This is a genomic window from Methylomonas albis (assembly GCF_014850955.1).
GTDB classification, from domain to species: Bacteria; Pseudomonadota; Gammaproteobacteria; order Methylococcales; family Methylomonadaceae; genus Methylomonas; species Methylomonas albis.
In genome coordinates this window covers 344,913-575,598 of the sequence record NZ_JACXSS010000001.1, presented here as the reverse complement: position 1 = coordinate 575,598, position 230,686 = coordinate 344,913, and the positions used below count along the sequence as shown (strand labels likewise).

The window sequence follows — 230,686 nt, the reverse complement described above, 5'->3', positions numbered from 1 at the left end:
TGTCTGTGAAATAATAAACACTGTTCAATACGAGTTTGTGATTTGCCATCCAAAGCGAACAATCGCATCCTCTGATGGCAGTCGCGTGAATCGCTCTCAATCGCTAGCTGTGCTTTAGCGCTGCTGCTGTTGCTGATATATCCGCTGAGGAATCGCTGTAGAGTCGCCTAGTGCGTCATGCGCTGATTTTGCGTAGACGCGCAGCTCTGTTTTTCTAATCGTGTCGGATACGCGTTTCTCGTAAGCTCTGAGCGCATCTAGCGTGTCGCTCGTGGCTAGCACAGTCGCAAGTTGCGCGTTGACATTGACAACGTCAAGCGTCATCAGCGCATATCCCTGATTCGCAGACACTGACAAACTGCTGTTGCGTCCATCGCTCACATTTTGCCTGTCTAAAAATTAACCAAAACGGCGTCCAATATTTTCCATAGAAATTACTCAGTTTTTTATGCTGACTGAGCAGCATCAGCATTCCAAAACTGTCAGACCGGTATTGATGCAACGTGACGGCAATCGCTTTTGGAATTTGGTTGAGATATTCGTCAACATCGGTTAGGCATTCCCAAATGGGAAAATACGGTGCGGTGAAGGGATCATCGTAATACTCGTCAATCTGTTCCTGATCGTTAATTAATTGCCAGTTGATTCCATAAGGATGATTCCAACTGGTCAGTATCAGCGTGATGGGTGTGTTGATTAGCGACGACAGGTCAATGTGCAACGTGTGACGTTCCGAATACCAAGTAATGTGATCGCTTATGCTCATGACAGTGACTTACAGTTAGACTAAGTGGACTACTGCCAATGACATCGCAGCAGTCCGTTTTTTTGATGGAATAGACGTGACGAGTTATTACGCTTGAGTTGCTGATTCGGCTGTCGCTTTATCGCTGCTGTCGCTGTCTGCTTTGACTAAAAAATCATCCTTATTTGCTCCAGCGGCAACTTTATCCTTGAGCCATTTTGGACTGGCCCCTTTGCCGTTGTACGTCTGCGAAGGATCATCGGGATTACGACAGAGCTTTTCTGCTTTTGCATCGCGTTGTTTGGGTTCACGTATCCAGACTTTGATTCTGGCTTCTTTGGCAATCTCATTAATTTTCTGGACAGCGGTTGCACGAATTTCACCTTGTTTCTGCTCCAACAGAAGCTGGGTAGAAGCAAACAGCTCTTGTAGTTCAGTGATAGATTTGTCTTCGAGGTTAAGTTTGGAAGCGTTTGCATTGGTTTTTGTGGTCATAAATAATCTCCAAGTTTCAATATTCTTCGGGTAGTAAGACGGTCGTAGTGGAGCGGTCCGCTTCCGTGATGATCCAGAACTTGATGGACTGCTCTGGACAATCAGCATATTGGTAGTGATACGCAGACAAGATACGGTAGCCTTGTTTCAGCGATAAGCGATTTTCCGCTTTGTCGTCTTCGCTAAGATCGCCATCATCACCAGTGACGTGACGTTGAATAAACGGCGTAATATCTAAGCCTTGATCCATCAGCGCTTGAATGCCTTGCGTGACGTACAAACTGCCTAGACCAAATAGAAAGGGTTGAGTAGTTTCGGGTTCGGTTTCTTGATTAACTTGATTCATGGTAAATCCCAATTGTCGTGATTCACGACAGCACACAGAAAATGACTACTGCTCAGTCGCCAAACGTAAACAGGGGTCATCGTGTCAAAAGCGTCTAGTGCGAGATTTGTGCTAGACGCTACTCGTACTCCGCGTTTTCCGCTTCGTACAAGTCCACATCGTCAAGCGTTTCTGACGCCGCATCGTTGGCACCGATTGCCGCTAAACAATGCGCATACACTCGTAACGTTTTGCCCATGTCCTTCAGCTTAAGATTGTTATCCTGAGTATCGCTATCCATCAAGTTCAGATAGATTTCATTGCACTCCATCAAGCACAGTACTACCGCCTCAGATGAGTGGACTGCTGCGCTATCATCGTCATCTGCTCTCGCAGCCATAGTTTGTTCTCCTGATCTATTAAAAATACCTCGCATTCCTGAACGACAGGCACGACAACGCTGACTGCATAATCGTCAACGACGAGCAGTAGCAACGAAGTAATTAAGCGTTTGGGGAGTCAGCGAGAGATAAGACAATCGCGTAAAAAGAGTGCGACTGCGCAATAATACTAACAAATACAGGTAGTTATGTCAATCTTGGCTAGCTGAGCGCAATTGGAGTCGTTGATATTGCAAGTATGTTAAGTCAAGTCGCAACTTATCAAGTGTTAGCTAGTAAAACAATGAAATTGTCACTTTCTAGCGCCATATCTAAGCAATTTCCTGCAAAATGCAACGCTCTATCAGAGGAAATTCGGCCAATCCCGGACTTCTGTTTATGATTTGGAGTGATAGCAATTGAATGAATAACCGCCTTCCAAGTTAGTCATACATCCGTACATATATCCTTCGCTGAAAATCTTGGAAACGGAGCGATAGCGAAGTGAAGATTTTTAGTCCCCGATAGCCGTAGCGCCGGGCGGGTTTTCGCAGCGAAGCGGAGAAAACCTGCAAGGCATCGCGACACGGCGTCAAGTCATGCGAGAGCCGATGTTTCAACCCCCTGTTGGGTCGAAACGAGGTGACGCGGACGAATTGGGGCCGCCGAAGGCATAAACTGCCAGCAAATTTTTCGCGCTGAAATCGGATGGGACCCATTTCAGCTTTACCGAAAAATGCTGGCGCTCTTTGAATAAAAACCTGTCCGATTTCTGTATCACTATTATGTTACTTAAAGGCGCGACAACAGCTTTGCGATCAGCGTAACACAAGTCTATGCTTGATTGCTAATAAAGGTTTTGAACCATTTTAATCATAGTCTTAAGCAGAAAATTAATTATAAAGTCGTGAATAATAAAAAATCGTTACTTAAAAAAGATGTGTTATCAATTGTAGTTGTTGTGGTTTTATCAATATTTGTTATTGCGCAATACGTAATAAACTTTGGTACGGAGCTGTCAGCTAATAATGCAGATTGGGGTACTTTTGGTGATTATATAGGAGGAACACTGAATCCAGTAATTGCTGGCTTTGCATTTTATTGGATAATTCAATCATATAGATTGCAAAAAGACGAACTTTCAGACACCAGAAAGATACTTCAGTACCAGAATTCAGTTTTGAATAAACAGAATTTTGAGTCTACTTTTTTCCAATTGGCTTCTTTATTAAATGAAATAATAAAAAACTTAAGTTTAGAAGGTATGCCTGAAGAAGAAAGTGACGACAAAAGCCCTCTAATATTTTCTGGCGTGGTTACAAATAGAAAGTGTATTCAAAAGTTACATGATATTTTAAAAAATGTTTTTTTACATGGCTATGCGAGAGGCGATTACAATACAAGTAACACTGAGTCGGTAAATCAAAGTCCCCTTATTGCATTATTTGATGCTCATAACAGCAAAATTGGCGAACATAGACTATCGCCAAGAATAGTTATAATCAACACAATCTATGATGATTTTTACAATGAGTATGGGCATATAATTGGTCATTATTTTAGAACAGTTTACAATATCATAAAATTTGTAGATATAGCCAACATTGAGGAAAATGAAAAAAAAATATATACAAACTTAATTCGTGCTCAGTTGTCAAAATTTGAACTTGCATTATTATTCTACAATTCGCTGAATCCAAAGTTTGGTTTAGTTAAGTTTTTGCCGTTGATGAAAAAATACGATTTATTAACGCACCTAGAAAACGAAGTATTGGTCTATCCTGATGACAGAGATATCTGGAATGAAATTACTTATAAAATCAGTACAAAATAGATTTTATAGCGGTCAAGGTCTCAATGGTACTGTTTTCTGATGATTCTAAATGTTTGCGTGTTCTATAATCTACATGGAAAGACAAGTAATTCTTTTTTTCAAAATTCATAATTTACTTATTTTATGACCCTATATTTACCAGTTAAGATGAGATTTAAGCTAATAAATCATCTTTCATTAGATGTTGTTAAAAATAGCAAATACTTGATTTATGCCCACCAATGCTCTGAAGGTGTCTTTGTGGGCATGGCGGCAGATCCAGTTAAGCGATGGCAAGAACATTTATCAGACGCCAATACTGAATTCAGTCATAATTATAACGACAGCTTTAGAAGGGCTATACGTAAATGCGGCAATAATTTCATCCATTACATAATTGGTGTAGCAAATACCGAGAATCTTGCCAAGGATAAAGAGGCCATAGCTATTGAATATTATGCTGCATAATCTAAATGTTAAAACTGAAGTTTCAAAAACTCATCGTGATTTTGATTTTAGCCCATTTGAAAAGCAAATCGGTATAAATATCGATTTAGAGAAAAGGAAATCCGAAGGTGCGACTGTGAGTCGCGATGACTCTCAACGGCAAACTGTTATTGGGGAAATTTATATTGGGGAAGGAAGAAAGAGAGTTCGCACAATTGCAGGCCAACCTTTTCCTGCTGGAATGAATATTGAGTACTCAAGGTCTGAAAGAGATAGATTTGAGGTTGGAAATAAAGTTCGGGTAAATGTAGCATTCGCTGAAAATCTTGGAAACGGAGCGATAGCGAAGTGAAGATTTTTAGTCCCCGATAGCCGTAGCGCCGGGCGGGTATTCGCAGCGAAGCGGAGAAAACCTGCAAGGCATCGCGACACGGCGTCAAGTCATGCGAGAGCCGATGTTTCGACCCCCTGTTGGGTCGAGACGAGGTGACGCGGACGAATCGGGGCCGCCGAAGGCATAAACTGCCAGCAAATTTTTCGCGCTGAAATCGGATGGGACCCATTTCAGCTTTACCGAAAAATGCTGGCGCTCTTGGTCAGAAAAATCAGGTAAGAAATACTTAGTAGCTGCAAAAACATCAAAGCTTGTTTTAGTGAATTGAAATTCATTTTAGTTGTGTGGTCCAACTAAATCATACGGTAAACGCAAGATCAAATAGATAATACCAAGATGGTTTTTGGTACGCTCGTGTGAGCGATAGCTGATACAAGCGGAGGCTCCGAAGAGTTAGCCTAATCGGAGGAGGAGTGTTGACATCGTAATTACGATTTCGGAAGTTAATCGCATGTTTTGAATGACAGCTTATTTGTCTTTTCGAATTAATCTTCATCGTCTGTTCAGGGTCGTCAATTGTCAACTTAAACTAGTCTTTACTTACAGAAATTCTAATTTAAATGCGACACCAACTGATCGTATTTTTATTGGAGTTTACAATGTCGCGCACCCACTACCTAAAGGTTGTCATCGGTCTCAAAAATCCAGCTTACGGATTCAAAATGAACACCGATGGCAAAATTGTCAAAACCAAAATGTCTCGCGCGGAAGCGCAAGCACTGATCAACAAAGCATCACGCGCTTCAGTCGCATTATTTTCTAGCATCGTGCAACTGATTGCGCGTCATGGTCATATCGCTCTAGGATTTTCCAAACCGCAAGCCTGCTTGCGCAAACGTTTACCGCATATCTCTAACAGCTACATTTGCCGCTTACTGCAAGCGACCGATACCTATCTGACTGTGGATCGTAAGTTAATTTATTTGGATTCGGTATCGGAAAATACCTTTCGTCCAATGCAACATCTTAATCAAAAAGATTGCGTCGCCATCTGGCAATGGGTATTGGAGAATCGCTACCAACCCAATCAGCGCATTACCATTCGCATGATCAGCGAAGCGATGGACGCGCTAAATATTCTCAGTCATACCCATTGTGTTAGTGAGCATCAAGACAGTATTACGGTCAGACTGGATCGTGATCTGTTACCAAAATTCGCTCGTCACATTGACCGCATTGAAAATGCCTTTCGTTCTAGTCATATCAACTCGCGAGAGGAATGGCAACATTTGGCAAAATTGGTGTATCAGCAGCTGTTGCGGAATTGTCCGGTAGAGTGACAGAGCAGAACGACACGTTTTTGAAGCGAATAAAAAAGCCGCTAATCAGCGGCTTCTATAAATGATGCTTTGAGCGCTTTAAGCTCTGAGGCACCGTGCTGTGCACACAGCGGTCTTAAGGCTAGTACATAGCCAGGAATTATGGAAATTTTGAAATGCGGTAAATGTGAAAGAAAGTTAGCAGAAGCGGATTATCGGGAGATCTCTATCAAGTGTCCGCGCTGTAAAACCTTAAACGTCATTAGGGCCTCGAGCCCCATTCCAGAACACCGCGAGTGTCATTGTCAAAGAGGCACTCGTGGAGAAATATCAAAGGGAATCAATCAATCTTTATAACGTCGATGCATTGAGTCTGTTGTCTGATCTGGCAACCGACTCTGTCGATCTGATCGCAACAGATCCGCCGTATTACAAAGTAAAAGACAACGCCTGGGATAACCAATGGCGCAATCCAACCGAGTTTTTTGCCTGGCTGGATACCGTGCTGGTCGAGTACCACAGGGTGTTGAAGCCGGCCGGTTCTATGTATTTATTCGCCGGACCACATTTGGCTACACAAGTTGAATTGGCTGTAGCAAAGCATTTCCGTATTCTGAACCATATCGTCTGGCGTAAGCCCAGCGGTCGGCACAATGGCTGCCATAAGGAGTCATTGCGTCGTTATTTTCCGCAAACAGAGCACATCATCTTCGCCGAAAGCCGCAAGCGCTTGCCGTTTGCTTTCGAGCCTATCAGGTTACACCTTGATCAGACTAGGCAGACGTCTGGCGTATCACGTAAACAAATCGATCAGGCGTGCGGGTGTCAGATGTCTGGCCATTGGTTTGATCGATCGCAATGGAGCATGCCGAGCCGCGCACATTACGACACGATGAATGCGATGTTCGGCACCAGGCTTAAGCCCTACGATGAACTGTTTTCCGAGTACAAAGCCATCAAACTACAGCAGCGGCATTTCGCAGTAACTAAGGACGTGCCGTTTACAAACGTGTGGGACTTCAAGCCGGTTCAGTGGTATCCGGGTAAGCATCCGTGCGAGAAACCCTTGGATTTGATGCGGCATATCGTTTCGGCAAGCTCCAGTCCAGGCGATGTGGTGCTTGATACTTTTGTCGGTTCAGGGTCTACGGTGTTGGCGTGCCTGGAATTGGGACGCCGCTTTGTAGGTTGTGAGATGGGTCATGCTGAGTTTGCCAGTGCAGTTACCCGGTTGTCGGCTTGATGTTATTTCATGGTGAGATTTTTGAAGTTTTTTTCCGATATCGGCACAACCACGTCGTGCCGTTCCAGGTATTTATTTGATGGTAATCCAACGAGTTTGAACGAAACCAGGATGGATTAGGTTTTGCTATTTTTATCTAGCGTAACAATCGACAAGTCGGTGAAGGTGAGGTGGTTTGATGACTCGACAAAATAATCGCCGTCCCAATTACATTCAATAGAAAAGTCTGTGTTACTGCGTTTCGCTGATGATGCAGCGTATCCCTGTTTTACTTTTGAACGCTGAACTGTTGCACTGCAATGGTTTGTATCGCTCTCGCCAAAATTGATTGATACAGCCGGTTTGTCTCTAAGGGTAAATTTGAAGTCTGTTACGCCGATAACTTTCATTGAATTATCAGCTGCGTAAGCATAAGGAGCGGAAATTACAGCCGCGAGAAGAAAAATAGATCTACTAAAGATATGCATTAAAAATCCTTAAACAAATCAAAGCGGACATGACAAAAAATCACTCCTCCTCGCCTGCGCGGTTTTTGCACAGATTTTTCGTTATGAATTTAGGTTGTGCCTAAATTTATCGTCAAACATTCAACAGATCAACGATTGGGAAAGGTGCTGATAATTCTAGATATGCCAATTAATGGCGTTTACTGCAATCAGTAAACGCCACTTTACCGCCAATGTTTCGAAAAATAAATAGACATTTCTTTATTTTTCAATAGGTTACTTGGTGGAGGCGGCGGGAATTGAACCCGCGTCCGCAAGCACTCCGCCACAAGCTCTACATGCTTATCCCGCGCTTTTGATTTAACTGTTGACTACCCGTCGGGCCAAGAGGATCAACAGCGATTTCGATTGGATTTAGCGATTCAGGCTCCGAACTAAGCCCTGGCGCGATCTTATGTAATATGATCCCTGAGCGCCCCCTTTATACCCCGAGGGGCACGAAAGGAACTCCAGACGCATAAGTACATCTGGTCAGAGAAGTGGTGCAGGTTTTAAGCTGCTAAGGCCACTGAGTAGTTTTCGTCATTTGCGAATACTTTTTTTCAGTAGGTTTTACGAGCTGTACTGTGCTCGGCATGCACCTGAGGTTTTGCTACCCACGTCGAAGCCATGTCGCCCCCAAGAGTCCTTATTTTAGCAAATCGCTAAAATAATTGTCAGCAATACTCAATATGGGGTGGCAGTCAATTATTCCTGGATGCGCCGAGTCGCGACCAAAGCCAAGCAATCCAACACTCGGCAGAACCTGCGACCAAAACACTGAAGCGTTTGTCTGCGGCATTTTATCGTTTGAATAAGCCTGCGCTATCCGCTATAAATCAGCAGCAACCATAACGCCCAAGCCCTCGACCTAGCATCAACAGGAGCCCCTGCGTGCAATATAAAGATTACTACCAGATTCTCGGCGTCAATCGTGACGCAGTGCTAGCCGACATCAAAAAAGCCTACCGCAAGCTGGCGCGCAAATATCATCCGGACATTTCCAAGGAATCGGATGCAGAGACCCGCATGAAGGAACTTAACGAAGCCTATGCCGTGCTATCCGACACCGAAAAACGCGCGGCTTACGACCAGTTGGGACGCGGCTATCAACCGGGTCAAGAGTTTCATCCACCACCGAACTGGGATGCGGGTTTTGAGTTTTCCAGCACCGACACCGCCGACTTCGGCGACTTTTTCAGCCAATTATTCGGCAAGATGGGCGCGGGCCGAGCGCGCGGCGGGCCATTTGAAAGCCAAGCCGGGTTTCATGCTCAAGGCGAGGATCATCACGCCAAAGTCTTGCTGGATATTGCTGACGCCTTTAACGGCGCAGCCAGACAAATCAGCTTGCGAGTGCCGCGTATGGATGCCGGCGGCCATGTGGTTTTGGATACCCGCACCTTGAACGTAAAAATCCCCAAGGGCGTCTACGAAGGCCAGATTATTCGCTTGGCCGGGCAGGGCGCGCCGGGCATGGGCAACGGCAAACCCGGCGACTTGTTGCTAGAAGTACATTTCAATCCACACCCGCGTTTGCGGGTAGACGGCAGCAATTTGCACATGAGCCTGCCGTTAACCCCTTGGGAAGCGGCGCTGGGCGCGATGGTTCCAGTCCATCTATTCGATACCGGCTTAAAAGTGCGCATCCCGGAAGGCACGCAAAGCGGCCAGCAATTGCGACTGCGCAGCAAGGGCATTCCCAGTGCCACGCCCGGCGATTTGCTGCTGGATATTCAGGTGATATTGCCACCAGCCAGCGCGCCAAAAGCCCGAGAACTGTACGAAACCATGGCGCGCGAGCTGGCTTTCGATCCGCGCGCTCAGCACAGGAGTTAAAGCATGCCATCAGCCGAGAACCTGATAGACGCCGTTCTGGAAGACAGCGGCCTGACTTTACAGCAACTGGCGGCAATCTGCGCGGTTGAGCCGGAATGGGTTGCCAAACATATTGAAGAAGGTTTGCTTAACCCGCTACCGCAGCAGCAGAGCGAATGGCGTTTTTCCAGCGCGCATTTGGTACGCGTCCGCCGCATCGTCAGCTTGGAACGCAATTTCGAAGCGGTGCCGGAGCTGGCCGCACTGGTCGCCGATATGCAGGAAGAGATCGACGAATTGCGCCGCCGCTTGTATCGGGCAGGCCTGGAGTAGCCTATGCACAGCATCACATGGCATCGTCATAGTTGGCTGAATCGACTGCAAACTGCGCTGCTGATGTTGGCACTGTTGGCCATCTGCACATTGGCCGGCAGCCTGTTGTTTGGAGAGGAAGGCATTTGGATCGCCTTGACAACCGGCGTGTTTGCGCTGATCTTCGAACCTGCAGCAGCCTGGCGCCTGACGCTAAGTCTTTACCGTGCCCGGCCCATTTATCCCCAAGAGGCGCCGGCGCTGTGGCAGATCTTGCAAGTGTTGGCGGAGCGGGCCGAATTGCCGAATACGCCGACACCGTATTACATTCCCAGCCCTCTAATCAATGCTTTTGCGGTCGGTAGTCGCAAGCAATCGGCTATCGCTTTGACCGACGGCTTATTCAAACAACTTAATTCGCGGGAACTATCCAGCGTGCTGGCGCACGAAATGGCGCATATCGCCAATAACGATTTGCGGGTGATGGGCTTGGCCGACGCGATTAGCCGGATTACCGCATTGTTTGCCGCGACGGGACAGTTGTTTTTAGTGCTGTCGCTGCCGTTACTGTTGTTTAGCGAGATTGACTTTCAAATCAATTGGCCGGGTTTATTCCTGCTGTTGTTTTCGCCGCATTTGGCCTTGCTAATGCAATTGGGCTTATCGCGCATCCGCGAATACGATGCCGACCTGAATGCGGCGGCGCTGACCGGCGACCCCTTGGGATTGGCGGCGGCCTTGGCGCATATCGAACAAGTCAGTGGCGGCTGGAAGTCTATATTGCTGCCGGGCTGGGGAAATCCGGAACCTTCCTGGCTGCGCACCCATCCACCAACCGTTGAACGGGTTCGCCGCTTACAGGCCTTGAACCCCAGCCGGCAGCAACTTATTTGGCAAGAGCCCTTCGCCGCGCCGGGCTATGGTCATCGGCTGACTATCCGACCGGCACGTTGGCGCGTCGGCGGTTTGTGGCGGTAATCAATTTATTCCAAACTCGCCTACCCTATTCGAGAACACAAAATGAGCGAATCCCTGCACCTAGTCTGCCCACATTGCCAGGCCGTCAACCGCCTACCAGCGGCCCGTCTATCGCAAAACCCCACATGCGGGCAATGCCACCAAACATTATTCTCCGGCCATCCCTTGGCGCTGAATTCGAAAAGTTTTGAAACACATCTGGCGCGCAACGATATTCCGCTGTTGGTGGATTTTTGGGCAGACTGGTGCGGCCCCTGCAAGATGATGGCACCGGCCTTTGCCCAGGCCGCGCACGTTTTGGAACCCCGCATACGCTTGGGCAAGATCGATACGGAAGCCGAGCAAGCCCTCAGCGGCCGTTACAACATTCGCAGCATTCCGACCCTGATGCTGTTCAAGGGCGGTCGCGAACTGGCCAGACAAGCCGGCGCATTGAGCGCGCAAGACATCGTGCGCTGGGTAAACAGCCAACTATAAGCGCGGCTCGGTTTGGCCGATGGCTATCGGCAGATCGCCGGCGACATGCCGCTGCCACATGGTTTTATACAAGGCCTCCAAATGCCGGGTATACACCTTGATATCGAACAGCGGTGTGCTCAAACGGTTAGCTGCCAGCTTTTGTCTGACTTCGCCTAGCCGCTCCGGGTTGCTCGCCAGTTCCAGGGCCAAATCGTAATAACCTTCCAAATCGGCGGCTATCAACTCCGGCAAACCTATGGCATGCAGCAAACTGCCAGCCACCCGCGACGCAAAGGTATCGCCGACGCAGGTGACTATCGGCACACCGACCCACAACGCATCGCTGGCCGTGGTATGGGCGTTGTAAGGCTGGGTGTCCAGCACCAAATCGGCCAAGGCCAAGCGGCCCAAGTGTTCGATCTGCGGTCGATCATCGGCGAATATCAGTCTATCCGGCGCAATGCCGCGTTGATAGGCTTCGTTTCTAAGCCGGCCCTTGGCTTTGGAGTTTTTTAACAGCCACAGCACGCTACCCGGCACGCTATACAACAACCGGCACCAAATATCGAACACGTCCGGGGTGATTTTGTAGGCCTGATTGAAGCAGCAAAACACAAAGCTGTGTTCGTCCAATCCATGCTGAGCGCGCTTGGTGGGCTTACCAATCTCAGCATCCCGGCCGTGCGGTTGATAGCTATCGGGCAGGTAGGCAAACGCTTCGCTGAAATCGACTGCGCTGGCCGCCGGCGTCAGGTAAGGATCGGTGATGATGTAGTCGCAGAAATCGCCACCCAAGGTGCCCGGATAACCCAGATAATTAACCTGGATCGGCGCCGGCCGGTAGCTGAGTATTTCGGTGCGGGTGCCGCGGGTATAGCCTTTTAAATCGATCAGAATATCGATGTTATCGCGGTGGATGGCTTGTGCCGCCTCCGATAAGGACAGAGATTGTAGATCGACAAAGCTATCGAAAAACTCGCACAGCCGTTGGCGCATGCCCAAGCCGTCGTCCGGTCCGTACGAATAGGCATACACTTCAAACAGCTCCCTGTCATGCGCTTCGAACAATTCGGCCAACAGAAAAGCCGTGGCATGCTCATGAAAATCGCAGGATAAATAGCCCAAACGAATTTTGGGCCGGCTGCTGGTATCGTAGCTAAACGCCAGATCAGCTCGCTCAACAGCACTGGCATCAATGCGGTCTTTTAACCACAGATCGGCGCACAAGCGCTGTTCGGCGGCCGAAACGCCCTGTAGCGACAACAAATGAAACGGCGAGACTTTATTGCTTTCCTGAGCCAATAGACTAACGCGCATCTTCTCGCGCCATTCCTCAACACGCTCCCACTCACAAAGGCTACGACTGCGATCATAAAACTTCATCCGCCCGACTCCGCCGCCATCCTGCCCGTTGCCCGCTAAGATAAGCGGGTCCTTTGGCTCATACTACTCCTTATCCGGCGTCGGACCGGATTTATCGCGGCACCGAGAACAGCGCTACCGCATTTGCAACAACGGTTTGAGCGGAATCGCGAATTTTTGCCGCGCGCTGTCGCCGACCACGCCGGTATAGCTGCGCTGCAAATATAAATCCACGCCGCAGACTCTGGCGATCATCGAGCAACGGCCGCTGATCGCGAACTGCTCACCTTGTAGGCTATAGATTAGGGGCACGCAATCGGCACGCAGAATAGGACCGGCGACGATCAAATCGATGCGCTGATCGAACATTTCGTATTCCAGGCTGTCCGGCAACAAATCCAGCTCCGCCAGCAACACCCGGTCGTTGTCGCCCATCGTGCCGTAAATACTGCAACGACACTGGCGCAAATCGGTCAACAACAGTTCGGCCAGTTTTTGCGCATTTAGCCGGCCGGGCTGTTGCTCCAGCAGTTTTTCCAGTCCATGTATCTGTCTCATAAGCTTTGCCGATAGCGTCGATGGGGGTTTGCCATTAAAATAGCGGGCTTACACTTCACAGCAAACATGGCCGTGCGCCCCGGATATTTGATGACCGATTATAAATTAACCCATCTGAAACAGCTCGAAGCAGAAAGCATCCATATCATTCGCGAAGTGGCGGCGGAATTTGAGAAGCCGGTGATGCTGTATTCGATAGGCAAGGATTCTGCGGTCATGCTGCATCTGACCCGCAAAGCCTTCTTCCCCGGCAAACCGCCCTTCCCTTTGCTGCATGTCGATACCACCTGGAAATTCCGGGAAATGATCGAATTTCGCGACCGGCTGACCAAGGACTTGGGTTGGGATTTAATCGTGCATATTAACGAAGATGGCGTTGCCCAAGGCATAGGCCCCTTCACCCACGGCAGTAAAAAACACACCGACGTGATGAAAACCGACGGCTTGAAACAAGCCCTAAACAAATACCAGTTCGACGCCGCTTTCGGTGGTGCCCGTCGCGACGAGGAAAAATCTCGCGCCAAGGAGCGGGTGTATTCGTTCCGCGACAAAAACCACCGCTGGGACCCCAAAAACCAACGCCCCGAACTCTGGAACATCTATAACGGCAAAGTCGATAAAGGCGAGTCTATTCGCGTGTTCCCGCTGTCCAACTGGACCGAGTTGGATATTTGGCAATACATCCACTTGGAAAACATCCCTATCGTGCCTTTGTATTTTGCCAAAGAACGGCCGGTAGTCGAAAAAGACGGCATGCTGATCATGGTCGACGACGAGCGCATGCCGATAGGCCCCAACGACAAAGTCGAGATGAAAATGGTGCGTTTCCGCACCCTGGGTTGCTACCCCTTGACCGGCGCGGTCGAATCCACCGCCACCACCTTGCCGGAAATCATCCAGGAGATGTTGCTGACCACCACCTCTGAGCGCCAAGGCCGTTTGATCGACCATGATCAGGCTGGGTCTATGGAGCAGAAGAAACGCGAAGGTTACTTCTGAACACTTGCACTGTTAGCGAATGAGGAAACACGAATAGTGAAGAAATTCTTGTGCTTGTTTATCCTGTTTTACTCCGCAGTTAGCTTGGCCGGTATTTATAAATGTACCGACACAAAAGGTCATGTAGTCTATTCCGATACCGCTTGCGATCACAAAGCCGATCGCAAGATACCGGATTTAAAACCGCTTGCGGAAGTGAAAGCCGAGCAGCCGCTTTCCTCAAAACTAAGCGACAAAGTTAAAGGCCTTTTCAAAAGCGACCCGGAACCAGAGACCAACAATCCAACGGCCAGCTCCGCGGGGCGTAATGCACAAAAGTTCGTTTGCGACGGCCGCGTCTATTGTTCACAAATGAGATCGTGCGAAGAGGCGACGTACGTCATAAACAACTGCCCGGACACCAAAATGGATGGCAACAATGACGGGATTCCCTGCGAAAAGCAGTGGTGTCGATAAGTCTTTTTACAGGTGACTCATGCAATTACATGAAGAGATACAAGAACACCTTGTCAGACTGGAGCCTCGCCTACAAGCAGAGGTATTGGATTTCGTCTTGTTTTTGGAACAGAAACAACAGCAATCCTTACCCGACACAGTAATTAACGATGAAGAAGCCTTAAAGATTCACGAGCAATTGATGGATCAATACGCCGAGGCCTTTGCTAAATTAGCGCAGTAACAGCATGCCCGAACTGTTTTTCATCTCAAAAACTTTGGCATTGACGATACATAGGCAACAGATAGAACGCTTCGGCGGTACGCAGGGCATCAGAGATGAAGCCTTGCTGGAATCGGCGCTCGGCGCAGCCCTGCAAACTTGGCACTACAGGGGCGATATTTTTCAAACCGCCGCTCAATATTGCTATTCGCTGGCCAATAACCATCCATTTCTGGACGGTAACAAGCGAGCCGCTGCGGCCAGTATGCTGGTTTTTCTGGCCGCCAATCGCAAGCAGCCGGCAATGGACAATCCCCAGCTTTACGAATGGGTGATCAGCGTGGCAACCCGGCAATTGAGTCGCGACGAACTAGCCGAATTATTAAAACAGCATTGCAAGTAAGCGCTTAAAAGCGCGGCACCTTTTATTACAAATAAGGCATTTAGGAACCCCATGTCCCACCAATCCGACCTCATCAGCACCGACATCAACGAATATCTGGCGCAACACGAACGTAAAGAGCTTTTGCGATTTTTAACCTGCGGCAACGTCGACGACGGCAAAAGCACCTTGATCGGCCGCTTGCTGCACGACTCGAAAATGATTTACGAAGACCAGTTGGCCGCCGTGCAGGCTGATAGCGTCAAGTCCGGTACCACCGGCGCCGGCAAGATCGATTTGGCCTTGCTGGTGGACGGCTTGCAGGCCGAGCGCGAGCAAGGCATCACCATCGACGTGGCCTACCGATACTTTTCGACCTCGACCCGCAAATTCATCATCGCCGACACGCCAGGGCATGAGCAATACACCCGCAATATGGCCACCGGCGCTTCGACTTGCGATTTGGCGGTGATTTTGATCGACGCCCGTTACGGCGTGCAAACTCAAACCAAACGCCACAGCTTCATCGCGTCCTTGCTGGGCTTGAAACACATCATCGTCGCCATCAACAAGATGGACTTGGTGGGTTACAGCGAAGAGACGTATCGGAAGATTCAGGACGACTATCTGGCGTTTGTAAAATCCCTGGATCTGCACGACGTGCATTTCATCCCCATGTCGGCTTTGGACGGCGATAACGTGGTCAACCCCAGCGCCAACATGCCATGGTTTACCGGCATGCCGATGATGGAATTGCTGAACAGCATCGAAATCGCCAACGACCACAACTTCGCCGACGCCCGCTTCCCGGTGCAATACGTCAACCGTCCCAACCTGGATTTTCGCGGTTTCTGCGGCACGGTCGCCTCCGGCGTCTTCAAAAAAGGCGATCAAATCACGGCATTGCCGTCCGGCAAAACCAGCAAAATCAAATCCATCGTCACCTTCGACGGCGATCTGGAACAAGCGTTTGCGTCTATGGCGGTCACCTTGACACTGGAAGACGAAATCGACATCAGCCGTGGCGACGTGATTCTGGGCCAACAGCAGGCGGCGCCCAGCGTGGCCGATAAATTTAAAGCCACCATTGTCTGGATGACCGAACAAGCCATGCTGCCTGGCCGCCAATACGTGATCAAACTGGCGACCCGCAGCGTGTCCGGTTCGGTGGCAACGATACACCACAGGATTGACGTCAACACCCTGGAACACCACGATGCCGACGAGTTGAAATTAAACGAAATCGGCCTATGCACACTGGCTGTCAATGCGCCGGTGGTGTTCGATCCGTACAAGCGCAATAAAACCAGCGGTTCGTTTATTGTCATCGACCGACTAAGCAACGTCACCGTCGGTGCCGGTATGATCGTCGGCGATGCCAGCAAAGACGAATGGGCACCGGTCAGCGCGGAAGAACGCGCCAGCCGCTTCGGCCAAACCGCAACCATCGTCGCGCTATCCGGCGCCGACGCTAACACCATGGCTTACCGTCTGGAACGCCGCCTGTTCGACACCGGCCACGTCGCCAGCGTGCTGGAGCAAGCCGAGCCGGCCCTGGCGAACGCCATCAAGCAAGCCGGTTTGATTGCGTTGTGCGTGGGCCTGACAGCCGACCAAGCCGATGTAAGCTTCGACGCCGGCAACCAGTCGGTAGACGACATCTACGATGCGTTAAAACAGCGGGAAGTGGTGCGCTAACTCAAACCGAGACCGGCAATACAAAGGCCGCTAGCTCCTGTAAGCTTGTGCCGCCGGCGTCGGCGGCCATGCCGAGGTTTTCCAAAGGCACCTGCAGCCGGTTGACCCAGAACGTCGGATAGCCAAAGGCCTTGGCGCCAGCCGCGTCCCAACCGCCAAAGGCGGCAAAAGCGATCTGTTCACGCGGCAAGCCGAACCCGGTCACGCCCATCTGATAGGCGCGCGGGTCCGGTTTGAAGGCCCGCACCCGGTCGGTGCTCAGGTGCTCCTCGAACACGCCATCCAAACCGGCATGTTTGACACAGGCATCCAGCATCGCTGCCGTGAAATTCGATAAAAAAGCCAGGCGTAGTCCGGCGGCCTTCATCTCCAGCAAAGCCCCCTTGGCGTCGGGCCAGGCCTCCAGCATCAAAAAGCTTTGCAGCAAGCGATCACGTTTTTCGCCACTCATCTCCACCTGATGTTGGCGCGCGGCAAACTCCAGCGCCTCGCTGGTCACTTGCCAAAAATCCGCGTAATTGCCCATTAAAGTACGCAGCCAAGTGTATTCGAATTGGCGGGTACGCCAGGTTTGCGCCAGTGCCTGCCCTTGTCCAGGAAACAAGGCCTCCGCCAGCGCGGTGATCGGCCGCGGATCGAATACGGTAAACCCATCAAAGCCAACCGCTTTGACAGAGCCTGGCACGCCGGAGCTAGCTGCTCCAGACAATAACATCCCGGCGGCAACGCAGCCGGTTACGGTCAGAAATTCACGGCGGTTGATTGGCATCGCAACTCCAAAATCACTAATAAAATAAGAAAGTCGACTGCTTGGCACATAACAAGCAGCCGGACTCAGTTTAGCGCAGCACCGTCCCGTAACTGCAGGCCGGCCGCACTTCAGCGGCCAACGGCGACAATAATGTCATAGCAAGCGCCAATTTTTTACTGCCTTGTTCATGTAAACCGCTATCCGTTGGCAAACGAAACCGCAATTCGGGAACCTGACAGATTATGCATGGACGGTCATCGCCAAATCCTCCAGCCCGAGTCAAATCTTTATCACGCGCGGCCCGCAAGTTAGGCGAATTTGTCACGAAATGCCGCCGTCGTGATAATTTCGTGATTAGATTTACGCAGCCGCTTGGCCGATAATCGGTTTTTTTTAAAAAACCTGCCGCCAATGTCGTCCACTAAACACCTGCTCCTGGTCGAAGACGACCCCGACATCGCCAAGCTATTGGCAGACAATCTGCGCGAGGAAGGTTATCGGGTGGACAGCGCCGCCGACGGTCATGCCGCACTGGCGGCGATTGCCGGCAATCATTACGACTTGTTGCTGCTCGACGTAATGCTGCCCGGCGTGGACGGCCTGGAAATTTGCCGGCGGGTGCGAGCCGGGCCGGTTTATACGCCCATCATCATCGTCAGTTCCAAATCCAGCGACGTGCAACGGGTGGTGGGTTTGGAAATGGGCGCTGACGATTACATCATCAAGCCGTTTGCATTGGCCGAGGTGGTCGCTAGAGTACGCGCGCTGTTGCGGCGGGTGGCGGCGTTGAGCGAACCCGTTGCCGTTCAAGCCGATGCCGTTCTGGTCGCCTACGGTTTACGAATCGACGCCCAAAGCCGTTCGGTAGCGCTGGACGGCCAGCCGCTAGCCTTGACCGCACGCGAATTCGACTTACTGCATTTCTTCGCCCGCCATCCGGGCCGCATGTTTACCCGGCTGGAGCTGCTTAACCAAGTCTGGGGCTACAACCACGACGGCTACGAACATACGGTCAACTCCCACATCAATCGCTTGCGTGCCAAAATCGAAGCCGATCCGGCCAAACCGGCGCGGATATTGACGGTGTGGGGCGTCGGCTACAAGTTTGCCGAAGCGGACGCCGCCGACGCATGACGCTGAGCTTCCAAAGCCGCATCGCCCTGTTGTTCGCCGCGCTGTTTGTCGCCGTGCAGGCGCTGACGGTGGTGTGCATCTATGTGGCGGTGCGCGACAACCTGCTACGCCAGCTCGACCAGGACTTACGCTACGCCGAGCAAGCCTTTCGGCAACTGCTGGTCGAACGCGCCGAACGAGTCGCCGGCGAGGCCGCCTTGCTGGTCGCCGATTTTGGGTTTCGCAGCACCGTCACCGGCGGCGACCCGGCCACCATCGCCTCGGCGCTGGAAAATCTGCTGCTGCGCATCCGCGCCCAACGCGGCTTATTTATCGACCCGCAATATCAAGTGCTTGCCGATAGCGCCGGCCAGTGGCAAGGCCGACCGTTTCCGTATGCGCAAGCCTTGGCAAACACCGACGCCAGCCGCTCGCGGGTCTGGTTCGGCGTGTTGGACGGCCGCTTGCAGGAATGGGCGCTGGTGCCGGTGTCGGCGCCGCTGCCGGTGGGTTGGGTGGCGGTGGCGCAAGCCGTCGACGACCAGCGTATCGCCCGGTTTCGGCAAAACTCGCTATTGCCGCTGCACATCGGTTTGGCCGAACTCAGTGCCGACGGCGGCCGCCTGCTGGCCGCGTCGGCACCGGAGGCGGCCCTGGCTTTGCTGAACAGCGGCGCCAACCGGGTGCTTACGACCACGGTCGATAGCGCGCAAGGCCGCTACCTCGGCCGCATACTGGCATTGCCTGCGGCCGGCGACGAGCAAGGCGTCGCCGCATTGCTGCAAATCAAATTCACCGATGCCTTCGCCGGCTACCGCCATATGCTGTTGCTGGCGGCCGGCGTGTTGCTGCTCGGCCTGTTGGCGACGCTGGCCGGCAGCGTGGTCATCGCCCGCAATCTGTCGCGGCCGCTACGGGCCTTGGCCGGCGCCGGCGAGCGAGCGGTCAACGGCGATTTCGCGGCCTCTTCGCTGGCCGGCCGTAGCGACGAACTGGGCCGACTAGCCGACACCTTCGTCCGCGCCGCGCAACTGGCCGGCCAACTGGGCGAACTACGCCAGAAAGACCAGGAGCGCCGCGAGTTGGTGGCTTCGATGTCACACGATTTACGCACACCGTTGGCCGCGTTACGCGCCTTTCTGGAAACCATGCAGCGCAAGGCCGAGACCTTGCCGGCCACCGAACAACAGCATTTTCTGGACACCGCGCTGCGCCAGACCGAAAAAGTCAGCCGGCTGGCGCAGGAATTGTTCGAACTGGCCAAGCTGGAATGCGACGACGCCAGCCTAAGTCCCGAGCCCTTCAATCTGGCCGAATTGCTGCAGGACGTCGCCCAAAAATACCGGCTGCAAGCCGAGCAGCGCGGCGTCAGCTTACAAGCCGAACTGCGCCCGGAATTACCTCTCGTCAGCGCCGACATAGGCCTGATCGAGCGCCTGCTCACCAACCTGATCGACAACGCGTTACGCCACACCCCGCAAGGCGGCCGAGTGCGGCTGGACGCCTGGCCGGCGCGCGGCCGGATAACGGTGGCCGTCCGCGATACCGGCATCGGCATCGCCCCGGAATATCTACCCACCTTGTGCGATTGGGACTCGCCGCTGGCCCGCCGTGCCCGCGCCGACGGTGGCGGTTTCGGCTTGATCGTGGTTGGCAAGATCGCCCAGTTGCACGGCGGCCGCTTGCAAGTAGATAGCACACTCGGCGTCGGCAGCGAATTTCGCTTCGACTTGCCGCTAGCTGATTCCACGCGCGCCACCACAGGCAAATCGTAAACATGCTGTTATTGGCCACTCGATTCCCTGTCCCGCCAACCTCATTCCCGCAGCGGCGGGAAACCGAGAAGCTACCCCGCCTAATGCAGCCGCTTGTGTTGCTGACGCTTTTCGGTTTGATGATGCAGATCTGCCAAGCCGACGACGGCCAATTTCCCGAAGTAAGCTGGCATGGCCTGCTGGACCTGCGCTACCAACACAGCGACGCCGCGCCGGGCGAATTGGAGCACGGTCTGGGCAAGCTGCGCGCCGGCGACGAGCGCGACCGCTGGCGGGTTAACGAAGCCGCCGCGACGTTGCAGGTGCGCTTGGACTGGGATTGGATGGTTAACGCCACCGTCAAATACGCGGACCGTCAATCGACACCGCTGGACTTGACCGAAGCCTATTTGGCTTACCGGCCGGTCGGCGCCGCCGGCTGGCGTCTGGCCGGGCGCCTGGGCATGTTTTTTCCGCCGATTTCGTTGGAAAACACCGGCACCGCCTGGAGCAGCCCTTACACGCTGAGTTCGTCGACGATCAACGCCTGGGGCGGCGAAGAATTGCGCACGTTCGGCGGTGAGTTGCGTATGGATTACCAAACCGAAGCCGGCGATAAATTCGGCGTGTTCGGCGCCGGCCTGGCCAACAACGACACCGCCGGCCTGACGTTGGCCTGGCGCGGCTGGAGTTTGCACGACTTCGAATCCACGTTGACCGGCCGCCTGCGCCTGCCGGACGGCATCGCCATTCCGGCGCTGTTTCCGAAGCAGGCCAACGCCAGCCAGGCCTTCGTCGAAGTGGATGGCCGGCCCGGCTTTTACGCCGGCATCGCCGCCGAGCGGCCGCAACGGTACACGCTGCGCGCGCTGTATTACGACAACAACGCCGATCCGGCCGTTGTGTCCGCCGGCCAGTACGGTTGGCACACCCGCTTTTGGAGCCTGGGCGCCAAGGCCGAATTGCCGTGGGAAGCCACGCTGATTTCGCAAGCGCTGACCGGCCGCACCAGCATGGGCGAATTGCTCGGCGACTTGCGGGCGGTCGATGTCGGCTTTTGGTCGGCAAGCTGGCTGTTGAGCCGGCCGCTGGGCGACGGCCGCTTTAGCGTGCGCTACGAACGCTTCGGCAGCGACGAGCGCGATTACCTGCCGCAAGACCGCAATGGCGAACACGGCCAGGCTTGGAACGTCAATTACAATCTGACCTTTGCTCAGCACCATCAATTGAATGTCGAATTCAGCCGCATTTTCAGCGCCCGCCCGGCGCGACAGGAACGCGGCGAAGCCGCTTATCAGGAGGACACACTTTGGCAAGTCGGTTACCGGCTGTTTTTTTAACGGCTTGGGCCGTGGTCGCACCGGCCGCGGAATTGGCGGGTAAGGCCGTCGCCGGCGGCAGACCGTTGGCCGATCTGGTGGTCGCCGCCCAAGCCTTGGATGCCGCTGGCCGGGTCAAAGTGCCGCCGGCGCCGGCCGCGATGGCGCTGGACCAGAAAAGCCGCGAATTCGTCCCGCACGTGCTGGCGGTACGCAGCGGCACGCCGGTGTATTTTCCAAACAGCGACGCGATCAAGCACCACGTCTATTCGTTTTCCGCAGCCAAGCGTTTCGAAATCAAACTCTATAGCGGCGTGCCGCGCGAGCCGGTGCGCTTCGACCTGCCCGGCATCGTCGCGTTGGGTTGTAACATTCACGATTGGATGCTGGGGTATGTGTACGTCAGCGATGCGGACTATCTAGCGGTTACCGACGCCGAAGGCCGCTGGACGCTGGATTTGCCGGACGGCCGCTACCGTCTGAGCTTTTGGCACCCGGATGCGGCCGAGCAAGCGCCCGAGCAGATCATCAGTGTACCGGCCGGTGAACTGGCGGTGACAGTGGAATTAAAAGCCCGCTTCCCCACCGGCAAGCCGCCGGCCAGCTTGCAAAATCAGGGTTACGGCGACGGATTTTGATACGGTGCTTCGCCAAGCCGGAGTGCAAACCCGTTTTGTGCTCCGAATCTCAGGGGAATAACTCCCCTCTTTGACAAAGAGGGGCTGGGGGAGATTTTTAAATAAATCCCCCTCTATCCCCCTTTTTCAAAGGGGGAGGTTCTGGGTAACGAAATTCTCAATAGAGTACAAATCTAGATTTGTACTCCACCGAGTTGAGACGCCGGCCTCAAGCCGGCAAAGCCGACACCGGCGCGCGCTTCCGCAACCAGCCGAACAAAGGCAAGGCGCTGCCGAATAACCAGACCGCCGCCGGAACCGGCACTTGCGACACCGCGCTGATTTGCAGCAGCGGCGTATTCGCGCCGGGCAGATCGGTAAAGTTGTAACCGGCCGGCGTTCCTAATCCGGCATAGACCGCGAAGTCATGGTTGGCCTGGATGGTACCGTTTTGCGCCGGGCTGTCCGTCGCGTTAGAGCCGACCAGGAATGCCGCGCCGGTGGTGCCGTCCAGTTCGGTGCCGGCATCCCAAATACTGCTGCCGTTCTCGACGAAGGTGCCGCCGGTGAAATGGCCTTGGGCGTCGAACAATTCGATTTCGGTCGGTGAGTCGTTACCGACGAAGCGGTCGTTGGATGGCACCACCATCGCGAAATAACTCAGATAACGGTTTTTCACCGGGTCCAGGTCCAGGGTAATACTGCCGCTGGCGCCGGGCAGGAAAATGCCGGGGCCGAAGGCGTTAACCGCCGCAGTCACCGTCGCGCTGGTGCCGCCGGCTGCCGCCGCGCTGCTGGCCGCGAATGCCGACGACAAGCCGGCGCCGTTTCCCATCTCGGCAATCGCTTCAATCGCCGACGAAGCCGTGGTGCCGATGTCGAAGGCATCAAAGGTACCATCATGCAAAGCAACGAAAAACGGACTCAAGGCCGGCCCGTTGGCGGCGGACAGATTGCTGAAACTCAGCGTGACCAGCGCGGCCTCAGCCGAACTCAACGGAGCGGCGCCGGCCGCCAATAATAGCGCCGACAGCGCAAAAGCATGGTTTTTCTGCATCGTGATTCTCCTTAATTGAATGCCAAATGGCGCGGCCATTGTGCAATCGGAAAAGTCACGAAATCCTCACGGGGCGGTCAAATGGGCGTGAGATGTGGGGCGGTCAATCGGGTCAAAATGCCAGAAGGTAAACTTGGGACTTATCAGTTCGGCCAAAAACAGCCAGACAGAACAGAGTTATCAATCACAAATGTCCAGCAAAAAGCGGGCGTAGGGTGTGGCGAGTTTACGAACCGCACCAATCGCGAACGATGCGCTTCACGCTGTTCAGCACATCTACGGCCCTACGAATTGGAGCACAAGACCACCAATTCGTGTTGCCATCGTCGGCTCATAAAAGCAACAGACACGGTTATCAAAAGCCATCCGAACTACCAGCTTTTGTGAAGCAGGCATATTAAGTGCCATCCGAATAGCGAGTGCATTCTGCACAACGATATTTTGATAATGTTCAAGTTCTGAAAAAATTTTCCTGCGGTTTATCCAATCTTCCATGGAATCACCGGATGCCAATGTACCCTGTGCGAGTGGAAGATAAACAGTTCCATCATCAACTGTAACTGGAAAGTTTGCATTGTAGCAACGAAGAGAGTGACGTTTGGCTGCCGAAACAGATTCTGGACGAAGACCATTATGTTTTGCACGAAAGATCAGTGTTGGCCAATTCCTGTGCAAAATCTCAACAAGCCCGGTATTTACCCATAGATATTTCTCGTTGTGAGATAACGTCTGGATAACGAACACATCTGATTCTGCTATTACGCAAAATAATAGTTGATCGGTTCCCTCTGTGCGGAAGTGCAGATGTTGTATCCCCCAAGAATTGAGTAAGAGGTCATTTTTATCACGCTGCCTCTTTTTGAGAATGTCACGGCTAAGATATGGTTTGAGATCGCCACCAGCCTTGATGAGAGCTACAAGTTTTTCGTAGTCCAGTTTATATTCATGTGGAACCAAAAGTTCCCGCGACTCATGAACCATCCTGGGCTTCATTGCCGGAATGCGTCGGTTATTCGCATTAAGAAAACGCATGGTGTTATCTTCGGGCGTGCGGTTGTCCTTGTATTTCAGATCGCAGACTGGAAGACCGGTAGTCCGCAAATATCCGACCCAATCATTCTTGAAATCCGCATCAATCTGGTCGATAGCAATATTTGCGTCGAACTCTCTGCTGGCAAAGTCATCAATCGTTGGGATGAAATCGTCTGAAAGGCGAAAATACGAACCTTCTTCTTGACCACGAGCAGCAATATTCCCCATTATAGCCGCAGCAGCACACGCACCTGCATCGGAGTGGATCACCAAAGTATTTTTGTTACCCTTTATCTTGGATAGAAACTCTTCGTCCATTTTCGCTTCCTTCTCCACGATGCGATGTTGTTGATCGGATTTGCGCTAACAAGGAATTAGATGGTTTCCATATATCTACCGAAAGTTGATCATAGAAACGATAGTTCATTGTTTAGCATGTGATTTCCTTCGGTATATCATCGGAGCCAATTAATATGACTGGTAAACGTCTAATTGCGGCGATTGAATCAGGTTAGACGATAAACCACAACGGCCCGTATAGGCTCACAACCACCGCGCTTCCCTCCGCAACCGCTCGGAAATCAAATCGACAAAGCTTCTGACCTTGGCCGAGGCGTAGCGGCCTTCGCGGTGTAGGACGTGGATGGGGATCGGCGGCGGTTCGTGGTGGGTCAGCACGGTTTGCAGTTGTCCGCTGGCCAGGTAGGGGGCGACTTGGTAGGACAGCAGGCGGGTCAGGCCCAGGCCCAGCACGGCGGCTTCGATGGCGGCGTCTATCGTGGTCGTGACCAACCGGGGTTGGACCCGCACGCTGATTGCGTCCACGCCGCTGCCGAAGCGCCAGTCCGGACCGGCACTGAGGCCGCCGGCGGCGATTAGGGCGTGGCCGGCCAGTTCGCTCGGGTGGTTGGGGGCTTCGTGGCGCCTTAAATATTCCGGCGCCGCGCACACCACCGGCCGCACTTGGCCAACGCGTAGCGCCCGCAAACTGGAGTCTGGCAATTCGCCGATGCGGATGCCAACATCCATGCCTTCTTCCAACAGATTGACCACCCGGTCGACGAACATGGCCGTCACACTCATCGCCGGATAGCGTTGCAGGTAATCGACGATGCCGGGCATTACGTACAGCTTGCCGAACTGCGCCGGCGCGGTGACGGCCAGGTGGCCGGCGGGTTCGGCGTTGATGCCGGCGGCGGCTTCGTCGGCTTCGTCAACGTCTGCCAAGATCCGCTTGGCGTCTTCCAGATAGCGCTGACCGGCATCGGTGACCCGCACCAGCCGGGTGGTGCGCTGCAGCAGCTTGACCTGTAAGCGCTCTTCCAACGCGGTAATCGCCCGCGTCACCGCCGGCGGCGACATCGCCAAACGCCGCGCGGCGCCGGCAAAGCTTTGCGCTTCGGCAACCGCGACGAACACCGTCATTGCTTGCAGTTTGTCCATCCTCCACCTCCTTGAATCAGTCCGAACCGGGGCCGGTAAACGGCGTTTGAATGCCTATTTTATTCCGATAATCGGAATAGTGAATTGTAATTTGTCCATATTCTGTTTATTCGAAGTAGCCAATACACTGTCCCCACGGTTGGCAAAGGCCGGCCGCAACGCAAATCCACTACGCCTAACATGACAGAGGTTTTTATGAAAATTTACGAATTCCGCGCTTTCCCCAATCCGCTCCGCGCCCGGATGGCCGCCGCCGAAAAAGGCTTGACCGACCGTATCGAGTTTATCCAGGTCGACGTGCCGAACGGCGAACATAAACGTCCCGAGTTTTTGCAGCTCAATCCGGTCGGCAAGGTGCCGGTGTTGGTGCTGGACGACGGCACGGCGATCGCCGAGTGCACCGCGATTACCGAATACCTGGACCATAGCGCCGGCACGCCGGTGCTAACCGGCGAATCCGCCCGGCAGCGCGCGCAAATCCACATGCTGCAACGCCGCGCCGAAGCCTTGGTGTTGGATGCCGCCAGCGATTATTTCCATCACGCCACGGCCGGTTTGGGCAAGCTGGAACCGATACAAATTAAGGAGTGGGGCGAATACCAGCGCCAAGTGGCGATCAAAGGCATGCATTATTTCGACAGCGTGCTGCGCGGCCGGCGTTATGTGATGGGCGAACAGTTGACGATGCCGGACATCACGCTGTTTGCCGGTCTGGCTTTGATCGAGTTGCTGCAGATTGGCATTCCGGAAACTTGCAAAAATCTGCACGTTTGGCGGGAGCGGGTCGGGCAGCGGCCGAGCGCTTCGGCTTGATGGGGTTTGATCATGCCGTTTAAGTGGGCCGGAGTCTATTGCTTTGGCCGCTTGAGGTTTTAAGTTCCCTTCGGCTCCGCTCAGGGAACGGACCCTTCGGCACCGCTCAAGGAAGGCCGGGCGCCCTACATTCGACCCGCTCAGGGAACGCCAGGCGGACCGCTCGAGGTGTTCAGGGGACGCCAAGCGCGCCGCTCGACTTGTTCAAGAGAACCGTCGGCGCGTTCACTTTCGTAGCGTTTGGGAAGCTTCGGAGCGCTCCCTGAGCGGAGTCGAAGGGATTGTGCCGGCCGGTTCAAACAGGATTAAACGTTAAATACCGTTCGCCCTCAGTTCGTCGGCTTCGATCAGCAGAGCCTGTCGATGGGCGCTCCACACCAGGCTTCGACAGGCTCAGCCCGAACGGTTTACCAGAAACAAAAGTGGCCTGGTTAAAGACTTGATTAATCATATTCACCATTCCGCAATCGAGGTAATCCGCCATGTCCAGAGCTTTTGCCGATATTTGTTTTACCGACTCGGTGCGCGCAGCGCAGCACCGTTACGGCAGCCGGGACGGCAATCGCGGTTTCGAAACGGCTGCCGATCCGCGCGCCGAACTGGGCGAGACCGAGCAAGCCTTCGTCGCCGAGCGCGACGGCTTTTATCAGGCCAGTGTCGGCGAGATCGGTTGGCCCTACGTGCAGTTTCGCGGCGGCCGCCCCGGCTTTTTAAAAGTATTGGACCCGCGCACGCTGGCTTACGCCGATGTGCGCGGCAACCGCCAGTACATCAGCGTCGGCAATCTGGACGCGGATGGCCGGGTGGCATTGATCTTGATGGATTACGCCGCGCGGCGCCGGCTGAAAATCTGGGGCGTGGCCCGCATCGTCGAGCTCGGCGCGGCGGATTGGCCGACGGCTTTGCCGGCCGAAGCCGGCGTCGAGCGGGCCATCGTCATTGACGTAAAAGCCTACGACTGGAATTGTCCGAAGCACATCACGCCGCGCTTCACTGAAGCGCAGATTCAACCGAGACTGACCGCCTTGCAGTTGGAAATAGAACGCTTACAGGCCGAGAACCGGCAGTTACGGGACGCACTTGGTGCCGATTATATCGATTGAGCTGGCGGCGGGCTTTGCCGGACTGGCGCGGTTTGCGGTATTCTGCGTCGAAATTTCGGCACGCTGATAGTCTTAATGAAAACACCACTAAACCAACCACAACCGGCGGAACTACAGGCTCTCCACCAATTATTTCAAGCGGGGCAAGCGCCGTTCACTGAAGTCCGAGCGCAAACTTTGGCGGCGGCATTCCCAAAATCGCTGCCAGTGCTGAATCTGCTGGGCATAAACCAGCAAGGGGTCGGAACTTAGGCTCTTGCATGACTTAACGCCCTGTCTGGCAAGATGCCTTGCAGGTTTTCTCCGCTTCGCTGCGAAAACCCGCCCGGCGCTACGGCTATCGGGGACTAAAACATCTTCACATCGCTTCCGCTCAGTTTCCAAGATTTTCAGGGTTTGAATCAACCCCTGAAATGTGAAGTACGATACGCTGGTGTAGACAAATCCCGAATATCACTTCGGGATCTGCACGATGATAAGTAAATAGCGCCGAAGCGCTATTTACTGCTTAAGCTTATTTCAAAAGATCCAGCGCTTTTCCGGCCGCTTTTTGTTTGGCGTGCCCTTTGACAACCGCCGCCGCTTCGCCGGTTGATTTGGGCACCGCATCCACTTTGCCTTTCAGATCGGTCGCCGCTTCCTTACCTGCTTTCAAGGTTTCCACGCCTTGCTTCGCTCCCGCTGGCACCGCCTGCTCCACTTTCTGTTGTACGGCGTCTTTCACTGCATCCTGCGCCTGATCCTTAACCACGCCAGGTGCTGCTTGTACGGCCTGTTTTGCTTCGCCTGCGGATTCAACAGCCTGAAGCGTGCTTGCAGCACCCGGCACCGCAGTAGGTACTGCGGCAGTTGCAGCGTTGGTCGCGGCTTGCTTGGCAACACCACCTAAAACAGAGCTTTCGGCGAAAGCGGAACCTGAGATTAACAACAGTGAAGCCAAAAATACATTTTTGTGTTGCATGGTGAAACTCCTTAGTAATAGTTATTAATGCGGGAACAGAGTACCGCAACCAAACTTAACGGCCGATTAACACTATTGCTAAGGAGCTATACAACTACTTAACGCCCGGCAATCCTTTTTAGCGTCGAACTGACCAGTAATTCAGCGCGCGCCATATCTTCGGCTTCGGCATAACAACGCAATTCCGGCGCATTGCCGGAGGGACGCAGATGCACGATCTCACCGTTGGCGAAGGTCAAGCGTAGGCCGTCGGTGGTATCGCTATTAACCAACTCGCCCAAAGTGTCGCCCCATAGCCCGCGATAAGCGGTCTCATCGGCTTGCAAGCGTTCCAGCAAGGCCCAGCTATTGGCAACCGGAAACGCCTGGATGCGGTCGCTAGCGGTGTAACGTTGCGGCAAGCCTTGCAGCAGCCCCGATAGCTTCACACCTTGAGTGCTAGCCATTGCCAATAACGCTAGGGCCGGCAACAGCGAATCGCGAGTGGGCAATGGCGCCAAGGCCTTGCCGTTTACAGACAAACCGTTACCAGCCAGAAAACCGCCGTTCGCCTCAAAGCCGGCCACGCCGCCGCTATGTACATCCTCCATGCCGGCAATCACATACGGTGAGCCGATCCGCGTACGGATCACTTGCTTGAACCAACCGGAGGCTTCGATGGCGGTATTGCAGCTAACCGGCGTCACCACGGTATCAGCCCCGAGAAACTTCGCGCACAGCAAACCCACAATATCGCCGCGTAGCCATTCGCCGGTTTCGTCACCGATCAAGGGTCGGTCACCGTCGCCGTCGGTGGAAATCAGCGCATCCAGTTTGTATTCGGAGGCCCAATTGCGGCCGCGCTGCCGATCCGCCTCGCCGACTGCTTCGGTGTCGATAGGTACGAAGGTATCGGTGCGCTCCAGGCCAATTACCTCTGCGCCCAGCTCCGCCAGCACTTCTTTCAATACATCGCGGGCCGCGCTGGAATGTTCGTACACACCCACTCGCCAGCTGTTTAACAAATCGTGACCAAACAAATTGGTATAGCGCTGCCGAAATTGCGTCAGCGCGGCCGGATTAATCGCCGGCAACTCGGCCGAAACCGTTTGCACGTCCACTGTCGCGCTGGTCATCGCCGCTTCATCAGCCTTACTGATCTCACCGTCGGCCCGGTAAAACTTTATGCCGTTGCGGTCGAATGGAATATGACTCCCGGAGACCATGATCGCCGGCAGACCGTTGACTAACGCGTACAAAGCCAGCGCCGGCGTCGGCAACACACCGCAAAAATCCACATCGCAACCGGCTTGACGGATGCCGGCCACACAAGCTTGGGCGATTTCCGGGCTGGATGGCCTGAGATCCATGCCCAGTGCGATTTTTTGCCCTGGCCGCGCCAGATTCAAACCTTGAATAAAGGCCAATGTATAAGCCGCGCAGACTTCGCCGGTCATTTGACTAACCAGACCGCGCGCGCCGCTGGTGCCAAACGCCACGCCGCTGTCGGCCATCATTTTTTGGATGTTGATTGTTGTCATGAGTCAGGATCAGTTGAGAGTCAATGAAATGAAAATACCGGCAGGAACGCCGGTTTACTCAGACATGATAGAGAAAACCTGGCGTTCGGCAACCGGAATCTTCGCCTTAACAGGACAAGCTCACTGCGGCGAGCAATGCATCCGCCGAATAAAATCCTGCAAGGTTTGCCCGACGTCGTCGGTAAACACATCGTCCAGCACCAATGCCCGCAGGATGCGATCCAGCCGGAAATTGCGAAAATCGCCACGCAGTTCGCACCAACCCACCAAGGTCCAGACGTTGCCCCAAAAATATAAGCCTAGCGGCCTGATTCGCCGCCGGCTGAACGTGCCGTCGGCACGGCGGTAATCCATGCACAGCAAACGCTTACCGTCCAACGCCTTGCGGCAAATATCCATGGTCACATCCAAATCTTCGCGCGGCGAAAAACGTAGCGCGAATAATTTGCTGCGCTCCAGTTGCTCGCGTAATTCCGCCGGTACCACTGCCGTCACCTTATCCAGTACCGACTGCGCGGAATGCCCCAACTCCTTACCGGCCCAGGTTTTCACCATCCGCGCGCCGATTACCAAGGCTTCCAGTTCAGCGGCGCTGAACATGATGGGCGGAATATCCAGACTATGACGCAACATGTAGCCGACGCCGGCCTCGCCTTCGATAGGAATGCCGGACAAGCTTAAAACCTGGATGTCTCGATAGATGGTGCGCTCGGAAACCTCCAGACGCTCGGCAAGCGCCTTGGCGGTAACCATCCGCCGGTTACGCAGGATTTGGACGATTTGAAACAGACGATCAGCGCGGCGCATGGGCAAATAGGGCAGTCTAGTTCAGACTGCCCCGGTTTTATTGGCCGTTAAGCTTGGGAATACAGGCCAACACGATTACCTTCGCTGTCTAGCAACATCGCAAAGTAACCGCATTCGCCGTCGTGGATGGGGGTTTTCGGCATCAACACGCTGCCGCCGCTTGCCTCTACCTTGGCCAAGGGCTCGCTCAAATCGGCACCGCCGTTGAAATACACCACCGCACCGGTTGCGCTAGGCTGATAGTGTTCACCCAATATCAACATGCCGCTGACTGCGCCTTCTTCAGCGTCGAAAATCGCCATTTGATAGCCGCTCATTTCCTCTTCCTTGAAAGACGCATTCAAAATGCTGCGGTAAAAACCCTGCGCGCGCGGCATATCGATGACGGGTAATTCAAACCAGGTTGCGACGTTGTTGATCATGATGTTCTCCTCGTTGTGATTAAAAGAGCCGTCATCCTAAAACAGCCCTCCTGACAGCGTTATGTCAGCAATGTTTTAGGTCTTAGCGCCGGCCGCCCAACAGCGAGCCCAACACGCCGCGAATGATTTGCTTGCCCACTTCCTGGCCTATGCTACGCGCCGCACTTTTCGCGGCCGCTTCCAGCACGCTTTGTCCGCTGCTGCGGCCGCGCCGGGATTTGGTGGCGGCACCGACGCCGCCCAATAGCACCTCGCCCCAATTGAAACCAGATCCGGAATCGCCGCTTTCGCTGGCAGATTCGGGCGGCGCGACTTTTTCGGCGCGGCCTTTCAGAATTTCGTAGGCCGATTCGCGGTCGACCTGCTTTTCGTAATGGCCAGCGATGATGGAAGTATTGATCGATTCCTGCCGCTCGGCCTCGCTCACCGCGCCGACATGGGAACTTGGCGGCTTGATCATCGCCCGCTGTACCGGCATCGGCGTGCCTTTTGCGTCTAAGAATGACACCAGCGCTTCGCCCACACCCAGTTCGGTGATTGCAATTTCGACGTCCACGTCCGGATTGGCTCTAAAGGTTTCCGCCGCGGCTTTCACGGCTTTTTGGTCGCGCGGAGTGAAGGCCCGCAAGGCATGCTGCACGCGATTGCCGAGCTGGCCCAAGATCACGTCGGGAATATCCAGCGGGTTTTGACTGACAAAATACACGCCTACGCCTTTGGAACGAATCAAACGCACTACTTGCTCGATTTTTTGCAGCAGCGCGGCCGGCGCGTCATTGAACAATAGATGCGCTTCGTCGAAGAAAAACACCAATTTAGGCTTGTCCAGATCGCCGGCTTCCGGCAGATTTTCAAATAACTCGGACAACAACCACAACAACAAGGTGGCGTAGACGCGCGGCGAGTTGTAGAGAGTATCGGCAGCCAGGATATTGATCACGCCCCGGCCCCCGTCGGTTTGCAGAAAGTCGTTAAAGTCCAAGGCCGGCTCGCCGAACAGGTTTTCACCACCTTCGTGTTCCAGTTGCAACAAGCCGCGCTGAATGGCGCCGACGCTGGCCGCCGAGATGCTGCCGTATTCGCCGGACAGCTCTGAGGCATTTTCGGACGCGTATTGCAGCAAGGCTCGCAGATCTTTCAAGTCCAACAACAGCCAGCTGTTATCGTCGGCAATCTTGAACGCGGCGGTAAGAACGCCGCTTTGCACCTCGTTTAAATCCAGCATTCGTGCCAGCAACAGCGGCCCCATTTCCGACACCGTCGAACGCAAGGGGTGGCCTTTTTTACCCAGCACGTCCCAAAACAAGGTCGGCATAGCCGCATAGCTGGCGGCGACGCCTAATTCAGCCAGCCGCGCCTCGACTTTGGCATTACCGCCGCCGGTCCGGCTGATGCCTGACAAATCGCCCTTCACATCGGCCATGAATACCGGTACGCCGATTTGCGAAAACGCTTCGGCCAGGGTTTGCAGGGTGATCGTTTTGCCGGTACCGGTGGCGCCGGCGATCAAGCCGTGGCGGTTAGCCATGGCCGGCAGTAGACACAGTTCGGCAGTTTGGGATTTGGCGATCAGCAAGGGTTCGGTCATGGGCGTTTCCTGAAAAATCGACAAGAATAAAAAAAGTCGCGCAACCATACCACGACCTGAATTGTTAGGTATAGGTTGGCATTCTGTTCCGCCCACATGCGGCTTTGTCTAAGAGAAGCAAAGGCCCGTCTTCGGCTTTGGCAATGGGCAGAATACCTTTGTAATACATTTCTTCAAACTTTCACTGAGTGGTAACCATCCTGACTTAGACGATTTGTACGATTGCATACCGAACAAGACTCTGCTGGGTCACTAAGGCAGAATTTCTAGGAAGAATATCTACGGCCTTAATTTTATTGGACATTTACTCGACAAAATATAAGTAGTAGGTGGCTGGCAATGGACGCGGCAACGCATTAGACCAACCCAAAACCTAGTGCGGCCAGCAAACTTTAACCAGCTTCGATAAACCGGTAACTCAAGCGATTGTTACGGATCGAAGTCGTCCTGACTGTTTATCAATATTTAGAGGTTATATGAAAATCAAAACCCTGCTCTTGGCAGCCGCCGGGGTAATTTCAATGTTAAGCGGAAATGCCTCGGCGGCATTAATTTCGTTGGACGGTGACGGCTTTACGGCCATCTACGACGATACCGCTTTAGGCCTGTTTGGCACACCGACATTGTCGGGCGACGGGAAGAGCGTTCTGTTTTCGCCGTTAAACTTCAAGGCTCAATCAACTGGTAACGTCGGCACGGTGTTTGCCAACAGCAACGTTCAGTTTGACATTAAGACCGATTCAGGCCTGAGTTTGAGTGGTGTGAACCTAGTGGAAAACGGTGACTACCGTTTGATCAATCGCTCTGGTAGCGTCGGTCTGGCACCAGCAGTGGATGCATCCGGTCAATTGCGTTTAACCAATCTGTGGAATGGCATAGATTATATCGCCAGCGGCTTCTCCGCTGGCCTTTTGACTAACACCTGCTCGACATCAAGTAATTGCCCTCTTAGCGTTTGGTCTGCCTCCGCGACACTGAGTACACCAACTGTTTGGGGCAACGCAGATGTTCGTGTGCGCATTCAAAACGACTTAACCGCTGAGTCATTCATTGCGGGTGATTCTGCGTTAATTGAGAAAAAACAATCCACACAAAGCTTGGTATTTACGCCGTTTATTGAAGGTGGAACCACTGCAGTGCCTGTTCCTGGCGCTGCCTGGCTGTTTGGCTCGGCATTGGTTGGTTTAATGGGTTTGCGTCGCAAAGTAAGCGCGTAAAGCCAAGTTTTATTGCTTCACCCCAGCCTAACCACACCGGAAACGGCATGTTTGGCTAGCTAAAAAAACGTTAACAAGACATGGATGTCGCCTTAAGTTTCCACCCCAAGCAATCGCTAGCTTTGCCGTTGCTTCCTCTGAAGTTCGGCTGGATTTAGCGCAGATTATTGCAACAGCTTGAGAATATCGGACTCCAGATCCGGATAAGCGCCGAACCGGCAAGCAACGAGCACTCCGGCTTTATCGACTAAGATATACGATGGTGTGCCTTGCAACTGAAAGAACTCGAAGGTTTCCGCGTGATACTCCAGCGTTTGTAGATATTGTTTAACCTGCGCGCGCACGTGCGGCTGGCGCAGACCGATGTCTTGTTCCAGATCACTCAAGCGTTGACTGATAAAGGCGTCTATTTCGCTTTCGATGCTGCCGAATTCACGCTTGGTCAACCTATCCATCGCCACCGGAAAATCGATGCGATACGGCAACTTGCCATCCCGTAACACCCCCCGTTCGCTCAGCACCCGCAGGGTTTCGCCAACCACTTCGCCGGTTTCGACCAAACGTTTTAAGTTTTCCAGATTGTTTTTATCGAAATCTTCGAACGCGGTGGCCAGTCCCAGCACGGTTAAACCTCTCTGGGCATAACGCTGGTTTAACCCTAACACTTGCGGCAAACAAGACAAGAAACAACTGGGGCAGTTGACTTGAAACACTGCCACCAACACGACCTGACCGTGCAATTGCTCGAAATTGACAGCTTGTCCCTGTACCCATTCTGAAACCGACAGGGGCGGCACTTTTTGACCGATCATTAGCGCTTTCATATCGCTCTCCCGAAGGTTTAACCAAGTTTCCGAACAATTTGACGCCGTTTACTGCCCAAGCTTAGCACAAACGACACTAACGCTTACCGGACGCCCTAGGCGGCCAGCCGGAGTGTGTTAATCGAGATTTCTTTGAGGAATCCAGACCTCCGCCAGACAACAAGTGAAACTCTCAACGACAGATCAAGCTGTCACGGAACCGCGGCTAATCGCGAAAGTTATTGAACTGCAACGGTTGTTCCAACTCTTCCGTGCGCAACATTTGAATCACTTCCTGCAAATCGTCACGTTTTTTGCCGGTCACACGCACCTTATCGCCATTGATCGCGGCCTGTACTTTTAGTTTCTTATCTTTGATCAGCTTGACGATTTTTTTCGCCAGATCGCTACCCACCCCCTGCTTCAAGGTGATGGTTTGTTGAGCAGTTTTACCGGTGTCCTGGATCTTGCCGCTTTCCAAACTGGAAATGTCGATACCGCGCTTACCCATCTTGGCATACAAAATCGGCAACATTTGTTGCAGTTGAAAAGTTGATTCGGCTTTCATCACGATATTGTCGTCCTGCTGTTCGAAACAGGCATTGGAGCCCTTGAAATCAAAACGGGTGGAGACTTCTTTATTGGCTTGGTCCAAAGCGTTGGTCACTTCGTGGCTGTCTAGTTCTGAAACGATGTCGAATGTTGGCATAGCATTGATTTACAAGTATAAAAGTGTGGAAACTATAACGACCTTACCGGCAATATTCAACTGCTATCTAAACGTCCCAGGCCAATTCGCAGCGCGTAAACCCTACTTGTCGGCCGCTGATTTAGCGGGTATCTTTAACTGATGTCAACGGAGAAACTGATGAAGACACCGACTACTTTCAAGCTCACCCTAATCGCCGGCCTCACCCTGCTGAGCTGCGGAATAATGTCCGGTTGCGGCCAAGACCAAGCAAAATCAAGCACTCCCGGCAAAGCCGCCGTCAAACAAACCCTGCGAACCACATCGTTGCTAGGCGCTGTCAGCGACAACGCCGGACCACTCAAAACCGGCACCGTCAGTTTACTCTCCGAAAGCGGGAAAACGCTTGCCAGCACCGAGCTCAATAATAGCCAGCGCTATGAAATTCAAGTACCAGCCAGCACCGATCTACCAGTCATTCTAAGTTACACGCCCGCCCCCAACGCGCCGAAAGACGCGCAATTAATCAGCGTAGTGATCCATCCGGACGCCAGTAAATACGACATCAACCCCACGACCACCGCCATCGCCAAACAAGCCAAAGCCATGGGCGGCTACACTCATAACAATATGGTACAGGCGGCGGAAAGTACCGCACATGTTCCCGATGCCAATAAAACCACTTCCGGTTTTCGCGGCGACCCCACTACCCAGTACGGTGGTTGGCATTAACCCGCTATCACGGCGGGAGCTGCCCTTCGCTACGAGAAAGTTCAGCCCACACTATCACGGCCATGGGCCGCACCTAGCGAAATTGTCGTGCTTACGACAAATCACCGCCAATTCGTGCGGTTGTTACCGAAACTTCCAACTACCCATTCGACTTACACCTTAGGCAAATAAGGGCCTGACGCCACATCCTGTTAAACTGGATTGAATTTTGCATTAGCTTGACATTACCTTTCATTTACATGAGGCGCACTATGTCGAGCACTGTTTTTACCGAAATTCTAAGCGGCTTGTACGATAACCAAGTCATCCCTTATCTGGGTCCGGGGGCAGTATTCGATGCCAAAAGTAAGCTGACGCAAGAACCGATGCCGGCCGACAGCAACAGCCTGATTCTGGCAATGAACGGCGGCAAACCGATGGCGCCAAAACTAATGTACGAGTTTCCTCGCGCGGCGATGAATCAGGAACTGAAGCGCGGCCGCAGCTATGTATCCCAGTTTCTTGACAAAACCTACGGCCAAATTCAATACACACGGGCATCCATGCATGATTGGTTAAAAGAATGGCGGCCCAAGTATGTGGTCGACGTCAATCGTGATACTCAGTTACAAGACAGTTATTCCGACGAAGAACACACACTGATCGTCGGTGTCGCCCGCATTGTCGCCACCGCCTTTCGTTTTAAAATATTTCATTATGACGGCAGCAGCTATTTCGAAATCCCACAGGAACAAGTCGATAGAAATCTGCCGATTTTATTTAAACCGATGGGCACGCCAACTCCCGAATCCAATTACATTGCTTCCGATGCGGACTACGTCGATTACATCACCGAGCTGATGGGGGGCTTCGCGATTCCGGACTTTTTAAAGGACTACCGCAAAGGCAAAAAATACCTGTTGCTGGGCCTGCCGCTCAATCGCGATTCCGAGCGTATGGTTATGAGCGACATCACCTACGGTGCCGACGAGCATAGAGGCTGGTTTTTAAGAAAAAACCCAACCGACAAGGAAAAACGCTTTAGCGCGAAAATGGGCTTTGAATTGATTGACGCCGACTGTCAAGATTTCCTGCAATCGGTGCAAACCGAGGCTGTCGCAGCTTAGAAAGCCCCCAAAAGCCTGGCCGTCGAATGCACGGCCGGGTTATACAGTCGAATACATGCCATATGCGCGGTTGCGGCCGCTTTCTTTAGCCAAATATAGCTGACGATCCGCTCCGTCCAGTAATTCAGTCGGCAGCTGCTGCAGCTCCGGAACCACTACCGCAAAACCCGCGCTAATCGTCACCCAAGGCGAGGCACTGGAGCCGGGATGCGGGATCTGCTGCGCCTCTACTCGCCGGCACAACAGCTCGGATACACGCAGAGCGCCTTCGGCGTCAGTTTCCGGCATCAACATCACAAACTCTTCACCGCCATAACGCGCTACCAAATCCCCGGAACGACTCACCGAGGCAGCTAATAAGGTTGCCACCTGCCGTAGGCAAATGTCACCAGCACCGTGGCCGTGACCGTCGTTATAGGCTTTAAAATAATCGACATCCACCATCACTAAGGCCAACGGCAACTGATTACGTTGCGCCCGTTTCCATTCGTTTTCCAATACCTGATCAAAACGCCGCCGATTGGGTATGCCAGTCAGACCGTCCATCCAGGCCATCGCTTCCAAGGTATCGGTCATCTGTTTCAAGCGAATATGGTTACGGATTCGCGCTTTAACCACCGGCAAGTAAAACGGCTTGGTGATGTAGTCCATCGCGCCGAGATTAAGCCCGTATTCTTCATTGGTAGCGGCATTCATTGCCGTGACAAATATCACCGGAATAGACGCAGTATGCGGATCGGCCTTCAGCCGGCGGCAGACTTCGTAGCCATCCATGCCGGGTATCATCACATCCAGCAGAATCAAATCCGGCACACCTTGCCGATCAATAGCCTCCAAGGCCGCTCCACCGCTGACAGCGACTTTGATCCGATACTCGTCTATCAGATTTTCCGCTAACACCTGAATATTGGTCGGTGTATCGTCAACGATCAAAATTAAGGGTTTGGAGGCCTCAGTATTCATCACTATCCTCGCTTCTGTAGCTGTGCCGCTATCAAGGTTACCAGCTCGGCAAGCGTCACTCGCGCCTGACCGTAGTCGATATTGCCGACCTGTTTTTCTATTTTTTTTATCAGTTGCCGGGTATCCGCGCCGGGCAGTGCGTTTTTTAATTGCTCGATCAGCTCGTTGGGAACAAAATCGCTACCCTCCAGCAAGCCACGCAACTGGCTGGCAAACTGATTTGCAAGCACCCAATCAACAGTGTCGTTCTGCAGGTCATCAGAAACCTCCGCAGCGGAGAAATCGGCGATGGTGCGCAGGGTAGCCGCCAGATTGGTCTCGCAAGCCGTGAAGCAATCGTCGACCGGCATACCGGCGTGTAAACTATCCTCCAGACTAGCGGCAGCCCTACTTAGTTCGATAGCGCCAAGCACGCCGGCGGCTCCCTTCAAACTATGCAGCAGATCCAACGCCTGCTCGGTTTTTCCGGCACCATGCACCGCTCTTACGTGTTCCATTGTACCGGCAAATTTATCTCTAAAACTCTCGAACAAACGCCGTAATTTGGCCTCGTCCTCGCCGATCATAATCCGAATATACTCCATATCGAATCCGGGTAACTCCCTGGACAAACAGGAAACAACTTCCGGCTTTGACGCAACCGGCTCCATAGAAGTGCTTCGCCCTAACGGATTTATCCAACGCACCAACGCCGCCATCAAGGTTTGTGGCAGCACAGGCTTGCCGACATGATCGTTCATGCCTGCGGCGTAACAATCTTTACGTTCGCGCTCCTGCACCGCCGCCGTCATCGCAATAATCGGCAAATTGGCAAAACGCGCATCCTCGCGGATTAGCCGGGTGGCTTCGATACCGCTCATCTCCGGCATTTGCAAATCCATCAACACCGCATCGTAACGAGCCTTTCTGACCGCCTCTACCCCTTCCCGGCCATTATTGACCACAGTCACTTGCAATCCGGAGCTTTCCAGATATTCGCGGGCCACGATCTGATTGACCTCGTTATCTTCCACCAGCAGGATATGCGCGCCGCGTATCGATGCTGCCATGCTAGACAGCAGCGGCCGGGCTTTTTCGCTAAGCTGCTCAGTATTACCGCCCTGCAAACGCGTCAACGCGTCCAGCAAGGTCGATGGCATCACCGGCTTGACCAGAATATCGTCGGGAATTGCGTCGCCGGCCGCGTTTAGCAATTTCTCGCGACTGAAGGCGGTCACCATGATCACTACCGGCGCGCTACGAATTTCGGTGCGGCGCACCATCTCGCGGATCTCCCGAGTGACCTGCACACCATCCAGACCGGGCATTTTCCAATCCAGCAACACCAACTCGAAATCCCGAACAACATCGTTGGCTGTGCGCAACGCTTCCAAGGCTTCGACCCCGGAAGCCGCTTCCTCAACCTGAAAGCCCCAGGCCAACAAAATATCGCGCAGCATCTGCCTGGAAATGTCCAAATCGTCGACGACCAACACCCGCATGCTTTGCAGATGACCCGGAATTTGCCGAGATTTCTGCTCAGCCGGAAACGGCAGCAACAGCGTAAATTCAAACAAGCTGCCTTCGTCAAGCTGACTCTGCACCGCCAGATTGCCGCCCATCATTTCCACCAACCGCTTGCTGATGGTCAATCCCAGTCCGGTACCGCCAAAACGCCGGGTAATCGAACCATCCGCCTGGGTGAAGGCTTGAAATAAATGATCGAGCTGTGCCGCTGTCATGCCGATGCCGGTATCGCGTACCGAAAAACTCAAGGTCGCGTAATCGTGCGTTCTTGCCAACTGCGAAACCTTGATGTGAACTTCCCCGGCCTCGGTAAATTTCACTGCATTGCCGACCAGATTATTCAACACCTGTCCCAAGCGCAATGCGTCGCCAATCAAGCGTGGCGGCACGGCGGAATCGAGCTCCAGCACCAGCTCCAAGCCTTTTTCCTCGGCGCGAACAATGAACAGATTCAGCACATTTTCCAGCACATCCTCCAGACTAAACACTTCCGCCAACAATTCCATGCGGCCGGCTTCGACTTTAGAGTAATCGAGAATGTCGTTGGTAATCCCCAGCAAGGCCAGCGATGAGGTGTGAATTTTCTTTAAATAGTCCCGCAGTTTGGGCGACAAATCGTTGTTCAAAGCCAGGTCGGACAAGCCGATGATTGCGTTCATCGGCGTGCGGATTTCGTGGCTCATATTCGCCAGAAACATGCCTTTGGATCGTGAAGCGGCTTCGGCTTCCTCCTTGGCTTGCAATAACTCTTCGGTGCGCTGCGTCACTTCGGCTTCGAGGCGGTCGCGATGGCCGGTGAGCGTTTCGTCGCGCAATTGTATTTCGCCCAACATGGCGTTAAATGCCTGCACCAAATCGCCAATCTCGTCGTGATCGCGTTGCTTCACACGCAAAGCATAGTTTTTATCCCCAGCAATCAGCCGGGCAGCGGCGGCCAATTCTTCTATAGGGTGCGAAATGATCCGTTGCAAACGCACGGCCAATAAATACACCAATATCAGCGCCAGCCCCGCAGCAGCCAAACTCTTGCCCAAGTCTGTGAGCTGATCGTTCCATTGCGCGGTAAAATCGGCTTGCAGCAACACATAGCCCACCAGCTCGGTATTTTTGATCACCGGAGTAATCAGCTCGGCACGCCGGCTCCAAAAGTCGGTGCGCAATTCCCGGAACGGCCGCCGGTAGTCGTTAGGTATGTCTATGTCAGACACACCCTTGCTCCACGACGACAGCACGCGGCCATCGGCTGACACCATCCAGGCCGCAGACAACTCCGGCCGGTCTTTCAACGATTCCAGCAACCTGCTGGCTTCCGGTTTATCGGAAAATACCAGCGCGGCTTGTCCGTTTTCGGCCAATACATCGGCCAGACTGGACAATTCGTGCAGCACTTGTCGATAACGGCCGACCACCGAGCTAACCACCAATACCGATAGACTGACAAACAGGCAAACCGCGCAACTAAACATGATGATGGACACCAGTTTGCGCCGTAAGGACCAGTTGGCAAAATTGGGCAAGACGCGCATCAAACTATCTCCCGTAAACAGTAGCTGCAATATTCAACAGTTGGCCGGGTAAATGCAGCCTCGCGTTACGAATCGGTTCCAGATTAACTTCAAACACCACCTTGTTGTCGCGAAACAGCAAGCTGATGCCGCCGCCTTTTTCCGCAAAATCTTCGATGTCGGATAAGGTCAACACCGGCGCATCGCGCAGGGCTTTTAAAGTCACCACAAAGTGCTGTTGCTCGGAACTGCCGAAGAACAACAGATGACAACTACTCAGGTTAGGATCAGCGTGGCCATGCTGTACAAACCGCAAGGTGCGCTCGCCGGCCTTGCGTCCGTCCAGGGCTTGCAACTCGCCATCCAGGACATTATTCCCGACCACGCAGAGCAAAATATCCGCGCCGGGCGGCAATACTTCGGCGGGCCATTCCACGAATTTGGCAAAATTGTATAGATATGCAGCTTTGATTTGCGCCTCGGACAGACTCTCGGCCTGCAACGCAAGCCAGCCAGGCAAAAACAGGCAAAAACCGGCGAGAACTAATTGGGGTGGCAGATAGCGCCTGACAATGTCCAACACTACACCCAAAGCGCAGCGTGGACTTTTCCGACCGGTCGTTTCGTAATGTATGCGAGATCCTTTTTGCATCAGATTTTGGTTAAGAAACGACGAGGCCGATTTGCGATGATTTTAGCGGGCGAGGGCCGGCCATTAAGCTGGTTAAGCTAGAGACGCAAAATCTCATCAACTGTGACCAGGACCAGTTTGCGTCTCTGTGCGTGGCATCAAATCATTCAGCGGCTTAAGCGCCTCTCACAGGGCAACTGCAAAAACCGTTCAGTTCCACATAGGCCTGACCGCTAGTTGCACCGGCCACGCTGCAAGCGCCTTCCCAGTATACAGGACCCACCCACAAACCATGCTGAGCGCGCAATTCCTGATCCTGTACCAGAGGCTGCACGGTAAATTTTTCCCCAAGCACCTCAACTTCCCAGCCGGCAGGATAAGTGCAACCGGTGTGGGGGCTGGTCCATTCGCCTTGCACGGTTACCGTGAATTCATGAGCGACCAGCGTGGTGGTTTGCCCTTGCGCGTCGGTAATCGAGCCGGATTTTTCCGCCGAACTGTCGCTACCCTTGAAGTCAAACAACATGATCTGCCTGTTGTCATCCAATTCGATTGCAAACCATTGCCAACCTTGCAGAATGGCTTGGTAGAGTTCGCCATATTGACGGTCGAACCAACTGTTACCGGTTACTTGAAACGTCTGGCCGCCAACGCTGATAGTGCCGGTGGTCGCCATTTTCGGCCGAGAGTAATAGTAAGTGTAGCCGCCGAAACGATAGGGATGGGCATCGCCGCCGTAATGCAAGGCCGGCGCCTGAGTGGCGTTGAGCTCCAGATCCAACACATAGTCGCCGATTTGCGCATGTAAGCGATCATGGCCGTCTCCACCCACCGCCGTGACTTTATTGCCGGCGCCGGATGTCAGATTGAAGCCATTGGGCGTACGATTGGGCAGATGGAATTCGACAAACTCTTTGAAAGAGAAGCGCTGGCCATTCACGTCGGTAACCGCCGCCTGCACCAGTTGATCGCGAAAAATCATCAAACTGTCGAAGGAGAAAAACACAATTTCGAAGCCAAACCGGCGGCCATCGTCGGTGAATAAATGTCCGGTCCAATACCACCACTGCACTTGTTCGCTGGGTAAAAACGCATCGTCGGCCGGCAATTGCACCGGACCGATCAAACCCCGGCGCGGTAGGAACAAATACGCGGCCACGGTCAGGATTAACAGCATCCAAGGCAATAACGGCGGTTTCAGCAGGCCGATAATCAGCAAAATCCCGGCAATAATCCAGGGCAATTTTTTCCACAGTTTACGCATTGTCGATACTCTTTACGGGTTGAAAAATCAAAAGCGCCAACTGAGTTTGCCGTAGATCGAGCGCGGCACTTCCACCGCGGTGCCGGGCAAAGACAGCGCGGACGAATCCTTGTATTCCGGATGTCTGGGCGAAAACAGATTTTGAGCGATAACGGCAAACTCCACGCCGTTATAGGGTTCGTACGCCAGTCTAGCGTCAAAAGTAGTGTAGGCCGGCACGGCCTGGCTGGTCGAATACAAGCGGCCGACATGGCGCAGCGTAAAGTCGAGCTTAATTTTTTCCGGCAAATCCATCTGCCAGCGTAAGGAACCGCGATGCCGCGGACTCAGCCCGGCAATATCCGGATTAAGCGGGTCCTGGGGAATCTCCATTTTCAGGTGGCTGTAATTGCCGGTAAAGCGCATCCAATCCAGTACGTGCCACTCGCCGGCAATCTCGATCCCGCGCGTGGTGAAGTCTTGCTGGGCGTTGCTCCAGATCAACGACTGGGTAAGCCCGACCAACTCCCCACGGCGGAATAAAACCCGATCGGAATACTGATTATTGAATGCGGTAATGTCGGTTGAGAGTTTTTCGGTCCATTGGGTGCGGTAACCGATTTCGGCGGCAAAGACTTTTTCCGCGCGTAGATTCGGGTTAGGCTGCGCGATGACTTGAACCTGATCGAAAGGCGCGGGCAAACCAGTCGGCACGCCGCCCAGCGCGACATTGGCCTGCGCTTCACCGCGCGCGGGCGTGCGTGACGCTCTGGAAACCGAGGCCCACACCGAATGCACATGATTAGGCGTCCACATCAAGCGGGCGTTGGGCTGTATCTGGGTGTTGCCGAAATGGCTTTCTTCCAACTTAGTCCCTAACGTCAAGCGCAGGGTGTCGTCTATCAGCGTGATGTCGTCTTGCACGAACACGCTGCCGTTGTGATAGCCCAAGCTGTTGGGCGTAAAGGCTATGGCCGATGTATTCTCGGTCGTACTGTGAATAAAACGGTAGCTGGCACCCCACATCAAATCGTGGTCGGCATTGGGATGCAAACGATGCTGAAAATCGATGTCCAGCATATCCTGACTGTCCGACAGGGCCGCCGCGCTGAAATTAACTCTATCGTAATAGCCTTGCAGCATAAATTCGGAACCGTCGCTGAAATTGCCTTCCCAGCGTGCCAGCAGGTTGGCACCATCGGCATGCTCGTCGACGTTGAACTCGCGATTAAACGGTGGCAGAACCGTTTGCGGTACCACGGTGTTACCTATGGTTTTGCGATAGACATCGCCTTGGACGGTGTAGCGACTATCGTTGGAGATGCGATCATCTATACGAAACCCAGCCTGCACCGAGCGCCAGTCGTCATGCAGCCTTTCTCCGGCTGCGTTAACAAAAGAGTCGCGTTCAAAGGTTTTGGCGTACACCCGGTAACTGCCGTCGTCGCCCACGCGGCCACCGTGCCGGTAACCGGCGAAACCGCGCTCTTGGTTGCCGCCACCGGCCACGAACAGATTGCCTTGGGTGTCTTTGGCTTTTTTGGTGATGATGTTGATCACCCCGTTTACCGCGTTGGCGCCCCACATCACCGCGCCTGGCCCACGGATCACCTCGATACGCTCAATGTCTTCCATCAAGGTATCTTGCAGATCCCAGAACACCCCCGAAAATAACGGCGTGTAAACGCTACGGCCATCCATCAATACCAGCAATTTATTGGCGTAACGACTATTGAAGCCGCGCGCGGTCACTGCCCAAACGCTGGAGTTAATTTGCGCCACTTCAAGGCCGGGAGCCATCCGCAAGGCATCGGGAATACTGGTGGCACCGGAACGACGGATGTCTTCCTGACTAATCACGAACGCCGCAGCGGCCGTATCAGACACGGTCTGCGACTTTCTGGAGACCGACGACACTTCCATTTGCATTAATTCGTTGATGGAAAAACCTTCGATATCCGGTGCGCTATCGGCCACCGCGCTACCCATAACATTGAAGTTAAGCGCCATACCGAACAGTAATAGGTTTAATCGATTCGTCGCGGGTGTTTGATACCGGCCATTAAGCCATATCGTTGATTTCATTTTTTTTATTATCGTGAGATGACGAAGTACCGTTGGCTATCCATCCAGTAAAATCCTTTGCGGACAAACCGTCTATCAAGATAGTCGCTAAATACGGATAAAGCATTCGCCACGCGCTAACAGCGAAAAATTCGTTGCGTTTTTTGAGGGCTATCACATTTCATGCGGCAAAAATGCGCCCCAGTGATAAGAAACCAGCTTGGCAAGCTTTAATGCCAAACAGTAATAAGTAAGCGGCACATGCTTATCGGACTATGGAAGTGCCCTTGATTTGTACGTATACGGACATGCCGGGCTGCACACTTAGCAACACCGCGGATTTTTGGGTGATATGCGCGAGCAACACCTCCGCGCCTACCGCCAGTTGCACCACGGTTTGGCCCTGCGCCATTTCGCTAAGCGCCAACACTCGTGCCGGCAGTATATTCAGGATGCTGGACGCTTCCGGCGGTTGCAAAGTAATACTGACGTCACGGGCGTAAATCCTGATCCGGACCGAACTGCCGACTGGCATATCCAAATACGGCAAACTCAAGCTGCCGCCAGCGAATTCGGCATGACTGAGATGATATTCAGTTTCGTGGCTAATCAACTTGCCCTGCCAGACGCTGGCCGCTTGCCTATCCAAGGCCATAGGCCCATCCAACCGAGTCAGGGTTTCCGCCAGCGGCCCGCACACGACAGCTTTGCCGGCAGCCATCACCAGTAAATGGTCGGCCAGTTGATTGACTTCTTGCAAGGAATGAGTGACGTACAGAATCGGAATCTGCAAAGCCTGATGCAAGCCGGTCAGGTAAGGCAGAATGTCCTGCTTACGTTGTTCGTCCAAGGAAGCCAGCGGCTCGTCCATCAACAACACATCCGGACTGGCGGCCAAGGCTCTGGCAATGGCTACCCTCTGCCGCTCGCCGCCGGATAGACGGGCCGGCAAACGTTCCAGCAACGGTCCTATCGCCAATAATTCAATGGCCTGCTGTAATGAAAATACTCTGCCCTTCGCGCGCAAGCGCCGCACGGCATAATCCAGATTGCCGCGCACCGACAGATGCGGAAAAAGATTGGCTTCCTGAAATACATAAGCCAAATTGCGGCGATGCGTGGGTAAGAAAAAATCGTTTTCGCTGTCTTGCCAAAGCGTTTCGCCAATTTTCAAAAAACCCTGCGTTGGCCGTTCCAAACCGGCGATACAACGCAGCAAGGTGGTCTTACCGGAACCGGAATGACCGAAAAGCACTGTCACGCCGCTGGCCGGAAGATTCAAATTCACATCCAAATCAAATTGCTCGTAAGCCAAGCGCAAGCGGGCCTGTATACTTTGAACTTGGGACATGGTCATTTCAAGGATTGGGTCAATGCTTGAGTTTGTTGGCTGTTGTAAAGTAACAGCAGCACCAGGAAAGAGAAGATCAGCAAACCGCCGGCCAGCCAATGCGCTTGGCCGTATTCCAAGGCTTCGACGTGGTTATAAATTTGCACGGATACCACGCGGGTTTTATCGGGAATATTACCGCCCACCATCAATACCACGCCGAATTCGCCGACGGTGTGGGTAAAACCCAATACTCCGGCGGTTAAAAACCCAGGCTTCGCCAAAGGCAGAGCCACGCTGAAAAATCGATCCAGCGGCCCGGCGCCCAGAGTGGCAGCCGCTTCCAGAGGCGCTTCGCCCATTGCCACGAAAGCATTTTGCAAAGGCTGCACCACGAACGGCAACGAGTACAATACCGACGCCACGACTAAACCGCCAAAGCTGAACGGCAAGGTGCCAATACCCAGCCATTGGGTGAATTTTCCCACCAGTCCGGCCGGCCCCATCAATACCAACAAATAAAAGCCCAATACCGTCGGCGGCAACACCAAGGGCAGCGCGACGATACTATTGATAACGCCTTTCCAGCGTGAGCGACTGCGCGCCAACTTCCAAGCCAGTGGCGTGCCCAACAACAGCAAGAGTAGGGTAGCCAGACTGGCGACGCGAAAGGTCAAAAACAAGGTGTCGAGATCGGCGGCGTTTAGCATGCAAAGCCTGGACTAAGTGACGGGGAATCGCTATGAAGCGACGCATCTGCGGTCTATTTTCGCTAATCGGGCGGGGAGAATGCCAGAAAAATACGCGTTGGCGTATAAAAAAACGGCAATGCTGAATGGAATCGGCAAGATAGGTGCGAATTTGTTCGCACCTACACCGACAGAACGAAACGTTATTTTCCGATAATCTGCAGTCGATTTTCTATCTTGGCGGCCACCAATGCATCGTAATGCCGCTGCAGCATAGAATCGGTTGGGCGAGGAAACAAGGTTGCTTCAATCTCGCTTTGCAATTGCGTCAAAAAATGCCGCTTGAGGATGGAATCCTCCGGGAGCCCCCTTCTTGAATCACCGGCTACCGCTTTGGTAGTTCCGCCGGATTTATTGGACTTTGAATAAGTCGACAGCATGCAACCCAAGGGCGCGAACGCGCAGGCCGCCACGATCAACATAACCAAACCCACCAATAGTACTTCACTCATCTCATCACCTTAATGACATTGCCAAAAAATCGGCAACAGACCTTGGCACGCGCCTGCCACCCTCTTGAAAATCCCAATGGTTTTCAATTCAACTACAGCAATATCAATGCCATGAAAAAAAGCCTCCACAAGGCCCGAACTACAAGGACTTTCAGGGACGCGTCACAGTTTGCGTGTATTATTTCTAGACAGGATTCCAACAACTGCACAACATCCAGGCAAAATTGTTAGCCATTCAACAAGCGAAAAATCAATCGGCGCCCAGTTTCTTCACGATCTGTGGCTTAAAACAAAGATGGAGCAGTAACAGACTTTGACAGCGATTAATCAACCAAAAGCCTGTCAGCAATGTCGCCAACGCAACTTCCGGCAAGTAATCGGTATTGAACGGCGCCGGCAGCCAGGCTTCGGCCAAACCAACGCCCACTAACATGAAAATTAGCGGCACTAGATAGAGCAATAGGGAAGTCAGCAGCAATTGGCCATCGTCTATCGCCACCATCACTTGGTCGCCGGCTTGCAGAGCCATCTCGCAATCGACTGGAAACTCGCGCTTGGGGAGAACTTTTGCCAGCGTAGCCGTGCCGCAGGACTGTTGCTGTAAACAGCCACTGCAGGCATTGCTCTGCAGACTTTTGATCCAGGTCCGGCCGTCGCTAACGCGAGTAACAACGGCCGCTTCTTCGATCATGACTCGCCTATCAAGCCCAGGCGGATGAGATCGAAGCCAACCAATCGCCGAGACGACCTTCACTCAGTTCTTTCTGATTGTCTTCGTCTAACGCCAAACCAACGAACTGGTCGCCCAACAAAGCTTTGGATTTTTTAAAGGTATAACCTTCACTGCTGGTCATACCGATGATGGTCGCGCCGGCATCGGCGAAGGCATCGTACAGAAAACCCACCGCATCGACGAAATGACCGGGATAACCTTCCTGGTCGCCCAAGCCATAGATAGCCACAGATTTACCGGTAAAATCCGCACCAACCAGGGTCGGCAAGAATTCTTCCCAGCTTTCGTTATCGTGTCCGGCGCTCATGCCCGGCAGTTCGCCTTCGCCGTAAGTAGGCGAGCCGACTATCAATACGTCGTAGGCCAGTAAATCGTCCACGGAGGCTTTATTAATATTAACCGGTTTGTCCGCTACATCACCCAACTTGGTGGCGATGGTCTTGGCAACTTTGCGAGTGTTGCCGGTATCGGTACCGAAAAAAATGCCTACTTTTGCCATAGTGATATCTCCTTGTTAGCTAGTTAAATTTTAATCTGTAGCAAGCCGGGGTTTGCCGCCGGGGTTTGCGCGGCCCAGGCTTCGGGCGTATGAGTTTTAAGCGTGACGGCATGCAGCCTACCATTAGCCAATGGTGCACTCAAGGTTTCCATGACGCCTTGATGTTGCTTGATCATAGCTTGATCGGCAAATAATTCGCTGACCACAGTGATGTTTAAATCGCAACCCGCACCTTCGATACCGATGGTAGCTCCCGGATAAGACGCCAAAATCAAGGCTTCCACTTCGGAATGCGTAATAGTTTGGCTGGCATCTGCGCTCTCGGCTGGCTGAACAGTGGCTTGCAAAAGCGGTAACAGGCTTCCGTCCTTATACATGGACTCGACAATATCGGCACCACCGACCAGTTCGCCTTTAATGAATACTTGCGGAAACGTCGGCCATTTGGATATGGACGGCAGTTTTTCGCGGATGAACGGCGATTGCAATACATTCACGTATGCGTAAGGGACCTTGGTTTCGTTCAAGATGCCAATCGTTTTGGCGGAAAAACCGCACTCCGGTGCGCTAGGAACGCCTTTCATGTAAATAATTACCGGGTTTTCGGCAAGTTGTTGCAAGATTTTTTCTTTAACGCTCATAGTAGTTTTCTCAATTAACTAAAACTTTTCAATGCAAGGGGTGGGCTTCAACTAGTGCAGCCCACCCGCAAAATCACTCCCCGCCCGACAAGCGCTTTAGATCGTCAGCTTCGGCGGATGCCTCGCGCAGCACCACTTCAATCTCGGCTTCACCACGGATAACCTCGGCGTTAACGATACAACGTTCGACGTCGGGCCGCGACGGTAGATCAAACATGGTGCGGCGCAAAACATGCTCCATGATACCGCGTAAGCCGCGCGCACCGGTGTTGCGGGTGATGGCTTTTTCGGCGATTTCCGTCAGGGCATCTGTAGTAAATTCCAATTCAACGTCATCGAAGGCAAACAGATGTTGGTATTGTTTGACCAACGCGTTTTTCGGTTGGGTCAACACTTGAATCAATGCATCCACGTCCAAAGGCTCCAATGGCGCCAGCACCGGGAAACGACCGATAAACTCCGGGATCAACCCAAAGCGTTTCAAATCGTCCGGCTGGGTGGCATTCAACATCGCTTCCAACGTTGGCTTGTCGTCGGGATTGCTGACTTCGGCATGAAAACCGATGGCAGTTTTCGGCGGCAACAGGCGTTTTTCGACATGTTTTTCCAAACCCGGAAACGCGCCACCGGCAATGAACAAAATATTGCTGGTATCGACCATCACTGAGTCATTGCCACTGTGATCTTTACGCCTGCCCTTGGCGGAGACTTTAACTTGCGAGCCCTCCACCAGCCGCAGCAAGGCTTGCTGCACGCCTTCGCCGGAGACGTCGCGGGTGCCAAAGGCTTGTTCCGGACTGCGGGCAATTTTGTCCACTTCATCGATATAGACCATACCCCACTCCGCCTTGCTGATCTGGCCGTCGGCCACGTCCAGCAAGCGCACCAGGATATTTTCCACGTCGTCGCCGACATAACCGGCCTGGGTCAGCGTGGTAGCATCAGCCACAGCAAACGGCACGCCGACGATCTTGGCCAAGGTGCTCGCCAATAAGGTTTTGCCGGTGCCGGACGGGCCTATCATCAGAATATTGGATTTACCGATTTCCACACTCTCATCGGATTCGCCTAACCCCCCGGTTTTGCGGGCGACATTTTTCAGGCGTTTGTAGTGGTTATACACCGCTACCGATAGTATCTCTTTTGCCAGGTCCTGACCGATCACGTATTGATCGAGCATGGCTTTCATTTCCGCCGGTTTAGGCAACGGCCCTTGCATATCGGCCAATTCTTTTTTCTTGCCCCAGCTGGATACCACCTGGCTTGCCAACATCACGCAAGCTTCGCAGATATAACCTTCCGTACCGGCAATCATCGGCACGGATGCCGACGCTTCGATACCGCAAAACGAACAATGCTTGGGTTCTTTTACCATGTTAGGCACTCCTGTTGACTGCGGGCAGAGTGGCCAGCCACGTACGCTGGCAATTTCTGCGGTAACGATCCTGCATGATCTGCTGAATCTTCGGTGTCGCTTTTTTCAAGGACATAGTCTCGGCGAGGATGATTTTCATACACTGAATCACGTGAAAACCCATCTCGGTTTCCACTACCTCGCTAATGGCGTCTTCTTTCAAACTAAACAATACCTCATCCAGCTCCGGAAACAAGGTACCTTTAACCACAGCACCCACTTCGCCGCCCTGCACCGCCGTCGGACATTCCGAATACTTCAGCGCCAGATCCACAAATTTATGCGGTTTGCGCTTCAGAGTACCGGCAATCTCGTTAATCCGCTGCCAAGCCGCCTCGCGAGTATTGTCCGGGTAATCAGGATTGATGCTAATCAAAATATGCCTAGCTTGACGTTGCTCGGGTTTGTGAAATTTTTCCGGATGCGAGTGGTAGAAAATGCCGATTTCGACTTCGTTAACCTTAGGGGATCGCGCGGCCACTCTATCCATCACCGCATCGACCTTACACTGCCGATACAAAGCCGCTTTCAACAAATCAATATCTAAACCGTTGGCGTTCAGTGCCGCTAAAAATGCATCTTCGTCTTCGAAACGGGCGCGCACTTCCTGATAAGCTCTATCCAGCTCCGTATCGGAAATCACCACGCCAGTCGCTTCAGCCGAATTTAATACTCGGCCTTCGATTTCGTATTCGTTTTTAGCTTGCACTTCCACCTGGCGCAACTGCGGTTGCTCCAATTCGGCCGGTGCCTTTTGGAATAGGCTCAAGGCCGCCCGCAGCAGGGTGTAAGGCTCTATTGAAGTCTGGCTGGTCATTATTCCTCCGGTTCTTTAAACGTGGCCGGATCCGCCGGCTCCAGCACACTTTCAGGTACTTGCATGGTTCTACCTGGAAAGCGTACGTGGTAGAGCAGGGGGGCGGAATCTCGCAATACTTTCAAGATTTCACCTTGAGTACCGGCAGGGTAGCTGCCTTCTTGCGTCGGTATGTCGATAGTACAGACCACCTGATCGCGGAACTCGAAACGGCTCGGGTTCCAAGGCGCGTCAGCCGAAATGAGTTCTTCAGCCCGACAACCGACCATGCGTCCCGCATCCATAAAATGCACGGTGTAGATCACTTGATCCTGCAAGAAAGTGCCGACCTCTATAACGTTGCCAACACTGCCGCGGCGTAAGAGAAAATCGCCAACATCCATGCCCGGATAAGTACCATCATTGCGAACGTTTCGTGTCAGCCTAACCCGCTCGCCGAACTCGAATCGCTCTTCGTCGAAACGTTCTTCTATCATGTCTTAATGTCACCTAGTGAAACAAACACGGTTTGCGGTTCCATCATCTTGAAGACCTTAAATACTTTTTCGGTCTGTGCATCGGAACCCACAAAGTCGCTGTAAGCGCGAAGCAGCAGCTTTTTGTAAACTTCCCGTAATGCATCGTCGTCTTCCGGCATGTTTTCACCGGCTTGACTCAGATAATTGTGGAAACGTTGCAGGATATGTAGCCGGTTGACGTGGACGACGGTGGTATCGTATTCCAGCTCGAAATACCGCAGAAAATCTTCCGCAGCTTCCAGCTCTTCCATATCTTCTTCTAAACTCATCGTCATTACCTCATCATCAGGTGATCGAGATTGGCAGGTTGTTCTCCCAATGCGTACACCACTAATAAAACCACCAGCATTACCGCTGTTTGGGCCAAAAATGGATCGGATTTTTGTTTCTTCATCATGGCGATCACCTTTAGGTTAATTGCGCGGAACAACAAACATCACTTATCTTTTGCATCTGTTTAATGGGCGATGCCTACCCGAAAGCTTCCGGCATCCGGAAAATTCCCTCTGCCGCTTCCTGACGACGCACGACCAGCTCCAACAAACCTCGTGCCCCAATCCGGTCTTTGTCATCCAATGACACCAATTTCTCGAAAATTGCCCGGCTCAACTCCAGGTTTTCCAAACGCATGTTCAAAAAACCAATCGACTTCAGAGTGAACAGATATAGTCTGATCCGGGTCAGCAAGTCTTTTGGTGCCTCGCTAATGTGTTCTCTTTCCAACTCCCGCCAATCTTCCGGAAAGTTGATACCCGGCCGGATTAGCGTCAACGCTCTTTCAGAAATCAATAAAGCGTCCGTCATTCGATGCTGGTAGTAATAAAACCGATTCAGCGACACCAGTACATTCAAGGATTCCGGTGCGCGTAAATAAGCTTGTAACAACGGTAATTCCGCTTCGCCGCTAGCGTAAAGCTCGGAGGCGTATTGGATCAAGTCCTCAACTTCCTGGCTGTCGGCTTTCTCGTAGTAGAGATCCTTGGCGTCGAATTGCAATAAATCCATTTCCATCACTTGCCACCCGCCGCTTGTTTCAGTATCACGACTTCCTCGCCGTGGCAGACACCTTCTGCTTCGCAACTGCCGCAGGTTTCCTCGGCGACGACAAAGCGTTTTTGGTTGTTTTCCAGCTCGTCAAGACGATCCACTAAACAGCTCAGAGCTTTGCCGACCGGATCAGGTACTAAATGATGGTCCAGATCGATGCCGCGCGGATCTTGGATTTTCAAGCCTTTTTGCTGAATGATCCGACCGGGAATCCCAATAACGGTACAGCAAGGCGGCACGTCTTTTATCACCACAGAATTGGCGCCAACCCGAACGTTATCGCCCAAGGTAATCGCGCCGAGTATCTTGGCTCCGGCACCGATCAGTACATTGTTGCCCAATGTAGGATGGCGTTTTTCCTTGTTCCAGGTAGTACCGCCCAGGGTCACGCCGTGATACATAGTCACGTCGTTACCAATCTCGGCAGTTTCGCCGATCACAACGCCAGCGCCGTGATCGATAAAAAAGCGTTTGCCTATGGTGGCGCCCGGATGAATATCGACATTGGTCATCCAGCGAGCAAATGCCGCCAATAAGCGCGCCGTCAATTTCCAATCCGCATGCCACAAGCGATTGGTTACCCGATGCAGCAATACTGCATGTACGCCGGGATAGGCCAATAACACTTCCGGTAAGCCGCGTGCTGCTGGGTCTCGGGCAAACACGCAAGCCACATCGTCGCGCCAGTCTTGCCAGAGTCCGGATGCAACGCTTGGACGCGACGGCGAGAAGAACATCATTTTGCTAAGCTCCACGTGGTTTTGCCGGGCATAGGCACACCAGGCACCCGGAAAAACGTACCGGGATAACGATCGTCCTGCAGTTCGTGCTGAGCCGAATTGTGCTGTGGTACGTCGACTTTGGCGGTGCTAGGCACGGCTGGTTTTTGACGATTGCTACTCATCTGACACCTCGTTATAGGCTGTGTAAAAATTGATTTAAATCGGTCGATTGCGGTGCGCGTTTATGCAAACTGACAAACTCACGAATCAGGGGTAGCAGGCGGCCGGCCTGCCAACGGTTAATTTGGATACCCAACTGCTTGTAGGCATGCACCACACCTTGACTGCCGGAATGCTTACCCAACACCAGTTGGTGGCTACGACCAACCAAGGCAGGATCGACACCTTGATAATTGTTGGGATCTTTCAGCAAACCGTCGACATGGATCCCGGCTTCGTGGCTGAACACATCGCGGCCGATCAGACTTTTACGGCTGCCTATCGTGTCGCCGGAAGCCGTCGCAACCTGACGCGACAGTACGGGGAAATTACGCAAGTCCACACCGGTTTCGAAGCCGTACAACTGTTTCAAGCCAACCACCACTTCTTCCAGCGCCGCGTTGCCGGCCCGCTCGCCCAAACCGTTGACGGTGGTGTTGACGTGGGTTGCACCAGCATATGCCGCAGCCAAGGTATTGGCGGTTGCCAAACCCAAATCGTCATGGGCGTGCATCTCGATGTCCATGTCGGTCACGATGCGCAGTTTGCGAATCGCTTCAAATACGCCGAACGGTTCCATGATGCCGACTGTATCGGCAAAGCGAATCCGGCATGCGCCGGCCGCTTGGGCGGCTTCGGCCATTTGCGCCAGAAAATCGCTATCGGCGCGGGAAGCATCCTCGGCACCGACACACACCCGCATACCGTCATCGATTGCTGTCTTCACACAGCGTTCGATGGTACTAAGCACCCAGGCCCGGCTTTGTTTCAGCTTGTGTTGGATATGTTGGTCTGACGCGGAAATCGATAAATCCACCGTGCGGACACCCAAACCCAGGCAGTGTTGCAAATCTTCTTCGCGCATCCTGGACCACACTAATAAATTGCTGGGCAACTTTAATTCAGCGATGGCTTTGATCTCACTCCGTTCCTGCGCGCCCATGGCCGGAATACCGATTTCCAACTCAGGCACGCCCAATGCGGACAGCTGCCTAGCTATAGCCAGCTTTTCCTCCAGCGAGAACACCACGCCGGCCGATTGTTCGCCGTCGCGTAGAGTGGTGTCGTCGATGACGATGGTGCGGGAGTTGCTTTTCATGGTGAGACCTTGAGTCGCAAAGTTAAATATTTGAAAACCGGTGCGTGAATAACGCCTTCTATAGGACTAATGCAAAAGACTTGCCAACTGGAAAAGTATCGGAATTTATGGCCTGGCGGGAGGTATTGGCAGGATGTCTACAAGACAACATCGGGAGAGAAAGACCAATTGTCGCAAACACGACAATCGATTTAGGTCGATCACATTCAGAGTATCGACGGACTAGTAAATACCGACAAAGCGCAGAACTGCTTAGCACTTGCTGCTAAGACTTATCCAAAGTTAGTCATGAGCATTGAAGATTTAGCAAATATTGCGTCGCGGAAACAGTGTCGACTTTATTTACACAAACTGGCTTTTCACAATATCCAAGCTCGGGAATTCGACAGAAAAACACTCACAACCAATTGAATTAAATTGTAAATAAAAAAGTGACTCGATTTTTGCTTAGCTGTTTTGTGAACCACAAATAGTGTCTACGGCGTGCAGTTTGTCGGATTGCAGAAAATCGCTAGGCGTATATAAACAAAGATTGCAGGAGCTTTAAATGTTTTCCAAAAAAATTTATACCTTAATTTTGCTTGCCGCCGCATTTGACTCTCAAGCGGCCACGATTAATTTCGACGCGTTACAGCCCTTTAACAACTATGATCCAATTCCTGCGGCATACGCCTCTACAGCAGACGTGACGGTATCATATTCAAGTTTGAATCTGGACGGTACCGTGGCATATTCGGATGTTTTGTTGTGGAATGCCGGATACGCAGACCTCAATACCGCAGCGTTTGCCCATACCAGCGGTTTACTGCTAAGCATCAAATTGACGGCGGTTAATCCAAGTCAATCAGTAAACCTCAGCAGTTTCGATGTCGCTGCATATCCAACAGGATCCGTAGGCACTACATTGGCCGCCACCAATTTTAGAGTGGTCGATGGCGATGATTTTTCCAATGTATTAGTCGATTACGCTCCCTACGCGGCTTCTCGTTTCGCTGCGCAGACTTTTTCACCCAATCTGACCGCGCACTCACTAAATATTATATTGGGAACCGACTGGAACCTTGGCGTTAACAACATCAACTTTAATGTTGCCGCCGTTCCTTTACCGGGCGCCGTATGGCTGTTCGGTACCGCGTTAGCGGGTCTGGGTCTTACCAGAAAAGTCCGGAAAGCTTGATCAAATAGCTCATCCACATCCGGAAAAGGCGGTTAAACAACCGCCTTTTTTTTGCCTCCGAGAAAGCTTAGCCTCGGAACTTAACACGTCCCCGTAACGTTTAGATACCGTTCGTATTGGATCTATACTTCCTGCCTTTTCAGAGCCAGCCAGTGTTATGAATTCATCTCAAATCAAATGACTTGCCGTGCTTTCGTTATTTGCCATTATAGGGTTCTGACCCTTTTCACCGGGCTGCTTGATAGGCGTGTATGTGCTTGCGATGCGGCCGCGCTGGTTTAAGACCTTAATCGAGAACATATATGCCAACCCAATCGCACCCGCCTCGGCATTTTCTACCTATTCAGCCGGACAAAGCAGGCAAAGCAGAATCAAATGCTTTTTAAGCCTATTGAGATTATTCATTATCGATATTGCGCCGATACCGGTGACTCCGGTTATCGCTTTTGGAATTATCCTAAGCACACCGCAGGTTTTTACCGGATGGTGGGAAGGATTTATGACGGGATTTACATAAGTCGCTCCCGCAAAAGCAGGAGCGACGATTTGCTAAAAACTTCTTAAGCGTAAGTCGGCTGAAATGCCTGCTCAGGATCGGCAACCGGACAATTGTTTACGCTATCCCAATAAGGCGACAGTTTGCGCAAGGTTGCCACGATGCCAGGCATCACTTTCAGTACTTCGTCCACTTCGCTCATATTGTTATAGCGAGAGAACGAGAAACGGATAGTGCCGTGCGCAGCAGTGTATGGTATATCCATAGCCCGCATCACATGCGAAGGCTCCAACGAGCCTGAGGTACATGCCGAACCGCTGGATGCTGCGATACCTGCTTTGTTCAGCAGCATCAATATCGCTTCGCCTTCGATATATTCAAATGCGATGTCCGTGGTGTTAGGCAAGCGGTTGTTCAAATCACCGGTGATAAAGCAATGCGGGACGACTTCCGTAATACCTTGCTCTAGCCGATCGCGCATGGCTTTAACTTGCACGTTTTCATATTCCATGTGCTCTATCGCCAATTCGCAGGCTTTGCCCAAACCGACTATAGAAGCAGTATTTTCAGTACCAGCCCGGCGACCGCGCTCTTGATGACCGCCGCGTAGTAATGGGCGATAGCGGGTACCACGGCGCAGATACAACACACCAATACCTTTAGGTGCGTGCAGTTTGTGTCCGGAAATAGACAACATATCGATCTTGGTGTCTTGCAACATCATCGGAATTTTACCGACCGCCTGCACAGCGTCGGTATGGAACATCACGCCGGCGGCATTGGCCATCTCAGCCATTTCCACAACCGGAAAAATAGTGCCGGTTTCGTTGTTGGCCCACATCACCGACACGATTGCCACTTCTTCCGATAACAGATTTTTGTAGGCTTCCAGGTTTAAGCGACCGCACTTGTCCACCGGCATCCGATGAATGGTGTAGCCTTCTTTCTCCAGGTTTTCGCACAAGGCCAGAACCGCGGGATGCTCCACTGAGGTGGTAATAATTTCCTTGCGATTGGGCTGGGCCTTAATGGCTGACAAGATCGCAGTAGAATCAGACTCGGTACCGCAAGAGGTGAAAATGATTTCCGAATCATGCTCGGCGCCGATCAGCTCTTGCACCTGCGAACGGGCTTTTTTGATCGCTTTGGCCACACCGTCAGCAAAGCGATGGATCGATGAAGGATTACCGAACTGCTCGGTAAAATACGGAATCATCACATCCACTACCGCGCTGTCCACTTTAGTGGTCGCGTTATTATCCAGATAAATATCAGGCATGAGTAGCCTCCTCTATGGTGACCAGTTTCGGCATTTGCGAGGCAGGAACGACTTTGATGAATTCGCCCATCACTTCCATTAAACGCTGTTGGATACCGGCGATAGTCATCGCCGACATTTGACAACCGTTGCAAGCGCCGGTCATATTGACGTAAGCGGTTTTATCGACCACTTCCACCAACTCGACGTCGCCGCCGTCGGCCATCAATTGCGGACGGAAGGACATGATCACTTCCTCGATTTTCTTGATGCGTTGCAGATTGGTCATTGGTCCCTTGGCAACCACCGGTTCCGGTTTCGCGACCGGCGCAGCGCTTGGATCGAAAGTTTCGCCGCGTTCTTTCAAGACTTTTTCCAGAATCGCTTCGATGTCTTCATGACAGGCCGCACAACCGCCGCCGGCTTTAGTGTAGTTGGTGACATCTTCAACGGTGCGCAGTTTATTGGCCCACACCATTTCTTCGATCATCACGGCATCAATGGCGAAGCATTTGCAGACCAACGCACCTTCTTCGTGATCGTCTTTCCACTCTTCACCACGATAGTTTGCGATCGCCGCTTGCAATGCTTCCCGGCCCATCACTGAGCAATGCATTTTTTCCGGCGGCAGGCCGTCCAATTCAGCAGCGATCTCTTGATTGGTCACTTTCAGGGCTTCGTCTAAAGTCAGACCTTTAATGATCTCGGTCAATACCGAAGATGAGGCAATCGCTGAACCGCAACCAAAGGTTTGGAATCCGGCATCTTCGATCACTTCGGTGTCGTCATTGACTTTTAAAGTCAGACGCAGTGCGTCGCCGCAACTGATGGAACCCACTTCGCCAATGGCGTTAGCGTCGACTACCGCACCGGCATTTTTTGGGTTGAAAAAATGATCTTTTACTTTATCTGAATAATCCCACATAGCTATTTCCTCGAATTCTTAAGAACAGGTTTTTGGTGCACCACCGCTCTCGCCGGTGGTAAACGATGATCCGCAGGCACAGCTTTTAACCGCGTTGGGATTGGTAAATTTAAAGCCGGAACCTTCCAGGCTGTCGACAAAATCAATGGACATGCCATCCAGGCTTGGCAAACTCAGTGGGTCTATAAACACTTTGACCGCGCCACAATCTACGATTGTGTCGTCTTGATTTTCTTTTGCTTCCAACTTCATGCCATAAGACAAGCCGGAACACCCGCCATCGGTCACTTCGATGCGCAGCCCACCGGTTGGCTTGTCGGAACTGCTGATAAAACGGCCCACGGCTTGAATGGCGCTTTCGGTTAATGTAATCATCTTTAAGTCTCCTGAACGGGTTTGGCATTGATTTTGTAAACAGATAAAGCAACCAGCATGCCATACGCGAAAATTTCGGCTAAGCCACTGAAATTGCTTACTCGCCGGCAGATGGCCAACCTCAATCGGCACGCCGTTTCACAACAAACCGAGAGCCTTTGTCGGCTTTGCTACAAAACTCTCACAGGAGCACAGCATGAACGTAGAAGATTTAGATTTGGGCGATGTAGTGTATGCCGCGCATACCATTGTTGACGACGGCAGCATGCCTGAAAGCGAAGAAGGCGCCGTACTGGCATTGGAAGGTGCTCGCGGCGTCATCGTCATGAAAGGCCATGTCGAAGAAGACCCGGCCCTCACTGTCTTTTTAGTACGCTTCGAAGATCAAGAGCTGAATTTGGGTAAGCCAATAGGCTGCTGGACCGAAGATTTAATCTTACCCGAACAGGAATTGGTTACCCATTAGCCAAGTACCGGCCAGGGTTAAAGGGTGGTTTTGCCGCCATTCCGCACGCCTCGGCAAAAATTCCGCTATAACCCAGGGCAAGCGGCGTCTTGCTTTGGGAGATTCCTCCGCTATGCGTGAAAGCCTTGCGCCAGAACCGCCCATGCTCCGCTCAGCCGGGCCCTGCTTATTAATTGGGAAGGAATAGGCGCCGTCAAAGGTTTCTATGCACCCAGCCATAGCGTGTGCTTGAATGAATTAAATACTCACCTTACTTAAGGCCAGCCAATGTCCACTGCTTCTGAGTCCGTGATCCAATACCACAACCGCACCAAACACCAACTGAACGCCTACGCCAAAGGCCCGGAATCGCTGGATTGGGACGACCAACCCAATCCATTCCGACGCTTTGGCGGCTGCGAAACGGTGAAGTTGCCCTTGCCCGGTGCCGATCTCAGTCATTCGTTTGCCGATTTAGATAAACCGGAGCGAATCGATCCTCGGCCATTAAACCCGGCCAATCTGGGCCTGCTGCTGGAATTGTCTTTCGGTTTGTCGGCCTGGAAGCAATTTGGTCCGGACCGCTGGCCCTTGCGCTGCAACCCATCCAGCGGCAATTTGCATCCCACCGAAGCGTATTTGCTTTGTACCGATCCGGATTTATTACCAGCTGGCGTGTATCACTACGTTAGTCACGATCATCATCTGGAACGCCGCAGCCGGTTTACTGCGGATACGGCAGCTAAGGAAGTTTACATAGGCCTGTCATCCGTCCATTGGCGGGAAGCCTGGAAATACGGCGAACGAGCCTTCCGCTATTGTCAGCACGACATCGGCCATGCGCTGGCGGGCTTGAGTTACGCCGCCGCAGGCCTGGGCTGGTCGATTGAACTACTGAGCGAGACTTCCGATACCGACATCGCCGCCTGGCTAGGGCTGGACCGCAGCGACGATTTTGTCGCTACCGAACACGAAACTCCGGATGTATTCTGCCGTCTGCATGCAATGCCAGGCATCGAAGAGGATTTATCTACGTTACATTTGCCAGGACTAAGCCAATCCGCCGAATGGTTCGGCAAAGCCGAACGTTTGAGCGGCCGGCATTTTTACCGCTGGCCGATTATCGACGAAGTCTCAGCGCATGCGGTAAAACCCGCCACCGCCGCAGAACGCCCGACACTGCCAAGTCTGGCCTTGCCACAACCCAGCCAAAATCTCCCGGCCAGCACAATAATTCGTCAACGCCGCAGTGCCCAGCACTTTAATGGCAAATCGCCGGATCTACCCTTGGCGGATTTTCACCGGATGCTGGCCGCGTTGCTGCCCAATGCCAAACCGCCGTTTAGCGCCTGGAATTGGTCGGCTCAGATCAATATTGTGTTATTCGTACATCGGGTAGACGGCCTGGAACCTGGTTTGTATTTACTGCCACGCAGCGCCGATGCCGCATCCGAGCTAAAGGCTGTTTGTTCCACCGACTACGTATGGCAAACGGTGGAAGCACCGTTCGAATTTTATCGGCTGACGGCCGGCAACGTAAGGCAAGCCGCAAAAACCCTGTCCTGTCACCAACCCATCGCCAGCGACAGTGCGTTTAGCTTAGGGATGTTGGCGCGCTTTGCCGACAATGTGGAAGCCGAAGCTTGGCGCTATCGTCGGCTATTCTGGGAAAGCGGCCTGCTGGGACAGATTTTATACCTGGAAGCGGAAGCCGCCGGCGTGCGCGGCACCGGCATCGGCTGTTTCTTCGACGATGCGGTACACGGCGTATTGGGATTAAAAGATAACGGCTGGCAAAGTCTGTATCACTTTACCATCGGCGAACCGCTGGAAGACAATCGCCTGCAAACTTTTCCGGCTTATGCGCATTTGAGTTAATCGGCGGCGAGCGCCCGCCAAACAGGGAGTTTGGCGGGCGCGTTAGACCAGTTGAAATATTTACGAAACAATCCCGCCAACAACGTTTAGAATCATGGCTTTATCCTTGCGAACACCTAAAGGCCAGCCATGAGTTTTAAATCCAACTTGATCCGTTTTGTCATCAAATTAACCCCCAACGCGCTGATCATTTGGGGTGCCAACATCATCATGAAAGGCATTGCCGAGTTGACCCAGTTCAACTTCGACCTGGACGCCCGCAAAGTGTATGTGCAGACCCGGCTTTACGGCGAGGAACACACCATAGAAGTTACCTTGGAAGATTTTGCGGTATTCAACGACGGCGAGTCCTATCGCTTCATCATTCACCGCGCCAACTCGGACCGGCTTTGGTTGAACAACATCCTGGCTAAATTTACCGGCAAAGCCTGGAAAATCCCAACCCTGCCGCTGTTTGCCGCACAATTGGAACTGGTTGCCGAGGTATTTAGCGCTAAGCCGGTAGTGTTAGAACAAATTGATTGATCGGGCCCGCTGCAGGTGGTTCGATACAGAATATAGAAAACATACGTTTGACCCAATAAATCAATTTGTTGCCTTTTTGGATGAAACAATTAGGCACAAATTTCGCCTGTATCTAAAGTAGATAGCGAACGATTACTCTGTCGAGATAACAGGGTTGTGGCTAGTCATTGATGATATACAGAAGGGAAAATCATATGCTGATCAATAAATTATCTTGTCGAAAGTCATTTTTCGGTGGATATACAGAACTTTCTAATTACTAGTTACGCATCTGATACACGATGAGAATCCCGCACGATATTGAGGCCGAAATTTACTTCCTTAAGCCCGAAGAAGGAGGGCGAAGTACTCCCGCCTTTAACGACTATCGCCCTCAGTTTTATTATGAGGGGCACGATTGGGATGCTAGGCATGTTTACCCTGATGTCAATCAAGTCAATCCTGGTGATACCGTCAGAGCCTATTTGGGTTTCCTCAGCCCTGCAGAACATTGGGGGAAACTTTATCCCAACATGAAGTTTGAAATTAGAGAAGGCGCACGTATCGTCGGCCGAGGGAAAATTACTCAAATTCTTGAACTTGAAGTGTCAGCAAATCGTGCGAAGAAAACAAATGCATAACACTGCGCTCAAAGGGGCGCTCCGCTTCGCTGCGCGCCCCTTAGCCTCACGTTAGGCATTGAATATGGCAACATCTCAAGCCACGATAGATTTTCTATTAGACCAGCTCGCGGGTTTAGCCAATGTGAGCACGAAGAAAATGTTTGGGGAGTATTGCCTTTATTTGGCAGGCAAACCCGTTGCATTGGTCTGCGATGACCAGTTGTATCTCAAACCAACAAACGCAGGCCACAGCATGGTGCGGCAAACAATAGAAAGGGCACCATACCCTGGTGCAAAACCTCATATACTCATCACTGCCGATCTATGGGAAGACCGAGACTGGTTCAGTCAGTTAATTCAGGCAACAGATAATGAACTTCCGTTACCAAAGCCCAAAAAGAAAAATGCCTAACTTATCCATCAAGCGGAACGCTGCTCTGAAGCGCACGGCCCCTTATGAAATACGTTAAGCACAGATAGCCGTGCGTCACTACTGGTAGACGTGATGAATTTAAAATCTCATTGTATTTTTGAATGTGCCAGCACAGAAAGGGCCGTCGGGCGGATAAGCGGAGCGCCATCGCCGCCTTTGCTCCAACTGCTCGATGCATGACGCTATCGCTTATGCATCCTAAAGACTGAGGGAGATCATGTGGCAGTTAATGAACAGGTAGGGATCATTGAAATTGCTTCGTCATCTGTCGCCTTCTGGCCGTTGGCTACCGATGAACAGCTTAACTCATCTATCTTTCACCTCATCCAGAAATACCCGCTGAGCGCTTAACTATTTAGCAAGTATCCGTCATTGCTGCCGGTGATGTCCGTAATTTGCATTTCTCCAATAGCGGGAATGAGAAAAGCATCGGCCCCTTCAAGGCCATGGGCAACAGTCCACGAGCGACCAAGGCGACGCAATCCAATTGCCACTGACGGGCTTCGGCCAAACTGTGAGTGGGTATTCTCAGAAGCTAATATTTTCCTGTTTGCCAAATAATCGTTGACGCAAGCGCCAAATTTTCCGCCGATTATTGATAAGCGGTGTTCTTGACCTTCAAGTTTTGCAATTTGACTTAGCTAAGCGCCATAAGCCCCTCCGTCAATTTGTACCCATGACACAGTTTCATTTTGGGCACAATTTCAGGTGGATTTGACAGGATTTAGCAAGATTATTTCGGAACAAGCCGGAAGCCTGGCTATTTTCCGATACAAAAACTGGAGAAAATCTCGCCTAGTAGATCGTCGGAGGTAAATTCGCCGGTGATGGTGGACAAGCTGGTTTGCGCTTGACGCAACTCTTCCGCGACCAGTTCGTGGGCTTGATGCTGCAATTGCTCGGCAGCGCGATCAACGGCTTGTGCCGCCAGTTGCAAAGCCTGAATGTGCCGGGTTCTGGCGACAAATACATTGTCCGCACTTTCCGTAAACCCCATGCTTTGCTTCAAATGTTGGCGCAGCAAATCCAGGCCCAGCCGGTGCTTGATGGATAAATGGATTTCCGTGCCTTGCGGGGTTTCCAAGACTTTAGCTTGGCCTCCGACCAAATCGATTTTATTGAAGACTTTGGTAATGGCGATATTGGCAGGCAGACTGGCATCCAGGCTGGCGCTGTCCGGGTCGGTGCTGTCTATCAACAATAAAATCCGGTCGGCCTTGGCGATTTCCTGGCGAGCACGGCGGATGCCTTCCTGTTCGACGGGATTGTCGCTATCGTGCAAGCCGGCGGTATCGATCACATGCAAGGGCATGCCGTCCAACTGAATACGTTCGCGCAAGACGTCGCGGGTGGTGCCGGCGATGTCGGTGACAATGGCCGCGTCGTGGCCGGCCAAGACATTTAACAAGCTGGATTTGCCGGCATTGGGCTTGCCGGCTAATACCAGGGTCATGCCGTCGTGCAAAAGTCTGCCTTGCTGGGCGGTTTTGCCGATGTCGGCGAGCTTGGTTTGCAAGCGTGCTATGCGCCCTGCCAGCACACCGTCACCGAGAAAGTCGATTTCTTCGTCGACAAAATCGATGGCCGCTTCGATAAACACCCGCAGCTCGATCAGTTCGTCTATCAGTTCGTTGATTTGTTCGGAAAACACGCCCTGCATGGATTGCTGGGCGGAGCGCACCGCTTGTTCGGTGCCGCTGCTGATCAGGTCGGCTATCGCTTCGGCTTGTGCCAAGTCGATTTTGTTGTTTAGAAAAGCTCGCTGGCTGAATTCACCAGGGTTAGCCAAGCGCGCGCCCAATGCCAGCACCCGCCGCAGCAGCATATCCAGCACCACACTGCCACCGTGGCCTTGCAGTTCGATAACCTGTTCGCCGGTGAATGAAGCCGGCGCGGCAAAATGCAGCAACAAGCCGCTGTCGATTATCCGGCCATCGGCATCGAGAAAATTGGCAAATTGAGCGTAGCGGGGTTTGGGAAGCGCTTTGCCAGTGAGGCTTTGCGCGAGTCCGGGCGCGGATGGCCCGGAGATGCGAATGACGCCGACGCCGCCGTTACCGGGCGGCGTGGCAATGGCGGCTATGGTGTCGCCGTCTAGCATTAAGGTACTACGCTATGCTTGTGCGCATCCTCTTCGAGCACGTGTTTAGTGATGTACCACTGTTGGATGATCGACAAGCTGTTGTTGCAAATCCAGTACAGTACCAAACCGGACGGGAAGAACAGGAAGAACACGGTGAACACGATAGGGAACATTTTCATCACCTGCGCTTGCAGCGGATCGATAGGCGCCGGATTCAAACTTTGCTGAATCTTCATGGTGATACCGTACAGAATCGGCAGCAAATAGAACGGGTCTTGCGCGGATAGATCGTGAATCCACAAGGCAAATTCAGCCTGACGCAATTCCACCGTTTCGATCAATACCCAATACAGTGAGATAAATACCGGGATCTGCACCATGATCGGCAAACAGCCGCCCAAGGGGTTGACCTTTTCTTTTTTGTACATCGCCATCATTTCAGTGTTGAACTTCTGGCGGTCGTCGGGATAACGTTCTTGCAGCTCTTTCAAACGCGGCTGAATTTTGCGCATTTTTGCCATGGACTGGAAGCTGGCTTTAGACAGCTTGAAGAACAACAATTTGATACACAGAGTGACACCCAAAATCGCCACACCCCAGTTTTCGACGTAGCCATAGATTTGGTTTAACAGCCAATAAATCGGCTTGGCAACCACGGTCAACCAGCTGTAATCGACTGTCAATTCCAAACCAGGCGCCACAGCCTCCATGATCGGTTGGATTTTGGGGCCGACAAACAATTGCGACTTAAGCACTGCTTCGCCATTGGCGGGCACGCTGACATCCGGTGAATAGGAGCCGATGACATAGCGCGCATCATTCAATGCTTTGGTGTAGAAATGGTTTTCCTGATCCGCAGGCGGAATCCAGGCAGCAGCAAAATAATGCTGGATAAACGCACTCCAACCGCCTTGGCTGACCACGTTTAAAGTGTCGTCCGCCATGTCTTCGTACTTAACTTTTTTATACTTGTCTTTTTCGGTGTAAACCACGCCACCGGAATAGGTTCTGATGAAGTTATTATTGCTTTTATCGCTGTGTTCAACCCGTAGCAATTGGTCGTACTGTTTACCAACCCAGGGGTTGGCGGTTTGGTTGACGACTTTTTGCTCGACTTGCACCAGATAGCTGCCGCGTTTGAAGGTAAAAGTTTTGGTGACTTTCAAACCTTGCTGATCGGTCCAGCTCAATGGAATACTGATTTGCTCTTGGCCGTCCGCCAGCTCGTAAGCGGTTTGCTCGGCAGTAAACACGGCATGGTGATCGGGGGCTGCGGCGGAGTTTTGGCTGGCTACCAGACCGGTTTGCGCCAAGAACATTTTTTCGGGGCTGCTATCGAACAGACGGATAGGCGATAAATCTTTCTCAGGTGCTTGCATACCGATCAAAGCGTAGGCCGCATTAACCGCGGAATTTACTTTTTCGTGCGGATATTGCAATAGATCGAGATTGCGTAAGGTCCCGCCCTCGGTATCGATTTCCAATGCAAACACATCGGTTTTGATTTTGATGACTTTGTCGGCGGCTATTTGCGCGGCAACGGCCTGACCAGCGGCTTGTTGGCTACCTGGTTGCGCTTGATCCACATTAGCCACGGTGCCGGCATCGCCAGCAACAATGGGCTTGTCGGAGATGATGGCCTGCGGCTTGGGACCGTAATCAATCTGCCATGATTCCCACAACATGTAGGAGATCATCAACATCGCCATGACAAGTACAAATCTTATGTTATCCATTGTTATTTACTCAATTTTTCCGGAACAGGATCGATGCCACCCTCGTGGAAGGGATGGCATTTCAATAATCGTCGAAGCGTGAGGTAAGAGCCTTTGAAAGCACCATGAATCTGGATTGCCTCTAAGCCATAACTTGAACAGCTGGGATAAAAACGACATCTGGGTCCCAGCAAAGGACTTATGAAGTATTTGTAAAGCTTGATCAGGGTTATGAGCAGGAATCGCATCGATCTACCAGTTTATGCCAATGCCTTTCCAATGACTTCCTCAATATCGGCGAGGCTGCATTTGCTGCGTCGCCTCTTGCCAAAACAACAATATCAATGCTGACGATATGTTGACGCTGTAATCTAAAACTTTCCCTGACAGCCCTTTTTATGCGATTCCTTGCGACTGCTTTTTTTATAGTTTTTTTTGCGATGGCCAAACCCAGCCGCGGATGCGGCAGGATATTGCTCGTCGCCAACACCGTAAAATATTTATCTGTCGATTTTACGGGATTGGTAAATACTTTTTTATACTCAGCAGGCGTCCCTAGCCGATACTGATCGGAAAAGCCGAAATCTTCCGCCGACAATTAAACCGTCAGCGATGCGCGGCCTTTAGCTCTGCGCGCATTAATCACTCTGCGGCCGCCAACGGTAGCCATTCTGGCACGAAAGCCATGGGTTCTGGCGCGTTTGAGTTTGCTTGGTTGATAAGTTCTTTTCATGTGCTACTGCCTATGTTGATAAAAACGGATAAAAAAGGCTGCGAATAATACGTTACAGCCTTGCTACTGTCAATTTGACTTGTTCATTTCCAAAACGGTGCAAAATGGGCTAATCTCTGGAACACTACTGCTGTATTCAGCATCACTAAAGGAGATTTGTCATGCATAAATTACCGTTTAAATCGATTTTAGCAACCAGTCTGTTAGTCGCCGGTTGCGCCACGACCACCGGCTGGACCCCTACCGTGGATACTTATAACGACCCCAATGCATTTCGCTTGAACCAGGACATGCAGGAATGCGAGCAGTTGGCTTCGCAATCGGCCAGTACCGTTAAAGATACGGCCACGGGCGCAGCCGTTGGCGGCTTGATAGGCGCGGCGGGCGGTGCGGCAATTGGTGCGGTAGTCGGCAATCCTGGCACTGGCGCGGCCATCGGCGCGGCGGCAGGCGGTATTGGCGGCGGAGCACAACAAGGCATGCACTCCAACGATAGCTATAAAAACGCCTACCGAAACTGCCTCAGACAACGTGGGCACAACGTGGTCAATTAACCAGCATAACCCACCATCACTATTTTGGAGGCATTGGTTCCGTTTATAGTCGTTACGATCATCATTGTACTGGTATTCGACTACACCAATGGTTTTCATGATGCCTCCAACATAATTGCCGGAGCCATTGCCTCACGGGCGATGACTCCGGTGCAGGCGGTCATGGTGGTTGCCGGCTTCGAATTCCTGGGCCCGCTACTAGGCGGTACCGCCGTCGCCAACACCATCGGCACCTTGCTCGATCTATCCGCCATCCCCAAAGCCGATGCACTATTAATCGTGGTATCCGGACTTTTCGCCGCAGTGTTCTGGAATTTGTTTACCTGGTGGCGCGGCCTGCCGTCGTCGTCGTCGCACGCACTGGTGGGCGGCTTGATAGGCGCCACGCTAATCGGCATAGGCAGTGACCCCATAGATTGGGGATTCAATGATTTAAGCCATGGCCGGATACACGGCTTCAGTAAAATCCTGCTGGCTTTATTGCTCTCGCCGATATTGGGCTTTCTGGTCGGCTTTGCGCTGCAACGACTGACTATGTTTTTGTTGCGAGCCGCATCGCCAAGCATCAACCAGCAGCTACGCCACGCCCAATGGTTGACAGCCGCTGCACTGGCCTTTTCTCACGGCGCCAACGACGCACAAAAAAGCATGGGTATGTTGACCTTGATATTGTTACTTAGCGGTGAAATCGACAGTTTCCGGGTACCGACCTGGGTGATGCTATTTTGCGCCAGCGCGATGACCGCCGGCGTGTTAACCGGCGGCTGGCGCATAGTGCGCACCCTGGGTTTTGCGATTTATAAAATCCGCCCGATCCACGCTCTGAACGCGCAACTTAGCGCATGCCTGACGATTTTTGGCAGTTCGCTGCTCGGCGCCCCGGTTTCGACAACACACGTAGTGGCATCGTCGATCATGGGTATCGGCGCATCGGATCGTCCAAGAGCAGTGCGCTGGGGAAAGGCCATCGAAATTTTGCAAACCTGGCTTATCACCATCCCCGGCTCGGCAATCATTGCGAGCATTAGCTTTCTAATATTCGATTATTTTCTTACATAAATAGGCCCTGTAGTTTCGCATGCCATCCCCCAAGCTTTCACTAGCCTCCCGCCTGTATCAAAGAATATTCCCGAAAACCGCCGACTTCTTTCTATTGCTGCACCAACAATGTCAGCAGGTCTGCATTACTGTCGACAACCTGGTCCGTTTCATGGCCAGCGAATCCGTAGAAGCCGGCAAGATGTTGAAAGAAGACGAGCACGAAGCCGACCGAATCCGCATGCATAACCTGCACGAACTCAACAGCTCGTTTGCCACGCCGATAGACCGCGAAGACATCTACCGCGCCATCGCCTCCATGGACAGCATCGTCACCTATTGCAAAAGCACGTATAACGAAATGGAAGCGCTGGAACTTAACCCCGACCGCCATTCGCAAGCGATGGTAATCGAGCTGCAAGTCGGCATTAAAGCCCTGGAACGCGGCTTTGCGATATTGGGCAAGCATCCGTCCGAAGCTGAACAACACGCCTTCGCCGCGAGGCATTCGGAACGCCGCATCGAAAAGATGTACCGCAAAGCCATCGCCGAGCTGTTCCAAGGCCAAGACTACTTAAACATGTTTAAACAACGCGAGCTTTACCGACATCTATCCAATGCTGCCGACAAGGTGCATGCCACCGCCAACGTCCTGGAAGACATCATCGTCAAACTCGGCTAAATAGTACTGCAAGTCGGGCAAAAAGCCCCGCTCAGCCCCTTATTTTCAACGGGCGACTGCGGTGGGCATCGGCCCCAAAAGCCCAATCATCCATGCTACAATCTGCCCCGATTTAAATCCCGTTACTCAAAGAGGTTCACTTCGTGGCAAACATTACCAGCCGAAAATCCGCAATGACTCTTTTTTCATCCCCAACCTGCATTTTGAGCCACTGTGCCAGGCTGGTCGTATACGAAAAAGGTGTACCAGCGGAAATCGAGTTTTTCGACCCGAACGACCCGCCCGAAGACTTGCTGGAACTGAACCCCAACGGCAATGCACCGACTTTCGTCGAGCGCGATTTGGTGCTTTACGATGCCCGCATCATCATGGAATATCTGGACGAACGCTTCCCGCATCCCGCCTTGCACCAAATGGACCCGGTCTCGCGCGCCAACGCCCGGATGCTGATCAAACGCATCGATCAAGAGTGGTATCCGTTACTGGATGACGTACTAGTCAACGGCGATAAAAAAGCCGCCAAAGCCAAAAAAATGCTGCGAGAAAGCTTGATGGCAGCCGCGCCGGTATTTGAGGCCACAACCTATTTCATGAGTGAAGAATATTCCCTGATCGATTGCGCAATGGCGCCGTTCTTATGGCGGCTACCTAGCATCGGCATCGACATCGCCAGCCTAGGCAAAGGCATCACCGCCTACGCCAACCGCCTCTTCTCCAGACGGGCTTTTCAAGAAAGCCTGAGCCGTGAAGAAAAAGACATGATGCAAACCCCAAGCAAATGACCCCACTAAAACCGTATCTGATTCGCTCGATCTACGAGTGGATCGTCGACAACAGCCTGACTCCTCATCTGTTGGTAAATGCCGACCATCCTGGAGTGACGCTGCCGGGCGACTTTGTGGAAGACGGCAGAATCGTGCTAAACATGCGTCCCGAAGCCATCCAAGGTTTGGTGCTGGGCAATGAAGAAATCCAGTTCAACGCCCGTTTTTCCGGCAAGCCCATGCGCATAATCGCGCCGTGCAAAGCCGTATTGGCCATCTATGCGAAGGAAAACGGCAAGGGCATGATTTTTGACCCTGAAGAAAACGAAGACGAAAACCCGCCGACGCCGACAGAGCCTAAACCCCCGCAAAGACCACAGTTAAGGGTTGTTAAATAAGCAACGCTAATGCCGAGAAGCATGCCCGGCCCCGGCATATTCTTCAGTCAGCCGACCAATAATTAGCGCCGAAACCCAGTAAACACCTGTACACCGTCAAGACACCGACTAAACTGTGCGCTAGAATGCCGAGTCATTTAAATCCGGGGGGATAAACGATGTCGCACGATACAGCCAAGGTCTATAGCGAAACCGAAATCGCCGAGCGTTTAACACAAGAACTACCGCACTGGTATTACGAGAACGGCTGGATCCGCCGCAAAATCAAGACCAGCGGCTGGAAAGCCACTTTGATGGTAGTAAACACTGTCGGTCACTTAGCGGAAAAAGCTTGGCACCACCCGGATCTAACCGTTTCCTATGCGTTTGTGATCGTCAAACTGGTCACGCATTCGGCCAAAGGCATCACAGACAAAGACTTTACCTTGGCCAAGAAAATTGAAGAAGTGGTGATGTGGGATGCTGCGGAAACCTCCGCCGGCATTTTCGAAGGCACACCCGACGACCCCCGTTTCAAATACATCAAAAAAGATTGAGGACTTTTCTTATGACTGAAATAACCGAGGTGCCCAGCCCCTTTTGCGGCATCGGTACCGACGACCTGAGCATACAGGTGGACGGCGCAACACTGAAAGTGACCACAAACGGCTGCGCGGTCAATACACCGGCTTTCGAACAAGCGATCACCGACACCACACCGCGCATCGCCGGCCAGTTGGTTAGCCTGGAAGCCGCGACACGCAAAGCCGCCGAACTGTTGCGTGGCACTAATCAGCCCTTGATTGGCGGCTGTGCGACCGACGTTAACGGCATGCGCGCCCTGCTGGCTTTGGCCGATAAAAGCGGCGCGGCGGTCGATAACCTGAATTTCAACAATGCCCGCCGCAATTTGCTGGCTTTGCAAGATTCCGGCTGGATGAACACCACGCTAGCCGAACTGAAAAACCGTTGCGATCTGTTGCTGGTGGTTGGCACCGACTTGGAAGCTTTTGCGCCACGTTTTTTCGAAAAATATCTCTGGAACGAGGAATCGATGTTTCTCGACAGCACGGCTAACCGCGACATTATTTATCTGGGTAAAGCGCCCTCCGGAAACGCCTCAACGTCTCCGACCGGCCAAAAAGCTAGCGTTCTGCCTTGTGCTGACGCCGACTTACCGGAATTAACCGCCGCATTGTCAGCCCTGGTTAAAGGCCACTTGCTACACGCGCACAGCGTCGCCGGCATCGCCATTACCGATCTGCAAGCCATCGCCGACAAACTGAAAGCTGCTCACTACGGCGTCGTACTTTGGGGCGCAGCGGCATTGGCATTCGATCAAGCCGAGCTGACCGTACAAACCCTGTGCAGTATCGTTAAGGACCTCAATCAATTGGGCACCCGCTGCTCCGGCTTTCCGCTGGGCGGCAAGGAAGGCGATCAAACCGCCAATCAAGTCTGCGGTTGGACGACCGGCTACCCCGCGCGCGTCAACTTTGCCCGTGGCTACCCCGAGTACGATCCGTATCTCTACGAAACCCAAGCACTTTTAGATAATGGCGAAGCCGATGCCTTGGTTTGGGTGCAGGCTTTTAATAGCAGCGCACTGCCGCCAAAAACCGCCTTACCGACCATCGTTGTCGGCCGCTCCGGCATGAAATTTGAGGAAGAGCCCGATGTATTCATTCCGGTCGGTACGCCCGGCATCGACCATGCCGGCCATGCCTACCGTCTGGATAATGTGGTGGCGATCCGTCTGAAAAAATTGCGAGACTCCGGCCTACCCAGTACCGCCGAAGTCCTGACCGCCATCGAACAAGCACTGTAGGAAGCCGATATGCTGACAAAACTCACAGGTGGTACCGTTTACGATCCGGCCAGCGGCGTCGACGGCCAACAGCAAGACATTTACATTCAGGATGGCCGCATTATCGATGCGCCGACAGACGGACGCCCAGTCGATCACGAATACGATTTACGCGGCAAAGTGGTCATGTCCGGCGCCATCGACATGCACACCCATATCGGTGGCGGCAAAGGCAATATCGCCCGCACCCTGTTGCCGGAAGACCACCGCATGGATCCGGTGCATCGCACGCCTATAACCCGCTCCGGCAACGGTCACGCCATGCCCAGCACTTACGTGGCGGGCTACCGTTACGCGGAAATGGGCTACACCGCTTGCTTCGAACCCGCAGTATTGCCGATCAATGCTCGCCAAGCGCACATGGAAATGGGCGACACGCCCATTGTCGACAAAGGCGGCTATGTGATGATGGGCAGCGACGACTTCCTGCTGCGGATGATGACCGCTAACAAAGACCAAAAAGCCATCAACGATTACGTGGCCTGGAACTTAAATGCCGCCAAAGGCATCGGCATCAAAGTGGTGAATGCCGGCGGCATCAGCGCGTTTAAATTTAATCAGCGCAAACTGGATCTGGACGAGCAAAACAGCCATTACGCTGTCACGCCCAGACAAATCCTGCAAACCCTGGCCAGGGCCGTGCAAGAACTCGGCATTACCCATCCGCTACATGTACACGGCTGCAACCTGGGTGTACCCGGCAACCTGGAAACTACTTTAAATACCATTCAAGGCGTCGAAGGTTTGCCGGTGCACTTGACCCATATTCAGTTCCACAGCTACGGTAAAGAAGGCGATTTCAAATTCTCCTCCGGCGCTGCGCAAATTGCCGAAGCGATCAATAGTAACCCAAACATTACGGCCGATGTCGGCCAGATCCTGTTCGGACAAACCGTTACCGCCTCCGGCGATAACATGCGCCAACACGCCAACCACCGCTTTGCCAGCCCTAATAAGTGGGTGTGCATGGACATCGAATGCGATGCCGGTTGCGGCGTGGTGCCGTTCAAATATAAAGACCAGAATTTCGTCAACGCCTTGCAATGGGCGATCGGTTTGGAAATCTTTCTGCTGGTCAACGATCCTTGGCGAATATTCCTGACCACCGATCACCCGAACGGCGCACCGTTCACCAGCTATCCGCACCTGATCCGCCTGCTGATGGACCGCAGCTTCCGTAACGATATGCTGGCAACGATACACCCGGAAGCGCAGAAAATGACCACGCTGGCGTCTATCGAACGCGAGTACAGCTTGAACGAAATAGCAATCATGACCCGCGCCGGTGCTGCCCGCATCATAGGCTTGAAGGACCGTGGCGCGTTGAGCGCCGGTAACTGGGCCGACATAACCATTTACACCGAAAATGCTGATAGGCAGGCGATGTTTACCAAGCCGGATTACGTATTCAAGGACGGCGAATTGGTGGTGAAAGACGGCCAAGTCGTCAAAGTAACCTGGGGCACAACCCACATCGTCAAACCGGAATACGACCTGTCCATCGAAAAAGATCTCAAACCTTATTTCGACAAATACCTGACCATGAAACTCGGCAACTTTAAAATCAGCGACGACGAAATTAGCGAAGACGGACGCGGCAGCTTGACGGCGCATCCATTAAGAGGTGCAGCATGATCATTAATGGCGTAACCATCGACAAAACCTTCGCCGAAGCCTTCCCGATGAAGGCGACGCGGGCCATCATCACCGCTCAGAACGAAAAATGGGCGATGATTTCCGCGCAAGCCATGACCGGCTTTGCAACATCGGTAATTGCCTGCGGCTGCGAGGCAGGTATCGAACGGGTGTTGAGCCCTGACGAAACCCCGGACGGACGGCCCGGCGTGGCAATCATGATCTATGCGATGGGCGGCAAGGGTTTGGCCAAGCAATTGGAAACCCGCGCTGGCCAATGCGTATTAACCTCACCGACGTCTGCCTTATTTGCCGGCATCGAAGGCGGCAAGCCCATTCCTTTGGGCAAAAACCTACGCTACTTCGGCGACGGCTTTCAAATCGCCAAGAAAATCGGCGGCAAGCGCTACTGGCGCGTACCAGTGATGGACGGTGAATTTCTGACCGAAGCGACCACCGGCATGGTCGATGCGGTCGGCGGCGGTAACTTCCTGGTGCTGGCCGAATCACAACCACAAGCTTTGGCGGCCTGCGAGGCGGCGATTGAGGAAATGCGCAAAATGCCTAACGTCATCATGCCCTTCCCCGGCGGCGTGGTGCGCTCCGGTTCCAAGGTCGGTTCAAAATATGCTTCATTGGGGGCATCGACCAACGATGCTTTCTGTCCCACCTTGAAAGGTATCACTAAGACCGATTTGTCACCTGAGATTGAGTCAGTGATGGAAATCGTCATCGACGGTTTAAGTAAGGAAGACATAGACAAGGCCATGCGCGTGGGTATTCAAGCGGTTTGCGACCTGGGTGCCGCCAACGGCATCAAACGCATCAGCGCCGGCAATTACGGCGGCAAACTGGGTCCATTCCACTTTCATTTGCAGGAGATCATGGCATGAGCGCGTTAACCTTTACCCTGAAGGAACAGCAACCCACACAACGCGTCGATATGTCGCCGCTGGTTTGCCAAAAACTGCAAGGTTTGGACGTCAATGCCATTGCCGCCATTACCCTGCAAACCGGCAAAAGCCGTCTGCGCGTAGACGATTTGTTTTACATTACCGGCAAAAATACCCAAGAAATCATCGTTGCCGGCAGCATCAACAAACTGGATTTTATCGGCAAGGAATTGGATGGCGGCAGTATCAGCGTGCAAGGCGATGCCGGCGCTTATCTGGGCATGCAAATGAAATCAGGCAGTATCAGCGTTAGTGGCGATACCGGTTTATACGCCGCCTGCGAAATGAAAAACGGCCTGATCCAGATCGACGGCGATGCCGGCGACTTTCTGGGTGGAGCATTGCCCGGCAACAAGCAAGGCATGAAGGGCGGCACGGTCCTGGTAAGAGGCAATGTCGGTCAACGCGCCGGCGATCACATGCGCCGTGGCCAAATTTTGATTGAAGGCAATGCCGGCGATTATTGCGGCTCACGAATGCTGGCTGGCACCATCGCGGTGATGGGTAGCACCGGTCGCTATTTAGGCTATGCGATGCGGCGCGGTACCTTACTGCTGTGGAATCAACCGCAACTGTCTGCCACCTTCAACGACTGCGGTTCGCATACGCTGGCTTTTTTGCCGATACTATTTGCGTCTTTCAAATCCTTCGATTCCCGTTTTGCAGACAGCGGCGCGGCGTTTAACCGCGTGCAACGTTACGGCGGTGACATGGCGGAAACCGGACGCGGCGAAGTGTTGGTTCGAATCTAATCCATTACCGCGTAAATTGGCTACGGTTTGCGCGGCGCCTCTCAAGTGAAACCAATACTCACAACGACAAATCACAACCGTAACGTTGCAGGCCTGAAATACGTTTACCCCGTCATCTCCCGCCGTGCCCGCGGTTTGTCGATAGGTGTAAATTTCAACCCTAACAACGCCTGCAACTGGCGTTGTATTTATTGTCAGGTACCGGAATTACAGCGCGGCAATGCACCGGAAATGGATTTTGCATTACTGGAGCAGGAATTGTGTTTCTTTCTGGATTACGTGCAACACGGTGCTTTTTTCGAGCAATTTAACGTAGAAGTCGAGCAACGCGTTATCAAGGATATCGCTATTTCCGGCAACGGCGAACCGACCAGCCTGATAGATTTCGATAAAGCCGTCCGTTTGATTGGCCAGATCGCCACGGACTCAGGCGTGTTTCCGGCCGGCAAATTCGTATTGATCAGCAATGGCAGTTTGATACACCAATCGACGGTGCAAGCTGGCTTGGTGGAATTGGACCGTTATGACGGCGAACTATGGTTCAAACTGGACAGCGCGACAGAACAGGGCCGCAAGCTGATCAACAACACCGGCCAAAGCCAGCAAAAGTTATTGGAACACCTGAAGATTGCCACCAGCTTATGCCCAACCAAATTACAATCCTGCATGCTGCATTATCAGCAAGCCTGGTTGGACAGCGAAAAACAGGCCTATTTGGCGCTTTTGCAGGAATTACAGGTTAGCAAGATCAAACTGCACGAAATCATGCTTTACAGTGTGGCCAGACAATCTTGCCAAGCGGAAGCAGACAATTTAGAAAGGATGAGTTTTGAAGAGATGAATGCCTTTGCCGCTGACATCAAAGCTCTGGGCTATGATGTCAGCGTTAGCCATTAGGCTTTAATATCAATTATTGAGCCCAACATTTTTTCATGAGCCTTGATAACTTTGGCGCCAGCCGACGTTTCCAACTCAGCCTCTTTCAGGCTTAACACCGGCTTGAATAAATCGGCGGCACCGACATCTTTTGAGCCGCCGACTTCCTGGGCTTGCACCGGCAAATTGGCGACGGTTTGTGCGGCCGTGCTGGCCTTTTGCTGAGCATTGCTGATCAGACTGGTTGCGCTACTCAGTGCGTTGCTAATCATGGTACACCTCCTGCAAATCGAATTTGCATCATACCGCTCCGGCTATCGGCTTGCCAAGCGCGGAACTTTAACTTCTCAACGCCGTTTTGACTACCTAGTCACACTTAGCTAACTATTTGTCTTTTTTGAATATTTTCAGGTACAGCGCCTTCAACAACGGCAAACCTTGGCTCTGAAATTTCGACCAGCCATAGGCCCCGGTTTGCTGCAGAAACTCACCTAATTTTTTAGCGGCAGATTCTCCGCCAATCTGTTTAAATTTAGCCTCGACTACGGTGCTCCACTGCTGTCTAGGCTGACCGCCCGCATCGAGAAATACACTATCGAACAGCCACATTTCCGCGACGGACACCGTCCACATAAACGCAAACGACACCGCCATGCCGCCGCCCGCCACGATCACCAGCCACGCGAACATCGGATCCAGCTTCGTCAACCACCACGACAAAATATCTACCAGCAAAAACACATAAGGCATGCCGATCGCGATACATTTGTATTTGATGGTACTGGTTTCCGAAAAACTGAAAATCAAACCAACAAACATGAAGATAAAGCTAATGCCGAACAAGTGAATATGCGAAACCCGGGTCAGCGAACTAAAGGTGGCGCCTTCGTCTTCCTTGGTCAATTCCTTCAACACTTTAAAATCGCTCAAATCGGGAACCGACGCATCTTTGTTGTGGCACATCACACACCGTTCCTGAATGATTTTATCGACACCGTTATCGATAAAATCATCCTTATCGGCACCATCGCGCACCCATTGAATAATGGCGAAACGTTCCCGTTCGGAGGCGTTCTCCTTCATGGAGCCGTTCAGTTTAGTTTCCAGCACGGTTCCCGAGCGATTGCCGTAATAGCTGTAGACAATATCGTCTATGGACAAGCCAAACTTGCCGTCAGCCATACCGTGAGTAAACAGAATCTGGATTAGAGCCATCAAATACCCGACCGCAACGGTAGTCAAGTAGCCGGTAAACAGCACTTTGACAGGGGTATCCATTTGTTTTAAAGAGGAAAATTCGCGTGCCATAATTAGTTACGCCGGTTTGGAAGGGATGGTTGCATTATAACTTGGTTATATTGCCATCGATCAATAAATCCATTTTGTTTCGGGCATAAAAAAGGCCCTTGCAAGCAAGAGCCTTTTTACCCGTAACCGTTAACGCTTATCTGGGCAGGACGTTCGCAGCAGTTAAACCCTTAGGACCGGACTCGATATCGAATTGCACCGATTGGCCTGGAGACAAGGTTTTAAAACCATCGCCCTTAATAACAGAATGATGCACAAACACATCTTCTTTGCCTTCGGAAGGCTCGATAAATCCAAACCCTTTGGTATTGTTGAACCACTTTACAGTGCCTGTTGCCATTTTTAAAAACTCCTACAAAATAAAACTAATGGTTACGCAGACCGACAATATTGACAACCGGACCTGCTGACTAGCAATGGCCATAATCCCTCAACATCTGTTATCTGAGCGGCGACATTGTACTTTGAAACATTTAGCAAGGCTACCAACGATGTCCATGCAAACCCGGCAAACAACAGCAATAATTTCATCCGTAAAATTGTGGACTTATCTGCCAGTCATCGCTTGAAAAGCGTCGCATAACGCCCCATCTCTGCGCCAACACAATTGATATTCCAAAAGAGGTACGCAGCATGCGAATGGATAAATTAACCAGTAAATTTCAACAAGCGCTCAGCGACGCGCAAAGCATGGCGCTAGGTAAGGACCACCAATTCATAGAGCCTTTGCATGTGATGTTGGCGTTAATCGATCAGGAAGGTGGCAGTATCAAGCCGTTACTGATGCAGGTTGGTATTCAAGTCAACGCGCTGCGCAACGAGTTGACCAAGGAAATAGACAGTCTGGCCAGCGTCTCCGGTGCTGGCGGCGATGTGCAGATTTCCAACGAACTATCGCGGATGCTGAATCTGACCGACAAACTTGCGCAAAAACGTAAAGACGCGTTTATCTCCAGCGAGTTGTTTCTATTGGCTGCAATGGAAGCCAGCGGCTCCTTGCAAAAACTCCTAAAACAGGCCGGCGTCACCGCCTCCTCGGTTGAAAAAGCCATCGAAAACATGCGCGGCGGTCAGAATATCAACGACGCCAATGCCGAGGATCAACGTCAGGCCCTGAAAAAATACACCATCAACCTGACCGAACGCGCAGAACTTGGCAAGCTCGACCCGGTAATCGGCCGCGACGACGAAATCCGCCGCACCATTCAAGTGTTGCAACGTCGTACCAAAAATAATCCGGTATTGATCGGCGAACCTGGCGTCGGAAAAACTGCGATTGTGGAAGGGTTGGCGCAACGTATCGTCAACGGCGAAGTACCCGAGGGTATCAAGGGCAAGCAATTGCTGTCGCTGGATATGGCTGCGCTGATTGCCGGGGCCAAATTTCGCGGCGAGTTTGAAGAACGCTTGAAAGCGGTGCTGAACGACGTCGCTAAAATGGAAGGCCAAGTAATCTTGTTTATCGATGAGTTGCACACCATGGTCGGGGCCGGCAAGGCCGAAGGCGCAATGGACGCCGGCAACATGCTTAAACCAGCCTTGGCGCGCGGCGAGCTACATTGCGTGGGCGCTACGACATTGGATGAATATCGTCAATACATCGAAAAAGACGCCGCACTGGAACGACGCTTTCAAAAGGTGCTGGTCGATGAACCGTCGGTTGAAGACACCGTGGCCATTCTCCGCGGCTTGAAAGAGCGTTATGAGATTCATCACCGTGTCGACATCACCGACCCTGCCATCGTCGCTGCTGCCGTGCTGTCTCACCGTTATATTTCCGACCGCCAGTTGCCAGACAAAGCGATTGATTTGATCGATGAAGCAGCCAGTCGGATTAGGATGGAAATGGACTCCAAGCCAGAGGCCATGGATAAACTGGGCCGGCGTTTGATTCAGCTAAAAATCGAGCGCGAAGCGATGAAGAATGAAACCGACGCGGCTTCGAAAAAACGCCTGGATATTTTGCAGGTGGAAATTGCCGACCTGGAAAAAGAGTATTCCGATCTGGATGAAATCTGGAAAGCGGAAAAGGCCGCGCTACAAGGCACTGCCACCATAAAAGAGCATCTGGAACAGGCCCGCCTTGAGTTGGAAGCTGCACGGCGTAACCAGGATTACGCGCGGATGTCGGAACTGCAATACGGCGATATTCCCAAGCTGGAAAAAGAACTTGATCTGGCCTCACAAGCCGAAATGCAGGAAACAACACTGCTGCGCAGCAAAGTCACAGAGGAAGAAATCGCCGAAGTCGTTTCCAAATGGACCGGCATCCCGGTTTCGAAAATGATGGAAGGCGAACGCGAAAAACTGCTGCGTATGGAAGAAGAACTAGGCAAGCGGGTGATAGGCCAAACCGAGGCTTTAAAAGCCGTCAGCAATGCGATCCGCCGCTCCCGCGCCGGCTTATCAGACCCGAATCGACCGAACGGTTCATTCCTGTTCTTGGGCCCAACCGGTGTGGGTAAAACCGAACTATGCAAAGCCTTGGCTGAGTTTATGTTCGACACCGAAGACGCCATGATACGCATCGACATGTCGGAATTTATGGAGAAACATTCGGTGGCGCGCTTGATAGGCGCACCTCCGGGCTATGTCGGCTATGAGGAAGGTGGCCATCTAACCGAAGCAGTGCGGCGCAAACCGTACTCGGTAATTTTGCTGGATGAAATTGAGAAAGCCCATGCCGATGTGTTTAACGTGCTGTTGCAGGTATTGGACGACGGCCGACTGACTGACGGACAAGGCCGCACGGTAGATTTTAAAAATACCGTGATAGTGATGACCTCCAATTTAGGTTCCAGCTTGATTCAGGAGCTTTCAGGGGAAGATAATTATCTTGAAATGAAAGATGCGGTGATGGACATCGTTGGCCAACATTTCCGGCCTGAGTTCATCAACCGGATTGACGAAGCGGTGGTATTCCACCCACTGGCCCATGGTCAAATCCGGGCAATCTGCAAAATCCAGATCGAATTGTTGCGCCGTCGCTTGCAGGAAAAAGACGTCGGCATGGAGATCAGCGAAACCGCGTTGGATTTACTCGGGGAAGCCGGTTTCGACCCGGTTTATGGCGCGCGACCACTAAAACGAGCCATACAACGGCAGTTGGAAAATCCGTTGGCTAATGAAATTCTGTCGGGGCATTTCCTTTCCGGGGATGTAATAAAAATCGATGTCGCTCACGATGGACTGACTTTTAGTAAGTAACGATAACGCCGGGAGCCAGGCTGGACCAAGGTCTAACCCGGCTCCCGACTACTATTCCTTCGCCCCTGCCTGAACCAAAATATCCTCAATTGCTTTATGTCCGCGAGTCCGGGCAAACTGCAATGCATTCGCGGTCGGCGTTGCACCCTTGGCCAATAATAGCTTTACCATTTCCAACTGCCCTCTACCGGCAGCCAATCCCAGCGCAGCAGAACCTCCCGCGTTCACATCCATGCCGGCATCCAGAAACAGCTTTACCGCCAGCATATCGCCGGCACCGGCCGATGCTGCGAATTGCGACTCGGCATATTCGATACCCAATTGCTGCAATTCTTTCCTAGCGCTGACAGCATCTGCGGCAAACGATACGTCGACCTGAAATAGGCATGCCGCCGCCAACGTTAAAACGACTACAACACCCGCTCGACGCTTGTGAAATGAGAGCTTGCCGATCATATCAACCTCCGCAGGAAATAAGCCACGTCGCCAACCACATGATATGCCGAATCATATTTTGATTACCCTGCCCTCGGCGGCCGATTGCAGCGCGGCAACAATGGTCCGACAGTTGTCTCGGGCATCGTTGAATGACAATTGCGGATCCTTATTATTTAACACGCAATCGCTGAAATGCTCTATTTCCAAGCGAAAGTGATTAGCAGCAGGCAAGCGCTCTTCTGACTGCCGACCGTCTTCGGTCCACCAGGAGATGACCGGCACATCTCCAGGCAACTGCCAAACTAAATGGCATTTGATCCCGCCTTGAGTACCGATAATTTCGTACTCGCAGCGCCGCGCCCGCTCGAAACTGAAGTCGAAATGCGCGAATTTTCCGTCGCCAAAATCCAGTATGCCGCTAGTCGTGATGTCGGCACCGCTTTCCACATATTTGGATACAGCCGTCACAGTGCGGGGCGCTTGTTGAAAGAACATGCGCAATGAATGGATTGCATAACAGCCGATGTCCCACATCGCCCCGCCGCCTCGCGAGACATCCTCAGCCAATCGATACATTCGCGCCGGCCGCATCATGAACGAGTAACTGGCGCGCACCGAACGGATTTCGCCTATCAAACCGGACCGGATCAACTCCAATACACGGGCGTGCTGCGGATGGAATCGGTACATAAAACCTTCCATCACGGTCACCCGGTAACGGCGAGCAGCGGTTTCGATCGCCTCAATGTCCTCCACCGTCAACGCCATCGGTTTTTCGCAAAGCACATGCTTACGGTGCTCAATGGCCCGCAAGGCCCATTCCGCATGCTCATGATTAGCCATGGGTAAGTAGATGGCTTGCACGTCTTCGTCGTTTAGCAACGCGTCCAGATTGTCGTAAGGCTGTATTTCCGGATGACAAGGGGCGTATTGAGCGAGCGTTTGCGCAGCGGCACCAGCCCGACGGCTGGCTATGCCAACCAGCTTCGCGTTGGACGCTTCGACTATTACCGGCAACAGGCGCTCGTTGATACGAGCTGCACCGAGAATGCCCCATCGAAGTTTGGCTTGATCTTGGTTATTCATGACAGTACCTTTGGACTGATGAGCTGAGAGCTATCAGATTAGCAGCTTGTCCGCGCGCCGCAAGCACCTCAACCCAAAAAGTTATACGAGAGCGTACAGTCCGTGACTAACAGCGAGGCTAGAAACCAGGGTACCTGCGCAATATAAAAACACCGCGCATAAAAAAGGCCCAAGCAACATCTGTTGCACAGGCCTTGTTGATCTATCGACTTTCAGTCGAGATCAAGCCATCGCCCGCAGCCTGTCGTTAAGCCTGCTTTTGTTGCGAGCAGCTTTATTTTTGTGGATCAGGCCTTTGTTAACGGCCGAATCGATGATGGGAACAGCGGTTTTAAACGCGGCTTGAGCTTGCTCTTTATCGCCTGCTCTAACAGCGGCGATCACTTTTTTGATGAAAGTGCGTAAGTTGCTGCGCTGTCCGGCATTGCGAATACGGCTTTTCTCAGCCTGACGCGCTCTTTTTCTAGCTTGTGGTGAATTAGCCATAGTCTATCAGTTCTTTTGAGTTAATCTGGAACCGCGTATTATCAATTTGGATGCTATGATTGTCAAATTTTTAGTGTTTACAATCTTAATCCAAGGCCTGCAGTGAGCAAGCAGCTATTTAAATCCACCGCAATCGTTAGCAGTATGACCATGATTTCGCGGATCATGGGTTTTGTGCGAGACATGCTGTTTGCCAACATCTTTGGGGTTAACGCGGCAACCGATGCGTTCTTTGTAGCCTTTAGGATCCCGAATTTTCTACGCCGTTTATTCATGGAAGGCGCGTTCGCCCAAGCTTTTGTACCGGCCCTGTCGGATTATAACGAAAAAGGCAGCCGCCAAGCACTGCGGCTGTTTATCGACCGCACTGCCGGCACATTGGCCGCTTTATTGGTGCTAATCACCCTGGCAGGAGTAATTGCCGCACCGCTGCTGATTATGCTGTTCGCTCCGGGATTTTTATGGGAAGGCGGCCAGTACGAGCTAGCCGTGCAAATGCTCCGCATCACCTTCCCCTATTTGTTCTTCGTTACCTTGGTTGCGTTCGCCGGTGCGATTTTGAACGCACGAGGTAAATTCGCCATTCCGGCCCTGACCCCGGTATTTCTGAATATTTGCATGATAGCCGCAGCGATCTGGATTTCGCCGCTAATGGCAGAACCCATTATGGCCCTGGCTTGGGGCGTATTCGGCGCCGGCGTAGTGCAATTGCTGTTTCAAATCCCCGCACTGCTGCAGCTCGGCTTGTTACCGCGACCACGCTGGGGCTACCAAGACCCCGCAGTGCAACGCATGTTAAAGCAGATGCTCCCCGCAATTTTTGGGGTATCCGTGGTGCAAGTTAATTTACTGTTCGGTACCCTCGTGGCCTCGTTTTTGACTTCCGGCAGCGTTTCCTGGCTGTATTACTCCGACCGACTGGTGGAGTTTCCGCTCGGCATTTTGGGCGTGGCGCTGGCGACGGTGATTTTACCCAGATTATCTGAAAATCATGCCGCGGACGATGCCCTGGCCTTTTCCAAGGCCTTAGACTGGGGCTTGAAATTGGTATTGTTGATCGGCTTGCCAGCCACACTGGGCTTGACGCTGCTGGCCGAACCATTGCTATCGACACTATTTCAATATAATGAATTTGGCAGCAAAGATGTGCGGATGGCCGGCAAAAGCCTGATGGCTTACGCGCTGGGTTTATTAGCATTTATGCTGATCAAGATCCTGGTTCCAGGCTTTACTTCACGGCAGGATACGCAAACACCGATGCGTTTCGGAATGCATTCCATCATCGCGAATATTGTTTTGAGTCTATTGCTGGCATTTCCCTTGGCGCATGCCGGCATCGCACTGGCAACCACCTTGTCGGCTTACCTAAACGCGTTACTCCTGCTGCTTAACTTGTTAAAAACCCGAATTTACCGGCCTCGCGAGCAATGGCTATCATTCATCCTGCGGATTGTGGCGGCCAACGCAATTATGTCGGCTTTTTTATATTATTTTGTCGATGCCACGCTCTGGCTGGATTGGAACGCCACGCAACGTAGCTTGCATCTGGGAATGGCAATCGGCTTAGCAATCTTGATTTATAGTTTGGCGCTAGTATTACTGGGCATCCGCCCCCGACATATCGGCCTGCAAAAATCCTTACCGACTTGAGATTCTCTGCGACGCCACCATTGTCATGTAGAATGCACCGCAAACAGCGGTTTCCGTAACGATTCAACATAATAATCAGTAAGCTATGAAAACAAAAACAATCGGTTTTATTGGTGGCGGCAATATGGCAACCAGTCTAATCAGCGGCTTGATTGCCAGTGGTCATTCACCGCAGCAGATCTGGGTGTCGGATACCGCGCCCGCCACCTTGCAGGCTCATGCCGATCAAATGCATGTAAACGTTTCCACCAGCAATGAATCAGTGGTTAACGAAGTCGAAGTAGTGGTACTGGCAGTTAAACCACAAATTCTGCGTGATGTTGCTTTGCAAATTGCACCTAGCCTAAAACAAAAAAACGTGCTCGTGGTATCGATTGCCGCCGGCATTTCCCAGCAAAGCCTGTCGCAATGGTTGGGCAACGAGGTTGCTATCGTGCGCTGCATGCCAAACACACCGGCACTGGTGCAAACCGGTGCGACAGCATTGCACGCCAACACCAATGTTGATGACGAACAAAAAGATCTGGCCGAAAATATTTTACGCGCTGTCGGTTTGGCACTATGGGTCAATGACGAAAGCCAACTCGACGCTGTGACAGCCGTCTCCGGCAGTGGACCGGCTTATTTTTTCCTGTTGATGGAAGCGATGGAAAAAGCCGCCCTGGAATTGGGCCTGGATGAACATTCCGCCAGACTGCTGATTCAACAAACCGCGTTGGGTGCCGCCAAAATTGCCTTGGAATCGGCCGAATCGCCCGCCCAATTACGCGCCAGAGTAACTTCGCCTGGCGGCACCACTCAACGAGCCATAGAAACATTTGTACAAAACGGTTTCGTCGAACTGGTTGCCAAAGCCTTGCATGCCGCCAGAGACCGTTCGATTGAAATGTCAAAACAACTGGGAGCCAACTAATGGGCAGCAATTATATGACCGACCCGATAGTGTTCCTGATCGACACGCTGTTTTCGTTGTATATTTTGGCGGTCGCCTTGCGTTTCTTGTTGCAATGGACCCAGGCCGATTTTTACAACCCGGTATCGCAATTTCTGGTGAAGATCACCCACCCGCCGTTGCGAATCATGCGCCGTTTTATTCCTGCCATCGGCCGTATAGACAGCTCGTCTTTAGTGCTGGCATTGCTGCTGCAAATGGTCGCCAACTTTTCGATACTAGCCATTAAGGGCCTATCGGTAAGCTTTGTCGCATTGACGCTATTGTCGCTTACCGATTTGTTGAAAATGCTGATCGACATTTTCGTTTACGCCATTTTTGCCAGCGCCATCCTCAGCTGGTTCGCTCGCGGCAGCTATGGCTCTGCCTCGTCGATTTTGTACAGCTTGACCGATCCACTATTGAACGTGTGCCGTAAAGTACTACCGGACTTGGGCGGCATTGATTTATCACCCTTGGTCGCGCTAGTGTTACTGCAATTGGCAAAAATGATGATATTGCCGCCCCTGCATCAATTGGTCAGCCTACTGGGCTGAGCATCAACCGACATCCCCATGCCACACGCCGCCATCAAAAGAACGCTAATTCTCGTTCTAGCCTTGCTGTTTGCAATGGATGAAGCGGCGTTTGCAAAGAAAATGTATCGCTGGGTGGATGAAAACGGTAACGTCTATTTTTCCGACCAAGTGCCTCCCGACCAAGTACAACACAAGCGGGAAACATTGAGCGAGAAAGCCCGCGTGCTCGACGTGCTGGAAAAAGCCAAAACCGCCGAGCAAATTGTTCAACAAAAGCGGCTGGACGCATTACGTAAGGAACAGGAAAAAATTATCGCCAAGCAAAATGCCAACGACAAAGTCTTGTTAAGCACTTTTCGTAGCATCGACGATATGAATAAAGCCCTAAGCAATAAAATGGCGTCCTTGGATGCCGGGCGAAAAGTTATTGAAGGCAATATAGAACGCCTTGAGCAGCAATTACAGCAACAACAGCAGCAAGCCGCCAATCTCGAACGTGGTGGCAGCAAAATTCCGCCAAAATTACTGACTGATATTGCCACCAGCAAACAACAGATAGACGCCGGCAAACAAGACCTTGCGCGCCACCAACAAGACCAACAAAACAGCGAAAAAGAATTCAAAGCCGACATAGCCCGTTTTCAATTTCTCACCCAAGCCAACAACAGCGACGGCAAACCCGGCAACGGAGATAATTTAGCCGCCAGTAACGCCAGCAACGAACTCGGCTTGTTTGTTTGTCAAGATACAGCGCAATGCGAAAAAGCCTGGAAAATCGCCGGAGAGTTTGTCGCGACGCACTCCACCACCGGCCAAGACGTGGAAAGCGAGAAACTGATCATGCGCGCAGCCCCACAAAAAGACGACGATTTGAGTCTGTCGGTGTCGCTGCTGGAACGTAATAACAACCTACAGATATTTCTGGATATCCGCTGCCGCCAATCCAGCATGGGCAACGAATTATGTTCAGGAGCAAAGGCTCAGAGCATTCGCCAGGCCTTTGCCCCTTTTATTCAATCCAGCTTAGCGGCGCAGCAATAAAGTACCGACGCCCTGATTGGTGAAGAGCTCCAGCAACACCGCGTGATCGACTCGGCCGTCTATGATATGCACGCTAGTCACGCCGCCTTTCAGCGCATCGGTCGCGCAGCGGGTTTTCGGAATCATCCCGCCGGAAATCGTACCGTCGGCAATCAAATTGTCGATGTCTATTAGCGTCAATCCGGTCAGTAAATTGCCCTGCTTATCCATAATGCCGGGAATATTGGTCAACAACATCAGCTTTTCAGCCTTTAGCACTTCCGCAACCTTGCCGGCCACCAGATCGGCGTTGATGTTGTAGGAGTGCCCATCCTTACCCACCCCAATCGGCGCGATCACCGGAATAAAGTCGCTGTTACCCAGCATTTCCACCACTGCGGGATCGATACTGCTGACTTCGCCGACATGGCCCAGATCGATGATTTCCGGCGCATCGTCCAAGGTCGCGCCGGCCTTGGTCATGTTGATTTTTCGAGCATGGATAAAATTACCGTCCTTGCCGGTCAACCCTACCGCTTTGCCGCCCTGCATATTGATCATATTCACGATCTCTTTATTCACCAAGCCACCTAGCACCATTTCCACCACGTCCATGGTTTCGCTGTCGGTGACGCGCATACCATCAATAAACTCCGAGGTTTTACCCAGGCGTTTTAACAAATCGCCAATTTGCGGCCCACCGCCATGCACAACGATAGGGTTGATACCCACCAGCTTCATCAACACAATATCGCGGGCGAAACTGTGTTTCAACGCATCGTCGACCATTGCATTGCCGCCGAATTTAATGACAACAGTTTTGCCCTTGAATTTTTGAATATAAGGCAAGGCTTCGATAAGAACGTGGGCAATCTGGTGCGCGGTTTTGTCTTTCATGTTCGCTAACAATTAAAAAGGTAGTTTGATATCGGGTTTAATTTGCAGCATCAGCTGCCTGAATTGAGTTTGAATACGCTGCATTGCGTCCTGGCTATCCGCTTCGAAACGCACGGTCAACACCGGCGTGGTATTGGAAGCTCTAACCAAACCCCAGCCGTCGGTAAATTCGACGCGCATGCCGTCGATATTAATAATCTTGCCGTCTTTAAATTTGGCCTGGCTGAATAGCTGTTCTACGAAACGTACACCTTCGCCTTCGGCCATCGGCACATGCAGTTCCGGTGTGTTGATACTGTCCGGCAGTTCGGCAAACACATCGCTACTACTACGCATATCGCCGGACAGAATTTCGATCAACCGCGCCGCCGCGTATAAGGCATCGTCGAAACCAAACCATCGATCATTAAAGAAAATATGCCCGCTCATTTCACCCGCCAGCGCCGCTGCAGTTTCCTTGAGCTTGGCTTTCATTAAAGAATGGCCGCTTTTCCACATTAACGGCCGGCCGCCGCGCTTAACGATTTGATCATGCAAATGCCGGGAGCATTTCACATCGTAAATAATTTCCGCGCCCGGTTTATTGGCCAATACATCGCGGGCATACAGCATCATTTGCCGGTCCGGCCAGATAATTTTACCGCCGGAATCAACCACCCCTATCCTATCGCCGTCGCCGTCGAAAGCCACCCCGACGTCAGCGTCATAATGCTGCACTGCCTTGATCAGATCGGCCAGATTTTCCGGCTTGCTGGGGTCGGGGTGATGATTAGGGAAGTTGCCGTCGATCTCGCAATACAGCTCAATCACCTCACACCCCATCGTGCGCAGTAAAATCGGCGCCAACTGTCCGGCGGCACCATTGCCGCAATCGATAGCCACTTTCATGGGCCTAACCAAATGCACATCGTCGGAGATCATGCCGATATATTCGTTGCTGAATAAGCTATTCAGCTCTATTGAGCCAGGCGCTCCGGCGCTAAAATCGCCGGCTTCGATGCGCTTTTTAAGTTGTTGAATCTTGTCGCCGGATAAGGTTTCACCGTTCAAAACCAGTTTTAGGCCGTTATAGTCGGCCGGATTGTGGCTACCGGTAATCATCACGCCACTACGGCCTTCGCTGTGCTGGGTAACAAAATACAGCAGTGGTGTCGGTACCAGGCCAATGTTAAGTACATCACAACCGGCCTCGGTAATGCCCTTTGCCAGCGCGTCCGACAGACCCGGACTAGAGAGGCGCCCGTCCCTACCCATCACAATAGTCTTGATATTCAGCTGTCTGGCCTCGCTAGCTAAAGCCCGGCCGATATTTTGCACTGTTTCCGCCGTCAAACCACGCCCAACTATGCCGCGAATATCGTACGTACGGAAAATATCGGCAAAAGACTCGCCCGCCGTTGGCGCAACGGTCGGCATCGCGACGGGTGCAGATTTCTCGGCGGGAGCAGCAGCACTAAGCGGCGCCTGCTCGGCCATGCTAATAGACGCCGTGCCCAAGCTGACCGGCACACTGGCATAGTGTTCGGCTGTTTTAGGTGGCTCTTCGAGAAAATCTATATCGAATGACTCATCGAAAAAGTCGTTTTCACCCAACTCTTCAGGCGCCTTACTCGGGGTTTTTTCTTGTTCCAGGATGCGCTTAAACTGCGCCAACGTAGAAATAATCGGCCGCATTTCGTCGAGTTGCACCGGATAGTGACCGACCTGCTTGCCGGTCATCATGTCCTTGGCGGCCTTTAAAATACTGCGTTGATCATGGTGCAGATAATCGGCCAATTTACGATAACCGACAAAAAACGCCAGGCACCCCAACAAGGTAGGGATTAGGATAATGCAGGAAAATAAAACGATGTCACCGGCATTGGTGCCACCACCGATGGAAAGCTCCAACAACCAGCGGCTGTTAGTCAGCGGCATCACTTGCGGTTCGTCGCCCTTCAATTCCGGCACGCCAGCGCTGGCCAATACGGCCTGTTCTTGCTTAATCTCCACATAACCATTGCTGACGGTAGTCTTGGTGATCAGCTGTTGCAACAAATCCGGCTTCAAACTAACCAAAATCACGCCAATCACCTGCTGATTTTGACTGACCGCAGCAGTCATAGCCAAATGCCGATGTTCACCCTCGCCTTGCACAAACGGCTTTTGCTTGGCGGTGAGTGTGGCGCGCACCATTTCCAAATCGGCAAAGCCCATATTCGGCACTTGGGTAAGATCGGGCTCACTGACCGTCGCCGGCAACAAGCGCACACGCATGGCTTGTGGAATCGTATTCTGTAGTCTGGTTGCAACGTTATCTAACGCCGTTTGATTGCGGCTATCGCTAGCAAGTACCGCCACCACATCCGGGGCCTGCGCCAGACCATCGATGACCCTCTGCAGCGTTTCGATCTGGCTGACGATGCTGACCGTCATACCGCTGGCAATGGCCGTGGTACTGGTTTGTTGGGTTTCCCTAACCTGAGCCGCCGAAAACCAATAGGCGCCGCCGCCGGCCAATAACACCATCAGCGCCGCGATGCCGGCCACTAAGCTAAATATGCGTCCCATCCGTCGCGGCTCCGCTTAATGCCGACCGCTGTGCCCGAAACCGCCGCTACCGCGATGGCTTTCGTCAAACTCGGCTACGCATTCGAATTCGGCCTGCACCACCGGCACGAACACCATTTGCGCAATGCGCTCACCGATCTCGACGGTAAAGGTGCTGTTGCCGCGATTCCAGCAAGAGATAAAAATCTGCCCCTGATAATCAGAGTCGATCAAACCCACCAAATTGCCCAATACAATACCGTGCTTGTGGCCGAGTCCGGAACGCGGCAACAATACTGCCGCCAAATGCGGGTCATCGATATGAATGGCCAGACCAGTGGGTATCAACGCGGTTTCACCCGGCAGCAAGGTCAAAGCCTGATCCAGGCAGGCCCGCAAATCCAGTCCCGCCGAACCGTGCGTGGCATAGGCGGGCAAAGCAATCTCCCGACCCAGGCGCGGATCAAGAATTTTTAACTGGATTTTTTTCATGCAATTTCTCGGCTATCAGTTTAAGTAGCTGTGCGGCTAAAGTATTTTTATCAGTCATCGGCAGAATTTGTTGACCACCTGGCCAAAATACTTGCAAGGCGTTGCGATCGCTCTCGAACCCGCCCTCAGTCTGTCCCACCCAATTTGCGGCAATCAGGTCCAGGTTTTTGCTTTGCAACTTATGTTTAGCATAATTTTCCAGATCGTCGGTTTCAGCGGCAAATCCCACCACTAAGGGTTTTGGCTGCAAATTGGCGACGGCGGTGATGATGTCCGGATTTTTTGCCAAGGGTATATTGCTGGTGTCGTCGCCTTTTTTTATCTTACGCTCAGCCAATTGTTGCGGCCGGTAATCTGCCACCGCCGCCGCGCCAATGTATATATCCGCCGTTCGGCTATGCGTTATCACCGCATCATACATTTGCAACGCAGTTTCCACAGGAATAAGTTTGGCTCCGGCTGGCACCGGCAAGCTCACCGGGCCGCTTACCAAGGTGACATTGGCGCCAGAGGACAAGGCTGCAGCCGCCAGGGCATAACCCATTTTGCCGGAACTGCGGTTAGTGATGTAACGCACCGGATCAAGCGGCTCGCGAGTCGGTCCCGCACTGATAACAATATTGACCCCCGCAAGCACACCGGGCTGCGTATGTTCCAGCAATTGCCGGCAAATATCGGCAGGCTCGACCATCCGTCCCAAGCCTTGCTCGCCGCAAGCCTGCTCTCCGGCCACCGGGCCGAGGCAATACACGCCATGACCTTGCAAGCGGGCAATGTTATCTTGCGTTACCGGTTTGCTCCACATCGCCTGATTCATTGCCGGCGCCACGAAAACCGGGCATTCCGCCGCAAGATACAAGGTAGACAGCAAATCGTCAGCCAGGCCATGCGCCATTTTTGCCAGCATATCGGCGGTCGCCGGCGCAATCAGCAGCAGGTCCGCCCAGCGGGCCAAATGAATATGGCTCATCGCCTGTTCTTGTTCGACATCCAGCAAATCGCTATGCACTGCATGGCCGCTCAAGGCCTGGAAGGTCAGCGGCGTGACAAACTGGCGGGCAGCCGCGGTCATCACCACGCGCACTTCATAGCCTTGCTTTCGCAACAAGCGCAGCAGTTCCGCCGCTTTATACGCCGCGATCCCGCCGCAAACCCCCAATAAAATTCGCTTGTTAATATTCGTCCCCAAAAGATCGATTTCTGGAATTATGGCAAACTCGACCCGATTCTTCTATGCTTAAATCTTTTATTAACGGCCAGGAGGAGTTGATGAGCATCAAAGATTGGCCAACCGACGAGCGCCCCCGCGAAAAACTGTTGCAACGCGGCGCTACCGCACTGACCGACGCCGAGCTGCTGGCAATTTTTCTCCGCACCGGCACGCCCGGCAAATCAGCGGTAGACATGGCCCGCGATTTGTTGAGCGAATACGGTTCCCTGCAGGCTTTGCTCGGCGCCGATCAACAGCGTTTTTGCCAGAGCAACGGTTTGGGTGAGGCTAAATACGCCCAGTTGCAAGCGGTGCTGGAAATGGCCCGTCGGCATTTTGCCGAGATTCTGCAACGCGGCAACGCCTTAACCAGCCCGGACATCACTCGGGCCTATCTTAGCGCCCAATTGCGCGGCTACAGTTACGAAGTATTCGCCTGCCTGTTTATGGACAATCAGCATCGGGTGATTCAATGGGAAGAATTGTTTCGCGGCACTATCGACGGCGCCAGCGTCTACCCGCGCGAAGTGGCCAAACGGGCCTTGTTTCATCATGCCGCTGCGGTCATTTTTGCGCACAACCATCCGTCCGGCATCAACGAACCTAGTCAGGCCGACAGACAAATTACCGATAAACTCAAACAGGCACTGGGCCTGTTTGACATCCGGGTACTGGACCATTTCATCGTCGGCGACGGCCAGCCATTTTCGTTCGCAGAACACGGCTTACTGTAATATTCGACAGTCTTTATTGGCTATCCTGACCAAGCAGCGGTTTATATTGACTCAACACCCGCTCAGCCAAACGCGAAAACGGCATGCTTTGGATCCACACCGAACCTGTACCTTTCAGCGTCGCCAGAAACAATCCTTCCCCACCGAACAGCATGCTTTTCAAACCGCCGCTCATGCCAATGTTGTAATCGATGTCACCGCTGAACGCCACCAGACAGCCGGTATCCAAGCGTAAGGTTTCGTTGCGCAATTCCTTGCGAATCACCGTGCCGCCGGCGTGAATAAAGGCCATGCCATCGCCGCGCAAGCGTTGCAGAATAAAGCCTTCGCCGCCGAAAAAGCCGCTGCCCAGGCGCTTGTTAAAGGCAATATCCACTTGGGTGCCGTAGGCGGCGGCCAAAAATGCCGACTTCTGGCAAATCACCTCTTCACCCAATTCAGCCATATTCAATGCCGCGATGGAACCCGGAAACGGCGCGGCAAAAGCCACCCGGCGTTTTTGCGCCCCGTGATTGGTAAAATGGGTCAAAAATACCGACTCGCCGGTCAGCATGCGTTTGCCTATGCCAAACAATTTATCCATCACACCGCCCGAGCCGTCACCCATCTTGGCTTCGAAGTCTATATCCTGCTCGAGGTAGGTCATCGCCCCCGCTTCGGCAATCACGGTTTCGTTGGGATCGAGTTCGACTTCGACCATTTGAATGTCATGACCAATAATCTGATAGTCAACTTGGTGGCAACGCATAACAACATCCTCTTGTTTGATTGAAAAATTAAACCCTGCCGGCATCACAACCGAGCTCAAAACACTCATAGCGGTTTCTACGGTGCTGTTTCAGCAGACACATAGCCTGTTCAGCTGTCCTAGTATGGCTTTCACCAAATTATTCATGCGCTACGCAATATACGCTCCGCCCGGCAGCGTAGCTTGCGGAAAACTGCCGTTGCGATACGCCGAAAAATACGCCAATATCCCACGCCGTCAATCAGCCCTAGTTTCCCGGATCAAGAACACCTTTGCTTGCAAAATGGCAATAGACCCCAGTTATTACCCGAATAGACGATGGAAATCAACACCAGCTATCTTACGAAACCGCTGACATTTATCTCGCTCGCCGGATACTGTATATCGGCCAGTGCTTTGGATGCCGGGCAATTGCTGAATGAACAGCAACGGACGCAGCCACCTAATCAGCCGCAACTTAACGAAATAGAACGGCCTGCACAGGAATTAAAGTTTGACGACGTGCAGGCAACGGACAAAATCAAAATTAAAACCATCCGTTTTCAAGGTGCGGAACACTTAAACCTTGATCCGCAACTATCGCAATGGGTGGCCGAGGCGATAGGCAAAGAACTAAGTTTTGCCCAGCTGCAGCAACTTGCTGAACACGTCACCCGACAATTACGCAACTCTGGTTATCTGCTTTCTAAAGCGTATCTGCCCAAACAAGACGTCACAGAAGGCGAAATCCAAATCAATATCCTCCAAGGCCAGGTCGATAAAGACGGCTTGACTATCAAAGGCGACGGCTTACGAATAAATGAATTGCGCTTGCAAGATGTCTTGCAACAAAGCGTTAGGGCCGGACAAGCCTTACGTAAAGATGAATTGGAGCGCTCCTTACTGTTGATTAACGACATGCCCGGCCTAAATGCGCAGGCCAGCTTAGGCGGCGGCACTGCGGCGGGCACATCCAAAGTGACGGTGAACATTAAAGAGGGCTCTTTGTTAACAGGCGGTGTTTGGAGCGATAATTTCGGCAACCGATATGCCGGGACATGGCGCGGTAACGGCCTACTGAATATCAACGATCCGTTAAGAATTGGCGACCAGCTAAGGTTAACCATGACCGGCTCGGAAGGCACCATGTTAGGCAGCGCCCGCTATACCGTACCGCTAACGGCAAACGGTCTGGGCATGGATCTGCATTACAGCAATCTGCAATACCATTTGCTGGACGGCTATTTTCCAGGCGCAAAATTTGCCGGGGAAGCCAATACCGTTGGCACGGGCTTTAGTTATCCGTTTATCCGCAGTCGGCAACCTAGCCTATGGGGAAGTGTCGGCTTCGACCATCGTGCCCTGCGCGACAATTGGTCGACAGGAAACCTTAGCGACAGGCAAATCAATGAAGCACTTGTCAGCTTAACCGCGAATACCCTGGATAGTTGGTTTGGCGGCGGCATCAGCAACGGCCGCATCGGCATGGTGGCGGGCGATTTAGACCGTAGCGACAATGCCGACGACTTATACAACGATCTACAAGGTCCGAAAACCCAAGGCGGTTTTGCCAAATTCACCTATATCCTGGCGCGATTGCAAAAACTTAACGAGCAATTTTCTCTGTACGGCGCCCTTAACGGCCAGCAAGCCAACGGCAATCTCGATTCTTCCGAAAAATTTATTTTAGGCGGTCCGGCCGGGGTTAGGGCTTATCCAATAGGTGAAGCCAGCGGCGACCACGGCTGGGTGATCAACACCGAACTACGCTGGGATCTGCCATATGCCACGCCTATCGGCAAACTGCAAATGCTCAGTTTTATCGATACCGGGCACATCACCCTGCATGACCACGCCTGGGCAAACGCCATCAATAACCTTAGCGGAAAAAACAATTACCAACTATCGGGCGGCGGCATCAGCATAAACCTGACCCAATATAACCGCTATCAAATCAGCGGCACCTGGGCCGCGCCTATCGGCGGCAATCCCGGCCGCACCGGCAATGACCGCAGCACAGCCAAAGATGCCGACGAAAACCGTTTTTGGCTACAAGCCATGCTCTGGTTTTAAGCGCAATGCGCATCGAATATATAGTCCCCGCCCGGCAATCTTTGCACTAAAATGAACGAATAATCTGGTGTGTTGAGCGGCTACGCCAAGCCGCACAAATGTAGGAGTTCATGACATGAATCACCTGTACAGACTCATCTGGAATTCTACCCGCAGCACCTGGATGGTGGCACCTGAAACGGCCAAAACCCGCAGTAAATGCAGCTCAAGTAAACTGAAGCCGTTTATTTTTACCTTGGGCGGATTGCTCTATGGCGGATCTGCATTGGCTTTAGACGCCGACGCCCTGCCTGGCGGCGGCCAGATTACCGGCGGCAGCGGCCGGATCAGCCAAACCGGCAATCAAATAGTTGTCTATCAAGATACCGACCGGATGAGCGCCAACTGGGACAGCTTTGACATCGGCCAAAATGCCAGCGTGCAATTCCAACAGCCATCTACTTCCAACGTCGCCTTAAATCGCGTGGTAGGCCAAAATGCCTCGGACATCCAGGGCAAGCTTGATGCGAATGGTCAGGTATACCTGATTAACCCCAATGGCGTGGTGTTTGGCAAAACCGCCCAAGTTAATGTCGGCGGCTTGGTGGCTTCCACCCTAGCCATCAGCGATGCCGACTTCAACGCCGGCATCGCCCGTTTCCACGGCGACAGCCAAGCCAAAATAGACAACCAGGGCCAAATCGTCGCCAACCATGGTGTAATTGCGTTGATCGCCGACCATGTGGACAACAGCGGCAGTATCCAGGCCGTAAACGGCGACGTGGTCCTGGCGGCAGGCAAAAAAGTCAGCCTGGATTTTAATGGCGACGGCCTGATCCAAGTTGAAGTCGACGGCAGCGACGTCCAAGCCCAAATCAACAATCGCGGTCTGGTGCAAGCCGATGGTGCCGTGGTGATGACCGCCAAAGCCGCCGGCGAATTGATCAACAGCGTGGTCAACAATGACGGCATCGTTCAAGCCCAAGCTTTGCAACACAAAAATGGGCGCATCCTTTTGGAAGGCGACGAGGTCCGCAACAGCGGCGAATTGACCGCTAGCGCTGAAAACGGCCAAGCTGAAATCAACATATCCGCCACCGACAGCATCAGCCACACCGGTACAGCTAGCGCCGTTGGCGCACAAACCGGCATCATGCTGGACAGCGGCAATGCCGGCAACACCCGCATCGATGGCAGCCTGGTTGCCAACAATGCCAACGGCAAAGGCGGCGACATCACCATCTTGGGCAAGAACATCCAATTGCAGCAGCACAGCCAACTGCAAGCTAAAGGTACAACCGGCGGCGGCAAGGTCTTGGTCGGCGGCGATTGGCAAGGCAGCGGATCGCTTCATCAGGCCAACACCGTAAAAATGGCAGCGGATGCCACGATTGACGCCAGCGCCACGCAAACCGGTGACGGTGGCGAGGTAGTGTTGTGGTCGGATGTCCTCAGCGCCGGCTCGACCACTGATGTGGAGGGCACGGTGTTGGCGCTAGGCGCGGGTGGCGGTGTGGGCGGGCGCATCGAAACCTCTGGCCATGCCCTCAATGTCGAAGGTAGCCGGATCAATGCCGGCGAGGGCGGCCTGTGGCTGCTGGATCCCTACAACGTCACCATCAGCAATGCCGGAGCCGACACGAACGGCAGCGGTGTCAGCACCAGCGCCGGGGGCACCTGGACGCCTAACGCCAGCGGCTCCACCATCAGTAACACTACGCTCAACGCGGCGCTCAACAACAGCCAGAACGTCACCATCACCACCACGGGCGGAGGGGCTGAAGCGGGCGACATCACTGTCAACGGCGCCGTCAGCAAGACGGCGGGCAGCAACGCCACGCTGACGCTAGCCGCCGACCGCAACATTGTGCTCAACGCCGGCATCTCGGCAACCAGCAGCGCGCTGGCCACCACACTTACGGCCTCGACCGGATCGCTCAGCGGCAGCGGGGCCATCAACACCAACGGCGGCTTGCTAAGCATCCAACAGGCCACGGCAGGAACCCTGTCCGGCGTCATTTCCGGCACCGGCGCACTGACCAAGGATGGCGCGGGCACACTCACACTCAGCTCCACCAACACCTATACCGGTGCCACCACCCTCAATGCGGGCGGCCTCACCATCAGCCAGCCGAGCGTTACCACCATTACCAGCACCGCATTCAATGTCAATGGCCCTTCAACACTGACATTCAATTCGGCGGGGCGGCTGGATTTTAGCGCGAATACGCAGATATCCTTTGACTCGGTGGGCGGTGGAACGGTCGATATCACGGGCGGCTCGGTCGGCGGAGGTGTCACCATGACTCCTGGCAATCTCAACATCACCACCCATGGTGGCGCTCAGGATTTGATCAAAAGTAGCAGCGGGATTGGCATAAATATCGACATGCATACGCTGACTCTCGATGTCGCCGCTGCGGGCGGCGGTCTGGCTGTGAGCGCTTTGTTGTGGAATTCCGGTGCATTGGTGAAGACTGGTGCCGGCGCCGCCAGCCTAACCGGCATCAACACCTATACCGGCGCGACAACAGTCAACGCAGGCACGCTGCAAATCGCCGGCACCGGTTCGCTCAATGCCGGCAACTATGCCGGCAATATATCCATTGCCTCCGGCGCGACGTTCGACGAGGCCGCCTCCGTTGCGCAAACCTTATCCGGCGTGGTTTCCGGCCTGGGAACGTTGACCAAAAGCGGCAGCAACACCCTGACGATGAGCGGCGCCAACACATACAGCGGCGGCACAACCGTCAGCGGCGGCACGCTCAAGGCGGGGATCGGTACGAGCGGCAGCGTCACCAACGGCCCATTTGGCACCGGCGTGGTGACTGTCAACTCTGGCGCTGCGGTGGATGTCAATGGCAAAACCATTGCCAACGCCTTTTCGCTCAGCGGCACCGGCGTCAGCAGTAGCGGCGCCCTCTACAACTCAACCAACACCGCAGCGACCCTGGCCGGCGCGCTGACACTCAACGCCGATGCGTTGATCCAATCCACCGCAGGCGCTGCCCTGACCCTTGGCGGTGCGATCAACGGTGCCCATGCTTTGACCGTTACCACCGCCGGCACGACAGATGCCGCCTACACCCAAAGCGGCGTGCTCGGCGGCACCAGCCCGCTGACCGCCTATACCGCCAATGCAGGCACTGCGGCAATCTCCCTGAATAGCGCGAGTACCGTTGCCGGACCGATCAGTATCTCCGGCGGCACAGTCAACCTCAATGCTAATCTGGTCAGCACCGGCGGCGGCAGTGGCACGATCAGCCTGGTATCCAGCGACAGCATTTTAGGGGCCAGCGGTACGCAGATTGCCAGTAATGGCGGCAACATCGTGCTGTCGGCCAACAGCGATGGCAGCAACGGCGGCGCCATCATGCTGGACCGGGTCACGGTGGCCAGCAGCGGCGGTAACATCACCTTGGGCGGCGGCAGCGACGGCACCGGCTATGCAGAAGGGTCGAGCACCTCGTATGGCGCCGGCTCACAGCGAGGCATCTGGTTCAGCCAGGTGACGCTGAATGCGGCAGGCGGCGACATCGCGCTGCGCGGCAAAGGCTGGCAAGGCGGCTCGGGCGTTCTCTCGCAATACTCCATCGGGATCGATATTGCCGGTCCCGTAGGCGCCTCAACCATCGCGACCAGTGGCAGCGGCAGCATCCATCTGGATGGCATCGGCGGCAAAAACTATGACGGCGGCACGCATGGCGTTGGCGTCAATTTCTACAACGCCGGCGCCACCAATACCATCAGCACGCAGGGGGGTGACATCGTCATCACCGGCACCGCAGGAACCGGCAGCGCCCGTCTTCACGCAGGCGTGAACTTTGATGGCGGGCCGGTCAGCATCTTTTCAAGCAGCGGCAACATCGCGCTCACCGGGATAGGCAGCAGCGGTGACACCGGCCTCCTGAACAGCCTCAGCACCGTACGCATCGGCGGCAACGGCAGCACCGTCACGAGCGGGAACGTTTTGCTACAAACCGACGGGCTGGTCACTAACGGCGGCTACACCACCATTGTTGAGGGGACCGGCACCCTGACCATTGCCCCAGCAACGACCGGAGCCACAATCGGTCTGGCCGGCGGCAGCGGCGCGTTGCAATTAGCGGGCAGTTTGTTCAGCGGCGGCTCGCGGGTATTCCAAGACGGCTTTTCCAACATCACCATAGGCAACGCCACTAGCGGCAACATCATCGTCGGCGGCGCGCTGGTATTTACCGATTCGGCCAATCTCGTCACCGGCGGCGACCTCACTATCAACGCCGCCTCATCCATCAGCGACGGCCAGTCCGGCGGCACGCTGGCGCTGGCGGCGACCGGCAACTTCATTAACAACGGCGGTGCAACAGCGGTGCAGACTACCGACGCCGGTTCGACCGACCGCTGGATTGTTTACAGCGCCCGCCCCTCACTCGATACTTTCGGCAGCCTGAACAGCAGCAACAAGGCAATCTGGGGACGGACTTACGCCACGCTTGCACCTGCGAGCGTCGGCAGCGGCAATCGTTATGTGTTCGCTAATGCAGCGGACGCGACCATCACCGCGACCACCACCGACGCCACCGCCAAGGTCTATGGGCAGACGGTGAACGTCTCCGGCAACGTAGGCTATACAGGCCTCGCACTGTCGAGCGCGGCGACCTACGGCAACCTCTACCTCGACAACGTGATCGGCGATGCCCTGAGCACACTACCTACGGTGAGTTCCACCGGCACGGTCAATACCGCCGACGTGGGCAGCTACGCGATCACCGCCGCCGCCGGCGTCGCCAACAGCGGCTACAGCATCGCCTACGTCAATAGCGGTACGCTGGACATCACGCCTAAGGCGCTGACGGTGACCTACAACGGTATAAACAAGGTCTATGACGGCAACACCCGTGCAACTGTCACGACTGGTGACAACCGCATCAGCGGCGACGCACTGACGATAAACTGGACTGCGGCATTTCAAGATAAAAATGTCGCTACCGGTAAACAAATCGACGTGACGGGCGTGAGCCTGAGTGGCGGAGATGCCGGCAACTACACCGTAGCCACCACCGGAATTACGAGTGCCGATATTACCCGACTCGATACCGTAACCTGGATTGGCGGCAGCACCGGCAACTGGTTTGATCCAGCCAACTGGGCTGGCGCGGCGGTGCCGGATTTCTCAAACGTCGCCAACGTCCTGATCCCTAGCGGCGTGACCGTCACTTTTGACAATACCCAAGTAGTCAGCCCGGCGGCAAACGGCACTGTCAATGTTGACGGTATCGGCTCCGCAGGCAGCCTCAGCATAAGCAACGGCACATTGAATGTCGGCAATGGCGGCCTCAGCCTGACCGACTATACCCAAACCGGCGGCGACCTGACCGACGCGGGTTCGTTCACCGTCACCCATGATTTCAACCAAACGGGCAGCGGCACGTTGACCGTAAGCGGCGACACCTACATTACCGACAGCAACGGCGGAGTGATGCTGGGTAACTTGACCAGCCTTGGGGCCTTGACCATCAACAGCACCGATGGCGGCATCAGCCAACACGCTGGTACCGGTGTTGTTAACTATGGCACGACCGCTCTCTCTGCACAACAAGGCCAGCAGCCGGCCGATATTATTTTGGTCAACCCCGGCAATAACTTCGTTAACGTGATTGCCAGAGGTAGACGTCTGGACTTGGCCGACGTGGATGGCTTTAAGCTGGGTCAACTCAATGCAGTCAATTTTGCCACGCTGTTTGGAGGCACAGCCTTGCTGGATAATCAAGTGGAGGCCGTCCGTAGCAGTATTATCGTACCGCCAGTTAGTGACTACATCGCTATCATGCCAACCAGCGCCTTAAGGCAAAGTGCGGAATTAATCACCATAGACCCTGCCCAGGCATTGCCAGGTTTGGCGAATGACGTCATTTTCTTAGGCACGCCAGACAGCTCTGCACTTGTTTCTTTCACTACCAGTGCGCAAGGCTTGACACTAGCATCGCCGGAAACGGGCACACCGGAGCCGGAGACCACAAGAGTTAACTTGTCGGTTGATATTTTTAACGACTTGGGCACCAGTCAACGGCTGAATTGCACCCTGGCGGATTACAAAGGCGTCTTAACCATCCATAAGCTGGAAGCCGCCAGCAAGCCAACAACGATGCATAGCGATGCCATGGTCAGCCAGACGAGTACTGCCACCATCCAACTGGCGGGTGATCATCAGCTTGAATTGAAAATCAGCTTGACCGGGGACGATGCCTTGTCTATGCAACTGGCAAATAGTTCGGCAGAATTAAGCCGTGAACAGATTATTTTATTGGGTTTGGCCGCAGCTAAGCAGAGTTTCCATAAGACCATTGCCGATTTTTCCGGACTGGCGATTTATCTTGGCACATCCGAAGAAACTCGCTTTTGATTGGCACAATGGTTTCAGCGCTTCGGCCCAGGCGATACGGCGCGCGCCGTAACATTCCAGCTCGCTATGGAAAATAGCCGGATTTTGGCCCGTGAGGCAAGCATAGGCTCGCAAGCACCACCCCATTAGTGCCTTGCGAAATTTTGAATGAGATAACGGGAGCAGCTAACCGTTGAGGCAGGCCTTATTTAGCGGACTAATAAGCCAGCAAATTCACCAAAATCTGTTGGTAAATCCGGCTTAAAACTTCCAACTCGTCCAGACCGATATGTTCGTTAACCTTATGGATGCTGGCGTTCAAGGGTCCCAGCTCGATGACTTGCGCACCGGTCGGCGCGATGAAACGACCGTCGGAGGTACCGCCGCCGGTATCGTCCAAAGTCTGGAATCCGCAGACGCTTTCGATCGCCGCATGGGTAGCGTCGATTAATTCGCCTTGCGAGGTCAGGAATGGATTGCCGGACAAGCGCCATTGCAGATCGTATTTAAAGCCGTGTTTGTCCAGAATTGTCTCGGTGCGCGCCTTGATGGTGGCTTCGTCTAATTCGGTACAAAAACGCAGATTAAACTGCACTTCCACTTGGCTGGGAATGATGTTTTCCGCGCCGGTGCCGCCGTTGATGTTCGATACCTGCAAGCGGGTCGGCGGGAAAAATTGATTGCCGTGATCCCACACTTCTTCAGTCAATTCCTGCAAGGCCGGCGCGAAAGTGTGAATCGGATTTTCCGCCAATTCCGGATACGCCACGTGACCTTGAATCCCCAGCACGGTCAGCTTGGCGCATAAGGAGCCGCGCCGACCGACGCGAATCACGTCGCCGATTTTTTGGTCGCTGGACGGCTCGCCGACCAGGCACCAATCGATCTTTTCACCACGTTGTTCCAGCACCTCGACAACCTTGACGACACCGTGGGTGGCAATGCCTTCCTCGTCGCTGGTCATCATGATGGCTATCGAGCCTTTATGCTGCGGATGTTCCGCCACAAAGCGCTCCACAGCGGTGACAAACGCGGCAATGCCGCCTTTCATGTCCGCCGCGCCACGGCCGTAAAGCTTGCCGTCGCGGATGGTTGGTTCGAACGGCGGCGAATCCCAAGCCGTCAAGGGCCCGGTTGGCACCACATCGGTGTGCCCCAGAAACACGAACAGCGGCGATAGTTGCCCCTTACGCAGCCATAGGTTTTGGGTATCGGCAAAGTGCAGTCGCTCGTCAATAAAGCCAAGCTTGGTCAAACGCTCCGCCAGCAGATCCTGACAGCCGGCGTCTTGGGGGGTCACCGACTCGCGACGAATCAGGTCTTCTAACAGGGAAAGGGTTTCGCTCATGATTCGGTCGGATACTGATCGGGGTTAAAGCCGACGATCAGTTGCTGTCCATTATCCAGAATCGGGCGCTTGATCAAGGTCGGCACAGCCAGCATGAGTTGCATGGCTTTGTCGGGAGTTAAATCGGATTTTTGGGCGTCGTCCAACTGGCGCCAGCTGGTACTGCGCTGGTTAAGCACGGCATCCACGCCCAGCGCATCGACAAAACCTTGCAGCAAAGCCGCATCCAGTCCATCGATTCGATAGTCGTGGAAGCGGTAGGCAATTTGCCGCGCTTCCAGCCAAGTCCGCGCCTTTTTGACGCTATCGCAGTTTTTGATGCCGTAAACTACGATCATGCAGTATTAGCCTTCTTCGCCGGCCAACAATTCTTCGATGCTGGGCAGCAATTCGTCGGCTTTGGCGCGCGCTTTGTATACATCGACGAATTCCATGAAAGCTTGCTCCAAATCCTCCAGCACTTCTTCCTCGTCGGTCACTTCGTCTTCCGGGATCTCTCCGGATTCCAGATAATCTTTTTGGATAGCGATCTCGCCGTTCAAGGACAGCAGGGCAAGGATTAGGGCATTATTAGAAATATTTTCTGGCATGATGTGCTCGCAGGTTAAGATTGAAGAGAAAAACGGGGCCGGCAAAGCGGCGTTAAAATCAGGTGCGCGGATGCAGCGTATCGAAAGGGTTCGCATTCATGCTGTCTGGCCTCCTTGGAACTAATACAAACATTGTAACGCATAGCGGCTAATCCTTGCCATGCGTTAACGCACCGCCTCGAACAGCATTCAACCGCCTGGCTTTCCCTTTTTGTGACTCGCAAGCGCTAGCTTACCAGCTCCATTTTCAAATACATCGGTCGGCTCCGAAAATTCACAACCGGACAAAGCCCGCCACCTCAACACTTTCAGCGGGCGAGGTTGATTGACCCAATTAGCTAATCAATCTAAGCGCTTAAAGCCGTTTCAACTGTATGCGCGTTGTTAACGCCGGCAGCCAACTTCTGCTTGAAAAATGCAGACAGGCCAGGTTTTTCGAAGTAACAGTCACTTGCCAATGCTCGTCTCGAAAAAAAGTAAGCTTTAAATTGACATTGTCCAGCACCAACACCTCATCAAGCCAAAACGAGCCGTAGGGGACGCCAAGCGAACGTACCGCCAAGACATTGAGCTGGCTACCCAACAAGATTATCTCCGTAGCTTCTTCAAACGGGCAATCCCAATCGCAAATTAACAAATACTCATCGGCCGAGGTTTTAAATTGATGCAACAGCCGGTAGCCGGGCACATAACTTGAAGTAGCTAAACCGTTTATCAGCAATTGCGTGCGCAGTGGCCAGTCTTGATATTCTCCGGCATGACTTTTCAAGGAAAAAATTTCAATTGCCTGCATCAAATCGACCTGGAAAAAACGAGTTTGCGAATTGATTTTCTGATAGTCGATAGTCTAACAAATTGGCGCTAATTTTTAGTCTATTGGATACATCGCTTTGCCGACACCTCGGCAAGGCACACCGAAATCCGCCATTTTCTCAGCCCCGTTGTTTACAATAGCCGCCAAAGCGTTTTTTTAACCGAGCAACCCGCTCAATGCAGCTCACTTGCTACACATGCAACGGAGCTCGCCGCACCCCACACCGTAAAACCATTCAAGTACAGGATACATTTTCCCAAATGAAATTCACCGACACAGGTACCTTAATCAATTGGCAATTAGACGACATCAATATTATCCATCCGTTACACGACAAACAAGATGGCGGTTCGCGCGGCGGCGTCTACCTGTGCATCCCCAATTTTGAAGAATTATCGCCGCCTTTCGCGCTTAAACACGGCGAATATCGCATAACGCCCTGTGACAGCGATTTACCGCATCAAAAAAACCTGTCCGCGCCAGCCGATGTGAATTGGGGCTCCGTCGAAGTGATTACCGACTGGCAAGAGCTGACAGAAGCCAACAGCAAAACCCTGACCGTCAGCACCCGGATTCGCGCGGTGTCGGAGACCGCCTTGGTACGACCAGGTTTTCACCCGTATTTCTCGGTGACGCCGAACAGTGTTCTCGACATCGAGGGCACACGGGTCGATGTGTCTGCTCTGCCGCATGACAGCATGCGACCTTATCCGGTGGTATCGCCGAGCGACCCGGTCAAACTGAGTACAGAAGAATTTACCGCAACTATGACCTGCGAGATCAACCCTGTCACGCAGCCAATCGCAATGGCATTTGGGGTCTGGAGCGATAAAAAAGCGGAGTATGTCTGTATCGAGCCGGTCATCGGCAAACAACCCGGCCCGGACGGCCTGCCTACACCGTTGACCTTGCAACAGGATGAGGAGTTGGTGATGGTGTTTACGATTCGGGCAGAGAGATTGAAGTGCGCAGGCACATTGCCAAATTCTAATTAGCGCTACAGCGTCGCCGGTCGAACAAACTAAAAAAACGAGCGTATAAACATTAGCGCGACAGCAGAAAGCAGTGTCGATAAGGCTGCAATTGCCATGCTGGGTTTGAAGTCCAGACCAAGGCTTATCTTGTACCCCAGCGCATAGGCTGCAAAAAAGCCTAATGAAAAAATGAGTGAACCCACGCCAGAAAACTCAATAGTAGTCCCAGTGCCGGCTAGAGAAGAAACTAACCAAAGGACTGCGAGAATGGGGAGAATCAATGAAAGAGCAACTGCTTTAAAGGCTTCACCAAAAGAAATATCGAACCCTGTCATCAATTTTGTACTGTAGCGGACAACAGTAGGTATCAGAATCAGGATGGAGCCGGTGATTAACGTCACATTTAGGGGCGCCCAAATTATGAAAATTAAACCTGCAAGCGTGAGTAACAAATAAAACATGGGAATCCTTTAATTTGTCAGAGTATTAGTGTCATGTAAGCCGGCATGTACTTCGAGAGTAACTTAGCCGCATGAAATACTAGCGCTTATTTTCCGTCCCATTAAATTTTCTTCCTGCGGCCATATTGCGCGGCAGAGACTGGTCCACCGCGCAACAAATCAAGAATCAATCCCGCAACAACTCGTTAATCCCGGTTTTGCTACGAGTTTTCTCGTCAACTTGCTTGATAATCACCGCGCAATACAGGCTGTGGCTGCCGTCTTTGGATGGCAAGTTGCCGGAGACGACTACGGAACCGGCCGGGATGCGACCGTAGGTCACTTCGCCGGTCATGCGGTTGAAGATCTTGGTGCTTTGGCCGATGTAGACGCCCATCGACACCACACAGTTGTCTTCGACGATGACGCCTTCGACGATTTCGGAGCGGGCGCCGATGAAGCAGTTGTCGCCGATGATGGTGGGATTGGCTTGCAGCGGTTCCAGTACGCCGCCGATACCCACGCCGCCGGACAAATGCACGTTTTTACCGATTTGCGCGCAAGAGCCCACGGTTACCCAGGTGTCGACCATCGTGCCGCTGTCGACGTAAGCGCCGATGTTGACATAAGACGGCATCAAGATCGCGCCGGGCGCAATGTAGGAACCGTAACGGGCTACCGCATTTGGCACTACACGAACGCCAGCTTGAGCAAAATCGGCTTCGCTGTATTGACCATATTTGGTCGGTACTTTGTCGTAATAACGCACATCGCCGCTCTCGATGACTTTGTTTTCGTTGATGCGGAACGACAGCAACACGGCTTTTTTCAGCCACTGATTGGTCACCCAATCGCCGTCTTTTTTCTCGGCGACGCGAGCTTCGCCTTTGTCGAGCATATTCAAGACTTCGGCGACCGCGTTGCGAACTTCAGTAGAGACAGTGGACGGGCTGATTTCGGCGCGGTTTTCAAACGCGTCGTTAATGATGGTTTCCAGATTTGACATGATTTCTCGGGGTTAAGTTGAAATAATGTAGGCTGGGTAGAAGCGATAGCGTAAACCCAGCTTGAAGCTCTCCACGCTGGGTTTCGCTACGCTCTACCCAGCCTACGAAAGACTATTGATAAAGGTTTTAATCCGCTGCGCGGCCTCGACACATTCCTCGATCGGCGCAACCAAGGCAATGCGCACATGGTTAGCGCCGGGGTTTATGCCGCCGCTATCGCGCGACAGATAACTACCCGGCAACACGGTAATGTTTTGCTGGGCAAATAATTGTTTAGCAAACTCAGCGTCATCAATCGGCGTCTTCAGCCAAATATAAAAACTGGCCGGCGGCCGGCTGATTTCGCAGACGTCCTGCAAAATGTCGATAAAGGCCGAGAACTTTTCCCGGTACAACTGGCGATTGTGCTTGACGTGCTCCTCGTCGTTCCAGGCGGCGATACTGGCATGCTGGGTCGGCACTGGCATGGGGCAACCGTGATACGTTCGATACTTGAAATACTGCTTCAACACTTCGGCATCGCCGGCCACGAAACCGGAACGCAAGCCGGGCGCGTTGGAACGCTTGGACAAACTTTGAAAGATCACGCAGCGTTTGAAATCGGTGTTGCCAGCCTGATAAGCGCTTTGCAACAAGCCTTGCGGCGGATTGGCTTCGTCATCGTAGAGTTCGGTATAACACTCGTCAGAAGCGATGACGAAATCGTACTTTTCAGCCAAGGCCAACAATTTCAAATGCTCGGCTGGCGACAGCACTGTGCCGGTCGGATTGCCGGGCGAGCAAATAAAGATCAACTGGCAACGTTGCCAGATGGCTTCCGGCACGCTGTCGAAATCCGGCAGGTAGCCATTTTCTTCCGTCGTGTTCAGATAATAAAGTTCGGCACCGGCCAACAAAGCCGCACCTTCGTAAATCTGATAAAACGGATTGGGCATGATCACCACCGGCTTGTCGACGGGATCGACCACGGCTTGCGCCAGCGAAAACAAGGCTTCGCGGGTGCCGTTGACCGGCAGCACCTGGGTCTCGGCATCGACACCACCAACAGGAATACCAAAACGACGGCAAGTCCAGTCGGCTATGGCCTGGCGCAGTTCCGGCAAGCCTTTAGTGGTGGGATACTGGGTCAAACCGTGCAAGTGCTGGAGCAAGGCTTCCTGGATGAAGTGCGGGGTGGTGTGTTTCGGTTCACCGATCGACAGCGCGATATGCGCTTTGTCGGTCGGCGGCGTTATGCCTTGTTTCAGCGTAGCAAGCTTTTCAAACGGGTACGGATGCAGTTGAGATAAATGCGGATTCATTATTTAGTGCAACGCGGTTGTCTGCCGGCACCCCAGGCTTGTTGCTGTAGCTGGACGGCTTTACTCATATTTTGATTCAAATTATCGATACGGCTACCATGCGAGGGATGGGTAGACATAAACTCGATAGGCTGGCCGCCTTGTGAGGCTTTGTCCATTTTCAACCATAAATTAACGCTCTGGCGCGGATCGAAACCAGCTTTGGCCATTAAATCCAAGCCAATGGTGTCGGCTTCGGTCTCGTGAACCCGGCTAAACGGCAAAATCACCCCATATTGCGCACCTACACCCAACAAGCCCAATGCGGTTTGACCCAACGCGGTTTGCGGCTGGGAAACGGCTTGCACCATCGACAAACCGGTGCTGACGGCGGTTTCCTGCGATAAACGTTCGTTACTGTGACGCGCCAATACGTGACCCACTTCGTGGCCGATGACAGCCGCCAGTTGATCCTGGTTATCCACCAGATTGATCAGACCGGTGTGCACGCCTATTTTATTGCCGGGTAACGCGAAAGCATTCAGGGTCTCGTCTTCGAATACCACGACCTCCCACTGGCCGCCGGTCTGCTGGGTAATGGCCTGAGCAACGCAACTGGCAAACTGACTGTAACGACTGTTTTGACTGATGGGGTTTTTACTTTTCATGTCACTAAAGGACTGCAAACCCATTTGATCGACCTGATTATCCGACATGTAAATAAACTGCGAGCGACCAGTCGGACTGGTAGCGCAAGCGTTCAACAATAGGGAAACAGCCGCAGAAAGAAGGAGTTTTTTCAACATGGCGATAACATCCGCAAGGAAAAGAAGCGGCATTTTAGCTTAACTTGTCGGCCGGAGTTAAAAGCTTTTTGATGGGTCCACCCGGCCAACTCAGACCATACGGACAAGAGTGAACTTAGGCTATTTGTAGATTTGCGCTAAGCAGGATAGACGCCACCCAACGACCATGTCTATGCAAAAACCGCGTGAACATCCTTGATAGCGAATCCCGCAGGCATAAAACCTCAGGGGCTTGTGGGGGGTTCTAACCATTGCAAAAGCTGCTGCAAACAAAACAGCGTCGCCTGCTGCCTTATCGACTGTCTGTCGCCGCTGAATTGTTTTTGCAAGCAAACGCCTACAGCGCCGCGTGCTTGCCAAGCAATAAATACGGTTCCCACCGGCTTTGTCGGCGTACCTCCATCCGGCCCGGCAATGCCGGTGACGGCTAGGGCCACATCGGCATGGCTATGCGTCAAAGCGCCGGCCACCATTTCCAAAGCAGCCTCTTCGCTGACCGCGCCCACTTTCGCCAAGGTCTCCGGCTTAACGCCCAGCATGTCGATTTTGGCGTCATTACTGTAGGTGACGAAACCGCGATCAAACCAGCCGGAACTGCCCGGCACGTCGGTAATGGCCTTGGCTATGCCCCCGCCCGTGCATGATTCCGCCAGGGCTAGGCGTAAATCCAGCGTTTTTAAACGGGTACCGAGCGCTTCGGCGAGTAGATAAATTGGATCATGCATGGCAATCCGATTAGCTGATACGGCATAAAGCCGAGAAGGGGTTTTGTTGCAGCAGATAGGTCATCGCTGCAACAAACGGACAAAGTTACTTGGGTAGCTTGGAAATTTCCGAGACTTTTTCGAAATCGGCGCCAACGCTGATGATAAAACTGGTGACTTGCTCGATACTCATGTCCGACTTGATCACTTTCGATTCGTGGATAATCACCGCAAAACCCGAGGTGGGATTGGGCGATGTCGGCACAAACAACACATAACGGTCTTCGGTCTTGTTGGTGACATAGGCCGGCACCCAAATGCCATCCTTGGGATATTCGATATAAACCACTTCGCGCGGCTCTTGCAGCTGATGCCCGGCGATCATATTCACCAGTTTTTTGGTGACGCGATAAATGGTGCTCAACAAGGGAATACGCTCGACCAGGTGTTCAAACATCGCGATGATGGAAAACCGGCCCATGCTCACCCGACCTCCCACATAGGTAATGGTCGCGAAGCTGGCGGCAAACAACAAAAATGTCACCAGATAATTATCGGAATAACCGTAAACGAATTGAAACAAATCGGTCAGTCGGTCTTTCACGAACAACACGATTTGTACAATCACCATAATCGGTATAAACGCCAGAATGCCGATCAGGGTGTGATTAAGGATTTTCTTCATGATGCGCCTACCTTTTTAGTTATAGTTGTTAAGAAACCAGGTTTTATCAGAGTTATGCCGGTTAAGGAAGCCTAAACGTAATCGGCGCATTCGAAAGTACCTCACTGTACTCAAGGTAACATTTTGTATAGGCCGCGCGTGGCGATGGCCATAACCGGTAACAGTAAGCCGGTCAAGCACAACAACGAGCTTAACGTGTTTTCACTGGCACTGGCATCCCAAATAGTCAGCGAACTGTTCAAGGAGATATTGGACGGCGCCAAAAACGGAAACATGGAAACACCCATGGTCAGAATTACCATAACCACCATCACGGCACTGGCCAGTAGCGCCCAATAAGCCTTATCCAGACGGGACAGCACCAACGCGGCTATCCCGCAAACAAAGGCCAACGCCGGCAACGCCCACAAGGCCGGCTCGTGCTCGTAATTGTCCAACCACAAACCATCGCCGCGCTTCACAAATTTGGTCAAGGGATTGGAAACGCCATTCGGCAGAATGTCGGTACTGACGTGATAGCCTTCCAGATGGGTAATCCAGCCACCCGCCAAGGCAAACAACACTAAAAAACCAATGCCAGTGGACATCGCGAGGGCTTTGCTACGCTGATAAAGGTCGTCTTGGGTATGCGTTTGCAAATAAATAGCGCCATGCGTTGTCAATAATGCCACGCAGGTAGCGCCAACCAGTGATGCAAACGGACTGAATAGACCGGAAAAACTACCCAGAAAGGCAATATGCATGTCGCTGGCCAAATGAAAAGGCACGCCTTTTAACAGATTGCCAACCATCACGCCCAGCAATGCCGCAGGCAGCAAACCACTAATAAACAAGGCTTTATCCCATTTTTCCAGCCAGGTCTCGGGGCCAATACTCGCTCTGAAATATAAGCCGAAAGGCCGTACAAACAGCGACAGCAGCGTCAATAACAATAAAGACTGAAAACTGGCAAAGCTCGCCGCATACACCGTCGGCCAACCGGCAAACAACACTCCCACACTTACCAGCAGCCAAACCTGATTGCCTGTACTGGTGGGCGCCAATCTGGCAACTAGACCGGCGCGCTGCGGTTCGGAGGCATTTAAAAACGGTAGCAGTATGCTGACGCCGATTTCGATACCGCTGCTCAGTGCAAAACCGATGACAAACAAGCCCAACACGCCCCAACAGACCAGACGCAGCATTTCATAATCAAGCCACATAACTTGGCTCCTGCTCAATCGGCAACACGTCGGCGCTGCCTTGCTCGATAAATTTTAAAGTTAACATCACTGCCAAGGCCAACAGCCCGGCATACGCCACAGCGTAAGCGGCAAGACTGATGATTAAGTCAATGTTGCTCAGCGTGGATACACCTTGCCAGGTGGGTAAAATGTCCGCGACCAGCCAAGGCTGCCGGCCAAATTCCGAGATAAACCAGCCACTAGCACTCGCCAACCACGGTAAAGGTAAGGCATAAAGACTGACTTTAAATAACCAGGCATGGCGCCAACCGATAATATTGACGGCATTCGCCGCTGCAAACAGAACCAACAGCAAAACACCAGCGGCGATCATCAGCCTATATCCCCCATATAGTGGAGTGGAAGCCGGCACGCTGGCGTGCACGGCTTGTTCTATCTGCCCCGGACTGGCATCGGTCACGCTCTCTCGCCAACGTTTCAGCAATAAGGCATATCCCAAATCGATTTTGGCAGCGGCAAACGCCGCCAGCAATTCCGGTTCCTTTTTGTCATCGCGCAATTCTTGCAGCAAGGCATAGGCTTTTACGCCATTGCCGATGCGCTGGCGATTTTGTTCCACAGCCGCATCATTGGGCAGACCGTTAATTGCCGCCAGCTTGTTATGCTGCATAACGCCGGAGCCATAAACGCTGGAATCACCTATCGCCATGGTGGCAATCACCGTCACCAAACCGAATACGGCCGCAATACGGTAAGAACGCCGCGCCAATTCGGTTTCGCGCTGCTTGAGTAAGTAGTAAGCACTGATAGCCAACACAAAACCAGCAGCCACTACATAACTGGCCAGCAAGCTATGCACAAATTTCGCCCACGCCAAAGGATTGCTCAGCACCTGAGACAAATCGATCAACTCCAGCCGCAGTGTTTGGGTGTTTAACTCCGCACCCAGCGGATTTTGCATCCAGCCGCTGGCCAGCAGAAAACCGAATAAACTCAAATGACAGCCGATAGCGATTAGCCAGGTGACACAAAGGTGCGCCCCCTTGCCCAAGCACTGCCAACCAAACAAAAACCAGCCCAACCCATTGGCGGCTATAAATAAGCCGGCAAAACCCAGCAATAAAGGGATGGCAAATACGTCGCCGACATAATGCGAAAAATACGACCAATTGGCACCGAATTGACAGGCTATCGCCAGAGAAGAAGCGATGCTCAAGCCAAAACCGATGGCGAACAGTTTGCCCCAAAACTGCGCCATCCGCTGGTGGATACCCTGCCCGCTGACGACAAACCAGGATTCCATGCCTGCCAACAATAGCGACAAACCCAGCGTCAACGGTACGACTAGAAAATATTGCACAGCATGCAGCGCAAACTGCGCCCGCGATAACGCAACAACCGTTTCGGAAATCATCCCCACTCCTCGGTCAAGCTCAAAATGCCGGCAATTATAGAGTTATCCGCTTGCTTGTCTGCGATTTTCTCGACTGCCTCGCATTAAATCCGCTGTGAAAAACTGGAGAATGCAGACTACTGCTATACACTTTTCTTTCACCTACACAGATAGCAAATCCTCATGGGCCATACTCCGCGCTGTATCGTTGGACTAAAAATCGTTGGCATAGCCCTTTTGTACGCGCTGTTGGCCAAACTGGTACTGGCTTTTTTTTCCGACAACGGCAACGTCACGCTGGTTTGGTTTCCTGCCGGCCTGGGTATGGCCACCTTTCTGTTAGGCGGTAAGCGCTATTGGCCGGGTGTGTTTATTGGCGCATTTGTTGGCGGTATGCTGGTCGACGACGCCTGGCTAATTTCGGTCTGTATCGCTATCGGCAATACCCTGGAACCCTGGATTGGCGCCTGGTTACTACTCGGCAACCCGAATTTCTCCTTATCGCTACGTCAGCCTCGCGATTTTGCCTGGCTGACGCTGATAGGCATCATCACCGCCTGTTTCAGTGCGCTGATCGGCCCCATGACCTTGCTTTTAAACAAGTATCTGCCACCGGAAGCTTTACTGCCCAGCATGCTGCACTGGTGGATGGCCGACGTCTTGGGCATTGCCTTGGTCACGCCTTTGATTTTGGTCTGGCGAAACAGGCCGAAGAACTGGTTCGCCCCCAAACGCTTGTTGGAAACACTAGCGTTTTTAGGACTAAGTTTTCTGAGCGGCCAAGCAGTGTTTTTAAGCTGGTTTCCAAACCTGCTGAGCGTTTACGGCCAAGCCTATTGGGCCTTCCTGTTTATCGTATGGGCCGCGGTCAGATTCGGCCGTCACGGCGTATTGCTATTAATTACAATGACGGCCATTCAATCCCTGTGGGGCTTGCTGCATCAGTTAGGCCCATTTGCTACCGAAAACCTACAAAGCGGCCTACTAAATATCTGGTTTTATCTGTCCATCCTGGCGAGTGTCGGCTTACCGCTGGCCCTGACCTTATTCCATCAACAACAAACTAACCAAGCATTACAGCAGAGCGAAGCCCGCTTGAGTTTTGCATTGGAAACCATAGGCACCGGCGCTTGGGATCTGGATTTACAAGACTATTCGGTGCAACGCACAAACATACACGATCAAATATTCGGCTACAGCCAGCTGTTGCCGCAATGGACTTACCACACTTTTCTCGGCCATGTCGTACCGGAACATCGCGACATGGTCAATGCCGGTTTCCACACAGCGCGCGCCGCTCACAGCAATTGGGATTTCGAATGCCGCATTCGTCGAATCGACGGTGAAATCCGCTGGATTCGCGGCTCCGGTTGTCATCAGCTCGGCAACAGCACGCGCATGGCAGGCATTCTGCAAGACATCACCGAATACAAATTGGCCGACGAAGATGGGCAACTAGGCATGTTGTTTTATCAGAATTGCAACGAAGCGATGATGATCACCGACGCAGACGCCACCATCGTCTCGATTAACCCGGCATTCAGCCGCATTACCGGCTACCCCGCCGAGGACGTGATAGGCAAGAACGCCAGCATATTGGGCTCGGGCCGCCAGGACGAAAGTTTTTTCGAAGCCATGTGGCAAACCATCAATACCGTGGGGCAGTGGCAAGGCGAAATCTGGAATCGACGCCAAAACGGCGAACTGTATGTCGAGCAACTCAGCATCAACACCATTTTCGACAGCAACGGTATACCGCTGCGGCGCATTGGCCTGTTTTTCGATATTACTCAGCGCAAGCTGGGTGAGGAACAGCTGTGGAAACAAGCTAATCTTGATCCGCTAACCGGTATCGGCAATCGCCGCCTGTTTTACGACAGACTGGAGCAAGACATTAAAAAAGCGCAGCGCGGCGGCTGGTTCTTGGCACTGCTGGTGATAGACATCGAACACTTCAAAGAGATAAACGAACGCTTCGGCTATGCGAACGGTGATTGCATTTTGCAGGAAGCAGCGCAAAGGGTGCTGGCTAATGTGCGGGAAACCGATTTAGTCGCGCGGATGGATGGTGCGGCGTTTGCGATTATTCTGACCGAGCTGGAAAAAATCGGCAGCGTGGAGCGCATCGCGAAACTAATTATTCATAAACTCACCGAACCGTTTGCGCTGGAAGACGACATAGCCCAACTCAATTGCCGTATCGGTATCGCTATTTACCCTGATGATGCGGATACTACCGAAGTGCTGAAGCAATCGGCGATGGACGCCGCCAAAAAATGCGCGTCGCAAAGTTACAGATTCGCCAATCCGCCTACCGAACTCTAGCCGCCCCTCAGCACACACGTTGCCGCGGAAACACGCAGCGGAATTTGCTGCCTTTGCCCAGCTGACTTTCGATATCCAGCTTGGCATCATGCCTGACCAGCACATGCTTCACTATGGCCAAGCCCAGCCCCGTACCGGCGATTTTTTGATTGCGTTTAACTTCCGCGCGATAAAAGCGCTCGGTAATCCTGGGAATATCCACGCTGGCGATCCCATCGCCAAAGTCTTCCACCTCAAAATAAACGCTGCCATCCGGCTTACCGCGCCAACTCACTTTAACCGGCGAATCAGGCTGCGAATATTTCATTGCATTAACTAACAGATTACTGAACGCGCTGCGTAATTCCTCCATATCGCCACGCAGATTGGCTTGGCTGTCCACAATCAGCTCGACCCGGCGCTCGTCTCTTTCCAGTAGATCGCTTTCCTGACAAACCTGCGCCAGCAAGTCCTTTATCAGCACACATTCGAATTTTTTGGCCTTGCTTTCCAGGCGCGCCAGCAGCAGCAGATCGTCTATCAATACCTGCATGCGCTCGGTTTGCGCGGCCATGTTTTGGAAGGACCGCGTATAAGGACTATTGCCCTCATCCATTTCCTGCAGCGTTTCCAGATAGCCGCGCAGTACGGTGATCGGGGTGCGTAATTCATGGGAAACGTTAGCAACAAAATCGGTACGCATCCGCTCGATATTCTTTAGATGCGTCACATCCTGAGCCATTAACAAGCGCAGACCGACGCCATACGGAACGATGCCGATTTGCAAGAACATGTTTTCGTTGACCGGTGACGGGATACAGATTTTGTTATGGTAGTCCTGATCTTTCAGGTATTGAACGAATAGTGGATGACGCACCAGATTGGGAATTCGCTGGCCGTTATCCGACCTTTTCAGACCCAAAAAATCGTGGGCAACTTTATTGCTCCACTCAATCTCGCCGTAAACGCCCAACACCACAATCGCATCGGGTAAGGCGCTGGTAGACTTGCGAAAGCTATCCAGCATCTTGCCCAGCTTTTTCTTGCGGCGTTTCTGACTTTTACGGATTTTATACAGATGATAGTAAATATCTCCCCAGATCCCTTTAAAATCCGGCCGTTCACCAATCCCGCCCTGGCTCAGCCAACGCTCCAGCTTATTAACGCTGATGGTCTGCCTGATATACAGAAATAGCGTAATCGCCAATAAAAAATAACTGAAGTGCCCGACAAAAAAACTCAGCAGTACAGCCGGTATCAGTACAGCAACAGCGATATTTATTTCCCTCTGCCAACGCTGCATGAATAATCAGTTTGCCATCGAAAAGCGGTACCCGAAACCGCGTACGGTCTGAATCAGCTCCTCTCGACCGTATGTAGCCAGAATTTTGCGCAAACGGCGAATGTGCACATCGACGGTACGTTCCTCGATATACACGCTACGACCCCAGACCTGATCCAACAGATGGGTGCGACTGTAGACCTTATCGGGATTGGTCATAAAAAACTGCATTAATCTAAACTCGGTGGGACTGACTTCCAGACTGCGCCCGGCGATAGTCAGTTTATGTTGCTCGGCATCCAGAGTCAGGTCGCCGACACTAAGCTGGCCGGATTCCGATAGTTTGCCGCTGCGGCGCATCACGGCCTTGATCCGGGCGATGAGTTCTTTCGGCGAAAAAGGCTTGGTCACATAATCGTCGGCACCGATTTCCAAACCGCGAATCTTGTCCTCTTCCTCGCCGCGCGCGGTAAGCAAGATAATGGGTAAATCCTTGTAACCCGGTTCGTTTTTCAAGCGTCGAGCCAACTCCACACCGCTGATCCCCGGCAGCATCCAATCCAGAATAATTAGGTCCACCATGTTATCGGCCAGACTCTCCCTTGCCAGCTCGGCACTGCCAACGGCGATCACGCTCAGATTCGCCTGCTCCAACACCATAACCAGCATCTCCCTGATAGCTTCTTCGTCTTCCACGACCAGGATTTTCAAGTTCGACATAAGCATGTTTAGTCTAAAGGGTCCAAGGATTGAGCTAATTTAGCAGTGCTATATTACCATTTTGTGACAAAAAACCGGTCACCCCCCCGAAGCTATCTACCTTTACTAGCTCTCGACATAGGCAGCGCCATCGTGCCGCTATCGCCGACCGGTGCGGCGAACGCATCGGAAATCAAAGTGCTTACGTTGCCGCCAGTCAGCGCTGTTAAAAACGCTACAAGATCAGCGCTTTCCCGATCAGACAAACCCAGCGGCTTGAGCAAGGGCGACAAATTTTCGTTCACCGCGCCGCCTTGATTGTAAAACTTCACCACCTCCGCCAAAGTCGGCAGGGAACCGTTATGCATGTAGGGCGCACTGAGTGCGACGTTGCGCAGCGACGGGGTTTTGTAGGCCCAGCGGTCAGCGGGATTTTGGCTAATCTCGTAATAGCCCAAGTCGCCGGGTTTCTCGGCATTCAGACCTTTCAGATTGGCGCTATTCACGTCCACAAATACGCCTGGCGCCACTTGCACTTTTTGCTGTTCCGGAGACTTTTGCATGGACTCAGCATAGCCGATCCCTGTGTTATGCCGTTTTTGATCGGTAAATAAGGCAGACTTGTCGTCAAGCGTATGGCAAGCGCTGCAAGTGGCTTTGCCGGTAAACAAGCTAAAACCGCGCTGCGCTGCCTCGCTGAGTGCAGATTTCTGTTTTCCAAAATACCAACGATCGAACGGCGAATCAGCAGCATTCAAGGCGCGCTGATAGCTGGCCAAGGCCTGACCGATAGTTTCCATCGTCGGCCCTTTGTTAAAGGCCTTTTCAAACAACCCGCGATAATCGGCGCTGACTTTCAGCTTGTCCACCACATAACCAATTGACGGATTCGCCATCTCGTTATGCGCCAGCAATGGCCCCCAGGCTTGTTGCTCCAGACTGTTTTCCCGGCCATCGTGAAACAGCAATTGCGCGTAACCGACGTTATACAGAGACGGACTGTTACGCCGCACACTACGCCCTTCGATGCCCACCGCCGAGGTCATTTCGTTATTACTAAAGCCTTGTTCCGGGATATGGCAGATGGCACAGGAAAAGGTATTGTTCAGCGACAGCCGGCGGTCGAAAAACAACTTGCGGCCCAATTCGATTTTGGCGTTGGTCAGCGGATTGTCTTTCGGCACCGGTAACTTCGGCAAACCCAGCGGAGGTTTTTGAGCAAACTCAATCAGCTTTGCCGGAATGCCACGCCGCTGCGCCAACGCCAGTGAGCGGGTTTGGTAATCAGTCTGCTGGTAATTTTGTTTGTTGTCACCAGGCTGAAACAACATCTCCGCCTGGACCAGCCCCGGCGCGACTTCCGGCTTGGCATCGGCCAGCAAGGTCTTTACATCGTTGATCAGCGTGTCGGCGTGTAGAAAATCCACACTATAGATATTCCGGACGTTCTTGTCTTTGTCGATCAGATACACCCGCAACAAATGCGAAAACGTGCCGGTAAACTGGCCTTTATCATCGTAGACCTTTTGCACGTTTTGCTGGTAGCCGCCGAGGATGGGCTGCAAGCTGGCCTCGTCTTTGGTGGTCAAAAATTGCCAATCGAAGTCACCGGTTTTAAAACCCTCGCCGTAATGGCGCATCATCTCCGGGGTGTCTTGCGCGGGGTTAAAGCTCAGCGTCAACAACCTGAGTTTGTCCGCCAATTCCGGCTGTTTTTGCAATTGCCGGCTGATTTTGTGCAACACCTGAGTCGCCAGCGGGCAGCCGTTGACATCGCTGCAGGCGGCGTAGATGAAGCTGAGCAACACCAGCTTGTCGCCCATTAAGTCGTGGAGGTTTTTTGGTTGGTTGTTGCTGGTTATTACTTGGCCGTCGGCAGCTTTGGTGATGACTGGCAGCGTGTAGGTGCCGGGTTTTGCGGGTTCAAATGGTAATGCGGTGTAGCCGGGGGCTAAGGGTTTGGTTTCTTGAGCTTGGCTTAATGGCGTTACCAAGTTAAAGAGAAAGCATAGTAACGCTATCGTTCCCATGCTCCAGCGTGGGAATGCCGCGGCGGACGCTCCAGCGTCGGCTTTCAGACAAGATAAACTACGGCGATAAGGGAGCTTCATTAGATTGCTGTTTACTCTTGAGGTGGTGTCGCTACCGCGACGGCTTTATTTAATGTCGGGTCTCGGCCCGACAGCCGAGATACTTTCGCTACGAAAACCGTCCCTGGTTTTCGCCCTGCGGGCCAGCCTATCGGCTGTTCAAATTCGCTCCAGGCGAATTTGTGCTTGGCCAAAAGAAAGTATCCAAAGAAAAGGCGACCCGGATGCCGCTTTTTTCCTGCGCGCCGAAGCTTTTGAACGGGGTTGCCGAAAGGGGCTTCCTGCCCCTTCGGCAACGCGATGCATCCCTGCATCGCCCCTACGGGCTGCTCACTCGGTACATCCATGTACCTTGCCCTTCGGGTGCTGCGCATGCAAATCGGCTATCCTGCCGATTTGTCCGTCCAAAAGCTCCGGTGCTCGGCGCGACATACGGGAGGAAAACCCTCTCGGGATCAAAATTTCAATGCATGATCTGCGCGAGCGCCATGAGTTTTTACAATGGAATACCCTTACGATCCCTTAGCCTACTTCCAATCCGGAAAGAACGGATCAATTTAGCAACTTCGACCATTTCAGTAGTGTTCTCAATTTTTGCAGCAAACCCCATTCGCCGAACGACAGCAGGCAAGTGAAAAGTCCAATACAAACTCATCAGTGGATTTATAAATAATTCGCTACCACTGGTTCGAGATGTCACTTGGTGATCCCCAAATTCACCCTTTATCGCGCTAGCAACGGAATTTGTAACAATAGAATGCCTAACGCGCATATTTTGATTTAGATAATCAACCAATTCCAGGAACCCTCTGCCCTCATACATATCCTTGGTTAAAGAAAAAGCTCCCAAATAGCCATCGTCCTTGATTAGAGTCGCAATATTTTCAAGACAGGCGTGGTGATTGACATCGTGGAAATGATCTATTCCAAAACCTACCATCGCCATTAAACTTTGTTTTACGGTTACGCCATTGGCAGCAATCATTGAACATGCGTCTTCAACAACTGTTCCTATCCCCGGTTCATCCCCAAAAATCAGACTGTCGGTACCGCCATCAACCAATACCAGCGTATCGATTTGATGACGTTCAACTATTTCGGCGTATGCACTTCTTAAGGGTAAGACGCCAATTTCATTCGAAAACGCATACATTGCCGGCTCTTCTCCCCGAGACGACAACCACTCCAAAATGTACCTCTCTGGAAAATACGGCAAGTCGGCAGATCGTTTGTTGACAAGATAAGCGCCAGGGCGAATTTCTTCACATTTAGAAAAACCCAACGCTGTGAAAGAAAGATTGGCCATCGCCACTTGCTTACCAAGGCGACGCAAATATAGGTAAATGGGGACGCCACTGACAATGTCGAATCCTCCGCCAACCCCAGCAATTAAAAAGCGTTGCCCATTTGCCAACGCATCGAAAAATGGAATGTTCACGTAAAACCTTTTGCTAAGTTAGTGCGGTAGGGTACGCCCTGCGCACCTACTTTATGCTTTGAACAAGCAATGAATTCAAGATGGTACGCGATGTGTACTCTACCTCTCACATAAATCTCCTAATCACCTTCCAATCTCCAGGTGAGGTTTTCCTCCCGTATGCCGCGCCGAGCACCGGAGCTTTTATCGAGATCAGCCCGAAGGGGTGCGGCAGGGATGCCGCACGTCGGCGGAGGGGCTGGGAAGCCCCTTCTGCCGACCCTCGATAAAAGCTTCGGTGCGCAGGGAAAAGCGGCGTCCGGGTGTCTTTTCTTTTGGATACTTTTCTTTGGCCAAACAAAGAAAAGTATCGCGGTTGTCTGTCCGCGAACCGACATTAAATTAAGCCGTCGCGACAGCGACACTAACTATTCTTGCCCCTCGCTGCCTATAACTTCTCCACCAACAAAATCATTGGTACACATCCTTGCGATGCCCAATTTTTATGACTTGGATAATCAAGCGGCTATCCAAAACCGAATACACCACACGGTAATCGTTTACTCGGATTCGATAACTATGTTCGGTTCCTACTAACTTTTTGCACCCATTAGGCCGCGGATCGTCGGCAAGCGCTCTAATTTGTGTAACGACCTTTTCGGCAATCGACTTAGGCAATTGCGACAACTCCTTTTGCGCGCTCCGCTTTATCTCTAGGACATAGACCGTCATAAGCCTATTTCTGACAACGCCGCCTCAAATGGAATATTGGGTTCGTCTTTTCGTTCAGCAATTGCGGCTAAATCAGCCAAGTCTTCCATGAGTTCTTGATAGTCGGCGATTGGCAGAATGACTGCCGTTTTTTCGCCATTCGCATTGGTAATAAACTGAGGTTGAGCATTCATGACTATTCTCCACGACACACGACTAACACATTCTTATTTCGCCTCTCAGATAATACTGCATACCTCGTGACCTTTATAAAAAACATCATAAAGTTAGGTAGGGTACCCGATGCGTACCCTATCGCTAATGCGCCCTACGATACTTGGGACGGGGTTCCTCCCGTATGCCGCGCCGAGCACCGAAGCTTTTATCGAGATCAGCCCGAAGGGGCAGCGCATGGATGCGCTGCGTCGGCGGAGGGGCTGGGAAGCCCCTTCTGCCGACCCTCGATAAAAGCTTCGGCGCGCAGGAAACAAGCGGCGTCCGGGTGGCCTTTTCTTTGGATACTTTCTTTTGGCCAAGCAAAAGAAAGTATCTCGGCCGTCGGGCCGAGACCCGACATTAAATTAAGCCGTCGCGATAGCGACACTAAAAAGCCTCCTAAGGCGCTTTACCATACAAAGAATATGCCCCAAACCGCATCTGATGAGCCCGGCCCAGTTTCTCTTTATTGAAATCAATCGAGAACTGCTCGGTCAACTTGCTACCGTCCCAGCTATAGGCTTTGAAGAACTGCTCGTTGTCCGCGCCTTTCTTATCCCAATTAGCCAGCAGCGAAGAGGTGTAATACAAACGCTTGCCGTCCCAGCTCGACGACACCATATTCACTTGCGCGCCGATTTTTTGCTCGAACACTTGCTTAGGGTGGAACGGGTCGCTGATGTCGAAGCGGCGAGTCATGCCGTCCATGAAGGTGTTAACCCACAGGGTTTTGTCGTCGCTGGAAATGGAGATGTCCACCGGCAGCGGGATTTTGGCGGGTTCGCCGATGTCCGCCACATCCTTGGCCTGCCATTCGCCCTTGTCGTCTTGATGAATCAGCCAGATTTTCGAAGTCAGCGCGGTGCTGGTGAAGCAGTAGTTGTGGTCTTCCGCCCAGGCGCAACGGACTTCCAGAGGCGCACCGGGTACGTCGAAGACTTTCTTCGGTTGGCGGCTATGTAAATCCCACTGCACCACGGTGTTACCAAAGCGTTTCATCGCTTCCGGGTCGGCCAGCATTTTGCCGAAGTCCATCATGTAATTCGACCAGCCGGTAAACGACGAGGTCAGCATCAGGTTTTTGCGCGGCAATACCCGCACATCGTAGTTATAGCCGTCCGCGTATTTGCCGGATTTGATCGCACCTTCCAGATTGCTGTCGGTCGGCAGCCAGTAGGTGGCGATGTAGTCGCCGGCGTTGCTGTATTCCACAATCGCGGTGCGGCCGCCGTGGTCTTTGTTGTTGGACAGGCCGGTGATGATCATCCGCCCCGGCAAGGCGTACAAGCTGTGCGGGCCGACCACGCCGCCACTTTTGGCAACGAAATCGGTGATGGTTTTGCTCAGCTTAGGCTTGGCGGGGTCGGTGGCCACGTCGAAGATGAAAATCTTGTTGGTATCCAGACCGCCGGCCCATAGAAATTTGCGGTCATCGGTAAAGTCGGAATGGTGGGCTTCGTTACGACCACCCACCGACAGGCTGCCAATGACCTTGCCGTATTGCTTGGACTTGGGATTAACGTCGACGGTGACCAACTTGTCCTGCTCATCGCCGACGCCTTCCGCGCCCAAGGTCCAGATGTATACAAAATCTTCCTGGCCGGTAATTTTCGCCATGTACGGCGAGGCGCAGGTTTCGTCGGCGTTGGCCGACAGGCTGGCGGTGCCGAGTAGTAACGCGGCGGTGAAGGTGCTTAGTTTAAATGTCATGGTGTTCTCTCCCCTGGTTGTTGTTATCGTTCCTACGCTCCAGCGTGGGAATGCATGTTGAACCGCTCTGCGGTTCGGGGACGCTAGAGCGTCCCAGGCCTGGTTCCCATTTATGCCCGGCGGGTACACCGGAGCGTGGGAACCATAAACTCAGCTTAATCGCCCGTAGTCGGGTCGATGATGCTGGTAATTTGTTCGATCCGATTGGCCGGAAACCCACCTTGCTCGGCATGCTCGCGAATCGCTTGTTCGCTGTCGGCGATGTAGACGCAATAGACTTTATCGCCGGTCACATAGCTATGCAGCCATTGAATCTGCGGCCCCATATTCCGAAGCACACCGCAGGATTTTTGCGAAATGCCTTGCAACTCGGCTGGCGTCAGCTTGCCCGCGCCGGGAATGTCGCGTTCGATAATGTACTTGGGCATGATGATCTCCTAATAAATGACCGGTCGTCTAATTTACCGGCGTTAAAAAATGCTGCCGGGTGGGCAGCGGTTTTTATTTGTCACGTCTGATTTACGATTTAATCCTATGCTTCCAATAACCCGGTTCTTGCCGCATATGCATCACGGCGAGGATGTATATTGCATCCTCTCGAACACTGTAAACAATACCGAAAGGAAAGTGAGGTAGTTTACATTTGCGAACATCGTCCGCTAGTTTCCGATACAGCAATGGCCGGTAAGCGATTTTCGCTGCCGCGTCCTCGATTGCATCGACAAAACGCTGTCCCAACTCCGCTTGTTTCTCCCGATAGTACAAGGTAGCGGCATTCGCTTCGGTCAATGCCTCATCATTCCAAACAACACGCATTAGGCAAGGCTTGCGCGCAGTTGAGCCATTGCTGATTCGTGATCGACGAGTCGAGCCGTTCCGCTATCAATGGCAGCACAACGGCGCTGAATTTCTTCCTGCCATGCTGCCGAGACGGGGAAGTCTTCCTCAAAATCCAAGGATTCCAATAGCGTTTCAGCAATGAAGGCGCGAATTGCAGGTTCCAATTGCATCGCGGCGTCGATGATGCATTTAGGGTCGTTGTTCATAATTCGTTGCTCCGGTGTAATATCCACATTTGTTACCTCTATACAAGTAGCGCTTCCTGCGTCCAACACGTCTAAGGTTCTTTAAGACTTTATCCGTTCCAACGGATTCTTTTGATCCCGCCAGTCCTGCAAGCTAATCGGACCGTCGGCCAAATCATCTACCAATATTTCCTTTCCATCAATGCGCACCCAAAAGGATTCCCAACGATGCATATGAGTTTCTTGACTCTCGAAGAAATCAACCGGCCAATATTGTTTTCCATCTACATCCTTTGGCTCTTTCGATGAAGTCAATATTGCGCCATGCACCTTACCTTGCGATTTTTGCTCTATGTAATCGGACCAAGCTTTGATTTCAGGAAGTTCATAAATCTTTGCTACCGCTGCATCAGAGGTAAGTGCTGAACTGATAGCTTTCGATTGTTTTAAGGGTTCCGTCGGGCTTTCTGAAACAGCAACTGTCACCTCTTCCAGCTTTTCAACACGTTCAACAACTGGTGGCGTTGATTTAGTTGAGGAACTTGTTTCCGATTGTTCGGAACATCCTCCTAAATATAAACATAATGGAAACAGGATAAATCGGATGTTCAAAAGATTCCTCCCAAAGAAAATGGCTCATAACAGTTATCAAAAAACTGAACCCATTCACACCCGAAAATAATCATCCAACAAATCCCGACAAACCGCCTGCAACGGCTCAACCGATTGCTCGACTTTCATCCTTAACAACGCCCCCTGCCAGCCGTTCAACATCAAATCCGCCATGCTCTTCGCCGAGCGATCCAGCCGCACCGAGCCTTGCTTTTGTCCGCGCTCCAACGCCGCTTGCTGCAAGGCACTGTAGCGACCGACGGCATCCAATAAGGCATCGCGGCATAAGGGACTGGTGTCACCGATCTCGCCCATCAGATTGCCCAGCAAGCAGCCGCCTTTGAAACCACTTATCGCCACTTCGCCGATCAAGCCGGTGTAATAGGCTTTCAAGGCGGCCAAACCGTCCAATTCCGGATTTTGCAGATGGCCGGACAAGCGCACGATGAAGGGTTCGATGTAATGGTGTATCGCTTCGGCGGCGAATTGCTCTTTGCTGCCGAAATAACTGTAAAACGAGCCTTTCGGGATTTGTACCGTATCCAGGATCTCTTTCAAACCGGTGGCGTGGTAGCCTTTTTCCAGCAGCAAGCTGACGCCCTGCTCCAGGAGCCTATCTTTTTTGAGCTGTTTGGGTGCCAATTTCGCCATGGGCTGCATTATGCGACCGGTCGTCTTATTTTGTAAATAAGTTTTTTCTAATTTTCTATAAAACTCCCCGCACTCAAGATAGAAAATGCTGTTCGGTTAAAAACCCATTGCCAGGATAAACCGTTGGCTGAGTGCAGCCGAAGCCAGCAAATTCGCTTCGACTCCGCTCAGCGAACGACATAATTTAACGGTATTGATTCTGCATGCCAGAGTGCGCGATGGCACTCCCTGGGGATTTAGACCTCTACTCCGATAAGCGCTTTCGGAACAAGCTGACCTGCCTAAAATGATTTTCAAGATCGCCAAACATCAACAAATTAGCGCCATTCGCCACGCCAACTAGCGATTTTTCCGCCCTAATATGCTATTTTGAACGCTCTGTTATTTTTCCCTACCCAACCAGCAACATGAGCATAAAATCAGACAAATGGATACGCCGCATGTCCGAGCAAACCGGCATGATAGAGCCGTTTCAGGCCGGGCAAGTCCGTGAATCCGCGCAAGGCCGCATCATTTCCTACGGCACCTCCAGTTACGGCTACGACGTACGTTGCTCCAACGAGTTTAAAATCTTTACCAACATCAATTCCACCATCGTCGACCCCAAAGACTTTGACGAAGGCAGCTTTGTCGATGTGAAATCCGATGTCTGCATCATTCCGCCCAATTCGTTTGCGCTAGCGCGCACCGTGGAGTTTTTCCGGATTCCGCGCGATGTGCTGGTGATCTGTCTGGGTAAATCGACCTATGCCCGCTGCGGCATTATCGTTAACGTCACCCCGTTGGAACCGGAGTGGGAAGGCCATGTGACTTTAGAATTTTCCAACACCACCCCTCTCCCCGCGAAAATCTACGCCAATGAAGGCGTCGCCCAGATGCTGTTTTTCGGCGGCGACGAAGTCTGCGAAACCTCTTATCGAGATCGCGGCGGCAAGTATCAAGGCCAAACCGGAGTAACCTTGCCCAAGGCTTGAGTGCCCAATTTTTTAAACGCCACCTCATATTCCACTAAATACATGATGCCGACCAGTCAAACCGAGACGCTCGACCAGTATTACCAACAAGTTAACGACATTATCCTCAAACGCCAGGATTGGATCAGCGGCCTGCTACCCGCCAGTACCGCCGTCACCACCCACGGCAATTACACCGACGCCTGGGTGCGGGACAATGTCTACAGCATTTTGGCGGCCTGGGGCCTGGGGCTGGCGTACCGCAAAGTAGAGGGACAGCAGGAGCGCACCTATTTACTGGAACAAAGCGTCGTCAAACTGATGCGCGGCCTGCTGACAGCGATGATGCGGCAAGCGGCAAAAGTGGAAAAATTCAAGCACAGCCAAGACCCCCTGGACGCGCTGCATGCCAAATATAAAACCACCAGCGGCGAAGTCGTGGTGGGCGACAGCGAATGGGGCCATTTACAGCTCGACGCCACGTCCTTGTTCTTATTGATGCTGGCGCAAATGACCGCCTCCGGCTTGCGGATTGTGTTCAGCATCGACGAAGTCAATTTCGTACAAAACCTGGTGCATTATGTCAGCCGGGCGTATCGCACCCCGGATTACGGCATCTGGGAGCGCGGCAATAAGATGAATCACGGCTTGGCGGAATTGAACGCCAGCTCGATAGGCATGGCCAAAGCGGCGCTGGAAGCCATGTCCGGCTGCAATTTGTTCGGTAAGGATGGCGGCCAAACCGCCATTATTCACGTGATCAGCGACGACATCGCCCGCACCCGGATTACTCTGGAAGCCCTGCTACCGCGCGAGTCTATCTCCAAGGAAGTCGATTCGGCGGTGCTCAGCGTCACCGGCTTTCCGGCCTTCGCGGTGGACAACAAAGCGCTGCGGGAAAAGACCGAAAACCTGATCGTCGAAAAATTGCAAGGCCGCTACGGCTGCAAACGCTTCCTGCTGGACGGCCACCAAACCGTTATCGAAGATCATCAGCGTCTGCATTACGAACCCAATGAGTTGAAACAATTCATGGACATAGAATGCGAATGGCCGCTGTTTTTCTGCTACTTATTACTGAATAAACTGTTTGCCGGCGATACGGAAGGGGTTGGTGACTATCGCCGCCGCCTGGAAGACTTGCTGGTCGAGCAAAACGGCCAGTGGTTGCTGCCGGAACTTTACATCGTGCCGGAAAGCGCCATCGCCGCGGAAAAACGCCATCCGCATAGCCAGACTCGCGTCGCCAACGAAAACGTACCGCTGGTCTGGGCACAGAGCCTCTATATCCTGGGAGGCTTGCTGCAAGACGGCTTGATCGACGTGGACGACATCGACCCACAGGGGCGTTACAAAGCCACCCGCCTGCATCCCGACTCCACGCTGCAGATTGCCTTGCTGGCCGAAGACGAACAGGTGCAAAGCGAACTGCGTGAGCGCGGCATTCCTTCCCAAACCCTGACCGAGATTGCGCCGATTCAAGTCCGCGACGCCAGCGAATTGGCCGACGCCTACACCCAAGTCGGCCGCAACGACCGCATTGGCCTCAGCGGTAGGCCGTTACGACAATTGCGCACCCTGGCCACCTCCAAGCTCTATGTATTGGCCGGCGAGCCTTTATTGTTTTTACCGCAATTTATGAACCAAAAAGGTTTCTACATTGCGATGGACAACCAATTGCTGATTCAGCGCCTGCGCATGGAACTGGCCTATATCATTCGCCATTGGGACAATCCGGCCCAGCCTTTGCTGGTGATCAACATCAAGCACAACATGCTGGGCAACGAAGACCGGCAGGTGTTGCTGGGTTTTATCGAACAACTCAGTCAAGGCAATGTGCAAGGCACGCCGGTAAAGCTGGGGCTGTTGACCGATTTTGTGAAAACCTCCAGCCGCGAAAAAATCGGCTATCTGCACGACTTTAGCTTTTCCGAAGCCAGCTGGGAAGAAGTCGAACGGCCGTTCGCCAATTCGCTGGCTTATGACGGCCAAGCCCCGCAAACATTGGACAGTTTCGTGTTGACCGAATGGGAAATCGGTGACGACGGCCAATTGCTTGCACAGCTGCAAAACAACCCTAACCTACATGCACAATTGGAAGCGCTGGCCTTGCTCTACCAACGGCACGGGATAGACCACGACACCGGCTTACGCAGCGACGACGGTGCGCCTGGCCGGGTACGAGATTTGTTGGAGGAAGTTTATGTACGGGCTGGCGACCGTCACGAATGGTATATCGTGCGCCGCTGCGCCGGCTTATTGGGTAAATACGACATCAATCTGGAGCAGGCCACCACGGAAATATTAGTCCGCCAACACGGATTGACCGTGGGTCGTGCATACAGCGGCAAAGCCACCTTGCGTAGACCCACCGACTCCTGGCAAATCCTCGCCACTATCCGGAACTTCAACCCCAACGACAATAGTCAACAAATCATCATCCAGGAGTTGATTATCTACTTGGGTATGCTAATCAAGTTAAAACCGGAATTGTTCGCCGATATGCACACCATTCGGGTCGGTCACATCCTGCAATTGATCATCGCCAGGCAAAAGCGCCTGAACAGCACCTCGCTGGATCAGGCTTTTAGCGACATTTTGTCTCTGCCGCCGCATCAAGTGGCGGACTTACTGCAAGAAACCCTGGAAGATTACAACAATAGCGAAAACCAACTCGGCCAAGTCGAAACCCTGAACTGCGAAGGCCCGCACCGCGACCTGGCGGCCGCACGCTTTCCGGAATCGATGAATCCAAAAGACCGCGGCGACGCCGACGATTGGTATGCCTGGCGCGAGCAGCAAGGCAGCGTCGGCCGCGAAAACGAGGTGTTTTTCGCCGGGGTCTGGGACTTATTGCATCATTGCAAAGGCTTGATGGTCGGTGAAAAATACAATAGCAACCGCCGTATCGACAGCGAAATTATGCTGGCGCAAATGACCGCCGGCGAGCAAAGCTTTAGGCTGCATATCAACCATATTTTGAATAAAATTCAGGCGCCGGTATATCGACAATTAAGCGTAGAAGCCCTGCGCGCGTTGGCGTCCATCGTCCGCGACTATCCGGATCTGTACATCGACGACACCTTGGTGACGGATATTTTAATCGGCCATGCGGTCAGAATCAGCTGGTTGCAACAGCACCCGCAATACCGCGACCATTACGAAGAATGCGTATCGCTGGCCTGGCAAGCGTTTTACCAACTGCCACCGCATGCACTAGCCAACGCGATACTCGATGCCTTGATTCACCTCGTCAACAACGCCACTCCAACCTCATGAGGACGCATATGATTCTAGCCGGCGACATTGGCGGAACCAAAACGGTTCTGGCTTTACTCGACAGACAAGCCGACGGCACGCTGAGCTGTTTGCAAGAACAAACCTTTGCCAGCGGCGAGTTTCAGACCTTTGAGGAAATTCTGGATTTGTTTCTGAGCGATAGTCCGGCGGTGACATCGGCCTGTTTCGGCATCGCCGGCCCAGTTGTGAAGCAACGCTGCCAAACCACCAATCTGCCCTGGCTGCTGGATGGAGAACAACTCAAAGCCCGACTGGGCACCGACCGCGTTAAATTGCTGAACGATCTGGAAGCCATGGCAATCGGCATGCTGCACCTGCAGGAACAGGACTTCATCGAACTGAATCCCGACGCCGAGCGGCAAACCGGCAATATTGCCGTAATCGCCGCCGGCACCGGCTTGGGCGAAGCCATGTTGCATTGGGACGGCGAACAGTATCATCCGATTGCCACCGAGGGCGGTCACTGCGATTTTGCCCCGCAAAACCCGCAACAAGACCAACTGCTGAGCTACCTGCGCGGCCGTTATCCGGCTCATGTTAGCTGCGAGCGAGTGTTGTCCGGTATCGGCTTCAGTAATATCTACGATTTTCTGGCGCACATCCGCTTCGCACCGCCCTGTCCGGCAGTACCGGTTGCGGCCGAAGCCCGTGGCGTTGACCGCAATGCACTGATTTCGCGCTTGGGCGTGGACGGCGAAGATCCCTTGTGCCGGGAAACCGTGCGCTTGTTTGCGGAACTTTACGGCGCGGAAGCGGGTAACTTGGCTTTAAAAGCGTTCGCTACCGGCGGCGTATTCATCGGTGGTGGTATAGGTCCCAAAATCAGATCGGTTTTGGAGTCTGGCGAATTTATCCAGGCTTTTGTCGCCAAAGGCCGATTTCAACCCATGCTCGCCAAATTATCGGTGAAGCTGGCTTTGAACCCGCGCACGCCCTTGCTGGGGGCGATGCATTACTTTGCCGGTCAATAAGCATTTCGTATTGACAGATATAAAAAGGTACGGCACTGTCGGAATCGGCTAGGCTTATAAAACAACCTTTTAAATAAGCCTTTGCTAAAGTTACGTGCTCGCACGTGCAGCCGAGTCATGGTCCAATCCAAGCAGAAACAAGCCAGTTTGCAAAAATCGCTATCAATCCTTCAAGCCGCGCTCGACTCCAGCACCGACGCTATATTGGTAGTCGATCTGTTCGGCAAAATCGCCACCTTCAATCCTCAATTCATGCGAATTTGGGGCATACCGGCAGGCTCTTTAAAGATCGGTGACGATGAAAAATCGCTGAGTTATGCCCTGAAACTCCTAAAAGATCGAACCGCCTTCCTAAACAGAATCGAAGAGATTTATAAATACCCCAAGCAACGCTACGCCTGCGAACTGGAATTTAAGGACGGCCGCTTTATCGAAAGCTATTGCCAACCACAATATCTGGACGGGCAACCGGCTGGCCGGGTCTGGAGTTTTCGGGACATCACCGAGCAAAAAACTTCGCGCAGGCGTTTAGCCCAATTGAGCTTTGGTATGGATCAAATGCATGACAGCGCTTATTTGATTGCCGAGAATGCCAGCTTCATCTATGTCAACAACCAATCCTGCAAGGCTTTGGGCTATAGCCATCAAGAGCTGTTGCGGTTGAGCGTATTCGATGTAGACCCTTGCTTTCCACGCCAAGTTTGGGCCGCGCATTGGGCGGAGCTGAAAATTAAGCGTTCGAACAAGTTGGAAACCATCCACAAAACCAAGGATGGCAGGCTATTTCCGGTAGAAGTGGTGGCCAATTATTTCGAATACGCCAACGTCGGCTATAACTTGGCTATTGCTCGGGACATTAGCGAGCGTAAACGCATCGAAGAAGCCCTGCAACAGGCCGCGCTGATTTATCAAAACAGCAGTGAAGCGATGTTGTTGGCAGACTCGGACGATCGCATCCTGACAGTCAACGCGGCGTTCACCACCATTACCGGCTACCAATCCGATGAAGTTGTTGGCAAACACATAGGCACTCTAAACAGCAGCAGCCACAGCGAGGCCATGTGGCAAGCCATTCAAAGCAATGGCAGTTGGCAGGGCGAAATCTGGGACAAGCGTAAGAACGGCGAGTTATATGCCAAGTGGTTAACCGTCAATACCATCTTCGATGCTCAGCAGACCATGCAACGCCGGGTGGCATTGTTTTCCGATATTACCGAAAAGAAAAAAACCGAAGGCGTGATCTGGCAACAAGCCAATTTCGACCCATTAACCCAATTGCCGAATCGGCGCATGTTTTACGACCGGTTGGGCCAGGACATCAAAAAAGCCCACCGGGAGCATAAGCGTCTGGCCCTGTTGTTTATCGATCTGGACTTATTTAAGGAAGTGAACGATACCCTTGGACACGACATGGGTGACGAGTTACTGCAAATCGCCGCCCAGCGCATTTTGGCCAGCGTGCGGGAAACCGATACCGTGGCTCGTCTGGGCGGGGACGAGTTTACTGTGATCCTGAGCGATGTCGGCGACCCTGGCAACGCCGAGCGTATAGCCGGCAACCTGTTGCACAAAATGACCGAATGTTTTCAGCTGGGTAACGAAATTGCTTATATTTCCACCAGTATCGGCATCGCTTTTTACCCGGACGACGCCGATAACCTGAAATCTTTGTTAAAGCATGCGGACCAGGCAATGTATGCCGCCAAGCGCCAGGGTCGGAATCAGTATTGTTTCTTCATCCCGACTATGCAGGAATCCGCGCAGACACGGCTGCGGCTGAGCAACGATCTAAGACAGGCTCTGGCCGGGCAGCAGTTTTATTTGTGTTACCAACCCATCGTCGAGCTGGCCACCAATACCGTGCATAAAGCCGAAGCGCTAATTCGTTGGCAACATCCGACGCGCGGCCTGATCAGCCCTGCGGATTTTATTCCGATTGCCGAAGAAACCGGTTTGATCTGCAGTATAGGCAATTGGATTTTTCAGGAAGCCGCCGAGCAAACCTGCCGCTGGCGCCAATCGATACACGAGAAATTCCAGATCAGCATTAATAAGTCGCCGGTACAGTTCCGTAACGAACGCGATAGCCATCGCGATTGGCTGAATCGATTGGAGGCACTAAGCCTCTCCGGACAAAGCGTAGTCATCGAAATTACCGAAGGCCTACTTCTGGATGCCAATAGCAGTGTCGCCGAGCAACTGCTCTCATTCCGCGACGCCGGCATTCAGGTGTCGCTGGATGATTTCGGCACCGGCTATTCGTCGCTGTCATATTTGAAAAAATTCGACATCGACTACCTGAAGATCGATCAGAGTTTCGTCCGCAATCTGGCGATTGGTTCCGACGACATGGCCTTATGCGAGGCAATCATCGTGATGGCTCACAAACTGGGAATAAAAGTGATTGCCGAAGGCATAGAAACCTCAAGCCAACGGGATTTGCTTACTGCTGCAGGTTGCGATTTCGGACAAGGCTATTTGTTCGCAAAGCCATTACCGGCTCAGGAATTTGAGAAATTGTTTGCCGATTGTAAGCTTTGAAAAATCGACAGCTGAGGAAATAAGGAAAACATGCCAAGTAGGCATAAGCATCGAAAAGAATTTAGTTGGGAGCCACCGAGAAAACACGTCTTCCGGTGGCAGCCGTTAATCAATCCTGACTGAATTGATTAGATGCGTCCTTAGTGAGCGGCGCTATAAACTTTCATCATTTCTTTGTAAAGGTCCAGTGTCGCTTTCAAGCTGGCTACGGCGTTGGCATCGCCTTTTTCAATCTCATCGCGGGCAACTTTCAATTTGTCACCGGCTCTTTGACGCAAACGCTCGGTTTGCTCATAACGGAACTCTTTTTGCAGCTGGCGAACGTCACCCAGAGCTTTCAAAGCTTCGTCTTTATCGCCTTTGTCCAACAAACTAACTGCTTCTTCTACTTTGGCAACAGTAGCTTCACCAGCTGCGCGAACTTTAGCGTCGCCAGCACTGTTTGCATTAGCGGATGTGGAAACCAATGCTGCGGCAATCACCAAAAATGAAGCCAAGGTTTTTTTTACTGTGTTCATACAAATCCTATCAATTGATATTTAAGTGTTTTTTTATTACCACATTAAAATTACAAAATTATGACTGTATATTTTAATCCGGTTGCTTGCTCAAAGCTTTTTCATCCTACCATAGAATCTGAAAATAGCAGCAAAACAGGGAAAAAATAGCTTAATTACCACAAGCGTTAAAAGGGATAAATTATTGCGTCACCAGCCCAACTATATGCTTGATAAAGCCGCTTTCATTGACGAAAGTAATATCGTACATTTTGGTCAACCCCAACACCTGCTCATCACTAACGCCCAACACCAGTAACAAGAAGTTTTCCTTCTCGATATCCAACCTGCGCCGCATTTTGCTGTACTTTTCGATGAAGGAACGAAACTCTCCGGATTTACATTCTATAAATACCGGTATACGCCCGTTAATTAGAAAAAACACATCCACTTCATATTTATCTTCATTGGCAAACTGAATATTAAAACTCCTTAAACAGGAGAAAAGCCCCTTGCTTTCAAAGAAATGTTTTAGCAGTTTCATAAACACATACCATTCCAACCATTCGCCGTTAAAAAAACCGACGATGGCCGACATACTTTGTAAAGTCAAATGCACTCTTTTTTCGTTCTTATTATAAAAATACTTGGCAACAAACGAAAACTCATACAGGTTTTTACAAAAGCTAGTAATGGTTTTAATTTCCTTTTGACTGTAATCGTTTAAATTCAAGACTACGGATGCGTAGTTATTTCTCTGGGCTTTTCTAATTTTATCCAACACATCCTGTAAAGCGGGAAAGTTATCACCCAGCTCTACAGCCACTTCATCATAAAAACCTTGTGTATCCAAGGCATTATGATTCACTTCAACCTGAATGTTTTTACGCTCAAACCAGCTAATTATGGGTTTATACTGCATGCTGTTAGTCATCACTGCAGTATTATGCAAATCTATTTCTTCACCTTTAAGCAAGCGAATATCTGATCGTGCCACTTCCGCCACGGGATTACCCGCCTGCTCTAACTCCCGATATTTGCCCAATAATACGCCGTATTTATCGATCAGTTTCTTCACAAAAACCACGGTATCGTGAATTGCCGATGCTTGCTCGCAAACCGGACATTTAACGGTTTTTCCCACATGCTCATTCGGCACTTCGCGTAAATATGAACAATTGTTACAGCGCAAAATTGCCATAAAGCTTCCTTGAGTGTTTGTTACGGTAATTGTTTTACTTGGCTGGAATAAGATTAACCACCTAAGCGGCTCACAATAAAGCAGACGTGTATCAAATCCTGTTTCAGGAGCGGATCGTTTCTTATCAATCGCGACTGAAACGGCCTCCACTGCAAAACGCTTATCTCGTCGCTCTCACTCGGAACTATATATGTCGATGATAAATCCGCCCTGAACAGCACAGACAACGCGTGCAGCTATGTCACAAATCACCCCATCCTTCCTGCAATTGTAGACATGCCTGCACAGACCTCAACACGAAAATGCTACAAAAATCCCCATCCAATTGATATTAAACAAAAAATCATAGACAAGCCGTTTATTTTGAATCTGGATCAAAATTTGCTGTGGAATTAAAAACGGCTGCACAGGCCTTATCCCGCACTTTCGATCACAGGTGATTTATGAGCAAAATCGGCATTTTTTTCGGAACGGATACCGGCAGCACCCGGCTAGTGGCAAAAAAGATTTTCAGTCTGTTGGGCGAAGAGTTGGCTGACAAACCCAAAAATATCAACAGAGTCAAACCCGAAGAACTACTGCAATACGACGCGCTGATATTGGGCACCCCCAGCTATGGCATTGGCGACTTGCCGGGCCTGGGAGCCGGGTGCCAGGAACGTAGCTGGCAGGAGTTTGTGCCTTCCCTACACGGCGCCGATCTTTCAGGCAAACGCATCGCACTATTCGGCTTAGGCCATCAAGAACGTTATGCCTCGCGTTTCGCCAGTTCCTTGATTCAGCTTTACCGGATATTCTACGACTACGGCGCCGAAATGATCGGCCGCTGGAGCACGGAAGGCTACACCTTCGAACATTCCGACTCGGTGATCGACGACCAATTCGTCGGCCTGGTGCTGGATCAACGCGGCCAACCGCATTTGACCGACGAGCGCATCAGGGTCTGGCTGGCGCAAGTTACGCCGCAGTTACTGCCGGTATTGGCGGAGGCCGCCTAGATGGTCGCCTCATCCTTAGCGGAACAGGACGCCCTGGATCTAACGCCGCTTGCCGACTGCTCAAACTGCGCTTACCGGGATACATTACTGGCCATCGGCACCTGCAAACCGGGTGATCGCTGCGTGGTGGCGGAAAGCGGCCGGCAAATCGACCGATTTTTTAAAGCCCATCCGGTTTACGCGTTAAATTACACCCAAGACCCTTTTTGGGAACGACGCGCGATTGCGGCCCAGTATTTACCGACCAATCATTTACGGCCCTTGCTGACCGACCCCGACGAAGCCGTACGCAGAGTTCTGGCTTATAGGGTACCCCTGGACTGGCTATTGGAATTAAGCAAGGACAGCGACAGAGAAGTTAGGGTAACCGTGGCCGACCGCCTGCCGGAAGCCCAGCTAGAATTGATGGCCAACGATCCGGATTACTTGGTACGTGCTTATGTCGCCAAACGCTTACCCAAGGGCCGCTTGTTCCGTTTGGTCGCCGACTCGGACACTGAAGTGCGCCGTACCGTCGCGGAACGCATACCCAGTGTAAGCTTGGGGCTGATGGCCAACGATCAAGAAGTGAACATTCGCCGTATCGTCGCGCAACGTATGGAGGTAGACGATCTGGCCATGATGAGCGCAGATGAAGACTGGACTGTGCGCTACGAAGTGGCGTTGCGCGCCGAGCCGGAACTGCTCAAACAAATGCTCGATGACGCCGACGAAGAAGTCAGCCTAACCGCGCGGCAGCGCTTGGACGCTTTAGCGATGGAGGCCACGCATGCTGCAGCCTGAACACATCGTTGGCCTCACCTATGCGGACCGTTTGCGGATGGCGACCGAATCTCGGCACCAAGCGCTCCGGCAGAGCTTGGGCTCGGACTTGGCAGCCCTGACCTCCTTAATGGGCCCGATGAGCGACGGCCCGGAATGGCCGGCCGGTGCAGCGTGGCTGGCCGCGCGTCACGGCCTAAACGCCTGCGTGATATCCGATGGCTTATCCGACCCCTGGGTGGAGCGCGACAGACCGGAAACCGGCCTGGGCCTGGAAGTGTTTATAGAAAGCCCGGATTCCGGCGCCGCCGATAATGCACCGCCGGCCAAATTCGCCGACACCTGGTTATTTCCACTGACCGCCGAAGTCAGCCATACGCTAGCCGGCTTTCCGCGTTTGAGCGAACGACTATTGAACGGCGAATTGCTATCGATGGAATTCGCTATCGATCACATCAAGGACGGCCGCGGTCAAATCGGCGCCTTATTGGGTGCTAACAGCGAACCCGCCAAAACTTTAACACTGGCAGGTGGCGAGATAAAGCTGATTGCTATCACCTTGCTGACCGGCGCCGAATTAAGGTATCTGCGCGGCAAAGGCGAACTGGCCCGTCACGAATTAGCCGACAAACTGAAGACAGCCGGCGTCGGCCATCTGTCCTTACTCCACCGACCCTCGCTGGTCTAAACCACCCTACTCGCATGACTATTACTCCCGAAATCGACGCCTGGCTACTGGAAAACGGCTTTCAACTGGGGCTCAATCCGCACGGCAAACATCCATTAATCCTGGCTGCGCAACAAGGCCGGGCCGACGTACTGAGCTATCTGTTAAAACAAGGTGCCGATTTAACGGCACTGGACGCCTACGGCAACAACGCGCTTTGGGCCGCTTGTTATGCGGAGGCTAGCGACTGCATCGGCTTGTTGCTAAAAGCGGGTATCGATATTAACTATCAAAACCCGAGCGGTGCCAGTGCGTTGACCTATGCCTCATCCAGCGGCAGACATGCGACGGTAAAACAATTACTGGAAGCCGGTGCGAATCCGCTACTCAGTACACAGGACGATTTCAGCGCGCTGGATTTGGCCGCCAATCGCCAATGCTTGCAACTGTTACGCACTGCCGTAAAAGCTTTGCAAGCTTAACTCAACACGTTATCACCTAAATTGCACCCTCTCCCTTGCGGCGAGGGCGTATCGAAATCGCATGCGTCATAGAAGCATTGTCTGCAGACCGCCAACTCAAACCCCGCGACCGACCAGCCCGCCTATTGCCGCAATCCCGGCACGGGCATAGAATGCCGCCTTCCCTAACATACTCAGAGGACGCACCATGTCAGACTCGTATTGGTTTAGAACCGGCGAAGCCACCGTATTTTCCAGCGACGGCCAGGGCACCGACGCCATGCCGGAAATTCTGATCGGCGACGTCAAAGGCCCTGCCGGTCACGCTTTCGCCAACCTGATGGGCCAAACCGCCGGCCACACTCGCATGTTCGCGATCCGCGCCACCAACCAACAAGTGCGTCCGGCCACCATCATGGTGCCTAAAGTCACTATCAAATCTTCGGCTTACGTTAACTTGTTGGGCGGCCCGGTACAGTCTGCGGTAGCCGACGCGGTGATCGATAGCGTCGCCGATGGCGTTATTCCCCGCCTGCAAGCCAATGAGTTGTGCATCATTGCCATGATCTGGATAGATCCCTCCTGCGCGAACAACCCGGAACTAGACCGCAAGGACTTGTACCGCACCAACTACGAAGCCATGAAACTGGCTATTTCCAGAGCAATGAGCAACTCGCCGAGCATCGACGAACTAATCGCCAACCGCCACAAAATCTTCCACGAAATGTACGACCCGGAGACGGGCGAGTCGCAGTGGTAAGCGTTTAAACTTGCCGTAAGTCAAGTTGCCGTTTGCCTTGACAACTTGACTTTGCCAGCTAAAAATCTGAATACCCCCCAAAAAACTCGTTATCAGCAGCAGATTACCCAGGCACATAACAGGCAGCCATGTAAGGCCAACTAGTGCTTGCTTGCAGCCGCAATCAAGCCGATCAATTGTTGAATCAAAGCTCCCCTAGCGCTGGTCTTGCGCCAAACCAAACCTATGGTCCGGCCAGGCGCCGGCGCCGCGAACGGTAGATAGCGTATGCCCGGCTCATCGCGCACCGCAATGCGCGGCATGAAAGTGATGCCAGTTCCGGCAAGCACCATTTGCCTGAGGGTTTCCAGACTGGTGGCGCGCACATCTTGTTCTTCCTCGGCGCCGACCGTTTGACAGATTTGCAAGGCATGGCCGCGCAGGCAATGGCCTTCGTCCAACAATAATAAATGTTCGCCATTCAGGTCGTGCTGTTCGATTTGCGGCTTGGCCGCCAACGGATGAGTGTCGGCGACCGCCAGTAAAAACTCATCGTCGAACAAGACCCGACTTTCCAGAAAATCCTCGTAAATCGGCATGGCCAGCAAGGCGCAATCCATCTGCCCGCTTCTAAGTTGTTGTAACAATTGCTCGGTTTTTTCCTCGACCAGAATTAGCCGAATGCGCGGTAAGTCCCTTTTGATCAACGGCACCAATTGCGGAAACAGATACGTCGCCAGGGTCGGAAACGCACCAAAACGCAGGTTGCCGGCCAGCGGATCCTGGGCAGTAGCCGCCATTTCCTTGATATTGTCTTGCTCCTTCAAGATGCGCCTTGCCGAAGCCACAATCTGCTCGCCCAACTCGGTGGGCAGCACCTTTTTGTTGGTGCGCTCGAAAATCTGGATACCTAACTCGTCTTCCAATTTCTTGATTTGGGTACTTAAAGTCGGCTGGCTGATACAGCAACGGTCAGCTGCTTGCACGAAACTACGTAGGTCGGCAACGGCGATTAGGTAATGCAGATCTCGCAGATTCATAATCACCCCATAAATAGTCAATAGCTATCGTTAAAATAAAAACAATCGATTATACATTAATTACTGCTGCCGATATTCTGTGTCCGTGCCAGCCGATCAGGCCGGCCACTCTCACCCAAAACCAGAATAAGGACACAGTCATGAACGCATCATCTTCCATCAAAAACATCGGATTGAGCATTGCCATCAGCTTGATTTTAAACGCGGCGCAAGCCGACGATAACACACTGACCCGCGCCACCGGCGCGCCGGTCGGCGACAATCAAAACTCGCAAACCGCAGGACCCTTGGGACCGACCTTATTGCAGGACCATCATTTAATCGAAAAACTCGCGCACTTCGACCGCGAGCGGATTCCGGAGCGAGTGGTGCATGCGCGTGGCACCGGCGCCTTTGGTGTTTTTAAGGCCACTGCTGACTTGACCGACCTGACTCATGCCGCGCCATTCCAGGATGAGGGCAAAGAAACGCCGGTATTCGTGCGCTTCTCGTCGGTAATTCACGGTAACCATTCGCCGGAAACTTTGCGAGATCCGCGCGGCTTTGCCGTCAAATTTTATACCGAGCAAGGCAATTGGGATTTGGTCGGCAACAATTTCCCGGTGTTCTTCATCCGCGACGCGATGAAATTTCCGGATATGGTGCATTCCTTAAAACCTGATCCGAAAACCAATATTCAGGACGCGGCGCGAATAATGGACTTTTTCTCGCATGTACCGGAAAGCACGCAGATGTTGACTTTGCTGTATTCGCCATTGGGCATTCCGACCAATTACCGGGAAATGAACGGCTCCGGCGTGCACGCCTTTAAGTTCGTCAACGCGGCCTGCCAACAACATTACGTGAAATTTACCTGGAAGTCCCGGCAAGGCAATCATGGCTTGACTCGCGCGCAAGCCGCCGAAATCCAGGCCAGCAATTTCAATCATATGACTGACGACTTGTACAAACATATCGCTGACGGTGATTACCCGGTTTGGGATTTGTATGTGCAAGTGCTCGATCCGGCACAAGTCGATAGCTTTGATTTCAATCCACTGGATACCACCAAAACCTGGCCGGAAGACTTGATCCCGGCACAAAAAGTTGGCGAACTAACCTTGAACCGAGTGCCGGACAACTTCTTCCAGGCCACCGAACAAGCCGCATTCGCGCCTAGTAACATGATTCCCGGCATCGAGCCATCCGAAGATAGGATGCTGCAAGGCCGTTTATTCTCATATGCCGATACCCAGCGCTATCGTTTGGGCATCAACCACTTTAGCCTGCCGATCAACGCGCCGAAAACCGCTGTGCACTCCTATAACCAGAATGGCGCCGGCTACTCGGCGCCCAAATCCGCTTCGGTTAACTACCAACCCAGCGAAGCTACCGGCAGTTATGTGGATAACGTCAGCTACAAGGCCTGCCCAACTCCATTGCAAGGCAGCACTCAACAAATACCGTTTCAGAAAACCCAAAATTTCCAGCAGGCGGGCGAGTTGTACCGCTCATTTTCCGTAGCGGATCAAACCGAATTGGTTGCCGCTTTTGCTGGGGATTTGAAAACGGTCAGTAATGAAAGCGTCCGTAACACCGTCGTCAGCTATCTGTACAAAGCCGACACGGAATACGGCACACGGGTCGCCAAACTCGCCGGCGCAGATTTAGCGCAAGTCAAAACCTTGGCTGCAGGTTATACCGACTAATTGGTCGCGCGAGTAGCAGCGCAAAACCTTGCGTTTCTACTCGCGCGCCCCTATGAAAACGTGGAGAACATCATGAACAAAAACCTTAAAACCTTCGCCGGCATTGTCTTAGCCTTAACGTTTAATTTCGCCCATGCTGCCGACATTTTCGATCTGGCCCGCAACGGCAGCGCCAAGGCAATTACTGAATATGTCAAACAAGGCGGCGAGGTGAATGTCGCCAACGAAGACGGTTACACGCCTTTAATTTTAGCCGCCTATCACGGTCGGCTCACGGCGGTGCAAGCCTTGCATGTTGCCGGCGCCCTAGCCTGCAGCGAGGACAGCAAAGGCAACAACGCCTTGATGGGCGTGGCATTCAAAGGCGATATGCCCACCGCGCGCTGGTTTTTGGACAACGGCGGCTGCGATGTCAATCACCAAAACCGGGCCGGACAAACCGCTTTGATGATGGCATCGTTATTCGGCCGCGAGGCGATTATTCAATTGCTGATGAAACACGGTGCTCGCGCGGATATACAAGACCTGCAAGGCAATAGTGCCGCCAGTTTGGCGCAAGCGCAAGGTTTGAGCCGGGTGGTAAGCATCATCAAACAGCTGGCAAGTTTGCGTTGAACCACGGGAAAAGCTTGAACTATGCGCTTGTAATGGCATTAATCCGGATGCCTTCAAAATAACGCCGATACCAACAATGTTGAAAACCGCACAGCGCAGGCTTAATCCGAAAAAGCTATTACTCAGTAAATGGACCGCAATCGCGCCACAACATAAGGAAAAACACTTTCTAGTTAGCAAACTACTGTTTCCGGAACACCCGGAACTTCCGCTGGAATTAATCGAATTAGAGGCGGTTTTTAGCCGTCGCACCCAGACCATTCCCTGGCGAGAACTTACCGATACCAGCCGCTGGCTGCAAGGCTGGTTATAAGCGCCGGCATTTAGACTGACAAAAGCTCACCTCGGCCTTTAGCGACCTGATAATAAAATTTTCCGATTTATTGGCTGCCAGCACAATCGGAATATACTGAGCATATTGGATCGACATATTTCCACAGCCCGCTCGACTTTCCCACAAAATCTGTGGATAACTCTGTTAACAACCCGTTAAAAGCCGCGCTAAGTTGTTGCTGTGCTTACAGTGGTGTTAAATTGTCCAAAATTTATACAATTTTCTTTTCTTTATACAAACCGGTGCCTCGACCGGTCTCAGCAAAGGATCACAGATGATAGATTGGAACCACACCTATGCCGCTATCTGGCGCCAACGCCAGGAGTTTCTGCGCCCCGTTCGGCAAATCGATCCGATTCGATTGGATCAACTGCTGGGCATAGAGCCGCAAAAGCAGCAAATGATCGACAATACCCAACGCTTTCTAGCCGGGCTGCCGGCCAATAACGCCTTGCTATGGGGGGCGCGCGGGACCGGTAAATCCTCGCTGGTGAAAGCCTTATTGAACGAGTATTTGCACGAAGGCTTAAGAATTATCGAAGTAGATAAACAAGATTTGCTGTATTTGCCGGAAATCGTCGACGACATCCGCGAACACAACCAACGTTTCATTATCTATTGCGACGACTTATCCTTCGAAAACGGCGACGCTTTATACAAACCGCTGAAGAGCGTTTTGGAAGGCTCCATCGAACTACCGCCGGAGAACGTGTTGTTTTACGCCACCTCCAATCGCCGCCATCTGCTGCCGGAGCATATGCGCGACAATTTGGACACTTTGCTGATAGACGGCGAGGTGCATTATTCCGACACCATCGAGGAAAAAATCTCGCTGTCCGACCGTTTCGGTTTACGTCTGGCGTTTTATCCGCAACATACCCAGACTTATCTGGATATTATCGATAGCTATTTCGTCGATCACCCCGGCAACCGGGAGACTTTACACAAGGCCGCGCTGGACTTCGCCCATCAGAATGCCGCGAAAAACGGCCGAACCGCGAAACAATTTTTTAACGCTTTCAGTAACGATGAGCGTACCGAGCAATGGTAAGGACTATTTCAAGTCTTCGTCATCAAGAATAATCGAACCATCCTGCGCCCAATTGACCTTAGTAATACCCGGCTCCTCGGCTTCCAGCGCCTTGATGATCGCTTCTTTTTCATCAAGGAGCTTTTGCTGGGCGCGCACTTGATCAGCCAAGGCCCGGTTTTCCATCAGCATGCGTTTGTGGGCCAAACCGTTTTCCACGACATTGACGATTTCCAGATTGCTCCAGGGCTTGTTGATAAAACGATACACTTGCGCTTCATTGATGGCATGCTGCGCGCCTTCCAGGTCGGCGAACCCCGTCAACACGATGCGTATCGCGTCCGGCTGCATGCGCTTGAACAAAATCAAAAAGTCGATACCGTTAATACCCGGCATCCGGTAGTCGGAAATCACCAGATCGAAGCTATGTTCCTTGGCTAACAATAAAGCTTCCTCGCCATTAATAGCGGTGACAGGCTCGTATTGTTTCAGCAAACGCGTTAGCGCTTTCAGCACGTTTGGCTCGTCGTCGACGATCAGTATTTTAATGTCTGCCTGGTTCATGGTTTTGCCATAACAATGGTCTATTCATTACATAGTCTGGCACGTAAAGCCCCTTCTGCAAATTTGGTTTTATAAACGCCAAGTAGCGCCGGACTATTCGGAACTACTCAAGTTCGGTGCTTGTATCGGCAGCCAAACTCGAAACCGGCTGCCCTGACCGAGTTCGCTAGCCACTTCGATTCTGCCGCCGTGTTTGCGAACGATGTTTTGCGAAATCGACAGCCCCAAGCCGGTGCCCTTGCCCACCGGTTTAGTGGTAAAGAACGGTTCAAACAAACGCGACAGGTTTTCCGGGGCAATACCTTTGCCGTTATCGCTGATTTCCACCCAAACCTCCTGCTCAGTGCAACCGGTGCGAATATGAATATCGCCCTTGGTCTCGATAGCGTGCGCAGCATTGATCAGCAAATTCATAAACACCTGATTTAATTGCGAGAGAATGCAAGAAATCTGCGGAATCTCGCCGTATTGCCTGTGTACGGTGCAATGGTATTTCAGCTCGTTACTGATAATATTCAACGTGGAATCCAGACCTTTATGTAAATCGCCCAACTCCCAATCGTTTTTGTCGACATGCGCAAAATCCTTCAAATCCTGAATAATATCGCGCACCCGCGACAAACCTTCCCTGGACTCGGCGATTAATTCCGGAATATCGCCGCGTAAATAGTCGAGCTGCTTGGTTTGTTTTAGCTCGCGTAAGTTTTGCTGAGTTTCAATCGAAATGGGGTTTTCGTTTAAAGCCGCGCCCCAGGCATCCAGCACGCAAAAAATATCGCGCAAATAGCCGCTCAGGGTATTCAGATTGGAATTAACAAAACCAATGGGATTATTAATTTCGTGAGCGATGCCGGCCGCCAGTTGCCCTATCGCCGCCAATTTTTCCGATTGCAATAATTGCAAATGCACAGCCTGATTTTCCAGATACCGACGTTGCACCTCAGTTTCCAAATAAGCATTTTGGTCTTTCAACCAATCGCGGGCATTCTTCAACTCCAGCTGGGTTTTGATTCTGGCTAATAGAATGGATAAATGGCAAGGCTTGTAAATGTAATCCACTGCGCCCAGCAACAAGCCACGTTCTTCCTCAAGATCGGAGCTCAGGGCGGTGACAAATATCACCGGAATATCGAGGGTATTCGGATCGGCTTTTAAATGACCGATAACTTGATAGCCATCCATGCCAGGCATCATCACGTCCAACAAGATCAAATCCGGCTTGGGCCTGCTGCCAGCTAACTGCAAAGCCCGCTCGCCGTTGGTAGCCACCAAAACCTGATAGTGCGGAGTGAGAAACTGCCCGAAAATCGACAGATTGATAGACTCGTCATCCACTAACAAAATGGTAGCCTGGTGCTCGGCCGATTGTTTGTCGAGTTCCATCCAATTCCTGTCTAATTCGGAAAAACCATAAATACCGGAAAACCCAGCGCCTCGAGAAATGGCGAACCCAAGCTTGATCCGGCGCTCCAGAACGAAGATAACAAACTTTAAGCGCGGGCGCATGGCCTGTAACTCCGCCAGACTTGATCCTGCGCGCTTAGGCCAAACTTTGCTTCCGCAAACGTAAGAATAGTTTATGCCGCGACACTGCACCCAACAAAGTGCCAATAATTTTGGCGATGTAATCCCAAGTGCGAATCTTAAGATACACACTAAAATAATACGGGAAAGGACTTCGCTATTTTTGGCATTCAAGCCCGTTAATTGCTTTCTTCTTAACCTGCCTTTTCACGCGATTATGTCATCCGTTTTCAAACCAGCACACTGCCCGGCAACGCTCTCGGGCACAAACTCCGGCTCGGCAAATTCGAAGCCTCGCTTGCCCGCTGCCCACGACAATGACTGAGACCGCATTGAATACCGAGCGCCCCTCTTCCCCGGATAGAGCCCCGCTGGCGACTATCCGTAGCGAAACGCAGACGCTATGTTTACCGATAAACTCCACTATGTCGGTGCGGCAAGCGCTGGACACCACCGACTTGCGCGTGCGGGCAGCCTGTGGCGGCTTGGGTACCTGCGGCGCGTGTCTGATTCAAACCATCAGCGGCGACTTCAATCCGCCGACACTGGCGGAACGGCAAAAACTGCTACCGGAAGATCTGGCCAGCGGCGTGCGCTTGGCCTGCCAATTACGCGTGCGTAGCGACTGCGAACTTTATCTGGAAAACCCCGCGCCGCACTCGGACTGGAAAAGTCTGGATACCTCTCAACTTTATCGGGCCGACGGCGACCCAGCCGTCACCGCATACGTTTACGGCGTCGCGGTCGATCTGGGCACCACGCATATTCGCCTGTCCTTATGGAATCGGCAATCCGGACGCCGAATCGGCACGCGCTACAGCATCAACCCGCAGGTAGCGCATGGTGCCGACGTGTTGACTCGTCTGGATGCCGAACGCCTGGACGTCGAAGATTGCCTGAGGATAGGTCAACAAGCCCGCGATGCTATCATGGATGGCATTCGCGATATTCTCAGTCGGGACATGGGTGAAATCACGCCTATTCTTGCCGAGCTGGGCAAGGTACTGATAGTCGGCAATACCGCGATGCTCTCGCTAATCTGCGGCAATAGTGGCGACAGTCTTTACCAACCGGAAAACTGGCAAAGCCCCATTGCCTGCCAGCCGGTCGATACCGAGGCCTGGCGCCACGCCTGGCGAACCCCGCATGCCAAAATAGACATCGCCCAACCCCTGGCCGGTTTTATCGGCTCCGACTTGCTGGCCGACTTGCTCGCTACCGGCGTTACTACACAGACGCAACCAATGCTATTGGCAGACTTCGGCACCAATACCGAAATCGCGCTGTGGGATGGCATAAACCTTTGGGCTAGCTCCGTTCCAGGCGGACCGGCATTTGAAGGTGTGGGTATGCGTAACGGTTTAACTGCCGAGTCCGGTGCGATTTGTAAAGTGTCGACAAGTGCAGGCACACGACGCTTGCACACCATAGGGGACGCGCCGGCGCGCGGCTATTGCGCCAGCGGTTTCATCGATGCGATTGCGCTGCTGTTGGATGAAAAGCAACTGAAACCGTCCGGACGTTTCGCCGAGCCCCAAACCGAGCAGGGTTTTTTATTGCAGGAAAACACACCACGAAGTGCCATTTTTGCGAGCGACATCGATATTTTTCAGCGTGCCAAGGCATCAACAGCGGCAGCCATGGCACAATTGCTAGTCATGGCAGGCTTGACCGCAAAGGATTTAGACAGGCTATGGATTTGCGGCAGTTTTGGCCAGCATTTGGATCTGAACAGCGCGTTCCGTGTCGGCTTACTGCCGGCAATCTCCTCTGACCGAGTGAGCCTACTGGCCAACGCCAGCTTGGCCGGTTGCGAACAGCTGTTGTTGAACCCAACAGGGCAAACTCGATTGAATGCTATTGTCCAAAGGGCTCGCGTAGTCAATCTTGGCGGAGTTTTCGAATACGAAAATCGCTTTATCGACCATTTACGCTTACAACCCATGCCCATCGCGGAGTACGAATAATGCTTGATGCTTATATTCAATCCTACAATCAGGCGGTATTCGAAACCGATAAGCAAGCGGCGCTGGATGTCGTCAATCAGGCTTTGCTCGACGGCTTTAGTCCGGAGAACATAGTTTTCAACTTGGTTATCCCGGCAGTCGAATTAATGATGGCCTTGATTGAAAAAGACCCTGACGCCAATCTGGCCCAGCATTTCATGACCGCGCAAATAGCCGCCGACGTCACAGAAAAGATGCTGGAAAAATTCAGCAAGCCCCCGGAAATGATCGGCCGGGTCGTCATCGGTGCAGCCCACGGCGACCTGCATTCCTTGGGCAAACGTATCGTCAGCGGCTGTTTGAAATCGTTGATGGTGGATGTGATTGATCTAGGCACCAATGTCAGCGCCGACAAGTTCGTCGATGCCGCGATCAGCGAAAACGCTCAGGTCATTGCCGTGTCTGCGATGATGGTACATACGGCCACCAGTGAAAAAGGCAGTTTGGGTGTGCGGACGTTGTTACAACAGCGCGGCTTGGAACAACAAATCAAACTAGTGGTAGGCGGTGCCCCCTACCGATTCGATCCCGAGCTGTACACCAAGGTCGGCGCGGATGCCTGGGCACCTGATGGCGTCACCGCCGCCAAAGTCATCGTCGATTTGATTCGCGGAGTCAAACCATGACACCTCTCGAAATTCTTAACGCCGCGACAAGCGGCGCACCAGCACCGCGTATTCCAATTTTTTGCAATCTCCCCGATCACGGCGCCAGGGAATTGGGGATGCCTGCCAAGGAATACTTCAGCATGGGTGAATATGTCGCCGACGCCCAATTGCGCATGCTGCGGCGTTACGGATACGACAACATATGGAGCCTGCATTACGTCGGCAAAGAGGCGGAATTGCTGGGTTGCCGGGAAATTCTGTTTGCCGACGACGGCGTCCCGAATGTCGCCGACTTTGTCATTAAAAACTTGGACGACATCGCTAAATTCGACATTCCGGCCGACATTACCCAACATCCAGCGTGGCAACCCATCGCCGACTGTATGCGGATTTTGCGCACTGAAGTCGGCGCTACACATCCAATTTGCGCGTACATCACGGCCTCAACCACTTTGCCGGCCATTTTGATGGGCATGGACAAATGGATGGAGCTATTCCTGCTCGGCCCTTTCGACATACGCGACGAACTACTACGCAAATGCTCGGACTTTTTCCAACAAGAAATCGCCGCCTTGCGTGCCTTAGGGGCAAATGTCCTAATTTATTCCTCGCCATTCGGCTCGCCATATTTCGTCAGCCGCAAACAAATCGAGCACATCGTAATGCCCTGGATGCAACGGGACTTACTGCCGGGCGGCAGCGAAGGCGTGGTCTATTACTGTGGCATGGCCCCTTTTAACGATGTAATCGATTTGGTTTTCGATGAACTTCACATCAAAAGCCACCACATTAGCCCGCTTGCCGACATCGCCGAAGCCAAACGCCTGATTAATACCCGCGGCCTGACCTGCGGCGTCATCGACGATATTAAAATGATTCATTGGAGCGCGGAACAAACCCGCGCCGAAGTAAAACGTATTATTGAAATAGGCAAAACCGGCGGCCACTTTCTGTTCGGTAACGGCGTAATGCCATTGGCAGTGCCCGAGGCCAACATTCTGGCTATGGTCGATGCCGCTTTCGAATATGGGAGACTGGAATGAAAACCTTCGTAATCCAACCGGAAAATCAACCGCCGCTGACGATGATAGGCTGCGGCATCTTGCGCAAGGAAGTGGATCGATTAATCGAGAAAAATCGGTGGAACGTCCATACCCATTATCTGGATTCGGCCCTACACAACTACCTGAATCGTTTATCCACCGAGCTGAATCAGGCACTGGAAGAGCGCGAGAAACTCGGTGAAAAAACCGTGGTGTTTTACGGCGGCTGTCACCCCCTGATGGAAAAATATCTGGAAGGCCACCACACCTGCCGCACCCACGGCCAAAACTGTATCGTGATGTTATTGGGCTACGAGCTGTTCATGCAGGAACTGGAAAAAGGCGCGTATTTTTTACTGGAAGATTGGGCCTTGACCTGGGAGCCGATGATCACCGCGTGCTTCGGCGCGAACATGACGGTGATTCGAGAGATATTCCACAGCAGCCACAAATATATTCTGGCCCTCCGCACGCCGTGTAACGGCGATTTTAGTTCCGCGGCGGAAGCCGCCGCCCGGTTCGTCGATCTGCCGCTGGAGTGGAGGGATGTCAACCTGGAGCATTTGGAGTCGGTATTGGCCGATGCCATTCAACGCCGGCTTGCCGCGGATCAATGAATCAAGCGCCTTCTTATCGAGAACTGCAGGAACGGGTCAAGCAATTGGAGACCCGCGCCCGCAAGCTTTCGGAAGAAAAGGCGAATCTATATCTAATCTTGCACATGGTGGAGTTGCTAAACCCCATCGCTGGCGTCGAGGGACTGCTGGAGAGCCTGATGACCGCGTTGTGCGGCAGTTTAGGCGGCAGTAATGTCGAAATTTATTATCTGGACGAGGGCGAGATTCATTTCGCCAACTTAGCCGGCGAACGCCAAATTCTCGATCATATCGACGACCCATTGATCAGTGAAGTTTTTCAACACCGTCGCTTTGTCGAACAAGCAACGGATTCTCAGCGCACGCTACTCCGCGGCATCACCCCGGCCGTCGCCTGCACCTGGGTCATGCCCTTGCAAATCGGCAAAGAGTTACTCGGCGCCATCAAAATGACCGACATGCTGGGCTCCGCGCAAATGCGCGATTACCTATCGCCGTTTTTCTCGCACATGGCGCTGATTTTGAGCAATGAAATCAAAACCCGTATCGCTGAAACCGCGAATCAGGCCAAAAGTAACTTCCTGGCCACCATGTCACACGAAATCCGCACCCCGTTGAACGGTATCTTGGGGATGGCGCAATTACTCAACATGCCGGATTGCGACCCAAGCAAGCATCAAGAATGCGCCCGTACCATCCTGACATCCGGGCAAATCTTGCTAACCCTGCTAAATGATGTGTTGGATTTGTCCAAAATCGAGGCGAATCGCCTGGAGCTAGTGTTATCGGCCACGCAACCGCGCCAAATCATTGCCGAAGTTCAATCGCTGTTTGGTGAAAGTGCGCATCAGAGACATCTGCAGATTGAAAGCGCCTGGTTAGGCCCCGCCGAGCAATGCTATTTACTGGATCAAATCAGAGTCAGACAAATGCTCTCAAACCTGGTTAGCAATGCCATTAAATTTACCAGTCAGGGTGTCATCCAAATCCACGTAACCGAACTGCGGCGGCAAGGTTCGCAAGCTCAATTAGAATTTTCAGTCACCGATCACGGCATAGGCATTGCTCCTGAGCAACAACACCTGTTATTCAAACCTTTTACCCAGCTTGACGCCAGTTCAACACGGCGGTACGCCGGCACCGGCCTGGGCTTATCGATCGTGCAACGTTTTGCCGGACTGATGCAGGGCGAGGCCGGCGTGGAAAGTAGCTCCGGCGCAGGCGCCCGCTTCTGGTTCAGAATCCGTTGCGAAATCGTTGATTGTCATTTGCACAATAACAATTACCAACAAGAGCCCCTACCCATGTTAGGCGCGGAACTGCATGCAGATACGCCGGACATCTCTCAAAGCTACATGGAGCCGCCTCCCGTTGCGTTGTCCGACCCGACAATCAGCGCGGCAGAAATAGCCTCGATTCAACATAACCCGGAGTTACGGCCACTACTGGACGAACTCGACAAATTACTTGCCAAAAACATGTTCCATGCCATTAATCAAGCCAAGGCATTACAGAACCAACTACACGGCAGCCCGATAGAGCCGTGTTTTGCCGTAATAACCCAGTTGGTTATCGAAATGAAATTTGACCCGGCACGCCAACAATTACGGCGACTTTATGCCGTATTGGGTTGGGATGGAGCGCAAGTCCAGTGAACAGCAAACAGCTGAAAATTCTTGCCATAGACGACACGCCCTCCAACCTGGCCTTGTTAGGTTTGGCATTGCAAGACGACTATCAAATTCAAATCGCCACCTCCGGCGGCAAAGGCCTGGAATTGGCGCTCGATGCCCCGCCAGACCTGATCCTGCTCGACATCATGATGCCGGATATGGATGGCTATGAAACCTGCCGCCGGATCAAGGCCAATCCGCGCCTGAAAGACATTCCGATTGTGTTCATTACGGCTTTAAACGAAACTCAAGCCGAGACACTAGGTTTTTCCTTGGGCGCCGCTGACTATCTAACCAAACCCATCAGCATCGAAATTGCCCGCCTACGCATTCGCAACTTGCTGGAGCGCGAGCAATTTCGCCAAGAACTGCAACGCCGAGAAGCGGAGCAACGCTTGGCAGCCAGCGTATTCGCTCACACCCACGACTGTGTGGTAATTACCGACAGCGAGAATCGCATCATCGATGTCAATGCGGCTTTTAGCCGAATTACCGGTTACTCACGCGAAGAAGTACTGGGCAAAAACCCCAGCATGCTCAAATCCGGTCGGCAATCAACAGAATTTTACAAAGCCATGTGGCAATCGCTAAACGCACACGATCATTGGAGCGGCGAACTCTGGAACCGTAATAGGAAGGGCGAGGTATTTGCCGCGCTGACTTCAATTTCGGCGGTGCGAGACGACAATAACCAGATTCATCATTACATCAGCTTGTCGGCAGACATCACTCCGCTGAAAAACCATGAATACGATCTGGAACGCATAGCACATTTCGATCCGTTAACCGGCATTCCCAATCGGGTATTACTGGCCGACCGGCTTGCGCAAGCGTTAGCCCACACCCATCGTGCCGGCAATCACATGGCGATATGTTATCTGGATCTGGACGGCTTTAAGCCGGTGAACGACCAATTCGGTCACGATGTCGGCGATCAATTGCTGATAGAAATTTCGGTACGCATCCGCGACTGCCTAAGAGCCGGCGATACCGTGGCCCGCATCGGCGGCGACGAGTTTGTGCTGCTATTACTGGATTTTAGCGATAGCCGCGAATGCGAAGCCGTATTGGAGCGCATGCTCTGCGCGGTCGCGGAACCAACGTCGATTGAAGACAATCTGGTCTGCGTATCCGCCAGCCTTGGCTTTACGCTGTACCCCAACGATCAGGCAAATGCCGACACCCTGTTACGGCATGCCGACCAGGCCATGTATATCGCCAAACAACGCGGTAAAAATCGCTACCACCTGTTTGATCAGGAACTGGATCGGATCGCGCTAATACGCGGCGAAACCTTGACGCAAATCGAGACCGCGCTACTCAACAACCAATTCGTGCTGTACTTCCAACCCAAAGTTAATATGCGCATGGGTAAAGTACTGGGCGCAGAAGCTTTAATACGCTGGCAGCATCCCGAGCGAGGCTTATTGTCGCCTGCCGCGTTTTTGCCCGATATAGAAGGTACCGATCTGGTGATAGCCCTGGGCAACTGGGTATTGGCCCGCGCCCTAGACCATCTGCAACACTGGCAGAACATGGGCTTGAACATTGTCATTAGTATCAATATCGCCCCTCGGCATTTACTGCACCATGACTTTGTCGAAACCCTGAAATCCGGCTTTGCCGCCCATCCGCAATTGCGCCCCCACTGCCTGGAACTGGAGATACTGGAAACTGCCGCGCTGGAAGATATTGGCCGCGTCACGGCCGTAATGAAGGAATGCCAAAAGCTGGGCGTCGGCTTTGCGCTGGACGATTTCGGCACCGGCTATTCATCATTGACCTACCTGAAAGCCCTGCCGGCCGAAACCTTAAAGATCGACCAATCGTTCATCCACGACATCCTCGGCGACCCGGAAGATCTGGCCATCGTCGCCGGCATCATCAATCTCACGGCCGCCTTCCATCGACAAGTGATAGCCGAAGGCGTCGAAACCGAGGAACACGGCTTGCTATTGCTGAAATTGGGCTGCGATAACGCCCAGGGCTACGGCATCGCCCGGCCAATGCCGGCCGGGGACTTACATGCCTGGATAGATAACTGGCTACCTAACGAGGAATGGTTAAAAAAATCAGACTGTCCCTAACCTTCCGGGAGGGCCGGCGTGAATGACCTTGCTAAAACGTTTATTTGTTGGGCTGTTGTTTGTTCGGACCTATTGCGGTTTGTGGATTTCCAGATTCTCGATGAAATATTTAAACAACTGGCAATCGTCGTCGCTGGGTGGGCCAAATGTTTGCAAATGTTGCACAATGGATTGCGCAGAATTTGGATACGCACTCAAATAAACACCGGGAGGCTCGTCCAGTTTTAAATCGTTAGCGGCTTTTTCAAAGCCGTCCTCCCCCAAATAAAAATGCAAAGCCGCCAACGCGACCAATTGCGCTTCGCCGTGTACACCAGTGGTTTTCGGCCAGCGACTGGCGAAACAGCGTAAGCGATTTAAAAAGGCTTTGACGGTGCGTGGCGAATTGAACTCCGGCGGTTGCGCTTGGGTTTTGTGGATCAGCGGATACCAGATCCGCAAAGCCGCAGCAAACTCCGGAGTATCCTGGATTTGCCGCGGCCCGAACCAATCTCGACCAAAAGCTTTGTAAGCCATTTCCAGATAATCGACTAACCAATTCCGGGCTTTTTCGTTGACGCCAACCCACACCAAGCCTGCAACGAACAACATAAACAATAGCAACAAGCCATAACCGATGCGTTGCGGCCAGGGTGTCAATTGCTCGGGCTTGAAATCGGCGCGCAACGAGGCGATGCCCGACTCGGTTTTAAGTTTGTCAGGTGTCTCGACCTCAGGCTCTACGCTGCTCTCTGCAGACTTACTTACTGCTTCCGGCAGCGTTTGCTGCATCGAAACAGGCGGTTTCGACGTGATGAGTATCGGCTGACTGGCATGAAAAGCCGCCCAGCCCATCGCGGACAGCAGGGCTAGAATCTGCAACGTCAATACCAGACCGTTGCTAAAGGTTTGCAACCACTGCTCGCGTTGACCACGCCTATCCTCCTCGCCGCCGCTCCCGGTTAACATGTTCAGCATCGCTTCACTACCGGCGGTGGGCACCGGCACTTCGATATTGATCAGTTTTTGCAGGTAAAAACGCGCCAGACTGCGAGGTTTCTGAACGGGTGCAGCCTGATCAGCAGCACCGGTCGCGGCTTTGTCCAGGCCATTATCGTCAAATTCATGCAAGGCCTCGGCGAGTTCCTTGAAATGCAGTTTCACATTGGCCAGCACATATTTGGGGGCAATACCCATCACGATGAACAACTCGCCGCTACTGACCAAAAAATTACAAGTTTCCAGCACCCGCAGCGCATGATCTCGGCTACAACGATCAAGATCGTCTATAAACAACACCAACCGGCGTCGCCCCAACAAACGGGTCAGACGTTCGAAACGCCGTTCCCAAATTTGCCGGGTACCGACCGACTCGGTGGCTTCTATAACGCCCGACTTACTGATAGCGGTCTTCAGTAGATCGGTGCTGGCCAAACCAAACAATGAAGCGCCCTTAATCACAACGACCCCGGCCACGGTAGTCAACACCGTCAACAATGCCGTCAACCAGGCAGGCAAAGCAAAGGGTGCTTTGCCCGGACTGTGTTCCAATTGTTTAACGATAGCCTGTTTGCGCTCCTGGGTTAGTTCGTGGCCCAGTAATGCACCGGCATGTGCTAGCAAGTTATCGTCGCTGGCGAAACGGCTTAAGGTATCTTTGCAATTCGCCGGTTGATTTGCTTCGCCGGAGGCTTCCGCATTCACCAAACAGTGCAAATTCTGACAATCGGCCGCACCAAACAGATTTTCGATCTGCGGTTTGCCTGGATTGGCAGTCCCTTCCGCGTTGGCGCATAAGCGAGTATAGCCTTGCGCAGTCAACACCGCCGGCTGTTCCAGCCCGGCTAGATTAGAAGCGAAATGCCAGACCTGATTCTCTTCCGACTCTTCATGAAAATACGCAAACACCGCCAACCAGCAAACACCGGTCAATAGCAAGGCCGCCAACAGTTGCAACCAAAAACGCCGATGAGTCAGCAAGCGTAATCTGAACCATAAACCTGGTACTATCCAAGGCCACAGCGGCGGCGTGGCCTGCTGCCGCACACATTCCAGAATCGAGCCCAGTACCTGTTGCTCTTCCTGATGGTGCCAGGCGTTGTACCACACCGGCCGTAAACCCTCGCGGCGTAACTCGGCATGCAAATAATTCATCACCGAACTTTTCCCGCTGCCCCAATCCCCAGTAATCGCCAACGTCAACGGCGGCAAGGTATTTTCATTGCGCAGAAAGGTGGACAAATCCCTTGCCAGCTGCAAACTGCCTAGATAATCACGACTGCCTGGACCGGTGGGCTTGTCGGAAGCTGCGGTCGGATTAATGCCTAAGTTGGAATCGTTGGCTTCCGGTTCGCGCAATTCAAGCAACTGCAAGCGCAAGCCACGGCTGAACAACAGCAATATTGGCAACCAGCTCAGGTAATACCAGGGTGCTGGATAGCGTTGATAAGGCAACACCGGATCTTGCCACAGCTCGCCGCCGTCGCTGGTAGCGAGTATGGTGCCTGCTGCACCGACGATCCAGGCGTGACGGCCGGCATCGTCGCCATGAATATCCGTCAAGAATGCCGATGTGTTGCTGGTTTGTAATTGCCAATTTTCGCCGCCGTTCTTCGTCGCGAGCACCGTGCCGCCGCTACCGACTGCCCAGCCGCGACTACCGTCGCTGGCAACCGCCAGTCCCCATAGGTCCTGCTTGGTCAAACTGGTCTGAGCCTGCCAATTTTTTCCGCCATCGCGGGTGGCTAAAATCGTGCCGTATCGACCTACAGCCCAACCACGCTGCCCATCGGCTTGGAAATGAATGTCGGCAATAACTTTCCCGGAGCCGATAACTTGAGATTGCCAAGTCCCACCACTATCAGCGGTGAAATAGACTCTATCCATATCGCCAGCGATCCATCCGCGCAGACCATCAGCTTGAAAATGTAAAGCAAGCGCGAAAGTCTCCGGCCTCACCCCTGTTTTTTGTTGCCAATTCTGTCCGCCGTCGCGGCTAGTGATGAGTGTAGAATCCCCCACCGCCCAGCCGCGTAAACCGTCTTCGAGAAACTGTATTCGATATAGTCGGCTATCGACACCGCTGGCTTGAACTCGCCAATTCTGACCGCCATCGAGCGTATTCAGTACCGTACCGCCATGTCCGGCTACCCAACCGCGACTACCGTCGGCAAGAAAATGCAAACCAAACAGATGTTGAGCCGTATGGCTAAGCTGAACTTGCCAAGTTTGCCCGCCGTTATTTGTGGTCAAAATTAAACCGTCAGCGCCCACAACCCAGCCCTGCTGCAGATTGCTTAGGAATTGCACACGGGTCAACGACTTCTGGCTGGCAACTTGCCAAGTGTTCCCGCCATCGCTGGTAGTGAGTAGGGTGCCGTCACCACCCACCGCCCATCCCCGCGAGCCATCGCTTAGAAAACCCAGACTACGTAGGTTGGACGAGGTGCCGCTGCTTTGAGTTTGCCAACTACGGCCACCGTCCATCGTCGCGACTATAAGGCCGTTATCGCCCGTCGCCCAACCGTGCAAACCGTCTTTTAAAAACCGGACGCTGTTCAGGTGTTCCGAGCTGCCGCTGGTCTGGACTTGCCAAGCCTTCCCGCCATCATTGGTAGCAACAATCGCCCCCGCTTCGCCTACCGCCCAGCCACGCAAATCATCGATAAAAGCCACACTATTAAGGGTGCGCGCGACATTGCCAGCCTGCACTTGCCAGGTTTCACCGCCATTCTTAGTAGCAACGATAAGGCCGTTGCCGCCTAACGCCCAGCCATTCAAATTATCGGTAAATTTCACGCAACCCAGCCACTGCGCAGTCCCGCTAGCTTGGCTTTGCCAATTTTTACCGCCATCGCTGGTCGCCAGGATGATACCGCCCGAACCCACCGCCCAGCCGTGGACGCTGTCAGCGAAATACACGCTGCTAAGCGCTCCGTCAGTGCCGCTACGCTGATTTTGCCAACTCCTGCCCCCATCTGTCGTAGCCAAGATTATCCCGCCGTTACCGACCGCCCAGCCACGAAGGGAGTCGATAAACGAAACCGCTGTCAAGTCCGTTGCTTTTGGATCAATCTCCGCTACTTTCTGCTTCACTGCCGGAGGCTGGGCGACATTTACGGGCGCTTTTTTGTCAAGACCGCGTTCAGATACTGGATTGGCTAAAGTCTGTTTCTCTAGAGCGTTGCGTCTTATAGTCGACAAATCAATGGCTTGCCCAACGCTTTGCGTCGTTTGCGTATTAGGATCTGCTGGCAGCTCCTGGCGCGCCGGTGCATTGGCATAGTCGGAGTTGGCTTTCAGAACATTAGACGCCGAGTTACCGACATCGACTGGTGGCAGGTACTGTTGTTGAGGTTCCGGAGGCATCCCGGCTTGAGCATCGTTAATCCAGAAGCTGCTGTCCTGCACCACCGATTCGGCGGGGGGCGGACCGATTTGGCCTTGCCGCCAACTCACTCCACCATCCTGGCTATAGACAATCAGACCACCGCTACCCACCTCCCAGATACGTTGACCATCATCGGCAACCGCAAGATCATTGAGATTACCGGCAATCGCCGGCAGCCGCCGAAAGGCGTTGCGCTCGACAGGATAGCGAAAGAAATCCCAGCTTGGAAAAGCGGCTAACGGGCGATAGGCATTGGGATGCGACGCCTGGCGAAAGGCACCTACAGTGGACAGTAAGGCCAGCGTCAAAGCTAAACCCAACCAAAATCCAGGACGACGATACCAATCACCGGAAGCGACTATTGTAGGCGCAGCTTTGGCGCCAGCTGCATGCTTGGTCTTCCTTACGGACATGTCGCCCCCTTGACGTCTTTTGCCTAACGACTTTTTAACAACAAAATCGTGTCAAGGAAAGGCAAATCGAATGGCACTATTTCACATGCCTTGAGCGCCATAGCTTGAACCGACAGTGCGCGCGGCTGGTCATTTACAATATCTTGAGTCTCTACAGAACACACGCAAGCTATCGCAAGCGTGATTGGTGCGGTGCTTAACTATCCGGATCGCCTTCCCAGGTGGCCCCAACGGAGTTGATGATCACCGGACGCTCGACATCTGTTCTGCCGACGGAAGGCAGCAAGTTGCTGCCCCAACATCAAAACCCTCGGTTAACGCAAAAGCAAGGCCGACAACCCTCAATAAATACCCGCCAGATAAGACGGATAGTTTCATCATCGAACATGATGGTCTTGCGGACAAAGTTATGGCTGATGACCGTGATGCATGCCATGTCCGCCGGGCACCGCATGACGGGCGTGGTCGCTGAGCTGAGCGTCGAAATAACTATGTATAGCCTCGATCAACGCCTTATCTGCCGTCGCATATTCGATTTCCGCGCCGTTCGGCAACTCCCGATAAACGAAACGTATTTTTCCGGCCGCCGACGCCAGCGCCTTAACCCCAGGCATATCGTCACCATGGATACGGCGCGGCCCGGAAAAATCGCCAGCGGCAAAATGCGTAGCCAGTTGCGACAGATGGCTGCGCGCCAAGCCAATTTGTTCGCTGTCAGCGGCATCCTTGGCTATCACTTGTTGAAGTCCGCCGGTTTCGGTCTTATCGAAGATATGCAGGGTTTTTTCCAGATCAAACGGCATCACATGGCTGCCGCGCTCCTGCACTTCGTCGAGTCGGGCCGGATCGACCGGCGGAATAGCCTGGACGGCGGAGACCGACAATGTCAGCATGGCTAAAAAGAGTGTTTTATTCATAGTCGTCTTCCTTTTTTATTCAGCCAACACGGCTTGTTCGAGATAAATGGTAAAACCGCAAGCCACCATAATTAGGCAGGTCCGAAAGCGATGCGCCTGCTGCACAGGGTTAGCCCTGGAAGTTGTGCGGACAATCAGGAACAGGCCGCACAGCATGCGAGGATGAGCCGGTGGCGCGTCAACGCCGCCCCACCATCAACTCGATTTCCTCTACAATTTCTTCCTGACGCAGCCGGTTGCGTTGCCGCTGCAATTCTTCGCCGCCGCGTTCCAGATGCCGCAATGCGGTTTCCATCTGCATCAAGCGCATGTGGTTTTCTACCCGAATTGAGCGCAACAATAAAGCCAGCAAGGTATGAAACAGATAATGTTCGGCAACGCCAGCGGCAACTTCCGCTGCCGGCGCGAAAGTCAGAGGTGGATTTTGTCCGGCTTTGCCGGCAACGTGCGACAAGGGCCAAAGGCGTTGGCTACGCGCGCCTTGTTCATCGCGGATACAAGCTATCAGCCCGAACTCGCCGCCGCGCAGTTCTGCGACTGCCGCCAAAATTCTATCTATGGCTGCCGGCGCATCCAAACCGCCGTCTGCCCCGCTTAGCCTTTGCAGCGCGGCGCGTTCATCCACCATTTGGTGCAGGCGCTCGCCAAGCAAAATCAGCGGGCCTTGCTGAGAGGATTTTTTTCGCCAATAGCGCATCACGTCTTCGTTAAAACTGCCGCAAAAGCCGCGCACTGAACCGAATAGCAACCAAATATCCTCGGCGGGCGAGCTTAAAACTGGCTCCGGCAGGCTGTCAGCCAAATCGGCCAAGGCCGTTTCCAACGATTGCACCACTTGTTGTTGCGCGGCTTCACGCTTGCCGACCTTACGCAATTCGGCCAAGGCAAAGCTGCGCATCGCACCGAGGATGCCTGACAAATCGTCGAACAAGGCTAAACGCGCTTCGACTTCCCGGCGCTGACTCATGTTTTATCCGCCAATAATTGCCGCAACACCTGCAACCAGTGCTTTTTCGGTGTATCCAGTTTCAGAGTATCCGGCAATCGGGCTAGCATACTCGCCAATACGCCGGTCGCCTGTTCCGGTTTAATGTTTTCCAGCAAACCCTCGCCGTAAGCTAACAGCCAGGCCAGATGAGCTTGCTCGGACAAAGGCTGCAAGCGATCCTGTTTCAAAAGCTCCCGCAGCAAGCGGCCGCGCTGCAGCTTTTCCTCGACACCGGCTTCCAGGCGGGTACCAAAGCGGGCAAACAACTCCAGTTCCAGGAATTGCAAATAATCCAAACGAATGTGTGCGGAAGCGTTTTTGATCGCCGGATGCTGCGCTTTGCCGCCGATGCGCGACACCGAACGGCCGATGTCGATGGCCGGCAGCATGCCGGCCGCAAACAATTTACTTTCCAAATAAATCTGGCCGTCGGTAATCGAAATCAAATTGGTGGGAATGTAAGCCGACAACTCACCTTGGCGAGTTTCAATGATGGGCAAGGCGGTCATACTACCGCCGCCGTATGCCGACGACAACACGGTGGAACGCTCCAACAGCCGGGAATGCAGATAAAAAATATCGCCCGGATACGCTTCGCGGCCCGGCGGCCTCTGCAGCAGTAAAGACAGCTCGCGATAGGATTGGGCGTGACGAGTCAGATCGTCGTAGACCACCAGCGTGTCGCGGCCCATGCGCATCCAGTGCTCGGCAATCGCACAACCGGCAAACGGCGCCAGATAACGAAAGCCCGGCAAGGCGTTGGCTTCGGCCACCACCACCACGGTGTAGGCCAATGCGTCGGCCTGGTGCAGCGCCTCTATGGTACCGGCGACGGAAGAACGCGGCTGCCCGATCAACACCATTACGCACAATACGTTGCGACCGCGTTGGTTGAGCACGGCGTCCAGAGCCAGTGCGCTTTTGCCTATACCGTCGTCGCCAATGATCAGCTGGCGCTGGCCCTTGCCGATCGGAATCAAACTATCGACGATTTTACAACCGGTATACAAAGGCTCGGACACGAAATCGCGCTCGATGATGGGCGGCGCGGCGGCTTCCAGCGAGCGAAGCTGGCGCGATTCCGGCGATGGCAAACCGTCCAGCGGACTGCCGAGCGGATCGACCACCCGCCCCAATAAAGCATCGCCGACACCTATTTCCAGCTTGCGGCCGATATGTTGCACCGCCATGCCAGCGGTGACGCCACGACTCTGCGACAACAAGATTGCGCCCAGTACATCTTTGCCCAGCTGAAACACCAAGCCGGTGCTGCCGTCGTCGAAACCGATCAGTTCGTCGAGGCGCGCAGTGGGTAAGCCGCGTATCCAGGCGATGCCGTCACCTATGCCGGCCACGCAGCCGCGCTCGGATAAGCGCAAGCCAAAGCGATAAGCCTGGTCTGTTTTAGCCATGATTGGCCTGCCGCCGAAAAAACGCCAGCTCATCGGCCAGATTAGCGTGTAATTGGCACTCGCCGACCACTGCGCGCAACCCGGCGATCAAGGCCGGATCTTCCTTGAACCTGAGTTGCAAAGCTTGCCCGGCAACAGTAGACAGCGCTTCCTGTACTCGCGATTGGTCTGCTTCACTCAACGGATGCGCACTAAGCACTTCGACGGCGGAGGCGGCAATCAGCATCGACGCCGCTTTGCGTAGCGCGGTTTGTTCGCTATCCGGCATATTGAGCAGATCCTGCAGAAATACCTCGACAATACGCTGCGTCAATGGCGGAGAAGCCAGTCTTTGCAACATCGCCGCCGCCTGTCCGTAAGCCGCGCCAGCCGCTTCCCTTATTAATGCTGCTTCCCCTGCCGCGATTAGCGTCTGGTTGCGAACCCGCAGTTTAGCCTCTTCATCGGCTAGGGTTTGCTTCAGATTCTCTGTGGCAGTACTACGCAACTGAGCCAGCTCTTCATCTAGCTGGCGACGGCTGGTTTCTTGCTGTTGATTCCAATCCGCTAATCGTTGCTCGTATTGTTGGCGCAAGGCTTCCGCTGCATTGCGTAATTGTGTGGCACGCTCGGTTTCTTCTTTAATACCTTGTTGCCGGGCATCAAGCATCGCCAGTACCGGCCGGTACAAGAAGCGTTGCAGTATCCACACCAAAACCAGGAAGTTGAGGATTTCCAGGATGAAGGTTGTCCAGTCGAATTGCATCATGTTGCAGTTACCGTTAGGTTGGACGTGATGTCGCTGTCGCAACAGCGACACACTGATCAGTCAAGCCGGTCATGGTTCGACAATCTCACCACGAACGGTTTGAATTCCAGCTATCTTTTCCCAAGCAAAAAGCTGTCAGCCGGTAAAAATTAAAAACCTACTTCAAAAAATACTCTAATAACGGATTCCTAAACAACACGATCAACGCCACCACCAAGCAGTAAATCGCCAAGGACTCTATCATCGCCAAGCCGATGAACAAGGTACGGGTGATGGTTTTCTCGGCTTCCGGCTGGCGGGCCAAGGCTTCCAGCGCAGCGGCGATAGCCTTGCCCATCGCCAGGGCGGGCAGCATCGTACCGAGGGCAATCACCAGGCCGGCCACGCCGGTAGAAATCATGCTAAATAAATGGATGTCGTTCATGACTATTCCTCAGACATTTCGGATTCGGTCGGCTCCAGCGCGCCGGCTATGTATATCAACGCCAACATACCAAAGATGTAGGCTTGCACCACGGCTTCGATCACGTGCAGCATTAATAACGGCACCGGCACCAGGAAGCCGGCGATCAGCAGCACCAACAAAGCGGCCATTTCCAGACTCATGATGTTGCCGAACAAACGGATGGCCAAAGCCAATGTACGGGTAAATTCGCTGATGATGTGAAACGGTAGCAGGATGATGCTAGGTTCTGCGTAATGGCGAAAATGCCGTCGCCAGCCGCGATCACGGATGCCGAACCAGTGGGTGGAACCGAACACCAGCACCGCCAAAGCGGCCGTGGCGGACAAGTCGCGAGTGGGCGCGTGCAGCTCGGGAATTAAACCCACCAGATTGGCGACCAGCACAAACAGCCACAAGGTCGCCACGAACGGTAAAACCCGGCGCACCGAGACCGCCGGCAAGACTTCGGCAATGGCGCCTTCTATCGCCACGACCACCGCTTCGAGCAAGTTTTGCAATTGGGAGGGCTGCCGACTCAAACGTAGCAACAGGGTTAACAGCACAAAGCCCAGCATCACGCCCCAGGTAGTGACGACCGTGTTACTGATCGCAAGCGGACCGAGTTGAAAAAGGGTATCGGCTGCCGACTCGGTGTTATTCATGTCCTCACCTCGTATTCAACGAAAAGAGCTTAGCTGAAACCCAACTTAGCCACCACATCAGCCGACGCCTCTTAGCTAACCCGCGTCCGTTGGAGAAGGCGTTATACGCGCTACCAAAAAACGGCCCATGCAGTAAAGCTAATTATTCGACAGCCAGGTATTGACCGGGAGCCAACGGACTTTCGTAGCGTATGCCTTCCCGGAAAAACTGTTCGGGGTTGGAGGCAATTTCGCGGGCGGCCAGGAATTGCGCATAGTAGTTGCGAGACGCAAACCCGAAGGCCGGGCCGTCGTAGCTATCGACGATGCGCACGAAGTCGCTACCGACTTGATTTTTCGCACGCTTCATGCCACCGATACCATGGTTATACGAGGTCACTGCCGCAGGCCAATCGCCGAGCTTACCGTAAGCGTAACTCAGATACCGGGCCGCGCCGTTGGCGGACACAAAAGGATCGTAGCGTTGATCCACGCGATCACCACCAGGCATAAAGGTTTTGGCGGCAGCTTTGGTAAATTGCCACATGCCGACCGCGCCGGCAGAGGATTTGGCGGACGGTTGAAACGAGGATTCTACATGCGGCAGATAAGCCAAGTCTTCCGGCAAGCCGGCATCGCGGAAGGTTTTTCTAAACTGTAAATCATAGCGACCGCTGATCTCCAAACCGCGTTTAAAACGCTCACGAGTGCCGCGTTGCGAACGCAGTCTGTCGCTAAGGCCCGGCAATACGCTGTTTAGCGATCTGCCGTTACTTTCCAGCTTGGCGATCAATTGCCGGTCGTTGGCGTTCAACGCCGCGCCGTAACGCACTTTACTTTCCAATTCCGCTAATTGGGCTTTCCAATATTCGCGGCGCTGACTAACCATGTCTTTTTGCTCCGGCGTTAAACCTTCGGCGACGTAGCCAGGCAAGGTCATCACTTCGTAGACTACATCCAGATAACGGTCATCGTGAAAAGCTACTTCGGAGCGTTGCCAGATAGCATAAGTTTTTCGCCAAAAATCCACCGCCGGCTCCAACGCCGCAGGTTTTGGAAAAGTCCCCGTATAAAACACCGGTTTGTACGGAGCCGGCTGAGGTTGATAAGCCGGTCGTTGTTGAGAGATATTCGGTCTAACTGAGGCAATTTTCTCGCGTTTTACCGGCGAACTACTGCTACAAGCATTCAGCAACAATAAGGCTAATAAGGGAAGAGGTAAACGCAGCAGAGGTGGTTTCATTTTGGTCTGGTTATTGGGTGCGACGTTGATAGATGTAACGTTTCCTACACCAAGGAGCGATAAAAAATTCCCCGTGTAATTTCAATAAATAATAGCGCTCATTTCGAATTTTCGTGAAGAATAAATCCGAAAAAAATTAGCTTTTTTCCTGCAAAAATCGAAAAACGTTATAAGCGCCAACCACAATACCCAACACGATCAAACTCACAGTCCAGCGCACCGAATAACCAGCGGCCAAAGTATCCAGCCAGCGCCCCAGATAAGCACCGGCGACAATAGGCACCACAAACAGTAAACCCAGGGTGCCGCCGTAAAACAACATACCTACCCAGGTTGCCGGACGGCGGGTTTTATCTTCCAAACGCCGTAAATCGCGGCGGGTGTGTTCGATTAGTTTGTCGCGAAAACTCATGGCTATATTCCTGCGGTGCCGTGACTACTAAGTTCGGCTAGGCGCCGCACCAAGGAACGTTCGATTTCCGACAGCGTCGCCCGCGCAGTGTGTACTTCGGAATCGGATTGAGTCATTTCCGCCGCCAGTCGCTCGCAGATTGCACCGCGGTCATCACCAAGAAAATAGCGCAGAGAGGTAACCGTTAATTGATTGTCGGCAAAGCGTAGCACACCGCTGGGCAAGGCCAGATAACGCCAGACGCCGGCTTGATCGTTGAAGCGGGCCAAGCCATATCTAAGCAAGGCCACGCTGTGAATATGCCCGGCCAAAATCCCGAAACTGCCGTCGGCATCGGCGCCGATAAACTGGGTCACGGTCTCGAAACACTCGCCTCCTCGGCTGTCCAGCAAGGTTAACGCGAAACTGTTCACGCCGGCATTGCGCCTTGCATATAGCAATCGGCTTCGCTGAGTTGATCGTATTTGCCGTCCATAAACCCTTCGCAATCGGCAATGGTTTGCGCCAGCGGCACCCGTACGCCCGGCATGCCGGTATGGTCGGCTACGGTGGTAAAAGGTTGAGTCAGATAGCGTTGCAAGCGTCGCGCCCGCTCGACGATACGTCGGTCTTCCTGCGACAGCTCTTCGATACCGAGCATGGCGATAATATCTTCCAACTCCCGATAACGCGACAAATGCTCACGAACGGCACGAGCGACCTGATAATGGCGATCGCCGAGGATGTGGTGATCCATGATTCGGCTGCCGGAACGTAAGGGATCGATGGCCGGATAAATCCCTTTGGCAGCCTGTTGACGCGACAGTATCACCACGCTGTCGAGATGACCCAGGATGGTAGCCACGGCCGGGTCGGACATGTCGTCGGCCGGCACATAGACGGCCTGAACCGAGGTAATGGAGCCGGATTTGGTGGAGACGATGCGCTCTTCCAGCGACGCAACTTCAGTCAGCAAAGTCGGCTGATAACCGACCGTAGCCGGCATTCTCCCCAGTAAACCGGAAATTTCGCTGCCGGCCTGCACGAAGCGGAAGATGTTATCCATTAGGAACAGCACTTCGGTATCTAGGGTGTCTCGCAAATATTCGGCGTAAGCCAAGGCGGTATAGCCAACATGAAAACGTACGCCGGGCGACTCGTCCATTTGTCCATAGACCAACAGCGCCTTGGGCAAAACGCCGGCATCGGCCATTTCATGCCAAAGCTCGTGACCTTCACGCATGCGTTCGCCGACGCCGGCATAAACCGATACGCCTTGCATCGTCACGCTAACCGCGTGCATGAACTCCATCATCAGCACGGTCTTGCCGACACCGGCGCCGCCGAATAAACCGGTTTTGCCACCGCGCACGAACGGACAAAGCAGGTCGATGACTTTGATGCCGGTTTCCAGAATTTGCGAGGCAGGCAGGGTATCGGACAGTAAGGGCGGAGCGGAGAGGATATTTCTGAAAATTGTATTAGGTAATGGCTGGCCGCCATCAAGCGGGTCGCCGAACACGTTCAGCATGCGTCCCAGACAACAGCGATCGACCGGCACATTCAGGGCATCGCCGCGATCAAACACCGGCATGCCGCGAAAGAGTCCCGAGACCGAATGCAAGGCAATCGCCCGAATCAGCGTCGGCTCCAGATGCTGAAACACGACCAGCACGTAACGCCCTGCACCGTTCATAACATCCAGTGCCTGACCGATAGGCGGCAGATAATCGCAACGCACATCGACCACCGGCCCCTGCGCGGCCTCAATGCGACCCACCTGATTCATCTCACCTGTCATAGCCACATACTCCGACGCACAACCCTCTCTAACATTTGGGTAAGCATATTTTTTAGATTCTTGTGCTGAACAGCGAAAAAAGCTTGCTACGGAATCGCCACTACTTGGATAATCACATTAGATATTTAGCATATTTGCAATATGTTGCAGCTACCGATTAACACTGGTCTCCGGCGGCTAATCCAGGAACTTTGGACTTTATCACATTGCCCTAGCAGCGCAGTGTTGAAAAATGCCGATACTCCAACAGAAGGCAACGAATATTACGTTTATCCTCGGCAACGATTTATACGACAAAGAGGGCGAAACATGAAACCAAAGGCAACGCAGTTAAGCCATTGCTCAAGGTGCGGGGACGAAATTCCGCCGGACGAGTTGCAATTTTTGCAAAACACTTCGCTGTGTGCCTTATGTTACAACACGCAGCTGGAATGCTTGGAGATCTACAACGCTAGCATCAACAGGTCCAAACCGATCTTAAGCTTAGTCCCGCACCGCACAAAGATTCGCGGCGGCACCGCAGCGTAATCGTTTCAGACCGGTAGCGACGCCCCCTAAACGCTCGCAGCCACCGGGCTGAACTACATAATCACCGATATACCTTGAAAACGATCCGGCAACTTCCGCCGGCGTGTCGTTACTGCTTTATATTTTTATAACCTTCTTCGCTCTCACGCATGACTTTTTGGCCTTCTTCGACCAGATTGCGGCCTTCGTCGATCTTTACCTGACCTTCACGCTGCATCGTTTGCCCGCGCTCGACCATTTGCTTACCCTCCTGCCAACGACTGCCCAACTGTGCAATGCCCTGACTGTCCCGCAACATCTGCTCACCGGACAGAATTTTGTCCGCCGCCGGCTTAGTCGGTGCGACTGGCTCGCCGGCGCAACCGGCCACCATTAAAGTTAAGAGAATTACGGAAGTATTCAGTCTGAGTCTGCGCATAAATATGTCCTCTTATGATGCACTGGAAATGATGGGGAGAAATATTGCAAAACACCACGGCATCTGGCAACCATTTTTTAAGCGGGTTCTGCGTCTTGGCCTAATCACCGTAGCAAGCGTTACTCTGCAACTTGGACCACAAGCAATAAACGATTAATGCCACCAACCAGATACTTACTAAAGGTCCCAATACGCCATCGTAATACGTATTAACCAGGAATAAGGAATCGGCCTGCAAATTAACGTTGAACAAGTCTCTGCTCACCTTAATTTGCCAAACCCAACCGGCGTGACAACCGATGCATAAACCTAGGCTTTGTGGCACCCGAGTCCTGAGAATTGCTAAAAACACCCCCACCACAACTAAAGCCAGCAAGGCACTGAATATCGCCGGATTCAACCAGTTTGTAAACGCTTCAGCCATCAATGTTAAACCGCTGCTCGGCGTTAAATTAGCGTAATCAATTTGCGACTTACTTTTTAGAAAATGCAACGCCGCATAGTAGATAGAGCTGATTGTCACGGCAACAACAATCGGCATTTTCCGGCGTAACCCGCTCAGCAACAGACCGCGAAAGAGTATTTCTTCGCCAAGGGCAATCAGCACGGCAAAAAACAAACCCAATCCGACTTTTTCCGCGATCTTAGCGGCTGTCCACTGCCGGGTATCGTCCCAGACATGAATATCCAGCCAATACAGCAACAATAATACCGGCAGCAATGTCAGCACTCCCAGTGCCAGACCTTGGCCAAATTGTTTGTAAAATATCGCTTTCGGCGCAAACCCAAAATCCGCCCAGCTGAATTGCAGATATTTCTTTAACGGAAAAATACTCAGCAACAACAGAATCAGCGTAATTTTGCTAATGACTTTTGCCAATGGCAAAATGTCGCCAGCAATCCACAATAAACCGTAACCCAACATGCTCGCAATAGTGGCCGCAATCACCAAAACAACCAACGGCGCCAAGGCATAGGCGAACCAGCGCATCAGCGGAAATCTCCCCACAAGGTTTGCACGGCGGTCAATGCCGATAAAACCGCCGTTTCGGTGCGCAAAATCCGGGCACCCATCCGCACCGCTACAAATCCCGCTGCTTTGGCAGCTTGTCGCTCTTGCTCGCTAAAGCCGCCTTCCGGCCCTGAGAGCAGGGTGACGCTATTGTTTTCCGGCTTTAAGTCAGCTAGGGATTGTTCGGCATAGGGATCGAGAAACACTCTCAAGCCTTGCTGCTCGGCCGCCCAATCCGTTAAATTCGCTATCTCGCCCAGCGCGGGGCAATAGGTTCGTCCGGATTGTTCGGCAGCGTGCTGGGCAATATGCTGCCAATGCTGCAGGCGCTGCTGCTTTTTATCGTCGTTGAATTTAATCACGCAACGTTCGGTTACCAACGGCGTCAACTGCGTTACGCCTAGTTCAACGGCTTTTTGCACCGCCCAGTCCATCCGGTCACCGCGAGAAATACCCAAACCCAGAGTGATCGTCAGCGGGGATTCGACGTTACGATCAACGAATTGCTCGATTTCGACCCGAACGCTCTTACGGCTGACTTCGCTGAAACGCCCCAGATATTCCCCGCCCTGACCGTTAAACAGTACGATGCTCTGCTCTGGCTTCAACCGCAGCACACTACGCACGTAATGGGCCGCATCGTCGTCTAAGTCAATGCGACCGCCGACATTTAGCGGCGCGGCGACATATAAACGAGAAACACGCATCAGTCCTGCACCGCCAGTTGGATGCCTTGCCAGGCGACGTCTGCCATCAGTTGTATCTCCTGCTCGTTGATAACATAAGGCGGCATGAAATAAATCACATTCCCCAATGGCCGCAACAGCACGCCACGACTCAAAGCATAGCGATAAACCGACAGACCGCGCCGCTGCTGCCAAGGGTACGCTTCGTGCGTCTGCTTATTTTTGACCATCTCAATGGCGACGATCATGCCGGTTTGCCTAACTTCCGCAACGTTGGGGTGCCCCTTAAAACGCTCTACCGCTTTAGCCATAACCGTCGCCAATTGCCGATTGTTGGCAATCACATTTTGCTGCTGAAATATCCCCAGCGTGGCCAACGCCGCTCGGCAACCCAATGCATTCCCGGTGTAGCTATGCGAGTGTAAAAACGCGGTGAGATTCTGATAGTCATCATAAAAGGCTTGATATACCTTATTGCTGGTCAATACCGCAGACAACGGCAAATAGCCGCCGGTCAGCCCTTTGGATAGGCAAATAAAATCCGGACTGATTGCCGCTTGCTCGCAGGCAAACAAGGTGCCGGTGCGGCCAAAACCCACGGCAATCTCGTCAGCGATTAAATGCACATGGTATTTATCGCACGCTTCGCGCAGCAATTTTAGGTATACCGGATGATACATGCGCATACTGCCGGCGCACTGCACCAACGGTTCGACAATCACAGCGCAAACTTCGTCAGCATGCTGCATCAAGGCCTGCTCCATGTAAGCGAAGCGACGGATTGAGTAGGCTTCCCAGCTCTCGCCGGCTTCGCGATGATAGCAATCCGGGCTGGCTACCGTAATTACATCCATCAATAAGGGCGCGTAGGTTTCCTTGTACAAGGCGACATTGCCAACCGCCAAAGCTCCCAGCGTTTCGCCGTGATAGCTGTTTTCCAACGTAATGAATTTAGTTTTTTGAGTCTGTCCGAGATTACGCCAATAATGAAAACTCATCTTCAGCGCGATTTCGACTGCTGATGAACCGTTGTCCGCGTAAAAACATTTATCCAAACCCGGCGGCGTAATTTCCACCAGTTTTTCCGCCAGTGTTAGCGCGGCTTCATGGGTAAATCCGCCAAGGATTACATGCTCTAGCGAGTCAAGCTGATCTCTAAGCGCCTGATTGATAATTGGATTGGCATGACCAAACAGATTTACCCACCAGGAACTAATCGCATCCAGATAACGGTTACCGTCGAAATCTTCCAGCCAGACGCCCTGCCCTGATTTGATGGGGATCAAAGGCAACGCATCCCGCCGGGATGCCCGAGGATCGTAATCCTTCATCTGACTACAGGGGTGCCAGAGCACGGCGAGATCGCGCTGAACGATAGATTGATTATTCATGGGTGGCATAAAAAAGGGGCTTGCGCCCCTTTTTTGTCGGATTGATCAAATCCTTAGTAACGATAATGATCCGGTTTGTACGGACCTTCAACCGGTACATTGATATACGCAGCCTGCTCTTTCGTCAACTCTGTCAGTTTTACGCCGATTTGCGCCAAATGCGAGCGCGCCACTTTTTCGTCGAGTTTTTTCGGCAGTACATAGACTTTGTTTTCATAGCTAGCCGAGTTGCTCCAAAGCTCCATCTGCGCCAATACCTGGTTGCAAAACGAGTTGGACATCACGAAACTAGGATGACCGGTAGCGCAGCCCAAATTGACCAGGCGACCTTCAGCCAACACGATAATGCGCTTGCCATCAGGGAAGATCACATGATCGACCTGCGGCTTGATGTTTTCCCAGGTGTAATGACGCAGAGACGCAATGTCGATCTCCGAATCGAAATGACCGATATTGCAGACGATAGCCTGATCGCGCATCGCTTTCATGTGATCGTGGGTAATTACGCCAACATTGCCGGTGGCCGTCACGAAGATGTTTGCAATTGCAGCCGCTTCGTCCATTGTCACCACGCGGTAGCCTTCCATCGCCGCCTGCAATGCGCAGATCGGATCAATTTCAGTGATCAAAACCGTGGCGCCTAAACCACGCAGGGATTGCGCGCAACCTTTACCGACATCGCCATAGCCGCAGACCACGGCAATTTTGCCGGCGACCATCACGTCAGTAGCGCGTTTGATACCGTCGACCAAAGACTCGCGGCAACCGTACAAGTTGTCGAATTTGGATTTAGTAACCGAATCGTTGACATTAAATGCCGGCACTTTCAGAGTACCTTTGGTAACCATTTCTGTCAGACGCAACACACCCGTAGTTGTTTCTTCGGACAAGCCTTTAACATCCGCCATCAATTCGGGGAAGTTATTGTGCATCATGGTTGTCAGGTCGCCGCCATCGTCCAGAATCATATTAGGGCGCCAATCGTTGGGGCCGATAACGGTTTGCTCGATGCACCATTCGGCTTCCGCCTCGGTTTCACCTTTCCAGGCAAAAACAGGAATACCAGCGGCGGCAATGGCGGCAGCGGCATGATCCTGAGTAGAGAAAATATTACAAGACGACCAGCGGACTTCCGCACCCAATGCAGTCAAGGTTTCGATCAATACCGCAGTCTGGATGGTCATATGCAGACATCCGGCGATACGCGCGCCTTTCAATGGCTGTTGAGCGCCGAACTCGGCGCGCAAGGCCATCAAACCGGGCATTTCGGTTTCGGCAATATTGATTTCTTTACGCCCCCATTCAGCCAGGGCTAAATCGGCAACTTTGTAATCGGCTTGGCTCATAATGTTTTCCTGATCCTGGTTAAATGCCGGCGGCATCTTTTAATGCTTCGGCTTTGTCGGTTTTTTCCCAGCTGAAGCTGGCTTCGTTGCGACCGAAATGGCCATAAGAGGCAGTTGGACGATATATTGGTTTCAACAAATCCAACTGAGCGATTAAACCTTTCGGCCGCAAATCGAAGTGCTCGCGCACGATTTGCACCAAACGCTCTTCCTCGATTTTGCCGGTACCAAACGTTTCAATGCTGATGGAAGTCGGTTCTGCAACTCCGATGGCATAAGAAATCTGGATCTCGCAACGTTCCGCAAGACCAGCCGCAACGATATTTTTTGCAACATAGCGGCCCATATAGGCAGCCGATCTATCCACTTTTGACGGATCTTTACCGGAAAACGCACCGCCACCGTGACGTGCCATACCGCCGTAGGTATCGACGATAATTTTACGACCGGTCAAGCCGCAGTCGCCAACAGGCCCGCCAATGATGAACTGACCAGTAGGATTGATGAAATATTTGGTGTCTTTGTGCAGCCATTCTTTCGGCAAGGTTGGCAGGATGATTTCATCCATTACCGCTTCTTCAAGCTGTTTGCCGCCTATTTCCGGGGAATGCTGAGTAGACAGAACCACTGCGTCAATAGCGACCGGCTTGTTGTTTTCGTAGCGAAAAGTCACCTGACTTTTTGCATCCGGGCGTAACCACGTCAGGGTTTTATTCTTACGCACCAGCGCTTGTCTCTCAACCAGACGATGCGCATAGGTGATTGGGGCAGGCATCAATACATCAGTTTCGTTGCTGGCATAGCCAAACATTAAACCTTGGTCGCCGGCGCCTTGTTCGTGGTCTTCCGACTCGTCGACACCCATAGCAATGTCGGACGATTGTTTACCGATGGCATTTAATACCGCACAGCTATTGCCATCGAAACCGATATCGCCGTTATCGTAACCAATTTCGCAAACGACCTTCCTAACAAGCTCTTCGGTGTCCACCCAAGCGTTGGTAGTAATTTCACCAGCCAAAACCACCATACCGGTCTTCACCAATGTTTCGCAAGCCACCCTCGAGCGCGGGTCTTGAGCCAGCAATGCATCAACAATGGCATCGGAAATTTGGTCAGCGACTTTGTCCGGATGCCCTTCCGAAACAGACTCTGAAGTAAAAAGATAGTTTTTATTCACGGTTACAACCTCGCCAAATTGAAAACTTGCGCATATAAAAAAAAGGCCGCGCAAACGGCCTGGTATTTGTGGTGGGCCCTGTAGGACTTGAACCTACGACCTGCCGATTATGAGTCGGAAGCTCTAACCAACTGAGCTAAGGGCCCTCAATTTATCTAGCCTGCATACGATGCAAACGCCTTATTCGCCATCAAGAAAACATCTCAACTGCTCAGACCTGGATGGGTGTCTTAATTTCCGTAAGGCTTTGGCTTCGATCTGACGGATCCGTTCACGGGTTACATCAAACTGCTTACCCACTTCTTCCAGCGTATGATCGGTATTCATGTTGATGCCAAAACGCATTCTCAGCACTTTAGCTTCTCTGGCCGTCAATCCCGCCAATACATTCTGAGTGGACTCGCGAAGGCCGGCGATTGTAGCAGATTCGACAGGCGATAGCATCTTGGAGTCTTCGATAAAATCCCCCAAATGCGAATCTTCATCATCGCCAATCGGCGTTTCCATCGAAATCGGCTCTTTGGCAATCTTCAGCACTTTGCGAATTTTATCCTCGGGCATTTCCATGCGCTCAGCCAATTCTTCGGGCGTTGCCTCGCGCCCCAGCTCTTGCAGAATCTGCCTGGAAACACGGTTCAGCTTGTTAATGGTTTCGATCATATGCACAGGTATACGAATTGTCCTGGCCTGATCGGCTATCGAGCGGGTAATAGCCTGACGGATCCACCAGGTTGCATAGGTAGAAAATTTGTAGCCGCGCCGATATTCGAACTTATCGACCGCTTTCATCAAGCCAATATTACCTTCCTGAATCAGATCCAAGAACTGCAAACCGCGATTGGTGTATTTTTTGGCTATAGAAATAACCAAACGCAAATTCGCTTCGATCATTTCCTTTTTAGCACGTCTAGCCTTGGCTTCGCCCAAGGAGATACTGCGGCAAATACTTTTCAACACCGCAATACTTAAGCCGAAGCGAGACTCGATATCCGCTAATCGCAGTTGTGCCGCCCTAATGCGCTCGCGATGACCACTGAAGACCTCGGCGAAATTCGGCTTCGTAGCGATGAACTGATCCAACCAATCGAGATTAGCCTCGTTCTCCGCAAAGGCATTAATAAAGTCCTTACGCGGCATTTTTGCTTTTTTAACGCAAACGTCCAATATGAAACGTTCTTCTTCACGAATAGCAGTAATCAACTCTTCGGAAACGGAGACCATTTTCTTTAAATACTGCGGCGTCCATTTAAATTCACTAAATATCTCGTCAATCGTATCGAACAGTTTTTCAGTCTTATCATGGCCGTAACCATTCTTTTTGACCGAGGCTGTCGCAGTTTTTAACGCCTTCCTGAGAAGGTCGACCTTCTGCTTAACCTCTTCGTAATCAATTGTTTTGCTCTCTTCCTCAGCATCTTCGGCAGGCTCTTCAATCTCGATGCCGCTAACGTCAATATCCTCGACTTCAGTGAGATCGACAAAACCCAACACCAAATCGTTGAGCCGGACCCCTGAATCTTCAACCTGCACGGAATCAAAAGCATCGATAAAAGACTCGACAATGAATCCGGACCGAGCAATAGCGCCAACTACTTGCCGCTGCCCCTCTTCAATCCGTTTCGCAATTTTTAATTCTTCCTCGCGAGTCAACAATTCCACAGATCCCATTTCGCGCATATACAACCGCACTGGATCGGTGGTTCGCCCAAATTCGCTATCGACAGAGGCCAACGCTGCGACTTCAGCCACTTCTTCATCATCATCAGCAGTTACTACCGCATCGGAGGTGATCAGTGAATCGTCATCATCCGGCGCCACCTCATAAACCTGAATCCCCATATCATTGATCATGCTGATAATATCGTCGATTTGCTCAGGATCGATAATATCGCTAGGCAAATGGTCGTTAACTTCCGCATAAGTTAAATAACCCTGCGCTTTACCTTTTGCTATCAGTTGTTTAAGTTGGGATTGCTGTTGTTCTTGATTCATTCTTTACTCACAATACGTTTTCAGCACCAAGCGCCGCAGAACAGGAAATTATAACGGCAAAAATTAATGCGGTCACCTAGGTCTTCTCCCTTAAAAGCTTCCGCAGCACCTCTTTTTCTTCAAACATCAACCCCTCTCGACTCTCCTTCTCGATCAAGCGGGTCAGGGTGGCTTCCTTGGCTTGCTTACAAAGCTGGCGCAAGGCTCCACAAAACTCGGCCTCTTCGCCACCAATCGGCACATCCAATTCCAAACTCGCCAAAACCTTCACGGCCTTTTCCTGTGGCGTTCCCCGGAAAGATTCCAACAAGATGGCGCTATTTCCAGGCTTTTCAAGGGCAACCCTCTGTAAAACATCCATTAACAACTCAACGCCCGCAAAATTCAGCTCATCAAGCATCACCCCTTCGCGCTCAACCAAACTCGCAAAATGCGGGTGCTGCAGCAATAGCCCTATGACCTTGCGCGCCAAACTCACTCTTGGCGATGGTATGGATTTACCAGCATTAAATTTCGACTTAAGTCTAGCCTGTTTTTCACCAACATCCACCGCAAGCCGGGTAGCAGCTAACTCTTGCAACCGGGCAAACATCATCTCCCGAAAAAAGCCGGCTGGCACCTTCTCCAGCGACGGCGTCGCCGCAGCTAGCAATTGAGAGCGCCCCTCGACGGTTGCTAACTCCAATTGGCCGGCAATATTCTCGAAAAAGTAATCCGACAAGACCTGCGCATTACGAATTCGTTCCATAAAAGCGGATGAATTTTCAGCACGCAACAGGGAATCGGGATCTTGCCCCTGGGGTAGCAACATTATTTTGATTTGCCTGCCATCACGCAAACAAGGCAAAGCAGCATCGGTAGCCTTCCAGGCCGCCTGCCTGCCAGCGTTATCACCGTCGAAACAAAACACCAATTCGGAGGTAAACCGAAACAATAAATCGATTTGAGCTTTCGAAGTAGCGGTACCCAACGTAGCCACAGCATTGGAAATACCAAACTGAGCCAACGCGATTACATCCATGTAGCCCTCTACCACCAATATCCGCTCAGGCTTATTATTCCCCTCCAAAAGCTCACAAAGCCCATAAAGCTCCTTGCTTTTAGAAAAAACCGCAGTCTCCGGCGAATTAAGGTATTTGGGCAAAGAATCGTCCAAAACCCGCCCACCGAAACCCACCACCCGCTTCCGTTTATCCCGGATCGGAAACATCAACCGCCCACGAAAGCGGTCGTAAACCTTGCCATCATCTCTGACCACCAACATACCAGCCTCGATCAAATCCGCCTGATCGAAACGCGCCACCAGGGCATCCCACTTATTCGGCGCATAGCCCAGAGAAAAATCTCGCGCCACCTCGCCGCTAACCCCCCTGGCTTTCAAATACTCTACAGCCTGCCGACCTTCCGAATTTCCACGCAATTGCTCGGTGTAATAACTTGCAACACCCGCCAGGACATCGTAAACATGTGAGACAGTTTTTTTATCCGGCAAATCTACATCGCTATCAGCTGACTCCCTTGGCACATCCACGCCAGCAAAAGCAGCCAAATCTTCAACCGCTTCAACAAAGCTAAGATTATTGAAAGCCATCAAGAAACTAATAGCGTTCCCACTCTCTCCACAACCACGACACAGATAAACCTGCTTTTGGCGATTTACGTTAAAACTGGGGGTTTTTTCGTTATGAAAAGGACAGCAGGCGGCAAATTCACTACCCTTTTTCTTGAGAGGGACGCGCGAATCGATTAGATCGACAATATCGACCCGCACCAAAAGATCATCTATAAACTGACGAGGTATCCTGCCGGACATGTTACCGACAAGATATTAAGCGATAAAACAGGCCTTGATTCTCGCACTGACATTCGCCATGTCAGCTCTACCTTGCATTTGCGGCTTGAGCAAAGCCATCACGCCACCCATGTCTTTTACCGATGTAGCGCCCACTTCAGCTATAGCATCGGCAACCATGCCATCGATTTCAGCATCGCTAAGTGGTTGAGGTAGAAAATCTTGAATAACCAACACTTCAGCCTCCTCGATTTCCGCCAGATCGTTGCGATTGGCGTCGCGGAATTGCTTGATGGACTCACGCCGCTGCTTCAACATTTTGTCGAGCACAACGATGACTCGCTCATCGCTGAGCTCTATACGCTCATCGACTTCAACCTGCTTGATAGCGGCCAAAATCAGACGGATCACGCCTAGCCTAACTTTCTGGCCGCTTTTCATCGCGGCTTTCATATCTTCCCTGATACGTTCGCTTAACGCATCCATTGTATACCTTAAATTTGTGGGCGGCCGCGACGCAGGTTTTTCAGCGCATAACGTTCGCGCGCCAATTTTTTCAAATGTCGCTTAACCGCCGCCGCGCCTTTGCGCTTACGTTCGGTCGTTGGCTTTTCATAAAATTCGCGGCGACGCACTTCAGCCAATACACCGGCTTTTTCGCACGCACGTTTAAAGCGACGAATCGCGATGTCAAAATGTTCGTTCTCTTTAACTTTAACTGATGGCATTATCAATAATCCGATTTATGTTAGTATCTTATGACGCTATCGGCGATAGTAAGCCCGCCGAAAACGGCCGATTATACCCATAAAATTCTTTTATTCAAAAACTAATGTATGTTTTAGGCATAGAAAGCTCTTGCGACGAAACGGCTGTCGCCGTTTACCATGCCAGCAAGGGTTTGATTGCGCACACCTTATACAGCCAAGTCGCTACACATGCCGAGTACGGTGGCGTCGTTCCTGAACTAGCTTCGCGGGATCATATCCGCAAACTGGTGCCGCTGATCAAGACAGTATTGAAACAAGCCGAATTAAAAACCGGCGACATCGAAGGCATTGCTTATACCGCCGGCCCCGGCTTGATGGGATCACTACTTGTCGGAGCCGCCACAGCCCAAAGCCTGGCCTGGACCTGGCAAATACCGGCTATCGCAGTGCACCATATGGAAGGCCATTTATTAGCACCGATGCTGGAAGATAATCCACCAACCTTCCCATTCGTCGCCCTGCTGATTTCCGGCGGACACACAATGCTCATAGAAGTGCGCGCGATTGGTGAATACCGCTTACTTGGCGAATCGCTGGACGATGCTGCGGGCGAAGCCTTCGACAAAACCGCCAAGATGTTGGGCCTAGACTATCCCGGCGGCCCCAAATTGGCAGAGCTCGCTCGCAACGGCGAAAATCGATTCAAATTCCCCCGCCCAATGACCGACAGGCCCGGGCTGGAGTTTAGCTTTAGCGGCCTAAAAACCTTCACGATGAATGCACTACATGCCACAGCGCAAACTGCTCAAGATAAAGCGGACATAGCCTTCGCATTTCAGCAAGCCCTCGCGGAAACGCTTAGCATCAAATGCAAACGGGCTTTACAGCAGACGCAGTTGAAAACACTGGTGGTAGCTGGCGGCGTTAGCGCCAACCAGGAAATTCGTCGACACTTGCAACAAATGGCCGCAAAAGAAGGCACCGAAATACGCTTCCCCCGCCCGGAGTTTTGCACCGATAACGGCGCCATGATTGCCTATGCCGGCTGCCAGCGCTTAATGGCGGGACAAACCCAAAACCTGGAAATTTTTGCCCGCCCACGCTGGCCGATGGAACAGTTAATCAGCCTTTGATCAAGACTCTTGCCCAGCCAACAGCCGCTGAATATTACTTTTATGCCGCCAAAGTAAAAGCAAGGAAATAACCGTAAAGGTAAGGGTCAAATTGACATCGCCGACTATCAGCCAAACGTAGAGCGGCGTTAACGTCGCGGCAACCAAAGCGGCCAATGACGAAATCTTGCCCAATTTGTAGACAACAAACCAGGTACCGGAAACCACCAAACCCAGCAACCAAGCGACACCCAGCGTCACACCCAGCGATGTCGCCACGCCTTTGCCACCCTTAAACTCAAAAAAAACTGGATAAAGGTGTCCGACAAATGCGGCGAACACCACCAAGGACAAAACCAGGCTGTCGACACCCAAAGCCTTCGCCAATAACACCGGCAACAAACCTTTCAAAGCGTCACCCAGCAATGTAATCGCTGCGGCTTTTTTGCCACCGATACGCATAACATTGGTTGCCCCCGGATTGCCGGAACCACTTTCCCGAGGATCCGCCAAGCCCATCAGCTTACATACGATAATCGCGCTCGACACCGAGCCGGTTAAATAGGCCAAGGGCACCAACAACCAATCCATCATTTAATCAACCTCTCGTCAATACTTGTACAGCGGCGCTATTTACTCGATACTGCCGCCTCTTCAAGAAATATAATAACCGGAAAGCAACGATGGACATCATCTTTTTAGGCGGACTTGAAATCGATACCGTAATAGGTATTTACGACTGGGAAAGGAAAATCAAACAAAAAATCATCCTGGACATCGAAATGGGTTTTGACATCAAAAAAGCCGCCGCCAGTGACGATATTACCCACACGCTGGACTACAAAGCCGTTTCGGACCGCATTGTCGACTTTGTTGAACACAGCGAATTCTATTTGGTGGAAAGATTGATTGAAGAAATTGCCGGAATCTTACGCAGCGAATTTGCGATTCCGTGGGTAAAGATCACCCTCAATAAAAAGGGCGCGATCAGTCGCGCTCAAGACGTCGGCATTATCATAGAACGCGGCGAAAGATAGCCATGCCTACCGGATTTATCAGCATCGGCAGCAATATAGACAAGGAAATCCATATTCCTTCCAGCCTGACAGCACTGCGCGACCTTTTCGGAGAACTGACAATTTCCAGCATTTTCGAAAGCGAACCGGTAGGCTTTGTCGGCGATAGCTTTCACAATTTAGTCGTACAATTCGAATCGGATTTGTCCGCGAAAGAAGTTGCCAAATTGCTCAAACAAATCGAACTAGATCATGGCCGCAGCAGGGAGAGTCAAAAATTCTCAGCCAGAACACTGGACCTGGATTTGATTTTATACGGCGAACAAATTATCAGTGACGGCAGATTGCAAATTCCGCGCGATGAAATAGAACGCTACGCCTTCGTATTGGAACCCTTGGCAGAAATTGCGCCAAACGCAACACACCCGATCAGCAAATGTAGCTACAAAGACCTGTGGCGCGATTTCGACAAACACGATTTGCGCCAAACCAAAATCGAGAAACCAACATCCTAAACCTTCACCGAAACAACGTCCGCCCACCATCCACAGTCAACACTTGGCCGGTAATGTAATCGGCATTTCCAACCAAAAACGCCACTGCTTTGGCAATATCCTCAGCTTCGCCACAACGTTGCAATGCTATTTTTTTTAAGATTTCCAAGCGCCCCGCCTCCTCAACGTCTTGCTCAGGCCATAAAATGGCGCCTGGCGCCACCGCATTAACACGCACATGGGGCGCCATTTCCCGTGCCAATATTCGCGTCATCGCCACTAAACCGGCTTTAGCCATACTGTACACCGGATAGCCCGGCAAGCCGGTTTCAGCGTGAATATCGGCAATATTGACAATACATCCCTGCTTATTTTTCAGTGACGGCCACAATGCTTGCGATAAAAAGAACGGCGCTTTCAGATTACCACCCATCGCCAAGTCCCAATCCTGTACCGTCACTTGCCCAATGGGTACCGACTGAAACAAGGAAGCATTGTTGACCAAAACATCGACACCGTCCCATTGAGCTAGCGCTGCTTCGGCCAACCTCTGAACTCCATCGAGTAGCGACAAATCGGCCTTTAACAGCCTTACCGTATCCTTACGCACCGCATTCAACTCGGCCGCCAGATACAAAGCATCCTCTTCAGAACTTTTGTAATGCAAAATTACATTACACCCCTCGGCATGCAGCAACCGAGCGCAAGCCGCACCGAGACGTCTTGCCGCCCCGGTAATCAGGACATTTTTAGGCATATTCGCTGGCTTATTGCTCAGCAGCAGGCAAACTGGCGATCAATTTTTTTCTGATCAGATAACAGGCGGCCAGGCCAACGAGCACCGGCAATTGCGTAATTAAAAACTCAGTCACCGAATGCTGGGTCACCATGCCAGCCAAAGGTACCACAATCAACATCTTGGATAACCACCAAGTCAACCAATAACCTATCAGCCCGATCACGGACCAATTAATTAAAGGACCGCCGTGATTTTTTGCCGTCATATAAAACCAGACCAAGGTTAAAATACCGCACAATTTAGCCAGAAATAACATCCTCTTCCCCTTTCTTATTGTTGTGAATACGCAAGCCAGAACGTGGGCCCAATGTAAACCAAACCCAGCAAAAATATCAAATCAATAAAGCCTGATTGCTTATAGCTTGTACTTCAATCTTGAGGACTTAGGACATATAATCGCAGCCATCCTAAAACAAGAACATCCGGAACACTCATGCACGCTCGCTTTTTTGTCGCCGCATTATTGACTATTGGTTTCTGCAATCCTGCCTGGTCGCAATCTACGCAGGGTCACGGTGGTCACGGCGGAATGGGCGGTGGAGATGATGGCGGATGCCTGAACGCTAAAATCAGCCGTTACACGCCTGAACATTTAGCCACGGTCAAACCGGGATCGGAGTTTTCGTTCGCGGTTTCCGGCAGCAATGGCCCCGGCCACATTCACGTCAGCATTAAACAAGAACCTGTCGTGATTCAGGTTGAAGACAAGAGCACATTCTATTTGGTAAAAGGCAAACTACCTGATGACTTAAGAAACACTGTGGTTAGAGTCTCGGTAAAAGCCAAAGCAAAAGTCAGTAAATGCGATGCAGACGGCGGCTGGTTGTTAAAGGTATCAGAGTAGATCTACAGACGATACCGCAACACGCATCCAATTCGCTGAATCGGCTTCGAGCACCCGCTTAGTTAAAATCCCATTCGAACAGAGTCCATTTATTGATATTGGTGTTTTCATCCAAGTCGTTTTTTTTCACGTCCATCTGTTCGTCGCCGTTAGTATCCAGCATATAGTAAGCCGGCCCTACCTGGGGCTGGATTTTCACCATGTATAGCTTACCGCCACGGCGAAACTCTTGAATGGTGTCTTTGCCTTTACGAATGATGGTAATGTCCGGCTCCATCTCTTCTCCGGACTGCACCGGCGCAGGCAGATCGGGCGGCTCCGGTACAGGCGCCAATTCATTGGACGCCGGGTCTGCGGCAAAAGCAAAGGCCGACAAAAACAGCATCAAGTTAAAACCCAATAATCGACACATTAAAATCCCTGCAAAAATTTAATTGTAGGAAGTCATGATAATACAGATTTAGGAGCACCGCATAAATCCATCGCCTACCGGCAGCGCCTTTCATCCTCAAATCACAAGCACAGCGCCATGAAACTAACACACATAAAAAAGCCGGCACCTCAACTAAGAGACGCCGGCTTTTTCAGCTACAGCTACGCTTGTTTACGTAAGTATTTCTCAACACCGGTGGTTCTAGCCACAACTGCATCTTTGGATTGCAAGGCCTGCTTGGCCATGTAACGCGCCACGCCAGACACACCCGGCGCATCTTTTGCCAATGTATCCTGTCTTGACATATATCTAGCAACACCGGTCAGTTCTTTCGAATCCTTATCTTGCAACTCGTGTTTAGTGACATATCGACTAACTGAGCTCAATTCGGCAGCAGGCTTTTGCGACAATATTTGCTTAGCTAAATACTTGCTGACACCGGTCAGCGGCGGCAACTGTCTCGCCAATATTGCTTGCTTGGCAAGATAACGGGCAACGCCGGTTAAGGGCTCGACCTGACTTTGCAGTTGCAACTGTTTAGCCAAGTATTTCGCCACCCCGGTGGGTTTTGGCGCTTGCTGAGCAGACGCAGCCTGTCTAGCAAGATAACGTTCTACTGCAGAACCCTCAAAGGCCAATTCCTCGGCCAATTCTTGCTGAATATTTTGTTCATGATTCAACTGTGCCTCCGCTTTTTCCTGTTGAGCTATAAGGTCCGCCGCGACATATCGAGCAATTAAAGCCGCCGCCGCCGCTTTTCTGTCCGCCGTCGCCTGCTCAGCTAGAAATTTCGCAACACCAGTCAAAGGTGCTTGCTCTTTCAATAAGCGTTCCTGTTGCGCGACATATTTAGCAACACCCGTTACTAACGGTGCATCCTTTGCCAATAAGGCTTGCTTGGTGACGTATTTGCTTACACCTGTTGCGATTGGTACGTCTTTTGCCAACACGTCTTGCTTCAATACGTACTTAGCAACCCCTGTAACCAGCGGCGTTGAGCCTGACTGCAGATTTTGCCGAATCACATATTTAGCAACGTTGGTAACCATATGATCTTCGCGATCATTTTTGGTGATGTATTTGGAAACACCGGTTACCGGCGCCTCTTTGGACAAAATCGACTGTTTAATCAGATATTTCGCTACCCGAGTAACCGGATTCGCCTGCTGCTGAGTCAAATACTTATCAACACCGGTAACAACCGGCTCGCTCTCAGCCAGTTCTTCGATAATTTCTTCAACCTCGTCAATTTCTTCTTCAATTTCCTCAACAACCGGCTCAGCAACCACTATCTCTTCGGCCGCTTGCCGGGCTTTTTCCAATTGCGCTTGTAAAGCCAGATATTTCGCCACACCTGTCAAAGGCTGACCGTTTTCGTCCAATTCCGGCTTGGGCGGCTCAAGTTTTTGCAGATAACGGGCTACACCGGTCAATTGCGCTTCTTCGCTGTCGACACGAGAATAAGCTTCCGACCGACTATCACTACTGCTCGAATTGCCGAACAAAAAGCCGAATAAGCTATTCATCAAACTGTTTGTTGCCATTTGAGAATACTCCTGAATGTAATAATTGTTATGTGTCTAGACGACGAGTTCATCAAATTCACGGTATGGCCTAAAAATACTAGGAACCCGCTGCGCTGAATACTACTTTAGGCTGAAAACTGGCTGCCGGATATTTTGCATCAACCTCGGGAGCTTCTTGCTGCTGGACACAAGGCATATTGCTGGTACTCGTAGCAGCGGTAGGCGAACTTGCCTTTGCTACTTCCGCAATAGCAGGATCTCTGTAGAGAACCTTGGGTTGAAAATCCGCGGCAGGATATTCCTGGGCACTGGCAACAGCCGATACGGTCAACAGCAAGCCCGTTAAAAACTTCTTAATCAATTGCGTGTTTATCATAATTCCACCTTACTCTATTGATTAAAGACAGGCTTGCCGGCACCATCGGTACCGGCAAGCCTTTTACTTAGCGCCTATTAAAGCACAGCTTCCACATTAGCGACGACATTGTCCACGGTAAAGCCGAACTCTTTGAAGAGTTGACCTGCCGGGGCCGATTCGCCGAAACGGTCCAATCCTATGACTCTACCCGCGCTGCCGGCATATTTCCACCAGCTGTCGGTCACACCCGCTTCTACCACGACACGTTTGGTCACGCTAGGCGGCAACACGCTGTCTTTGTAGGCTTGCTCTTGGGCTTCGAAGACGTTGGTGGACGGCAGGGAAACCACGCGGATTTTTTTGCCTTTCGCGGTGAGCGCTTCGGCAGCTTTGATCGCCAATTCGACTTCGGAGCCGGTGGCGATGATGATCGCTTCCGGTGCGCCGTCACTGTCTTTCAGGATGTAGCCACCTCGGCTGATCGCGTCAATCTGCGCTTGGCTGCGAGCCACGTGCGGCAGGTTTTGACGGGAGAAGATCAGGGTGCTGGGGCCGTCTTGACGTTCGATGGCAGCTTTCCAGCTCACGGCCGATTCCACTGCATCGCACGGACGCCAGACTTGCATGTTGGGGATCATGCGCAGGGTGGCGGTTTGTTCGACGGGTTGGTGGGTCGGGCCGTCTTCGCCTAGGCCGATTGAGTCGTGGGTGTAGACGAAGATGGTCGGGATTTTCATCAATGCGGCCATGCGCAGGGCGTTACGGGCGTATTCGCTGAACATCAGGAAGGTGGCGCCGTAGGGTTTGAAGCCGCCGTGCAAAACAAGGCCGTTCATGATGGCGGACATGCCGAATTCACGCACACCGTAGTAGATGTAGTTGCCATCGTGTCCGGCGGCGTTGACGTCTTTGCAACCGGACCACAGGGTCAGGTTGGAGCCAGCCAAGTCGGCGGAGCCGCCCAGCAGTTCCGGCAGCAAGGGGCCAAAGCCGTTCAGGGTGTTTTGTGAGGCTTTGCGGCTGGCGATGGTTTCGCCTTTGGCATTGACCTCTGCGATGAAGGCGTTGGATTTTTCGGCCCAGTCGGCAGGCAGTTGGCCTTTGACGACGCGACGGTCAAATTCGGCAGCCAGTGCCGGATGTGCAGCCTGGTAAGCCGCGAATTTGGCGTTCCAGTCGCTTTCGAGTTTGGCACCTTTGGCATTGCCATCCCAACCGGCTTTGATGTCGGCAGGAATCTCGAACGGGGCATGCGGCCAACCCAGGTTTTCACGGGTGAGTGCAATTTCCGCTTCGCCCAAGGCGGCACCGTGGCATTCTTCTTTGCCTTGTTTGTTCGGCGAACCGAAGCCGATGGTGGTTTGGCAGCAGATGATGGTCGGTTTGTCGGTGACTTTTTTAGCGGCTTCGATGGCGGCTTTCACTGCCTCGGCATCGTGACCGTCGACTTTAGGGATGACGTGCCAGCCATAGGCTTCGAAACGTTTTGGGGTGTCGTCCAGGAACCAACCACTGACATTGCCGTGACCACGCACTTCACCATCGATAGAGATGTTGTTGTCGTCGTAGAAGGCGATCAGTTTGCCCAGTTTCATGGAGCCGGCCAATGAGCAGGCTTCGTGAGAAATACCTTCCATCAAGCAACCGTCACCCAGGAAGACGTAGGTATGGTGGTCGACGATGTCGTGGCCGGGACGGTTGAATTGGCCGGCCAGAGTACGTTCCGCCAAGGCGAAACCCACGGCATTGGTGATGCCTTGTCCCAGGGGACCGGTGGTGGTTTCGACACCGTCGGTGTAGCCGTATTCAGGGTGGCCTGGGGTTTGCGAGTGCAGTTGGCGGAACTGTTGCAGTTCTTCAATAGGCAGATTGTAGCCGGCCAAATGCAGCAAGGAATAAATCAGCATGGAACCATGACCGTTGGACAGGATGAAGCGGTCGCGGTTGGGCCATTTAGGGTTGCTGGGGTTGTGTTGCAGAAAATCGTTCCACAATACTTCTGCGATGTCAGCCATCCCCATCGGCGCACCAGGGTGCCCGGAGTTGGCTTTCTGTACGGCGTCCATGCTAAGTGCGCGGATGGCGTTCGCTAAGTCTCGGCGCGAAGGCATGTTTAATTCTCCTTTGTAATATCTTGTTGTGCGAGCCGGCTCAGTATCGGCCGTGCCCGGTAAAAACTGGGGGTTATAACGAACGAAAGGACGAGTGGCGTTAACCACCCGTCCTTAGTATTTCCTAATAATAGGTATTGCCAAAGCTGGCTTATACTGCAGCAGCGTCAACCAATTCGCGAATTTCGCGGGCTGATTCAGCAGGTGACGGTGCACCGTAGATAGCAGCACCAACAACGATGATGTTTGCACCAGCTTCAACCACTTGTTGCACAGTGGCTTGTTTGATACCGCCAGCAACAGAGATGCGGACGCCCAGACCCAAACGAGCAATGTCGTTCAGATCGGTAAATGGAGTGTGTCCAGCTGCTTGTGCATCCAGACCGGTGTGAATACCGACGATTTGCGCGCCTAATTTGACAGACTCTCTAGCGCAATCTGCTTTGTCGGCAACGTTGATCAAGTCGATTTGAGTTTCTGCACCGTGTTTTTTCGCGGCTTTGATAACACCAGCGATAGTAGCCAAACCGGATACGCCCAATACGGTGCAGATATCCGCGCCAGCAGCATAAAAAGCACCCGCTTCGTATTCGCCAGCGTCCATAGTTTTCAGGTCAACCAACAACAGTTTATCTGGGAAACGTTGTCTCAGTTCTTTAACCAGATTGATACCGTTGTACTTGATGCAAGGTGTACCAATTTCAAAAATATCAACATAAGGCGCTACTTGATCAGCCAATGCAACGGTTTGGTTGAAATCCAGTGAGTCCAACGCCATTTGAATTAATGGTCTTGCCATACTAATGTGCTCCGATTGTTATAGTTACAGTTATTGTTTTTAAGACCCACCCCCCGAACAAAGCCCCATTTTTTGGTCTTTAAATCGAGAGCGCCGCAAGCCTTTGTCGATGGGCAGTTTTCGCGAGTGCGGCAACTCTAAATCAGAATAAGGCACCCTGTCAATTGAAGACCGACTATTTACTTGGCAAAAACCCTGTATTTACCCAGGATCGATAAAATCTTAACCGCCCAAGCCGACCCAAGGCTTGTAGAGACCCGCCGCATCAACCCCAAACATATCCAGGATTCGGCCTACGCCCTCGTCAACCATCGCCCGCACGGAATCGGTCTTGTTGTAAAAGGCCGGCATCGGCGGAAAGATAATCCCGCCCATTTCAGTCACGCTGGCCATATTGCGAATATGCGCCAAATTTAACGGCGTTTCGCGGGGCACCAGCACCGTTTTACGGCGCTCTTTTAAGGCCACATCCGCCGCTCGGGAAATCAAGTTATCGCCAAACCCATGCGCCACTGCTGCCAGCGTTTTCATCGAGCACGGCGCAATCACCACGCCCTCGGTCTTGAACGAACCACTGGCAATGCAAGAAGCAATGTCGTTTATGCCATGCGTAACATCCGCCAACTCGTACAACGCCGCCTTATCCATATCCAGCTCGTATTTCAGATTGACCAAACCTGCGGACGATATCACCAGATGCGTTTCCCATTCGTCTCGCTCCCGCAACACTTGCAGCATCCTGATGCCATAAATGGCCCCGGTAGCGCCGGTCATCGCAATCACCAGTCGTTTTTTGTCGCTCATAATGCCTTTGTCTACGCCAAAAGTTTAGCCATTTCATCGGTCGCCGACACCAACGCGTCGATCATTTCCTCGCCCCGCGCAATGTGGCCGGCGTTCGGCAACACTGTGTAACGCGATTGTGGTAAGGTCTGATGCAGACGCCAGCCGGCTTCCGCAGGACAGGTCAAATCGTTTCGACCATGAATGATGATAGCCGGTATCGACTGTAACGCCGCACAGTGTTCCAGGATTTGATTTTCGGGGATGAAATAATCATGAATGGCATAAGACAATTCCATTTTCACTTGCCGCAACATCTGCTCGTTAACCGACTCCATACTCTCCAAATAGTCATTCCCTAAAGCCACTTGCCCGCTCCAGGCCTGCCATTGTTGAGCAGCGCATTTAGCAGCTTCCTGATCGGCACCGAAAATTGCCTCCACAAACCGCTCCAAGACGTTGGCGTCCGGCAAATTGGGCAGATTATCCAACAATATCTGCCAGCGCTCTGGGTAGATTTTATTGACGCCATTCCCCAGAAACCATTCCATATCAGCCTGCCGTGCCAAAAACACACCGCGCAAGATCATTGCCAACACCTGACTCGGATGCTGCTGAGCATAAAGCAAAGCCAAGGTCCCGCCCCAGGAACCGCCGAATAACAACCATTTTTCAATCCGTAATTGAATGCGGATGCGCTCCATATCCGCCAGCAAATCCTGAGTGGTATTACCTTGCAATTCGCCAAACGGCTCCGACAAGCCGCATCCGCGCTGATCCATCAGAATGACACGGTAGCGCTCGGGGTCGAAAAATCGACGGTGATCCGGCTTGGTGCCGGAACACGGCCCACCGTGCAAAAATATCGCGGGAATACCGGCCGGATTACCGGATTGCTCTACATATACCCGGTGATCACTGCCGGTTTCAAGAAAAAAAGTGTGATACGGCGAAATGTCCGGATAAAGGATTTTCATTGTTTTTTGTCCATAAAAAAAGGGAAGGCTGTAACACCTTCCCTTTTTGAGTGCTAACTAAGCGTCAAATTAGAATTTGAAACCTACGTAGCCGCCAGCATTGAAACCGTCGGTAGGTGTACCGTCCAGTTTGCTGGTTGAATAGTGGTAACGCACGTCAGTACCCAACACGATGCCTCTGTACAGATCGTATTCAGCACCGGCGCCGAAGTTTAAACCGGCATTCAACACAGAAACCGCGTTGGACGGAACACCCAGGATGTTGATGTCAAGACCGACCGGGATAATCCATGGACGCAATTTGCTGTCGTGCATGAATTTAATTTTTGGAGATGCGTTGATTCTCAAGCGAGCGTCTGTTGCTCTTGGAGACTTACCATTGAGAACGATTGTGTTGCCGTTGGCAGTTTGCAAAGCAGTAAGCGTGCCGTCTGTCAATGCGTTAGTACCTGTACCGTATTGAGCATATTCAACACCCAATTCGATAGCGAACGATGTATCATCCATCAAGCCGAACAAGTCGTTATTCACATTGAAGTCGAACGCACCACCGAAGTAAAAACCTTCGTTATTACGGTTATTTGACAACAAATTGCCGTCTGTTAAAAGAGTGGTATTACCTCTAGCATGATCCAGTGCCGACCAACCACCACGAACCGCGACCAAGTTGTCTTTTGCAGACGCTTGAGCAGGTGTTGATTTAACAGACGCCATCCATTGGTCCAGCTCTTGAACTTTCGCATTGGCGGTTGAAGCATTAGCAGAAGAAGATTTAACGCGGCTCAATTCGGCTTGCATGGCTTGCATTTGATCAGCCATTTGTTGCATTTGCGCTTCCAACGCTTCGGTTTTTCTAGCGGCAGAATCAGCTATACGCTCAGCTTTGGAATCTGCTGCTTGAACTTGTGGGGCAACCATTGCGCCGGCCATTGTCAAAGTCGCTGCGGCAACGCCCAGCGCTAATTTGGTTTTAGTAAAACTCATTGTTGTTCCCCCCAAGGGTAGTTATTGTTTAGACTGAATTAGCTTTATAGCAACACAGGATTTCTTCACGTGGGCAATAATAGCAGCAAACCACCAGCCTTACAAGTTTTAAGTCTATTTTTTTTGATTAAAAACATTGTTCTATATCAATAAGATACCTAAACTTTATAATCTATAATCAATATTTGTCAAAAATAAACAACAGCCATTTGTTTTTTTACACATCCAAGGACAATCGGCAAACCCTATCTAAATAAGCCGGCTTCGTGTTACCTTAAAAAAGCCTTTTTACACCCGTTTTCCTCAGCATTTGCATGACCACACACCTGGATATTCTGATCATCGGCGGCGGCATCAGCGGCCTGCTAACGGCCCGAGAACTGCGTCTTGCCGGCCGTGAGGTTACCATCCTCGACAAATCCAAACCCGGCCTGGAATCCTCATGGGCTGGCGGCGGTATTTTGCTGCCGATTTATCCCTGGCGACAAGCCGCAGCCATCTCCGAATTAGCCGTCAACAGCTTAAAAAAATACCCTGCCTTAAGCCAGGAACTGCTCACCGCTACCGGCATTGATCCGGAGTGGTATGACTGCGGCATGCTGATCTGTCAAAATCCGGACCATGAACAAGCCATACAATGGTGCGAACACTACGGCATCGACTACCAGCCGGCAGCGCCGAGCTTGACAGCGCCGTTTACCAGCCATTACGACCAAGCGTTATGGCTACCGGAAATTGCCCAAGCCCGCAATCCAAGACTATTAAAATCGCTCCACGCTTATTTAATACAAGCAGGCGTACAATTTCTGGATACAACCGAAGTCCGCAAGATCAGCATTGCCAATCGCCAGGTTGAGCACATTGAAACCGCCGACAAGAGCTATTCCGCGCAACATCTGATCATTAGCGCCGGCGCCTGGACTACCGATTTGATGCAGGACTTATTGCCGGACTGGCCGGTAGACTTGCAAATCCAGCCGGTCAGAGGCCAGATGCTGTTGTTTGACGCCACCCCTAGCACCTTGTCTTATATGGTATTGGGCGGCGATCAATATTTGATTCCGCGCCGCGACGGCAAAATCCTCGCTGGCAGCACCGTGGAGCAGGCGGGCTTTAACAAGATCACCACCGCAGAGGCCAAACAGCAGCTTTACCAATTCGCCACGGAATTACTGCCGACCTTGAAAAACTATCCGGTTTGCCATCATTGGGCCGGTTTGCGGCCGGGCAGCCCGCAAGGCATCCCGACTATCGGCCAACACCCGGACATTGAAAATCTCAGCATCAATGCCGGCCATTTTAGAAATGGTTTGGTGATGGGCCCGGCATCCGCAAAACTGTTGGCTGATCTGATATTGCAGCGCCCCACCGAAATAGACCCGACCCCATATTCGCTAACTCGAGCAACCGCGCCATGAACCTTTATCCTTTGCTACGCCCCCTACTGTTCTCCCTGGATCCGGAAACCGCGCATCACGTCACGCTGGATTTGTTAAAGCTGGCCCAGCGCAGTGGCTTGTCGGTCTTGAGCAAACCCAAAGCCAGCGACAAACCGGTCGAGGTGATGGGTTTGAATTTTAAAAACCCGCTGGGACTGGCAGCCGGCCTGGATAAAAACGGCGACTATATAGACGCCTTGGCCGAGCTAGGTTTTGGCTTTATCGAAATCGGTACCGTCACCCCGCGCCCGCAACCCGGCAACCCCAAGCCGCGCCTATTCCGCCTGCCGGAACACCAGGCCATCATCAACCGGATGGGCTTTAATAATCTGGGTGTCGATCATTTGCTGGAACAAGTCGGCAAATGCCAATATCGCGGGGTACTGGGCATTAATATCGGCAAGAACGCAGATACGCCGCTGGAAAACGCGACCGGCGATTATTTGATTGGCTTGCGCAAAAGCTATGCGGCGGCGAGCTATATCACCATTAACATCTCTTCGCCCAACACCAAGAATTTACGCCAGCTGCAGCAAGGCGACGAGATCAAACAATTATTAAGCGCTTTGAAGGAAGAACAACTTAAGTTGCAAGCAGCGCAGGGCAAATACACGCCCATCGCGGTAAAAATCGCCCCGGATTTAACGGATGAAGAAATTAGCCACATCGCGGCATTGCTGGTGGAGTTTGCCATGGATGGCGTCATCGCCACCAACACCACCATCGCCCGCGATAAAATCCAGGGCCATATCCACGCCAACGAAGCCGGCGGCTTGAGCGGCGCACCTGTAAAAGACAGTGCGACTCGCGTCGTGAAAGGTTTGGCGGCGGAATTGAACGGCAAACTGCCGATTATCGCGGCCGGCGGCATTCTCAGCCGCGCGGACGCCGAGGAAAAACTCGCAGCCGGAGCCAGCCTGGTGCAAATCTACAGCGGCTTGATTTATAGAGGCCCGGCATTGATCGAAGAGATATTGAGTGCTAGCTGATAAGCCAAAAGGTGCGCGTTGCTTACCCTACCAAGCTATTTACTTGGTGGAGTGATGAAGTATCGGCTACGTTGATTCCGTCTTAATTTCTAATCTTGTACCCGGTCTTAAACACCCACCAGACAAAGATCAAACAGACGGTCAGAAAGCCGAAGGTCATGCCTATGCTCATGGCGACATCCACATCGGCAATGCCGTAAAAGCTCCAACGAAAGCCGCTGATCAAATACACCACCGGATTGAACAAGGTGATCTTCTGCCACAAAGGCGGCAGCATATTGATCGAATAGAAGGCGCCGCCCAGGAAAGTCAGCGGCGTCACAACCAACATCGGCACCACCTGCAGCTTCTGAAAACTGTCGGCCCACAGGCCGATAATGAAGCCGAACAGGCTGAAGGTAACGGCTGTCAGCAGTAAAAAGCCGATCATCCAAAGCGGATGGGCGATCTCGTAAGGCACAAATAGTCGAGCCGTGCCCAAGATAAGCAAGCCCAACAGCACCGACTTGGTCGCCGCCGCCCCCACATAACCCAGCAGCACTTCGATCCAAGACACCGGCGCCGACAGCAGTTCGTAAATCGTGCCGGCCCATTTGGGCATGTAAATGCCGAAAGAAGCGTTGGAGATGCTTTCGTTCAGCAGATTTAGCATCACCAAGCCGGGGATGATGAAGGCACCGTAGCTAACGCTGTCAATGTCGCCCATCCGCGAACCGATGGCTTTGCCGAAGACGATGAAGTACAGCGAGGTGGTCAGCACCGGCGCGGCGATGCTTTGCGCCAAAGTCCGAAAGGTGCGGGCCATTTCAAAGCGGTAAATGGCGCGAATGCCGTAGATATTCATGATTGCGTCCCTTGGGATTGATGAACCAGACTGACGAAAATGTCTTCCAGCGAGCTTTCGTTGGAGCTAAGATCTTTGAAATCGATACCGTGTTCGTTTAGCCGGCGCAGCAGCTCGGCAATCCCTGTCTCTTCCTCCTGGGTGTCGAAGCTATAGACCAAGCGTTCGCCGTCTGCTGTCAGCGTTAAGGCCCAAGCGTCAAGCTCGGCCGGAATCTCGGTCATGGACTGGCGCAAAGTCAGCGTCAGTTGCTTCTTGCCGAGCTTACGCATCAGCACGGCTTTGTCTTCCACGATGATCAATTCGCCTTTATTGATGACGCCAATACGGTCCGCCATGTCTTCGGCTTCTTCGATGTAATGGGTAGTCAGAATGATGGTGGTGCCGTTGGCGCGCAGTTCGCGGACCATGCGCCACATGTCGTGACGCAACTCCACATCCACGCCGGCGCTCGGCTCATCCAAAAACAATATCGTCGGCTCATGCGCCAGCGCCTTGGCGATCAGCACCCGGCGTTTCATACCGCCGGATAGCGACATGATTTTCGCATCGCGCTTGTCCCACAACGATAAATCGCGCAGCACTTTTTCCACGTAGGCAGGATTGGGCGGCTTGCCGAACAGTCCGCGACTAAAATTGACCGTGGCCCAAACCGACTCGAAGGCGTCGGTGTGCAATTCCTGTGGCACCAAACCGATGGCGGCGCGCACGGCGCGGTAGTCTCGGCGTGTGTCGTAGCCGTCAGCGATGATGTTGCCGGCACTGGCGTTGACGATACCGCAAACGATCCCGATCAAGGTGGTTTTACCCGCACCATTGGCACCGAGCAAAGCAAAGATCTCACCGCGCTTTATGTCCAGGTTGATGTTCTTCAGCGCTTGGAAACCGCCGGCATAGGTCTTGTTGACCCCGCGAATGGAAATAATGGGGTCGCTATTCATGGACAATTCGAGTTTAGGGGTTGGAGATAAGGTTTCGTCATTTGGATTTCCTCTTTGGGACGGCGTGGTTTTCATGGTATTTGCTGGCAGGATGCCCTGGGCATCCTGGTTGACAACAATTACGAATTCGAATTCTGATTTGTTTAGCTCTCCCGTGCATCAACCCTCCAGCCGCCACCAAAAGCCCGGTACAGCGACACCATTGCTACGCTAACCGCGGTTTGCGCTTTGGCGCGTTCGTCGCTGACAGCCAGCTTGCTGCGTTCGGCATCCAGAACAGCCAAATAATTCCCTGCGCCGCGACTATACAACGCATCTACCAACCGGTAGGCTTTTTCCGCGGAGGCTTCCGCTTCGGTTAAACGGCTGAAGCTATCGGTGGCGGAACGATGGGCGACGAAGGCATTTTCCACATCTTCCAGGGTCAGTAAAAAGGTTTTTTCGTAATTTGCCGCGACCTGATCCAGCCGCGCATCGGCGGCGGCAATATGAGCGCGGATACGGCCGGCGTTGAAGATGGGCGCGGAAATGCCGGAACCCAGGGCATAAACGCTATCGGCCAGACTCGGAAATCCGCCGACCGCCAGCGCGCCGAGACCGCCGCTGGCCGACAAAACTATCTTGGGATAAAGATCGGCCCGTGCCGAACCCAGGCTGGCCGCCGCCACGCTGACTTCGGTTTGCGCCAGGCGCAAATCGGGCCTCTGTGCCAGTAAATCAGCAGGAAGCAAATTGGGCAGGGCCGGCGCTTGTTTCGGCAACGGACCGGCATCGGCATCGGCATCGGCGAAGCTGTGTTCTAGGTTTTCCGGCGGCTCGCCCAGCAACACACCCAAACGATGGATCAGGTTTTGCTCGGCGTTGGCCAATGTCGGCAGCGTCGCTTCGGTGCTCTGTAACAAGGTTTGCTGGCGGGCAAGGTCCGCCTCGTTAGCCAGCCCGGCTTTAACAAAGGCCTGCAATGTCCGCAATCGCTCACGTTGCAAGGCTATGTTTTCTTGCAAAATGCTGGTGCGTTGCTGCACGCCGCGCAGTTCCAGATAATTGGTCGCGACCTGGGCCAACAGGCCGACTTGCGCCGCATGCAAGCCTTCCTTGCTGCCTTTAGCTTGCGCGGCGGCGGCTTCCGCCTCCAAATGCCGGCCGCCGAACAAGTCGATTTCCCAGCGCGCCGCCAGTCCGCCGCTGACGGCATCGGCCGTGGGCGTAATCAATTTGATGCCTTGCCCGCTCGGCACGCCGACGATGCGGTCGATGCGTTTTTCCCGGCCGCCGGAGAGCGAGAAATCGAGGCTGGGATACAGCGCCGCTTCGGCGACGGTGACCATCGCGTTGGCTTCGCGAACCCGAGCGGTAGCGATCTTTAGATCGTGGTTCGCGGCCAAGGCCTTGTCTATCAACTCGTTCAGCAAGGGATCGTTGAAACCTTGCCACCAAGTCTTCAGGTCAACCGCTTCGGTGACTTGGGCGTTGGGCGCGTGTTGCCATTGTGCCGGGCTGTTGATTGCAACTTGGTCGCCGACGCGGGTCGGCGTACAGGCAATTAGATTGGTCAGGGACAGCAGGGTTAGCAGTGTTAAGGAACTATTTTTCATTGTAAAACTCCGTGGGCGCCGCGTAGGGTACGCACCGCGTACTCTCCTTGGGCTAAATAATTGCTGAGGCTTTAAAAAGGTACGCATTCCGTACCCTACCGCTATTCCTACTCCCCTCTTTGGAAAAGAGGGGCTGGGGGAGATTTTTCTAATAAATCCCCCTCGATCCCCTTTTTCAAAGGAGGAAGAATCGTTGACGAGATGGAAAGCCATTAGGTGAGGGCTTTACAACCTCCGTTCGCACGCTCCACCCTGAACCACGCCGCATACAACGCCGGCAGGAAGAACACCGTCAACACGGTTGCCACCGTCAGCCCGCCCATGATCGCAATAGCCTGTGGGCCGAAGAAATCGTTGCGCGACAACGGGATCATCGCCAGAATCGCCGCCGCCGCGGTCAGCATGATTGGCCGGAAGCGCCGCACCGTCGATTCGACGATGGCCGACCAGGTGTCGAGTCCCGATTTTTCATCCTGATCGATCTGATCCACCAGAATCACCGAGTTGCGCATGATCATGCCGGCCAGCGCCAGAATGCCCAGCAAGGCCACAAAACCGAACGGCGCCCTAAACAACAGCAAGCCGAAGGCCGCGCCGATCACGCCCAGCGGCGCGGTGCTGAACACCATGAACGTCCTGGACAGATTCTGCAACTGCATCATCAACAAAATCAGCGTGACGATCAGCACCAATGGAATCCAAACCAGAATCGACTTCTGCGCGTTCACCGCGTCTTCCTTGGAGCCGCCGGTTTCGATGAAATAACCGGCCGGCAGGCTGTCCTGTATCGGTTTAAGTTTCGGGACGATTTCCGCCGCCACGTCTGGGGCCATCTTGCCGTCGGCCACGTCGGCGCGCACCGAGATGGTTGGAAAGCGGTTACGCCGCCAGCGCACGCCGTCCTCGAATACGGTCTCGAACTTGACGAACTGGGACAGCGCTACCGACTTGCCATTGGCGGTGCGCACCGCGACATCCGGCAATTCGTCGGCGGCGCTACGCAATTCGGGACTGGCCCGCCAGACGATGTCTATCAATTTATCCTGTTCGCGCAATTGCCCGACCGGGATGCCGCTGTAATGCGCCTGTAAGGCTTGCGACAGGCTGGCCGTCGACACACCCAGGGCCCGCGCCTTGTCCTGATCCAGCATCAGTCGGAACGACGGCATGCGGTCATGCCAGTCGTCGTTGACGTCGACGGTGCCGGGATGGTTTCGCACGACCTCGGCCACCCGCTCGGCAATGCCGCGCACGATGTTGGGATTTTCGCCGAGCACCCTGAACGCCAACGGATAATCCATCGGCGGCCCGACATTCAGGCGCTTGACCCGGCCCCTGACATTCGGGAAATCCGTCTCCAGAATCTGCCGGACGCGCTGCATCACCCGTTCGCGCGCCTGGTTATCCTTGGTCATCACCACCAATTCGGCCAGATTGGTATTCGCCAATTGCTGCACGATCAACATGAAAAACCTCGGTGTGCCGCTGCCAACATAGCTGGCGACGTGTTCGACGTCCTCGTCCTTGGCTAACAGCTCTTCCATGCGTTTGGCGGCGGCTTCGGTTTGCTCGAAGGCACTGCCTTCCGGCAGCCAAAGATTGACGATGACTTCCGGCCGGTTGGACAGCGGGAAAAACTGTTCGGGGACATGAGTTAAAGCCACGACGCCGAGACCGAACAAGGCCAGCGTGGCGACGATCACTTTCTTACGGTGCGCGACACAGGCATCAACCCAACGCCGCAAACGATTGTAGAACGGCGTATCGAACAAATCGTGGATCGGGCCGTCGGCGTTGGCATGCACTTTGAGGATCAAGAATCCCAGATACGGGGTGAACACCACCGCGCCTATCCAAGACAGTATCAGCGAAATGCCAACTACCTGAAAAATCGCCACGGTATATTCACCGGCCGAGGATTGCGCCAGACCAACCGGCAGGAAGCCGGCGATGGTGATCAAGGTACCGGTCAGCATTGGAAAGGCAGTGGCAGTATAAGCATAGGTCGCGGCGCGCATCCGGTCCCAACCTTCTTCCAGCTTGCGGGCCATCATCTCGACGGCGATCATCGCATCGTCCACCAGCAGGCCTAGCGCCAGAATCAAAGCGCCCAAGGAAATCCGTTGCAAATCGATGCCGCAAAGCAGCATGACCAATAAGGTCGCGGCGAGCACCAGCGGCACGGTCAGCGCGACCACGGACCCGGTGCGCCAGCCCAGGCTCAAAAAGCTGACCACCAACACGGTCGCCAGCGCCTCAAAAAAGGTTTGGCCGAATTCCGCCATCTGGTTTTTCACCACACGCGCTTGATTGGCGACTTGCTCCACGTCCATGCCTAACGGCAACTCATTTTTGATGCCGGCCAACGTGTCGTCCAAGTTTTTTCCCAGGGCGATCACGTTGCCTTTCTTGTTCATCGTCACGCCGAGGCCGAGCGCCGGTTTGCCGTTGAAACGCATCTTGAATTCGGCGGGATCGACGTAGCCGCGCATCACCTGGGCGAAATCCTTGACCTTGAAGGTGCGATTAGCGATGCGCACCGCCATATTGGCGACGCTGTCTTCCGAGTCGAACGAGCCGGTCAGGCGTATCGGCAGATTGCGCTGCGGGGAATATACCGTGCCGGCCGGCGCCATGGCATTCTGCGCCTGCAAGGCATGGGCAACCGCCGCCGTATCCAGGCCTAGTTCGGCCAGCTTTTTATCGGAAAACTCGACGAAAATCTTTTCGTCCTGCACGCCGATCAGATCGACCTTCTCGACATCCTTGACCCGCAACAGCTGTTGGCGCACCGAATCGGCCGCCAATTTCAGATCGGTATAATTAAAGCCTTCGCCGGAGAAGGCGTAAATCAGGCTATAGGTATCGCCGAATTCGTCGTTGAAAAACGGCCCTATGCTGCCGGGCGGCAGCGTCATGCGGATATCGTCGACCTTCTTGCGCACCTGATACCAAAGCTCGGGAATCTCCTTGGGCGGCGTATCTTCGCGCGGCGTGATGAAAATCACCGATTCGCCGGGTTTAGAATAGCTGCGCAGATAATCCAGGTCGGGCAGCTCCTGGATTTTCTTTTCCAGCCTGTCGGTCAACTGCTGCTCGACTTCCAAAGCGGTGGCGCCGGGATAGAGGGTTTTAACGACCATGATCCGGAACGTAAACGGCGGATCTTCCTGCTGGCCCAGCATGTGATAGGCGAACACCCCGCCGAGCACCACCAATGCCAGCATGAAACCGGTGAAAGAGCGATGGTTTAGCACCCATTCGCTGAGGTTGAATGCTTTCATAGTTGTCCCTCTTTTGCACCATGCTTAGCCAAGGCATTTTCTTCCGGCAAGCGGACAGCCTGACCCTCGGCCAGACGTTGCACGCCGGCGCTGACCAGCAATTGGCCGGGGGTTACGCCATCGACGACAATGCGTTCGCCAGGCTGCGTTTCGCCCAAGCGAACCGGCACGGCTTTGACCGTGGCAGCCTGCTCGTCGATCAGCCACACGGCGGGATGATCGGGCTGGTTTTGCGGGGTATAGACGGCGGACAGCGGGATGGCGATGCCGGAAGCGGTGTTTGCTGCGATATGAACGGTTGCCGTCATCCCCAGTTGTGCGGCATCCAGGCCTTCCAGCAAGCTGGCTTTGACCCGGTAAGTACGGCTGGCCGGGTCGGCGGCCGAGGCGATCTCGCGGATTCTGGCCTTGAGCGGCCGTTCGTCGCCGGCCCACAACGAGACATTAACGGCTTGTTGGTTCTTGATTTCCGATAGCCGATGCTCGGGCACGTCGAGATGGATTTCCTTTTCGTCGAGCTGGGCCAGCGTCACCACGGCCTGGCCTGCCGCCAACACCTGTCCTGCCTCGACAGCCAAGGCCGTGACCACGCCGTCGCGGTCGGCATGCAATTCGGTATAGCTCAGCTGATTATTCGCTTCAGCCAATTGCGCTGCCAACGCCGCGGTCCGCTCCCGCGCGGTGGTATAGGCGGTTTCGTGCCGTTCGAACTCCGGCGGGCTGATGACTTGTTGAGCCAACAGTTCGCGGTATCTCGTCAGATCGTCGCGCAGGAAATTGCTGTCGGCCTGGGCGGCAGCCAGTTGAGCCTTAAGGCCCTGCACGGCGAGGCGGTAATCGTTGCCATCCAAAGTCGCCAGCAGTTGGCCTTTACGCACGGAGTCGCCAACATCCACTTTCCGTTCCAGCAGTTTACCGGCCACCCGGAAGGATAAGGCGGTCTCGATTCTGGCCCGAACTTCCCCGGCAAAGCTCATAACACCGACCGCAGCGGTGTCGTCGATTCGAAACACCTTTACCGGTCTGGAAACCACTTGTGTTTGTTTATCTTGATCACTGCATCCGGCGCTTATCATCAGCGGTAGCAACAATCCGGCCAGAAGCCGGCCCTTAGTCGTCATGGAATTCTGCGATAAATGACTCATGTCGTTATCCTTCCATTATTCAGGCTATTGGCAGCTGGTTAAACTTGCGCAAGCTCTTGTCGACCAGTGCTTCCGGGAGGAAACGGCGTAGAAAACGTACTTGGCTTGCTTGTTTTCCGGCGGTATAGCGCCTTTTGGGAACCGTGGCAGTCGCTGCTTTCAACACCGCGTCGGCGACCACGTCCGCTGCGTCCCCCGCATTCACGCCATTGCGCATGACCACTTCCATGCCGGCACGCACTGAGTCGTAGACTTCCAGCGGCTGATCGGGCTTGGTTAGACTGGCTTCGAACGCGGTGCGGGTATATCCCGGTTCAACCAGTACCACCCGGATGCCGAAGCTGCGCAGCTCGTGGTCCAGCGATTCGGAATAGCCCTCGACCGCATGCTTGGTCGCGGCATACAGCGCGTTGTAAGGAGCCGGGATAAAACCAAGGGCTGAGCTGATATTGACGATTCTGCCTTTTCCTTGGTTGCGCATGGTCGGCAGTACGGCATTGGTCACTCGCGTGATGCCGAACACGTTGACGTCGAACAAGGCTTGAGCCTGCGCGGTGGACGACTCTTCCGCGCCGCCGAGCAAGCCGACGCCGGCATTATTGACCAGCAGATCGATGCGGCCGGTCTGTTGCAAGACCTCGGTAACCATGTTGTTTACCGACGCCTCGTCGGTCACGTCGCAGTTCAGCATCGTGATGCCGTCGGCGCATGCAGCCGTCTTACGGCTGGTGCCGAATACGCGGTAACCCGCTTGTTGCAGGGCCTTGGCCGTTACCAGGCCTATGCCCGAGGATGCACCGGTGATCAACGCTACGGCATGTTCTTTACTGTTCATATCAAGTCTCCCATGGGGTGGATTGTCTATCGCTTAAGTGTTACTATCATTTCGAAAGCAATGTTACTATCAAAATGAAACTTAGTCACTACTAAAAACGTATGAACGAGAAAAATAATTGCGCCGACCCTTGTCCGATTGCTCGTTGCCTGGCTTTTCTTGGCGACACCTGGAGCCTATTGATTCTAAGGGACGCCCACATTGGCCTGACACGCTTCGACCAATTTCGGAAAAGTCTTGGCATCGCGCCGACGATTCTGACCCGGCGCTTGGCGACGTTAACTGAGGAAGGAATATTGGAAAAGCGGCTCTATTCGGAGCGTCCGCCGCGCGAGGAGTATGTGTTAACGGCCGCCGGCCGCGACTTTCTGCCGGTGCTTATGATGATTGGCGCCTGGGGAATCCAGTATCGGGGCGATGTTCCGTCGGTGCGTATCCAGGATGTTGAAACGGGAAAGGATATTCAACCGGTGGCGATCGACGCGGTCACGGGAGCTAGAATCGGGACGCGCGCGCTACGCTTTGTGATGCCCGAAAGCGATGGATAACACTATGGCTTAACCAAATATCACAGCTAATGAGAAATGGTGCGCTGGAGGAATACTAAGGAGAGTTTCGGAAAAACTGACACATGCATCAAGGCGCTCTTGCGCCTTGATAACCTTGCCAATCTCAAGCAAAGGCTGATTAGCTGCTTTTGAGTTTACGCACAGGAATCGAGTTATTTTGAAGCCTCAGCCAGTGAATCTCTACTCACCGGCAATCGCCATCTGCTCCAGCAAAATCGAGCCAACCCGGATATTGCCGCGCAGATCTACATCGTTGCCGATGGCGACGATATTCCGCAGCATGGACTTTAAGTTGCCAGCAATGGTGATTTCTTGCACGGGATACTGCATCACACCGTTTTCCACCCAAAATCCAGACGCGCCACGCGAATAATCACCAGTCACCCGGTTTACGCCCTGCCCCATCAGCTCGGTTACCAACAAGCCGGTGCCTAGCAGTTTCAGCATACCGGCAAAATCGTTATTACCGGGATCAACGGTCAGATTGTGCACGCCGCCGGCATTGCCGGTGGTTTGCATGCCCAGTTTGCGCGCCGAGTAGGTGCTGAGTACATACGATCTTAAAACACCCTCACTGACAATATCCCTGGCCTTAGTTGCTACACCTTCCGAGTCATAACTGGCGCTGCCCAGTGCACCGCGCAGTAAGGGTTGCTCATGAATACGCACGAAATCCGGCATGATTTGCGTATCCAGCGTATCCAATAAAAACGAGGATTTGCGATATAAACTGCCGCCGCTAATCGCGCCTATCATCGCGCCGATCAAGCCGGACGCCATTTCCGACGCAAATAACACCGGACATTGGCGGGTGCTGAGGCTACGGGCATTCAGGCGACTAACTGTGCGTTGCGCGGCTTTTTCACCCACTTGCTGCGCCGATTCCAGGCCCGCCGCATGGCGCGCGACGCTGTACCAATAATCGCGCTGCATGGCATCGCCGCTACCGGCCAGTACCGAACAACTTAGAGAATGCCGACTAGACTGGTAGCCCTGCAAAAAGCCCAGCGAATTACCAAAGACCCGGGTGCCTTGATGCGTATTCACGGAAGCACCTTCGGAATTGTTAATCACCTTATCGTAGCCGCGCGCGATGTTTTCGCATTCGATGGCGATGTTGATGGCTTGTTCGGCATCAATATCCCACGGATGATTTAAATCCAGATCCGGAAATTCGGTTGCCAGTAATTCGGCATCGGGCAAGCCGGAATAGGCATCGTCGCTGGCATAACGGGCAATACTACACGCGGCCTTGACGGTTTCCTTCAGAGAGTCTGCGGAAATATCGTTGGTGCTGGCCGAGCCTTTTTTCTGGCCGAAATAGACAGTGACGCCTATGCCTTGATCGCAGTGATATTCGACGGTTTCCACTTCCCCCAAACGTGCGGACACTGACAGGCCGTTATCAACACTGAATGCCGCTTCGGCGCCACTGGCGCCTTGTTGTTTGGCTTCGTCCAATAACTGTTGAACGACATTTTTTAAGCGATTAATTTCTTCCTGATTTTGCACGGTAAGTCTCTTAGAATTCGATTGCATGTGTGGGCCGACGCATCGACCCGAGGCATTAAACGCTGGTGCCACCAACGGTCAAACCGTCGATTTTCAAGGTGGGCTGGCCGACGCCAACCGGCACGCTTTGTCCGTCTTTGCCGCAAGTGCCGACGCCGCTATCCAGGGTCATGTCGTTGCCGACCATCGATACTTTGGTCAACACGTCCGGACCATTCCCAATGAGCGTCGCGCCTTTCACAGGGCGGGTAATTTTGCCATCTTCGATCAGATAGGCTTCACTGGTGGAAAACACAAATTTGCCGGAAGTAATATCCACCTGGCCGCCGCCGAAGTTACGGGCGTACAAGCCCTTTTTAACCGAGCGGATAATTTCTTCCGGATCGCTCTGCCCCGGTAGCATGTAGGTGTTGGTCATGCGCGGCATCGGCAAGTGCGCATACGATTCGCGTCTACCGTTGCCAGTGGGTTTGACGCCCATCAAGCGCGCATTGAGTTTGTCCTGCATATAGCCTTTTAAAATACCTTTTTCGATCAACACGGTATTTTCGGTGGGGGTACCTTCGTCGTCGATATTCAAGGAACCGCGCCGTCCGACCAAAGTGCCGTCGTCGACCACGGTGCATAAATCCGAAGCCACCCGCTCGCCGACTCTGCCACTAAATGCTGAAGTACCTTTGCGGTTAAAATCGCCTTCCAAACCGTGTCCGATGGCCTCGTGCAACAAGATTCCCGGCCAACCCGGACCCAACACCACGGTCATATTGCCGGCCGGCGCTTCTTGGGCTTGCAAATTAACCTGAGCTAAACGCACCGCTTCGCGGCCATATTCAAATGCCCGGTCGTTTTCCAGAAAAAAGCTGTAATCGCTACGCCCGCCGCCGCCCATACTGCCTTGCTCTCGGCGACCGTTTTCGACCATAATCACCGTCACGTTCATCCGCACCAAGGGCCGCACATCGGCCGCCAAAGAACCGTCTTGATTGGCAATCAGCACACTGTCATAGGCGGCAATCAGGCTGACCATCACTTCTTCGATACGACTGTCCAATTTGCGGGTTTCGCTGTCGACGCGCTTCAATAAATCGATTTTTTCTTGGTCGGCCAAGGACTTTAAGGGATTGAGCGGTTGATAGAGCGGCGGCCAGCTTTTGGCGGCTTCGATCTGGCGTTGCGCCTGCTGTCCTTGTCTGACGATGGCTTTGACGTTGTTGGCGGCTTCCAGCAGAATCGGCAATTCGATGCGATCACTGTAAGCAAAGCCGGTTTTGTCACCGCTCACTACTCGCACGCCGGCGCCGTGCTCTATGGAGTGGCTGCCTTCCTTGATAATACCGCCCTCCATGGACCACGATTCGAAATGGCTGGACTGAAAATAGATATCGGCAGCATCGACGGGTACGCTAAGCAGCGCCGCCATCACCCGGTCTACGTCTTGGGTTTGCAGGCCATTGACGGCAAGAATGGATTGGGTAACTTGTTCTAGTAATGGCATAAGAAAATTAAAAATAAAACGGTTTCGTCAGGGATGCGCACAATCACATCACGAAAAATGAAGCGATATAGGCAACGGCCAAGGCAGTGACGGCAAGAGTCACTTTGTTCCTTATGGTAAGCGAGAGCCAATACAACTCTAATTCGGTTTGCCGCCGCACCCAAGTATTAAGCGACCATTGCTTAATAGCTGCCCAAAGCCGGGGCACAAATTTCGAGAGCTTATAAAAACCAAACCAGGCAATCGTCAACAAAATATAAAACGTCACCACTTGGCTACCGTGGCGGTCAGACTCGAATAAATACTCGATGATTTCGCCGATATCCAAAACATGGAATACCAATTCGACGGCTTCTTCAATGCCTAATTCGACGTATTCGAAGGCCACATGAAATCCTTCGAACAGCAAGTGCATGAACTCACCCAGCACTTCCAGCGTCACATCGTACATGACGGCAGCAAGTACCACAAAACCGACGATGATCAAGTCGAGATTCTTTCTAATCATTGCTAATTCCTTACCGCACTCGCCGATATTGACTCAGGCACCTGCCAGTCAACTTTCCAATGCCCCCGACCAGCGGCCAAGGCTTGATTCAAGCAAGGTAACAGCGCTTCCGCTTGAGTATCCAACTGCCAAGGCGGATTGATGATCACCATGCCGGAACCGGTCATACCACGACCTGGGCCGTCATCGGCTACGCAATGCTCGATCCGCAACTGGCGAGGAATGCCGGTTTGCTCCAATCGCTGCATAAAGTTTTCGGTCGCCGCCCGGTCGATAACCGGATACCACAGCACGTAGACGCCGGTAGCGAAGTGTTTGTATGCGGACGTCAAAGCCGCAACGATTTTTTTATATTCGTCGCGCATTTCATAACTGGGGTCGATAAAAATCAAGCCGCGCTTTTGGATAGGCGGCAATTTCTTGCTTAAGTTTTGCAAACCGTCTTCCTTAGCGACACTAACCTGCTTGTCGCCGGCAAATAATTGCTGCAGGGCTTCGACATCGCTGCTATGCAATTCCGACAATACTAATCGATCTTGCGCTCTGGCCAAGCGCTTGACCAATTGCGGCGAGCCGGGATAACGCACCAATTGCCGACCGGTATTTTCCGCGCGTACCGCAGACAGATAATCTTTCAATTCCGGAGGGGCATTCTCACGCTCCCATAGCCTGGCTATGCCTTGTTGGTATTCGCCGGTTTTTTGGGCAAACTCGGATTTAAAGGAATATTTACCGGCGCCAGCGTGGGTATCGATGTAAACAAAAGGCTTATCTTTCTGCTTTAGGGCATTGATCGCCAATGTCAGCAGACTGTGCTTTAACACATCGGCAAAATTGCCGGCGTGGAACCCGTGGCGATAACTAAGCATACTGTGTATCCATTTGTATTATTCCAATCTGCTCAAGCTCAGCTCAATTTGGCTCTGAACATAAAAAACACCGCGCCCAGCAAACATAAGCCGGCCCAGAGATAATCCAGTTTCAACGGCTCTTTCATGTAATAAACCGAGAAGGGTACGAATACGCTCAGCGCAATCACTTCTTGCATGATTTTCAGCTGAGCAACGCTGCACTGCGTGTAACCGATACGATTGGCTGGCACTTGTAGCAGATATTCGAACAGGGCTATGCCCCAACTGACGAATGCGGCCAGCAGCCAGGGTTTGTTATTCAATTCCTTCAGGTGCGCATACCAGGCAAAAGTCATAAACACATTGCTGCAAATCAACAAACCGGCGGAGATCAGGATGGCGTTCATGCTGACTCTGTTGTTAAATGTTGATAACCTTGTTTGTAATCGCTTACGGCCTGGACACGTAGCTTATGGATGGCAATGCCGATCTGCGGGCCTTGCAAGCCTTTAAGCAAAACCGCCGAGGTATCGACAGTTGCGGCTACCATTGCCGCCGAGCGAATGTAATCGGCTTGCGGATAAGGCCGATCTTCAAATCCGGTCCGCCCACGGGCATCGGCTTCGCAAGCTTGTAAAAACTCATCCAAGCGACTATCGGGCTTAAACGCGCCGATGGCTTGCAGCATATCGATCAAGGTATCCGCGCGCAATTCCAAAGCTCTATGGCAATGGGTGTGATATTGCATGACCTGGACACACAACAATTTAAAACTATTCGGCACTCGCAGTCTTTGGCACAACTTAGCCAGCACCGGCAAACCTTTTTGCTCATGCCCGTGGTGACTGGGCCAATGCTGACTTGGTGTCAAGGCCTTGCCTAAGTCGTGCAACAAGGCCGCCAAGCGGACCTCGGCCTTCTCGGAAAGCCGCGTGGCCTGGGCCAGCACCATCAAGACATGTACACCGGTATCGATTTCCGGGTGATGTTTCTCCGGCTGCGGTACGCCAAATAAAGCATCGACCTCCGGAAAAATCACCCGCAACGCGCCGCAGTCTCTCAATACTTGAAAAAATGCCGCCGGCGACCGCTCCAATAAGGCTTTATGCAACTCCGCCCATACCCGTTCGGCGACCAGAAAATCGGTTTCGCCAGCCAGGACCATCTCCCTCATCAGCGCCTGGGTTTCCTCGGCCACAATAAACCCCAAATGGGCATAACGGGCCGCAAAGCGAGCGACACGCAAAATTCGCACCGGATCTTCGCTAAAAGCCGGAGACACATGGCGCAGGATACGATTTTCCAAATCGCGTCGCCCGTGAAACGGGTCAAACAGCTCGCCGTTAGCATCCATCGCCATCGCATTGACGGTTAAATCGCGGCGCAGCAAATCTTCCTCCAAGGTCACATCGGAGTCGGCATGAACCGCGAAACCTTTATAGCCAGGGGCTGTTTTGCGTTCGGTACGAGCCAAGGCATATTCTTCATGATTGCCCGGATGCAAAAATACCGGAAAGTCTTTGCCAACGGGCCGAAAACCCGCAGCCAGCATGCTGTCGGCAGTCTCACCGACCACCAGCCAGTCACGCTCCTTAACCGGATAATCCAGCAAACGGTCGCGAACTGCGCCGCCGACCAGATACGTTTTCATGCCTTACCCACTCGCCTGCTAAATGGACCAAAAGACACAGTATAAATGAGTCGCTATCATAGTGCTTTGCTTATTCCCCAGCCATTATTCATCATGACGGAAATTTTTTTAGCCAGCCTTTTACTGGGCATTTTTGCCGGCGTTTGCGCTGGCTTGTTCGGTATAGGCGGCGGTGCCTTGATCGTGCCGGTACTGGCCTTGCTATTCCAGGCTCAGCAGTTCCATCCCGAACAAATCATGCTGATTGCCGTCGCCACCTCATTGGCAACCGCGATATTTACATCGGCGGCCTCGGTGCGCACACACCACAAACTAGGAAACATCGACTGGCGACGGGCAAAACATTTAGCCCCAAGCATGCTGCTGGGCGCAGGCGGCGGCGCAGTGCTGGCCGAATACATCAGCGCGGATTTACTACGCTGGTTTTTCGTTACCTATCTAATTTATACCTGCGCGCAAATGGCCATACCCAAGCGAACAAAAGTTTCATATCATCCTGCCAAGCAGTTTTTGGACTACCCGTTGGGTATGCTGATCGGTGTGCTGTCGGCGATATTGGGCATAGGCGGCGGCACGATGACGGTGCCTTACCTAGTGAACAACGGCCTGATCATGAAAAACGCGGTCGCCACCTCCAGTACCTGCGCAATACCTATCGCCCTGGCGGCTGCAACCAGTTATGCCATATTGGGCTGGCACGACAATCAATTACCGGTTGGCAGCTTAGGTTATCTATACCTCCCGGCCTTTGCCGGCATTGTCCTGACCAGTATGTTTACCGCACCTTTGGGTGCCAAATTGGCACACCGTTTACCGGCACAAAAATTGAAGCGTTACTTCGCGATTGTGCTGTTGGCGCTTGCGCTGAAAATGGCTTGGTAAGCCAGGGAACTTATGTGCCGCGACATAGCTCGAACGGCTGTTAGTTCCGGCTTGATTGCTCTGTTGCGCAAAGAAAAACTTCATCGTATACTTCTGCGCAGCTTTCTCGATCAAGCTATCGCACACAACAACAAAACCTTTGGAGGGTATATAAATGAAATGGGAAACACCAGCTTACAATGACATGCGTTTCGGTTTTGAAGTTACGATGTACATCTACAACCGTTAATCCTTAGGGTTGACGATAAAAAAGGGGCATTTTCCTGCCCCTTTTTTTTGCCTGGCGTTTTTGAATCCCGTATCATGCCTCGCTCGTTCACCAACACCCTAAAGCGAACATGAAAATAAGAGTTCTCGGCGCCGGCGCCGGTGGCGGTTTTCCGCAATGGAACTGCAACTGCGATAATTGCCGACGCTTGCGTAACGGCCAATTCAATGGCAAGGCCCGCACCCAATCGTCGATTGCGATCAGCACCGACAACCGCAACTGGCTGCTGTTTAACACTTCGCCCGACATCCGCGCCCAACTGGAAGCGTTTCCGGCGATTCAGCCCAAAGAAGGCATCCGCGATACCGGCATCAAAGCCGTGCTACTGATCGATAGCCAAATCGACCACACCACCGGCATGTTGATGCTGCGTGAAGGCAAACCCTTGAACGTGTATTGCACCGAGATGGTCAAGCAGGATTTGACTACGGGCTTTCCGCTTTTCAATATGTTGAAAGACTATTGCACCGTCAATCATCATCCGATTGCCTGTGACGAAACCCCGTTCGAGATTCCTGGCATAGACGACATTCGGATTTATGCCCATGCTTTGAAAAGCAAGGCACCGCCTTATTCGCCGCACCGTCACGACCCGCACGATGGCGACAACATCGGCGTGATCGTCGAGCAGATTTCCACCGGCAAAAAACTGTATTACTCACCGGGCTTGGGCGAAATCGAACCGCATGTATTTAACGCCATGCAAGCGGTCGACTGCCTGATGGTGGACGGCACCTTCTGGACCAACGACGAAATGGTTACCCGCGGCATCAGCCACAAACATGCCCGCGAAATCGGCCACTTGCCACAATCCGGCCCCGGCGGCATGATTGAAGTGTTGAATGGTGTACCCAAGGCCCGGAAAATTTTGATTCATATCAACAACACCAACCCGATTCTCGACGAAGATTCGCCGGAGCGTAAAACCCTGGATGCCAACGGCATCGAAGTGGCTTACGACGGACTGGAAATTGACTTATAAAAAAGGTGTTACATGACTGCTGATAATCAACCCTGGAGCCGCGAAGAATTTGAAGCCAAGCTGCGCGGCATGGAAAAGTTCTACCACATTCATCATCCGATGCACACGCTGATGAATGAAGGCAAACTAACCAAGCAGCAACTGCAAGGCTGGGTCGCCAACCGCTTTTATTACCAGGTGATGATCCCGATCAAGGACGCCAACATCATGGCCAACTGCCCGGACCGCGAAACCCGCGCCAAATGGGTACAGCGCATTCTGGACCACGACGGCCATCCCGGCGATCCTGGCGGCATCGAGGCTTGGATCCGCTTAGGCATCGCAGTGGGTCTGACGCGTGAAGAAATAACCTCGCTAGAACACGTACTGCCCGGCGTACGTTTTGCCGTGGATGCCTACGTCAATTTCGCCCGCCGTGCGGAATGGCACGAAGCTGCCAGCTCCTCATTGACGGAACTATTCGCCCCGAAAATTCATCAACAGCGCCTGGACAACTGGCCCGACGTCTATCCCTGGGTCGAACAAGAGGGTTACACTTACTTCCGCAAACGCCTGACCGAAGCCCGTCGCGATGTGGAACACGGCTTGGAACTGACGCTGGACTGGTACAAAACTCGCGAACAACAGGAACGGATGGTGCAAATTCTGAAATTTAAACTGGATGTATTGTGGAGCATGGCCGATGCGATGTATCTGGCCTATGTCGCCGACATGCCGCCTTATTTCAACATCGGAAAATAGCGATGCAAACCGCCGAGCGACTTCATTTTAGTGCAGAGGATTATCTGGCTTGGGAAGAAACTCAGGCCGAAAAGCACGAATTTGTCGCCGGCGAGGTGTTTGCCATGGTTGGCGCAAGGCAGGATCACGTCGTTGTCAGTCTGAATATCGCGTCCGCCTTGAAACAACGCTTACGCGGCACGCCTTGCCGGCCTTATATCGCAGATTTGAAATTGAAAGTCGAAGCAGCCGACGCGTTTTTTTACCCTGACGTGATGGTATCCTGCGATCCCGGTGACTTGGGCAACCAACAATATATTTCCAACCCAACGCTGATCGTCGAAGTTCTATCCGACTCGACCGCTGCTTACGACCGCGGCGGCAAATTCGCTGCCTACCGCAAACTCGCGTCGTTACAAGAATACCTGATCGTCGACATCGACGCGCGCCGCGTCGAGTGCTTCCGCCGCACAGCCGAAAACGATTGGCTACTACACGACTACGTAGGCGAAGTCGATTGCCAACTGCACAGCTTGAGCATCAGCTTGCCGCTAGCGGAAATTTTTGAAGACATCGAAATTGCTTGATTCGCCAGCCGTTTGCTTAAACACCGGAACTCTATGACCATCTCCCCCGATCAACTTATCCAATTCTCACCCCTGCACAGGCTGCAATGGGAAGAAGCCCAGCAAAAATACGTGATTCTGTACCCGGAAGGCATGGTCGAGTTAAACCAAAGTTCGGCGGAAATACTCAAGTTATGCGACGGCAGCAGGCTGCTGGCACAAATCGTCACCGACTTGGAGGAGAAATTCGCCACGTCCGGCCTGACCAACGACATCACTAACTTTTTGAACGTGGCATTACAAAATGGCTGGATCAGACAAGCTTAATATCACCCCGCCGCGCTGGTTACTGGCGGAACTGAGCTACAAGTGCCCGCTGCAATGCCCCTATTGCTCCAATCCGCTGGATTACGCCAAATACCCGAATGAATTGAGCACGGACGATTGGAAACAGGTATTAAGTCAGGCGCGCAAAATGGGTGCGGTGCAGCTGGGTTTTTCCGGCGGCGAACCGCTGACTCGCCAGGACTTGACCGAATTAGTCGGTTACGCGCGCGAATTGGGTTATTACTCCAACCTAATCACTTCCGGCTATGGATTGACTGAAGAAAAAATCGTCGAATTAAAGCAAGCCGGTTTAGACCACATCCAGATCAGTATCCAAGCCAGCACCCAGGAGCTGAACGATCATATCGCCGGCACCGCTACCTACCAACACAAACAGAATGTGGCGAGACTGATTAAAAAACACGGCTATCCGATGGTGCTGTGCGTCGTGATTCATCGCGAAAACATTCACCAAATGCCGCAAATTCTGGAAATGGCCGAAAACCTAGGCGCCGATTATCTGGAACTGGCCAACACCCAATATTACGGCTGGGCCCATTTGAATCGCGACGCGCTGCTGCCAACCAGGGAACAATTCGAAGAAGCGGAAAAAATTGCCCAGGCATATAAAGAAAAAGTCGCCGGCAAGATGAAGATTTATTACGTGGTGCCTGATTACTACGAAGACAGGCCAAAAGCCTGCATGAACGGCTGGGGCACCACCTTTTTGACTATCGCCCCGGACGGCACCGCACTGCCCTGCCATTCGGCACGCGAACTGCCCGGTCTGGATTGCCCGAATGTCAAGGATTTCAGCATTGAGGAAATCTGGAACGAATCGAAAACCTTCAACTTCTTCCGCGGCACCGAGTGGATGCAGGAGCCTTGCCGCAGTTGCGACGAGAAACTCAAAGACTTTGGCGGCTGCCGCTGCCAGGCCTTCTTGTTCAACGGCGACATGTACAGCACCGACCCGGTGTGCAGTAAATCCCCGGAACGGCATAGAATCGACACCGCGATCAATTCGGCGCGCGAACTAGCGCTGTCCGATCAAGAAAAGCCGCTGGTGTTTCGCAACAGCAAAAACTCCAAACAATTTTAAACACCTCTCTCAACCGGCGGATCATCGGAGCCACCGGTTGACACATCACTCCTGAGCCGATTGTTCGACCGATTTTGTCTGTCCGACATCCTGAAACTGCATCTTATGCAATTTGGCATACGCCCCGTCACGGGCCAACAGTTCGCGATGGGAACCTTCCTCGACTATCCGGCCTTTGTCCATCACCAGGATGACGTCAGCGCTTTCTATGGTGGACAAGCGATGCGCCACCACCAAGGTGGTACGGCCTTGCATCACCCGATTCAACGCCGCCTGAATGTAGCGCTCCGATTCGGTATCCAGCGCCGAAGTAGCTTCATCCAGAATCAAAATAGGCGCGTCTTTCAACAAGGCCCGCGCCAAGGCTAAACGCTGGCGCTGCCCGCCGGACAGCTTGACGCCGTTCTCACCGATTTCGGTTTCCAGGCCTTGCGGCATTTTGCTGATAAAGTCCATCGCATAAGCATCGATGGCGGCCTGCTCTATCTGCTCTCTGGCCGCGCCTTGTAAGGCGCCATACGCGATATTATTCGCGACGGACGCATTGAATAAGGTGACGTTCTGCGTGACCAAGGCGATCTGCCGGCGCAAACTATCCAATCGGTAGCGTTTTAACGGCACGCCATCGATCAAAATCTCGCCCTGCTCGTAGTCGTAAAAACGCGGCAACAGATTAATCATCGTGCTTTTACCGCCACCCGAAGCCCCCACCAAGGCTACGGTCTGACCGGGTTCGATTGTCACATTGATGCTATTCAAGGCCGGGGTTTCACTGCCGGGATAGCTAAAACTGAGATTTTTGAATTCGATGCGGCCCTGGCTACGCTCAACCTGATAATCGCCGCCGTCGATTTCGGCCGGCTCGTCCAACACTTCGAACAAAGACTCGGCAGCGGCAATACCCCGCAAAATCTCGGAATTGGCATCGCTCAATTGCCGAATCGGTTTCGGCAGCAAGAACGCCGCGGTAAAAAAGCCGACAAATTCACCCGGACTGGACGACTTCATCATGATCAAGGCCAAATACATCATGCCGGCCAATGCGAAGGAAATGACCAATTGCATCAACGGGTTATTCAGGGATACCGTCATAATCAGCTTGCGGTACTGGGTGCGGTTATCCAGGCTGGCGGCTTTAAAGCGCTGCCTCTCATAATGTTCGCCGCCAAAACTTTTCACAATCCGATTTCCAGCCACCATTTCCGAGGTGATATGCGTCAAGTCACCCACGGTATCTTGCATATTTCGGCTCAGGCGTTTCAGGCGTTTTCCAACGTAACGCACCATAATCGCCACCACCGGTGCTATCGCCAAAAACACCAAGGAGAGTTGCCAGTTGGTATACGCCAGATAACCCAGCAAGCCCACGGCTGTAAAACCCTCTCGTACGAAAGAACGAATCGAATCGGAGGTGGCGCGGGTGACTTCGCCGATGTTATTGGTAATCCGCGAAATCATGTAGCCGCTGTTATGCGCATCGAAATATTGCACAGACAAGCGGGTGTACTGGTTAAAAATCTCGCAACGCAGTTTGTGAATCAAATTGCCGGAAATTCGCGCCAGATAGTAGTTGCCCAAAAACGAGCCGATACCGCGCACCAAAAACAGCACCACGAAGGCCAGTGGCAAGTATTGAATGTCGCTCCGATCAGGCGCGCCAAAGCTGTCGATGATGCGCTGAATAATCATCACCACCGCCGGCTCGGTGGCGGCGTAAATCGCAAAACCGATGGCGCAGACTATAAATAAACGCCAATACGGCACCACAAACGCCAGCAACCGCTTGTAAACCTGGCCGTCCGTCATTGTTTTGCGCGAATTTTCTAACGTGTTCAATACTGTTTACCTTTAAAATGTAAGCCCATGTTGATTAGCCAGCGCTCCATGCCCAAGCCAAAACCGCTCAATATACAACCTAAACGCATTTTGGTGATAACGCTACGTTATCTGGGCGATACGCTACTGGTTACCCCACTAATCTCGTCACTGAAGCACGCCTATCCGGAAGCGGAAATCGATGTCCTGTTACCGGCAAGTAATGCGGGGATGCTGGAAGGTAATCCCGACATTCAGCGCTTGATTACAGTAGCAGGCAAACCCGGCGGCATGGCTTTCGGCAAATTGTTGCTAAGTTTATTTCGCCGATACGATTTAGCCATTTCCACGCAAGCAGGCGACCGGCCCACGCTAAGTGCGCTGATAGCTGGCAAGACCAGCATCGGCTTTGTACCCGACGATGCCGCTAAGGCTTGGTGGAAAAAAGCGCTGCTAAACCGTTGGCTGGTATTTGGTGCGGATTACGGACACGCCGTATTGGAAAATTTGCGCTTCTGTGCACTGCTCGAAATTGCACCTTGCTATCGTCTGACCCCACCACACAGTACGATTCCCCTACCGACAATCGCCAAGCCCTACGCCGTACTGCATATTATGCCGCAATGGCGCTATAAACAGTGGCATGCCCAGGGCTGGTGCGAACTCATCGCCTTTTTAGACCAGCGAGGTGTTAAAGTCGTATTGACCGGCAGCGGCAACCCTAGCGAACTGGAGGCTCTGCGAGAATTACAGCAACAACTGCCAGCAGATGTGATCAATCTTGCCGGCCAACTTTCACTGGCGCAATTGTCGGCATTGATTAGCGATGCTAAATTATTTGTAGGTCCCGACACCGGCATCACCCACCTGGCGGCGGCCACCGGCACGCTGACTTTTGCTTTATTTGGCCCCACTGCCCCCCAGAAATGGGCGCCCTGGCCGCATGGATACAGTGAGAATAAAGCGCCTTTCGCGTCTCGCGGCTCAGGCCGCGTCCATAATGTCTATCTGCTGCAAGGCCAAACCGAACAAAACTGCCTACCCTGCCAATTGGAAGGTTGCGATAGGCACCGCGAAAGCCACAGCACCTGCCTCGATCAGTTATCCAGTGACCGGGTAATCGACGTAATCGCGAAGACATTGCAAGCCAGACAAACCTCAAAATCAGCTTGAATACTGCTTAACAGTCAGAACGAAGATGTTATTTTCCGCGAAACCGCCGATAATCGCCGCTTTTGAAGGCAACCTACACACATTCGCATGATGGATTCGCTAAGCCTTGACCAGATTTTTGTTCTGAATGTCAAAAAGTTCAGTCAACGCCGAATGTTCATGGAACAACAGTTGAGCGAAGTTGCCCTATCGGCGGAGTTTATTTTTGACTGGGACATAGAAGACTTGACAGCCAGCGTGTTAAATGAGTATTTCCGTGACGACCATCATCTGACTGCGGCTCAGCAATCTTGTGCGTTGAAGCATGTGGCGGCCTTACAGAAAATTGCGGACGGTAATGGCCAAGGTTTCTGTTTGGTGCTTGAAGACGACGCGGTGTTCAGCAAGGATCTTCAGCTCGGTTTACAGCGAGCGCTTAGTCAGAGCGGGCAATTTCCCGGCGACAAAGTCATCTACATCGGTTCCGGCGGTAATTTTTTTACGCCCAAGAGTCAGCGCAAACCGGATCAATACCTTTATCTCGGGCATCGCGGTCGCTTTGCCGACTCCTATTTGATCGATGCCAGTACCGCTCGCTGGCGACTGGACTGGATTAAAGCTCACAAAATCGCCGCACCGATTGACAATCAGTTCGAAAAAATCGACAAACAGCTCGGCATTCAAATGATTTGGCTGGAAGATCCTGTCATCGAACAAGGCAGTAAAAACGGTCTGTTCAAAAGCGCTTTGGAAGCCGATCCGCCCACCTGGCTGAAAGGACTGTTTTTCCGCTGGGAAAAACTCAAGCGTAAATACATCTACCAGCTGTGGCGCTGAGGATTCAGAGGATGTTTGCAAACCCCGCCATTTCCGAGAAATCGCTCAATCTTTGCCGCTGGATGACCATCATCGCAGCCATCGCCGCGCCCATTTCCACTGCTATTGCAAGCATAGCCAGCGTGGCATTGCTGGTATTCTGGCTACTTTCCGGCCAGGCAGTGCAGACCCTTAAGTTATCCTGGCAACAGCCTGTCGGAAAAATGATCATGCTATTCTTTGCTTGGTTAATCATCGGCACGCTTTACACCGAAACAGACTGGCACAGCAAATTGGAAACATTATCCAGCTGGAAAAAGTTGCTATATGTGTTCCTGCTAATCGGCATTTTTCAGCAACAGGCTTGGCAAAAACGGTTTGTCTACAGCTATTTCATCGCCATGGTTGGAGCTGGCATTATCGCCATACCACTTTGGGCATTCGATCTTGTAGTGAGACAAGACCATGAAGTCGGCATTTTCATGACCAATCATGCCACACAGAGCACTGCTTTTGTAGCGGCCCTGCTCTGCGCTATCTTCCTCGTGCAGGAACCCCTCGCCCCCCGCCAGAAATATGCGGTTTGGGCAGGAATAGCCATCTTTCTATTCAATATTTTCTTCGTTAGTACGGGTAGAAGTGGCTATTTAGCCTTACCCATCGCCGCAGTTTTTGCATTTGGCTCAATATATGGTTACAGCAAGCTACCGCAGATTATTGGGGTAGCCGCTATTGTGTTAGTGGCATTTGGCCTTAGTTCCAGCACATTGCAAGAACGATTCAAACTGGCTTGGGACGAACAAGCCAGTTATCAGAGCAGCAAGGATTTGACGTCAGTAGGTATTCGGGTGATTTTTTATCAAAACACCTTAGAGCTCATTGAGAAAGCGCCTTGGTTTGGGTACGGCACCTCATCGTTCAAACCGACCTATAGTAATTATGCCTCTGCCAAAAGCCAGGGATGGCAGGGTACCAGTACCAGCGATCCGCATAATCAATACCTGTTTATTTGGCTGGAAAACGGCTTGGTCGGCTTGCTGCTGTTCTTCGCTTATATTGTCGTCGCATTGCGCCAGGGTATGAATAACAAGCCCTACGGGCCGATTGCCGCTAGTTTTTTGGTGGCTATTTGTGCTTCAAGCCTGTTCAACTCGCATTTCAAAACTTTTGCCGAAGGCTATCTGCTGGCGTTTTTTCTCGGCGCGTTGCTAAGTCATCCTGCCGATTCCACCCTTCGCCAGGCCAATGCTTAGCGTTATCGTCATCACCAAAAACGAGGCGCAACATATCGGCCGCTGTCTGGCATCGGTTGCTTGGGCCGATGAAATCATCGTTCTAGACTCCGGTAGTAGCGACGATACCGTCGCAATTTGCCGACTATTTACCGATAAAGTATTCATCACCGACTGGCCCGGATTTGGCCCGCAAAAGCAGCGGGCATTGGATAAGGCTAGTGGCGAATGGGTGCTGTCTATCGATGCCGACGAAGAAATTGGACCGGCATTAAAGGATGAAATACAGCACGCCATGCAGAAGAGCGAGGCACATGGCTTTGAGATCCCCCGCTTATCCAGCTACTGCGGCAAGCAAATCAAACATGGCGGTTGGTGGCCGGATTATGTGTTAAGACTGTTTCGCCGCGATGCCGGGCAATTCAACAGCGAAGTCGTGCATGAGCGTATTGAAGTTAAGGGGACTATCCATCAGCTTAACAATCCAATCTTGCATGAAGCCTTCGTAGACCCGGCAGAGGTGCTGCATAAGATCAACACTTATTCCTCTCTGGGCGCCGAGAAACTGTTTACTAACGGTAAGCGCGCCAGCTTGGGTAAAGCCATTGGCAAAGGCCTGTGGACGTTCATCCGCACTTACTTCATCCAGGCAGCCATTTTGGACGGCGCGGAAGGCCTGATGCTTGCCATATCCAACGCCGAGGGTAGTTATTACAAATACCTGAAACTACGCGAGCTTTGCCGTACAGCAGCAAGCAAATGAACGGCTTGATCTCGGTCATCGTCACCACCTATAACTGGCCGGACGCGCTTTCCGCTTGTTTGCTCGCACTATTGGCTCAGCAAGATCGCCGTTTTGAAATCATCGTCGCCGACGACGGCTCCGGCACTGCAACGCAGGAACTGATCAAAGACTTTATCGAAACCTGCGAAATTCCGTTGCGGCATATTTGGCATGAAGATAAGGGGTTTAGGGCCGGCACTATCCGTAACAAGGCAGTTGCCGCCAGTCGCGGCGATTATCTGCTATTTATGGACGGCGATTGCGTCGCGCTACCGGATTTTATTAGCCATCATCGACAACTGGCTGAAACCGGTTATTTCGTTCCGGGCAACCGGCTGTTATTGAGCGAGTGTTACACCTCGCAGGTATTGCGGCAGAAAATACCGCTGCATGAACAGTCACATGGCTTTTTTTTATTGCAACGACTGCAAGGCCGCATCAACCGTTTGTTGCCTTTACTGTATTTACCGCTGCACAGCTGGCGTTATCGGCAACCGCAGAATTGGCAAAAAGCCATGACCTGCAATCTGGCGGTCTGGAAAGACGATTTTCTGGCAGTTAACGGGTTTGATGAAGCTTTCGAAGGCTGGGGATATGAAGACTCGGATCTGGTGATCCGTTTGATTCATTACGGCGTCAAACGCAAAGAGGGCCGCTTCGCGGTACCCGTTTTACATCTTTGGCACCGGCATAACGACAGAAGCCAACACGATGAGAACTATCAGCGTTTGTTACAGCGAGTTGCCGATAGAACGATGATTCGCGCGGACCTGGGCGTCAGTCAATATTTGAAAACGAACTGTAGCTAACCCAAACCGGTACGCTTGCTGCCGCCATGTAAGCGCATCAACAAAACCGCTTCGTCACGGGTTAAACCGCAATCCCTGACCAGCGCCTCAATGCCAACCCCGCTGCGGATTTTTTGGATCACATCTTCATAGCCGCTTGCGGGAATAGCCTCTGCAGGGGTTACGCTGGTCACGGTGGTTTGCCGTTGAGTATTGACTTGATCCACAATGCTATTTAAGCGCGAGTCGTTAACAGCCAGCCGCCGATCCACAGCCACAGCGGCGGAACAAAGGCCGGCTACGTCCTCGTTGCTACGCTGTACCCGCTCTTCAAGGAGTTGAAATTGCTGTTTTAGTGTTTGCTGCTGGCGCAATAACCAAACTATCATCGCTAAGATAAATACGACTACCCCCGCCAAAACCAGCATTAAATATTCGTTCATCACACTATTTCGTCAACGTGCTCGGCTGGCTGCTTATCGTTTTTGCTTTGGTCGGGTTTGGTTTGCGGTTGTTTTCGCGGAGGGCGTTTTTCACGTTCTTCCCGCTCCACCTTGTATATCGTGTGCACAGGTGAAAAAGGCGTGATCGGTGTTATCTCGGTCATATTGCACCTCGCTCGCATGCCTATTTAGGCAATCAAAACATGTCCAGCTCGGCTTTTTCGTCGTCGCTGAGGAATTTATTCAAATCCACCAGAATTAACAAATGATTGTCGCGACTGGTGACGCCTTGAATGTATTTTGAGCTTTCTTCATTGCCGACATTAGGCGCGGTCTCAATCTCGGAAGCGCGCATTTCCACGACTTCAGCGACGCTATCCACCAAAATGCCGATGATATGCCGATCGGTCTCGATAATGACCACTCGAGATGCGTCGTCGGTGTCCTTTGAGGGTAAGCCGAAACGGTTACGGGTATCGATGACGGTGACCACGTTACCGCGTAAATTGATAATTCCCAACACATAGGAAGGCGCGCCGGGCACCGGAGCAATCTCGGTAATACGCAACACTTCTTGCACTTGCATGACATTGATGCCGTACTTTTCGTCGCCCAGACAAAAAGTCACCCATTGCATGATAGGGTCGCCTTGTTTTTTATCTTCGCTCATTTTGCTGTATCCAGATGCTGTTTAACTATTTTTTCTATGCGGTACCAGCTGTTTAACATCGATGATCGCTGTCAACTCGTCTATTACCGTGCCGATTAACCATGGTTTTTTTTGTCTGGCCGTTCGCCATCTGACACCATCAGGCTTTACTTTACCGATGGAGAGAATTTCATCACACACCAAACCCCATTTTTTATCCTGGGTTATTAGAATGCGCTCGAACGGATAATCTTCACTATCCGACTGCAAGCCTCGGCTTTTGCCGAAAATCAGCTGCCTAGTGTCGAGTACGCCGATACGGCTATCATGCTCGTCCAGCAAACCTAAGAACCAAGAGGGTTGTCCGGGAATTTTCGTGGGTTTGCGGTCGATTTTGATCGTTCTCGACAACTCGATCAATGGTGTTGCCAATATCAGCTTATCAACCTTAAAAAACAAAGCCTGAAACTCGTATTGCGACCAATCCGGCATTATAGACAATGCCTGTAGTTTAGCCGGGATTTCCGGCTCTACAAGCTTGGTTTGTCGGTTCCTGACCAGCGCTTTGGCGCTGGCTTTTGGACTGCTGGTCACGACCGGAGCAGGAGCCGGAAACTTGATAGGCACCTCAACGACAAGTCGTTCCGCCACTACCGTCGGTTTTACGCTAACAGTTTCCTCCGCTTCGGGTACGTCATCCAACAGCGTCTGCAAGTAAACATCGAGTGCTAGCTGTTGATGAACGATACTGGGGGGTGGTTTTGCCTGAGTCATTTATGCGGCGCCAAGTTTTTGTCTGGACTCTTATCAAGCAATAACAGTTCCAACAATTCGGCATAGGCTTCGGCCGCACGCGCATTTTTGTCATACAGGGGCAAGGGAATACCGGCCTGGCTGGCATCCCGCACTTTAGTATCCACCGGCACGACGGAACTCCAGGCATTGTCCGGGTACTGCTGATGTAACGCCGCTAAACTGTCGCGGGCCGCCTTGGTGCGTTTGTCGAACATGGTCGGCACAATAGTGAATTTAGGCGGCGTTTTCCGGGAATGGAACACCATTTTTATGGTATGCACCATTCGATCCAGGCCTTTTAAGGCCAGAAACTCGGCTAAAACCGGAATAATCAAATGATCGCAGGCCGCCAGTGCATTGATCATTAACACGCCCAACATCGGCGGACTATCGATAATCACATAATCATATTGGTCGGCCACTTTGTTTAATGCGGTAGCAACTACCAAGCCCATGCCGCCGATTGCGGCGACCTGCCTATCCAAAGTGGCGATAGCGGTCGATGCGGGCAAGACATCGATACCGTCAAAATCGGTCTTGGTGATATAAACTGCCGGATCAATGTTTTTCTTTTTCTCGCTAGCATCGAGAAATAAATTGTATACACCCTGCTCGATCTCATCCGGATTCATCTTAAAATAGCTGGTCAGCGAACCGTGCGGATCCAAATCGACCAGCAAAGTCCTAAACCCCCAGGACGACAACAAGCCACCCAGTGTTACCACGGTAGTCGTTTTTCCGACTCCGCCTTTTTGATTGGAAACTGACCATATTTTCATAACTGAACCGGCGTTTCCGGCGTCTTTTCAACTGCGGTTTCAGGTGGCGGGCTGGGCTGCGACGGCGCCAAATTCAGCACTTTTGCGCGTTCATCGTCTGTCATGCCGTAACGAGCAAAGGCTTGCGACATCAGCACCAATACAACTCGCCGGTTCTTGAAGCGCCCTTCTTCGTCTTTGTTATCGGCGATAGGATGAAATTCTCCATAGCCCACCGCCGATAATCGCGTCGCCGGAATATTGTTTTTTACCAATTCTTTGACCACGCTGGTCGCCCTGGCCGAGGATAAGTCCCAATTAGACGGGTAAAAGCCGGTAGAAATCGGTATGTTATCCGTGTAGCCCTCCACGTTAATCACATTCGGCACATCTCTTATCACTTGCGCGACTTTTTCCAGCACCGGGATAGCCTTAGTCGACAGCTCCGCCTTACCGCTGGCAAACAGCAATTCGCTGTTCATTTCCAATTCCACCCAGAAATCGTGCTTTTTAATACCGACGAGCTTGCTTTCGACATAAGGTTGCAATGCACCTTGAAACTGCTCGGAGACTTCGCTAAGCCGCTGCTTTTCCTGCAAAATCTCCTCGCTTAGCTCACGTTCCTCGGCTGTAGCCAAATTAGGCAGCTCAATAGGTTGGATCGTGGTGGGAATCACACCAATCTGAATTGGCTCGACTTCTTTTTGAATCTTTTCGTTGTGAAACAGAGCCTGGTCCAAGGACTCGGAAAATGTTTCGTATTTGCCCTTATTAACCGACGAAATCGAATACATCACCACAAAAAAGGCAAATAGCAAGGTCACAAAATCGGCGTAAGACACCATCCAACGGTCGTGGTTATCGGCCTGTTGCAATGGCCTACGTCTGCGCCGACTCATAAGGCCTCCACTATTTTTCCAATAAAAAACCGGACAATTTCAACTCGATATTGCGCGGGTTTTCACCCTCCGCTATCGAGGAAATACCTTCTATCACCATTTCCCGCGCTTGCGATGCTTCAAAAATCAGGCTCTTCAGCTTATTTGCAATTGGAATAAACAACAGATTGGCCAAACCAACCCCGTAGATAGTTGCCACGAACGCAGTAGCAATCCCGCTGCCCAATAACTCCGGCTTGGCTAGATTCTGCATCACATGAATCAAGCCTATTACCGCGCCGATAATGCCGATGGTCGGCGCATACCCTCCCATAGCCTCGAAAACCCTGGCAGCCTGGGTATCCAAATGTTCCTTCGTAGTCAGCTCAACTTCCAGGCAATCGCGTATCACTTCCGGCTCGTTACCATCGACGAGCAACTGCAAACCTTTCTTGGCAAAACTGTCTTTTTCGGTTTCGATCACGGACTCCAACCCCAGCAAGCCTTCCTTCCGTGCCAAAGAGCTCCAGCGCACAATTTTGTCGATTTGCTTTTTAAGCTGTAAATTTTCCGGCACAAAAATCCAACTCAAAATTCGCAGACTGCGTAGAAATACTTTAGGTGGAAATTGCAACAGCGTTGCTCCCAGCGTACCGCCAACCACAATAATGAAGGCGTGATAATTGACCAGCGACCCCAGCTCGCCGCCACCCAGCATATTGCCGCCGATAATCGCGGCAAAGCCTATCAACACACCCAAAATACTGAGAATATCCATTACTGTAATTTCTTAAATTGGTTGGCAATCTCGTCCAGAGAATAAATACGATCCGCCAAGCCTGCTTCCACAATAGCTCTAGGCATACCATAGATAGTACTTGTCGCCTCGTCTTGCGCCCAAATTTGCGCACCGCGCTGTCTTAACTTTACTGCGCCGGCTTTGCCGTCGGCCCCCATGCCGGTCAACACCACCGCCAACACATGTCCGGCGAACACTTCGGAAAGTGAGTCAAAAGTAATGTCAACGCTGGGACTATAAATTTCCCCGCTTTGCTTGGGCCTTAAAGCAATCCGCCGTTCGCCGGCTACTTGCTTAACTTGCATCTGCATCGCGCCCGGCCCCAACAACGCTGTCCCCGGCTGCAATACATCGCCATCCTGTGCTTCTCTGACCTTAATGTTGCAGAGTAAATTCAGGCGCTCGGCAAAGCTTTTAGTGAAATTGGGCGGCATGTGCTGCACCAACAATATCGGCATCGAACACTCGGCCGGAATTTTGCTGAGTACATATTGCATAGCGACCGGACCTCCGGTCGAGGCAGCGACCACCAAAAGATCGATTTTACTGCTCGATGACGCCTTGGGCCACGCGGCCGTAGCGCGAGCCGGCTTAACTATTGGTTTTTCGGCAATTAAGCCCTCGCGTTCGTCGACGACTGCACGCGTTACCGAACGAGAGGACATTCTGGCAGCCTGAGAAGCTACCATCCTCACCCGATATCTGAGCAGGTAGCGGGCCGTTTCGCGATTAGCATCAATGTCTTCCAGCTGCTTGGGCAAAAAGTCGACAGCACCGGCATTTAACGCATCCAGGGTTGCTTGCGCGCCGACTTGTGTCATGGCAGAAAACATCAGAATTGGGCAGGGCCGGGTACCCATGATTTTCTTGACTGCCGTAATGCCATCCATAACTGGCATCTCCACATCCATGGTAATAACATCCGGCTGTAGACTTGCCGCAAGCTCGACCGCTTCGCGACCGTCATGGGCAACGCCTATCACTTTAAACTCTTGATCCTCTTCTAAAATTTCCCGAATTCTTTTACAGATAAAACTTGAATCGTCGACGATAAGCACCCGAATGGTCATATCGACGCGTCACATTGCATACTTCTTCATCAGACCAGGCACATCAAGTATCAACGCTATCTTGCCATCGCCGGTAATGGTTGCGCCCGCCAGCCCTTCCAATCCATGTAGCTTGGCGCCAAGGGCTTTAATCACCACTTCCTCTTGTCCGATCAGTTGATCGACCACAAAACCAATGTGTCTACCGCCCGCATTCACCACCACAACATGATTGGTGGGTTGTGTTTCGCCGGCGTAATAGGAACCTCTCACCAGCCATTCGCTCAAATAGAATAGCGGTAAAGCTTTGTTTCTGACCATCACCACCAGCTGACCGTCGACTTTGTTAGTTTTGCTCAAATCCAAATCGAGAATTTCCAAGACACTGGCCAAGGGTAACGCGAAAGCCTGTCCGCGCAGCTTCACCATTAGGGTCGGCATAATCGCTAGTGTCAACGGCACCTTGATGAGAATAGTACTGCCCTTGCCTTCCACCGAATCAATTTCCACCACGCCGTTCATTTGCGCGATACGGGTCTTTACCACGTCCATACCGACACCGCGACCGGACACATCGGAAATTTCGGTTTTGGTGGAAAAACCGGGCAGAAAAATCAGGTTGTAACATTCCTTATCGTCAAGACGGGCGGCGCTTTCTTCATCCATTAAGCCTTTTTCAACTACTTTGGCGCGCAGAATGTCCGGGTTCATACCCTTGCCGTCGTCTTTGATTGACAACTGGATATGATCGCCTTCCTGGGAGGCTTTCAATATCACCACGCCTTCCCGAGGTTTACCGTTGGCTTCGCGCTCATCCGGCGATTCGATACCGTGATCTACAGCGTTTCTGACCAAATGCACCAAAGGATCCGCCAACGCCTCGACCAGATTTTTGTCGAGATCGGTTTCTTCACCAACCAATTCCAGCCTGATTTCTTTTTTTAGACTTCGGGCCAAATCGCGTACCACACGCGGAAAACGGCCGAATACTTTTTTGATGGGCTGCATACGGGTTTTCATTACCGCTAATTGTAAATCGGCGGTCACCACGTCCAGATTGGATATAGCCTTGGACAACTGCTCGCCAGCTTCGGCGTTGGCTTTAAGGGTTTGGAAGCGATTGCGTACCAGAACCAGCTCTCCAACCATATTCATAATATCGTCCAAAATCTGGGTATCTACCCTGACCGTGGTATCCGCTTGCGGCGTTGCGGCCTTACCCTTGTCGGCAGCTAACTCTGCTGTTGACGCCATTTTGCCAAGGCTTTTTTCCGGTTCCGCATCCACGGGCGGCTCAGTGACCGGAGTGGATTTAGCCGCCACAACCGGCTTCTCTACAGACACTGCCGCGACTTTGGCACTTGGAGTATCGTTCCCAGCCGCCGTTTGCTCTTCAGCCTTGCTCAACTTGGCTGCATCGAACTTACCTTTACCGTGCAGCGCATCAAGTACCTTGTCAAACTCCTCGTCGGTAATATCGCCAGAATCGCCAACTTGAACAGGTTGCTCGGCTTTTACCGAAAATTTACCTTTGCCATGCAACTCATCCAACAGATTTTCAAACTCGTCTTCACTAATTTCCCCATCCGCTACAGGTGCCGTTTGCGGCTCAACGTGCACAGTGGGTGAGCCGCCTTTACCATGTAAGGCATCCAATAGATCTTCAAATTCCTGTTCAGTAATTTCGTCGGCATCCGCGGTGGCGGATTCGCTAGCCAATAACTCCTCGGGATCGAGCATCGCATCGTAGTCTTGCGCCGCGGATTCTTGAGGGGATAGCTGATGGGATTCGATAACTGCGGTCGATACACCTTTGTCAAGCACAATCTCAGTAGGGGCGATAACGTCCGCCGGCCCAGCGAAGGCTTTCAAGCGTTTCAATAGGCCCTGATCCGCTGATTTTGGCATAGTGCCCGAGCGAACTTGCCCAAACATCTCGTTAACGATGTCGACCACTTGCAAAATCACATCCATCAAATCCGGCGTGACTTGACGATCACCCTGCCTTAGCACGTTAAAAACGTCTTCAGCGTTATGGCAAATATCGACCAGGGCGCTGACAGCCAAAAAGCCGGCGCCGCCCTTGATGGTGTGGAATCCGCGAAATATGGAGTTGAGAAGATCGAGATCATCAGGCGATTGCTCCAGTTCTACGAGTTGCTCACCCAGAGAATCGAGAATCTCCCCAGCCTCGACCAGAAAGTCTTGCAATATTTCGTCATCCAGATCGATCGCCATGTTGTTTTCCTCAGAACCCTAGACTAGACAGCAAATCATCGACATCGACTTGGCTGGTAGCGACATCGCCATCTCTATCATCAACTCCGGGTACAACAGGCCCGGGCACTTCGGGCTGTAAGGCCGCACCGCTGCTTGGCGTGACTTTGCGACTGGAAATTTTGATCAGATTAACCATGCTGCCTTCGAGATCCTGCACCAAATCGATAACTCGGCGGATGATCTGTCCGGTAATGTCTTGAAACCCTTGCGCCATCAATATATCGCTCAAACCCGCCTGGATTCTGTCCAGCGACACTCGCGACTGCTCAAAATATTGACTAAGGTCCGTGCTCATCGCCTTGAACTCGTCGAACGGCATCTCCCGATCCAAAAAGCGATTCCATTGCGCCGACAATTGATTGACCTGCCCGCTCAGCTCATCAGCTACCGGCAACAATTCTTCAACTGCAGTTAAAGTCTGATCCGCCGCCTGTTCGGTCATTGCTATAACGTAATGCAGGCGCTCCTTGGCATCCGGAATATCGTGCTCCGCCATGGCGGTTATCTTGGAATCCACAGAGAAACTAACCATGGTGTCGTGCAGTTGCCGGGTCAGGCGGCCAATTTCTTTAAATAATTGGGACTCTCTCAAGCCCGCCACTTGATCGAGAATTTCGTCGGCAGCTGCGTCATCGCATTTTTCCAATGCTGCAACCAACTCCCGGGCCAAACTCAGTAGATCACTATTCATATTAATCTCCCTGAGTTTTAACCGTCGATGCGCTCAAAAATCTTTTCGATTTTCTCTTTAAGAGTAGCAGCGGTAAAAGGCTTGATAACATATCCGTTTACACCGGCTTGCGCGGCCATAATGATTTGCTCACGCTTGGCCTCGGCAGTAACCATTAGCACGGGTAAGTTGGCTAAGCCAGGATTAGATCTGACGGCCTTCAACAAATCAATGCCGGTCATGCCAGGCATATTCCAGTCGGTGATTAAAAAATCGATGCCGCCTTTTTCCAAAATAGGCAGCGCGGTTTTACCGTCGTCCGCTTCCACGGTGTTGGTAAAACCCAGATCTTTCAATAGGTTTTTTACTATTCTCCGCATTGTCGAAAAGTCATCGACAACCAGAATACGCATATTTTTATCCAAGGATAATCTCCACCCAGATTACTTTATCGTTAAGAAACCACTAAAATGTCACTAATAACTGCGAAAAACTCCTGCAATAACCACACATTAGCAGCACTTTTTATTATCTTTCCCTTCGGCCCAATCCGCAAGTCTAGCGCGTAAACGCAACATCGCCTGACTACAAATTTGGCTAACCCGCGATTCGCTGACATCGAGCACCTTGCCAATCTCGCGCAAATTCAGCTCTTCGTCGTAATAAAGCGATATAACTAAGCGCTCGCGTTCCGGTAATTCCGAAATCGCCTTGGTCAGGGCTTTTTGAAAATTCTGTTGGATCAGCACATCTTCCGGCTGCTGATTGCCGCGTACATCATCTATAACGCTGTCTTCGCCCTGCACCAATTCTTCGACGCTAAAGGTTTTGCAAGACACCGCGTCCTGCAAAATATGATGGTATTCATTCAGGCCTATACCCATATGCCCGGCTACTTCGGTATCTTTGGCGTCGCGTCCCAATTGGTTCTCGACCTCACGCATCGCCTCTGCCACCATCCGGGCTTTCTTATGTACCGAACGCGGCGTCCAATCGGAACGGCGCAATTCGTCAAGCATGGCCCCGCGGATACGGATACCGGCGTAAGTATCGAAGCTGGCACCCTGGCCTGCGTCATAATGTTTCAGCGCTTCCAGCAAACCCAGCATACCGGATTGAATCAAATCATCGAGCTGCACCGTATCGGGTAGCC

At 52.6% G+C, this 230,686-nt stretch carries 235 protein-coding genes, 1 tRNA gene and 1 other RNA gene (1 of these 237 running past the window's edge); 91 read left to right on the top strand and 146 right to left on the bottom strand.

The genetic code is table 11. From position 1 onward, the window contains the following. Positions 1 to 114: 114 nt before the first annotated feature. The 5 genes from EBA_RS02760 to EBA_RS02740 all read right to left on the bottom strand — a co-directional run bounded on the left by EBA_RS02760 (position 115) and on the right by EBA_RS02740 (position 1,965). Complete coding sequence (locus EBA_RS02760) at positions 115 to 324, bottom strand: hypothetical protein (protein WP_192373022.1); 210 nt, start codon at positions 322 to 324, stop codon at positions 115 to 117. Further along, complete coding sequence (locus EBA_RS02755) at positions 314 to 766, bottom strand: hypothetical protein (RefSeq protein ID WP_192373020.1); 453 nt, start codon at positions 764 to 766, stop codon at positions 314 to 316. The genes EBA_RS02760 and EBA_RS02755 overlap by 11 nt, the downstream gene beginning before the upstream one ends. 87 nt (positions 767 to 853) lie before the next feature. Continuing rightward, positions 854 to 1,240 (bottom strand): H-NS family nucleoid-associated regulatory protein, encoded by a 387-nt coding sequence (locus EBA_RS02750; protein WP_192373018.1) that lies wholly within the window; start codon positions 1,238 to 1,240, stop codon positions 854 to 856. Positions 1,241 to 1,256: 16 nt separating this feature from the next. Continuing rightward, a complete protein-coding gene (locus tag EBA_RS02745) occupies positions 1,257 to 1,586 on the bottom strand; it encodes a hypothetical protein (protein ID WP_192373016.1) in 330 nt (109 codons plus the stop codon). 118 nt (positions 1,587 to 1,704) lie between these two features. Continuing rightward, a complete protein-coding gene (locus EBA_RS02740) occupies positions 1,705 to 1,965 on the bottom strand; it encodes a hypothetical protein (RefSeq protein ID WP_192373014.1) in 261 nt (86 codons plus the stop codon). An 887-nt stretch (positions 1,966 to 2,852) separates the two neighbouring features. Between EBA_RS02740 and EBA_RS24695 the strand changes: the two genes are divergently transcribed. The 6 genes from EBA_RS24695 (at position 2,853) to EBA_RS02710 (ending at position 7,101) form a co-directional block, all read left to right on the top strand. Further along, positions 2,853 to 3,779: a putative phage abortive infection protein gene (locus tag EBA_RS24695; RefSeq protein ID WP_192373012.1), complete on the top strand. Its 927-nt coding sequence runs from the start codon at positions 2,853 to 2,855 to the stop codon at positions 3,777 to 3,779. 123 nt (positions 3,780 to 3,902) lie between these two features. Beyond that, positions 3,903 to 4,226 (top strand): GIY-YIG nuclease family protein, encoded by a 324-nt coding sequence (locus EBA_RS02730; RefSeq protein ID WP_192373010.1) that lies wholly within the window; start codon positions 3,903 to 3,905, stop codon positions 4,224 to 4,226. Then, on the top strand, positions 4,207 to 4,557 hold the full coding sequence (locus EBA_RS02725; protein WP_192373008.1) for a hypothetical protein: 351 nt from the start codon (positions 4,207 to 4,209) through the stop codon (positions 4,555 to 4,557). Before EBA_RS02730 ends, EBA_RS02725 begins: the two co-directional genes overlap by 20 nt. A 641-nt stretch (positions 4,558 to 5,198) precedes the next feature. Next, a complete protein-coding gene (locus EBA_RS02720) occupies positions 5,199 to 5,879 on the top strand; it encodes a hypothetical protein (protein WP_192373006.1) in 681 nt (226 codons plus the stop codon). A gap of 141 nt (positions 5,880 to 6,020) precedes the next feature. Further along, complete coding sequence (locus EBA_RS24845) at positions 6,021 to 6,215, top strand: Com family DNA-binding transcriptional regulator (protein WP_192373004.1); 195 nt, start codon at positions 6,021 to 6,023, stop codon at positions 6,213 to 6,215. Continuing rightward, on the top strand, positions 6,178 to 7,101 hold the full coding sequence (locus EBA_RS02710; RefSeq protein WP_192373002.1) for a DNA-methyltransferase: 924 nt from the start codon (positions 6,178 to 6,180) through the stop codon (positions 7,099 to 7,101). The genes EBA_RS24845 and EBA_RS02710 overlap by 38 nt, the downstream gene beginning before the upstream one ends. 116 nt (positions 7,102 to 7,217) lie before the next feature. On the opposite strand, the gene EBA_RS02705 is transcribed toward EBA_RS02710, so the two are convergent. Together EBA_RS02705 and ssrA are read right to left on the bottom strand one after the other, a co-directional pair. Continuing rightward, the gene (locus EBA_RS02705; protein ID WP_192373000.1) at positions 7,218 to 7,568 is read right to left on the bottom strand and encodes a hypothetical protein; all 351 of its coding nucleotides are present in this window, start codon (positions 7,566 to 7,568) and stop codon (positions 7,218 to 7,220) included. 260 nt (positions 7,569 to 7,828) lie between these two features. After that, positions 7,829 to 8,227: a transfer-messenger RNA gene (gene ssrA, locus EBA_RS02700) on the bottom strand. A gap of 253 nt (positions 8,228 to 8,480) precedes the next feature. On the opposite strand from ssrA, the gene EBA_RS02695 reads away from it, so the two are divergent. From EBA_RS02695 to trxC, 4 genes are read left to right on the top strand one after another with little or no spacing between them, the layout of a single operon-like run. Further along, positions 8,481 to 9,425 carry a DnaJ C-terminal domain-containing protein gene (locus EBA_RS02695; protein ID WP_192372998.1) on the top strand — a complete coding sequence of 315 codons (945 nt, stop codon included), beginning with the start codon at positions 8,481 to 8,483 and terminating at the stop codon, positions 9,423 to 9,425. Between the two features lie 3 nt (positions 9,426 to 9,428). Further along, entirely contained in the window at positions 9,429 to 9,737 is a 309-nt protein-coding gene (locus EBA_RS02690) for a chaperone modulator CbpM (protein WP_192372996.1), read from the top strand. A 3-nt stretch (positions 9,738 to 9,740) separates the two neighbouring features. Next, entirely contained in the window at positions 9,741 to 10,694 is a 954-nt protein-coding gene (locus EBA_RS02685) for a zinc metalloprotease HtpX (protein WP_192372994.1), read from the top strand. Positions 10,695 to 10,736: 42 nt separating this feature from the next. Beyond that, positions 10,737 to 11,171, top strand: a complete 435-nt coding sequence (gene trxC / locus EBA_RS02680) for a thioredoxin TrxC (protein ID WP_192372992.1) — start codon at positions 10,737 to 10,739, stop codon at positions 11,169 to 11,171. Here the strand turns inward: trxC and EBA_RS02675 are convergent. Further along, on the bottom strand, positions 11,166 to 12,536 hold the full coding sequence (locus tag EBA_RS02675) for an O-linked N-acetylglucosamine transferase, SPINDLY family protein (protein WP_192372990.1): 1,371 nt from the start codon (positions 12,534 to 12,536) through the stop codon (positions 11,166 to 11,168). The genes trxC and EBA_RS02675 overlap by 6 nt on opposite strands. 114 nt (positions 12,537 to 12,650) lie before the next feature. Further along, positions 12,651 to 13,073, bottom strand: coding sequence for a hypothetical protein (locus tag EBA_RS02670; RefSeq protein WP_192372989.1), 423 nt, complete (start codon positions 13,071 to 13,073; stop codon positions 12,651 to 12,653). Positions 13,074 to 13,163: 90 nt separating this feature from the next. Between EBA_RS02670 and cysD the strand changes: the two genes are divergently transcribed. From cysD to cysN, 5 genes are read left to right on the top strand one after another with little or no spacing between them, the layout of a single operon-like run. Next, on the top strand, positions 13,164 to 14,072 hold the full coding sequence (cysD, locus tag EBA_RS02665; RefSeq protein WP_192372987.1) for a sulfate adenylyltransferase subunit CysD: 909 nt from the start codon (positions 13,164 to 13,166) through the stop codon (positions 14,070 to 14,072). A 36-nt stretch (positions 14,073 to 14,108) separates the two neighbouring features. Continuing rightward, positions 14,109 to 14,528 (top strand): DUF4124 domain-containing protein, encoded by a 420-nt coding sequence (locus EBA_RS02660; RefSeq protein WP_223146636.1) that lies wholly within the window; start codon positions 14,109 to 14,111, stop codon positions 14,526 to 14,528. Between the two features lie 19 nt (positions 14,529 to 14,547). Next, a complete protein-coding gene (locus EBA_RS02655; protein WP_192372985.1) occupies positions 14,548 to 14,751 on the top strand; it encodes a hypothetical protein in 204 nt (67 codons plus the stop codon). Positions 14,752 to 14,755: 4 nt separating this feature from the next. Then, positions 14,756 to 15,133, top strand: a complete 378-nt coding sequence (locus EBA_RS02650; protein ID WP_192372983.1) for a type II toxin-antitoxin system death-on-curing family toxin — start codon at positions 14,756 to 14,758, stop codon at positions 15,131 to 15,133. A gap of 51 nt (positions 15,134 to 15,184) precedes the next feature. Continuing rightward, positions 15,185 to 16,810, top strand: a complete 1,626-nt coding sequence (gene cysN, locus EBA_RS02645; RefSeq protein ID WP_192372981.1) for a sulfate adenylyltransferase subunit CysN — start codon at positions 15,185 to 15,187, stop codon at positions 16,808 to 16,810. A 1-nt stretch (position 16,811) separates the two neighbouring features. Here the strand turns inward: cysN and EBA_RS02640 are convergent, their stop codons facing one another. Next, positions 16,812 to 17,579, bottom strand: coding sequence for a haloacid dehalogenase type II (locus tag EBA_RS02640; RefSeq protein WP_192372979.1), 768 nt, complete (start codon positions 17,577 to 17,579; stop codon positions 16,812 to 16,814). Positions 17,580 to 17,972: 393 nt separating this feature from the next. On the opposite strand from EBA_RS02640, the gene EBA_RS02635 reads away from it, so the two are divergent. The 4 genes from EBA_RS02635 (at position 17,973) to EBA_RS02620 (ending at position 22,385) form a co-directional block, all read left to right on the top strand. Beyond that, complete coding sequence (locus EBA_RS02635) at positions 17,973 to 18,695, top strand: response regulator transcription factor (RefSeq protein ID WP_192372977.1); 723 nt, start codon at positions 17,973 to 17,975, stop codon at positions 18,693 to 18,695. Continuing rightward, entirely contained in the window at positions 18,692 to 20,449 is a 1,758-nt protein-coding gene (locus EBA_RS02630) for a sensor histidine kinase (RefSeq protein WP_192372975.1), read from the top strand. Before EBA_RS02635 ends, EBA_RS02630 begins: the two co-directional genes overlap by 4 nt. Before the next feature lie 83 nt (positions 20,450 to 20,532). Beyond that, a complete protein-coding gene (locus EBA_RS02625) occupies positions 20,533 to 21,768 on the top strand; it encodes a hypothetical protein (protein ID WP_192372973.1) in 1,236 nt (411 codons plus the stop codon). Beyond that, positions 21,738 to 22,385, top strand: a complete 648-nt coding sequence (locus tag EBA_RS02620; RefSeq protein ID WP_192372972.1) for a methylamine utilization protein — start codon at positions 21,738 to 21,740, stop codon at positions 22,383 to 22,385. Before EBA_RS02625 ends, EBA_RS02620 begins: the two co-directional genes overlap by 31 nt. A 208-nt stretch (positions 22,386 to 22,593) precedes the next feature. Here EBA_RS02620 and EBA_RS02615 read toward each other — a convergent pair whose 3' ends face one another. From EBA_RS02615 to EBA_RS02605, 3 genes are all read right to left on the bottom strand, one after another. Beyond that, positions 22,594 to 23,421: a spondin domain-containing protein gene (locus EBA_RS02615; RefSeq protein ID WP_192372970.1), complete on the bottom strand. Its 828-nt coding sequence runs from the start codon at positions 23,419 to 23,421 to the stop codon at positions 22,594 to 22,596. A gap of 276 nt (positions 23,422 to 23,697) precedes the next feature. After that, complete coding sequence (locus EBA_RS02610) at positions 23,698 to 24,771, bottom strand: hypothetical protein (protein ID WP_192372968.1); 1,074 nt, start codon at positions 24,769 to 24,771, stop codon at positions 23,698 to 23,700. 225 nt (positions 24,772 to 24,996) lie between these two features. Then, positions 24,997 to 25,896: a LysR family transcriptional regulator gene (locus tag EBA_RS02605; RefSeq protein ID WP_192372966.1), complete on the bottom strand. Its 900-nt coding sequence runs from the start codon at positions 25,894 to 25,896 to the stop codon at positions 24,997 to 24,999. Between the two features lie 195 nt (positions 25,897 to 26,091). Between EBA_RS02605 and EBA_RS02600 the strand changes: the two genes are divergently transcribed. The 3 genes from EBA_RS02600 to EBA_RS02590 all read left to right on the top strand — a co-directional run bounded on the left by EBA_RS02600 (position 26,092) and on the right by EBA_RS02590 (position 28,064). Beyond that, on the top strand, positions 26,092 to 26,709 hold the full coding sequence (locus tag EBA_RS02600) for a glutathione S-transferase family protein (protein ID WP_192372964.1): 618 nt from the start codon (positions 26,092 to 26,094) through the stop codon (positions 26,707 to 26,709). A 482-nt stretch (positions 26,710 to 27,191) separates the two neighbouring features. Further along, entirely contained in the window at positions 27,192 to 27,812 is a 621-nt protein-coding gene (locus EBA_RS02595) for a pyridoxamine 5'-phosphate oxidase family protein (protein WP_192372962.1), read from the top strand. 75 nt (positions 27,813 to 27,887) lie between these two features. Then, entirely contained in the window at positions 27,888 to 28,064 is a 177-nt protein-coding gene (locus EBA_RS02590) for a hypothetical protein (RefSeq protein WP_192372960.1), read from the top strand. Between the two features lie 262 nt (positions 28,065 to 28,326). Here the strand turns inward: EBA_RS02590 and EBA_RS02585 are convergent, their stop codons facing one another. The 5 genes from EBA_RS02585 to EBA_RS02565 form a co-directional block, all read right to left on the bottom strand. Then, on the bottom strand, positions 28,327 to 28,773 hold the full coding sequence (locus tag EBA_RS02585) for a hypothetical protein (RefSeq protein ID WP_192372958.1): 447 nt from the start codon (positions 28,771 to 28,773) through the stop codon (positions 28,327 to 28,329). 98 nt (positions 28,774 to 28,871) lie between these two features. Continuing rightward, on the bottom strand, positions 28,872 to 30,293 hold the full coding sequence (locus EBA_RS02580; RefSeq protein WP_192372956.1) for a phosphomannomutase: 1,422 nt from the start codon (positions 30,291 to 30,293) through the stop codon (positions 28,872 to 28,874). A 120-nt stretch (positions 30,294 to 30,413) separates the two neighbouring features. Then, positions 30,414 to 31,100, bottom strand: coding sequence for a helix-turn-helix transcriptional regulator (locus tag EBA_RS02575; RefSeq protein ID WP_192372954.1), 687 nt, complete (start codon positions 31,098 to 31,100; stop codon positions 30,414 to 30,416). 47 nt (positions 31,101 to 31,147) lie between these two features. After that, positions 31,148 to 31,522: a VOC family protein gene (locus tag EBA_RS02570; protein ID WP_192372952.1), complete on the bottom strand. Its 375-nt coding sequence runs from the start codon at positions 31,520 to 31,522 to the stop codon at positions 31,148 to 31,150. A gap of 82 nt (positions 31,523 to 31,604) precedes the next feature. Then, positions 31,605 to 33,110, bottom strand: a complete 1,506-nt coding sequence (locus EBA_RS02565) for a helicase HerA-like domain-containing protein (protein ID WP_192372950.1) — start codon at positions 33,108 to 33,110, stop codon at positions 31,605 to 31,607. 476 nt (positions 33,111 to 33,586) lie between these two features. Between EBA_RS02565 and EBA_RS02560 the strand changes: the two genes are divergently transcribed. Next, positions 33,587 to 34,327, top strand: a complete 741-nt coding sequence (locus EBA_RS02560) for a hypothetical protein (protein ID WP_192372948.1) — start codon at positions 33,587 to 33,589, stop codon at positions 34,325 to 34,327. 164 nt (positions 34,328 to 34,491) lie between these two features. Here the strand turns inward: EBA_RS02560 and EBA_RS02555 are convergent, their stop codons facing one another. Beyond that, positions 34,492 to 35,151, bottom strand: a complete 660-nt coding sequence (locus EBA_RS02555; protein ID WP_192372946.1) for a thioredoxin domain-containing protein — start codon at positions 35,149 to 35,151, stop codon at positions 34,492 to 34,494. 205 nt (positions 35,152 to 35,356) lie between these two features. Continuing rightward, entirely contained in the window at positions 35,357 to 35,839 is a 483-nt protein-coding gene (locus EBA_RS02550; protein WP_192372945.1) for a YajQ family cyclic di-GMP-binding protein, read from the bottom strand. A gap of 159 nt (positions 35,840 to 35,998) precedes the next feature. On the opposite strand from EBA_RS02550, the gene EBA_RS02545 reads away from it, so the two are divergent. Both EBA_RS02545 and EBA_RS02540 read left to right on the top strand, forming a co-directional pair. Next, the gene (locus EBA_RS02545; RefSeq protein WP_192372943.1) at positions 35,999 to 36,550 is read left to right on the top strand and encodes a hypothetical protein; all 552 of its coding nucleotides are present in this window, start codon (positions 35,999 to 36,001) and stop codon (positions 36,548 to 36,550) included. Between the two features lie 251 nt (positions 36,551 to 36,801). After that, entirely contained in the window at positions 36,802 to 37,656 is an 855-nt protein-coding gene (locus EBA_RS02540; protein ID WP_192372941.1) for an SIR2 family protein, read from the top strand. Between the two features lie 39 nt (positions 37,657 to 37,695). Here EBA_RS02540 and EBA_RS02535 read toward each other — a convergent pair whose 3' ends face one another. The 20 genes from EBA_RS02535 to nifV form a co-directional block, all read right to left on the bottom strand. Beyond that, complete coding sequence (locus EBA_RS02535) at positions 37,696 to 38,619, bottom strand: diguanylate cyclase (RefSeq protein ID WP_192372939.1); 924 nt, start codon at positions 38,617 to 38,619, stop codon at positions 37,696 to 37,698. Between the two features lie 2 nt (positions 38,620 to 38,621). Next, entirely contained in the window at positions 38,622 to 41,651 is a 3,030-nt protein-coding gene (locus EBA_RS02530; RefSeq protein ID WP_192372937.1) for a response regulator, read from the bottom strand. A gap of 4 nt (positions 41,652 to 41,655) precedes the next feature. Beyond that, entirely contained in the window at positions 41,656 to 42,282 is a 627-nt protein-coding gene (locus EBA_RS02525; RefSeq protein ID WP_192372934.1) for a YfiR family protein, read from the bottom strand. 154 nt (positions 42,283 to 42,436) lie between these two features. After that, the gene (locus EBA_RS02520) at positions 42,437 to 43,525 is read right to left on the bottom strand and encodes a lipocalin family protein (RefSeq protein WP_192372933.1); all 1,089 of its coding nucleotides are present in this window, start codon (positions 43,523 to 43,525) and stop codon (positions 42,437 to 42,439) included. 27 nt (positions 43,526 to 43,552) lie between these two features. Next, on the bottom strand, positions 43,553 to 45,589 hold the full coding sequence (locus tag EBA_RS02515) for a TonB-dependent receptor plug domain-containing protein (RefSeq protein ID WP_225615866.1): 2,037 nt from the start codon (positions 45,587 to 45,589) through the stop codon (positions 43,553 to 43,555). A gap of 244 nt (positions 45,590 to 45,833) precedes the next feature. Further along, positions 45,834 to 46,925, bottom strand: a complete 1,092-nt coding sequence (gene modC, locus EBA_RS02510) for a molybdenum ABC transporter ATP-binding protein (protein ID WP_192372931.1) — start codon at positions 46,923 to 46,925, stop codon at positions 45,834 to 45,836. Beyond that, positions 46,922 to 47,608, bottom strand: a complete 687-nt coding sequence (gene modB, locus EBA_RS02505) for a molybdate ABC transporter permease subunit (protein WP_192372928.1) — start codon at positions 47,606 to 47,608, stop codon at positions 46,922 to 46,924. The genes modC and modB overlap by 4 nt, the downstream gene beginning before the upstream one ends. 182 nt (positions 47,609 to 47,790) lie before the next feature. Further along, positions 47,791 to 48,099, bottom strand: coding sequence for a hypothetical protein (locus EBA_RS02500; RefSeq protein WP_192372926.1), 309 nt, complete (start codon positions 48,097 to 48,099; stop codon positions 47,791 to 47,793). A gap of 250 nt (positions 48,100 to 48,349) precedes the next feature. Further along, positions 48,350 to 48,790 carry a SoxR reducing system RseC family protein gene (locus tag EBA_RS02495; protein WP_192372924.1) on the bottom strand — a complete coding sequence of 147 codons (441 nt, stop codon included), beginning with the start codon at positions 48,788 to 48,790 and terminating at the stop codon, positions 48,350 to 48,352. A 10-nt stretch (positions 48,791 to 48,800) separates the two neighbouring features. Beyond that, positions 48,801 to 49,331, bottom strand: a complete 531-nt coding sequence (locus EBA_RS02490) for a flavodoxin (RefSeq protein ID WP_192372922.1) — start codon at positions 49,329 to 49,331, stop codon at positions 48,801 to 48,803. Between the two features lie 23 nt (positions 49,332 to 49,354). After that, positions 49,355 to 49,972 (bottom strand): Grx4 family monothiol glutaredoxin, encoded by a 618-nt coding sequence (grxD, locus tag EBA_RS02485; RefSeq protein WP_192372920.1) that lies wholly within the window; start codon positions 49,970 to 49,972, stop codon positions 49,355 to 49,357. Positions 49,973 to 50,045: 73 nt separating this feature from the next. Beyond that, complete coding sequence (clpX, locus tag EBA_RS02480; RefSeq protein ID WP_192372918.1) at positions 50,046 to 51,347, bottom strand: ATP-dependent Clp protease ATP-binding subunit ClpX; 1,302 nt, start codon at positions 51,345 to 51,347, stop codon at positions 50,046 to 50,048. A gap of 1 nt (position 51,348) precedes the next feature. Further along, positions 51,349 to 52,203, bottom strand: a complete 855-nt coding sequence (nifM, locus tag EBA_RS02475; protein ID WP_192372916.1) for a nitrogen fixation protein NifM — start codon at positions 52,201 to 52,203, stop codon at positions 51,349 to 51,351. Beyond that, positions 52,203 to 52,679 (bottom strand): nitrogen fixation protein NifZ, encoded by a 477-nt coding sequence (locus EBA_RS02470; protein ID WP_192372913.1) that lies wholly within the window; start codon positions 52,677 to 52,679, stop codon positions 52,203 to 52,205. The genes nifM and EBA_RS02470 overlap by 1 nt, the downstream gene beginning before the upstream one ends. Continuing rightward, entirely contained in the window at positions 52,676 to 52,990 is a 315-nt protein-coding gene (gene nifW, locus EBA_RS02465) for a nitrogenase-stabilizing/protective protein NifW (protein ID WP_192372911.1), read from the bottom strand. Before nifW ends, EBA_RS02470 begins: the two co-directional genes overlap by 4 nt. 5 nt (positions 52,991 to 52,995) lie before the next feature. Next, a complete protein-coding gene (locus EBA_RS24515) occupies positions 52,996 to 53,118 on the bottom strand; it encodes a hypothetical protein (RefSeq protein ID WP_256438917.1) in 123 nt (40 codons plus the stop codon). Between the two features lie 74 nt (positions 53,119 to 53,192). Then, on the bottom strand, positions 53,193 to 53,732 hold the full coding sequence (locus EBA_RS02460) for a hypothetical protein (protein ID WP_324615321.1): 540 nt from the start codon (positions 53,730 to 53,732) through the stop codon (positions 53,193 to 53,195). After that, entirely contained in the window at positions 53,732 to 54,508 is a 777-nt protein-coding gene (gene cysE / locus EBA_RS02455; protein WP_192372909.1) for a serine O-acetyltransferase, read from the bottom strand. The genes EBA_RS02460 and cysE overlap by 1 nt, the downstream gene beginning before the upstream one ends. Continuing rightward, complete coding sequence (locus EBA_RS02450) at positions 54,505 to 54,672, bottom strand: hypothetical protein (protein WP_192372907.1); 168 nt, start codon at positions 54,670 to 54,672, stop codon at positions 54,505 to 54,507. Before EBA_RS02450 ends, cysE begins: the two co-directional genes overlap by 4 nt. Before the next feature lie 11 nt (positions 54,673 to 54,683). Beyond that, positions 54,684 to 55,808 carry a homocitrate synthase gene (gene nifV, locus EBA_RS02445; protein ID WP_192372905.1) on the bottom strand — a complete coding sequence of 375 codons (1,125 nt, stop codon included), beginning with the start codon at positions 55,806 to 55,808 and terminating at the stop codon, positions 54,684 to 54,686. Positions 55,809 to 56,355: 547 nt separating this feature from the next. Here nifV and EBA_RS02440 point away from each other — a divergent pair. Beyond that, positions 56,356 to 56,985, top strand: a complete 630-nt coding sequence (locus EBA_RS02440) for a PEP-CTERM sorting domain-containing protein (protein WP_192372903.1) — start codon at positions 56,356 to 56,358, stop codon at positions 56,983 to 56,985. Positions 56,986 to 57,545: 560 nt separating this feature from the next. Here the strand turns inward: EBA_RS02440 and nifS are convergent. The 3 genes from nifS to EBA_RS02425 are packed head-to-tail and all read right to left on the bottom strand — an operon-like array spanning position 57,546 to position 60,039. After that, the gene (gene nifS / locus EBA_RS02435; RefSeq protein ID WP_192372901.1) at positions 57,546 to 58,760 is read right to left on the bottom strand and encodes a cysteine desulfurase NifS; all 1,215 of its coding nucleotides are present in this window, start codon (positions 58,758 to 58,760) and stop codon (positions 57,546 to 57,548) included. Further along, positions 58,753 to 59,664 (bottom strand): Fe-S cluster assembly protein NifU, encoded by a 912-nt coding sequence (nifU, locus tag EBA_RS02430; protein ID WP_192372899.1) that lies wholly within the window; start codon positions 59,662 to 59,664, stop codon positions 58,753 to 58,755. The genes nifS and nifU overlap by 8 nt, the downstream gene beginning before the upstream one ends. Before the next feature lie 18 nt (positions 59,665 to 59,682). Further along, complete coding sequence (locus EBA_RS02425; RefSeq protein WP_192372897.1) at positions 59,683 to 60,039, bottom strand: HesB/IscA family protein; 357 nt, start codon at positions 60,037 to 60,039, stop codon at positions 59,683 to 59,685. A 196-nt stretch (positions 60,040 to 60,235) separates the two neighbouring features. Here EBA_RS02425 and EBA_RS02420 point away from each other — a divergent pair, with 196 nt between their 5' ends. From EBA_RS02420 to EBA_RS24510, 6 genes are all read left to right on the top strand, one after another. Then, positions 60,236 to 60,505 carry a nitrogen fixation protein NifZ gene (locus EBA_RS02420; RefSeq protein WP_192372895.1) on the top strand — a complete coding sequence of 90 codons (270 nt, stop codon included), beginning with the start codon at positions 60,236 to 60,238 and terminating at the stop codon, positions 60,503 to 60,505. Between the two features lie 267 nt (positions 60,506 to 60,772). Then, entirely contained in the window at positions 60,773 to 62,362 is a 1,590-nt protein-coding gene (locus tag EBA_RS02415; RefSeq protein WP_192372893.1) for a SagB/ThcOx family dehydrogenase, read from the top strand. A 129-nt stretch (positions 62,363 to 62,491) separates the two neighbouring features. After that, on the top strand, positions 62,492 to 62,887 hold the full coding sequence (locus EBA_RS02410; protein WP_192372891.1) for a hypothetical protein: 396 nt from the start codon (positions 62,492 to 62,494) through the stop codon (positions 62,885 to 62,887). 281 nt (positions 62,888 to 63,168) lie between these two features. Then, positions 63,169 to 63,507, top strand: a complete 339-nt coding sequence (locus tag EBA_RS02405) for an EF-Tu C-terminal domain-related protein (RefSeq protein ID WP_192372889.1) — start codon at positions 63,169 to 63,171, stop codon at positions 63,505 to 63,507. 64 nt (positions 63,508 to 63,571) lie between these two features. Next, positions 63,572 to 63,901: a TfoX/Sxy family protein gene (locus EBA_RS02400; protein WP_192372887.1), complete on the top strand. Its 330-nt coding sequence runs from the start codon at positions 63,572 to 63,574 to the stop codon at positions 63,899 to 63,901. Between the two features lie 240 nt (positions 63,902 to 64,141). Then, a complete protein-coding gene (locus EBA_RS24510; RefSeq protein ID WP_267873564.1) occupies positions 64,142 to 64,273 on the top strand; it encodes a hypothetical protein in 132 nt (43 codons plus the stop codon). A 409-nt stretch (positions 64,274 to 64,682) separates the two neighbouring features. Here EBA_RS24510 and mnmE read toward each other — a convergent pair whose 3' ends face one another. From mnmE to rpmH, 5 genes are read right to left on the bottom strand one after another with little or no spacing between them, the layout of a single operon-like run. Continuing rightward, positions 64,683 to 66,023 (bottom strand): tRNA uridine-5-carboxymethylaminomethyl(34) synthesis GTPase MnmE, encoded by a 1,341-nt coding sequence (gene mnmE / locus EBA_RS02395; protein ID WP_192372885.1) that lies wholly within the window; start codon positions 66,021 to 66,023, stop codon positions 64,683 to 64,685. Further along, positions 66,023 to 67,741, bottom strand: a complete 1,719-nt coding sequence (gene yidC, locus EBA_RS02390) for a membrane protein insertase YidC (protein WP_192372883.1) — start codon at positions 67,739 to 67,741, stop codon at positions 66,023 to 66,025. The genes mnmE and yidC overlap by 1 nt, the downstream gene beginning before the upstream one ends. 2 nt (positions 67,742 to 67,743) lie before the next feature. Beyond that, a complete protein-coding gene (gene yidD / locus EBA_RS02385) occupies positions 67,744 to 67,968 on the bottom strand; it encodes a membrane protein insertion efficiency factor YidD (protein WP_082769240.1) in 225 nt (74 codons plus the stop codon). Continuing rightward, positions 67,950 to 68,318 carry a ribonuclease P protein component gene (gene rnpA, locus EBA_RS02380; RefSeq protein WP_192372881.1) on the bottom strand — a complete coding sequence of 123 codons (369 nt, stop codon included), beginning with the start codon at positions 68,316 to 68,318 and terminating at the stop codon, positions 67,950 to 67,952. The genes yidD and rnpA overlap by 19 nt, the downstream gene beginning before the upstream one ends. Then, positions 68,319 to 68,453 (bottom strand): 50S ribosomal protein L34, encoded by a 135-nt coding sequence (rpmH, locus tag EBA_RS02375; RefSeq protein ID WP_013820710.1) that lies wholly within the window; start codon positions 68,451 to 68,453, stop codon positions 68,319 to 68,321. Between the two features lie 161 nt (positions 68,454 to 68,614). Between rpmH and EBA_RS02370 the strand changes: the two genes are divergently transcribed. The 11 genes from EBA_RS02370 (at position 68,615) to EBA_RS02320 (ending at position 77,972) form a co-directional block, all read left to right on the top strand. Beyond that, positions 68,615 to 69,007 carry a glycine zipper family protein gene (locus EBA_RS02370; RefSeq protein WP_192372879.1) on the top strand — a complete coding sequence of 131 codons (393 nt, stop codon included), beginning with the start codon at positions 68,615 to 68,617 and terminating at the stop codon, positions 69,005 to 69,007. Between the two features lie 33 nt (positions 69,008 to 69,040). Continuing rightward, entirely contained in the window at positions 69,041 to 70,066 is a 1,026-nt protein-coding gene (locus EBA_RS02365; RefSeq protein ID WP_192372877.1) for an inorganic phosphate transporter, read from the top strand. Positions 70,067 to 70,085: 19 nt separating this feature from the next. Beyond that, entirely contained in the window at positions 70,086 to 70,727 is a 642-nt protein-coding gene (locus tag EBA_RS02360; RefSeq protein ID WP_192372875.1) for a DUF47 domain-containing protein, read from the top strand. 173 nt (positions 70,728 to 70,900) lie between these two features. Beyond that, entirely contained in the window at positions 70,901 to 71,509 is a 609-nt protein-coding gene (locus EBA_RS02355; RefSeq protein WP_223146634.1) for a glutathione S-transferase N-terminal domain-containing protein, read from the top strand. Beyond that, positions 71,506 to 71,889: a ClpXP protease specificity-enhancing factor gene (locus EBA_RS02350; RefSeq protein ID WP_192372871.1), complete on the top strand. Its 384-nt coding sequence runs from the start codon at positions 71,506 to 71,508 to the stop codon at positions 71,887 to 71,889. The genes EBA_RS02355 and EBA_RS02350 overlap by 4 nt, the downstream gene beginning before the upstream one ends. A 158-nt stretch (positions 71,890 to 72,047) precedes the next feature. Next, complete coding sequence (locus EBA_RS02345) at positions 72,048 to 72,425, top strand: 4a-hydroxytetrahydrobiopterin dehydratase (RefSeq protein ID WP_192372869.1); 378 nt, start codon at positions 72,048 to 72,050, stop codon at positions 72,423 to 72,425. 11 nt (positions 72,426 to 72,436) lie between these two features. Next, a complete protein-coding gene (locus EBA_RS02340; RefSeq protein WP_192372867.1) occupies positions 72,437 to 73,696 on the top strand; it encodes a formylmethanofuran dehydrogenase subunit B in 1,260 nt (419 codons plus the stop codon). Positions 73,697 to 73,705: 9 nt separating this feature from the next. Further along, on the top strand, positions 73,706 to 75,370 hold the full coding sequence (locus tag EBA_RS02335) for a formylmethanofuran dehydrogenase subunit A (protein WP_192372865.1): 1,665 nt from the start codon (positions 73,706 to 73,708) through the stop codon (positions 75,368 to 75,370). Continuing rightward, entirely contained in the window at positions 75,367 to 76,263 is an 897-nt protein-coding gene (fhcD, locus tag EBA_RS02330) for a formylmethanofuran--tetrahydromethanopterin N-formyltransferase (protein WP_192372863.1), read from the top strand. Before EBA_RS02335 ends, fhcD begins: the two co-directional genes overlap by 4 nt. Next, entirely contained in the window at positions 76,260 to 77,075 is an 816-nt protein-coding gene (locus EBA_RS02325; RefSeq protein ID WP_192372861.1) for a formylmethanofuran dehydrogenase subunit C, read from the top strand. The genes fhcD and EBA_RS02325 overlap by 4 nt, the downstream gene beginning before the upstream one ends. Before the next feature lie 45 nt (positions 77,076 to 77,120). Further along, on the top strand, positions 77,121 to 77,972 hold the full coding sequence (locus EBA_RS02320) for a radical SAM protein (RefSeq protein WP_192372859.1): 852 nt from the start codon (positions 77,121 to 77,123) through the stop codon (positions 77,970 to 77,972). On the opposite strand, the gene EBA_RS02315 is transcribed toward EBA_RS02320, so the two are convergent. From EBA_RS02315 to EBA_RS02305, 3 genes are all read right to left on the bottom strand, one after another. After that, positions 77,969 to 78,223 (bottom strand): hypothetical protein, encoded by a 255-nt coding sequence (locus tag EBA_RS02315; protein ID WP_192372857.1) that lies wholly within the window; start codon positions 78,221 to 78,223, stop codon positions 77,969 to 77,971. The two genes, EBA_RS02320 and EBA_RS02315, sit on opposite strands and share 4 nt — an antisense overlap. Positions 78,224 to 78,335: 112 nt before the next feature. Beyond that, entirely contained in the window at positions 78,336 to 79,259 is a 924-nt protein-coding gene (locus EBA_RS02310; protein WP_192372855.1) for a hypothetical protein, read from the bottom strand. A gap of 136 nt (positions 79,260 to 79,395) precedes the next feature. Further along, a complete protein-coding gene (locus tag EBA_RS02305) occupies positions 79,396 to 79,599 on the bottom strand; it encodes a cold-shock protein (RefSeq protein ID WP_192372853.1) in 204 nt (67 codons plus the stop codon). A gap of 293 nt (positions 79,600 to 79,892) precedes the next feature. Here EBA_RS02305 and clpB point away from each other — a divergent pair, with 293 nt between their 5' ends. Continuing rightward, entirely contained in the window at positions 79,893 to 82,466 is a 2,574-nt protein-coding gene (clpB, locus tag EBA_RS02300) for an ATP-dependent chaperone ClpB (RefSeq protein ID WP_192372851.1), read from the top strand. 51 nt (positions 82,467 to 82,517) lie between these two features. Here the strand turns inward: clpB and EBA_RS02295 are convergent, their stop codons facing one another. The 3 genes from EBA_RS02295 to rpsT all read right to left on the bottom strand — a co-directional run bounded on the left by EBA_RS02295 (position 82,518) and on the right by rpsT (position 84,476). Further along, complete coding sequence (locus EBA_RS02295; protein WP_192372849.1) at positions 82,518 to 82,922, bottom strand: ankyrin repeat domain-containing protein; 405 nt, start codon at positions 82,920 to 82,922, stop codon at positions 82,518 to 82,520. 51 nt (positions 82,923 to 82,973) lie between these two features. Further along, positions 82,974 to 83,990, bottom strand: a complete 1,017-nt coding sequence (locus tag EBA_RS02290) for a Gfo/Idh/MocA family protein (protein WP_192372847.1) — start codon at positions 83,988 to 83,990, stop codon at positions 82,974 to 82,976. 222 nt (positions 83,991 to 84,212) lie between these two features. Continuing rightward, positions 84,213 to 84,476, bottom strand: a complete 264-nt coding sequence (gene rpsT / locus EBA_RS02285; RefSeq protein WP_192372845.1) for a 30S ribosomal protein S20 — start codon at positions 84,474 to 84,476, stop codon at positions 84,213 to 84,215. A 102-nt stretch (positions 84,477 to 84,578) separates the two neighbouring features. Here rpsT and murJ point away from each other — a divergent pair, with 102 nt between their 5' ends. The 4 genes from murJ to EBA_RS02265 all read left to right on the top strand — a co-directional run bounded on the left by murJ (position 84,579) and on the right by EBA_RS02265 (position 88,637). Then, positions 84,579 to 86,126 (top strand): murein biosynthesis integral membrane protein MurJ, encoded by a 1,548-nt coding sequence (gene murJ, locus EBA_RS02280; protein WP_192372843.1) that lies wholly within the window; start codon positions 84,579 to 84,581, stop codon positions 86,124 to 86,126. Positions 86,127 to 86,211: 85 nt separating this feature from the next. Continuing rightward, a complete protein-coding gene (proC, locus tag EBA_RS02275; RefSeq protein ID WP_192372841.1) occupies positions 86,212 to 87,039 on the top strand; it encodes a pyrroline-5-carboxylate reductase in 828 nt (275 codons plus the stop codon). After that, positions 87,039 to 87,614 (top strand): YggT family protein, encoded by a 576-nt coding sequence (locus EBA_RS02270; protein ID WP_192372839.1) that lies wholly within the window; start codon positions 87,039 to 87,041, stop codon positions 87,612 to 87,614. The genes proC and EBA_RS02270 overlap by 1 nt, the downstream gene beginning before the upstream one ends. 18 nt (positions 87,615 to 87,632) lie before the next feature. Further along, entirely contained in the window at positions 87,633 to 88,637 is a 1,005-nt protein-coding gene (locus tag EBA_RS02265; RefSeq protein ID WP_192372837.1) for a DUF4124 domain-containing protein, read from the top strand. Here the strand turns inward: EBA_RS02265 and argB are convergent. The 4 genes from argB to coaBC are packed head-to-tail and all read right to left on the bottom strand — an operon-like array spanning position 88,620 to position 93,723. After that, positions 88,620 to 89,513, bottom strand: a complete 894-nt coding sequence (gene argB / locus EBA_RS02260) for an acetylglutamate kinase (protein ID WP_192372835.1) — start codon at positions 89,511 to 89,513, stop codon at positions 88,620 to 88,622. The genes EBA_RS02265 and argB overlap by 18 nt on opposite strands. A 12-nt stretch (positions 89,514 to 89,525) precedes the next feature. Then, positions 89,526 to 92,063, bottom strand: a complete 2,538-nt coding sequence (locus EBA_RS02255) for a phosphomannomutase/phosphoglucomutase (RefSeq protein WP_192372833.1) — start codon at positions 92,061 to 92,063, stop codon at positions 89,526 to 89,528. A gap of 15 nt (positions 92,064 to 92,078) precedes the next feature. After that, on the bottom strand, positions 92,079 to 92,534 hold the full coding sequence (dut, locus tag EBA_RS02250) for a dUTP diphosphatase (protein WP_192372830.1): 456 nt from the start codon (positions 92,532 to 92,534) through the stop codon (positions 92,079 to 92,081). Then, a complete protein-coding gene (coaBC, locus tag EBA_RS02245) occupies positions 92,506 to 93,723 on the bottom strand; it encodes a bifunctional phosphopantothenoylcysteine decarboxylase/phosphopantothenate--cysteine ligase CoaBC (RefSeq protein WP_225615862.1) in 1,218 nt (405 codons plus the stop codon). The genes dut and coaBC overlap by 29 nt, the downstream gene beginning before the upstream one ends. Before the next feature lie 80 nt (positions 93,724 to 93,803). Between coaBC and radC the strand changes: the two genes are divergently transcribed. Next, positions 93,804 to 94,478 (top strand): RadC family protein, encoded by a 675-nt coding sequence (gene radC, locus EBA_RS02240; protein ID WP_192372828.1) that lies wholly within the window; start codon positions 93,804 to 93,806, stop codon positions 94,476 to 94,478. 13 nt (positions 94,479 to 94,491) lie between these two features. Here the strand turns inward: radC and EBA_RS02235 are convergent, their stop codons facing one another. Beyond that, positions 94,492 to 95,295 (bottom strand): TIGR00266 family protein, encoded by an 804-nt coding sequence (locus EBA_RS02235; RefSeq protein ID WP_225615859.1) that lies wholly within the window; start codon positions 95,293 to 95,295, stop codon positions 94,492 to 94,494. 249 nt (positions 95,296 to 95,544) lie between these two features. Here EBA_RS02235 and EBA_RS02230 point away from each other — a divergent pair, with 249 nt between their 5' ends. Beyond that, positions 95,545 to 97,278 (top strand): ShlB/FhaC/HecB family hemolysin secretion/activation protein, encoded by a 1,734-nt coding sequence (locus EBA_RS02230; RefSeq protein WP_192372825.1) that lies wholly within the window; start codon positions 95,545 to 95,547, stop codon positions 97,276 to 97,278. Positions 97,279 to 97,393: 115 nt separating this feature from the next. After that, positions 97,394 to 103,642 (top strand): two-partner secretion domain-containing protein, encoded by a 6,249-nt coding sequence (locus EBA_RS02225; RefSeq protein WP_192372823.1) that lies wholly within the window; start codon positions 97,394 to 97,396, stop codon positions 103,640 to 103,642. Between the two features lie 196 nt (positions 103,643 to 103,838). Here EBA_RS02225 and dapE read toward each other — a convergent pair whose 3' ends face one another. The 4 genes from dapE to EBA_RS02205 form a co-directional block, all read right to left on the bottom strand. Next, positions 103,839 to 104,969 carry a succinyl-diaminopimelate desuccinylase gene (gene dapE / locus EBA_RS02220; RefSeq protein ID WP_192372821.1) on the bottom strand — a complete coding sequence of 377 codons (1,131 nt, stop codon included), beginning with the start codon at positions 104,967 to 104,969 and terminating at the stop codon, positions 103,839 to 103,841. Beyond that, on the bottom strand, positions 104,966 to 105,307 hold the full coding sequence (locus EBA_RS02215) for an ArsC family reductase (RefSeq protein ID WP_192372819.1): 342 nt from the start codon (positions 105,305 to 105,307) through the stop codon (positions 104,966 to 104,968). The genes dapE and EBA_RS02215 overlap by 4 nt, the downstream gene beginning before the upstream one ends. 6 nt (positions 105,308 to 105,313) lie before the next feature. Next, entirely contained in the window at positions 105,314 to 105,559 is a 246-nt protein-coding gene (locus tag EBA_RS02210) for a hypothetical protein (RefSeq protein ID WP_192372817.1), read from the bottom strand. Between the two features lie 355 nt (positions 105,560 to 105,914). Then, positions 105,915 to 106,352 (bottom strand): hypothetical protein, encoded by a 438-nt coding sequence (locus EBA_RS02205; RefSeq protein ID WP_192372815.1) that lies wholly within the window; start codon positions 106,350 to 106,352, stop codon positions 105,915 to 105,917. A 281-nt stretch (positions 106,353 to 106,633) separates the two neighbouring features. Between EBA_RS02205 and EBA_RS02200 the strand changes: the two genes are divergently transcribed. Beyond that, complete coding sequence (locus EBA_RS02200; RefSeq protein WP_192372813.1) at positions 106,634 to 107,368, top strand: aldose epimerase family protein; 735 nt, start codon at positions 106,634 to 106,636, stop codon at positions 107,366 to 107,368. A gap of 26 nt (positions 107,369 to 107,394) precedes the next feature. Here the strand turns inward: EBA_RS02200 and EBA_RS02195 are convergent, their stop codons facing one another. From EBA_RS02195 to EBA_RS02160, 8 genes are all read right to left on the bottom strand, one after another. Further along, the gene (locus EBA_RS02195) at positions 107,395 to 107,808 is read right to left on the bottom strand and encodes a hypothetical protein (RefSeq protein WP_192372811.1); all 414 of its coding nucleotides are present in this window, start codon (positions 107,806 to 107,808) and stop codon (positions 107,395 to 107,397) included. A gap of 166 nt (positions 107,809 to 107,974) precedes the next feature. Further along, complete coding sequence (gene dapD, locus EBA_RS02190) at positions 107,975 to 108,793, bottom strand: 2,3,4,5-tetrahydropyridine-2,6-dicarboxylate N-succinyltransferase (protein WP_192372809.1); 819 nt, start codon at positions 108,791 to 108,793, stop codon at positions 107,975 to 107,977. 102 nt (positions 108,794 to 108,895) lie between these two features. Beyond that, positions 108,896 to 110,095 (bottom strand): succinyldiaminopimelate transaminase, encoded by a 1,200-nt coding sequence (dapC, locus tag EBA_RS02185; protein WP_192372807.1) that lies wholly within the window; start codon positions 110,093 to 110,095, stop codon positions 108,896 to 108,898. After that, positions 110,095 to 110,880 carry a M48 family metallopeptidase gene (locus EBA_RS02180; protein WP_192372805.1) on the bottom strand — a complete coding sequence of 262 codons (786 nt, stop codon included), beginning with the start codon at positions 110,878 to 110,880 and terminating at the stop codon, positions 110,095 to 110,097. Before EBA_RS02180 ends, dapC begins: the two co-directional genes overlap by 1 nt. 224 nt (positions 110,881 to 111,104) lie before the next feature. Then, entirely contained in the window at positions 111,105 to 111,605 is a 501-nt protein-coding gene (locus EBA_RS02175) for a CinA family protein (protein ID WP_192372803.1), read from the bottom strand. An 85-nt stretch (positions 111,606 to 111,690) separates the two neighbouring features. Next, positions 111,691 to 112,269 carry a DUF502 domain-containing protein gene (locus tag EBA_RS02170; RefSeq protein WP_192372801.1) on the bottom strand — a complete coding sequence of 193 codons (579 nt, stop codon included), beginning with the start codon at positions 112,267 to 112,269 and terminating at the stop codon, positions 111,691 to 111,693. 110 nt (positions 112,270 to 112,379) lie between these two features. After that, positions 112,380 to 113,471 carry a cytochrome d ubiquinol oxidase subunit II gene (cydB, locus tag EBA_RS02165; RefSeq protein ID WP_192372799.1) on the bottom strand — a complete coding sequence of 364 codons (1,092 nt, stop codon included), beginning with the start codon at positions 113,469 to 113,471 and terminating at the stop codon, positions 112,380 to 112,382. Further along, on the bottom strand, positions 113,461 to 114,867 hold the full coding sequence (locus tag EBA_RS02160) for a cytochrome ubiquinol oxidase subunit I (protein WP_192372797.1): 1,407 nt from the start codon (positions 114,865 to 114,867) through the stop codon (positions 113,461 to 113,463). The genes cydB and EBA_RS02160 overlap by 11 nt, the downstream gene beginning before the upstream one ends. 162 nt (positions 114,868 to 115,029) lie before the next feature. Between EBA_RS02160 and EBA_RS02155 the strand changes: the two genes are divergently transcribed. Next, positions 115,030 to 117,171 carry a sensor domain-containing diguanylate cyclase gene (locus EBA_RS02155; protein WP_192372795.1) on the top strand — a complete coding sequence of 714 codons (2,142 nt, stop codon included), beginning with the start codon at positions 115,030 to 115,032 and terminating at the stop codon, positions 117,169 to 117,171. Positions 117,172 to 117,178: 7 nt separating this feature from the next. Here EBA_RS02155 and phoR read toward each other — a convergent pair whose 3' ends face one another. The 12 genes from phoR to EBA_RS02095 all read right to left on the bottom strand — a co-directional run bounded on the left by phoR (position 117,179) and on the right by EBA_RS02095 (position 127,563). Then, positions 117,179 to 118,453, bottom strand: a complete 1,275-nt coding sequence (gene phoR, locus EBA_RS02150) for a phosphate regulon sensor histidine kinase PhoR (protein WP_192372793.1) — start codon at positions 118,451 to 118,453, stop codon at positions 117,179 to 117,181. Positions 118,454 to 118,459: 6 nt separating this feature from the next. Beyond that, a complete protein-coding gene (gene phoB / locus EBA_RS02145) occupies positions 118,460 to 119,152 on the bottom strand; it encodes a phosphate regulon transcriptional regulator PhoB (RefSeq protein WP_192372791.1) in 693 nt (230 codons plus the stop codon). Positions 119,153 to 119,244: 92 nt separating this feature from the next. Further along, a complete protein-coding gene (locus EBA_RS02140) occupies positions 119,245 to 121,161 on the bottom strand; it encodes a cytochrome c peroxidase (protein ID WP_192377142.1) in 1,917 nt (638 codons plus the stop codon). Positions 121,162 to 121,717: 556 nt separating this feature from the next. Further along, entirely contained in the window at positions 121,718 to 122,659 is a 942-nt protein-coding gene (locus EBA_RS02135; RefSeq protein ID WP_192372789.1) for a DUF1152 domain-containing protein, read from the bottom strand. A 450-nt stretch (positions 122,660 to 123,109) separates the two neighbouring features. Next, the gene (locus EBA_RS02130) at positions 123,110 to 123,370 is read right to left on the bottom strand and encodes a type II toxin-antitoxin system RelE family toxin (protein WP_192372787.1); all 261 of its coding nucleotides are present in this window, start codon (positions 123,368 to 123,370) and stop codon (positions 123,110 to 123,112) included. Beyond that, positions 123,367 to 123,543 carry a type II toxin-antitoxin system prevent-host-death family antitoxin gene (locus EBA_RS02125; RefSeq protein WP_192372785.1) on the bottom strand — a complete coding sequence of 59 codons (177 nt, stop codon included), beginning with the start codon at positions 123,541 to 123,543 and terminating at the stop codon, positions 123,367 to 123,369. Before EBA_RS02125 ends, EBA_RS02130 begins: the two co-directional genes overlap by 4 nt. A 421-nt stretch (positions 123,544 to 123,964) precedes the next feature. Then, positions 123,965 to 125,275 carry a methanethiol oxidase gene (gene mtoX / locus EBA_RS02120; protein ID WP_192372783.1) on the bottom strand — a complete coding sequence of 437 codons (1,311 nt, stop codon included), beginning with the start codon at positions 125,273 to 125,275 and terminating at the stop codon, positions 123,965 to 123,967. A 155-nt stretch (positions 125,276 to 125,430) separates the two neighbouring features. Then, a complete protein-coding gene (locus EBA_RS02115) occupies positions 125,431 to 125,703 on the bottom strand; it encodes a DUF4242 domain-containing protein (RefSeq protein WP_192372781.1) in 273 nt (90 codons plus the stop codon). 91 nt (positions 125,704 to 125,794) lie between these two features. Then, positions 125,795 to 126,091 carry a type II toxin-antitoxin system RelE/ParE family toxin gene (locus EBA_RS02110; protein WP_192372779.1) on the bottom strand — a complete coding sequence of 99 codons (297 nt, stop codon included), beginning with the start codon at positions 126,089 to 126,091 and terminating at the stop codon, positions 125,795 to 125,797. Next, entirely contained in the window at positions 126,091 to 126,321 is a 231-nt protein-coding gene (locus EBA_RS02105) for an addiction module protein (RefSeq protein WP_192372777.1), read from the bottom strand. The genes EBA_RS02110 and EBA_RS02105 overlap by 1 nt, the downstream gene beginning before the upstream one ends. 81 nt (positions 126,322 to 126,402) lie before the next feature. Continuing rightward, complete coding sequence (locus tag EBA_RS02100) at positions 126,403 to 126,912, bottom strand: hypothetical protein (protein ID WP_192372775.1); 510 nt, start codon at positions 126,910 to 126,912, stop codon at positions 126,403 to 126,405. Between the two features lie 54 nt (positions 126,913 to 126,966). After that, positions 126,967 to 127,563: a TetR/AcrR family transcriptional regulator gene (locus tag EBA_RS02095; RefSeq protein ID WP_192372773.1), complete on the bottom strand. Its 597-nt coding sequence runs from the start codon at positions 127,561 to 127,563 to the stop codon at positions 126,967 to 126,969. A 407-nt stretch (positions 127,564 to 127,970) separates the two neighbouring features. Here EBA_RS02095 and dcd point away from each other — a divergent pair, with 407 nt between their 5' ends. From dcd to EBA_RS02075, 4 genes are all read left to right on the top strand, one after another. Further along, complete coding sequence (gene dcd / locus EBA_RS02090; RefSeq protein WP_192372771.1) at positions 127,971 to 128,537, top strand: dCTP deaminase; 567 nt, start codon at positions 127,971 to 127,973, stop codon at positions 128,535 to 128,537. A 42-nt stretch (positions 128,538 to 128,579) separates the two neighbouring features. Beyond that, the gene (locus tag EBA_RS02085) at positions 128,580 to 131,795 is read left to right on the top strand and encodes a glycoside hydrolase family 15 protein (RefSeq protein WP_192372769.1); all 3,216 of its coding nucleotides are present in this window, start codon (positions 128,580 to 128,582) and stop codon (positions 131,793 to 131,795) included. A gap of 8 nt (positions 131,796 to 131,803) precedes the next feature. Further along, the gene (gene glk / locus EBA_RS02080) at positions 131,804 to 132,787 is read left to right on the top strand and encodes a glucokinase (protein WP_192372767.1); all 984 of its coding nucleotides are present in this window, start codon (positions 131,804 to 131,806) and stop codon (positions 132,785 to 132,787) included. 117 nt (positions 132,788 to 132,904) lie between these two features. Next, on the top strand, positions 132,905 to 135,328 hold the full coding sequence (locus tag EBA_RS02075; protein WP_192372765.1) for a sensor domain-containing protein: 2,424 nt from the start codon (positions 132,905 to 132,907) through the stop codon (positions 135,326 to 135,328). A gap of 140 nt (positions 135,329 to 135,468) precedes the next feature. Here the strand turns inward: EBA_RS02075 and EBA_RS02070 are convergent, their stop codons facing one another. Both EBA_RS02070 and EBA_RS02065 read right to left on the bottom strand, forming a co-directional pair. After that, the gene (locus EBA_RS02070) at positions 135,469 to 135,846 is read right to left on the bottom strand and encodes a hypothetical protein (RefSeq protein ID WP_192372763.1); all 378 of its coding nucleotides are present in this window, start codon (positions 135,844 to 135,846) and stop codon (positions 135,469 to 135,471) included. A gap of 181 nt (positions 135,847 to 136,027) precedes the next feature. Further along, positions 136,028 to 137,176 carry a hypothetical protein gene (locus tag EBA_RS02065; RefSeq protein WP_229427819.1) on the bottom strand — a complete coding sequence of 383 codons (1,149 nt, stop codon included), beginning with the start codon at positions 137,174 to 137,176 and terminating at the stop codon, positions 136,028 to 136,030. Between the two features lie 293 nt (positions 137,177 to 137,469). On the opposite strand from EBA_RS02065, the gene EBA_RS02060 reads away from it, so the two are divergent. The 5 genes from EBA_RS02060 (at position 137,470) to fae (ending at position 140,674) form a co-directional block, all read left to right on the top strand. Continuing rightward, positions 137,470 to 138,024: a flavodoxin gene (locus tag EBA_RS02060; protein ID WP_192372761.1), complete on the top strand. Its 555-nt coding sequence runs from the start codon at positions 137,470 to 137,472 to the stop codon at positions 138,022 to 138,024. After that, the gene (locus tag EBA_RS02055) at positions 138,025 to 138,807 is read left to right on the top strand and encodes a 4Fe4S-binding leucine-rich repeat protein (RefSeq protein ID WP_192372759.1); all 783 of its coding nucleotides are present in this window, start codon (positions 138,025 to 138,027) and stop codon (positions 138,805 to 138,807) included. Beyond that, positions 138,794 to 139,474, top strand: a complete 681-nt coding sequence (locus tag EBA_RS02050; RefSeq protein WP_192372757.1) for a hypothetical protein — start codon at positions 138,794 to 138,796, stop codon at positions 139,472 to 139,474. Before EBA_RS02055 ends, EBA_RS02050 begins: the two co-directional genes overlap by 14 nt. A gap of 14 nt (positions 139,475 to 139,488) precedes the next feature. Beyond that, on the top strand, positions 139,489 to 139,935 hold the full coding sequence (locus tag EBA_RS02045; protein WP_192372755.1) for an ankyrin repeat domain-containing protein: 447 nt from the start codon (positions 139,489 to 139,491) through the stop codon (positions 139,933 to 139,935). 187 nt (positions 139,936 to 140,122) lie between these two features. Continuing rightward, positions 140,123 to 140,674, top strand: coding sequence for a formaldehyde-activating enzyme (gene fae, locus EBA_RS02040; protein WP_192372753.1), 552 nt, complete (start codon positions 140,123 to 140,125; stop codon positions 140,672 to 140,674). Positions 140,675 to 140,814: 140 nt separating this feature from the next. Here fae and EBA_RS02035 read toward each other — a convergent pair whose 3' ends face one another. Further along, on the bottom strand, positions 140,815 to 141,693 hold the full coding sequence (locus EBA_RS02035) for a LysR substrate-binding domain-containing protein (protein WP_192372751.1): 879 nt from the start codon (positions 141,691 to 141,693) through the stop codon (positions 140,815 to 140,817). Between the two features lie 140 nt (positions 141,694 to 141,833). Here EBA_RS02035 and EBA_RS02030 point away from each other — a divergent pair, with 140 nt between their 5' ends. From EBA_RS02030 to EBA_RS02015, 4 genes are all read left to right on the top strand, one after another. Next, positions 141,834 to 143,381, top strand: coding sequence for a catalase (locus EBA_RS02030; protein ID WP_192372749.1), 1,548 nt, complete (start codon positions 141,834 to 141,836; stop codon positions 143,379 to 143,381). Positions 143,382 to 143,453: 72 nt separating this feature from the next. Next, positions 143,454 to 143,996, top strand: a complete 543-nt coding sequence (locus EBA_RS02025) for an ankyrin repeat domain-containing protein (protein WP_192372747.1) — start codon at positions 143,454 to 143,456, stop codon at positions 143,994 to 143,996. 76 nt (positions 143,997 to 144,072) lie between these two features. Continuing rightward, positions 144,073 to 144,309, top strand: a complete 237-nt coding sequence (locus EBA_RS02020) for a TIGR02450 family Trp-rich protein (protein ID WP_192372745.1) — start codon at positions 144,073 to 144,075, stop codon at positions 144,307 to 144,309. A gap of 295 nt (positions 144,310 to 144,604) precedes the next feature. Beyond that, the gene (locus EBA_RS02015) at positions 144,605 to 145,381 is read left to right on the top strand and encodes an ATP-binding protein (RefSeq protein WP_192372743.1); all 777 of its coding nucleotides are present in this window, start codon (positions 144,605 to 144,607) and stop codon (positions 145,379 to 145,381) included. Positions 145,382 to 145,384: 3 nt separating this feature from the next. On the opposite strand, the gene EBA_RS02010 is transcribed toward EBA_RS02015, so the two are convergent. After that, positions 145,385 to 145,924: a response regulator gene (locus EBA_RS02010; RefSeq protein WP_192372741.1), complete on the bottom strand. Its 540-nt coding sequence runs from the start codon at positions 145,922 to 145,924 to the stop codon at positions 145,385 to 145,387. Between the two features lie 93 nt (positions 145,925 to 146,017). Beyond that, positions 146,018 to 147,430, bottom strand: a complete 1,413-nt coding sequence (locus EBA_RS02005) for an ATP-binding protein (RefSeq protein ID WP_225615858.1) — start codon at positions 147,428 to 147,430, stop codon at positions 146,018 to 146,020. A 335-nt stretch (positions 147,431 to 147,765) separates the two neighbouring features. On the opposite strand from EBA_RS02005, the gene EBA_RS02000 reads away from it, so the two are divergent. The 6 genes from EBA_RS02000 to EBA_RS01975 are packed head-to-tail and all read left to right on the top strand — an operon-like array spanning position 147,766 to position 155,461. Then, entirely contained in the window at positions 147,766 to 149,415 is a 1,650-nt protein-coding gene (locus EBA_RS02000) for an ASKHA domain-containing protein (RefSeq protein WP_192372739.1), read from the top strand. Further along, positions 149,415 to 150,080 (top strand): cobalamin B12-binding domain-containing protein, encoded by a 666-nt coding sequence (locus EBA_RS01995; RefSeq protein WP_192372737.1) that lies wholly within the window; start codon positions 149,415 to 149,417, stop codon positions 150,078 to 150,080. The genes EBA_RS02000 and EBA_RS01995 overlap by 1 nt, the downstream gene beginning before the upstream one ends. Next, entirely contained in the window at positions 150,077 to 151,105 is a 1,029-nt protein-coding gene (locus tag EBA_RS01990) for a uroporphyrinogen decarboxylase family protein (protein WP_192372735.1), read from the top strand. The genes EBA_RS01995 and EBA_RS01990 overlap by 4 nt, the downstream gene beginning before the upstream one ends. After that, positions 151,102 to 151,722: a DUF1638 domain-containing protein gene (locus tag EBA_RS01985; RefSeq protein ID WP_192372733.1), complete on the top strand. Its 621-nt coding sequence runs from the start codon at positions 151,102 to 151,104 to the stop codon at positions 151,720 to 151,722. Before EBA_RS01990 ends, EBA_RS01985 begins: the two co-directional genes overlap by 4 nt. Next, positions 151,719 to 153,356: a sensor histidine kinase gene (locus EBA_RS01980; protein ID WP_192372731.1), complete on the top strand. Its 1,638-nt coding sequence runs from the start codon at positions 151,719 to 151,721 to the stop codon at positions 153,354 to 153,356. The genes EBA_RS01985 and EBA_RS01980 overlap by 4 nt, the downstream gene beginning before the upstream one ends. Continuing rightward, positions 153,353 to 155,461, top strand: a complete 2,109-nt coding sequence (locus tag EBA_RS01975) for a putative bifunctional diguanylate cyclase/phosphodiesterase (protein ID WP_192372728.1) — start codon at positions 153,353 to 153,355, stop codon at positions 155,459 to 155,461. The genes EBA_RS01980 and EBA_RS01975 overlap by 4 nt, the downstream gene beginning before the upstream one ends. Positions 155,462 to 155,530: 69 nt before the next feature. On the opposite strand, the gene EBA_RS01970 is transcribed toward EBA_RS01975, so the two are convergent. The 22 genes from EBA_RS01970 to rpsU form a co-directional block, all read right to left on the bottom strand. Next, positions 155,531 to 160,243 (bottom strand): WD40/YVTN/BNR-like repeat-containing protein, encoded by a 4,713-nt coding sequence (locus tag EBA_RS01970; RefSeq protein ID WP_192372726.1) that lies wholly within the window; start codon positions 160,241 to 160,243, stop codon positions 155,531 to 155,533. A gap of 407 nt (positions 160,244 to 160,650) precedes the next feature. Further along, positions 160,651 to 161,160 carry an aspartate carbamoyltransferase gene (locus tag EBA_RS01965; protein ID WP_192372724.1) on the bottom strand — a complete coding sequence of 170 codons (510 nt, stop codon included), beginning with the start codon at positions 161,158 to 161,160 and terminating at the stop codon, positions 160,651 to 160,653. A 178-nt stretch (positions 161,161 to 161,338) separates the two neighbouring features. Next, on the bottom strand, positions 161,339 to 162,127 hold the full coding sequence (locus EBA_RS01960) for a F0F1 ATP synthase subunit gamma (RefSeq protein WP_192372722.1): 789 nt from the start codon (positions 162,125 to 162,127) through the stop codon (positions 161,339 to 161,341). Beyond that, positions 162,124 to 163,560, bottom strand: coding sequence for a F0F1 ATP synthase subunit alpha (locus EBA_RS01955; protein WP_407663527.1), 1,437 nt, complete (start codon positions 163,558 to 163,560; stop codon positions 162,124 to 162,126). The genes EBA_RS01960 and EBA_RS01955 overlap by 4 nt, the downstream gene beginning before the upstream one ends. Further along, positions 163,553 to 164,308 (bottom strand): F0F1 ATP synthase subunit delta, encoded by a 756-nt coding sequence (locus EBA_RS01950; protein WP_192372718.1) that lies wholly within the window; start codon positions 164,306 to 164,308, stop codon positions 163,553 to 163,555. The genes EBA_RS01955 and EBA_RS01950 overlap by 8 nt, the downstream gene beginning before the upstream one ends. A 157-nt stretch (positions 164,309 to 164,465) precedes the next feature. After that, on the bottom strand, positions 164,466 to 164,732 hold the full coding sequence (locus EBA_RS01945) for a F0F1 ATP synthase subunit C (RefSeq protein WP_020483596.1): 267 nt from the start codon (positions 164,730 to 164,732) through the stop codon (positions 164,466 to 164,468). A 2-nt stretch (positions 164,733 to 164,734) separates the two neighbouring features. Further along, positions 164,735 to 165,415, bottom strand: coding sequence for a F0F1 ATP synthase subunit A (locus EBA_RS01940; RefSeq protein ID WP_192372716.1), 681 nt, complete (start codon positions 165,413 to 165,415; stop codon positions 164,735 to 164,737). 142 nt (positions 165,416 to 165,557) lie between these two features. Further along, positions 165,558 to 166,637, bottom strand: a complete 1,080-nt coding sequence (locus tag EBA_RS01935) for a lytic transglycosylase domain-containing protein (protein WP_225615857.1) — start codon at positions 166,635 to 166,637, stop codon at positions 165,558 to 165,560. 136 nt (positions 166,638 to 166,773) lie between these two features. Then, entirely contained in the window at positions 166,774 to 167,049 is a 276-nt protein-coding gene (locus EBA_RS01930; protein ID WP_192372714.1) for an AtpZ/AtpI family protein, read from the bottom strand. A gap of 2 nt (positions 167,050 to 167,051) precedes the next feature. After that, on the bottom strand, positions 167,052 to 167,462 hold the full coding sequence (locus tag EBA_RS01925) for a F0F1 ATP synthase subunit epsilon (RefSeq protein ID WP_192372712.1): 411 nt from the start codon (positions 167,460 to 167,462) through the stop codon (positions 167,052 to 167,054). Further along, a complete protein-coding gene (gene atpD / locus EBA_RS01920) occupies positions 167,459 to 168,829 on the bottom strand; it encodes a F0F1 ATP synthase subunit beta (protein WP_225615854.1) in 1,371 nt (456 codons plus the stop codon). The genes EBA_RS01925 and atpD overlap by 4 nt, the downstream gene beginning before the upstream one ends. Before the next feature lie 637 nt (positions 168,830 to 169,466). Continuing rightward, positions 169,467 to 169,775, bottom strand: a complete 309-nt coding sequence (locus EBA_RS01915; RefSeq protein WP_192372709.1) for a hypothetical protein — start codon at positions 169,773 to 169,775, stop codon at positions 169,467 to 169,469. Between the two features lie 100 nt (positions 169,776 to 169,875). Next, positions 169,876 to 170,766, bottom strand: a complete 891-nt coding sequence (locus EBA_RS01910) for a CPBP family intramembrane glutamic endopeptidase (RefSeq protein WP_225615852.1) — start codon at positions 170,764 to 170,766, stop codon at positions 169,876 to 169,878. Continuing rightward, positions 170,766 to 171,494: a 16S rRNA (uracil(1498)-N(3))-methyltransferase gene (locus tag EBA_RS01905; RefSeq protein ID WP_192372707.1), complete on the bottom strand. Its 729-nt coding sequence runs from the start codon at positions 171,492 to 171,494 to the stop codon at positions 170,766 to 170,768. The genes EBA_RS01910 and EBA_RS01905 overlap by 1 nt, the downstream gene beginning before the upstream one ends. Next, positions 171,494 to 172,864: an adenosylmethionine--8-amino-7-oxononanoate transaminase gene (locus tag EBA_RS01900; RefSeq protein WP_192372705.1), complete on the bottom strand. Its 1,371-nt coding sequence runs from the start codon at positions 172,862 to 172,864 to the stop codon at positions 171,494 to 171,496. Before EBA_RS01900 ends, EBA_RS01905 begins: the two co-directional genes overlap by 1 nt. A 53-nt stretch (positions 172,865 to 172,917) precedes the next feature. Further along, the gene (ahcY, locus tag EBA_RS01895) at positions 172,918 to 174,210 is read right to left on the bottom strand and encodes an adenosylhomocysteinase (RefSeq protein WP_192372703.1); all 1,293 of its coding nucleotides are present in this window, start codon (positions 174,208 to 174,210) and stop codon (positions 172,918 to 172,920) included. Between the two features lie 19 nt (positions 174,211 to 174,229). Further along, the gene (gene metK / locus EBA_RS01890; RefSeq protein WP_192372701.1) at positions 174,230 to 175,390 is read right to left on the bottom strand and encodes a methionine adenosyltransferase; all 1,161 of its coding nucleotides are present in this window, start codon (positions 175,388 to 175,390) and stop codon (positions 174,230 to 174,232) included. Positions 175,391 to 175,459: 69 nt separating this feature from the next. Continuing rightward, positions 175,460 to 175,536, bottom strand: a tRNA-Ile gene (locus tag EBA_RS01885). A 34-nt stretch (positions 175,537 to 175,570) separates the two neighbouring features. Further along, complete coding sequence (gene rpoD / locus EBA_RS01880) at positions 175,571 to 177,382, bottom strand: RNA polymerase sigma factor RpoD (RefSeq protein ID WP_192372699.1); 1,812 nt, start codon at positions 177,380 to 177,382, stop codon at positions 175,571 to 175,573. Between the two features lie 76 nt (positions 177,383 to 177,458). Continuing rightward, a complete protein-coding gene (gene dnaG, locus EBA_RS01875; RefSeq protein ID WP_192372697.1) occupies positions 177,459 to 179,195 on the bottom strand; it encodes a DNA primase in 1,737 nt (578 codons plus the stop codon). 15 nt (positions 179,196 to 179,210) lie between these two features. Further along, positions 179,211 to 179,660, bottom strand: a complete 450-nt coding sequence (locus EBA_RS01870) for a GatB/YqeY domain-containing protein (RefSeq protein ID WP_192372695.1) — start codon at positions 179,658 to 179,660, stop codon at positions 179,211 to 179,213. A gap of 8 nt (positions 179,661 to 179,668) precedes the next feature. Beyond that, positions 179,669 to 179,902, bottom strand: coding sequence for a 30S ribosomal protein S21 (rpsU, locus tag EBA_RS01865; RefSeq protein ID WP_020483611.1), 234 nt, complete (start codon positions 179,900 to 179,902; stop codon positions 179,669 to 179,671). Between the two features lie 104 nt (positions 179,903 to 180,006). On the opposite strand from rpsU, the gene tsaD reads away from it, so the two are divergent. Continuing rightward, a complete protein-coding gene (gene tsaD / locus EBA_RS01860) occupies positions 180,007 to 181,017 on the top strand; it encodes a tRNA (adenosine(37)-N6)-threonylcarbamoyltransferase complex transferase subunit TsaD (protein ID WP_192372693.1) in 1,011 nt (336 codons plus the stop codon). On the opposite strand, the gene plsY is transcribed toward tsaD, so the two are convergent. Then, positions 181,018 to 181,590 carry a glycerol-3-phosphate 1-O-acyltransferase PlsY gene (gene plsY, locus EBA_RS01855; protein WP_192372691.1) on the bottom strand — a complete coding sequence of 191 codons (573 nt, stop codon included), beginning with the start codon at positions 181,588 to 181,590 and terminating at the stop codon, positions 181,018 to 181,020. A gap of 89 nt (positions 181,591 to 181,679) precedes the next feature. On the opposite strand from plsY, the gene folB reads away from it, so the two are divergent. Further along, the gene (folB, locus tag EBA_RS01850; RefSeq protein WP_192372689.1) at positions 181,680 to 182,033 is read left to right on the top strand and encodes a dihydroneopterin aldolase; all 354 of its coding nucleotides are present in this window, start codon (positions 181,680 to 181,682) and stop codon (positions 182,031 to 182,033) included. Positions 182,034 to 182,035: 2 nt separating this feature from the next. Beyond that, on the top strand, positions 182,036 to 182,527 hold the full coding sequence (folK, locus tag EBA_RS01845) for a 2-amino-4-hydroxy-6-hydroxymethyldihydropteridine diphosphokinase (RefSeq protein ID WP_192372687.1): 492 nt from the start codon (positions 182,036 to 182,038) through the stop codon (positions 182,525 to 182,527). Between the two features lie 4 nt (positions 182,528 to 182,531). Here folK and EBA_RS01840 read toward each other — a convergent pair whose 3' ends face one another. After that, positions 182,532 to 183,263 carry a pteridine reductase gene (locus EBA_RS01840; RefSeq protein WP_192372685.1) on the bottom strand — a complete coding sequence of 244 codons (732 nt, stop codon included), beginning with the start codon at positions 183,261 to 183,263 and terminating at the stop codon, positions 182,532 to 182,534. Positions 183,264 to 183,273: 10 nt separating this feature from the next. After that, entirely contained in the window at positions 183,274 to 183,561 is a 288-nt protein-coding gene (locus tag EBA_RS01835; RefSeq protein WP_192372683.1) for a hypothetical protein, read from the bottom strand. Positions 183,562 to 183,738: 177 nt separating this feature from the next. Here EBA_RS01835 and EBA_RS01830 point away from each other — a divergent pair, with 177 nt between their 5' ends. Next, positions 183,739 to 184,149: a hypothetical protein gene (locus tag EBA_RS01830; protein WP_192372681.1), complete on the top strand. Its 411-nt coding sequence runs from the start codon at positions 183,739 to 183,741 to the stop codon at positions 184,147 to 184,149. Between the two features lie 58 nt (positions 184,150 to 184,207). Here the strand turns inward: EBA_RS01830 and EBA_RS01825 are convergent, their stop codons facing one another. The 8 genes from EBA_RS01825 to EBA_RS01790 all read right to left on the bottom strand — a co-directional run bounded on the left by EBA_RS01825 (position 184,208) and on the right by EBA_RS01790 (position 192,054). Further along, positions 184,208 to 184,561, bottom strand: coding sequence for a DUF2782 domain-containing protein (locus tag EBA_RS01825; protein WP_192372679.1), 354 nt, complete (start codon positions 184,559 to 184,561; stop codon positions 184,208 to 184,210). 182 nt (positions 184,562 to 184,743) lie between these two features. Continuing rightward, on the bottom strand, positions 184,744 to 186,126 hold the full coding sequence (locus EBA_RS01820; RefSeq protein ID WP_192372677.1) for a hypothetical protein: 1,383 nt from the start codon (positions 186,124 to 186,126) through the stop codon (positions 184,744 to 184,746). Between the two features lie 79 nt (positions 186,127 to 186,205). After that, positions 186,206 to 186,484 carry a hypothetical protein gene (locus EBA_RS01815; RefSeq protein WP_192372675.1) on the bottom strand — a complete coding sequence of 93 codons (279 nt, stop codon included), beginning with the start codon at positions 186,482 to 186,484 and terminating at the stop codon, positions 186,206 to 186,208. Between the two features lie 77 nt (positions 186,485 to 186,561). Further along, positions 186,562 to 188,577, bottom strand: a complete 2,016-nt coding sequence (gene tkt, locus EBA_RS01810) for a transketolase (RefSeq protein ID WP_192372575.1) — start codon at positions 188,575 to 188,577, stop codon at positions 186,562 to 186,564. Positions 188,578 to 188,728: 151 nt separating this feature from the next. Further along, a complete protein-coding gene (hxlA, locus tag EBA_RS01805; protein WP_192372673.1) occupies positions 188,729 to 189,376 on the bottom strand; it encodes a 3-hexulose-6-phosphate synthase in 648 nt (215 codons plus the stop codon). Between the two features lie 222 nt (positions 189,377 to 189,598). Continuing rightward, positions 189,599 to 190,180: a UbiX family flavin prenyltransferase gene (locus EBA_RS01800; RefSeq protein WP_192372671.1), complete on the bottom strand. Its 582-nt coding sequence runs from the start codon at positions 190,178 to 190,180 to the stop codon at positions 189,599 to 189,601. A gap of 11 nt (positions 190,181 to 190,191) precedes the next feature. Further along, complete coding sequence (gene pip, locus EBA_RS01795; protein WP_192372669.1) at positions 190,192 to 191,136, bottom strand: prolyl aminopeptidase; 945 nt, start codon at positions 191,134 to 191,136, stop codon at positions 190,192 to 190,194. Positions 191,137 to 191,205: 69 nt separating this feature from the next. Beyond that, positions 191,206 to 192,054: a MipA/OmpV family protein gene (locus EBA_RS01790; protein ID WP_225615848.1), complete on the bottom strand. Its 849-nt coding sequence runs from the start codon at positions 192,052 to 192,054 to the stop codon at positions 191,206 to 191,208. 380 nt (positions 192,055 to 192,434) lie between these two features. On the opposite strand from EBA_RS01790, the gene thiO reads away from it, so the two are divergent. Both thiO and EBA_RS01780 read left to right on the top strand, forming a co-directional pair. Next, a complete protein-coding gene (gene thiO, locus EBA_RS01785) occupies positions 192,435 to 193,538 on the top strand; it encodes a glycine oxidase ThiO (RefSeq protein ID WP_192372665.1) in 1,104 nt (367 codons plus the stop codon). Continuing rightward, positions 193,535 to 194,548 carry a quinone-dependent dihydroorotate dehydrogenase gene (locus EBA_RS01780; protein WP_192372663.1) on the top strand — a complete coding sequence of 338 codons (1,014 nt, stop codon included), beginning with the start codon at positions 193,535 to 193,537 and terminating at the stop codon, positions 194,546 to 194,548. The genes thiO and EBA_RS01780 overlap by 4 nt, the downstream gene beginning before the upstream one ends. Before the next feature lie 82 nt (positions 194,549 to 194,630). Here the strand turns inward: EBA_RS01780 and EBA_RS01775 are convergent, their stop codons facing one another. From EBA_RS01775 to EBA_RS01750, 6 genes are all read right to left on the bottom strand, one after another. Next, positions 194,631 to 195,392, bottom strand: a complete 762-nt coding sequence (locus tag EBA_RS01775) for an ABC transporter permease (RefSeq protein ID WP_192372661.1) — start codon at positions 195,390 to 195,392, stop codon at positions 194,631 to 194,633. Next, complete coding sequence (locus EBA_RS01770) at positions 195,389 to 196,333, bottom strand: ABC transporter ATP-binding protein (protein ID WP_192372659.1); 945 nt, start codon at positions 196,331 to 196,333, stop codon at positions 195,389 to 195,391. The genes EBA_RS01775 and EBA_RS01770 overlap by 4 nt, the downstream gene beginning before the upstream one ends. A gap of 143 nt (positions 196,334 to 196,476) precedes the next feature. Further along, positions 196,477 to 197,928, bottom strand: a complete 1,452-nt coding sequence (locus tag EBA_RS01765) for an efflux transporter outer membrane subunit (protein ID WP_192372657.1) — start codon at positions 197,926 to 197,928, stop codon at positions 196,477 to 196,479. 212 nt (positions 197,929 to 198,140) lie between these two features. Then, the gene (locus tag EBA_RS01760; protein ID WP_192372655.1) at positions 198,141 to 201,212 is read right to left on the bottom strand and encodes an efflux RND transporter permease subunit; all 3,072 of its coding nucleotides are present in this window, start codon (positions 201,210 to 201,212) and stop codon (positions 198,141 to 198,143) included. Continuing rightward, positions 201,209 to 202,357 carry an efflux RND transporter periplasmic adaptor subunit gene (locus EBA_RS01755; protein ID WP_225615846.1) on the bottom strand — a complete coding sequence of 383 codons (1,149 nt, stop codon included), beginning with the start codon at positions 202,355 to 202,357 and terminating at the stop codon, positions 201,209 to 201,211. The genes EBA_RS01760 and EBA_RS01755 overlap by 4 nt, the downstream gene beginning before the upstream one ends. Positions 202,358 to 202,376: 19 nt before the next feature. Further along, complete coding sequence (locus EBA_RS01750) at positions 202,377 to 203,192, bottom strand: oxidoreductase (RefSeq protein ID WP_192372653.1); 816 nt, start codon at positions 203,190 to 203,192, stop codon at positions 202,377 to 202,379. Positions 203,193 to 203,293: 101 nt separating this feature from the next. Here EBA_RS01750 and EBA_RS01745 point away from each other — a divergent pair, with 101 nt between their 5' ends. After that, positions 203,294 to 203,740, top strand: a complete 447-nt coding sequence (locus EBA_RS01745) for a winged helix-turn-helix transcriptional regulator (RefSeq protein ID WP_192372651.1) — start codon at positions 203,294 to 203,296, stop codon at positions 203,738 to 203,740. A 201-nt stretch (positions 203,741 to 203,941) separates the two neighbouring features. On the opposite strand, the gene pmbA is transcribed toward EBA_RS01745, so the two are convergent. Genes pmbA through EBA_RS01715 form a run of 6 tightly spaced genes read right to left on the bottom strand, consistent with a single transcriptional unit; the run spans position 203,942 to position 209,778 of the window. Further along, positions 203,942 to 205,273 carry a metalloprotease PmbA gene (gene pmbA / locus EBA_RS01740; protein WP_192372649.1) on the bottom strand — a complete coding sequence of 444 codons (1,332 nt, stop codon included), beginning with the start codon at positions 205,271 to 205,273 and terminating at the stop codon, positions 203,942 to 203,944. Between the two features lie 55 nt (positions 205,274 to 205,328). Continuing rightward, positions 205,329 to 206,768, bottom strand: a complete 1,440-nt coding sequence (tldD, locus tag EBA_RS01735) for a metalloprotease TldD (protein ID WP_192372647.1) — start codon at positions 206,766 to 206,768, stop codon at positions 205,329 to 205,331. A 43-nt stretch (positions 206,769 to 206,811) separates the two neighbouring features. Beyond that, positions 206,812 to 207,276: a hypothetical protein gene (locus tag EBA_RS01730; protein WP_192372645.1), complete on the bottom strand. Its 465-nt coding sequence runs from the start codon at positions 207,274 to 207,276 to the stop codon at positions 206,812 to 206,814. A gap of 2 nt (positions 207,277 to 207,278) precedes the next feature. Further along, the gene (locus tag EBA_RS01725) at positions 207,279 to 208,145 is read right to left on the bottom strand and encodes a 23S rRNA (adenine(2030)-N(6))-methyltransferase RlmJ (protein WP_192372643.1); all 867 of its coding nucleotides are present in this window, start codon (positions 208,143 to 208,145) and stop codon (positions 207,279 to 207,281) included. A 38-nt stretch (positions 208,146 to 208,183) separates the two neighbouring features. Beyond that, positions 208,184 to 208,534, bottom strand: a complete 351-nt coding sequence (locus EBA_RS01720; RefSeq protein WP_036278996.1) for a DMT family protein — start codon at positions 208,532 to 208,534, stop codon at positions 208,184 to 208,186. Next, on the bottom strand, positions 208,531 to 209,778 hold the full coding sequence (locus EBA_RS01715; protein WP_192372641.1) for a multifunctional CCA addition/repair protein: 1,248 nt from the start codon (positions 209,776 to 209,778) through the stop codon (positions 208,531 to 208,533). The genes EBA_RS01720 and EBA_RS01715 overlap by 4 nt, the downstream gene beginning before the upstream one ends. A gap of 93 nt (positions 209,779 to 209,871) precedes the next feature. Between EBA_RS01715 and EBA_RS01710 the strand changes: the two genes are divergently transcribed. The 7 genes from EBA_RS01710 to pqqE all read left to right on the top strand — a co-directional run bounded on the left by EBA_RS01710 (position 209,872) and on the right by pqqE (position 214,625). After that, positions 209,872 to 210,660 (top strand): sulfite exporter TauE/SafE family protein, encoded by a 789-nt coding sequence (locus EBA_RS01710; RefSeq protein WP_192372639.1) that lies wholly within the window; start codon positions 209,872 to 209,874, stop codon positions 210,658 to 210,660. A gap of 154 nt (positions 210,661 to 210,814) precedes the next feature. Beyond that, positions 210,815 to 210,889, top strand: a complete 75-nt coding sequence (pqqA, locus tag EBA_RS01705) for a pyrroloquinoline quinone precursor peptide PqqA (protein ID WP_054760176.1) — start codon at positions 210,815 to 210,817, stop codon at positions 210,887 to 210,889. 109 nt (positions 210,890 to 210,998) lie between these two features. After that, positions 210,999 to 211,910, top strand: a complete 912-nt coding sequence (gene pqqB / locus EBA_RS01700; RefSeq protein ID WP_192372638.1) for a pyrroloquinoline quinone biosynthesis protein PqqB — start codon at positions 210,999 to 211,001, stop codon at positions 211,908 to 211,910. Between the two features lie 12 nt (positions 211,911 to 211,922). Then, positions 211,923 to 212,651 carry a pyrroloquinoline-quinone synthase PqqC gene (gene pqqC / locus EBA_RS01695; RefSeq protein ID WP_192372636.1) on the top strand — a complete coding sequence of 243 codons (729 nt, stop codon included), beginning with the start codon at positions 211,923 to 211,925 and terminating at the stop codon, positions 212,649 to 212,651. Between the two features lie 2 nt (positions 212,652 to 212,653). Further along, complete coding sequence (locus tag EBA_RS01690) at positions 212,654 to 213,217, top strand: Uma2 family endonuclease (protein ID WP_192372634.1); 564 nt, start codon at positions 212,654 to 212,656, stop codon at positions 213,215 to 213,217. A gap of 33 nt (positions 213,218 to 213,250) precedes the next feature. After that, positions 213,251 to 213,523, top strand: coding sequence for a pyrroloquinoline quinone biosynthesis peptide chaperone PqqD (gene pqqD / locus EBA_RS01685; protein WP_192372632.1), 273 nt, complete (start codon positions 213,251 to 213,253; stop codon positions 213,521 to 213,523). Continuing rightward, complete coding sequence (gene pqqE / locus EBA_RS01680; protein ID WP_192372630.1) at positions 213,501 to 214,625, top strand: pyrroloquinoline quinone biosynthesis protein PqqE; 1,125 nt, start codon at positions 213,501 to 213,503, stop codon at positions 214,623 to 214,625. The genes pqqD and pqqE overlap by 23 nt, the downstream gene beginning before the upstream one ends. Before the next feature lie 45 nt (positions 214,626 to 214,670). On the opposite strand, the gene msbA is transcribed toward pqqE, so the two are convergent. Continuing rightward, the gene (gene msbA, locus EBA_RS01675; RefSeq protein ID WP_192377135.1) at positions 214,671 to 216,431 is read right to left on the bottom strand and encodes a lipid A export permease/ATP-binding protein MsbA; all 1,761 of its coding nucleotides are present in this window, start codon (positions 216,429 to 216,431) and stop codon (positions 214,671 to 214,673) included. A 57-nt stretch (positions 216,432 to 216,488) separates the two neighbouring features. Between msbA and EBA_RS01670 the strand changes: the two genes are divergently transcribed. The 5 genes from EBA_RS01670 to EBA_RS01650 all read left to right on the top strand — a co-directional run bounded on the left by EBA_RS01670 (position 216,489) and on the right by EBA_RS01650 (position 221,233). Further along, a complete protein-coding gene (locus tag EBA_RS01670) occupies positions 216,489 to 217,613 on the top strand; it encodes a glycosyltransferase family 9 protein (RefSeq protein WP_192372628.1) in 1,125 nt (374 codons plus the stop codon). A gap of 87 nt (positions 217,614 to 217,700) precedes the next feature. Further along, entirely contained in the window at positions 217,701 to 218,429 is a 729-nt protein-coding gene (locus tag EBA_RS01665; RefSeq protein WP_192372626.1) for a glycosyltransferase family 25 protein, read from the top strand. Between the two features lie 11 nt (positions 218,430 to 218,440). Next, the gene (locus tag EBA_RS01660; RefSeq protein WP_225615842.1) at positions 218,441 to 219,661 is read left to right on the top strand and encodes an O-antigen ligase family protein; all 1,221 of its coding nucleotides are present in this window, start codon (positions 218,441 to 218,443) and stop codon (positions 219,659 to 219,661) included. Then, a complete protein-coding gene (locus EBA_RS01655) occupies positions 219,654 to 220,403 on the top strand; it encodes a glycosyltransferase family 2 protein (protein WP_192372624.1) in 750 nt (249 codons plus the stop codon). The genes EBA_RS01660 and EBA_RS01655 overlap by 8 nt, the downstream gene beginning before the upstream one ends. Beyond that, positions 220,400 to 221,233, top strand: a complete 834-nt coding sequence (locus EBA_RS01650) for a glycosyltransferase family 2 protein (RefSeq protein ID WP_192372622.1) — start codon at positions 220,400 to 220,402, stop codon at positions 221,231 to 221,233. The genes EBA_RS01655 and EBA_RS01650 overlap by 4 nt, the downstream gene beginning before the upstream one ends. Here the strand turns inward: EBA_RS01650 and EBA_RS01645 are convergent. The 12 genes from EBA_RS01645 to EBA_RS01590 all read right to left on the bottom strand — a co-directional run. Then, positions 221,230 to 221,655, bottom strand: coding sequence for a DUF2802 domain-containing protein (locus EBA_RS01645; RefSeq protein WP_192372620.1), 426 nt, complete (start codon positions 221,653 to 221,655; stop codon positions 221,230 to 221,232). The two genes, EBA_RS01650 and EBA_RS01645, sit on opposite strands and share 4 nt — an antisense overlap. Next, positions 221,655 to 221,819 carry a hypothetical protein gene (locus EBA_RS01640; protein WP_192372618.1) on the bottom strand — a complete coding sequence of 55 codons (165 nt, stop codon included), beginning with the start codon at positions 221,817 to 221,819 and terminating at the stop codon, positions 221,655 to 221,657. The genes EBA_RS01645 and EBA_RS01640 overlap by 1 nt, the downstream gene beginning before the upstream one ends. A 32-nt stretch (positions 221,820 to 221,851) precedes the next feature. Further along, positions 221,852 to 222,325: a chemotaxis protein CheW gene (locus EBA_RS01635; RefSeq protein WP_020483661.1), complete on the bottom strand. Its 474-nt coding sequence runs from the start codon at positions 222,323 to 222,325 to the stop codon at positions 221,852 to 221,854. Between the two features lie 21 nt (positions 222,326 to 222,346). Continuing rightward, entirely contained in the window at positions 222,347 to 223,078 is a 732-nt protein-coding gene (locus tag EBA_RS01630) for a chemotaxis protein CheW (RefSeq protein WP_192372615.1), read from the bottom strand. Beyond that, positions 223,075 to 223,878 carry a ParA family protein gene (locus tag EBA_RS01625; protein ID WP_192372613.1) on the bottom strand — a complete coding sequence of 268 codons (804 nt, stop codon included), beginning with the start codon at positions 223,876 to 223,878 and terminating at the stop codon, positions 223,075 to 223,077. The genes EBA_RS01630 and EBA_RS01625 overlap by 4 nt, the downstream gene beginning before the upstream one ends. After that, the gene (motD, locus tag EBA_RS01620; RefSeq protein WP_192372611.1) at positions 223,875 to 224,756 is read right to left on the bottom strand and encodes a flagellar motor protein MotD; all 882 of its coding nucleotides are present in this window, start codon (positions 224,754 to 224,756) and stop codon (positions 223,875 to 223,877) included. Before motD ends, EBA_RS01625 begins: the two co-directional genes overlap by 4 nt. Before the next feature lie 10 nt (positions 224,757 to 224,766). Beyond that, entirely contained in the window at positions 224,767 to 225,513 is a 747-nt protein-coding gene (locus tag EBA_RS01615; RefSeq protein WP_192372609.1) for a flagellar motor protein, read from the bottom strand. Continuing rightward, a complete protein-coding gene (locus EBA_RS01610; RefSeq protein WP_192372607.1) occupies positions 225,513 to 226,604 on the bottom strand; it encodes a protein-glutamate methylesterase/protein-glutamine glutaminase in 1,092 nt (363 codons plus the stop codon). The genes EBA_RS01615 and EBA_RS01610 overlap by 1 nt, the downstream gene beginning before the upstream one ends. A gap of 9 nt (positions 226,605 to 226,613) precedes the next feature. Continuing rightward, the gene (locus tag EBA_RS01605; RefSeq protein WP_192372604.1) at positions 226,614 to 228,821 is read right to left on the bottom strand and encodes a chemotaxis protein CheA; all 2,208 of its coding nucleotides are present in this window, start codon (positions 228,819 to 228,821) and stop codon (positions 226,614 to 226,616) included. A 10-nt stretch (positions 228,822 to 228,831) separates the two neighbouring features. Further along, the gene (locus EBA_RS01600) at positions 228,832 to 229,554 is read right to left on the bottom strand and encodes a protein phosphatase CheZ (RefSeq protein ID WP_192372602.1); all 723 of its coding nucleotides are present in this window, start codon (positions 229,552 to 229,554) and stop codon (positions 228,832 to 228,834) included. A 17-nt stretch (positions 229,555 to 229,571) separates the two neighbouring features. Continuing rightward, on the bottom strand, positions 229,572 to 229,958 hold the full coding sequence (gene cheY / locus EBA_RS01595; protein ID WP_192372600.1) for a chemotaxis response regulator CheY: 387 nt from the start codon (positions 229,956 to 229,958) through the stop codon (positions 229,572 to 229,574). An 87-nt stretch (positions 229,959 to 230,045) separates the two neighbouring features. Beyond that, positions 230,046 to 230,686, bottom strand: partial view of an RNA polymerase sigma factor FliA gene (locus EBA_RS01590; protein ID WP_225615840.1) — the 3' portion only. 106 nt of this gene lie beyond the right edge of the window; 641 of the gene's 747 nt are visible here — the last part of the coding sequence; the start codon falls outside the window, past its right edge; its stop codon occupies positions 230,046 to 230,048.

Coding starts and splice junctions, on each gene's coding strand:
- EBA_RS02360 (WP_192372875.1), top strand. CDS start 70,086: ATGCCATCCCCCAAGCTTTCACTAGCCTCCCGCCTGTATCAAAGAATA.
- EBA_RS01935 (WP_225615857.1), bottom strand. CDS start 166,637: ATGAAACCACCTCTGCTGCGTTTACCTCTTCCCTTATTAGCCTTATTG.
- EBA_RS02215 (WP_192372819.1), bottom strand. CDS start 105,307: ATGATCGTAGTTTACGGCATCAAAAACTGCGATAGCGTCAAAAAGGCG.
- EBA_RS02060 (WP_192372761.1), top strand. CDS start 137,470: ATGAGCAAAATCGGCATTTTTTTCGGAACGGATACCGGCAGCACCCGG.
- EBA_RS01650 (WP_192372622.1), top strand. CDS start 220,400: ATGAACGGCTTGATCTCGGTCATCGTCACCACCTATAACTGGCCGGAC.
- EBA_RS01750 (WP_192372653.1), bottom strand. CDS start 203,192: ATGAACAGTAAAGAACATGCCGTAGCGTTGATCACCGGTGCATCCTCG.
- EBA_RS01995 (WP_192372737.1), top strand. CDS start 149,415: ATGCTTGATGCTTATATTCAATCCTACAATCAGGCGGTATTCGAAACC.
- EBA_RS02410 (WP_192372891.1), top strand. CDS start 62,492: ATGAGTTTTAAATCCAACTTGATCCGTTTTGTCATCAAATTAACCCCC.
- EBA_RS02405 (WP_192372889.1), top strand. CDS start 63,169: ATGAGAATCCCGCACGATATTGAGGCCGAAATTTACTTCCTTAAGCCC.
- glk (WP_192372767.1), top strand. CDS start 131,804: ATGATTCTAGCCGGCGACATTGGCGGAACCAAAACGGTTCTGGCTTTA.
- EBA_RS02495 (WP_192372924.1), bottom strand. CDS start 48,790: ATGATCGAAGAAGCGGCCGTTGTTACTCGCGTTAGCGACGGCCGGACC.
- EBA_RS02000 (WP_192372739.1), top strand. CDS start 147,766: ATGACTGAGACCGCATTGAATACCGAGCGCCCCTCTTCCCCGGATAGA.
- EBA_RS02290 (WP_192372847.1), bottom strand. CDS start 83,990: ATGAATAACCAAGATCAAGCCAAACTTCGATGGGGCATTCTCGGTGCA.
- EBA_RS02705 (WP_192373000.1), bottom strand. CDS start 7,568: ATGCATATCTTTAGTAGATCTATTTTTCTTCTCGCGGCTGTAATTTCC.
- EBA_RS01910 (WP_225615852.1), bottom strand. CDS start 170,766: ATGCGCTGGTTCGCCTATGCCTTGGCGCCGTTGGTTGTTTTGGTGATT.
- EBA_RS01990 (WP_192372735.1), top strand. CDS start 150,077: ATGACACCTCTCGAAATTCTTAACGCCGCGACAAGCGGCGCACCAGCA.
- nifW (WP_192372911.1), bottom strand. CDS start 52,990: ATGAGTTTAGAAGAAGATATGGAAGAGCTGGAAGCTGCGGAAGATTTT.
- EBA_RS02525 (WP_192372934.1), bottom strand. CDS start 42,282: ATGCAAAAAGGATCTCGCATACATTACGAAACGACCGGTCGGAAAAGT.
- EBA_RS02570 (WP_192372952.1), bottom strand. CDS start 31,522: ATGATCAACAACGTCGCAACCTGGTTTGAATTACCCGTCATCGATATG.
- EBA_RS02655 (WP_192372985.1), top strand. CDS start 14,548: ATGCAATTACATGAAGAGATACAAGAACACCTTGTCAGACTGGAGCCT.
- clpB (WP_192372851.1), top strand. CDS start 79,893: ATGCGAATGGATAAATTAACCAGTAAATTTCAACAAGCGCTCAGCGAC.
- radC (WP_192372828.1), top strand. CDS start 93,804: ATGAGCATCAAAGATTGGCCAACCGACGAGCGCCCCCGCGAAAAACTG.
- EBA_RS01645 (WP_192372620.1), bottom strand. CDS start 221,655: ATGAACGAATATTTAATGCTGGTTTTGGCGGGGGTAGTCGTATTTATC.
- EBA_RS02025 (WP_192372747.1), top strand. CDS start 143,454: ATGAACAAAAACCTTAAAACCTTCGCCGGCATTGTCTTAGCCTTAACG.
- EBA_RS02460 (WP_324615321.1), bottom strand. CDS start 53,732: ATGGAAATGGATTTATTGCAATTCGACGCCAAGGATCTCTACTACGAG.
- dut (WP_192372830.1), bottom strand. CDS start 92,534: ATGAAAAAAATCCAGTTAAAAATTCTTGATCCGCGCCTGGGTCGGGAG.
- rpmH (WP_013820710.1), bottom strand. CDS start 68,453: ATGAAAAGAACTTATCAACCAAGCAAACTCAAACGCGCCAGAACCCAT.
- EBA_RS02675 (WP_192372990.1), bottom strand. CDS start 12,536: ATGAAGTTTTATGATCGCAGTCGTAGCCTTTGTGAGTGGGAGCGTGTT.
- EBA_RS01715 (WP_192372641.1), bottom strand. CDS start 209,778: ATGAAAACGTATCTGGTCGGCGGCGCAGTTCGCGACCGTTTGCTGGAT.
- EBA_RS02070 (WP_192372763.1), bottom strand. CDS start 135,846: ATGAACACAGTAAAAAAAACCTTGGCTTCATTTTTGGTGATTGCCGCA.
- EBA_RS02625 (WP_192372973.1), top strand. CDS start 20,533: ATGCAGCCGCTTGTGTTGCTGACGCTTTTCGGTTTGATGATGCAGATC.
- EBA_RS02630 (WP_192372975.1), top strand. CDS start 18,692: ATGACGCTGAGCTTCCAAAGCCGCATCGCCCTGTTGTTCGCCGCGCTG.
- EBA_RS01970 (WP_192372726.1), bottom strand. CDS start 160,243: ATGTCCGTAAGGAAGACCAAGCATGCAGCTGGCGCCAAAGCTGCGCCT.
- EBA_RS24845 (WP_192373004.1), top strand. CDS start 6,021: ATGGAAATTTTGAAATGCGGTAAATGTGAAAGAAAGTTAGCAGAAGCG.
- EBA_RS01775 (WP_192372661.1), bottom strand. CDS start 195,392: ATGAATATCTACGGCATTCGCGCCATTTACCGCTTTGAAATGGCCCGC.
- EBA_RS02335 (WP_192372865.1), top strand. CDS start 73,706: ATGCTGACAAAACTCACAGGTGGTACCGTTTACGATCCGGCCAGCGGC.
- EBA_RS01665 (WP_192372626.1), top strand. CDS start 217,701: ATGATGGATTCGCTAAGCCTTGACCAGATTTTTGTTCTGAATGTCAAA.
- msbA (WP_192377135.1), bottom strand. CDS start 216,431: ATGACGGACGGCCAGGTTTACAAGCGGTTGCTGGCGTTTGTGGTGCCG.
- EBA_RS01835 (WP_192372683.1), bottom strand. CDS start 183,561: ATGTTATTTCTGGCTAAATTGTGCGGTATTTTAACCTTGGTCTGGTTT.
- EBA_RS01815 (WP_192372675.1), bottom strand. CDS start 186,484: ATGATAAACACGCAATTGATTAAGAAGTTTTTAACGGGCTTGCTGTTG.
- EBA_RS02200 (WP_192372813.1), top strand. CDS start 106,634: ATGAAATTCACCGACACAGGTACCTTAATCAATTGGCAATTAGACGAC.
- EBA_RS01950 (WP_192372718.1), bottom strand. CDS start 164,308: ATGATGCAATTCGACTGGACAACCTTCATCCTGGAAATCCTCAACTTC.
- EBA_RS01840 (WP_192372685.1), bottom strand. CDS start 183,263: ATGCCTAAAAATGTCCTGATTACCGGGGCGGCAAGACGTCTCGGTGCG.
- EBA_RS02095 (WP_192372773.1), bottom strand. CDS start 127,563: ATGGCGAAATTGGCACCCAAACAGCTCAAAAAAGATAGGCTCCTGGAG.
- EBA_RS02310 (WP_192372855.1), bottom strand. CDS start 79,259: ATGGCACGCGAATTTTCCTCTTTAAAACAAATGGATACCCCTGTCAAA.
- EBA_RS02560 (WP_192372948.1), top strand. CDS start 33,587: ATGAAAATCAAAACCCTGCTCTTGGCAGCCGCCGGGGTAATTTCAATG.
- EBA_RS02350 (WP_192372871.1), top strand. CDS start 71,506: ATGACCCCACTAAAACCGTATCTGATTCGCTCGATCTACGAGTGGATC.
- rpoD (WP_192372699.1), bottom strand. CDS start 177,382: ATGAATCAAGAACAACAGCAATCCCAACTTAAACAACTGATAGCAAAA.
- EBA_RS02340 (WP_192372867.1), top strand. CDS start 72,437: ATGACTGAAATAACCGAGGTGCCCAGCCCCTTTTGCGGCATCGGTACC.
- EBA_RS02515 (WP_225615866.1), bottom strand. CDS start 45,589: ATGAAATCAACGATATGGCTTAATGGCCGGTATCAAACACCCGCGACG.
- EBA_RS02535 (WP_192372939.1), bottom strand. CDS start 38,619: ATGAATACTGAGGCCTCCAAACCCTTAATTTTGATCGTTGACGATACA.
- phoB (WP_192372791.1), bottom strand. CDS start 119,152: ATGTCGAACTTGAAAATCCTGGTCGTGGAAGACGAAGAAGCTATCAGG.
- EBA_RS01820 (WP_192372677.1), bottom strand. CDS start 186,126: ATGGCAACAAACAGTTTGATGAATAGCTTATTCGGCTTTTTGTTCGGC.
- EBA_RS01730 (WP_192372645.1), bottom strand. CDS start 207,276: ATGATTAGAAAGAATCTCGACTTGATCATCGTCGGTTTTGTGGTACTT.
- EBA_RS02270 (WP_192372839.1), top strand. CDS start 87,039: ATGGGCAGCAATTATATGACCGACCCGATAGTGTTCCTGATCGACACG.
- EBA_RS02305 (WP_192372853.1), bottom strand. CDS start 79,599: ATGGCAACAGGCACTGTAAAGTGGTTCAACAATACCAAAGGGTTTGGA.
- EBA_RS02740 (WP_192373014.1), bottom strand. CDS start 1,965: ATGGCTGCGAGAGCAGATGACGATGATAGCGCAGCAGTCCACTCATCT.
- EBA_RS01790 (WP_225615848.1), bottom strand. CDS start 192,054: ATGGTTGCCCCACAAGTTCAAGCAGCAGATTCCAAAGCTGAGCGTATA.
- EBA_RS02755 (WP_192373020.1), bottom strand. CDS start 766: ATGAGCATAAGCGATCACATTACTTGGTATTCGGAACGTCACACGTTG.
- EBA_RS02055 (WP_192372759.1), top strand. CDS start 138,025: ATGGTCGCCTCATCCTTAGCGGAACAGGACGCCCTGGATCTAACGCCG.
- EBA_RS02635 (WP_192372977.1), top strand. CDS start 17,973: ATGTCGTCCACTAAACACCTGCTCCTGGTCGAAGACGACCCCGACATC.
- EBA_RS02035 (WP_192372751.1), bottom strand. CDS start 141,693: ATGAATCTGCGAGATCTGCATTACCTAATCGCCGTTGCCGACCTACGT.
- EBA_RS02345 (WP_192372869.1), top strand. CDS start 72,048: ATGTCGCACGATACAGCCAAGGTCTATAGCGAAACCGAAATCGCCGAG.
- EBA_RS02075 (WP_192372765.1), top strand. CDS start 132,905: ATGGTCCAATCCAAGCAGAAACAAGCCAGTTTGCAAAAATCGCTATCA.
- EBA_RS02155 (WP_192372795.1), top strand. CDS start 115,030: ATGGGCCATACTCCGCGCTGTATCGTTGGACTAAAAATCGTTGGCATA.
- EBA_RS01725 (WP_192372643.1), bottom strand. CDS start 208,145: ATGCTTAGTTATCGCCACGGGTTCCACGCCGGCAATTTTGCCGATGTG.
- EBA_RS02640 (WP_192372979.1), bottom strand. CDS start 17,579: ATGCCAATCAACCGCCGTGAATTTCTGACCGTAACCGGCTGCGTTGCC.
- EBA_RS02685 (WP_192372994.1), top strand. CDS start 9,741: ATGCACAGCATCACATGGCATCGTCATAGTTGGCTGAATCGACTGCAA.
- clpX (WP_192372918.1), bottom strand. CDS start 51,347: ATGGTAAAAGAACCCAAGCATTGTTCGTTTTGCGGTATCGAAGCGTCG.
- fae (WP_192372753.1), top strand. CDS start 140,123: ATGTCAGACTCGTATTGGTTTAGAACCGGCGAAGCCACCGTATTTTCC.
- EBA_RS02115 (WP_192372781.1), bottom strand. CDS start 125,703: ATGCCCAAGTACATTATCGAACGCGACATTCCCGGCGCGGGCAAGCTG.
- cysE (WP_192372909.1), bottom strand. CDS start 54,508: ATGATGTTCTTCTCGCCGTCGCGTCCAAGCGTTGCATCCGGACTCTGG.
- modC (WP_192372931.1), bottom strand. CDS start 46,925: ATGACCATGTCCCAAGTTCAAAGTATACAGGCCCGCTTGCGCTTGGCT.
- folB (WP_192372689.1), top strand. CDS start 181,680: ATGGACATCATCTTTTTAGGCGGACTTGAAATCGATACCGTAATAGGT.
- EBA_RS01870 (WP_192372695.1), bottom strand. CDS start 179,660: ATGGATGCGTTAAGCGAACGTATCAGGGAAGATATGAAAGCCGCGATG.
- EBA_RS01965 (WP_192372724.1), bottom strand. CDS start 161,160: ATGAATAAAACACTCTTTTTAGCCATGCTGACATTGTCGGTCTCCGCC.
- EBA_RS02580 (WP_192372956.1), bottom strand. CDS start 30,293: ATGACAACAATCAACATCCAAAAAATGATGGCCGACAGCGGCGTGGCG.
- EBA_RS01640 (WP_192372618.1), bottom strand. CDS start 221,819: ATGACCGAGATAACACCGATCACGCCTTTTTCACCTGTGCACACGATA.
- EBA_RS02255 (WP_192372833.1), bottom strand. CDS start 92,063: ATGGGACGCATATTTAGCTTAGTGGCCGGCATCGCGGCGCTGATGGTG.
- tsaD (WP_192372693.1), top strand. CDS start 180,007: ATGTATGTTTTAGGCATAGAAAGCTCTTGCGACGAAACGGCTGTCGCC.
- EBA_RS02590 (WP_192372960.1), top strand. CDS start 27,888: ATGAAAACACCACTAAACCAACCACAACCGGCGGAACTACAGGCTCTC.
- EBA_RS02085 (WP_192372769.1), top strand. CDS start 128,580: ATGATGCCGACCAGTCAAACCGAGACGCTCGACCAGTATTACCAACAA.
- mtoX (WP_192372783.1), bottom strand. CDS start 125,275: ATGACATTTAAACTAAGCACCTTCACCGCCGCGTTACTACTCGGCACC.
- EBA_RS02720 (WP_192373006.1), top strand. CDS start 5,199: ATGTCGCGCACCCACTACCTAAAGGTTGTCATCGGTCTCAAAAATCCA.
- EBA_RS02565 (WP_192372950.1), bottom strand. CDS start 33,110: ATGACCGAACCCTTGCTGATCGCCAAATCCCAAACTGCCGAACTGTGT.
- EBA_RS01610 (WP_192372607.1), bottom strand. CDS start 226,604: ATGACCATTCGGGTGCTTATCGTCGACGATTCAAGTTTTATCTGTAAA.
- phoR (WP_192372793.1), bottom strand. CDS start 118,453: ATGCAGCGTTGGCAGAGGGAAATAAATATCGCTGTTGCTGTACTGATA.
- tldD (WP_192372647.1), bottom strand. CDS start 206,768: ATGCCATTACTAGAACAAGTTACCCAATCCATTCTTGCCGTCAATGGC.
- EBA_RS01825 (WP_192372679.1), bottom strand. CDS start 184,561: ATGTGTCGATTATTGGGTTTTAACTTGATGCTGTTTTTGTCGGCCTTT.
- cysN (WP_192372981.1), top strand. CDS start 15,185: ATGTCCCACCAATCCGACCTCATCAGCACCGACATCAACGAATATCTG.
- EBA_RS02210 (WP_192372817.1), bottom strand. CDS start 105,559: ATGCCAGAAAATATTTCTAATAATGCCCTAATCCTTGCCCTGCTGTCC.
- cysD (WP_192372987.1), top strand. CDS start 13,164: ATGACCGATTATAAATTAACCCATCTGAAACAGCTCGAAGCAGAAAGC.
- EBA_RS01630 (WP_192372615.1), bottom strand. CDS start 223,078: ATGACTCAGGCAAAACCACCCCCCAGTATCGTTCATCAACAGCTAGCA.
- cydB (WP_192372799.1), bottom strand. CDS start 113,471: ATGTGGCTTGATTATGAAATGCTGCGTCTGGTCTGTTGGGGCGTGTTG.
- EBA_RS01955 (WP_407663527.1), bottom strand. CDS start 163,560: ATGGCTAAAACAGACCAGGCTTATCGCTTTGGCTTGCGCTTATCCGAG.
- EBA_RS02160 (WP_192372797.1), bottom strand. CDS start 114,867: ATGATTTCCGAAACGGTTGTTGCGTTATCGCGGGCGCAGTTTGCGCTG.
- tkt (WP_192372575.1), bottom strand. CDS start 188,577: ATGCCTTCGCGCCGAGACTTAGCGAACGCCATCCGCGCACTTAGCATG.
- EBA_RS01745 (WP_192372651.1), top strand. CDS start 203,294: ATGAACGAGAAAAATAATTGCGCCGACCCTTGTCCGATTGCTCGTTGC.
- EBA_RS01670 (WP_192372628.1), top strand. CDS start 216,489: ATGTTGATTAGCCAGCGCTCCATGCCCAAGCCAAAACCGCTCAATATA.
- EBA_RS01940 (WP_192372716.1), bottom strand. CDS start 165,415: ATGAATAACACCGAGTCGGCAGCCGATACCCTTTTTCAACTCGGTCCG.
- EBA_RS01625 (WP_192372613.1), bottom strand. CDS start 223,878: ATGAAAATATGGTCAGTTTCCAATCAAAAAGGCGGAGTCGGAAAAACG.
- ahcY (WP_192372703.1), bottom strand. CDS start 174,210: ATGAGCCAAGCCGATTACAAAGTTGCCGATTTAGCCCTGGCTGAATGG.
- EBA_RS02500 (WP_192372926.1), bottom strand. CDS start 48,099: ATGAGTGAAGTACTATTGGTGGGTTTGGTTATGTTGATCGTGGCGGCC.
- EBA_RS02730 (WP_192373010.1), top strand. CDS start 3,903: ATGACCCTATATTTACCAGTTAAGATGAGATTTAAGCTAATAAATCAT.
- trxC (WP_192372992.1), top strand. CDS start 10,737: ATGAGCGAATCCCTGCACCTAGTCTGCCCACATTGCCAGGCCGTCAAC.
- EBA_RS02010 (WP_192372741.1), bottom strand. CDS start 145,924: ATGAACCAGGCAGACATTAAAATACTGATCGTCGACGACGAGCCAAAC.
- EBA_RS02030 (WP_192372749.1), top strand. CDS start 141,834: ATGAACGCATCATCTTCCATCAAAAACATCGGATTGAGCATTGCCATC.
- nifU (WP_192372899.1), bottom strand. CDS start 59,664: ATGTGGGATTATTCAGATAAAGTAAAAGATCATTTTTTCAACCCAAAA.
- EBA_RS02325 (WP_192372861.1), top strand. CDS start 76,260: ATGAGCGCGTTAACCTTTACCCTGAAGGAACAGCAACCCACACAACGC.
- folK (WP_192372687.1), top strand. CDS start 182,036: ATGCCTACCGGATTTATCAGCATCGGCAGCAATATAGACAAGGAAATC.
- EBA_RS02140 (WP_192377142.1), bottom strand. CDS start 121,161: ATGGGAACGATAGCGTTACTATGCTTTCTCTTTAACTTGGTAACGCCA.
- EBA_RS02520 (WP_192372933.1), bottom strand. CDS start 43,525: ATGCGTAAACTGTGGAAAAAATTGCCCTGGATTATTGCCGGGATTTTG.
- EBA_RS02170 (WP_192372801.1), bottom strand. CDS start 112,269: ATGAAGAAAATCCTTAATCACACCCTGATCGGCATTCTGGCGTTTATA.
- EBA_RS02050 (WP_192372757.1), top strand. CDS start 138,794: ATGCTGCAGCCTGAACACATCGTTGGCCTCACCTATGCGGACCGTTTG.
- EBA_RS02745 (WP_192373016.1), bottom strand. CDS start 1,586: ATGAATCAAGTTAATCAAGAAACCGAACCCGAAACTACTCAACCCTTT.
- nifM (WP_192372916.1), bottom strand. CDS start 52,203: ATGACCAGCCAGACTTCAATAGAGCCTTACACCCTGCTGCGGGCGGCC.
- EBA_RS01755 (WP_225615846.1), bottom strand. CDS start 202,357: ATGAGTCATTTATCGCAGAATTCCATGACGACTAAGGGCCGGCTTCTG.
- nifS (WP_192372901.1), bottom strand. CDS start 58,760: ATGCCTGATATTTATCTGGATAATAACGCGACCACTAAAGTGGACAGC.
- argB (WP_192372835.1), bottom strand. CDS start 89,513: ATGAAAGACAAAACCGCGCACCAGATTGCCCACGTTCTTATCGAAGCC.
- EBA_RS01605 (WP_192372604.1), bottom strand. CDS start 228,821: ATGGCGATCGATCTGGATGACGAAATATTGCAAGACTTTCTGGTCGAG.
- nifV (WP_192372905.1), bottom strand. CDS start 55,808: ATGAAAAGCAACTCCCGCACCATCGTCATCGACGACACCACTCTACGC.
- EBA_RS02105 (WP_192372777.1), bottom strand. CDS start 126,321: ATGAACAACGACCCTAAATGCATCATCGACGCCGCGATGCAATTGGAA.
- EBA_RS01690 (WP_192372634.1), top strand. CDS start 212,654: ATGCAAACCGCCGAGCGACTTCATTTTAGTGCAGAGGATTATCTGGCT.
- EBA_RS02015 (WP_192372743.1), top strand. CDS start 144,605: ATGATAGATTGGAACCACACCTATGCCGCTATCTGGCGCCAACGCCAG.
- EBA_RS02400 (WP_192372887.1), top strand. CDS start 63,572: ATGGCAACATCTCAAGCCACGATAGATTTTCTATTAGACCAGCTCGCG.
- dapD (WP_192372809.1), bottom strand. CDS start 108,793: ATGTCAAATCTGGAAACCATCATTAACGACGCGTTTGAAAACCGCGCC.
- EBA_RS02110 (WP_192372779.1), bottom strand. CDS start 126,091: ATGCGTGTTGTTTGGAATGATGAGGCATTGACCGAAGCGAATGCCGCT.
- EBA_RS01710 (WP_192372639.1), top strand. CDS start 209,872: ATGACGGAAATTTTTTTAGCCAGCCTTTTACTGGGCATTTTTGCCGGC.
- dapE (WP_192372821.1), bottom strand. CDS start 104,969: ATGAGCGAAACCCTTTCCCTGTTAGAAGACCTGATTCGTCGCGAGTCG.
- rpsT (WP_192372845.1), bottom strand. CDS start 84,476: ATGGCTAATTCACCACAAGCTAGAAAAAGAGCGCGTCAGGCTGAGAAA.
- EBA_RS02020 (WP_192372745.1), top strand. CDS start 144,073: ATGTTGAAAACCGCACAGCGCAGGCTTAATCCGAAAAAGCTATTACTC.
- EBA_RS02605 (WP_192372966.1), bottom strand. CDS start 25,896: ATGGACAAACTGCAAGCAATGACGGTGTTCGTCGCGGTTGCCGAAGCG.
- EBA_RS02530 (WP_192372937.1), bottom strand. CDS start 41,651: ATGCGCGTCTTGCCCAATTTTGCCAACTGGTCCTTACGGCGCAAACTG.
- EBA_RS02265 (WP_192372837.1), top strand. CDS start 87,633: ATGCCACACGCCGCCATCAAAAGAACGCTAATTCTCGTTCTAGCCTTG.
- EBA_RS02045 (WP_192372755.1), top strand. CDS start 139,489: ATGACTATTACTCCCGAAATCGACGCCTGGCTACTGGAAAACGGCTTT.
- EBA_RS01660 (WP_225615842.1), top strand. CDS start 218,441: ATGTTTGCAAACCCCGCCATTTCCGAGAAATCGCTCAATCTTTGCCGC.
- EBA_RS02450 (WP_192372907.1), bottom strand. CDS start 54,672: ATGAGTAGCAATCGTCAAAAACCAGCCGTGCCTAGCACCGCCAAAGTC.
- EBA_RS02130 (WP_192372787.1), bottom strand. CDS start 123,370: ATGACGGTCTATGTCCTAGAGATAAAGCGGAGCGCGCAAAAGGAGTTG.
- EBA_RS02540 (WP_192372941.1), top strand. CDS start 36,802: ATGTCGAGCACTGTTTTTACCGAAATTCTAAGCGGCTTGTACGATAAC.
- EBA_RS02420 (WP_192372895.1), top strand. CDS start 60,236: ATGAACGTAGAAGATTTAGATTTGGGCGATGTAGTGTATGCCGCGCAT.
- EBA_RS02470 (WP_192372913.1), bottom strand. CDS start 52,679: ATGATAGAAGAACGTTTCGACGAAGAGCGATTCGAGTTCGGCGAGCGG.
- EBA_RS02750 (WP_192373018.1), bottom strand. CDS start 1,240: ATGACCACAAAAACCAATGCAAACGCTTCCAAACTTAACCTCGAAGAC.
- EBA_RS01980 (WP_192372731.1), top strand. CDS start 151,719: ATGAATCAAGCGCCTTCTTATCGAGAACTGCAGGAACGGGTCAAGCAA.
- EBA_RS02195 (WP_192372811.1), bottom strand. CDS start 107,808: ATGTTTTATTTGTTACTCACGCTTGCAGGTTTAATTTTCATAATTTGG.
- dnaG (WP_192372697.1), bottom strand. CDS start 179,195: ATGTCCGGCAGGATACCTCGTCAGTTTATAGATGATCTTTTGGTGCGG.
- pqqB (WP_192372638.1), top strand. CDS start 210,999: ATGAAAATAAGAGTTCTCGGCGCCGGCGCCGGTGGCGGTTTTCCGCAA.
- EBA_RS01900 (WP_192372705.1), bottom strand. CDS start 172,864: ATGAATAATCAATCTATCGTTCAGCGCGATCTCGCCGTGCTCTGGCAC.
- proC (WP_192372841.1), top strand. CDS start 86,212: ATGAAAACAAAAACAATCGGTTTTATTGGTGGCGGCAATATGGCAACC.
- grxD (WP_192372920.1), bottom strand. CDS start 49,972: ATGAGCGTTAAAGAAAAAATCTTGCAACAACTTGCCGAAAACCCGGTA.
- motD (WP_192372611.1), bottom strand. CDS start 224,756: ATGAGTCGGCGCAGACGTAGGCCATTGCAACAGGCCGATAACCACGAC.
- dapC (WP_192372807.1), bottom strand. CDS start 110,095: ATGAATCCGCATTTATCTCAACTGCATCCGTACCCGTTTGAAAAGCTT.
- plsY (WP_192372691.1), bottom strand. CDS start 181,590: ATGATGGATTGGTTGTTGGTGCCCTTGGCCTATTTAACCGGCTCGGTG.
- EBA_RS02125 (WP_192372785.1), bottom strand. CDS start 123,543: ATGAATGCTCAACCTCAGTTTATTACCAATGCGAATGGCGAAAAAACG.
- EBA_RS02415 (WP_192372893.1), top strand. CDS start 60,773: ATGTCCACTGCTTCTGAGTCCGTGATCCAATACCACAACCGCACCAAA.
- EBA_RS02575 (WP_192372954.1), bottom strand. CDS start 31,100: ATGCGCCGCGCTGATCGTCTGTTTCAAATCGTCCAAATCCTGCGTAAC.
- EBA_RS01770 (WP_192372659.1), bottom strand. CDS start 196,333: ATGAATAGCGACCCCATTATTTCCATTCGCGGGGTCAACAAGACCTAT.
- EBA_RS02175 (WP_192372803.1), bottom strand. CDS start 111,605: ATGCATGATCCAATTTATCTACTCGCCGAAGCGCTCGGTACCCGTTTA.
- EBA_RS01945 (WP_020483596.1), bottom strand. CDS start 164,732: ATGAACGACATCCATTTATTTAGCATGATTTCTACCGGCGTGGCCGGC.
- mnmE (WP_192372885.1), bottom strand. CDS start 66,023: ATGCTAGACGGCGACACCATAGCCGCCATTGCCACGCCGCCCGGTAAC.
- EBA_RS01985 (WP_192372733.1), top strand. CDS start 151,102: ATGAAAACCTTCGTAATCCAACCGGAAAATCAACCGCCGCTGACGATG.
- EBA_RS02670 (WP_192372989.1), bottom strand. CDS start 13,073: ATGAGACAGATACATGGACTGGAAAAACTGCTGGAGCAACAGCCCGGC.
- EBA_RS01600 (WP_192372602.1), bottom strand. CDS start 229,554: ATGAATAGTGATCTACTGAGTTTGGCCCGGGAGTTGGTTGCAGCATTG.
- EBA_RS01780 (WP_192372663.1), top strand. CDS start 193,535: ATGAACCTTTATCCTTTGCTACGCCCCCTACTGTTCTCCCTGGATCCG.
- pip (WP_192372669.1), bottom strand. CDS start 191,136: ATGAAAATCCTTTATCCGGACATTTCGCCGTATCACACTTTTTTTCTT.
- EBA_RS01830 (WP_192372681.1), top strand. CDS start 183,739: ATGCACGCTCGCTTTTTTGTCGCCGCATTATTGACTATTGGTTTCTGC.
- EBA_RS01930 (WP_192372714.1), bottom strand. CDS start 167,049: ATGAGTTTTCGCGACAAACTAATCGAACACACCCGCCGCGATTTACGG.
- EBA_RS02440 (WP_192372903.1), top strand. CDS start 56,356: ATGTTTTCCAAAAAAATTTATACCTTAATTTTGCTTGCCGCCGCATTT.
- EBA_RS24515 (WP_256438917.1), bottom strand. CDS start 53,118: ATGATGAAGAAACAAAAATCCGATCCATTTTTGGCCCAAACAGCGGTA.
- EBA_RS02370 (WP_192372879.1), top strand. CDS start 68,615: ATGCATAAATTACCGTTTAAATCGATTTTAGCAACCAGTCTGTTAGTC.
- EBA_RS01635 (WP_020483661.1), bottom strand. CDS start 222,325: ATGAGCGAAGATAAAAAACAAGGCGACCCTATCATGCAATGGGTGACT.
- pqqE (WP_192372630.1), top strand. CDS start 213,501: ATGGCTGGATCAGACAAGCTTAATATCACCCCGCCGCGCTGGTTACTG.
- fhcD (WP_192372863.1), top strand. CDS start 75,367: ATGATCATTAATGGCGTAACCATCGACAAAACCTTCGCCGAAGCCTTC.
- pqqC (WP_192372636.1), top strand. CDS start 211,923: ATGACTGCTGATAATCAACCCTGGAGCCGCGAAGAATTTGAAGCCAAG.
- hxlA (WP_192372673.1), bottom strand. CDS start 189,376: ATGGCAAGACCATTAATTCAAATGGCGTTGGACTCACTGGATTTCAAC.
- EBA_RS01765 (WP_192372657.1), bottom strand. CDS start 197,928: ATGAAAAATAGTTCCTTAACACTGCTAACCCTGCTGTCCCTGACCAAT.
- EBA_RS02490 (WP_192372922.1), bottom strand. CDS start 49,331: ATGGCAAAAGTAGGCATTTTTTTCGGTACCGATACCGGCAACACTCGC.
- EBA_RS02230 (WP_192372825.1), top strand. CDS start 95,545: ATGGAAATCAACACCAGCTATCTTACGAAACCGCTGACATTTATCTCG.
- yidD (WP_082769240.1), bottom strand. CDS start 67,968: ATGCGATTCCTGCTCATAACCCTGATCAAGCTTTACAAATACTTCATA.
- EBA_RS02600 (WP_192372964.1), top strand. CDS start 26,092: ATGAAAATTTACGAATTCCGCGCTTTCCCCAATCCGCTCCGCGCCCGG.
- EBA_RS01720 (WP_036278996.1), bottom strand. CDS start 208,534: ATGAACGCCATCCTGATCTCCGCCGGTTTGTTGATTTGCAGCAATGTG.
- EBA_RS02555 (WP_192372946.1), bottom strand. CDS start 35,151: ATGAAAGCGCTAATGATCGGTCAAAAAGTGCCGCCCCTGTCGGTTTCA.
- atpD (WP_225615854.1), bottom strand. CDS start 168,829: ATGACAGGTGAGATGAATCAGGTGGGTCGCATTGAGGCCGCGCAGGGG.
- EBA_RS01960 (WP_192372722.1), bottom strand. CDS start 162,127: ATGAGTCAGCGCCGGGAAGTCGAAGCGCGTTTAGCCTTGTTCGACGAT.
- EBA_RS02295 (WP_192372849.1), bottom strand. CDS start 82,922: ATGATCGGCAAGCTCTCATTTCACAAGCGTCGAGCGGGTGTTGTAGTC.
- EBA_RS02355 (WP_223146634.1), top strand. CDS start 70,901: ATGACTCTTTTTTCATCCCCAACCTGCATTTTGAGCCACTGTGCCAGG.
- dcd (WP_192372771.1), top strand. CDS start 127,971: ATGAGCATAAAATCAGACAAATGGATACGCCGCATGTCCGAGCAAACC.
- EBA_RS02425 (WP_192372897.1), bottom strand. CDS start 60,039: ATGATTACATTAACCGAAAGCGCCATTCAAGCCGTGGGCCGTTTTATC.
- EBA_RS02550 (WP_192372945.1), bottom strand. CDS start 35,839: ATGCCAACATTCGACATCGTTTCAGAACTAGACAGCCACGAAGTGACC.
- EBA_RS02205 (WP_192372815.1), bottom strand. CDS start 106,352: ATGCAGGCAATTGAAATTTTTTCCTTGAAAAGTCATGCCGGAGAATAT.
- EBA_RS02690 (WP_192372996.1), top strand. CDS start 9,429: ATGCCATCAGCCGAGAACCTGATAGACGCCGTTCTGGAAGACAGCGGC.
- EBA_RS02650 (WP_192372983.1), top strand. CDS start 14,756: ATGCCCGAACTGTTTTTCATCTCAAAAACTTTGGCATTGACGATACAT.
- EBA_RS02585 (WP_192372958.1), bottom strand. CDS start 28,773: ATGCAACACAAAAATGTATTTTTGGCTTCACTGTTGTTAATCTCAGGT.
- EBA_RS01615 (WP_192372609.1), bottom strand. CDS start 225,513: ATGGATATTCTCAGTATTTTGGGTGTGTTGATAGGCTTTGCCGCGATT.
- EBA_RS02610 (WP_192372968.1), bottom strand. CDS start 24,771: ATGGACGAAGAGTTTCTATCCAAGATAAAGGGTAACAAAAATACTTTG.
- yidC (WP_192372883.1), bottom strand. CDS start 67,741: ATGGATAACATAAGATTTGTACTTGTCATGGCGATGTTGATGATCTCC.
- EBA_RS02005 (WP_225615858.1), bottom strand. CDS start 147,430: ATGCGCCCGCGCTTAAAGTTTGTTATCTTCGTTCTGGAGCGCCGGATC.
- EBA_RS02615 (WP_192372970.1), bottom strand. CDS start 23,421: ATGCAGAAAAACCATGCTTTTGCGCTGTCGGCGCTATTATTGGCGGCC.
- EBA_RS02180 (WP_192372805.1), bottom strand. CDS start 110,880: ATGTTGAAAAAACTCCTTCTTTCTGCGGCTGTTTCCCTATTGTTGAAC.
- thiO (WP_192372665.1), top strand. CDS start 192,435: ATGACCACACACCTGGATATTCTGATCATCGGCGGCGGCATCAGCGGC.
- EBA_RS02225 (WP_192372823.1), top strand. CDS start 97,394: ATGAATCACCTGTACAGACTCATCTGGAATTCTACCCGCAGCACCTGG.
- EBA_RS02760 (WP_192373022.1), bottom strand. CDS start 324: ATGACGCTTGACGTTGTCAATGTCAACGCGCAACTTGCGACTGTGCTA.
- EBA_RS01915 (WP_192372709.1), bottom strand. CDS start 169,775: ATGCGCAGACTCAGACTGAATACTTCCGTAATTCTCTTAACTTTAATG.
- EBA_RS02315 (WP_192372857.1), bottom strand. CDS start 78,223: ATGATTAGCAACGCACTGAGTAGCGCAACCAGTCTGATCAGCAATGCT.
- EBA_RS01905 (WP_192372707.1), bottom strand. CDS start 171,494: ATGCGTGTTTCTCGTTTATATGTCGCCGCGCCGCTAAATGTCGGCGGT.
- EBA_RS02235 (WP_225615859.1), bottom strand. CDS start 95,295: ATGAGTGTTTTGAGCTCGGTTGTGATGCCGGCAGGGTTTAATTTTTCA.
- EBA_RS02595 (WP_192372962.1), top strand. CDS start 27,192: ATGTCCAGAGCTTTTGCCGATATTTGTTTTACCGACTCGGTGCGCGCA.
- pqqD (WP_192372632.1), top strand. CDS start 213,251: ATGACCATCTCCCCCGATCAACTTATCCAATTCTCACCCCTGCACAGG.
- rpsU (WP_020483611.1), bottom strand. CDS start 179,902: ATGCCATCAGTTAAAGTTAAAGAGAACGAACATTTTGACATCGCGATT.
- modB (WP_192372928.1), bottom strand. CDS start 47,608: ATGCTAAACGCCGCCGATCTCGACACCTTGTTTTTGACCTTTCGCGTC.
- EBA_RS01800 (WP_192372671.1), bottom strand. CDS start 190,180: ATGAGCGACAAAAAACGACTGGTGATTGCGATGACCGGCGCTACCGGG.
- EBA_RS02545 (WP_192372943.1), top strand. CDS start 35,999: ATGAAGACACCGACTACTTTCAAGCTCACCCTAATCGCCGGCCTCACC.
- EBA_RS01760 (WP_192372655.1), bottom strand. CDS start 201,212: ATGAAAGCATTCAACCTCAGCGAATGGGTGCTAAACCATCGCTCTTTC.
- EBA_RS01655 (WP_192372624.1), top strand. CDS start 219,654: ATGCTTAGCGTTATCGTCATCACCAAAAACGAGGCGCAACATATCGGC.